The organism is Bradyrhizobium sp. ORS 285 (assembly GCF_900176205.1).
Classification (GTDB): domain Bacteria; phylum Pseudomonadota; class Alphaproteobacteria; order Rhizobiales; family Xanthobacteraceae; genus Bradyrhizobium.
Map to the genome: position 1 here is coordinate 7,350,180 of NZ_LT859959.1, position 223,959 is coordinate 7,574,138.

214 protein-coding genes, 4 tRNA genes and 2 pseudogenes (2 of these 220 running past the window's edge) are annotated in these 223,959 nt (G+C 65.7%); 118 read left to right on the plus strand and 102 right to left on the minus strand.

Annotated elements, in window-relative coordinates; translation table 11 throughout:
• Both pncB and BRAD285_RS33000 read left to right on the plus strand, forming a co-directional pair.
• A protein-coding gene (gene pncB, locus BRAD285_RS32995) for a nicotinate phosphoribosyltransferase (RefSeq protein WP_006613407.1) crosses the window boundary here: on the plus strand, window positions 1–1,078 show its 3' portion. The gene continues 227 nt to the left of window position 1, outside the view; only the last 1,078 of its 1,305 coding nucleotides appear in the window; the start codon falls outside the window, past its left edge; it ends in the stop codon at window positions 1,076–1,078.
• Window positions 1,079–1,187: 109 nt separating this feature from the next.
• A complete protein-coding gene (locus BRAD285_RS33000) occupies window positions 1,188–2,627 on the plus strand; it encodes a caspase family protein (RefSeq protein WP_006613408.1) in 1,440 nt (479 codons plus the stop codon).
• A gap of 54 nt (window positions 2,628–2,681) precedes the next feature.
• Here the strand turns inward: BRAD285_RS33000 and BRAD285_RS33005 are convergent.
• Window positions 2,682–2,756 (minus strand) — tRNA-Gly (locus tag BRAD285_RS33005).
• A 289-nt stretch (window positions 2,757–3,045) separates the two neighbouring features.
• On the opposite strand from BRAD285_RS33005, the gene trxA (BRAD285_RS33010) reads away from it, so the two are divergent.
• Both trxA (BRAD285_RS33010) and BRAD285_RS33015 read left to right on the plus strand, forming a co-directional pair.
• Window positions 3,046–3,966: a thioredoxin gene (gene trxA / locus BRAD285_RS33010; RefSeq protein ID WP_006613409.1), complete on the plus strand. Its 921-nt coding sequence runs from the start codon at window positions 3,046–3,048 to the stop codon at window positions 3,964–3,966.
• A 48-nt stretch (window positions 3,967–4,014) separates the two neighbouring features.
• The gene (locus BRAD285_RS33015; RefSeq protein WP_006613410.1) at window positions 4,015–4,689 is read left to right on the plus strand and encodes an LON peptidase substrate-binding domain-containing protein; all 675 of its coding nucleotides are present in this window, start codon (window positions 4,015–4,017) and stop codon (window positions 4,687–4,689) included.
• A 15-nt stretch (window positions 4,690–4,704) separates the two neighbouring features.
• Here the strand turns inward: BRAD285_RS33015 and BRAD285_RS33020 are convergent, their stop codons facing one another.
• The 3 genes from BRAD285_RS33020 to BRAD285_RS33030 all read right to left on the minus strand — a co-directional run bounded on the left by BRAD285_RS33020 (window position 4,705) and on the right by BRAD285_RS33030 (window position 6,529).
• Window positions 4,705–5,535, minus strand: coding sequence for an FTR1 family protein (locus tag BRAD285_RS33020; protein ID WP_006613411.1), 831 nt, complete (start codon window positions 5,533–5,535; stop codon window positions 4,705–4,707).
• An 11-nt stretch (window positions 5,536–5,546) separates the two neighbouring features.
• A complete protein-coding gene (locus tag BRAD285_RS33025) occupies window positions 5,547–5,894 on the minus strand; it encodes a cupredoxin domain-containing protein (RefSeq protein WP_244422288.1) in 348 nt (115 codons plus the stop codon).
• Between the two features lie 284 nt (window positions 5,895–6,178).
• On the minus strand, window positions 6,179–6,529 hold the full coding sequence (locus tag BRAD285_RS33030) for a hypothetical protein (protein ID WP_006613413.1): 351 nt from the start codon (window positions 6,527–6,529) through the stop codon (window positions 6,179–6,181).
• A gap of 89 nt (window positions 6,530–6,618) precedes the next feature.
• On the opposite strand from BRAD285_RS33030, the gene BRAD285_RS33035 reads away from it, so the two are divergent.
• From BRAD285_RS33035 to BRAD285_RS33045, 3 genes are read left to right on the plus strand one after another with little or no spacing between them, the layout of a single operon-like run.
• The gene (locus BRAD285_RS33035; protein ID WP_006613414.1) at window positions 6,619–7,161 is read left to right on the plus strand and encodes a TetR/AcrR family transcriptional regulator; all 543 of its coding nucleotides are present in this window, start codon (window positions 6,619–6,621) and stop codon (window positions 7,159–7,161) included.
• 55 nt (window positions 7,162–7,216) lie between these two features.
• Entirely contained in the window at window positions 7,217–7,414 is a 198-nt protein-coding gene (locus tag BRAD285_RS33040) for a Trm112 family protein (RefSeq protein ID WP_006613415.1), read from the plus strand.
• 3 nt (window positions 7,415–7,417) lie between these two features.
• Window positions 7,418–8,341, plus strand: coding sequence for an alpha/beta hydrolase (locus tag BRAD285_RS33045; RefSeq protein WP_006613416.1), 924 nt, complete (start codon window positions 7,418–7,420; stop codon window positions 8,339–8,341).
• Between the two features lie 159 nt (window positions 8,342–8,500).
• On the opposite strand, the gene BRAD285_RS33050 is transcribed toward BRAD285_RS33045, so the two are convergent.
• Complete coding sequence (locus tag BRAD285_RS33050; protein WP_006611152.1) at window positions 8,501–9,721, minus strand: ubiquinone biosynthesis hydroxylase; 1,221 nt, start codon at window positions 9,719–9,721, stop codon at window positions 8,501–8,503.
• 167 nt (window positions 9,722–9,888) lie between these two features.
• Between BRAD285_RS33050 and tesB the strand changes: the two genes are divergently transcribed.
• Window positions 9,889–10,764, plus strand: coding sequence for an acyl-CoA thioesterase II (gene tesB / locus BRAD285_RS33055; protein WP_006611151.1), 876 nt, complete (start codon window positions 9,889–9,891; stop codon window positions 10,762–10,764).
• A 5-nt stretch (window positions 10,765–10,769) separates the two neighbouring features.
• On the opposite strand, the gene BRAD285_RS33060 is transcribed toward tesB, so the two are convergent.
• A complete protein-coding gene (locus tag BRAD285_RS33060; RefSeq protein ID WP_006611150.1) occupies window positions 10,770–11,645 on the minus strand; it encodes a DUF4339 domain-containing protein in 876 nt (291 codons plus the stop codon).
• A 208-nt stretch (window positions 11,646–11,853) separates the two neighbouring features.
• Between BRAD285_RS33060 and BRAD285_RS33065 the strand changes: the two genes are divergently transcribed.
• From BRAD285_RS33065 to BRAD285_RS33110, 10 genes are all read left to right on the plus strand, one after another.
• Window positions 11,854–12,192: a P-II family nitrogen regulator gene (locus BRAD285_RS33065; protein WP_006611149.1), complete on the plus strand. Its 339-nt coding sequence runs from the start codon at window positions 11,854–11,856 to the stop codon at window positions 12,190–12,192.
• Window positions 12,193–12,275: 83 nt separating this feature from the next.
• A complete protein-coding gene (locus BRAD285_RS33070) occupies window positions 12,276–13,580 on the plus strand; it encodes an ammonium transporter (RefSeq protein WP_006611148.1) in 1,305 nt (434 codons plus the stop codon).
• 323 nt (window positions 13,581–13,903) lie between these two features.
• Complete coding sequence (locus BRAD285_RS33075) at window positions 13,904–14,242, plus strand: P-II family nitrogen regulator (protein WP_006611147.1); 339 nt, start codon at window positions 13,904–13,906, stop codon at window positions 14,240–14,242.
• Between the two features lie 39 nt (window positions 14,243–14,281).
• Window positions 14,282–15,784 carry an ammonium transporter gene (locus tag BRAD285_RS33080; protein ID WP_006611146.1) on the plus strand — a complete coding sequence of 501 codons (1,503 nt, stop codon included), beginning with the start codon at window positions 14,282–14,284 and terminating at the stop codon, window positions 15,782–15,784.
• Window positions 15,785–16,017: 233 nt separating this feature from the next.
• Window positions 16,018–16,326, plus strand: a complete 309-nt coding sequence (locus BRAD285_RS33085) for a PilZ domain-containing protein (protein ID WP_006611145.1) — start codon at window positions 16,018–16,020, stop codon at window positions 16,324–16,326.
• Window positions 16,327–16,483: 157 nt separating this feature from the next.
• Window positions 16,484–17,206: a nucleotidyltransferase family protein gene (locus tag BRAD285_RS33090; protein ID WP_006611144.1), complete on the plus strand. Its 723-nt coding sequence runs from the start codon at window positions 16,484–16,486 to the stop codon at window positions 17,204–17,206.
• A gap of 342 nt (window positions 17,207–17,548) precedes the next feature.
• On the plus strand, window positions 17,549–20,695 hold the full coding sequence (gene addB, locus BRAD285_RS33095; protein ID WP_006611143.1) for a double-strand break repair protein AddB: 3,147 nt from the start codon (window positions 17,549–17,551) through the stop codon (window positions 20,693–20,695).
• A complete protein-coding gene (addA, locus tag BRAD285_RS33100; protein ID WP_035645784.1) occupies window positions 20,689–24,162 on the plus strand; it encodes a double-strand break repair helicase AddA in 3,474 nt (1,157 codons plus the stop codon). The genes addB and addA overlap by 7 nt, the downstream gene beginning before the upstream one ends.
• 102 nt (window positions 24,163–24,264) lie before the next feature.
• A complete protein-coding gene (trxA, locus tag BRAD285_RS33105) occupies window positions 24,265–24,588 on the plus strand; it encodes a thioredoxin (protein ID WP_006611141.1) in 324 nt (107 codons plus the stop codon).
• Between the two features lie 277 nt (window positions 24,589–24,865).
• Window positions 24,866–25,879, plus strand: a complete 1,014-nt coding sequence (locus BRAD285_RS33110; protein WP_006611140.1) for an ATP-dependent DNA ligase — start codon at window positions 24,866–24,868, stop codon at window positions 25,877–25,879.
• Here BRAD285_RS33110 and BRAD285_RS33115 read toward each other — a convergent pair whose 3' ends face one another.
• From BRAD285_RS33115 to trpA, 4 genes are all read right to left on the minus strand, one after another.
• Complete coding sequence (locus tag BRAD285_RS33115; RefSeq protein WP_006611139.1) at window positions 25,880–26,620, minus strand: metallophosphoesterase; 741 nt, start codon at window positions 26,618–26,620, stop codon at window positions 25,880–25,882.
• Window positions 26,621–26,631: 11 nt separating this feature from the next.
• Entirely contained in the window at window positions 26,632–27,972 is a 1,341-nt protein-coding gene (locus BRAD285_RS33120) for a folylpolyglutamate synthase/dihydrofolate synthase family protein (protein WP_035645781.1), read from the minus strand.
• Entirely contained in the window at window positions 27,969–28,907 is a 939-nt protein-coding gene (accD, locus tag BRAD285_RS33125; protein ID WP_006611137.1) for an acetyl-CoA carboxylase, carboxyltransferase subunit beta, read from the minus strand. Before accD ends, BRAD285_RS33120 begins: the two co-directional genes overlap by 4 nt.
• Window positions 28,908–29,001: 94 nt before the next feature.
• Window positions 29,002–29,838 (minus strand): tryptophan synthase subunit alpha, encoded by an 837-nt coding sequence (trpA, locus tag BRAD285_RS33130; RefSeq protein ID WP_006611136.1) that lies wholly within the window; start codon window positions 29,836–29,838, stop codon window positions 29,002–29,004.
• A 72-nt stretch (window positions 29,839–29,910) separates the two neighbouring features.
• On the opposite strand from trpA, the gene BRAD285_RS33135 reads away from it, so the two are divergent.
• Window positions 29,911–30,258: an endonuclease domain-containing protein gene (locus tag BRAD285_RS33135; RefSeq protein WP_087877738.1), complete on the plus strand. Its 348-nt coding sequence runs from the start codon at window positions 29,911–29,913 to the stop codon at window positions 30,256–30,258.
• Window positions 30,259–30,343: 85 nt separating this feature from the next.
• Here BRAD285_RS33135 and trpB read toward each other — a convergent pair whose 3' ends face one another.
• The 10 genes from trpB to aroA all read right to left on the minus strand — a co-directional run bounded on the left by trpB (window position 30,344) and on the right by aroA (window position 39,606).
• On the minus strand, window positions 30,344–31,567 hold the full coding sequence (gene trpB, locus BRAD285_RS33140) for a tryptophan synthase subunit beta (RefSeq protein WP_006613126.1): 1,224 nt from the start codon (window positions 31,565–31,567) through the stop codon (window positions 30,344–30,346).
• Window positions 31,564–32,223 (minus strand): phosphoribosylanthranilate isomerase, encoded by a 660-nt coding sequence (locus BRAD285_RS33145; protein ID WP_006613125.1) that lies wholly within the window; start codon window positions 32,221–32,223, stop codon window positions 31,564–31,566. The genes trpB and BRAD285_RS33145 overlap by 4 nt, the downstream gene beginning before the upstream one ends.
• Window positions 32,224–32,302: 79 nt before the next feature.
• A complete protein-coding gene (locus tag BRAD285_RS33150; RefSeq protein WP_006613124.1) occupies window positions 32,303–32,695 on the minus strand; it encodes a lipopolysaccharide assembly protein LapA domain-containing protein in 393 nt (130 codons plus the stop codon).
• Window positions 32,696–32,772: 77 nt separating this feature from the next.
• Complete coding sequence (locus BRAD285_RS33155) at window positions 32,773–33,096, minus strand: integration host factor subunit beta (protein WP_006613123.1); 324 nt, start codon at window positions 33,094–33,096, stop codon at window positions 32,773–32,775.
• Window positions 33,097–33,265: 169 nt separating this feature from the next.
• Complete coding sequence (gene sppA / locus BRAD285_RS33160; protein WP_006613122.1) at window positions 33,266–34,246, minus strand: signal peptide peptidase SppA; 981 nt, start codon at window positions 34,244–34,246, stop codon at window positions 33,266–33,268.
• Between the two features lie 423 nt (window positions 34,247–34,669).
• Window positions 34,670–36,379 carry a 30S ribosomal protein S1 gene (gene rpsA, locus BRAD285_RS33170; protein ID WP_006613121.1) on the minus strand — a complete coding sequence of 570 codons (1,710 nt, stop codon included), beginning with the start codon at window positions 36,377–36,379 and terminating at the stop codon, window positions 34,670–34,672.
• A gap of 253 nt (window positions 36,380–36,632) precedes the next feature.
• Complete coding sequence (gene cmk / locus BRAD285_RS33175; RefSeq protein WP_006613120.1) at window positions 36,633–37,271, minus strand: (d)CMP kinase; 639 nt, start codon at window positions 37,269–37,271, stop codon at window positions 36,633–36,635.
• Window position 37,272: 1 nt separating this feature from the next.
• Window positions 37,273–37,677: a hypothetical protein gene (locus BRAD285_RS33180; RefSeq protein ID WP_006613119.1), complete on the minus strand. Its 405-nt coding sequence runs from the start codon at window positions 37,675–37,677 to the stop codon at window positions 37,273–37,275.
• Window positions 37,655–38,260: a hypothetical protein gene (locus BRAD285_RS33185; protein WP_035647204.1), complete on the minus strand. Its 606-nt coding sequence runs from the start codon at window positions 38,258–38,260 to the stop codon at window positions 37,655–37,657. Before BRAD285_RS33185 ends, BRAD285_RS33180 begins: the two co-directional genes overlap by 23 nt.
• Before the next feature lie 8 nt (window positions 38,261–38,268).
• Window positions 38,269–39,606 carry a 3-phosphoshikimate 1-carboxyvinyltransferase gene (gene aroA, locus BRAD285_RS33190; protein ID WP_006613118.1) on the minus strand — a complete coding sequence of 446 codons (1,338 nt, stop codon included), beginning with the start codon at window positions 39,604–39,606 and terminating at the stop codon, window positions 38,269–38,271.
• Between the two features lie 149 nt (window positions 39,607–39,755).
• On the opposite strand from aroA, the gene BRAD285_RS33195 reads away from it, so the two are divergent.
• From BRAD285_RS33195 to BRAD285_RS33205, 3 genes are all read left to right on the plus strand, one after another.
• Window positions 39,756–40,163: a TIGR02300 family protein gene (locus BRAD285_RS33195; protein WP_006613117.1), complete on the plus strand. Its 408-nt coding sequence runs from the start codon at window positions 39,756–39,758 to the stop codon at window positions 40,161–40,163.
• Window positions 40,164–40,244: 81 nt separating this feature from the next.
• Window positions 40,245–40,320: transfer RNA gene (locus tag BRAD285_RS33200), tRNA-Ala, on the plus strand.
• Between the two features lie 165 nt (window positions 40,321–40,485).
• Entirely contained in the window at window positions 40,486–40,737 is a 252-nt protein-coding gene (locus BRAD285_RS33205) for a GIY-YIG nuclease family protein (RefSeq protein ID WP_006613116.1), read from the plus strand.
• 4 nt (window positions 40,738–40,741) lie between these two features.
• Here the strand turns inward: BRAD285_RS33205 and BRAD285_RS33210 are convergent, their stop codons facing one another.
• Window positions 40,742–41,200: a MarR family winged helix-turn-helix transcriptional regulator gene (locus BRAD285_RS33210; RefSeq protein WP_006613115.1), complete on the minus strand. Its 459-nt coding sequence runs from the start codon at window positions 41,198–41,200 to the stop codon at window positions 40,742–40,744.
• 174 nt (window positions 41,201–41,374) lie between these two features.
• Between BRAD285_RS33210 and BRAD285_RS33215 the strand changes: the two genes are divergently transcribed.
• From BRAD285_RS33215 to BRAD285_RS33255, 9 genes are all read left to right on the plus strand, one after another.
• Window positions 41,375–41,800, plus strand: coding sequence for an organic hydroperoxide resistance protein (locus BRAD285_RS33215; RefSeq protein WP_006613114.1), 426 nt, complete (start codon window positions 41,375–41,377; stop codon window positions 41,798–41,800).
• Between the two features lie 145 nt (window positions 41,801–41,945).
• Window positions 41,946–43,148, plus strand: coding sequence for a CaiB/BaiF CoA-transferase family protein (locus tag BRAD285_RS33220; RefSeq protein ID WP_006613113.1), 1,203 nt, complete (start codon window positions 41,946–41,948; stop codon window positions 43,146–43,148).
• Between the two features lie 191 nt (window positions 43,149–43,339).
• The gene (ugpB, locus tag BRAD285_RS33225) at window positions 43,340–44,656 is read left to right on the plus strand and encodes a sn-glycerol-3-phosphate ABC transporter substrate-binding protein UgpB (protein ID WP_006613112.1); all 1,317 of its coding nucleotides are present in this window, start codon (window positions 43,340–43,342) and stop codon (window positions 44,654–44,656) included.
• 69 nt (window positions 44,657–44,725) lie between these two features.
• Window positions 44,726–45,607, plus strand: coding sequence for a sn-glycerol-3-phosphate ABC transporter permease UgpA (gene ugpA, locus BRAD285_RS33230; RefSeq protein WP_006613111.1), 882 nt, complete (start codon window positions 44,726–44,728; stop codon window positions 45,605–45,607).
• Window positions 45,607–46,455, plus strand: coding sequence for a sn-glycerol-3-phosphate ABC transporter permease UgpE (gene ugpE, locus BRAD285_RS33235; protein ID WP_006613110.1), 849 nt, complete (start codon window positions 45,607–45,609; stop codon window positions 46,453–46,455). Before ugpA ends, ugpE begins: the two co-directional genes overlap by 1 nt.
• Window positions 46,456–46,565: 110 nt before the next feature.
• Window positions 46,566–47,645, plus strand: a complete 1,080-nt coding sequence (locus BRAD285_RS33240) for a sn-glycerol-3-phosphate import ATP-binding protein UgpC (protein WP_006613109.1) — start codon at window positions 46,566–46,568, stop codon at window positions 47,643–47,645.
• Between the two features lie 134 nt (window positions 47,646–47,779).
• Entirely contained in the window at window positions 47,780–48,205 is a 426-nt protein-coding gene (locus BRAD285_RS33245) for an Hsp20 family protein (RefSeq protein ID WP_006613108.1), read from the plus strand.
• A gap of 58 nt (window positions 48,206–48,263) precedes the next feature.
• Window positions 48,264–48,527 carry a DUF1150 domain-containing protein gene (locus tag BRAD285_RS33250; protein ID WP_006613107.1) on the plus strand — a complete coding sequence of 88 codons (264 nt, stop codon included), beginning with the start codon at window positions 48,264–48,266 and terminating at the stop codon, window positions 48,525–48,527.
• A gap of 148 nt (window positions 48,528–48,675) precedes the next feature.
• A complete protein-coding gene (locus BRAD285_RS33255) occupies window positions 48,676–49,182 on the plus strand; it encodes a GNAT family N-acetyltransferase (RefSeq protein WP_006613106.1) in 507 nt (168 codons plus the stop codon).
• 388 nt (window positions 49,183–49,570) lie between these two features.
• On the opposite strand, the gene ptsN is transcribed toward BRAD285_RS33255, so the two are convergent.
• The 7 genes from ptsN to BRAD285_RS33290 form a co-directional block, all read right to left on the minus strand.
• Window positions 49,571–50,032, minus strand: coding sequence for a PTS IIA-like nitrogen regulatory protein PtsN (gene ptsN / locus BRAD285_RS33260; RefSeq protein WP_006613105.1), 462 nt, complete (start codon window positions 50,030–50,032; stop codon window positions 49,571–49,573).
• Between the two features lie 329 nt (window positions 50,033–50,361).
• The gene (hpf, locus tag BRAD285_RS33265) at window positions 50,362–50,964 is read right to left on the minus strand and encodes a ribosome hibernation-promoting factor, HPF/YfiA family (protein ID WP_006613104.1); all 603 of its coding nucleotides are present in this window, start codon (window positions 50,962–50,964) and stop codon (window positions 50,362–50,364) included.
• A gap of 72 nt (window positions 50,965–51,036) precedes the next feature.
• A complete protein-coding gene (gene rpoN / locus BRAD285_RS33270; RefSeq protein ID WP_006613103.1) occupies window positions 51,037–52,674 on the minus strand; it encodes an RNA polymerase factor sigma-54 in 1,638 nt (545 codons plus the stop codon).
• A gap of 226 nt (window positions 52,675–52,900) precedes the next feature.
• Window positions 52,901–53,935, minus strand: coding sequence for an LPS export ABC transporter ATP-binding protein (gene lptB, locus BRAD285_RS33275; protein ID WP_006613102.1), 1,035 nt, complete (start codon window positions 53,933–53,935; stop codon window positions 52,901–52,903).
• 364 nt (window positions 53,936–54,299) lie between these two features.
• Complete coding sequence (locus tag BRAD285_RS33280) at window positions 54,300–54,983, minus strand: LptA/OstA family protein (protein ID WP_006613101.1); 684 nt, start codon at window positions 54,981–54,983, stop codon at window positions 54,300–54,302.
• A gap of 4 nt (window positions 54,984–54,987) precedes the next feature.
• Window positions 54,988–55,689: an LPS export ABC transporter periplasmic protein LptC gene (gene lptC, locus BRAD285_RS33285; RefSeq protein ID WP_006613100.1), complete on the minus strand. Its 702-nt coding sequence runs from the start codon at window positions 55,687–55,689 to the stop codon at window positions 54,988–54,990.
• 160 nt (window positions 55,690–55,849) lie between these two features.
• The gene (locus BRAD285_RS33290) at window positions 55,850–56,464 is read right to left on the minus strand and encodes a ribonuclease D (RefSeq protein WP_006613098.1); all 615 of its coding nucleotides are present in this window, start codon (window positions 56,462–56,464) and stop codon (window positions 55,850–55,852) included.
• A 500-nt stretch (window positions 56,465–56,964) separates the two neighbouring features.
• Between BRAD285_RS33290 and BRAD285_RS33295 the strand changes: the two genes are divergently transcribed.
• From BRAD285_RS33295 to BRAD285_RS33305, 3 genes are all read left to right on the plus strand, one after another.
• Complete coding sequence (locus tag BRAD285_RS33295) at window positions 56,965–57,936, plus strand: TRAP transporter substrate-binding protein (protein WP_006613097.1); 972 nt, start codon at window positions 56,965–56,967, stop codon at window positions 57,934–57,936.
• Window positions 57,937–58,039: 103 nt separating this feature from the next.
• Window positions 58,040–58,585, plus strand: coding sequence for a TRAP transporter small permease (locus BRAD285_RS33300; protein ID WP_006613096.1), 546 nt, complete (start codon window positions 58,040–58,042; stop codon window positions 58,583–58,585).
• The gene (locus BRAD285_RS33305) at window positions 58,576–59,868 is read left to right on the plus strand and encodes a TRAP transporter large permease (RefSeq protein ID WP_006613095.1); all 1,293 of its coding nucleotides are present in this window, start codon (window positions 58,576–58,578) and stop codon (window positions 59,866–59,868) included. Before BRAD285_RS33300 ends, BRAD285_RS33305 begins: the two co-directional genes overlap by 10 nt.
• Window positions 59,869–60,174: 306 nt before the next feature.
• On the opposite strand, the gene BRAD285_RS33310 is transcribed toward BRAD285_RS33305, so the two are convergent.
• The gene (locus tag BRAD285_RS33310; RefSeq protein WP_063828201.1) at window positions 60,175–61,383 is read right to left on the minus strand and encodes a hypothetical protein; all 1,209 of its coding nucleotides are present in this window, start codon (window positions 61,381–61,383) and stop codon (window positions 60,175–60,177) included.
• Between the two features lie 438 nt (window positions 61,384–61,821).
• Here BRAD285_RS33310 and BRAD285_RS33315 point away from each other — a divergent pair, with 438 nt between their 5' ends.
• The 4 genes from BRAD285_RS33315 (at window position 61,822) to BRAD285_RS33330 (ending at window position 65,888) form a co-directional block, all read left to right on the plus strand.
• A complete protein-coding gene (locus tag BRAD285_RS33315; RefSeq protein ID WP_139020652.1) occupies window positions 61,822–62,241 on the plus strand; it encodes a hypothetical protein in 420 nt (139 codons plus the stop codon).
• A 318-nt stretch (window positions 62,242–62,559) separates the two neighbouring features.
• Window positions 62,560–63,444, plus strand: coding sequence for an NAD(P)-dependent oxidoreductase (locus BRAD285_RS33320; protein WP_006613092.1), 885 nt, complete (start codon window positions 62,560–62,562; stop codon window positions 63,442–63,444).
• Window positions 63,445–63,528: 84 nt separating this feature from the next.
• Window positions 63,529–63,939 (plus strand): hypothetical protein, encoded by a 411-nt coding sequence (locus tag BRAD285_RS33325; protein WP_035647199.1) that lies wholly within the window; start codon window positions 63,529–63,531, stop codon window positions 63,937–63,939.
• Window positions 63,940–64,274: 335 nt separating this feature from the next.
• A complete protein-coding gene (locus tag BRAD285_RS33330; RefSeq protein WP_087877574.1) occupies window positions 64,275–65,888 on the plus strand; it encodes an IS1182 family transposase in 1,614 nt (537 codons plus the stop codon).
• Window positions 65,889–67,074: 1,186 nt separating this feature from the next.
• On the opposite strand, the gene BRAD285_RS33345 is transcribed toward BRAD285_RS33330, so the two are convergent.
• A tRNA-Leu gene (locus BRAD285_RS33345) sits at window positions 67,075–67,161 on the minus strand.
• Between the two features lie 226 nt (window positions 67,162–67,387).
• Here BRAD285_RS33345 and BRAD285_RS33350 point away from each other — a divergent pair.
• The gene (locus tag BRAD285_RS33350; protein WP_006612334.1) at window positions 67,388–68,356 is read left to right on the plus strand and encodes a complex I NDUFA9 subunit family protein; all 969 of its coding nucleotides are present in this window, start codon (window positions 67,388–67,390) and stop codon (window positions 68,354–68,356) included.
• A 108-nt stretch (window positions 68,357–68,464) separates the two neighbouring features.
• Here BRAD285_RS33350 and BRAD285_RS33355 read toward each other — a convergent pair whose 3' ends face one another.
• Entirely contained in the window at window positions 68,465–69,271 is an 807-nt protein-coding gene (locus BRAD285_RS33355; protein ID WP_006612333.1) for an undecaprenyl-diphosphate phosphatase, read from the minus strand.
• Between the two features lie 360 nt (window positions 69,272–69,631).
• Here BRAD285_RS33355 and BRAD285_RS33360 point away from each other — a divergent pair, with 360 nt between their 5' ends.
• Together BRAD285_RS33360 and queG are read left to right on the plus strand one after the other, a co-directional pair.
• Window positions 69,632–70,324, plus strand: a complete 693-nt coding sequence (locus BRAD285_RS33360) for a glutathione S-transferase family protein (RefSeq protein ID WP_006612332.1) — start codon at window positions 69,632–69,634, stop codon at window positions 70,322–70,324.
• Window positions 70,273–71,451, plus strand: a complete 1,179-nt coding sequence (queG, locus tag BRAD285_RS33365; RefSeq protein WP_085962815.1) for a tRNA epoxyqueuosine(34) reductase QueG — start codon at window positions 70,273–70,275, stop codon at window positions 71,449–71,451. The genes BRAD285_RS33360 and queG overlap by 52 nt, the downstream gene beginning before the upstream one ends.
• Before the next feature lie 11 nt (window positions 71,452–71,462).
• Here the strand turns inward: queG and BRAD285_RS33370 are convergent, their stop codons facing one another.
• Complete coding sequence (locus tag BRAD285_RS33370) at window positions 71,463–72,248, minus strand: carboxylesterase (protein WP_006612330.1); 786 nt, start codon at window positions 72,246–72,248, stop codon at window positions 71,463–71,465.
• 325 nt (window positions 72,249–72,573) lie between these two features.
• On the opposite strand from BRAD285_RS33370, the gene infC reads away from it, so the two are divergent.
• Window positions 72,574–73,113 (plus strand): translation initiation factor IF-3, encoded by a 540-nt coding sequence (gene infC, locus BRAD285_RS33375; protein ID WP_085962814.1) that lies wholly within the window; start codon window positions 72,574–72,576, stop codon window positions 73,111–73,113.
• Between the two features lie 65 nt (window positions 73,114–73,178).
• Here infC and BRAD285_RS33380 read toward each other — a convergent pair whose 3' ends face one another.
• Window positions 73,179–73,547, minus strand: a complete 369-nt coding sequence (locus BRAD285_RS33380) for a hypothetical protein (RefSeq protein WP_006612328.1) — start codon at window positions 73,545–73,547, stop codon at window positions 73,179–73,181.
• 262 nt (window positions 73,548–73,809) lie between these two features.
• Here BRAD285_RS33380 and rpmI point away from each other — a divergent pair, with 262 nt between their 5' ends.
• From rpmI to BRAD285_RS33420, 8 genes are all read left to right on the plus strand, one after another.
• Window positions 73,810–74,010: a 50S ribosomal protein L35 gene (gene rpmI / locus BRAD285_RS33385; protein WP_006612327.1), complete on the plus strand. Its 201-nt coding sequence runs from the start codon at window positions 73,810–73,812 to the stop codon at window positions 74,008–74,010.
• Window positions 74,011–74,081: 71 nt separating this feature from the next.
• Window positions 74,082–74,441, plus strand: a complete 360-nt coding sequence (rplT, locus tag BRAD285_RS33390; RefSeq protein WP_006612326.1) for a 50S ribosomal protein L20 — start codon at window positions 74,082–74,084, stop codon at window positions 74,439–74,441.
• A 143-nt stretch (window positions 74,442–74,584) separates the two neighbouring features.
• Window positions 74,585–75,667, plus strand: coding sequence for a phenylalanine--tRNA ligase subunit alpha (gene pheS, locus BRAD285_RS33395; RefSeq protein ID WP_006612325.1), 1,083 nt, complete (start codon window positions 74,585–74,587; stop codon window positions 75,665–75,667).
• A gap of 16 nt (window positions 75,668–75,683) precedes the next feature.
• Complete coding sequence (locus BRAD285_RS33400) at window positions 75,684–75,977, plus strand: hypothetical protein (RefSeq protein WP_006612324.1); 294 nt, start codon at window positions 75,684–75,686, stop codon at window positions 75,975–75,977.
• A complete protein-coding gene (locus tag BRAD285_RS33405) occupies window positions 75,974–76,447 on the plus strand; it encodes a hypothetical protein (RefSeq protein ID WP_006612323.1) in 474 nt (157 codons plus the stop codon). Before BRAD285_RS33400 ends, BRAD285_RS33405 begins: the two co-directional genes overlap by 4 nt.
• Window positions 76,444–78,852: a phenylalanine--tRNA ligase subunit beta gene (gene pheT, locus BRAD285_RS33410; protein WP_006612322.1), complete on the plus strand. Its 2,409-nt coding sequence runs from the start codon at window positions 76,444–76,446 to the stop codon at window positions 78,850–78,852. The genes BRAD285_RS33405 and pheT overlap by 4 nt, the downstream gene beginning before the upstream one ends.
• A complete protein-coding gene (locus BRAD285_RS33415; protein ID WP_006612321.1) occupies window positions 78,849–79,625 on the plus strand; it encodes a sulfite exporter TauE/SafE family protein in 777 nt (258 codons plus the stop codon). Before pheT ends, BRAD285_RS33415 begins: the two co-directional genes overlap by 4 nt.
• Window positions 79,626–79,658: 33 nt before the next feature.
• On the plus strand, window positions 79,659–80,603 hold the full coding sequence (locus BRAD285_RS33420) for an MBL fold metallo-hydrolase (RefSeq protein ID WP_006612320.1): 945 nt from the start codon (window positions 79,659–79,661) through the stop codon (window positions 80,601–80,603).
• A 158-nt stretch (window positions 80,604–80,761) separates the two neighbouring features.
• On the opposite strand, the gene BRAD285_RS33425 is transcribed toward BRAD285_RS33420, so the two are convergent.
• Window positions 80,762–82,171 (minus strand): FAD-dependent oxidoreductase, encoded by a 1,410-nt coding sequence (locus BRAD285_RS33425; RefSeq protein ID WP_006612319.1) that lies wholly within the window; start codon window positions 82,169–82,171, stop codon window positions 80,762–80,764.
• A 194-nt stretch (window positions 82,172–82,365) separates the two neighbouring features.
• Here BRAD285_RS33425 and BRAD285_RS33430 point away from each other — a divergent pair, with 194 nt between their 5' ends.
• A complete protein-coding gene (locus tag BRAD285_RS33430) occupies window positions 82,366–83,346 on the plus strand; it encodes a YiiX/YebB-like N1pC/P60 family cysteine hydrolase (protein WP_006612318.1) in 981 nt (326 codons plus the stop codon).
• A 231-nt stretch (window positions 83,347–83,577) separates the two neighbouring features.
• Here BRAD285_RS33430 and BRAD285_RS33435 read toward each other — a convergent pair whose 3' ends face one another.
• Window positions 83,578–83,853, minus strand: a complete 276-nt coding sequence (locus tag BRAD285_RS33435; protein WP_006613634.1) for a metal-sensitive transcriptional regulator — start codon at window positions 83,851–83,853, stop codon at window positions 83,578–83,580.
• 268 nt (window positions 83,854–84,121) lie between these two features.
• Between BRAD285_RS33435 and BRAD285_RS33440 the strand changes: the two genes are divergently transcribed.
• Window positions 84,122–86,590, plus strand: a complete 2,469-nt coding sequence (locus tag BRAD285_RS33440) for a heavy metal translocating P-type ATPase (RefSeq protein WP_006613633.1) — start codon at window positions 84,122–84,124, stop codon at window positions 86,588–86,590.
• Window positions 86,591–86,864: 274 nt separating this feature from the next.
• Window positions 86,865–87,617 (plus strand): sulfate transporter family protein, encoded by a 753-nt coding sequence (locus BRAD285_RS33445; RefSeq protein ID WP_006613632.1) that lies wholly within the window; start codon window positions 86,865–86,867, stop codon window positions 87,615–87,617.
• Here BRAD285_RS33445 and BRAD285_RS33450 read toward each other — a convergent pair.
• The 4 genes from BRAD285_RS33450 to nth form a co-directional block, all read right to left on the minus strand.
• Window positions 87,558–89,174, minus strand: a complete 1,617-nt coding sequence (locus BRAD285_RS33450; RefSeq protein ID WP_006613631.1) for a DHA2 family efflux MFS transporter permease subunit — start codon at window positions 89,172–89,174, stop codon at window positions 87,558–87,560. The two genes, BRAD285_RS33445 and BRAD285_RS33450, sit on opposite strands and share 60 nt — an antisense overlap.
• Window positions 89,171–89,692, minus strand: coding sequence for an isoprenylcysteine carboxyl methyltransferase family protein (locus tag BRAD285_RS33455; protein WP_035647710.1), 522 nt, complete (start codon window positions 89,690–89,692; stop codon window positions 89,171–89,173). The genes BRAD285_RS33450 and BRAD285_RS33455 overlap by 4 nt, the downstream gene beginning before the upstream one ends.
• On the minus strand, window positions 89,689–90,741 hold the full coding sequence (locus tag BRAD285_RS33460) for a type III polyketide synthase (RefSeq protein ID WP_006613629.1): 1,053 nt from the start codon (window positions 90,739–90,741) through the stop codon (window positions 89,689–89,691). The genes BRAD285_RS33455 and BRAD285_RS33460 overlap by 4 nt, the downstream gene beginning before the upstream one ends.
• Window positions 90,742–91,224: 483 nt before the next feature.
• On the minus strand, window positions 91,225–92,088 hold the full coding sequence (gene nth, locus BRAD285_RS33465) for an endonuclease III (RefSeq protein ID WP_006611644.1): 864 nt from the start codon (window positions 92,086–92,088) through the stop codon (window positions 91,225–91,227).
• A 22-nt stretch (window positions 92,089–92,110) separates the two neighbouring features.
• Here nth and BRAD285_RS33470 point away from each other — a divergent pair, with 22 nt between their 5' ends.
• From BRAD285_RS33470 to BRAD285_RS33480, 3 genes are all read left to right on the plus strand, one after another.
• A complete protein-coding gene (locus BRAD285_RS33470; RefSeq protein ID WP_006611645.1) occupies window positions 92,111–92,644 on the plus strand; it encodes a DUF2244 domain-containing protein in 534 nt (177 codons plus the stop codon).
• Between the two features lie 443 nt (window positions 92,645–93,087).
• The gene (locus BRAD285_RS33475; protein WP_006610931.1) at window positions 93,088–93,987 is read left to right on the plus strand and encodes a bifunctional helix-turn-helix domain-containing protein/methylated-DNA--[protein]-cysteine S-methyltransferase; all 900 of its coding nucleotides are present in this window, start codon (window positions 93,088–93,090) and stop codon (window positions 93,985–93,987) included.
• 170 nt (window positions 93,988–94,157) lie between these two features.
• Window positions 94,158–94,349 carry a hypothetical protein gene (locus tag BRAD285_RS33480; protein WP_006610930.1) on the plus strand — a complete coding sequence of 64 codons (192 nt, stop codon included), beginning with the start codon at window positions 94,158–94,160 and terminating at the stop codon, window positions 94,347–94,349.
• Window positions 94,350–95,261: 912 nt separating this feature from the next.
• Here the strand turns inward: BRAD285_RS33480 and BRAD285_RS33490 are convergent.
• The 8 genes from BRAD285_RS33490 to dnaK all read right to left on the minus strand — a co-directional run bounded on the left by BRAD285_RS33490 (window position 95,262) and on the right by dnaK (window position 102,501).
• Entirely contained in the window at window positions 95,262–95,885 is a 624-nt protein-coding gene (locus BRAD285_RS33490; protein WP_006613257.1) for a 2,3-bisphosphoglycerate-dependent phosphoglycerate mutase, read from the minus strand.
• Between the two features lie 24 nt (window positions 95,886–95,909).
• Window positions 95,910–96,728: a 4-hydroxy-tetrahydrodipicolinate reductase gene (gene dapB / locus BRAD285_RS33495; protein ID WP_006613256.1), complete on the minus strand. Its 819-nt coding sequence runs from the start codon at window positions 96,726–96,728 to the stop codon at window positions 95,910–95,912.
• Between the two features lie 83 nt (window positions 96,729–96,811).
• Entirely contained in the window at window positions 96,812–97,114 is a 303-nt protein-coding gene (locus BRAD285_RS33500) for a DUF1330 domain-containing protein (RefSeq protein WP_006613255.1), read from the minus strand.
• Window positions 97,115–97,147: 33 nt separating this feature from the next.
• Window positions 97,148–97,879: an orotidine-5'-phosphate decarboxylase gene (gene pyrF, locus BRAD285_RS33505; protein ID WP_006613254.1), complete on the minus strand. Its 732-nt coding sequence runs from the start codon at window positions 97,877–97,879 to the stop codon at window positions 97,148–97,150.
• 6 nt (window positions 97,880–97,885) lie between these two features.
• Window positions 97,886–98,464 (minus strand): NADPH-dependent FMN reductase, encoded by a 579-nt coding sequence (locus BRAD285_RS33510; RefSeq protein ID WP_006613253.1) that lies wholly within the window; start codon window positions 98,462–98,464, stop codon window positions 97,886–97,888.
• Between the two features lie 45 nt (window positions 98,465–98,509).
• A complete protein-coding gene (locus tag BRAD285_RS33515) occupies window positions 98,510–99,112 on the minus strand; it encodes a class I SAM-dependent methyltransferase (protein ID WP_006613252.1) in 603 nt (200 codons plus the stop codon).
• A 219-nt stretch (window positions 99,113–99,331) separates the two neighbouring features.
• Entirely contained in the window at window positions 99,332–100,462 is a 1,131-nt protein-coding gene (gene dnaJ / locus BRAD285_RS33520; protein WP_006613251.1) for a molecular chaperone DnaJ, read from the minus strand.
• Between the two features lie 143 nt (window positions 100,463–100,605).
• Window positions 100,606–102,501 carry a molecular chaperone DnaK gene (gene dnaK, locus BRAD285_RS33525; RefSeq protein WP_006613250.1) on the minus strand — a complete coding sequence of 632 codons (1,896 nt, stop codon included), beginning with the start codon at window positions 102,499–102,501 and terminating at the stop codon, window positions 100,606–100,608.
• Window positions 102,502–103,011: 510 nt separating this feature from the next.
• Between dnaK and BRAD285_RS33530 the strand changes: the two are divergent.
• Window positions 103,012–103,946, plus strand: a pseudogene (locus BRAD285_RS33530) (hypothetical protein).
• A 30-nt stretch (window positions 103,947–103,976) separates the two neighbouring features.
• Here BRAD285_RS33530 and BRAD285_RS33535 read toward each other — a convergent pair.
• Entirely contained in the window at window positions 103,977–105,503 is a 1,527-nt protein-coding gene (locus tag BRAD285_RS33535; protein ID WP_006613248.1) for a hypothetical protein, read from the minus strand.
• 406 nt (window positions 105,504–105,909) lie between these two features.
• A complete protein-coding gene (locus BRAD285_RS33540; protein WP_006612707.1) occupies window positions 105,910–106,605 on the minus strand; it encodes a class I SAM-dependent methyltransferase in 696 nt (231 codons plus the stop codon).
• 276 nt (window positions 106,606–106,881) lie between these two features.
• Here BRAD285_RS33540 and BRAD285_RS33545 point away from each other — a divergent pair, with 276 nt between their 5' ends.
• Both BRAD285_RS33545 and BRAD285_RS33550 read left to right on the plus strand, forming a co-directional pair.
• Complete coding sequence (locus BRAD285_RS33545; protein WP_006612706.1) at window positions 106,882–107,928, plus strand: glycosyltransferase family 2 protein; 1,047 nt, start codon at window positions 106,882–106,884, stop codon at window positions 107,926–107,928.
• A complete protein-coding gene (locus tag BRAD285_RS33550) occupies window positions 107,925–108,524 on the plus strand; it encodes a bifunctional 2-polyprenyl-6-hydroxyphenol methylase/3-demethylubiquinol 3-O-methyltransferase UbiG (RefSeq protein ID WP_006612705.1) in 600 nt (199 codons plus the stop codon). The genes BRAD285_RS33545 and BRAD285_RS33550 overlap by 4 nt, the downstream gene beginning before the upstream one ends.
• Here the strand turns inward: BRAD285_RS33550 and BRAD285_RS33555 are convergent, their stop codons facing one another.
• The 3 genes from BRAD285_RS33555 to hrcA all read right to left on the minus strand — a co-directional run bounded on the left by BRAD285_RS33555 (window position 108,525) and on the right by hrcA (window position 112,031).
• A complete protein-coding gene (locus BRAD285_RS33555; protein WP_006612704.1) occupies window positions 108,525–110,042 on the minus strand; it encodes a hypothetical protein in 1,518 nt (505 codons plus the stop codon).
• Window positions 110,043–110,199: 157 nt separating this feature from the next.
• The gene (grpE, locus tag BRAD285_RS33560) at window positions 110,200–110,820 is read right to left on the minus strand and encodes a nucleotide exchange factor GrpE (RefSeq protein ID WP_006612703.1); all 621 of its coding nucleotides are present in this window, start codon (window positions 110,818–110,820) and stop codon (window positions 110,200–110,202) included.
• A gap of 122 nt (window positions 110,821–110,942) precedes the next feature.
• Window positions 110,943–112,031, minus strand: coding sequence for a heat-inducible transcriptional repressor HrcA (hrcA, locus tag BRAD285_RS33565; RefSeq protein WP_006612702.1), 1,089 nt, complete (start codon window positions 112,029–112,031; stop codon window positions 110,943–110,945).
• Between the two features lie 162 nt (window positions 112,032–112,193).
• On the opposite strand from hrcA, the gene rph reads away from it, so the two are divergent.
• From rph to hemW, 3 genes are all read left to right on the plus strand, one after another.
• Window positions 112,194–112,907: a ribonuclease PH gene (gene rph, locus BRAD285_RS33570; protein WP_006612701.1), complete on the plus strand. Its 714-nt coding sequence runs from the start codon at window positions 112,194–112,196 to the stop codon at window positions 112,905–112,907.
• Between the two features lie 65 nt (window positions 112,908–112,972).
• Window positions 112,973–113,545, plus strand: coding sequence for a non-canonical purine NTP pyrophosphatase (locus BRAD285_RS33575; protein WP_244422252.1), 573 nt, complete (start codon window positions 112,973–112,975; stop codon window positions 113,543–113,545).
• Window positions 113,532–114,689, plus strand: coding sequence for a radical SAM family heme chaperone HemW (gene hemW, locus BRAD285_RS33580; RefSeq protein ID WP_006612699.1), 1,158 nt, complete (start codon window positions 113,532–113,534; stop codon window positions 114,687–114,689). Before BRAD285_RS33575 ends, hemW begins: the two co-directional genes overlap by 14 nt.
• A gap of 10 nt (window positions 114,690–114,699) precedes the next feature.
• Here the strand turns inward: hemW and BRAD285_RS33585 are convergent, their stop codons facing one another.
• Window positions 114,700–115,908: a penicillin-binding protein activator gene (locus BRAD285_RS33585; protein WP_006612698.1), complete on the minus strand. Its 1,209-nt coding sequence runs from the start codon at window positions 115,906–115,908 to the stop codon at window positions 114,700–114,702.
• A gap of 304 nt (window positions 115,909–116,212) precedes the next feature.
• On the opposite strand from BRAD285_RS33585, the gene rsmI reads away from it, so the two are divergent.
• The 4 genes from rsmI to BRAD285_RS33605 all read left to right on the plus strand — a co-directional run bounded on the left by rsmI (window position 116,213) and on the right by BRAD285_RS33605 (window position 119,809).
• A complete protein-coding gene (gene rsmI / locus BRAD285_RS33590) occupies window positions 116,213–117,172 on the plus strand; it encodes a 16S rRNA (cytidine(1402)-2'-O)-methyltransferase (protein ID WP_006612697.1) in 960 nt (319 codons plus the stop codon).
• A complete protein-coding gene (locus tag BRAD285_RS33595) occupies window positions 117,159–117,584 on the plus strand; it encodes a YraN family protein (RefSeq protein WP_006612696.1) in 426 nt (141 codons plus the stop codon). The genes rsmI and BRAD285_RS33595 overlap by 14 nt, the downstream gene beginning before the upstream one ends.
• A 33-nt stretch (window positions 117,585–117,617) precedes the next feature.
• Complete coding sequence (gene gshB / locus BRAD285_RS33600) at window positions 117,618–118,559, plus strand: glutathione synthase (RefSeq protein WP_006612695.1); 942 nt, start codon at window positions 117,618–117,620, stop codon at window positions 118,557–118,559.
• 434 nt (window positions 118,560–118,993) lie between these two features.
• On the plus strand, window positions 118,994–119,809 hold the full coding sequence (locus tag BRAD285_RS33605) for an exodeoxyribonuclease III (RefSeq protein ID WP_006612694.1): 816 nt from the start codon (window positions 118,994–118,996) through the stop codon (window positions 119,807–119,809).
• A 175-nt stretch (window positions 119,810–119,984) separates the two neighbouring features.
• Here the strand turns inward: BRAD285_RS33605 and BRAD285_RS33610 are convergent, their stop codons facing one another.
• Window positions 119,985–120,428: a cyclic nucleotide-binding domain-containing protein gene (locus tag BRAD285_RS33610; RefSeq protein WP_006612693.1), complete on the minus strand. Its 444-nt coding sequence runs from the start codon at window positions 120,426–120,428 to the stop codon at window positions 119,985–119,987.
• A 66-nt stretch (window positions 120,429–120,494) separates the two neighbouring features.
• The gene (locus BRAD285_RS33615; RefSeq protein ID WP_006612692.1) at window positions 120,495–121,181 is read right to left on the minus strand and encodes a response regulator transcription factor; all 687 of its coding nucleotides are present in this window, start codon (window positions 121,179–121,181) and stop codon (window positions 120,495–120,497) included.
• A gap of 276 nt (window positions 121,182–121,457) precedes the next feature.
• Here BRAD285_RS33615 and BRAD285_RS33620 point away from each other — a divergent pair, with 276 nt between their 5' ends.
• Window positions 121,458–121,979 (plus strand): L,D-transpeptidase, encoded by a 522-nt coding sequence (locus tag BRAD285_RS33620; protein ID WP_006612691.1) that lies wholly within the window; start codon window positions 121,458–121,460, stop codon window positions 121,977–121,979.
• 37 nt (window positions 121,980–122,016) lie between these two features.
• The gene (locus BRAD285_RS33625) at window positions 122,017–122,802 is read left to right on the plus strand and encodes a 2-keto-4-pentenoate hydratase (RefSeq protein WP_006612690.1); all 786 of its coding nucleotides are present in this window, start codon (window positions 122,017–122,019) and stop codon (window positions 122,800–122,802) included.
• Between the two features lie 24 nt (window positions 122,803–122,826).
• Here the strand turns inward: BRAD285_RS33625 and BRAD285_RS33630 are convergent, their stop codons facing one another.
• The gene (locus tag BRAD285_RS33630; RefSeq protein ID WP_006612689.1) at window positions 122,827–123,510 is read right to left on the minus strand and encodes a YggS family pyridoxal phosphate-dependent enzyme; all 684 of its coding nucleotides are present in this window, start codon (window positions 123,508–123,510) and stop codon (window positions 122,827–122,829) included.
• Between the two features lie 109 nt (window positions 123,511–123,619).
• On the opposite strand from BRAD285_RS33630, the gene BRAD285_RS33635 reads away from it, so the two are divergent.
• Entirely contained in the window at window positions 123,620–125,329 is a 1,710-nt protein-coding gene (locus tag BRAD285_RS33635) for a diguanylate cyclase domain-containing protein (RefSeq protein ID WP_006612688.1), read from the plus strand.
• Window positions 125,330–125,341: 12 nt separating this feature from the next.
• Here the strand turns inward: BRAD285_RS33635 and BRAD285_RS33640 are convergent, their stop codons facing one another.
• Window positions 125,342–126,328: a GGDEF domain-containing protein gene (locus BRAD285_RS33640; protein ID WP_006612687.1), complete on the minus strand. Its 987-nt coding sequence runs from the start codon at window positions 126,326–126,328 to the stop codon at window positions 125,342–125,344.
• A 324-nt stretch (window positions 126,329–126,652) separates the two neighbouring features.
• Here BRAD285_RS33640 and leuS point away from each other — a divergent pair, with 324 nt between their 5' ends.
• From leuS to holA, 3 genes are read left to right on the plus strand one after another with little or no spacing between them, the layout of a single operon-like run.
• Entirely contained in the window at window positions 126,653–129,271 is a 2,619-nt protein-coding gene (leuS, locus tag BRAD285_RS33645) for a leucine--tRNA ligase (protein ID WP_006612686.1), read from the plus strand.
• Entirely contained in the window at window positions 129,258–129,809 is a 552-nt protein-coding gene (gene lptE, locus BRAD285_RS33650; RefSeq protein WP_006612685.1) for an LPS assembly lipoprotein LptE, read from the plus strand. The genes leuS and lptE overlap by 14 nt, the downstream gene beginning before the upstream one ends.
• 18 nt (window positions 129,810–129,827) lie before the next feature.
• Window positions 129,828–130,856 carry a DNA polymerase III subunit delta gene (holA, locus tag BRAD285_RS33655; protein ID WP_006612684.1) on the plus strand — a complete coding sequence of 343 codons (1,029 nt, stop codon included), beginning with the start codon at window positions 129,828–129,830 and terminating at the stop codon, window positions 130,854–130,856.
• Between the two features lie 430 nt (window positions 130,857–131,286).
• On the opposite strand, the gene BRAD285_RS33660 is transcribed toward holA, so the two are convergent.
• From BRAD285_RS33660 to hemJ, 7 genes are all read right to left on the minus strand, one after another.
• Window positions 131,287–132,183, minus strand: a complete 897-nt coding sequence (locus BRAD285_RS33660) for a ParB/RepB/Spo0J family partition protein (protein WP_006612683.1) — start codon at window positions 132,181–132,183, stop codon at window positions 131,287–131,289.
• A 161-nt stretch (window positions 132,184–132,344) separates the two neighbouring features.
• Window positions 132,345–133,196, minus strand: coding sequence for a ParA family protein (locus BRAD285_RS33665; protein WP_006612682.1), 852 nt, complete (start codon window positions 133,194–133,196; stop codon window positions 132,345–132,347).
• A gap of 32 nt (window positions 133,197–133,228) precedes the next feature.
• Window positions 133,229–133,867, minus strand: coding sequence for a 16S rRNA (guanine(527)-N(7))-methyltransferase RsmG (rsmG, locus tag BRAD285_RS33670; RefSeq protein WP_035646924.1), 639 nt, complete (start codon window positions 133,865–133,867; stop codon window positions 133,229–133,231).
• A gap of 41 nt (window positions 133,868–133,908) precedes the next feature.
• Window positions 133,909–135,786, minus strand: a complete 1,878-nt coding sequence (gene mnmG / locus BRAD285_RS33675; protein ID WP_006612680.1) for a tRNA uridine-5-carboxymethylaminomethyl(34) synthesis enzyme MnmG — start codon at window positions 135,784–135,786, stop codon at window positions 133,909–133,911.
• Window positions 135,787–136,004: 218 nt separating this feature from the next.
• On the minus strand, window positions 136,005–137,339 hold the full coding sequence (mnmE, locus tag BRAD285_RS33680) for a tRNA uridine-5-carboxymethylaminomethyl(34) synthesis GTPase MnmE (RefSeq protein ID WP_006612679.1): 1,335 nt from the start codon (window positions 137,337–137,339) through the stop codon (window positions 136,005–136,007).
• 628 nt (window positions 137,340–137,967) lie between these two features.
• Window positions 137,968–139,233, minus strand: coding sequence for a transcription termination factor Rho (gene rho / locus BRAD285_RS33685; protein ID WP_006612678.1), 1,266 nt, complete (start codon window positions 139,231–139,233; stop codon window positions 137,968–137,970).
• A 241-nt stretch (window positions 139,234–139,474) separates the two neighbouring features.
• Window positions 139,475–139,897, minus strand: coding sequence for a protoporphyrinogen oxidase HemJ (hemJ, locus tag BRAD285_RS33690; protein WP_006612677.1), 423 nt, complete (start codon window positions 139,895–139,897; stop codon window positions 139,475–139,477).
• A gap of 414 nt (window positions 139,898–140,311) precedes the next feature.
• Here hemJ and BRAD285_RS33695 point away from each other — a divergent pair, with 414 nt between their 5' ends.
• Genes BRAD285_RS33695 through dnaQ form a run of 4 tightly spaced genes read left to right on the plus strand, consistent with a single transcriptional unit; the run spans window position 140,312 to window position 143,142 of the window.
• On the plus strand, window positions 140,312–141,151 hold the full coding sequence (locus tag BRAD285_RS33695) for a pyruvate, water dikinase regulatory protein (RefSeq protein WP_006612676.1): 840 nt from the start codon (window positions 140,312–140,314) through the stop codon (window positions 141,149–141,151).
• Between the two features lie 10 nt (window positions 141,152–141,161).
• Entirely contained in the window at window positions 141,162–141,770 is a 609-nt protein-coding gene (locus BRAD285_RS33700) for a Maf family protein (protein WP_006612675.1), read from the plus strand.
• Between the two features lie 39 nt (window positions 141,771–141,809).
• On the plus strand, window positions 141,810–142,409 hold the full coding sequence (gene coaE / locus BRAD285_RS33705; protein WP_006612674.1) for a dephospho-CoA kinase: 600 nt from the start codon (window positions 141,810–141,812) through the stop codon (window positions 142,407–142,409).
• A 34-nt stretch (window positions 142,410–142,443) separates the two neighbouring features.
• A complete protein-coding gene (dnaQ, locus tag BRAD285_RS33710) occupies window positions 142,444–143,142 on the plus strand; it encodes a DNA polymerase III subunit epsilon (RefSeq protein WP_006612673.1) in 699 nt (232 codons plus the stop codon).
• Between the two features lie 59 nt (window positions 143,143–143,201).
• Here the strand turns inward: dnaQ and secB are convergent, their stop codons facing one another.
• Window positions 143,202–143,690: a protein-export chaperone SecB gene (secB, locus tag BRAD285_RS33715; RefSeq protein WP_035646920.1), complete on the minus strand. Its 489-nt coding sequence runs from the start codon at window positions 143,688–143,690 to the stop codon at window positions 143,202–143,204.
• 384 nt (window positions 143,691–144,074) lie between these two features.
• Here secB and BRAD285_RS33720 point away from each other — a divergent pair, with 384 nt between their 5' ends.
• From BRAD285_RS33720 to BRAD285_RS33730, 3 genes are all read left to right on the plus strand, one after another.
• The gene (locus BRAD285_RS33720; protein ID WP_006612671.1) at window positions 144,075–144,776 is read left to right on the plus strand and encodes a Tim44/TimA family putative adaptor protein; all 702 of its coding nucleotides are present in this window, start codon (window positions 144,075–144,077) and stop codon (window positions 144,774–144,776) included.
• Between the two features lie 159 nt (window positions 144,777–144,935).
• Window positions 144,936–146,615 (plus strand): murein transglycosylase A, encoded by a 1,680-nt coding sequence (locus BRAD285_RS33725; RefSeq protein ID WP_006612670.1) that lies wholly within the window; start codon window positions 144,936–144,938, stop codon window positions 146,613–146,615.
• A gap of 12 nt (window positions 146,616–146,627) precedes the next feature.
• Window positions 146,628–147,203 (plus strand): Smr/MutS family protein, encoded by a 576-nt coding sequence (locus BRAD285_RS33730; protein ID WP_006612669.1) that lies wholly within the window; start codon window positions 146,628–146,630, stop codon window positions 147,201–147,203.
• A 3-nt stretch (window positions 147,204–147,206) separates the two neighbouring features.
• Here BRAD285_RS33730 and BRAD285_RS33735 read toward each other — a convergent pair whose 3' ends face one another.
• From BRAD285_RS33735 to hslV, 5 genes are all read right to left on the minus strand, one after another.
• Window positions 147,207–148,328: a hypothetical protein gene (locus BRAD285_RS33735; protein ID WP_006612668.1), complete on the minus strand. Its 1,122-nt coding sequence runs from the start codon at window positions 148,326–148,328 to the stop codon at window positions 147,207–147,209.
• A gap of 218 nt (window positions 148,329–148,546) precedes the next feature.
• Entirely contained in the window at window positions 148,547–149,851 is a 1,305-nt protein-coding gene (gene hslU / locus BRAD285_RS33740) for an ATP-dependent protease ATPase subunit HslU (protein ID WP_006612667.1), read from the minus strand.
• A gap of 6 nt (window positions 149,852–149,857) precedes the next feature.
• Entirely contained in the window at window positions 149,858–150,370 is a 513-nt protein-coding gene (locus tag BRAD285_RS33745) for a GNAT family N-acetyltransferase (RefSeq protein WP_006612666.1), read from the minus strand.
• Between the two features lie 13 nt (window positions 150,371–150,383).
• Complete coding sequence (locus tag BRAD285_RS33750) at window positions 150,384–150,983, minus strand: DUF2585 domain-containing protein (RefSeq protein ID WP_006612665.1); 600 nt, start codon at window positions 150,981–150,983, stop codon at window positions 150,384–150,386.
• A 3-nt stretch (window positions 150,984–150,986) separates the two neighbouring features.
• Entirely contained in the window at window positions 150,987–151,547 is a 561-nt protein-coding gene (hslV, locus tag BRAD285_RS33755) for an ATP-dependent protease subunit HslV (RefSeq protein ID WP_006612664.1), read from the minus strand.
• A gap of 196 nt (window positions 151,548–151,743) precedes the next feature.
• Between hslV and hisB the strand changes: the two genes are divergently transcribed.
• The 9 genes from hisB (at window position 151,744) to coaA (ending at window position 157,169) form a co-directional block, all read left to right on the plus strand.
• Window positions 151,744–152,337 carry an imidazoleglycerol-phosphate dehydratase HisB gene (gene hisB, locus BRAD285_RS33760; protein WP_006612663.1) on the plus strand — a complete coding sequence of 198 codons (594 nt, stop codon included), beginning with the start codon at window positions 151,744–151,746 and terminating at the stop codon, window positions 152,335–152,337.
• Between the two features lie 26 nt (window positions 152,338–152,363).
• Window positions 152,364–152,891, plus strand: a complete 528-nt coding sequence (locus tag BRAD285_RS33765; RefSeq protein WP_006612662.1) for a DUF2628 domain-containing protein — start codon at window positions 152,364–152,366, stop codon at window positions 152,889–152,891.
• Window positions 152,888–153,538, plus strand: coding sequence for an imidazole glycerol phosphate synthase subunit HisH (gene hisH, locus BRAD285_RS33770; protein ID WP_006612661.1), 651 nt, complete (start codon window positions 152,888–152,890; stop codon window positions 153,536–153,538). Before BRAD285_RS33765 ends, hisH begins: the two co-directional genes overlap by 4 nt.
• A 57-nt stretch (window positions 153,539–153,595) precedes the next feature.
• The gene (gene hisA / locus BRAD285_RS33775) at window positions 153,596–154,330 is read left to right on the plus strand and encodes a 1-(5-phosphoribosyl)-5-[(5-phosphoribosylamino)methylideneamino]imidazole-4-carboxamide isomerase (protein ID WP_006612660.1); all 735 of its coding nucleotides are present in this window, start codon (window positions 153,596–153,598) and stop codon (window positions 154,328–154,330) included.
• Window positions 154,331–154,335: 5 nt separating this feature from the next.
• A complete protein-coding gene (locus BRAD285_RS33780; protein ID WP_050886896.1) occupies window positions 154,336–154,719 on the plus strand; it encodes a hypothetical protein in 384 nt (127 codons plus the stop codon).
• Window positions 154,716–155,003, plus strand: coding sequence for a hypothetical protein (locus BRAD285_RS33785; protein ID WP_006612659.1), 288 nt, complete (start codon window positions 154,716–154,718; stop codon window positions 155,001–155,003). The genes BRAD285_RS33780 and BRAD285_RS33785 overlap by 4 nt, the downstream gene beginning before the upstream one ends.
• Complete coding sequence (hisF, locus tag BRAD285_RS33790) at window positions 155,003–155,779, plus strand: imidazole glycerol phosphate synthase subunit HisF (protein ID WP_006612658.1); 777 nt, start codon at window positions 155,003–155,005, stop codon at window positions 155,777–155,779. The genes BRAD285_RS33785 and hisF overlap by 1 nt, the downstream gene beginning before the upstream one ends.
• A gap of 76 nt (window positions 155,780–155,855) precedes the next feature.
• Window positions 155,856–156,179: a phosphoribosyl-ATP diphosphatase gene (locus BRAD285_RS33795; RefSeq protein WP_006612657.1), complete on the plus strand. Its 324-nt coding sequence runs from the start codon at window positions 155,856–155,858 to the stop codon at window positions 156,177–156,179.
• 33 nt (window positions 156,180–156,212) lie between these two features.
• Window positions 156,213–157,169: a type I pantothenate kinase gene (gene coaA, locus BRAD285_RS33800; protein WP_006612656.1), complete on the plus strand. Its 957-nt coding sequence runs from the start codon at window positions 156,213–156,215 to the stop codon at window positions 157,167–157,169.
• 616 nt (window positions 157,170–157,785) lie between these two features.
• Here the strand turns inward: coaA and BRAD285_RS33805 are convergent.
• The 5 genes from BRAD285_RS33805 to BRAD285_RS33825 form a co-directional block, all read right to left on the minus strand.
• A complete protein-coding gene (locus tag BRAD285_RS33805) occupies window positions 157,786–160,026 on the minus strand; it encodes an ATP-binding protein (RefSeq protein ID WP_006612655.1) in 2,241 nt (746 codons plus the stop codon).
• A 134-nt stretch (window positions 160,027–160,160) separates the two neighbouring features.
• A complete protein-coding gene (locus tag BRAD285_RS33810) occupies window positions 160,161–160,640 on the minus strand; it encodes a hypothetical protein (protein WP_035646916.1) in 480 nt (159 codons plus the stop codon).
• 136 nt (window positions 160,641–160,776) lie between these two features.
• A complete protein-coding gene (locus BRAD285_RS33815; RefSeq protein WP_006612653.1) occupies window positions 160,777–161,388 on the minus strand; it encodes a PIN domain-containing protein in 612 nt (203 codons plus the stop codon).
• Window positions 161,351–161,797 (minus strand): helix-turn-helix domain-containing protein, encoded by a 447-nt coding sequence (locus BRAD285_RS33820; protein ID WP_035646914.1) that lies wholly within the window; start codon window positions 161,795–161,797, stop codon window positions 161,351–161,353. Before BRAD285_RS33820 ends, BRAD285_RS33815 begins: the two co-directional genes overlap by 38 nt.
• A gap of 179 nt (window positions 161,798–161,976) precedes the next feature.
• Complete coding sequence (locus BRAD285_RS33825) at window positions 161,977–163,515, minus strand: YifB family Mg chelatase-like AAA ATPase (protein ID WP_006612651.1); 1,539 nt, start codon at window positions 163,513–163,515, stop codon at window positions 161,977–161,979.
• A gap of 226 nt (window positions 163,516–163,741) precedes the next feature.
• On the opposite strand from BRAD285_RS33825, the gene BRAD285_RS33830 reads away from it, so the two are divergent.
• Entirely contained in the window at window positions 163,742–164,812 is a 1,071-nt protein-coding gene (locus BRAD285_RS33830; RefSeq protein WP_006612650.1) for a DUF2336 domain-containing protein, read from the plus strand.
• A 15-nt stretch (window positions 164,813–164,827) separates the two neighbouring features.
• Here BRAD285_RS33830 and BRAD285_RS33835 read toward each other — a convergent pair whose 3' ends face one another.
• The 3 genes from BRAD285_RS33835 to BRAD285_RS33845 all read right to left on the minus strand — a co-directional run bounded on the left by BRAD285_RS33835 (window position 164,828) and on the right by BRAD285_RS33845 (window position 169,473).
• Window positions 164,828–165,565 (minus strand): outer membrane lipoprotein carrier protein LolA, encoded by a 738-nt coding sequence (locus tag BRAD285_RS33835; protein ID WP_050886900.1) that lies wholly within the window; start codon window positions 165,563–165,565, stop codon window positions 164,828–164,830.
• 210 nt (window positions 165,566–165,775) lie between these two features.
• Complete coding sequence (locus BRAD285_RS33840; RefSeq protein ID WP_006612648.1) at window positions 165,776–168,247, minus strand: DNA translocase FtsK; 2,472 nt, start codon at window positions 168,245–168,247, stop codon at window positions 165,776–165,778.
• An 11-nt stretch (window positions 168,248–168,258) separates the two neighbouring features.
• Window positions 168,259–169,473, minus strand: coding sequence for an aminotransferase class I/II-fold pyridoxal phosphate-dependent enzyme (locus BRAD285_RS33845; protein ID WP_006612647.1), 1,215 nt, complete (start codon window positions 169,471–169,473; stop codon window positions 168,259–168,261).
• Between the two features lie 820 nt (window positions 169,474–170,293).
• Here BRAD285_RS33845 and bamA point away from each other — a divergent pair.
• Window positions 170,294–172,798, plus strand: a complete 2,505-nt coding sequence (bamA, locus tag BRAD285_RS33850; RefSeq protein ID WP_006612646.1) for an outer membrane protein assembly factor BamA — start codon at window positions 170,294–170,296, stop codon at window positions 172,796–172,798.
• A 582-nt stretch (window positions 172,799–173,380) separates the two neighbouring features.
• Here the strand turns inward: bamA and BRAD285_RS35640 are convergent.
• Window positions 173,381–173,530 (minus strand): hypothetical protein, encoded by a 150-nt coding sequence (locus BRAD285_RS35640; protein WP_157681707.1) that lies wholly within the window; start codon window positions 173,528–173,530, stop codon window positions 173,381–173,383.
• 358 nt (window positions 173,531–173,888) lie between these two features.
• A complete protein-coding gene (locus BRAD285_RS33855; protein WP_006613017.1) occupies window positions 173,889–174,647 on the minus strand; it encodes an SDR family oxidoreductase in 759 nt (252 codons plus the stop codon).
• 179 nt (window positions 174,648–174,826) lie between these two features.
• Between BRAD285_RS33855 and BRAD285_RS33860 the strand changes: the two genes are divergently transcribed.
• On the plus strand, window positions 174,827–176,353 hold the full coding sequence (locus BRAD285_RS33860; RefSeq protein ID WP_006613016.1) for a malonyl-CoA synthase: 1,527 nt from the start codon (window positions 174,827–174,829) through the stop codon (window positions 176,351–176,353).
• A gap of 22 nt (window positions 176,354–176,375) precedes the next feature.
• Entirely contained in the window at window positions 176,376–176,867 is a 492-nt protein-coding gene (locus tag BRAD285_RS33865; RefSeq protein ID WP_035647135.1) for a DUF3658 domain-containing protein, read from the plus strand.
• Between the two features lie 61 nt (window positions 176,868–176,928).
• Here the strand turns inward: BRAD285_RS33865 and BRAD285_RS33870 are convergent, their stop codons facing one another.
• Window positions 176,929–177,186, minus strand: coding sequence for a hypothetical protein (locus BRAD285_RS33870; RefSeq protein ID WP_006613014.1), 258 nt, complete (start codon window positions 177,184–177,186; stop codon window positions 176,929–176,931).
• A 571-nt stretch (window positions 177,187–177,757) separates the two neighbouring features.
• Here BRAD285_RS33870 and sdhC point away from each other — a divergent pair.
• From sdhC to BRAD285_RS33920, 10 genes are all read left to right on the plus strand, one after another.
• The gene (sdhC, locus tag BRAD285_RS33875) at window positions 177,758–178,156 is read left to right on the plus strand and encodes a succinate dehydrogenase, cytochrome b556 subunit (protein WP_006613013.1); all 399 of its coding nucleotides are present in this window, start codon (window positions 177,758–177,760) and stop codon (window positions 178,154–178,156) included.
• Window positions 178,157–178,176: 20 nt separating this feature from the next.
• Window positions 178,177–178,551 carry a succinate dehydrogenase, hydrophobic membrane anchor protein gene (gene sdhD, locus BRAD285_RS33880; RefSeq protein WP_006613012.1) on the plus strand — a complete coding sequence of 125 codons (375 nt, stop codon included), beginning with the start codon at window positions 178,177–178,179 and terminating at the stop codon, window positions 178,549–178,551.
• Between the two features lie 3 nt (window positions 178,552–178,554).
• The gene (gene sdhA / locus BRAD285_RS33885; RefSeq protein WP_006613011.1) at window positions 178,555–180,393 is read left to right on the plus strand and encodes a succinate dehydrogenase flavoprotein subunit; all 1,839 of its coding nucleotides are present in this window, start codon (window positions 178,555–178,557) and stop codon (window positions 180,391–180,393) included.
• 33 nt (window positions 180,394–180,426) lie between these two features.
• Window positions 180,427–181,209 carry a succinate dehydrogenase iron-sulfur subunit gene (locus tag BRAD285_RS33890; protein WP_006613010.1) on the plus strand — a complete coding sequence of 261 codons (783 nt, stop codon included), beginning with the start codon at window positions 180,427–180,429 and terminating at the stop codon, window positions 181,207–181,209.
• Between the two features lie 117 nt (window positions 181,210–181,326).
• Window positions 181,327–183,477: an ATP-binding protein gene (locus tag BRAD285_RS33895; RefSeq protein WP_006613009.1), complete on the plus strand. Its 2,151-nt coding sequence runs from the start codon at window positions 181,327–181,329 to the stop codon at window positions 183,475–183,477.
• Between the two features lie 63 nt (window positions 183,478–183,540).
• On the plus strand, window positions 183,541–185,496 hold the full coding sequence (locus tag BRAD285_RS33900; protein WP_006613008.1) for an ABC transporter ATP-binding protein/permease: 1,956 nt from the start codon (window positions 183,541–183,543) through the stop codon (window positions 185,494–185,496).
• Between the two features lie 127 nt (window positions 185,497–185,623).
• A complete protein-coding gene (locus tag BRAD285_RS33905; RefSeq protein WP_006613007.1) occupies window positions 185,624–186,451 on the plus strand; it encodes an FkbM family methyltransferase in 828 nt (275 codons plus the stop codon).
• Window positions 186,452–186,539: 88 nt separating this feature from the next.
• Window positions 186,540–187,025, plus strand: a complete 486-nt coding sequence (locus tag BRAD285_RS33910; protein ID WP_006613006.1) for a pyridoxamine 5'-phosphate oxidase family protein — start codon at window positions 186,540–186,542, stop codon at window positions 187,023–187,025.
• Window positions 187,025–187,243: a hypothetical protein gene (locus tag BRAD285_RS33915; RefSeq protein WP_006613005.1), complete on the plus strand. Its 219-nt coding sequence runs from the start codon at window positions 187,025–187,027 to the stop codon at window positions 187,241–187,243. Before BRAD285_RS33910 ends, BRAD285_RS33915 begins: the two co-directional genes overlap by 1 nt.
• A 244-nt stretch (window positions 187,244–187,487) precedes the next feature.
• Entirely contained in the window at window positions 187,488–189,677 is a 2,190-nt protein-coding gene (locus BRAD285_RS33920) for an OmpA family protein (protein WP_087877705.1), read from the plus strand.
• A gap of 261 nt (window positions 189,678–189,938) precedes the next feature.
• On the opposite strand, the gene argG is transcribed toward BRAD285_RS33920, so the two are convergent.
• The 5 genes from argG to BRAD285_RS33945 all read right to left on the minus strand — a co-directional run bounded on the left by argG (window position 189,939) and on the right by BRAD285_RS33945 (window position 194,808).
• Complete coding sequence (argG, locus tag BRAD285_RS33925) at window positions 189,939–191,285, minus strand: argininosuccinate synthase (protein WP_006611872.1); 1,347 nt, start codon at window positions 191,283–191,285, stop codon at window positions 189,939–189,941.
• Window positions 191,286–191,389: 104 nt separating this feature from the next.
• On the minus strand, window positions 191,390–192,169 hold the full coding sequence (locus BRAD285_RS33930) for a phosphatase PAP2 family protein (RefSeq protein WP_006611873.1): 780 nt from the start codon (window positions 192,167–192,169) through the stop codon (window positions 191,390–191,392).
• A 39-nt stretch (window positions 192,170–192,208) separates the two neighbouring features.
• Window positions 192,209–192,691, minus strand: a complete 483-nt coding sequence (locus tag BRAD285_RS33935; protein ID WP_006611874.1) for a hypothetical protein — start codon at window positions 192,689–192,691, stop codon at window positions 192,209–192,211.
• A 167-nt stretch (window positions 192,692–192,858) separates the two neighbouring features.
• Window positions 192,859–194,070 carry a 23S rRNA (adenine(2503)-C(2))-methyltransferase RlmN gene (gene rlmN, locus BRAD285_RS33940; RefSeq protein ID WP_006611875.1) on the minus strand — a complete coding sequence of 404 codons (1,212 nt, stop codon included), beginning with the start codon at window positions 194,068–194,070 and terminating at the stop codon, window positions 192,859–192,861.
• Window positions 194,071–194,181: 111 nt separating this feature from the next.
• Complete coding sequence (locus BRAD285_RS33945) at window positions 194,182–194,808, minus strand: invasion associated locus B family protein (RefSeq protein WP_006611876.1); 627 nt, start codon at window positions 194,806–194,808, stop codon at window positions 194,182–194,184.
• 294 nt (window positions 194,809–195,102) lie between these two features.
• On the opposite strand from BRAD285_RS33945, the gene BRAD285_RS33950 reads away from it, so the two are divergent.
• The 3 genes from BRAD285_RS33950 to BRAD285_RS33960 all read left to right on the plus strand — a co-directional run bounded on the left by BRAD285_RS33950 (window position 195,103) and on the right by BRAD285_RS33960 (window position 198,886).
• Window positions 195,103–196,077 (plus strand): NADPH:quinone oxidoreductase family protein, encoded by a 975-nt coding sequence (locus tag BRAD285_RS33950; RefSeq protein WP_006611877.1) that lies wholly within the window; start codon window positions 195,103–195,105, stop codon window positions 196,075–196,077.
• A gap of 480 nt (window positions 196,078–196,557) precedes the next feature.
• Window positions 196,558–197,565, plus strand: a complete 1,008-nt coding sequence (locus BRAD285_RS33955) for a hypothetical protein (RefSeq protein WP_006611878.1) — start codon at window positions 196,558–196,560, stop codon at window positions 197,563–197,565.
• 145 nt (window positions 197,566–197,710) lie between these two features.
• Complete coding sequence (locus BRAD285_RS33960; protein ID WP_006611879.1) at window positions 197,711–198,886, plus strand: TAXI family TRAP transporter solute-binding subunit; 1,176 nt, start codon at window positions 197,711–197,713, stop codon at window positions 198,884–198,886.
• 101 nt (window positions 198,887–198,987) lie between these two features.
• On the opposite strand, the gene BRAD285_RS33965 is transcribed toward BRAD285_RS33960, so the two are convergent.
• Together BRAD285_RS33965 and BRAD285_RS33970 are read right to left on the minus strand one after the other, a co-directional pair.
• Window positions 198,988–199,404 (minus strand): YkvA family protein, encoded by a 417-nt coding sequence (locus tag BRAD285_RS33965; RefSeq protein WP_006611880.1) that lies wholly within the window; start codon window positions 199,402–199,404, stop codon window positions 198,988–198,990.
• A gap of 111 nt (window positions 199,405–199,515) precedes the next feature.
• A complete protein-coding gene (locus tag BRAD285_RS33970) occupies window positions 199,516–199,818 on the minus strand; it encodes a 4a-hydroxytetrahydrobiopterin dehydratase (RefSeq protein ID WP_006611881.1) in 303 nt (100 codons plus the stop codon).
• 478 nt (window positions 199,819–200,296) lie between these two features.
• Between BRAD285_RS33970 and BRAD285_RS33975 the strand changes: the two genes are divergently transcribed.
• Complete coding sequence (locus BRAD285_RS33975) at window positions 200,297–201,643, plus strand: TAXI family TRAP transporter solute-binding subunit (protein ID WP_006611882.1); 1,347 nt, start codon at window positions 200,297–200,299, stop codon at window positions 201,641–201,643.
• Between the two features lie 158 nt (window positions 201,644–201,801).
• Entirely contained in the window at window positions 201,802–203,373 is a 1,572-nt protein-coding gene (locus BRAD285_RS33980) for an alkaline phosphatase (RefSeq protein WP_006611883.1), read from the plus strand.
• A 21-nt stretch (window positions 203,374–203,394) separates the two neighbouring features.
• Here the strand turns inward: BRAD285_RS33980 and BRAD285_RS33985 are convergent, their stop codons facing one another.
• Complete coding sequence (locus BRAD285_RS33985) at window positions 203,395–203,769, minus strand: response regulator (RefSeq protein ID WP_006611884.1); 375 nt, start codon at window positions 203,767–203,769, stop codon at window positions 203,395–203,397.
• A 166-nt stretch (window positions 203,770–203,935) separates the two neighbouring features.
• Between BRAD285_RS33985 and BRAD285_RS33990 the strand changes: the two genes are divergently transcribed.
• The 8 genes from BRAD285_RS33990 to BRAD285_RS34030 all read left to right on the plus strand — a co-directional run bounded on the left by BRAD285_RS33990 (window position 203,936) and on the right by BRAD285_RS34030 (window position 211,457).
• Entirely contained in the window at window positions 203,936–204,697 is a 762-nt protein-coding gene (locus tag BRAD285_RS33990) for a Crp/Fnr family transcriptional regulator (protein WP_006611885.1), read from the plus strand.
• A gap of 86 nt (window positions 204,698–204,783) precedes the next feature.
• Entirely contained in the window at window positions 204,784–205,503 is a 720-nt protein-coding gene (locus BRAD285_RS33995) for a prolipoprotein diacylglyceryl transferase (protein WP_006611886.1), read from the plus strand.
• Window positions 205,484–206,896, plus strand: a complete 1,413-nt coding sequence (locus tag BRAD285_RS34000) for a radical SAM protein (protein WP_006611887.1) — start codon at window positions 205,484–205,486, stop codon at window positions 206,894–206,896. The genes BRAD285_RS33995 and BRAD285_RS34000 overlap by 20 nt, the downstream gene beginning before the upstream one ends.
• A 306-nt stretch (window positions 206,897–207,202) precedes the next feature.
• Window positions 207,203–207,451 carry a hypothetical protein gene (locus BRAD285_RS34010; protein ID WP_006611889.1) on the plus strand — a complete coding sequence of 83 codons (249 nt, stop codon included), beginning with the start codon at window positions 207,203–207,205 and terminating at the stop codon, window positions 207,449–207,451.
• Window positions 207,448–207,684: a hypothetical protein gene (locus BRAD285_RS34015; RefSeq protein WP_006611890.1), complete on the plus strand. Its 237-nt coding sequence runs from the start codon at window positions 207,448–207,450 to the stop codon at window positions 207,682–207,684. Before BRAD285_RS34010 ends, BRAD285_RS34015 begins: the two co-directional genes overlap by 4 nt.
• Window positions 207,677–207,943 carry a hypothetical protein gene (locus BRAD285_RS34020; protein WP_006611891.1) on the plus strand — a complete coding sequence of 89 codons (267 nt, stop codon included), beginning with the start codon at window positions 207,677–207,679 and terminating at the stop codon, window positions 207,941–207,943. The genes BRAD285_RS34015 and BRAD285_RS34020 overlap by 8 nt, the downstream gene beginning before the upstream one ends.
• A 280-nt stretch (window positions 207,944–208,223) precedes the next feature.
• Complete coding sequence (typA, locus tag BRAD285_RS34025) at window positions 208,224–210,050, plus strand: translational GTPase TypA (protein ID WP_006611892.1); 1,827 nt, start codon at window positions 208,224–208,226, stop codon at window positions 210,048–210,050.
• 162 nt (window positions 210,051–210,212) lie between these two features.
• Window positions 210,213–211,457: an NAD(P)/FAD-dependent oxidoreductase gene (locus tag BRAD285_RS34030; RefSeq protein WP_006611893.1), complete on the plus strand. Its 1,245-nt coding sequence runs from the start codon at window positions 210,213–210,215 to the stop codon at window positions 211,455–211,457.
• 99 nt (window positions 211,458–211,556) lie between these two features.
• Here the strand turns inward: BRAD285_RS34030 and BRAD285_RS34035 are convergent, their stop codons facing one another.
• From BRAD285_RS34035 to BRAD285_RS34060, 6 genes and pseudogenes are all read right to left on the minus strand, one after another.
• Entirely contained in the window at window positions 211,557–212,444 is an 888-nt protein-coding gene (locus tag BRAD285_RS34035; protein WP_006611894.1) for a LysR family transcriptional regulator, read from the minus strand.
• 8 nt (window positions 212,445–212,452) lie between these two features.
• The gene (locus tag BRAD285_RS34040) at window positions 212,453–213,523 is read right to left on the minus strand and encodes a YeiH family protein (protein WP_006611895.1); all 1,071 of its coding nucleotides are present in this window, start codon (window positions 213,521–213,523) and stop codon (window positions 212,453–212,455) included.
• 111 nt (window positions 213,524–213,634) lie between these two features.
• Window positions 213,635–214,042, minus strand: coding sequence for a thiol-disulfide oxidoreductase DCC family protein (locus tag BRAD285_RS34045; RefSeq protein ID WP_006611896.1), 408 nt, complete (start codon window positions 214,040–214,042; stop codon window positions 213,635–213,637).
• Window positions 214,042–215,368: pseudogene (locus BRAD285_RS34050) on the minus strand (SDR family oxidoreductase). Before BRAD285_RS34050 ends, BRAD285_RS34045 begins: the two are co-directional and overlap by 1 nt.
• 10 nt (window positions 215,369–215,378) lie before the next feature.
• The gene (locus BRAD285_RS34055) at window positions 215,379–215,846 is read right to left on the minus strand and encodes a DUF2269 domain-containing protein (protein ID WP_035646336.1); all 468 of its coding nucleotides are present in this window, start codon (window positions 215,844–215,846) and stop codon (window positions 215,379–215,381) included.
• Window positions 215,847–215,856: 10 nt separating this feature from the next.
• Window positions 215,857–216,777 (minus strand): S9 family peptidase, encoded by a 921-nt coding sequence (locus BRAD285_RS34060; protein WP_006611901.1) that lies wholly within the window; start codon window positions 216,775–216,777, stop codon window positions 215,857–215,859.
• Between the two features lie 241 nt (window positions 216,778–217,018).
• On the opposite strand from BRAD285_RS34060, the gene BRAD285_RS34065 reads away from it, so the two are divergent.
• Window positions 217,019–217,528 carry a GNAT family N-acetyltransferase gene (locus tag BRAD285_RS34065; RefSeq protein ID WP_006611902.1) on the plus strand — a complete coding sequence of 170 codons (510 nt, stop codon included), beginning with the start codon at window positions 217,019–217,021 and terminating at the stop codon, window positions 217,526–217,528.
• Window positions 217,529–217,716: 188 nt separating this feature from the next.
• The gene (ppa, locus tag BRAD285_RS34070) at window positions 217,717–218,253 is read left to right on the plus strand and encodes an inorganic diphosphatase (RefSeq protein ID WP_006611903.1); all 537 of its coding nucleotides are present in this window, start codon (window positions 217,717–217,719) and stop codon (window positions 218,251–218,253) included.
• 58 nt (window positions 218,254–218,311) lie between these two features.
• On the opposite strand, the gene folD is transcribed toward ppa, so the two are convergent.
• From folD to BRAD285_RS34085, 3 genes are all read right to left on the minus strand, one after another.
• The gene (gene folD, locus BRAD285_RS34075; protein WP_006611904.1) at window positions 218,312–219,196 is read right to left on the minus strand and encodes a bifunctional methylenetetrahydrofolate dehydrogenase/methenyltetrahydrofolate cyclohydrolase FolD; all 885 of its coding nucleotides are present in this window, start codon (window positions 219,194–219,196) and stop codon (window positions 218,312–218,314) included.
• Between the two features lie 279 nt (window positions 219,197–219,475).
• Complete coding sequence (locus tag BRAD285_RS34080) at window positions 219,476–219,805, minus strand: DUF167 domain-containing protein (RefSeq protein WP_006615375.1); 330 nt, start codon at window positions 219,803–219,805, stop codon at window positions 219,476–219,478.
• 24 nt (window positions 219,806–219,829) lie between these two features.
• Window positions 219,830–220,120 carry a YggT family protein gene (locus tag BRAD285_RS34085; protein WP_006615376.1) on the minus strand — a complete coding sequence of 97 codons (291 nt, stop codon included), beginning with the start codon at window positions 220,118–220,120 and terminating at the stop codon, window positions 219,830–219,832.
• Window positions 220,121–220,329: 209 nt separating this feature from the next.
• Here BRAD285_RS34085 and BRAD285_RS34090 point away from each other — a divergent pair.
• Window positions 220,330–220,405 (plus strand) — tRNA-Ala (locus tag BRAD285_RS34090).
• Between the two features lie 133 nt (window positions 220,406–220,538).
• Here BRAD285_RS34090 and BRAD285_RS34095 read toward each other — a convergent pair.
• The 4 genes from BRAD285_RS34095 to BRAD285_RS34110 all read right to left on the minus strand — a co-directional run.
• Window positions 220,539–221,348 (minus strand): glutamine amidotransferase, encoded by an 810-nt coding sequence (locus BRAD285_RS34095; protein WP_035648861.1) that lies wholly within the window; start codon window positions 221,346–221,348, stop codon window positions 220,539–220,541.
• Window positions 221,349–221,604: 256 nt separating this feature from the next.
• Entirely contained in the window at window positions 221,605–222,384 is a 780-nt protein-coding gene (locus BRAD285_RS34100; protein ID WP_006615378.1) for an SDR family oxidoreductase, read from the minus strand.
• A 219-nt stretch (window positions 222,385–222,603) separates the two neighbouring features.
• Complete coding sequence (locus tag BRAD285_RS34105; RefSeq protein ID WP_006615379.1) at window positions 222,604–223,071, minus strand: TerB family tellurite resistance protein; 468 nt, start codon at window positions 223,069–223,071, stop codon at window positions 222,604–222,606.
• 138 nt (window positions 223,072–223,209) lie between these two features.
• A protein-coding gene (locus tag BRAD285_RS34110) for a cytochrome P450 (RefSeq protein WP_006615380.1) crosses the window boundary here: on the minus strand, window positions 223,210–223,959 show its 3' portion. The gene runs 648 nt beyond the window's last position; only the last 750 of its 1,398 coding nucleotides appear in the window; the start codon falls outside the window, past its right edge; it ends in the stop codon at window positions 223,210–223,212.

Sequence of the window (223,959 nt, forward strand, 5' to 3'; positions counted from 1 at the left end):
CCGCACCATCCGCTTCACCAAGAAGGAGCTGATCTGGCTGGCCGGTAATACCTTCTACGGCAAGACCCACATGTTCTCGCCGGACTTCATGAACTGGCTCGCCAATTTCCGGCTGCCCGAATACGAGCTGCACAAGGCCGACGGCCAGTATGAGCTGCACTTCCACGGGCCGTGGACTCACACCACGATGTGGGAGATTCCGGCGCTCGCCATCGTCAACGAGCTGCGCTCGCGCCAGGCCATGAAGGGCCAGGGCCGCTTTGCGCTCGACGTGCTGTTCGCCCGCGCCAAGGCGAAGCTCTGGGCCAAGGTCGAGCGGCTACGCAAGCTGGAGGGCCTGCGGCTGTCGGATTTCGGCACGCGGCGTCGCCATGGCTTCTTGTGGCAGCGCTGGTGCGTCGAGGCGGTGAAGGAAGGGCTGGGCTCCTCGTTCACCGGCACCTCCAACGTGCTGCTGGCGATGGACAACGACCTCGAAGCGATCGGCACCAATGCGCATGAGCTGCCGATGGTCGCCGCGGCGCTGGCCAAGAACGATGATGATCTGCGCTTCGCGCCCTATCGCATCCTCGACCAGTGGCGGCAGACCTATGCCGGCAATCTGCTGATCGCCTTGCCCGACGCGTTCGGCACCAAGGCCTTCCTGCGCGACGCGCCGGACTGGGTGGCGGACTGGACTGGCTTCCGGCCGGACAGTGCGCCGCCGATCCAGGCCGGCGAGGAGATCATGGCCTGGTGGAAATCGAAGGGGCGTGATCCCCGGCAGAAGCTGCTGGTGTTCTCCGACGCGATGGATGTCGAATCGATCGAACAGATCCACCATCGCTTCTCCGACCAGGTGCGGCTGTCGTTCGGCTGGGGCACCAATTTGACCAACGATTTTGTCGGCTGCTCGCCGGATGGCTCGGTCGATCTCGATCCGATCTCGCTGGTCTGCAAGGTGACCTCGGTCGATGGCCGCCCCGCGGTCAAGCTGTCCGACAATCCGGAGAAGGCGACCGGCGACCCCGCCGAAATCGCCCGTTATCTGCGCGTGTTCGGCGACGCCGGCCGGGTGCGGACGCCGGTGGTCGTCTAGGCAAATCCAGCAATTTCGCTGTCCAGTCGAGATTTTTGTTCCGGTTTTGTTCGAGTTGCGGTAAAATCGTCACGCGAACGTGGAAACCGTGTGGCAGGAGATCGTGGGCATGCGTCGGGTGATCGCCCAAGTCGGCGAGGTTGGGCAGCAGTTGTCCACCCTTCTCCTCGTCCTCGTCGCCATCTTGGCCATTACGGGACCGGCAGCCGCCGACAAGCGTGTGGCGCTGGTGATCGGCAACTCCATCCACGAGCGCGCGCCGCTGCTGGACGAGCCTGCCTCCGATGCGCGGCTGCTGGCCGCCAAACTCACCCAGCTCGGCTTCATCCTGAGCGGCGGCGTCGCGCAGATCGACCTCGACAAGAAGGGCTTCGATCGCGCGCTCGCGGAGTTCAAGGGCCGCATTGCCGATGCCGACCTCGCCCTGATCTACTATGCGGGCTATGGGCTCAATCTGAACGGCACCAACTATCTCGTGCCGGTCAACGCGGCGCCGGCAACGGCGGCGGACCTCGAACGCGAGCTGCGCGACTTGAACGCGGTGCTGCGCGAGCTCGAAGGATCAGACCGGCGGCAGAACGTGGTGATCCTCGACGCCTTCCGCGCCAACCCGTTCGAGCCGCGCGGCATCACAGGGCTCACGGCCGGGCTTTCCCCAGGGCGCGTCCCCCCACGCACGCTGATCTCCTTCGCCGCTCAGCCCGGGACGGTCGGACAGCGCGGTTCAGACGGACACGGCGTCTTTGGAACGGCGCTCGCCCAGGCGCTGCAGCAGCAGGATCGGCGGCTGGTCGATGTTTTCGGCCAAACCGCGCAATCTGTGGAGCGCCTCACCAATGGCGCCCAGCAGCCGCTCGTGATGTTCACCCAGATCGATGGCGGCGCTCAGCCCGATCCCACCACGACCCTGCGGCCGGCACAGCCCGCGGCTCCGAGCGCTAACCAGGCCACGGCTTCGCCTTCGAACTCGGCGGCACCTCCTGTCGCCCAGGACGCGCGGACCCCTGGCCTTGCGGTCCTCTACGACGAGGATGTCTCCGATCCGAAGGGCAAGCGCTATTCTGGCTCGGTGGCGTGGCGGCTCGAGACCGTCAAGACGGCGGGGCGGCCGGTACCAGTGATCTGGGCCCAGATCGACATTCCCGATCGCAAGCTGAAGATGAGTCTACAGCTGCGCCGCAACGAGGATCCAAGCCTGCCTGCCAGCCATGTCGCCGAACTCACATTCAGTCCCGGGGCTGATTTCGTCGGGAGCACGGTCAGCAATGTGCCGGGAATACTGATGAAGACGGAAGAGAATGCGCGCGGCACACCCCTGGCAGGGCTTGCGGTCAAGATCACCGAAGGCTCGTTCCTGGTCGGCTTCTCCAACGTCGACGCCGATCGCGCGCGCAACGAGGAGCTGCTGGCACGTCGCGAGTGGTTCGACATTCCGGTCGTGTACGCAAATCAGCGCCGCGGTATTCTCGCCCTCGGCAAGGGTCCGAGCGGTGATCGCGTGTTCGCGGATGCATTCGCGGCCTGGGCCAAATACCAGCCGGCCAAGTAAGGAGCCTTCACAAGGGAAAAGCCGCTTCAAAGAGAAGCAACGGAGCGGAAGGTTTGGAGCGGGCGAAGGGGTTCGAACCCTCGACCCCGACCTTGGCAAGGTCGTGCTCTACCACTGAGCTACACCCGCATCCGTGACGCCCGGGCGCTGTGGCCGCCGGCGACGCGCAGACCTATGCCAAATGCCGCGGACGAATGCAACAGGTCTGCGACAGGTTTCGTACCCTGATGCGCTTCAATTTTGGGTGTCGGAGGCGGCCAAACCGGTCCAAATCGGCCGAATGGCGAGCCGTCGCCCAAACGGATTGAAATTTCCCTGGTCGCCGCCACTTAAAGTGACGGAAACCGTGTATTGAGGCGCAGCGGCGGCTGGTTCCCGGCCCGCTGTCCATCCCAGTATTTTTCTGACGAGGACCCCCGTGACCATTGTTGAGCAGGGCAACGGAGCGGCGCCGCAGGTGCCGGATCTGATCAAGGACACCACGACGCAGACCTTCGTGAAGGACGTGATCGAGGAATCGAAGCGTCAGCCGGTTCTGATCGACTTCTGGGCACCATGGTGCGGCCCGTGCAAGCAATTGACCCCCATCCTCGAGAAGGCCGTCCAGGCCGCCAAGGGCAAGGTCAAGCTGGTCAAGATGAACATCGACGAGCATCCGGCCATTCCCCGCCAGATGGGCATCCAGTCGATTCCGGCCGTGATCGCCTTCGTCGGCGGCCGACCCGCGGACGGCTTCATGGGCGCAGTGCCGGAGAGCCAGATCACGGCCTTCATCGAGAAGATCACCAAGGGCGTCCCCGGCATCGGCGAGCCCGACATTGCCGAGATCCTGAAAGAGGCCGAGGCGGCGCTTGCGGAAGGTGACCCTGCCGGCGCCGCCCAGATCTACGCCGAGGTCCTGTCGTTCGACGCCGCCAACATCCCGGCGCTCGCAGGGCTCGCCAAGTGCTACGTCGAAACCGGTGCGATCGACCAGGCCAAGGAGACGCTGGCGCAGATTCCCGAAGCGAAGCGCAACGATTCCGCCGTGACCGCGGTGCAGGCCGCGATCGATCTCGCCGAGCAGGCGCAGTCGCTTGGGCCGGTCGGAGAACTCGAACAGACGGTCGCCGCCAATCCACTCGACCATCAGGCGCGTTTCGATCTGGCCATCGCGCTCAACGCCGCGGGCAAGCGGAAGGAAGCCACCGACCACCTGCTCGAGATCGTGAAGCGCGATCGCAAATGGAACGAGGACGGCGCGCGCAAGCAGCTCGTGCAGTTCTTCGAAGCCTGGGGCGGCGCTGACGAAGCCACCGTCGAAGGCCGCAAGCGGCTCTCGACGATCCTGTTTTCGTAAACGCAAGCCAGGCGCAGCACGGGCGCTTCAGCGGACACGAGGTATCGCATGCCGATCAATGCCGAATATCGCGGTCCTGCCGACTTGCCGGAGATCATCCCAGTGTTCCCGCTGGCGGGGGCGCTGCTGCTGCCGCGCGGCCAAATGCCGCTCAACATCTTCGAGCCGCGCTATCTCGCGATGGTCGACGACGCCTTTCGCGACGGCCATCGGCTGATCGGCATGATCCAGCCTGATGTCACGCATTCCTCCAGCGAGGAGCGCCCGGTGCTGTTCAAGGTCGGCTGCGTCGGACGAATCACGCAGCTCGCCGAGTCCGGCGACGGCCGTTACATCCTCGAACTCACCGGCGTGTCGCGCTTCAAGGTGGCCGAGGAGATGACGGTGCTGACGCCCTATCGTCAGTGCCGGGTCGATTACTTCCCGTTCGTCGACGACTTCACCGCCCGCAAGGGCGAAGACGCGGTCGACCGCGAAGCGTTGCTTGCCGTGCTGACCGATTTCCTGAAGGCCAACAATCTCAAGGTCGACTGGGCCGGGATCGAAGCGGCCCCGAACGAAGCGCTGGTCAACGCGCTGGCGATGATGTCGCCCTACGGGCCCGCGGAAAAGCAGGCCATGCTCGAAGCGCCGGACCTGAAGACCCGCGCGGAGATTCTGGTCGCCGTCACCGAGATGGATCTCGCCAAGAAGCGGACCTCGGGCGATCCGCCATTGCAGTGATCATTGGTGCAGTGATCATTCGGCGGCCACCGTGCGCCGTGGCGACGGCGCTGCGGTGAGACGCATCAGCGCGACCGTCGCCAGGATGACGCCGACATAGACCGCGAGCTGCATCGCGGTCGGCTGGTCCGTGTAGCCGACGAGCGCCTTCAGCGTCCGCCCCGCCAGGCCCTTTTCCGGCAGGACCGCGCTCGAATCCCACATCACCTGATCGAACGAGGTCAGCCAGTTCGCGCGGGCGAGGAAGAACACCGCCTGGGCGGCCATGCCGGCCGACAGCAAGGTGATCAGAACGGTCGTTGTCCGAAACAGCGCACGCGGCGGAATCCGCATCAGGCCGAGATAGGTTGCCAGACAGACGGCCACGCCGAGCAGCAGGCCGAGCATGCCGCCGCCGAGCAGCGCGCGACCGCCGCCTTCGTCCGAGGCCGCCACGCCATAGAGGAACAGCGCTACCTCGCTGCCTTCGCGCAAAACCGCGATGGCGATCACCGTCGCCAGAGCGACCAGCGGCTTGGCGCCTTCAGCGACCGCCTGCCCCATCGTGCGCAGCTCCGTGGCCATCTCGCGGCCGTGCCGCGCCATCCAGACATTGTGCCAGGTCAGCATGATCACCGCGGTCGACAGGATCGCGGCATTGAACACTTCCTGTCCCATGCCTTCGAACAATTGCGTCAGCGTGCCTGCGAAGGCTGCGACCGCACAGGCCCCGATCAGACCGGCGAACAGGCCTGCACCGATCCAGCGCAACCGATGCGGCACGGCGCTGGTGACGGCCAGCACGATGCCGACGATCAGGCCGGCCTCGAACACTTCGCGGAAGACGATGATCAGGGCAGCGAGCATGGCAGCAGGACCTATTGAACGTTGACGAAGCCGCGGGCCTTTTCGTTGAAGTCGTTGTAGAACTCGTAGCGACCGGACTTCATCGCCCGGACATTGAGAACGGCCTCGCTGTTCGCCGCGATCACCTTCTCGATCTTCAGCGTCTCGCTCTCGAACTCGATGGCCTTGCCTTCCATGTTCTTGACGCGGATGGTCAGCGGCGCATCGGCGGGGACCGTCGGCTCCTTGGGCTCGAACTGGCCATTCGCATAAGTGAGGCAGATCTCGTTCGGCCCCTCAGCCTGCACTTGCGTCGCCAGCAGCGCCATGCCGAGACATCCGCCCGCAACGACCAACCTTCGCACCACGTCGACCAACATCGATCAGTCCTCTCGTATTCAGCCAAGCAAATCGGAGAACTGGTACACCACCGCATCGAGGGGACGGCGCGGTACCCGTTCGCGACGACGAACAGCTAAGCGGCCCGCCGCCGGGTCTGCAAAGAGACTCCTTCTAAGTTGGAACCATTCTTTCCGAATATGTCGCGGCAGTGGCATCGGCGTGAGCGGAGTGCGGCCGAACTCTCCCGAGACGTGGCGGCGCGTTGCACGCCGCCGCCTCGCCAAGGTGTCGGCGCCATTGCGCCATGACTGCACCTTGTGGCTCAGTAGCCCGCAGCAGCCATCGCGACCACGCCGGCGAGCATGATCCAGCCGAAATGCCGCGCGCGTGTCGCCCAGGCGTTGCCGAGCGCCGCCAGGCCGAACACGCCGATCGCGGTCAGCACGGTCCAATGCCGCGCCGGCTCGGACTCCATCCAGGGCGCTGCAATCAGCAGGACGCCGCATCCGATCCAGGCCACCGTGCTGGCTTGCCAGACGACCCGCAGCAGCGTCCGCAGCCGCTCGGGTGCGATCGAAGCGCGCGCGAACACGACCGTCTCACCAGGAACGCCGTGGATGAGCGCTACGATGATCGCGGTCACCCCGGCCGCTTGCAACAGCACGTCACGCATGGTCGCCTCCATACAGTTATGTATGGAACATGAACCCTGAACTGGCAGTCGTCAATACACTTATGTATGGTCCGGCAAGAGGGCACGGCATGAACGATCAACTCTCGCAGCAGGACTGGCTGGACCAGGGGCTCAAGATCCTGGCAGGCAAGGGGTTCACGGCGCTGAAGGCCGAGCCGATGGCCAAGGTCATGGGCGTCTCGCGCGGCAGCTTCTATTGGCATTTCGCGGACGTGGCGGCGTTTCACGCCGAGCTCTTGAAACGCTGGCGTGAGATCGCGGCCGAGCAGATCATCACCGGCGTGGAGGCGAGCGTCGGCGACGAGCCCGCCATTGCCGTACTCCTGCGCCGCACGCTGTCGATCCGGCTGACCCTGGAGCGGGCCGTCCGCAGCTGGGCGGCGTCCAGTCCGCTGGCGCGCCAGGCGGTTCAGGCGATCGACAAGCGCCGGCTCGGCTATATCGAAGGTCTGCTCGCAGCCCAGGGCCTGCCGGCCGCGCCCGCGCAGGCGCGCGCCCAGGTGCTCTACTGGGCCTTCCTCGGCTACGCGCTGTCGGACCGGCAGCTGCCGCCCGAGCAGCAACAGAATGTCATCAATGAGCTGATCCGGATCGCGCTGCACGAGCCTTGAGTGAGGACAGCGTCGTCGCGAATATGCTACAGAGCGCCCCGCCGGAGACCCTGCCATGAACGCCCCGCTCGAACGCCCCGCCAATTCCGTCGATCCCAAGCTGCTCGAAATCCTGGTCTGCCCGATGACCAAGGGTCCGCTGGAGTATGATGCCGCCAAGCAGGAGCTGGTGTCGCGCTCGGCCAAGCTCGCTTATCCGATCCGCGACGGCATCCCGATCATGCTCCCCGAGGAAGCTCGGAAGATCGACTGACCTATGCGGGCCGTCGTCATCTGCTGCGCGCTCGCGCTGGCCATGGTCCCCTCGCTGCTCCGCGCCGAGGAGAGCGCCATCCGCGTCGGGGCCATCGACGCGGTGCTGACGACACCTGCGGGAGTCGAGCGGCCGCCGGTCGCGCTGCTCATCGCCGGGTCCGGATCGACGGACCGGGACGGCAACGGGCCGCAGCTGAAGCCGGCGACCTTGAAGAAGTTGGCCGAGCAGCTCGCCACCCGCGGCATCGCCAGCCTGCGCTATGACAAGCGCGGCGCGCGCGGTTGGAAGGCGGAGTTCGGAAGGCCCGAGGACTTCCGCTTCAAGGACTATGTCGACGACAGCGCGTCGCTGGTCGACTTCCTGCGCGGCAAGTTCGCCCGCATCGTGCTGGTCGGGCATAGCGAGGGCGGCCTCGTCGCCATTCTCACCGCCCGCCGCACGCCGGTGGACCGGCTCGTCCTGCTCGCGACGTCGGCGCGGCGGCAGGGTGACCTGCTCAAGACGCAGCTCGAGAGGAAGCTGCCGGCCGCGAAGATGGAGCCGGTCGCCAAGGCGATCGACGCGATCATGGCAGGCCAAGTGGTGGACCCTCCCCCGCCGGAGCTGCCGATCACGCCGAGCATGCAGCCCGGTATCGGCTCCGCCTTCGCGGAAGATCCCATCGATCCGCTGAAGCAGATCGTGATCCCGATCCTGATCGTCGGCGGCGCTCGCGATTCCCAGGTTGCCCGCCTCGACATGGTCGCGCTCGCGGCTGCCGCCCCGGCCGCCAAGACGCTGTGGCTGCCGGAGATGAACCACGTCCTGGTCGACGTCGCCAATGAGGACGAGAACCTGTCGACCTACAATGATCCCGATCGCCCGCTCGATCCCGACATGGTCGAGGCCGTCTCCGGCTTCATTTCGGCCGCCGGCCCGCGTTAGTCGTTTGTTTGAGCATGATCTTTTCGGAAAACCGCTGCGCACTTTTCCGGATCATGCTCTAAAGCGCGATGAGATCAGGATGAATCGTCATCGCGCTTTAGGTTATTGTTTGCGCATGATCTTTTCGGAAAACCGCTGCGCACTTTTCCGGATCATGCTTTAGAGCGCCTCGCCCTTCAGCAGCCGCGGCATCTCGCCGGTCAGGCCCGCGGCCTGCTTGATGAACAGCTCCTTCAACGGCGGCGCGCGATCGACGAGGCCCAGCCCGATGTCGCGGACCGTGCGCAGCAGGGTCGATTTGTTGGAGAACAGGAAGTTCAGCGAGTTGGTGGCAACGCCCATCGCCATCGTGTCGAAGCGGCGCCAGCGCTGATAGCTCTCGAGCACGTCGACCTGCCCGGGATCGATGCCCATGCGCGCCGCATCGACCACGACCTCGGCCAGCGCCGCGACGTCCTTGAGGCCCATGTTGAGCCCCTGCCCCGCGATCGGGTGGATGACATGCGCGGCATCGCCGACCAGCGCCAGCCGCGGCGCGATGAAGGAGCGCGCGACGAAATAGGACAGCGGAAATGCGCGGGGCTGATCGAGCACCGTGAGCTCGCCGAGATGCAGGCCGGCGCGCTTCTCCAGCTCGGCATGGAATTCGTCCGCGCTCAGCTCGACCAAGCGTTTCGCCTCCCTGCGCCGCTCGGTCCACACCAGCGACGAACGCTTGCCGGTCAGCGGCAGGATCGCGAACGGCCCGGGCGGCAGGAAATGCTCCTCGGCGCGGCCGCCATGGTCGCGCTCGTGGCCGACGGTCACGACAATGCCGGACTGGTCGTAGTCCCAGCCATGGGTCTGGATACCGGCGCGCTCCCTGAGCTTCGACCGCGCGCCATCGGCCGCCACCAGCAGGCTGGCCTCGAGCTCGCTGCGGTCGCCGAGCGTCACAGTGACGGCGTCCGTCCGCGTCTTGAAGCCGGTCACCGGCGCAGCCTTCAGTTCGACGCCGGCGGCCTCGGCATGCTTGACCAGCGCGTCGATCAGCAGCCGGTTCTCGACCATGTGTGCGAACGGCTCGCCGGCCTCGACCTGTCCGGCGAAAGTCAGGAACGCCGGACGCGTCGCATCCTCGAGCTTGGAATCGGTAATGACCATGTCGAGGATCGGCTGCGCCTCCGGCGCGACATCGGCCCAGACGCCGATCGCATCGAACAGCTTGCGGCAGGCGGCGACGATGGCGGAGGCGCGGGGGTCGCGGCTCGGCCGGTTGGCCAGCGCCGGATCGGCAACGATCACCGGCACCTCTGGACCGAGGCCCTGCCGCAGCGCCAGCGCCAGCGCCAGGCCGGCAAAGGCGCCGCCACAAATGACAATGCTTCGCTGTGTCGTCATGGCACTTGGCTCACGGTTGCTCTTGCGGGTGGAGTATAGCTAGGCGAAACAGGGGGCAGAACCAAGGGCCGCAATCCCCGATCCGCCGATTGCCGATGCCTGATCCTTGCTAAATACCTGCCCAAACGGGCCAACGCCGTCGGCCGAGCCAGCGAAAGCACCACGCCATGTCCAAGGGACTGATCGACCTGATCTCGATCCTCGATCTGGAGCCGATCGAGGTGAACCTGTTCCGCGGCAACAGCCCGAAGACCAGCTGGCAGCGGGTGTTCGGGGGCCAGGTGATCGGCCAGGCGATGATGGCGGCGTGCCGTACCGTCGAAGGCCGGCTGCCGCATTCGCTGCACTGCTATTTCATTCTGCCGGGCGACCCGCAGGTGCCGATCATCTATCAGGTCGAACGGCTGCGCGACGGCAAGAGCTATGCAACGCGACGCGTCACCGCGATCCAGCACGGCAATGCGATCTTCTCGATCATGGTCTCATTCCACTCTGACGAGGAGAGCGCGTTCAACCACCAGGACAAGATGCCGGACGTGCCGCCGCCGGAGAAGCTGACGGCCGAGGAGATCTCCAAGCAGCCGATGTTTCAGGAGGTCTTCCAGCGGATGCCGGACTTCATCCGCCGCTACTATGAATCCGACCGGCCGATCGAATTGCGCCCCGTCGAGCTCAACCGCTACTTCGGTGAGAAGATCGAGGACGGCCGCATCCACGTTTGGATCAAGACGGCGGCGAAGCTGCCGGACGATCCGGCGCTGCACATGTGCGCGCTGGCCTATGCGTCGGATTTCTCGCTGCTCGACGCCGTCATGGCGCGCTACGGCCGCACCTTGTTCGACAAGCGCATGATGCCGGCCTCGCTCGATCACGCGATGTGGTTTCACCGGCCGTTCCGCGCCGACGAATGGCTGCTCTATGCGCAGGATTCGCCGAGCGCGCAGGGCGGCCGCGGGCTGACCCGCGGCTCGATCTTCAAGCCCGACGGCACGCTGGTCGCCTCCGTCGCGCAGGAGGGATCGATCCGCGAGCGCCGGTCTTAGTTGAATCAAACCGGCTGCGAGCCGCGCGGCACCAGCGCGAACTGCGACAGGTACCAGGCGCTGTACCAGCGCAGCAGCCACGGAATCGGGATGATGAACATGGAGGCGATCGAGACTGCGAGCGTTCGCCACAGCATCTCCAGACCGGACGCGGTGAACACGAGTTCGCGGCGGGAACCCTGGACATTGCGGCAGATCCAGCGCATCCACGCCGTCAGCACCCAGGCCCAGCCGATGATGCTGATGCAGGAGACGAGCAGCAGCAGGTACCAGCCGACATAGGCGAGCGGGTTGCCCTCGAACCGCACCGGCAGCGGCTCGCCATTCGAGGTCAGCTTGGTGAAGACCCAGCGCAGCACCATCCATCCGAGAAAGGCGGGGGCGATGGTCGAGATCAGGCTGAGGATGACGCTGCTGCTGAATCCGAGATAGGTCAGCACGCCCATCGCGATGAAGACGTACCAGATGTCCAGCGGCTGGCCGGTAAATCCGAGATTCGGCCTGCCGGGCACCTGCATCCGCTCGATGACGTAGCGGTAGAGATAGACCGCGGTCCACGGCGTCACCACGACCAGGAACTGGCCGAACACGTACAGCAATGTCCGGCCGAAAAAGCCCCAGGTGTCGAGCTTGACCGCGAGCGCGCCGGAAGGCGCGGCGGCCTCGGTGTTGAACGCGGGCGGCGCTCCCGGTGCCATGCTCGGTACCCCCGACATCAGCCCGGGGATCCGTCCGGCCTTCTCCCAGCCGGCCATGCCGTCGCTCCACAGCAGCGTCTCGGCGGTCACGACGCTCCGCGCGATCAGATCGCGCAGCTCGTCTTCCGAGATCGGGCCCTGTTGCTGACCTTGGGCTGCGTAATACCAGGAACGATTCGACATAGGGGATCCTTGAGGAGAGAAGGCAGAAAAAACGTCCTCAGTCTGTCGTGCGAGAGCTGATTGCGTTCAGTGATATCCGTCACTCCTTGACGTTTTCACTTAACGCTGCGCTGATTTTGTGCCATTTGCCTATGAACAGGCCAAAACAGCCGACCCATTCCTGCCTGCGAAACAGGCTGCTCAGCTCCGAGGAACCCAAGGCCCGCCCATGAAGCTCGTCGTCGCGATCATCAAACCCTTCAAGCTCGACGAGGTGCGCCAGGCCCTCACCGCGATCGGCGTCCACGGCATGACCGTCACTGAGGTCAAGGGCTACGGCCGCCAGAAGGGCCACACCGAGATCTATCGCGGCGCCGAATATGTCGTGAACTTCCTGCCCAAGCTGCGCATCGAGATCGCGGTCAACACGGATATCGCCGACAAGGCGGTCGAGGTGATCACCACGCATGCGCGCACCGGCCAGATCGGCGACGGCAAGATCTTCGTGACGCCGATCGACCACGCCCGCCGCATCCGCACCGGCGAGACCGACAGCGACGCGCTGTAGGTCGCGAGCCCACGGTCCGTCCGCCGCAATGGCGCGGCGGCACGACAACTCTCAATCTGATCCGACATGCCGGGGGGACTGTCATGGGGACCTTTGTGTCTCGTTGCCTGCGCGCGCCTGTGGCCTTGGCCGCGGCCATCATCTTCACCACGCCAGCCTGGGCCGCCGCGCCGTCCACGATCGATCCGGCTGACACGGCCTGGATGATCGTCGCCACCGCGCTGGTGCTGATGATGACCATCCCGGGGTTGGCGCTGTTCTACTCGGGCATGGTGCGCAAGAAGAACGTGCTGGCGACGATGGCGCAGAGCCTTGCGGCCGTGATGCTGATCTCGATCCTGTGGGTCGCGTTCGGCTATTCGCTCGCCTTCGTCGGCGACGGCGCCTGGATCGGCACGCTCGATCGCGCCTTCCTCGCCGGCATGGGGATGGACAGCGTGCATCCCGGCGCCAAGACGATCCCGGAAGCGCTGTTCATGCTGTACCAGATGACGTTCGCGATCATCACGGTGGCACTGGTGGCGGGCTCGGTCGCCGACCGCATGCGGTTCTCGGCCTATCTGGTGTTCGGTGTCGCCTGGTTCATCTTCGTCTATCTGCCACTGGCGCATTGGATCTGGGGCGGCGGCTTCCTCGCCCAGGCAGGCGTGGTCGATTTCGCCGGCGGCCTCGTCGTGCATCTCTCGGCCGGCACCGGCGGGCTGGTCGCGGCGCTGGTGATGGGGCGCCGCCATGGCTATGGCAGCGAGAACCTGTCGCCCTTCGACCTGTCGCTCGCGGTGGTCGGCACCGGCCTGCTGTGGGTCGGCTGGTTCGGCTTCAATGGCGGCTCGGCGCTGGGAGCCAATGCGCACGCCGTGATGGCCATCCTCACCACGCATCTCGCCGCCTGCGCCGGCGCCGTCACCTGGGGCGCGCTGGAATGGTCGACCCGGCGCAAGCCGTCGGTGCTCGGCATGATCTCCGGTGCGGTCGCGGGCCTCGGCACCATCACCCCGGCATCCGGCTACGTCGCACCCTGGCATGGTCTCGTCATCGGCGCGCTCGCCGGCATCATCTGCTACTGGGCCTGCACCTCGCTGAAGCATCGCTTCAACTATGACGACTCGCTCGACGTGTTCGGCGTCCACGGCATCGGCGGCCTCACCGGCACCGTGCTGGCCGGCGTGTTCGCCACGGCGGCGATCGGCGGCACGGCCGGGCTGATCGAAGGCAACCCCAAGCAGCTGCTGTCGCAGCTCTACGGCGTGGCCGTCACCCTGGTCTGGTCCGGCGGCGTCACCTGGGGTCTCCTGAAGCTGGTCAGCGCCTTCGTGCCGCTGCGGGTGTCCCGCGAACAGGAACTCGAGGGCCTCGATATTTCCCAGCACGGCGAGGCCCTGCAGTAATTGGCGGCATCTGACCCGTTCTGAGTCGGAGAAAACTGCCCGCTCAGTGAGCAGCATTGTGTCTTGAGCCTGACCTGCGCAGTTTTTGCGCAGGAATGCCCATTTGATGGGCGCGACCGAATAGCGCAGTCCCCCCGCACCCCCCGGCAGGCTGAAAAGGCCAGCATTCACGGCTCGTTAGCCCTGACCGGCCGTCTGGCACGGCATTTGATTCTATGGCCGCCGGCTGTGCCCGCGTCGTGAAGCTCTCTCCGCGTGGTGAACCTCAGTCGACAGGAAGCGCTCGGTAACGTCCGTACCGGGCCCAAGCGGGGATTGGACCCATGAAAATTGTTATGGCGATCATTAAGCCATTCAAGCTCGAAGAAGTCCGGGACGCCCTGACCGCCATCGGCGTTCATGGTCTCACGGTGACCGAAGTGAAGGGCTACGGCCGGCAGAAAGGCCATACGGAAATCTACCGCGGCGCCGAGTATGCGGTGAGCTTCCTGCCCAAGATCAAGATCGAGGTCGCGATCCCCTCGGACCAGGTCGACAAGACCATCGATGCGATCTCCTCGGCCGCCAAGACCGGCCAGATCGGCGACGGCAAGATCTTCGTCATCAGCCTCGACCACGCCGTGCGCATCCGCACCGGCGAAGCGGACGCTGCGGCACTCTGATTTCGCGCTCAAACCAGAACACTTACGGAGTAGAATAAAATGACGTTCAAACGTCCAACCAGCGCGGGATGGGTTACGCTCGCAATTGCCGGGCTCTGTGTCGCAGGCCTCGCCGATGTGGCATTCGCCGAAGACGCCCCGGCCGCCGCGGCTGCAGCCGCCCCCGTTCCCAACAAGGGCGACGTCGCCTGGATGCTGATCTCCAGCGCGCTCGTCCTGATGATGTCCGTCCCCGGCCTGGCGCTGTTCTATGGCGGTCTCGTCCGCACCAAGAACATGGCCTCGGTCCTGACCCAGGTGTTCGCGATCGTCGCCATGGTCGGCGTGGTCTGGACGCTCTACGGCTACTCGCTCGCCTTCACCGACGGCGGCAGCATGACCTCCTGGATCGGCGGCTTCTCCAAGGCCTTCCTGCACGGCGTCGACGCCAACTCGACGGCGGCCACCTTCTCGAACGGCGTCGTGATTCCGGAACTCGCCTACTTCGTGTTCCAGATGACCTTCGCGATGATCACCCCGGCCCTGATCGTCGGCGCCTTCGCCGAGCGCATCAAGTTCTCGGCGGTGATGCTGTTCGTGCTGCTCTGGGTCACCTTCATCTACTTCCCGATCGCGCACTGGGTCTGGTACATCGCCGCTCCGGATGACGTCGCCAACGCTGCCAAGGCCCTCGCTGCCGCCGGCGACGCTGCTGCCAAGACCGCCGCTCAGGCCAAGCTCGATGAAGTCACCGGTGCGGTCGGCTGGCTCGCCGGCGCAGGCGCCCTCGACTTCGCAGGCGGCACCGTCGTTCACATCAATGCCGGCATCGCCGGCCTGGTGGGCGCGGTCCTGATCGGCAAGCGCACCGGCTACGGCAAGGAGCTGATGGCTCCGCACTCGCTGACCATGACCATGATCGGCGCTGCGCTGCTGTGGGTCGGCTGGTTCGGCTTCAATGCCGGCTCCAACCTGGAATCGAACGGCGTCACCGCGCTGGCCTTCGTCAACACGATGGTCGCCACCGCCGGTGCGGCGCTGTCCTGGCTGCTCTGCGAATGGGCCGTCAAGGGCAAGCCCTCGCTGCTCGGCATCTGCTCGGGTGCGGTCGCCGGTCTCGTCGCCGTCACCCCGGCCTCCGGTCTGGCCGGCCCGATCGGCGCTCTCGTCCTCGGCCTGATCGTCTCCCCGATCTGCCTGTTCTTCGTCTCCACCGTGAAGAACGCGCTGGGCTATGACGACGCGCTGGACGTGTTCGGCGTGCACTGCATCGGCGGCATCATCGGCGCTCTCGGCACCGGCATCCTGGTCAACCCGGCCCTCGGTGGCGTCGGCATCACCGACTACACCAACATCACCGGCAACAACGCCGGCACCTATGACTTCGCCACGCAGATGCTGGCGCAGATCAAGGCTGTCGTCGCCACGCTGGTGTGGTCGGGTGTCGGCTCGGCGATCCTCTACAAGGTCGTCGACGTGATCATCGGCCTGCGCCCGACCGTCGAGCAGGAGCGCGAGGGTCTGGACATCACCGATCACGGCGAGCGCGCCTACAACTACTGAGTTCTCCCGGGACTTGGCCCCACCGGGCCAGGTCCGCAACTTCGGTTCGGGCAAATACCCGGCAATGCCCTGACCGTTGAGGGGCTCCAGCGCAAGCTGGGGCCCCTTTCTTTTTGCGGCGGCATCGTCGCGCCGCGTCGACAACCCACCCCGTAGCTTTACCGGTTCTTAGCCATCCCCGCTTACCTTGCGGCCAGCGGCACCACCGACGCCGCGCGGGAATGGAGGTTGCGATGGCAGAGCGGATGAAGGGCGAGCGCGTCGTCTTCGAGCGCGGCATCCCGGCTTTCATGATGGGCATCGACGGCACCTGGCGGCGCAACTGCACCATCGAGGACGTCTCCGAGACCGGCGCCAAGCTGACAGTCGAGGGCTCCGTGGAGGGCCTGCATCTGAAGGAATTCTTCCTGCTGCTGTCGTCCACCGGACTCGCCTACCGGCGTTGCGAGCTCGCCTGGGTCAATGGCGACCAGATCGGCGTCACCTTCCTGAAACAGGGTGGCAAGAAGAAAGCCAACAAGCGCGCCGCTGCCGAGGTCTGACGGCCGGCTAAACACCGCTGCGGCATCTTGCATCACGACGGCGGCAAGCGGCCGTCGCATATTCGTCATCGGGCCGGGCTATCGCAACCGACCGAGACGATAGATGTTTTTGCGTGGTATGATTCGCACATACCACCTTGGATCGAGATGCCCTGAGATGCCTGTCCACCCGCACAAAGCCATGGTCCTCGCCGCCGGTCTCGGATTGCGCATGCGCCCGCTGACGGACACGATGCCCAAGCCACTGGTGCGCGTCGCCGGACGCCCACTGCTCGATCACGTGCTGGACCGCCTGGCGGAAGCCGGCGTCACCGAGGCCGTCGTCAACGTGCATTACCTCGCCGACCAGATCATCGAGCACACCGCGACGCGCAGCGCGCCCCGCGTGACCATCTCCGACGAGCGCGACCAGGTGCTGGGCACCGGCGGCGGCGTGGTCAAGGCGCTGCCGCTGCTCGGCCACGCGCCGTTCTTCCACGTCAACTCCGACACGATGTGGATCGAGGGCGTGCGCCACAATCTGACCCGCCTCGCCGACGCGTTCGATCCCGAGCGGATGGACATCATGCTGCTGATGGCGCCGACCGCGAGCTCGATCGGCTATTCCGGCCAGGGTGACTACGCGATGCTCGCCGACGGCACCTTGCGCAAGCGGCGCGAGCACCAGGTGGTCCCGTTCGTCTACGCCGGCGCGGCCATCATCTCGCCTTCGATCTTCGACGGCGCACCGTCGGGCGAGTTCTCGCTGACCAAGATGTTCGACAAGGCCAACGAGCAGGACCGCCTGTTCGGCCTGCGCCTCGAAGGCGTCTGGATGCATGTCGGCACGCCGGCTGCGGTGGTGGAAGCCGAAGAAGCGCTGCTGGAGAGCGCGGCGTAATCTCCGACCCGACGCACAGCGTGGCCCGATGTGGCGACGTCTGCGTTCCTCTCCGTCATTGCGAGCGCAGCGAAGCAATCCAGGGCCCCGGGCGTGACTCTGGATTGCTTCGCTGCGCTCGCAATGACGACGAGGTAGGCAGCTGGTTCCAACAACCTCCGCTGTGATCGCCCGGTTGAACCCGGCGATGATAGCGGAGGGCTTGGACTGCCTTACGTGGGGGCGCCATCCGACACCGGAAGATGGGTCACGCAGCTATCAACACCCATCCACACCCCGGATATGACCTTCCGTCCACCGCTCCCTATATAGACGCCTAGATCCACCCGCGAATCGCAGGCCATGCGCGTCTTCACCGTTCCCATCTCCGCGCCGTTCCTGCGCAGCGTGATCGCGGCGCTGGTGGACGGCCGGCTGGTCGACGGGTTCGCAGCCCGCAGCGATCCCGCCCGGCTCGCGACGGCAACGCTGTATCTGCCGACACGCCGCTCGCTCCGGGTCGCGCGCGAGATGTTCCTGGATGAACTGAAGACCGATGCTGCGGTGCTGCCGCGCCTCGTCGCACTCGGCGACATCGACGAGGATGAACTCGCCTTTGCCGAGGATCGCGACGCGTTCCTCGGCCCCGCGCCGCTGGAGATTCCGGAGCGTCTCGACGATCTGCAGCGCCGGCTCACCTTGGCGCGGCTGGTCGCGGCCTGGGCGAAGACGCCGGTGTCGGCGCCGCTGGTGATCGGTGGTCCCGCCTCCACGCTGGCGCTCGCTGGTGACCTGGCGCGGCTGATCGACGACATGGTCACACGCGGCGTGTCCTGGGACGCGCTCGACGCGCTGGTGCCGGATCAGCTCGACAAATACTGGCAGTACTCGCTGGAGTTCCTGCGCATCGCGCGCACGGCGTGGCCGGCCTATCTGCAGGAGATCGAGCGGATCGAGCCGGCGGCGCGGCGGGATCTGCTGATATCAGCCGAAGCCGCGCGCCTCTCGGCGCATCCCGATGGCCCCGTGATCGCGGCGGGATCCACCGGCTCGATGCCGGCGACGGCGAAGTTCCTGCTCGCGGTCGCAAAGCTGCCGCATGGCGCGGTCGTGCTGCCGGGGCTCGACACCGATCTCGACGAAGCCGCATGGAGCTCGATCGGCGGCGCCAAGGATCGTTCCGGCCGCGTGATCACGCCGCCGGCGGTCAATCATCCGCAATATGCGATGCACCTGCTGCTCAAGCGCTTCGGCCTGGAGCGGCGCGACGTCGTTCGGCTCGTGCCGCCCGGCCGCGGCGGCCGCGAGGTGCTGATCTCGGAAGCGATGCGGCCATCCGAGGCGACCGCCGTGTGGCACGAGCGGCTGCGCCAGTTCGACATCGCCGCCAATATCGCGGAGGCGATGGACAATCTCGCCGTCGTCGCCGCGCCCAATCCCGAGATGGAAGCCTTGGCGATCGCGATCGCCATGCGCGAGGCGCGCCATGTCGGCAAGTCCGCCGCGCTGGTGACGCCGGACCGCGCGCTCGCGCGCCGCGTGATGGCCGCCCTGACGCGCTGGCATCTGACCTTCGATGATTCCGGTGGCGACGCGCTGCTGGAAACACCGGCCGGCGTCTTCGCTCGGCTCGCCGCGGAAGCCGCCGCGCGCGGTCTGGAGCCGCCCACCTTGCTGGCGCTGCTCAAGCATCCGCTGTGCCGACTCGGCCGCGCCGCCAACGGCTGGAAGCAAGCGATCGAGACGCTGGAGCTCGCCTTGCTTCGCGGCACCCGTCCGCAAGCCGGCACCAGCGGGCTCGCGCGCGACTTCGCGCGCTTCCGCGACGAGCACACCAAGCTGCACCAAGGCGAAGCGTCGTCGCTGCACCGCGCCGAACCGCGCGCGCGGCTCAAGCCTGAGCAGCTCGACCAGGCGGCCGCGCTGATCACTCAACTGCAGACGGCGCTGGCACCGCTTGAAAATCTCGCCTCTCCGCGACCGCAGGATTTCGCCGAGCTGGCCGCGCGGCATCGCGAGGTGCTGATCGCGCTGTCGACCGACGATGTCGGCCTCACGACTGCGTTCACTGATCGTGATGGCTCCGCGCTGGCGCGCTGCTTCGATGATCTGCTCGCATCCGGCGAGCGCTGCGGCCTGATGGCGCCGCTGTCGGACTATCCGGACCTGTTCCATACCGCCTTCTCCGACCGCGCGGTGCGCCGCCCCGAGCGCCACGGCGCGCAGCTGCAGATCTACGGCCCGCTCGAAGCGCGCTTGATGCAGGCCGACCGCATGATCATCGGCGGACTCGTCGAGGGCATCTGGCCGCCGGCGCCGCGCATCGATCCCTGGCTGAGCCGGCCGATGCGGCATCAGCTCGGCCTCGATCTGCCCGAGCGCCGCATCGGCCTCTCCGCGCACGACTTCGCGCAGCTGCTGGGGGCGCCCGAGGTGATCCTGACCCACGCCGCGAAATCCGGCGGCGCGCCGGCCGTGGCCTCGCGCTTCCTGCATCGCCTCGAAGCCGTCGCCGGTGCCGAGCGGTGGAAGGCGGCGGAGGCACGCGGCGACACCTATGTCCGCTATGCCGAGGTGCTGGACCAGCCCCGCGAGGTGAAGCCGGTCGAGCAGCCAGCGCCGAAGCCACCGCTGGAGGCCCGGCCGCTGCGGATGTCGGTGACCGCGATCGAGGACTGGCTGCGCGATCCCTACACCATCTTCGCGCGATACATCCTGCGGCTCGATCCGCTCGATCCCGTCGACATGCCGCTGTCGGCGGCCGATCGCGGCTCGGCGATCCACGAGGCGATCGGCGAGTTCACGCAGACCTTTGCCAAGGAGCTTCCGCTGCACCCGGCGCATGCACTGCGCGTCATCGGCGAGAAGCATTTTGCGCCGTTGATGGAGCGCCCCGAAGCGCGCGCGCTGTGGTGGCCGCGCTTCCAGCGCATCGCCGGCTGGTTTGCTGCGTGGGAGACCGCGCGGCGCGAGCAGATCGGGGCGATCACCGCCGAGATCCGCGGCGAGATCGGCATTCCATTGGGGCCGGACCGCACGTTCATGCTGTCAGCGCGCGCCGACCGCATCGAGCAGCGCGCCGAGGGCACCTATGCCATCCTCGACTACAAGACCGGCCAGCCGCCGACGGCGAAGCAGGTGCGCATGGGCCTGTCGCCGCAGCTCACGCTCGAAGCCGCGATCCTGCGCGAGGGCGGCTTCGAGGGCATTCCGGCCGGCAGCCTGATCAGCCAGCTCGTCTACGTCAGGCTCTCCGGCAACAATCCGCCGGGCGAGGAGCGCATCCTCGAACTGAAGATCAACAAGAGCGACACGCCGCAGCATCCGGACCAGGCCGCGCAGGAGGCACGCAACAAGCTGGAAGAGCTGATCCGCAGCTTCGAGGACCCCAATCAGGGCTATACCTCGCTGAACCTGTCGATGTGGGCAAACCGCTACGGCAGCTATGACGACCTCGCGCGCATCAAGGAATGGTCGGCCGCGGGCGGACTGGGGGTGGAGGGATGGTGAAGGCGCCCCGCCCCATTCCGCAGGCCGTGCGCGACGCGCAGACGCGCGCGTCGAATCCGGCCGCGTCGGCTTTCGTGTCGGCCAATGCCGGCTCGGGCAAGACGCACGTGCTGGTGCAGCGCGTGATCCGGCTGCTGCTCGATGGCGTGCCGCCGGAGAAGATCCTCTGCATCACCTTCACCAAGGCCGCCGCCGCCAACATGGCCGAGCGGGTGTTCTCGACGCTCGGCCATTGGGTCACGCTCGACGACGACGCGCTCGACAGCGCGATCAAGTCCACCGGCATTCTCACCTCCGACAAGAAGCTCCGCGCGTCGGCGCGAAAACTGTTCGCCAGCGCGCTGGAGACGCCGGGCGGCTTGAAGGTGCAGACCATCCACGCGCTGTGCACGCGGCTGCTGCAACAGTTTCCGTTCGAGGCCAATGTGCCGGCGCGGTTCTCGGTGCTCGACGAGCGCGACCAGACCGAGATGATGGAGCGCGCCAATCTCAAGGTGCTGCTCGACGCGGCCCGCGCGCCGGACAGCGCGGTCGGCCGCGCGCTGCAGGTCGCGATGGCCAATGCCGCCGATTCCACCTTCAAGGAGGTCGTGCGCGAGGCCTGTCTCAGCCGTGATCACTTCATGGCCTGGACCGATGGCGCCGGCCGTGTCGAGGTCGCCGCGCAGCATCTCGGCGAGGTGCTCGGCATCGGCGCTGACGAGACGCTGGAGGCGATCGAGCGCGACATTCTCGACGGCCCCAATCTGCCGCGCGCCGATTGGACCGAGATCGCCGGCCGGCTGGACGGCGGAGCCAAGACCGACCAGAAGCAGGCCGACCAGTTGCGCGCGGCGCTGGCGTTCTCGGGCAGCGATCAGGTCGATGAATATCTTCGCGTCTTCCTCACCGACGACAAGGAACCGCGCAAATCGGTGCTGACCAAGAAGTTCGCCGAGAACAATCCCGGCCTCGCCGGCCTGTTCGACGCGGAAGCGCGCCGGCTCGACCGCCTGATCGAGAAGCGCCGCGCGGCCGTCGTGCGCGACCGCACCGAGGCGCTGCTCCAGATCGCGACCGCGGCGGCCGCGAATTATCGGCGGGAGAAGGAAGAGCGCGGGCTGCTCGACTATGACGACCTGATCGACAAGACGCTGGTCATGCTGAACCGCGTCTCCGCCGGCTGGGTGCACTACAAGCTCGACCGCGGCGTCGACCACGTGCTGATCGACGAGGCACAGGACACAAGCCCGCGGCAGTGGGACATCGTTGCCCACATCATCGAGGAGTTCACGTCGGGCGCCGGCGCGCGCGACGGGCTGACGCGCACGATTTTCGCGGTCGGCGACGAGAAACAGTCGATCTTCTCGTTCCAGGGCGCCGACCCGCATGAATTCGATGCGCGACGGCGCCAGTTGCAGAAGCGCTTCACCGACGCCGGCCTGCTGTTCGATCCGGTGTCGTTCACCTACTCGTTCCGCTCCGGGCCGACGGTGCTGCATGCCGTCGACCATGTCTTCCGCGAGCGCGAGGTCTATAGCAGCATCCATTCGCCTGATATCGGCTACCCCATCCACAACGCGCTGACCGACGCCGGGCCGAGCCTGGTCGAGCTGTGGTCATTGTGCGAGCGCGACGATCGCAAGGAGATCGAGGGCTGGCGCGCGCCGTTCGACGGCGTCTCAGTGACGAGCCCGGAGGTGAAGCTCTCTAGGCGCATCCAGGCGGAGATCAAGCGGCTGATCCGCGTGGGCACCATGACCGGCCATGACGGCGCGCGGCGGCGGCTGAGCTATGGCGACATGCTGATCCTGGTGCGCCGGCGCGGCAATGCGTTCGACGCCGTCATCCAGGCGCTGAAGCACGCCAGCATTCCCGTGGCCGGCGCCGACCGTTTAAAACTGACCGAGCACATCGCGATCATCGATTTGATGAACCTCGCCGACGCGCTGCTGCTGCCGCAGGATGACCTCGCACTGGCGACGGCGCTGAAGAGCCCGCTGTTCGGCCTCGACGATGACGATCTGTTCAAGCTGGCCTGGAAGCGTCGCGGCAGCTTGCGCGAGGCGCTGAGTGCGCATGCCGCTGATGACCCACGACTACAAGCGGTCGTTCGGCGGCTGCAGCAATGCGAGCGTCGCGCGGCCGAGGACACGCCGTTCGCGTTCTACGCCTGGCTGCTCGGCGGCGGTGGCGGCCGGCGGCGCATCCTGGCGCGGCTCGGCCACGAGGCCAACGACGCGCTCGATGAATTCCTGGAGCTGGCGCTGTCCTACGAGCGCAAGGCGCCGGCGTCGCTGCAGGGCTTCGTCGCCTGGCTGCGCGCTGCCGACACCGAGGTGAAGCGCGACATGGAGATCTCGCGCGACGAAGTGCGCGTGATGACCGTGCACGGCGCCAAGGGTCTCGAAGCGTCCGTGGTGTTCCTGGTCGATACGACCTCGTCGCCGGCGGATTCGCAGCGGCTGCGGCTGATCCACGTGCCGCATGGCGAGCGGGAGATCGTGGTCTGGGCCGGACGCAAGGCGGACGATCCGCAAGCGGTTGCGGCGGCGCGGGTGGCGATGCTCAAGGAGACCGAGGACGAATATCGCCGGCTGCTCTATGTCGCGATGACACGCGCTGCGGACCGTCTCGTCATCGGCGGCTGCATGCCGGGCAACATGAACAACGTCCGCGGCGGAAGCTGGTACGACTTGATGGCCCGCGGCCTCGATGCGGCGGGACTGCAGGTCGAGGTGATCGAGACCGAGGACGGGCCGGTCAAGCGCTACGCGCGGGCCGAGGACATTGCCGAGACCGCGAAGGACGAAGCGCGGCAGTTGGTGGAGACAGCGGTCGAACTGCCGTCCTGGCTGCGCACGGCGGCGATCGAGGCGCCCGGCGAGGTTGCCGTGCTCCGCCCCTCCGATCCTTCCGCAGACGAGCGGCCGGTGCGATCAGGCGAATCGCTCGCCGCGCGCAGTCTCGCGATGCAGCGCGGCACGCTGGTGCACCGCTTGCTGCAGTCGCTGCCCGATGTGCCGCCGGAGCGGCGGCAGGAAGCCGCGCTTCGCTATCTGCTGCGCAATGCCCCCGACTGGGTGGAGGACGAGCGAAACAGGCTCGCTGACGGCGTGCTCAATGTGATCGGCGACCCCCGCTTCGCGGCGGTGTTCGCGCCCGGCAGCCGGGCGGAGGTCTCCATCGTCGGCCGGCTCGCACTGGCCGCGCAGCCGGCGGCGCTGGTGTCCGGCCAGATCGACCGTCTGGTGGTCACCGAGGCCGAGGTGCTGATCGTCGACTTCAAGACCAACCAGCAGCCGCCCTCAGGGCTATCCGAAGTGCCCGAGGCCTATGTCCGCCAGCTCGCGCTGTACCGGGCCGTGCTCGGCCAGTTGTACCCCGGGCGGACCGTCCGGGCCGCGCTGCTCTGGACCGAAGCCCCTGAATTCATGGAGCTTCCAGCCTCCGCGCTGGACGCCATGCTGCCATCCCAGCACGACTGAGTGAGCGTGCTTGACCCGGCATGATGCCATTCATACTTTGACACCCACGCCGAGGCGGCGCGATATCAGCGCCGCATCCTCCAACCCAACGAGGTAAATCCCATGGCCGCCGTAGCCAAGGTTTCCGACGCCGATTTCGAAAGCGAAGTGCTCAAGGCCGACGGTCCGGTCGTGGTCGACTTCTGGGCCGAGTGGTGCGGCCCCTGCCGCATGATCGCCCCTGCCCTGGACGAGATCGCGAGCGCGATGGGCGACAAGGTCAAGATCGTGAAGCTGAACGTCGACGAGAGCCCGAAGACCGCCTCGAAGTACGGCGTGATGTCGATCCCGACCCTGATGGTGTTCAAGGGCGGCGAGATGGCCTCCCGCCAGGTCGGCGCCGCGCCGAAGGCCAAGCTGCAGCAGTGGATCTCGTCGTCGATGTGAGCCCGTAGGGTGGGCAAAGCGGCCGCCGTCAGGCGGTAGCGTGCCCACCATCTCTCCGCGAGCTCGCAGCAGGACGGTGGGCACGGCGCAACTGCGATCTCGAATGCAGCGAAAGCACGGGCTCGCCTTTGCCCACCCTACGCATCGACGATTTTTCTCGAACGGCCGGCGGATTCGCCGGCCGTTTGCGTTGAGGGGGTGTGTTTTCGCGTTTCCGGATGTCGCCATGCCCGCCCGCGCCCATCGCTCGCCCTCCCGCAAGTCAGGCCTCTTGGCCATGGAGGCGCGCTCGGTGGAGGCGATCCCGCGTGGCGAGGAGTGGCAGTACGAGCCGAAATGGGACGGTTTTCGTTGCCTGCTCTCGCGCGACGGCGCTCACGTGACGATGCAGTCCAAGGCCGGCGAGGATCTCGCTCGCTACTTTCCGGAGGTGGTCGCTGCGGCACGCGAACTGAAAGCCACCCGCTTCACACTCGATGGCGAGCTGGTCGTGCCGCAAGCAAAGTCGTTCTCGTTCGATGCGCTGCTGCAGCGGATCCATCCCGCCGCCAGCCGGGTGAAGAAGCTGTCGGCCGAGACCCCGGCGCTATTCCTCGCCTTTGACCTGCTAGCGACGGCGAAGGAGAAAGAGCTGATCGCGCAGACGCTGCACGATCGGCGTCCAGTGCTGGAGGCGTTCGCGAAGGCGAACTTCGCGGGACATCCGACCTTCCGGCTGTCACCCGCGACCACGCGCTACGCGACCGCGCAGGACTGGCTGTCACATTCCGGCGGCGGCTCGGACGGCGTGATCGCCAAGCGGATCGACCTGCCCTACCAGGCGGGAAACCGCGACGGCATGCAGAAGATCAAGCGCTATCGCTCGGCGGACTGCGTGATCGGCGGCTTCCGCTACGCCACCAACAAGGGCGCAAACGGCCGCAAGCTGGTCGGCTCGCTGCTGCTTGGTCTCTACGACGACGACGGACTCCTGCATCACGTCGGCTTCACCTCAGCGCTGAAGAGGGACGAGAAGCCCGCACTGACGGACAAGCTCGAGCCGCTGATCTCGCCGCCTGGATTCACCGGCAATGCGCCGGGCGGGCCGAGCCGGTGGTCGACGGAACGCTCCGCGGAATGGTGTCCGCTGAAGCCGAAGCTCGTGATCGAGGTCTGCTACGACCACTTCTCCGGCGAACGCTTCCGCCACGGCACCTCGATCCTGCGCTGGCGCCCGGACAAGGCACCGAAGCAATGCACCTTCGATCAGCTCAAGCAGAAGGTCGCCGATCCCCTGAAGCTGCTCGCCTGATCAGCGGATCCAGCCGGTCGCTAATGCCGAAGCAAATTCGCCGTCGCCATTGGCGCGCGCCAGCTCGGCCATCGCGCTGTTATCATAGGGCACATGGCGGAAGCTCACGCTCCACCCCGCCGCCGTCAGCTCCAGGATCGCGTAGCGCGCGTCGGGCGTGCCGGCCTGCACCACATGCGGATGCGGCACGTTGTAGGAGTAGCCGGGGCTGCCGACACTGCCAGGATTGACGATCAGCCGGCCGTCACGCAGCCGCACGGCCCGCGCGGTGTGCGTATGGCCGCACAGGATCAGCGACTGCGAAATGCCGGCGGCCAGCTTCTCGATCTCATCGAGTGGTGCGCAGGTGATCGCGCCGTCAGCCGCGACACTTTCGAGCCAATAAGTATTGTCGTCCTCCGGCGTCGCATGACAGAGGAAGACCCGGTCGCGATAGACGGCCGTTGCCGGGATCGTGCGCAGCCAGTCGAGATGCCTGGTCTCAAGCTGCGGATAGGCTGGCCGCTCCCACGCGCCCATTGTCTCGAACGGACGATCGATCAGCCAGCGGTCATGATTGCCGCGGACATGAACGGCGTCGAGCGCCATCAGCCTGTCCATCGTCTTGCGCGCATCGAGCGGACCGCTCGCCATGTCGCCGAGATCGACGATCTCGGTCACGCCTTGCGCGCTGATATCGGCGAGCACGGCCTCCAGCGCGAGATGGTTGCCGTGGACATCGGCAATCGCGGCGAACCGCATGGTTGATTTCCTCAGGTCGGCGGCGTGCCGTTGAGGTCGAGCACGTGGCCTGCGAGATAGAGCGACCCCGTGATCAGAATACGCGGCGGCACCTCATAGGCAAGCCGCGCGATGCCGGCGAGCGCGGAAGCAACACCGTCGGCGATCTCGACGCGCATGCCGAGCGTGCGCGCGGCCGCGGCGAGATCGGGGGGCGCCATCGCCTTGCTCTCATTCGGGATCGGCACGACGATGATGTGCCGCGTCAGCCCGGCGAAGTTGCCGAGGAACGCTGCGGCATCCTTGTTGCCCATCATGCCGACGATGACCACGAGCTGACGCGAGACACGCTCCTCAAGATCACCGATCGCGGCGGCGACGACGCGGCCGCCTTCGGCATTGTGCCCACCATCGAGCCAGATCTCCGCGCCCTGTGGCGCAATCGCAGTGAACGCGCCGTTCGACAACCGCTGCATGCGCGCCGGCCATTCGGCGTTGACGATGCCGTCCTCGAACGCCTTGGTTGCCAGCTTGAACTGATCGAGCGCGCGCAAGGTCGCGATCGCGAGCCCTGCATTGTCGAACTGATGCCGGCCGAACAGTCTGGGCGCCGGGAGATCGAGAAGACCGCGATCGTCCTGATAGACGAGCCGATTGCGCTCGACACTGACGTGCCAGCTCTCCCCGGCCGCGAACAAAGGCGCGCGCTGGCGCTTGGCCTCGCGCTCGATCACCGCCATCGCGTCCGGCTCCTGCGCCGCGGAGATCACCGGACAGCCGCGCTTGATGATGGCGGCCTTCTCGGCCGCGATCAGCGCGCGGGTATCGCCGAGGAATTCCATGTGGTCCATGCTGATCGGCGTCAGCACGGAGGCCGCGACCTGCTCGACGACATTGGTGGAATCGAGCCGGCCGCCGAGACCGACTTCGAGCAGCACGACATCAGCGGGATGCTTCGCGAACAGCACGAACGCCGCGACGGTCTTGACTTCGAAGAAGGTGATCGGCGCGCCGGCATTGACCCGCTCGCATTCGAGCAGCGCCGCGATCAGTTCGTTGTCATCGACGAGGACGCCGCCACCGACCTGACCCAGCCGGTAGCTCTCGTTGATGCGGACCAGCCAGGGCGAGGTGAAGACGTGGACGCGCAGGCCCGCCGCTTCGAGCATCGCCCTGAGATAAGCGACCGTGGAGCCCTTGCCATTGGTGCCGGCGACATGGATCACGGGCGGCAGTTTGCGTTCGGGATGATCGAGCTGCGCGAGCAGCCGGTGCATGCGCTCCAGCCCGAGCGAGATCTTGCTCGGATGCAGCGCCGAGAGGCGCGTGATCAGCTCGTCGAGCGAAGGCTTGGGCTGGGCAGAAGCGTTCACGCGCTCGTTGCGACCGCCGGCGCTTCCGCCGTCTCGGCGGGCTTGGCCGGCGGCGGCAGCTGCGGCGCGGGCTTGGCATGCTCGACGGCCGGCGCCTTGGTCAGCAGGCGGCACAGCCGCGCCAGGGTCGGGCGCAGGTCATGCCGATGCACCACCATGTCGACCATGCCGTGATCGAGCAGGTACTCGGCGCGCTGGAAACCCTCGGGCAGCTTCTCGCGGATGGTCTGCTCGATGACGCGAGCGCCCGCGAAACCGATCAGCGCGCCGGGCTCGGCGATGTGGACGTCGCCCAGCATCGCATAGGACGCGGTGACGCCGCCGGTGGTCGGATTGGTCTGGACGACGATGTAGGGCAGCTTGGCCTCGCGCAGCATCTGAACGGCGACGGTCGTGCGCGGCATCTGCATCAGCGACAGGATGCCCTCCTGCATGCGCGCGCCGCCGGAGGCCGCGAACACGATGAACGGCGACTTCTTCTCGACCGCGAGCTCCAGTCCGCGCACGATCGCCTCGCCGGCGGCCATGCCGAGCGAGCCGCCCATGAAGTCGAAATCCTGCACGGCGATGACAACGCCCATGCCTTCGAGCTTGCCGAAGCCGACCTTGACCGCATCGTTCATGCCGGTGCGCGCCCGCGCATCCTTGATGCGGTCGGCGTAGCGGCGCTCGTCACGGAACTTGAGCGGGTCCGGCGTGACCTCGGGCAGCGCGACGTCGAACCACGTCTCGTTGTCGAACATCGACTTCAGCCGCGCCGATGCGCCCATGCGCATGTGGTAGTTGGAGCCGGGGATGACGAACTGGTTGGCCTCGACGTCCTTGTAGAACACGAGCTGTCCGGAATCCGGGCACTTGATCCAGAGGTTCTCCGGCGTCTCGCGGCGCAGGATGTTGCGGATCTTCGGCCGGACCACGTTGGTAAGCCAGTTCATGAAAAGCTCCGTTTTGCGGTCGCCCGGATATATGGCGGGACGGCAGCGCCTCGGCAAGCCATGCCGTGGCGCTCCATACAAGGGTGGTTGATGGCTATTCCGCGGCCTGCTGGGCGCCGCGCACGCCCTGCGCCAGGGCTGCGGCGAGGTCGGCGACCGCGCTGACGGTCTTGGGCGTGGCCCGGCCCTCGGCGTCCAGGCTCGCCTTGAGGGCGTCGACCAGGGCCGTGCCGACCACGGCGCCGTCGGCATTGGCAGCGATGGCGCGGGCGGTCTCCGGTGTCCGGATGCCGAACCCGACGCAGACCGGAAGCGCGGTGTGGCGCTTGATCCGGGCCACGGCGGCGCCGACGGCGGAGGAGTCCGCGGCGGCCGCACCAGTGATGCCGGTGATCGAGACGTAATAGACGAAACCGGAAGTGTTCGCGAGCACGGCCGGCAGGCGCTTGTCGTCTGTCGTCGGCGTCGCCAGGCGGATGAAGTTCAAGCCCGCCTTCAGGGCCGGGATGCACAGCTCGTCGTCTTCCTCCGGCGGCAGGTCGACGATGATCAGGCCATCGACGCCGGACGACTTGGCATCATCAAGAAACTTGTCGACGCCGTAGATGTAGATCGGGTTGTAGTAGCCCATCAGCACGATCGGCGTCGCCGCATCGCTCTCGCGGAAGCTGCGCACCAGCTGCAGCGTCTTCTTCAAGGTCATGCCCGCTTTCAGCGCGCGCAGGCCCGCCGCCTGGATCGACGGTCCATCAGCCATCGGGTCGGTGAACGGCATCCCGATCTCGATGATATCAGCGCCCGCCTGCGGCAGCGCCTTCACGATCGCGAGCGACGTCTCCGGATCGGGGTCGCCGCCCATCACGAAGGTGACGAACGCCGAGCGGCCTTCCTTCTTCAACTGCGCAAAGCGCGCATCCATTCTCGTTGTCATCGGGCGGCCCAGAGCGTGCTATACCTCTCCCCTGTGGGGAGAGGTCGGCTGCGAAGCAGCCGGGTGAGGGGGATGGAAGACAGATTTAAGAAGCGATCCCGCGCCCTTCGGGCGTCACAAACCAGCGCGGAAGACAAGCTCTGGCAGGCGCTGCGCAACCGCAGGCTGGCGCGATGGAAATTCCGGCGCCAGCACGCAATCGATCGGTATGTCGTCGATTTCGTCACACTGGCAGGCAAGCTCATTGTCGAAGTGGACGGAGCGCCCCATTCGACCGCGTCGGAGGTCGCAAGGGACGACGCAAGAACTGCGGTGCTCGAGGCCTGCGGCTTTTTCGTCCTTCGAGTCACGAACGTCGACATATACGAGAATCTCGACGGCGTGCTCGAGGCTATCGCGAGTACGCTTCGATCTGACTGAGGAGAGCAAGGCCCCCTCACCCGGCTGCTGCGCAGCCGACCTCTCCCCGATGGGGAGAGGTGAAGATGCACCGAGCGAGCGGCCGTCACTGTGCTCTCGTCCTTCCTCGCAGGATATCACCGACCTGCGGAACGTCCTTGTCGCCGCGGCCGGACATGTTGACCACCATCAGGTGGTCTTTCGGCTTCTTCGGCGCGAGCTCCATCACCTTGGCGATGGCATGCGCCGGCTCCAGCGCCGGGATGATGCCTTCGAGGCGCGACAGCAGTTGGAAAGCCGCGAGCGCTTCCTCGTCGGTCGCGGACAAATAGTTCACGCGGCCGACATCGTGCAGCCAGGAGTGCTCCGGTCCGATGCCGGGATAATCGAGACCGGCGGAAATCGAATGCGCCTCGTCGATCTGTCCGTCCTCGTTCATGAGGAGATAGGTGCGGTTGCCGTGCAGCACGCCCGGACGGCCGCCGGCGATCGAGGCGGCGTGAAGATGCGTCAGACCATGGCCGGCGGCTTCGACGCCGTAGATCTCGACCGAGGGGTCATCGAGGAACGGATGGAACAGGCCCATCGCATTGGAGCCGCCGCCGATGCAGGCGATCAGCGAGTCCGGCAGCCGGCCCTCGGCCTCCTGCATCTGCGTGCGCGTTTCGCTGCCGATCACCGACTGGAAGTCGCGCACCATCATCGGATAGGGGTGCGGGCCGGCCACGGTGCCGATGCAGTAGAACGTGTTGTGGACGTTGGTGACCCAGTCACGCAGCGCCTCGTTCATCGCATCCTTGAGCGTCTTGGCGCCGGACTGCACCGGCACGACCTTGGCGCCGAGCATCTCCATGCGGATCACGTTCGGCTGCTGCCGCTCGACGTCGACCGCGCCCATGTAGACCACGCAATCCAGCCCGAAGCGCGCACACAGCGTCGCGGTCGCGACACCGTGCTGACCGGCGCCGGTCTCGGCGATGATGCGCTTCTTGCCCATGCGGCGCGCGACCATGATCTGGCCGAGCACGTTGTTGACCTTGTGCGAGCCGGTGTGATTGAGCTCCTCGCGCTTGAAGTAGATCTTGGCGCCGCCGAGATGCTCTGTCAGCCGCTCCGCGTAGTACAGCGGCGAGGGCCGGCCGACGTAGTTCTTGAGATAGCCGGTCATCTCGGCATGAAACGCCGGATCGGCCTTGGCCTCGGCATAGGCCTTTTCCAGATCGAGGATCAGCGGCATCAGCGTTTCCGCGACGAAGCGGCCGCCGAAGATGCCGAAATGGCCACGGTCATCAGGACCGCTGCGGTAGGAATTGGGAATGGCTGTGGTCATTGCACGCTCAACTCTTCAGCGGCCCGCGCCGCACGAATGAAATCCCGGATCATGTCGCAATCCTTCACACCCGGCATCCGCTCGACACCGGATGACACATCGACGCCGCCGGCACGCGTCGTCCGAACGGCGTCGGCGACATTGTCGGCGCTCAACCCGCCGGACACCATGAACGGGCGGTCCAGCTTCAGTCCCTGCAGCACATGCCAGTCGAAGGTGGCGCCGAGGCCACCGGGGCGCGTCGCATCCTTCGGGGCGCGCGCGTCGAACAGGATGCGATCGCACACCTCGGCATAGCCGGCCAGCGGCGCCAGATCGGCGGCCGTCTCGACCGGAATGGCCTTCATGACTGGCAGGCCGAAGCGCTGCTTGAGATCGCGAATGCGCGCGACGCTCTCGCGCCCATGCAACTGGAGGAGGTCCGGGCGCAGGGTCTCGACGATGTTCTCGAACGTCGCATCATCGGCATCGACCGTCAGCGCCACCTTGAGCGCACGCCCCTTTGCCTGCTGGCCGAGCTCGCGCGCGGCCGTGAGACCGATGTGACGGGGCGACGGCGGAAAGAACACGAATCCCACCATCTCGGCACCCGCGTCGAGCGCGGCACCGAGGGTGTCGGGCGTGGTCAGGCCGCAGATTTTGACGAGCAGGGACATCGGGAAAGAACGCACGTCCGGACGAAAGGGATCACCTGGAGCCGACGACTTCCGAAGGTCGTTCAGGCTTGCGCGCCTTCTACAACGCGACGCCCTGCTTGTCTCGCCCATAAGGGGCGAAAAGCCGGGCGGGGGCGGCCGGAACCAGGGATTGCGCCGGCCCCTGGTTTGCGCGCGCCGCCGCGGTCAGCTGGGCGACTTGGGCCCGGGCGGCTTCGGCATCGGCCTGATGGCGGCGGGCCGCGCGGCGCCAACGGCGCTGGCCGATCCAGGTCGCGCAGCCGCCGGCGATCACGCCCAGGATCGCGACGGCGATGATCAGGGCAAACAGCGGCACGGCCACCGACAGCGCCGGATCGGTCGCATTGAACGGATCAAATGATACGGTAACGAAATGCCGGTTGGCGACCGCGAAAACGACGAACAGCACCAACAACGGCAGGACGATCACGACGGTGAAGAATTTTCGCATGCGCTCGCTCGTATCAGTCAGGCTGGTTTCGCCTCGATCAGCCGCCAACGACTAACACGTCCGGCGCGAGACGCGCGTCACTCGTCCGTATCGTCGGCGTCCTCGCCAGCGCCTGCCGGATTGTCCCGGTTCAGCCGCTCGCGCATTTCCTTGCCCGTCTTGAAGAACGGGACGCTCTTCTGGTCCACCGGGACATGCGCGCCGGTCCGCGGGTTGCGCCCGGCGCGGGCCGGCCGGTGCTTGACGGAGAACGCACCAAAGCCGCGGAGCTCGACGCGATCACCGCGCGCGAGCGCGGCCACGATCTCATCGAGGATCGCATTGACGATGTTCTCGACATCCCGCTGGTAGAGATGCGGGTTGTGCTCGGCGATACGCTGAACCAGCTCGGATTTGATCATCGAGAAAATGTACCCGGGGAGACAGTCCCATTTCCGTGAAAATATGCAGGACTGTCAAGACGCTAAATCATTCATCGGGCCTGGGAATTGGCTTTCCGGGCTCGGCACCGTCCAATGCCGGACCACACGCTCCACGCGAGACTCTGCGCCACGATTGTCTTGACGGGTTTCAATTCCCCGTTGCGGGCGTCCACAGCGCCAGCATGCCGTCGAGTCCGACCCGGTCGACCGCCTGGACGACTCCGGTGCGTTCGATTTGGCGGGCGATGCCGGACAGGCCGACGGCGTCGAGCGCGATCGAGGTGGCCGTGCGCAGGAAAGTGAGATCACCGAAGCGCGGCACCAGCTTGTAGTCGCGCACCGGCAGGTCTTTCTTGACGTTCTTGTTGGCGACCAGCCAGGCCACTGCCGTCTTCTCATCACCGAGTTCGTCGATCAACTTGAGTTCAACCGCCTGGCGGCCGGTGAAGACGCGGCCATCGGCGACCTTCTCCAGCTGCGTGTCGTCCATGTTGCGGCGGCTCTTCACGAGACCACGGAACCAGGCGTAGGAATCCTTCACGAGGTCATCGAGCGCAGCGCGCGCTTCGGGGCTGGTCGGCTCGTAGCCGTTGGGCGCGGCCTTCAGCGGCGAGGACTTCACCTCCTCGATCTTCACGCCGACGGTCTTCAAGAGCTCGCTGACATTGGGATACTGGAACAGCACGCCGATCGAGCCGACCAGCGAGCTCTGCTGTGCGACGATGTGATCGGACGCGATGGCACCGATATAGCCGCCGGAGGCCGCGAGACCTTCGACCACAACGACGAGCGGCTTCTTGGCCTTCAGGCGAACGAGGGAATCGTAGAGCTGCTCGGAGCCGGCGGTGGTTCCGCCCGGCGAGTTGATGTGCACGATCACGGCCTCGGCCGAGGAGTTCTCGAGCCGCTCCAGCGCTTCGACCCGTTCCTGATCGCTGCGGATCAGCCCCTCGATGTTGACGCGGGCGATCGAACCGGAGGTCGACAGCGCGGTGCGGCCGCGCGGCGACATCGCCAAGCCGATCGCGGAGAGCGCAGCAATCGCGATCACCACCGCCACGACGCGCCAGAACGTCAGCTTACGGCGCAGCCTGCGGCGGTCGACGATCACATCCGAATCTAGCGACATGGACAGCTCCTGGAAGTCTCGGCGCGTTCTGCAGCCGCAGCCTGAATATCTCGTTATCCGATTACATCAATCGCGGCGCAATTTGAAGAAAGGAAGGCTCCGCCATGCGGCCGCCCCAGCCCTGAGCCGTGCGCTTGCATGTGGCTCGATACGCCTCAGGGCCTCATGGTTCGAGACGCGCCGAAGCCGGCGCTCCTCACCATGAGGGTCAAGAATCCCGCCGCGAAAACAGGCCTCGTCCTGAGGAGCCCGCCGGAGGCGGGCGTCTCGAAGGACGGTGGTCGGCACGCTGTCGGCGGCGAGCTTTGCTCATATGCGACCGCTCTGCAGCAGTGAGGGAGCTGGAAGACTGCCAGAGCCGCGATTGCACAAAAAAACCCCGGCCGAAGCCGGGGCTTTGATCTCGTCACACGAACCGAAGGCTTACTTCGAGTCGCGGTTCTTGAGCGCGGTGCCCAGGATGTCGCCCAGCGTCGCGCCCGAATCGGACGAGCCGTACTGCGCGATGGCTTCCTTCTCTTCCGCGACTTCCAGCGCCTTGATCGACACCTGGACCTTGCGGGCCTTCTTGTCGAACTGGATCACGCGGGCATCGACCTTCTCACCGACGGCGAACCGCTCGGTGCGCTGATCGTTGCGATCGCGCGCCAGCTCGGAGCGCTTGATGAAGGTGGTGAAGTCGGTGCCGGTGATCTTGACGTCGATGCCGCCGTCCTTGACGTCGAGCACTTCGCAAGTCACGACCGCACCCTTCTTGACATCGCCCGGCTCGGCGAAGGGGTCGCCTTCGAGCTGCTTGATGCCGAGCGAGATGCGCTCCTTCTCCACGTCGACGTCGAGCACCACGGCCTTGACCATGTCGCCCTTCTTGTAGTTGTCGATGACCTGCTCGCCCGGCAACTTCCAGTCGAGATCCGACAGATGGACCATGCCGTCGACGTCGCCCTCGAGACCCAGGAACAGGCCGAACTCGGTCTTGTTCTTGACCTCGCCCTCGACCACCGAACCCGTCGGATGCTTCTCGACGAAGACCTCCCACGGATTGCGCATGGTCTGCTTGAGACCGAGCGAGATGCGGCGCTTGACGCTGTCGACCTCGAGCACCTGCACTTCGACCTCCTGCGAGGTCGACACGATCTTGCCGGGGTGCATGTTCTTCTTGGTCCACGACATCTCGGAGACGTGGATCAGGCCTTCGATGCCCGGCTCGAGCTCGACGAACGCGCCGTAGTCGGTGATGTTGGTGACACGGCCGTGGAAGCGGGCCTGCAGCGGGTACTTCGCCTCGATGCCCTGCCACGGATCGTCCAGGAGCTGCTTCATGCCCAGCGAGATGCGGTGCGTCTCGTGGTTGATCTTGATGATCTTGACCTTGACGGTCTGGCCGATCGAGAGCACCTCGGTCGGATGGTTGACACGGCGCCAGGCGATGTCGGTGACGTGCAGCAGGCCGTCGATGCCGCCGAGGTCGACGAACGCACCGTAATCGGTGATGTTCTTGACGACGCCGTCGATCACCTGACCCTCTTCGAGGTTCTGCACCAGCTCCTGGCGCTGCTCGGCGCGGGTCTCTTCCAGCACGGTCCGGCGCGACACGACGATGTTGCCGCGGCGACGATCCATCTTGAGGATCTGGAACGGCTGCGAGTTGTTCATCAGCGGGGCGACGTCGCGGATCGGACGGATGTCGACCTGCGAACGCGGCAGGAAGGCGACTGCGCCATCCAGGTCGACGGTGAAGCCGCCCTTGACCTGGTTGAAGATGACGCCGTTAACCTTTTCGTTGTTCTGGAACGCCTTCTCGAGCTTGCCCCAGCTCTCTTCGCGGCGCGCCTTGTCGCGCGACAGCACGGCTTCGCCGAGCGCGTTCTCGATGCGGTCGAGGAACACTTCGACCTCGTCACCGACCTTCAGCTCGCTGTCGCGGCCGGGACCGGAAAATTCACGCAGCGCCACGCGGCCTTCGGTCTTCAGGCCGACGTCGATGACGGCCATGTCCTTCTCGATCGCGACGACCTTGCCCTTGACGACGGAGCTTTCCTGAAGATTGCCCTTCGTGAAGGACTCGTCCAGCATCGCGGCAAAATCATCGCGGCTGGGATTGTAGGAATTAGCAGACGTACTCGAAGCCATTGGTTCTCCAGATGCGGACATTCTCGCCAGCGTGGGGTTGATCGGCGCATCGGATGAACAGTGCCTGGAGGTCCACAAATCCCCAGACGTCCGCGCTGTCAGCGCGAAAAGCGCAAACGGCGCGGGCCGGCAATGCCTGCACATGCGATACATATGAAGTTTCGTCCGGCTGATCGGACCCGATTGAACTGCAATCGAGCTATCGACGGTCAAGGGCGGGAGCGGGCGGTTCCTCCAATGACGCCAGTGGAAATCAAACCCGCTGACGGCCCGCTCGAACGGCCTCGACGATGTCGATGGCGGCCCGGACGCCGCTTTCTATATCCAAATGAGAGTTATCAAGCAAGTAAGCATCCGCCGCTTGTTTCAAAGGCGCGACGGCCCGGTTCTGGTCGCGCTCGTCGCGCGCCAGGATGTCGGCCAAAATGGCCGCCTCGTCGGCCGGCTCGCCCCGCGAGCGCGCCTCGAGGGTGCGGCGATGCGCCCGGATCTTGGGGTCGGCCACGACGTAGATCTTCACCTGGGCGTCCGGGCAGATCACGGTTCCAATGTCGCGCCCGTCGAGCACGGCGCCCGGTGGCTGGCTGGCGAACTGGCGCTGGAATGCCAGCAACGCCTCGCGAACTTTGGGCAAGGCCGAGACCACGGAGGCCGCCGACCCGACCTCGTGCGACCTGAACGCCGGATTGTCGAAGGTCGTGGGATCCAGGGTCATGGCGACCTCGGCCGCCCGCGCCTCGTCCTTCAGGTCGATTCCGGCCGTCAGCAGCGCATGCGCCACGGCCCGGTAGATCACCCCCGTATCCAGGTGCCTGAGGCCATAATGCGCGGCCAGCCGCTTGGCCATGGTGCCCTTGCCCGAGGCAGCCGGGCCGTCGATGGCGATGATCATTCTAGCGATATCCTGAAGTCTCACGCGCCCGCCGCAGCGGCCGCTCGTCGGTAAAGATGTTGCGGGAGGCGAACTCTCCCGGGCTGGCGAAGGTCAAGTACTCCCGTAGCGCCGGGGACGTCGAACTGGTCGTGAACCAGGGGTCCTTCAAACGTCGCGCCGGGCCGCCGGTCCAGGGGGGTACCCGGCCCAACCGGCGCTGCTTGGCCAGATATTCGGCGATCGCGCCAGCCAGAGCATCGATCCGAGGATCGCCGGTCAGGTCAGGTTCGGCCTCGATGGCCGCATAACGCGCCTCGTCGGAGGGAGCGAGGTCGAACGTGTCGATGAACTCGGCGAGCATGATCTCCCGCGACTCCCCACGCCCGATCCGGGCGACCGCTTCAGCGAGGGTATTTGGGCGCATCGACTGCTCCCTCTGAGTTCATGTGCTTCAGCAGAAAGCGTTGCTTCTCGGCTGATGCCGCACTCGCCGGAAAGTATCTCGCAAGGAGCGCGACCGCTGCATCCGCGTCGGTGATTCCAACGACCTTCATCAGATTGAGGATATCGAGCCGCTCGGCCTCGCCGCGCGCGGGGTCGAGGATCCTGACCGCTTTGAGCTTCAACGCCAGCATATACTCGGCCGAGGGCACGGAGACCACCAATCCTGGCGGTGAGCCGTCTCGCGGAAAAGTGCCGAACTCCAGGTGGTCCGCCGCCTGATCCGCCAGCGGGCTCAGGTGGAAGGCGACGCCATCATTGAACCAGTCGTCCGACCAGCCATTCCGCTGGGCGATGTCATGGAGCGTCGCCGCCAGCCATGCAGGAAGCGGGCTCGGCAGCTCCGAGACGTCGACGTCTTCCGTCGCGAAACGAAAGTTACTCGCCAGCATCAGGGCTGATCCACCGTACACCGCGATCTGCAGCTTTGCCCCCGCCTGGGCCGCCGATCGTCCAATCGCGTCGAAGGCCGCCAGCAGCGCGTCGCGGTCAAAGGCGGAGGCCATGGTGCTCCTTAAGCGAAATCCGCGCCTGCCTTGCGCATCAGCGGGATGAAATCGGGGAAGCTGGTGGCGATGAAGGCGGTGTCGTCGACCGTGACCGGCTTGTCGGAGGCGAGGCCCATGACCAGCGCGGACATTGCGATGCGGTGGTCCATGTGGGTGGCGACGAGGCCGCCGCCCGGGACGTGGCCGCGGCCCTCCACGATCAGGTCGTCGCCGGTGATCTCGACCTTGACGCCGTTGACGCGCAGCATCGCTGCGGTGGCTTCGAGCCGGTCGGATTCCTTGACGCGCAGCTCGTGCAGGCCGCGCATGATCGTCGTGCCCTCGGCATAGGCGGCAGCGACGGCGAGGACGAGATATTCGTCGATCATCGACGGCGCGCGCTCCGGCGGCACCGTGACGCCCTTGAGCTTCGAGGCGCGCACGCGCAGGCGGGCCATCGGCTCGCCGGCATCGCCGCGGACGTCGTCCTCCTCGATCGAGGCGCCCATCTCGCGCAGGGTCGTGAACAGGCCGGTGCGCAGCGGGTTGGTCATGACGTCGGAGAGCACGAGGTCCGAGCCGTCGACGATCAGAGCGGCAACCAGCGGGAACGCGGCCGAGGACGGATCGGCCGGCACGATCACCGGCGCGCCACGCAGCTCGGGCTGGCCGGTCAGCGCGATGCGACGACCGTGGCTGCCTTCCGCCGTGGTGACGATCTCGGCGCCGAAATGCTTGAGCATCAGCTCGGTATGGTCGCGGCTCGCCTCCTGCTCGATCACGGTCGTGATTCCGGGCGCGGCGAGGCCGGCGAGCAGCACGGCGGACTTGATCTGGGCCGAGGCCACCGGCGTGCGGTATTCGATCGGAATCGGGTTGCTGGCGCCCTGAAGGGTTAACGGAAGCTTGCCCCCCTCGGCGCTGGCGGTGACCTTGGCGCCCATCAGCGCCAGGGGATCGAGAATGCGCCGCATCGGCCGGCTGCGCAGCGAGGCGTCGCCATCGAACGCGGCCGAGATCGGGCAGCCGGCGACGGCGCCCATCACCAGGCGGCAGCCGGTGCCGGAGTTGCCGAAATCGAGTGTCGCCGTCGGCTGGGCGAAGCCGCCGACACCGACGCCGTTCACCGTCCAGGCAAATTCCCCGGTGCGTTCGACCTGGGCGCCGAGCGTGCGCATCGATTTGGCGGTGTTGAGGACGTCCTCCCCCTCGAGCAGGCCGGAAATCCGGGTTTCGCCCACGGACAGCGCGCCCAGGATCAGCGCCCGGTGCGAGATCGACTTGTCGCCGGGCACGCGAATCGTGCCCGAAAGCGGCCCGGAGGCGCGGGATTCGAGCGGAGTGGGGGCGGCTGACGTGCTCACGGCGGGATCCTCGGGTTTTGGAGCCGGCAGGTATCACAGCGCCCGGCGGCCGTCACGGGCGTGATATCCGGTTGAAAGCGCTATTGACAGCGGCGCGGCAACTAGCCAAGTGAGACACCGCTTTTCAGACATTGCCAGGACGCCTGCACGTGGCCAAATCCGAGCTCGGAACCAAACGCATTTGCCCGACCACGGGCAAAAAGTTCTACGACCTCAACAAGAACCCGGTGATTTCGCCCTACACCGGCGAGGTCGTGCCGATCGCTCCGGTGGCGCCCACCCGCGCCATGCGCGGCGAGGCGGCGCGTGCCGCCGCGGCGCAGGACACCGTGAACGAGCCGGCCGAGGCCGAGGAGTTGGTGTCGCTCGAGGAGGCCGATGCCGAGGAGAACTCCGGCAAGGTCAAGGCCGTCGTGCCTGAGTCCGAAGACGATATCGAGATCGACGAGACCCTCGACGACGACGAGGATGACGACTCGACCTTCATCGCCGACGAGGAAGAGGGCGACGAAGATGTCACAGACATCATCGGCGATGTCGGCGGCGACGAAGAATAATCGTCGAAGCCACTTGAGATCAGCCGCGAACTGTGGTTCACGGTGCTCCCCGGCGGTCACCCAGACCGCCGGTTCGGTTCAGGGGCCATAGCTCAGCTGGGAGAGCGCTTGCATGGCATGCAAGAGGTCGGCGGTTCGATCCCGCCTGGCTCCACCACGCTTCGCCCTCCGGGCTACGCGTGGCGCAGCCACGACGGAGCCCTGAGGGCGAAGCGTGGTGTCCGGCGAAGCCCCTTGGCGAAGCCGGACTTAGGTCGGCTGACAAACTCTCCTTTTCGCCACAGACTGCGGACGAGCGACCCATCGCCGCGAGCGCCTCTGCATGTGGTACGTCTACATCATCCGGAGCCTCGCCTTTCCCGAGCAGGAATACATTGGCGCGAGCGCGGACATCAAACAGCGCCTCAAGGATCACAACGCAGGCCGCTCAGCCCATACCTCCAAGTTCGCGCCTTGGACGCTCGTCTGGTACTGCGCCTTCCCGGACAAGCAACGGGCATTGGCGTTCGAAGCCTATCTGAAGTCGCATTCAGGCCGCGCGTTTTCGAAGAAGCGCCTGCTCGGTCCGGCTTGAGCCCTCACTCCACCGCCGCCTCCAGCCGCTCCCGCAGCTTCACCAGCTTGCCGTGCAGATCGGCCAGCTCCGCGATCGAGCAGCCCGTCGCATCCAGGATCGCCGGCGGCACGATCGCGCGCGCCTTGTCCCGCAGCGCCGCGCCCTGCCCTGTCAGCGTGACCAACACCTGACGCTCGTCCTGGGCTGATCGCGTCCGTGTCAGCAGGCGCAGCGCCTCCATCCGCTTCAGCAGCGGCGTCAGCGTGCCCGAGTCCAGGAACAGCCGTTCGCCGATCTCCTTCACAGACAGGCCGTCGCGCTCCCATAGCACCAGCATGACCAGATATTGCGGATAGGTCAGGCCGAGACGGTCGAGCAGCGGCTTGTAGACGCGGTTGAAGGCGTGGGCGGTCGAGTAGACTGCAAAGCAAAGCTGGCTGCCGAGCTGCAGCGGCACGTCGGCGGTGGTCTTCTTGGGCATCGTCACACCAGGAATGGATCGTTGGGTGCATCTTGGGCGGGGCGGAAAGGGTCGGGCAACGACCTGGACGCACCGATCACGAATTTTCTACCGAACAATTATATTGTGCGCAATCGAATTGCGTGCAATATCAGTCTCACTGAATTCCCCTCCACCCAACCCGGGAGACACCCCATGTCCGTGAACGTGCTCTACAAGACCAGCGCCAAGGCCACCGGCGGCCGCGACGGCGAGGCGGCCACCCTCGACGGCTCGCTCAGCGTCAAGCTCGCCACCCCGAAGGAGCTCGGCGGTGGCGGCGGCGCCGGCAACAACCCCGAGCAGCTGTTCGCCGCCGGTTATGCAGCCTGCTTCATCGGCGCGATGAAGTTCGTGGCCTCGCAGGGCGGCCCGAAGGTTCCTGCCGATGCGTCGGTGACCTCGACGGTCGGCATCGGCCCGCGCTCGGAAGGCGGCTTCGGCATCACCGCCGAGCTCGCGGTCTCCCTGCCCGGCCTCGCCAAGGCTGATGCCGAGGCGCTGGTCGCCAAGGCCCACCAGGTGTGCCCGTACTCCAACGCCACCCGCGGCAATGTCGACGTCAAGCTGACCGTCGTCTGAGCCTGAATTCTGCGGCGCGGCAGATCGCCGCGCACGGCCTTGCAGCTCTCGCTTTTCCGCGAGGGCTGCATTCGCGCGAGCCGGTTTGCGCCAGTGGCGCAGCAATGCTTAATGACCGCGAGCTGCAACCAACCTCGCGATGTCCATGACCCCTCAATTTGCTCCCGGCGCCATGGCCGGCCTGCGCGTGATCGATCTCACGCGCGTGCTCGGCGGCCCCTATTGCACGCAGATCCTGGCCGACCACGGCGCCGACGTGATCAAGGTGGAGCCGCCCGCCGGCGACGAGGTGCGCGACTGGGGCCCTCCGTTCCACGACGAGGACGCGGCCTATTTCGTCGGCATCAACCGCAACAAGCGCTCGATCGGCCTCGACCTCGCCTCCGAGGGCGGCCGCGTGGTGTTGCTCAAGATGCTCGAGACGGCCGACGTGCTGATCGAGAACTTCAAGCCGGGCACGCTGGAGAAATGGGGCATCGGCAGCGAGACGCTGCGCGAGAAATTCCCCAAGCTCGTGCACTGCCGCATCTGCGGCTTCGGCGCCGACGGACCGCGCGGCGGCAATCCCGGCTATGACGCGATCATCCAGGCGATGACCGGCATGATCGCGGCCACCGGCTCGCCCGAAAGCGGCCCGATGCGGATCGGCGTGCCGCTGGTCGACATCACCACGGGGCTCTATGCCGCAATCGGCATCCTGATGGCGCTGTCGGAACGGCAGCGCTCGGGACAGGGCCAGTTCCTCGAGGTTACGCTTTACGAGACTGGCCTTGCGATCATGCATCCGCACACCGCGAACTACTTCATGCACGGCAAGCCGCCGTCGCTGACCGGCAACGAGCATCCGAACCTCGTGCCTTACGCGATCTTCCCGACCAAGACCGACGACATCTTCATCGGCGTCGGCAATGACGGCACGTTCCGCAAGCTCGCCAAGGAGATCGGGCGTCCGGAACTCGGCACCGATCCGCGCTTCGCGCGGAACAGAGACCGCGTCGCCAATCGCGAGGCGCTGCGCGCCGAGCTCGCGGCCGTGTTCAGCGCGTTCGAGGCCGAGCCGCTGTGCGACCGCCTGCTCGCGGCCGGCCTGCCCGCAGGCCCGGTGCAGAAGATCGATCAGGCACTGACCAATCCGCACACGCTCTACCGCGGCGATGTCATCGAGAAGGATTGGTACAAGGGCGTGGCCTCGCCGATCCGGCTCGAACGCACCAAGCCGACGTTGCGCTCCACGCCGCCGAAATACAGCGAGCACGCCGAGGAGGTGCTGAGCGAGTTCGGCTACACGCCGAGCGAGATCGACGCGCTGCGGGCCGCAGGAACCGTCTGCACGGAACGCAAGCGCTGATCGCATCGCACGCGCTCCGTCATCGCGTCGCACCACGACGCGGTGACGGAGAGACGCGATTTACCGCTTTTCGTGGACGCACTGCGCGTGGCTTTCCCGCGTCAGGTCATACGTCTATACATTCACATAACTGTCATCTGGCGCTGTTAACGGCCGCCACGACCGATGACGTTCATGGGAGGATCTTTTTGATGTCATTTCGACACTTTGCTGCTGCCACTGCCATTGCAGCCACCTTTGGTTTTGCTGCTTCGCCCGCACTCGCGGTGACTGAAATCCAGTGGTGGCACGCCATGACCGGCGGCAACAACGATATCGTCAACAAGCTCGCCGAAGAGTTCAACACGTCGCAGAGCGACTATAAGGTCGTGCCGACCTTCAAGGGCGCCTATCCCGACACGATGAATGCCGGCATCGCCGCGTTCCGCGCCGGCAACGCGCCGCACATCATGCAGGTGTTCGAGGTCGGCACCGCGACGATGATGAGCGCCAAGGGCGCGATCAAGCCGGTCTACGAGCTGATGAAGGAAGCCGGCGAGCCGTTCGATCCGAAGGCCTATCTGCCGGCGATCACCGGCTACTACTCGACGTCGAAGGGCGACATGCTGTCGTTCCCGTTCAACTCGTCGTCGATGGTGATGTGGATCAACAAGGACGAGCTGAAGAAGGCCGGCGTCGCCGAGATCCCGAAGACCTGGCCGGAGGTGTTCGACGCCGCCAAGAAGCTCAAGGCCGCGGGCCACGACACCTGCGGATTCTCCAACGCCTGGGCGTCCTGGGCCAACATCGAGCAGTTCTCCGCCTGGCACAACGTGCCGATCGGCACCAAAGCGAACGGCCTCGATGGCTTCGACACCGTGCTGGAGTTCAACAGCCCGCTGCACGTCAAGCATCTGCAGAACCTCGTCGAGCTGCAGAAGGACAAGACCTACGACTATTCGGGGCGCGGCTCGGCCTCCGAGAGCCGCTTCGGCTCCGGCGAATGCGCGATCTTCCTGACCTCGTCGGGCTACTACGCCACCGCCAAGAACACCGCGAAGTTCGACTTCACCTCGGCGCCGATGCCGTATTATCCGGAAGCCCAGGGCGCCCCGCAGAACTCGATCATCGGCGGCGCCTCGCTGTGGGTGATGGGCGGCAAGACCGCCGACGAGTACAAGGGGATCGCCAAGTTCTTCACCTTCCTGTCGGACACCAACCGCCAGGCCAAGCTGCACCAGGAATCCGGCTACCTGCCGATCACCAAGGCGGCCTATGAGAAGACCAAGGCGGACGGCTTCTACGAGAAGAACCCGACCCTGCAGACGCCGCTGAAGGAGCTGACCAACAAGGAGCCGACCGAGAATTCGCGCGGCCTGCGCTTCGGCAACATGGTGCAGATGCGTGACGTCTGGTCGGAAGAGATCGAGGCGGCGCTGGCCGGCAAGAAGACCGCCAAGGAGGCGCTCGACTCCGCCGTCGCCCGCGGCAATGCGATGTTGCGCACCTTCGAGAAAACGGCCAAGTAAGTCCGTGACAGAGGCTTCCCCTCGGGACCGAGGGGAAGCCTCGCATCTCACCCTCTCGCGGCGCGCTCCATGGAAAAGTCGGTCGTCTTCAACGGCAAGCTGTTGCCCTACCTGCTGCTGGCGCCGCAGCTCGCGATCACACTGATCTTCTTCTACTGGCCGGCCAGCCAGGCGATCTGGCAGTCCTTCCTGCGCGAGGACGCCTTCGGCCTCAATTCCGAATTCGTCGGGCTCGAGAACTACCAGGCGCTGTTCGCCCAGCCGGAATATTACACCGCCATCGGCACGACGGTGGTGTTCTCGTCGCTGGTCACCGTGCTGTCGCTCGGCGTCGCGCTGCTGTTCGCGACGCAAGCCGACAAGAACCTCAAGGGCGCATCCGTCTACAAGACGCTGATGATCTGGCCTTATGCGGTGGCGCCCGCGATCGCCGGCGTGCTCTGGTTCTTCATCTTCCACCCCACCCTCGGCACCCTGGCCCGCCCGCTGCGCATCATGGGCTTCGACTGGAATCCGATGCTCAACGGCACCCACGCGATGGTGCTGGTGGTGATGGCCGCGGTCTGGAAGCAGGTCGCCTACAATTTCCTGTTCTTCCTCGCCGGCCTGCAGGCGATCCCGAAGAGCGTGATCGAGGCCGGCGCGATCGACGGTGCGGGGCCCCTTCGTAGGTTCTGGACCATCATCTTCCCGCTGCTATCCCCGACCACCTTCTTCCTGTTGGTCGTCAACATCGTCTACGTGTTCTTCGAGACCTTCGGCATCATCGACGCGGTCACCGGCGGCGGACCGGCCGGCTCGACCACCACGATGGTCTACAAGGTATTTGCCGACGGCCGGCTCGGCGGCGACCTCGGTGGCTCCGCTGCGCAATCGGTCGTGCTGATGTTGATCGTGATCGCGCTGACCGCGATCCAGTTCCGCTACGTCGAGCGCAAGGTGCAGTACTGATGGTTGAGCATCGTCCGCTCCGGGACCTCGTCGCCTACATCGTACTCTCACTGGGCGTGCTGATCTTCGCCTTCCCGGTTTACGTCGCCTTCGTCGCCTCGACCTATGACGCGGCGACCGTCGTCAGCGGCAACCTGCCGCTCGTCCCGGGCGGCCGCATGCTGGAGAACTACTATCGCGCGGTGTTCGTCGGCGGCTCGCGGTTCATGAACCAGCCGGTGGGCGTGCTGCTCGCCAACTCTTTCATCACCGCGATCGGGATTGCCGTCGGCAAGATCTTCATCTCGATCCTGTCGGCGTTCGCGATCGTGTATTTCCGCTTTCCCTTTCGCAAGACGGCGTTCTGGGTCATCTTCATCACCCTGATGCTGCCGGTCGAGGTCCGCATCTATCCGACCTACAAGATCGTCGCCGATCTGCGCATGCTCGATACCTATGCCGGCCTGATCCTGCCGCTGATCGCCTCGGCCACCGGAACGCTGCTGTTCCGCCAGTTCTTCATGACCATTCCTGACGAGCTGCTGGAGGCGTCGCGCATCGACGGTGCCGGCCCCCTGCGGTTCTTCTGGGACACGCTGCTGCCGCTATCGATGACGACCGTGGCGGCGCTGTTCGTGATCCAGTTCATCTACGGCTGGAATCAGTATCTCTGGCCGCTGCTGATCACCACCAAGGACTCGATGCAGACCATCGTGATCGGCATCAAGAAGATGCTGACCACGACCGACGAGCTCGCCGAGTGGCAGCTCGCGATGGCGACCGCCGTGCTCGCCATGTTGCCGCCGGTCGCCGTCGTCGTCTTCATGCAGCGCCTGTTCGTGAAGGGCTTGGTGGAGACGGAAAAGTGACGGGGGCGAATTGCGAATGGCGAATAACGACTAGGATCGCGATTCCGCCTGAACATCCGCTCTCTCCTCCCCTGCTCGCACCTTCCTCTTCGCCATTCGCTAGGTAACCCATGGCCAACGTCACGCTCCGCAACGTCCGCAAGGTCTATCCCGGCGGCTTCGAGGCCATCAAAGGCATCGACTTCGAAGTCGGCGACGGCCAGTTCTGCGTGCTCGTCGGCCCCTCCGGCTGCGGCAAATCCACGCTGCTGCGGATGGTCGCCGGCCTGGAGACGATCTCGTCGGGCGAGATCGACATCGGAGGTCGCATCGTCAATGCGATCGAACCGGCCGAGCGCGACATCGCCATGGTGTTCCAGAACTACGCGCTCTATCCGCATATGAGCGTGTACAACAACATGGCCTATGGCTTGCGCAATCGCCGCGTGCCGGAAGCCGAGATCAAGGCGCGGGTCGAGGATGCCGCGCGCATCCTCGAGCTCGGCAGCATGCTGGAACGCAAGCCGCGCCAGCTCTCCGGCGGCCAGCGCCAGCGCGTCGCGATGGGCCGCGCCATCGTGCGGCAGCCGAAAGTGTTCCTGTTCGACGAGCCGCTGTCCAACCTCGACGCCAAGCTGCGCATCGCGATGCGGGTCGAGATCCGCAAGCTGCAGCGCCGCCTCGCCACGACGGCGATCTACGTCACGCACGACCAGCTCGAGGCGATGACGCTCGCCGACATTCTCGTGGTGATGAACGGCGGCAAGGTCGAGCAGATCGGCAACCCGCTCGAAATCTATCAGAAGCCGGCGACGACCTTCGTGGCCTCCTTCATCGGCGCGCCGCCGATGAACCTGATGCCGATCGGGGCCGTCCGGGCGCAGCTCCACGGCGCGGAGGCGGTTCCCGCGGAAGCCGGGCAGCTCGGCATTCGTCCCGAGGATTTCGAGCTTGGCGACACCGTGCCGGCCGGCGGCATCGGTCTCGACCTCCGCGTCGACGCGATCGAGCATGTCGGCGCCGAGACCTATGTCTACGGCGCCCGCCAGGATGGCGGCAACAATGACAGCCTCACCGCCACGGCGAACGACGTCATCGTGCGGCTGCCGGGCACCACGGCGCCCGACATTGGAACCCGGATCCGAGCCGTGGCGCCGCGATCCAAGCTGCACCTGTTCTCGGCCGACGGCCGGCAGCGGCTGGCCGTTTAAGCCCTTCCACAGACGACCATTCTGCCGGTTTCGCGGGTGCTTGAACGCGCGCGCATTCGTGCCCATATTGCTGCTCAAGGGGCGCCGTCAGGGCCCTGATACATCAAAGTCGCTTCGAGAGGACTTTGTAAACCATGTCTCGTGTTCCTTCGCTCTCCAGCCCGTTCCTTCTGGGCTTCGACGAGATCGAGCGTGTGCTCGACCGCGTCGTCAAAGGTGCCGACGGTTATCCGCCCTACAATATCGAACGGTTCGAACGCACCAATGGCCAGCCCGAGCGGCTGCGGATCACGTTGGCGGTGGCGGGTTTCACCCGTGACCAACTCGATGTCACCATTGAGGAAAACCAGCTCGTTATCCGAGGCCGGCAGCAGGACGACAAGACCAGGCAATACATTCATCGCGGCATCGCCGCGCGCCACTTCCAGCGCACCTTCGTGCTGGCGGAGGGAATGCACGTGCTCGGTGCGGACCTGAAGAACGGGCTGTTGTCGGTCGATCTGGCCAGGCCTGAACCTGAGCGGATCGTTAAGACAATAGCGATCAATGAACACGAATAATGGTGTGATGGAACGAGTAGCGGACTCGACCGCTTGAGTCTCAGAAGGAGTCGAGACCATGACTGAAGGTAATGTTGCGTCGGAATCCCCCGTCTCCCTGGAGTCGCTGGCGACCTTGGGCGAAGGCCACATCGCTTACGTGAAGCAGATCCGCTCCGAAGACGTGCCCGGACTGTTTCCGCAGGCGCCGCAGATCGCGCCGGGACTGAAGCTGTTCGCCCTGCATGCCGCCGACGGCACGCCGATCATGCTCACCGACAGCCGCGAAGCCGCGATTGCTAACGCGTGGAGCCACGAACTCCAGGCCGTGAGCGTTCACTAAACGAGACCCGGAGATCACGCGCGACGGCGTCTTGCGAGAGACGCCGTTGTTGTGAGGCCCAAGCGGCTCATGCACTGATACGAGGGCGGTCCCCCAGCCAGGGGACGGCCCTTTTTTCTTGCCAGTTTTTGCCATGACGATCGTCGAGATGAGTCCGTTGGTCACACCGGTGAGCGCGACCGAGCTACGAAGCGACGATTCGCTAGCGACGAGTCTCCTCGCGCTCAACAATGCGCATGCGTCCGAGCTGTCATGGCTGACGCCCGAGGCGCTCGCCCATCTGATCAGGCAGGCGTGGCGCGCCTGGCGGATCGGCGAAGCCGACGCGCTGCTGATCGCGCTGGACCAGACCGTCGACTACGACAGTCCAAACTATCACTGGTTCCGCGCCCGCTATGATCGTTTCATCTATGTCGATCGAATCGTTGTGGCCCAGAGTGCGCGCGGGCGGGGGCTCGCACGCGTGCTCTATGAGCAGCTGGTTCGTGATGCCCAGGCGGCGGATCATCAGCGCATCGTCTGCGAAGTCAATGTCGATCCGCCGAATCCGCAATCCGATGCCTTCCACGCCGCGCTCGGCTTCGAGCCGCTGGCAACAGCCAGCATCCACGGCGGCACCAAGACCGTGCGCTACCTGATCAAGCCGTTGAGCTAGAGCGCGCAGCTTATAGGTCAGCCTCCCGTGGGGGGCGGTGTCGCATTTGACGATCGCAGTTATGTGCTCGTCTCGCTCCACGTCGTCATGGCCGGGCTTGTCCCGGCCATCCACGTCGTCCGGCACCCTGAGAACGACGTGGATGCCCGGGACAAGCCCGGGCATGACGGAGTAACAAATGAGCAGAATCGTTCTCCGGGACAGCCGCACATCACAATTTGCGATAGCCCTCTCCCTCCAACAGAGGGACGACTGAGATCGCGGTGCCTGCCGTCGTCATAGAGGGTGGAGAAGGTTGCGCTGAGCAGCTGCCCAGCCTCAGCCCAAGAGCATCAACGGCATACGTTTGCACGCACCGCAGCGTGATCTCGGGGATAAGGAGTGCGCGTCAGGCCGCGGATGCCGGCGGCAGGGCCAGCACCGAATAGATCGCCTGCGCATCGCGCGAGGCGCGGAGCTTCTTGGCGACGTCCTGGTCGCGCAGCAGCCGGGCGATGCGCGCCAGCGCCTTCAGGTGATCGGCGCCGGCGCCTTCGGGAGCGAGCAGGAGGAACACGAGATCGACCGGCTGGCCGTCCATGGCCTCGAAATCGATCGGCCGCTCAAGCCGGGCGAACAGGCCGAACAGCTTCTCCAGCTTCGGCAGCTTGCCATGGGGAATCGCCACGCCGTAGCCCACCGCCGTCGTGCCGAGCTTCTCCCGCTGCAGCAGAACCTCGAACACGCTCCGCTCATTCTGCCCGGTCAGCGCAGCCGCACGCGCCGCCAGCTCCTGGAGCGTCTGCTTCTTACTGATGACCTTCAAAGCCGGCAGGATCGCCTCGGGTGCGACCAGATCGGTAATCGGCATAGGGCGTTCCGAGGTGATTGAACCGTCAGGGTGCGAAATAGGTCGGGACAGACCGGCGTCAAGAAGCTGAGGCGGCAGGCGGGCTTACCCCGTGTCCAATGCGAGGCGCTTCTACCCCAACGCAACGGCGGTGCCAACTCCCGCAAGCATGTTCCCGCAGCCTATCCTTAAAGATCGCCGGAGCGTGGCGCCCTGAAGGCGGCAACGCGCCGGCCCGGCGGGTGGCCCCCATACGCGGCCGCGGCGTGACGCCGCAAGCGATCCGCCAAACACCTGATCAGGAACCATTTTCTCGTTCGTGGGATGACCGCGCAGCCCCGGCCGTACGACTACGGCTTCACGGCGGGCGGATCGACCCAACCGATGTTGCCGTCAGCGCGACGGTAGATGATGTTCACCCGCCCGCTGGAACCGTGCTGAAAAACCATGCAGGGTGCACCCGAAAGATCGAGTTCGAGCACCGCTTCCGACACCGACAGGCGCTTCAGCGCGGTGGTGTTCTCGGCGATGATGACGGGATTGTAGCCGGTGATCTCCTCGTCGCCCTCGGCGGGCGCCTCGATCACGTAGCTCGGCGCATCGAGCAACGCGCCGTCAAGGCCGGCGAGCGCGGCGCTGGCCGCATGGGATTTGCGCGCCGATCGGTCCTTCAGCCGGCTTTTGTAGCGGCGCAGGCGCTTTTCGATCATCAACAGCGCCTGGTCGGCGCTGGCATAGGCATCCGGCGCGTTCGATTCGGCCTCGAGGGTGATCCCCGAATCAAGGTGCAGTGCGCAATCGGTCTTGAACCCGAAGCCGTCCTTGGAGAGCGTGACGTGGCCGGAATAATTGCCGTCGAAATATTTGCGCAACACCTCGTCGGTGCGCTCGCTGACGCGGCCGCGCAGCGCTTCGCTGACGCTGATGCTCTTTCCGGAAATCCGCAGGGTCATGTGTCGCCTCGATTCATGTGAACCGATGATGACACTAAGCCTATTTGGTTAAGGCGCAATCGCGCGGCACGGTCAAACTGACGCGGTATCCCGGGTCCGGTCGGTGCTGGCCGGCGACGAAAGTGCATGCGCCAGCATGCTCTGCTTGTCGCGGCGGCGCTGGACCGAGGACGGGATCCGCATTGCTTCCCGGTATTTCGCGACCGTGCGGCGGGCGATGTCGATGCCGGCGGCGCGCAGCTTCTCGACGATGGTATCGTCGGAGAGAATTGCGGAGGGATCTTCCGCATCGATCAGCTGCTTGATGTGATGCCGCACGGCTTCCGCCGAATGCGCCTCGCCGCCATCGGCCGACGCAATCGAGGCGGTGAAGAAATATTTCAGCTCGAATGTGCCGCGATTGGTCGCCATGTATTTGTTGGCGGTGACGCGCGACACCGTCGATTCGTGCATCTGGATCGCATCCGCGACGGCCTTCAGGTTCAACGGGCGCAGATGCGCGACGCCGTGAGTGAAGAAGCCGTCCTGCTGACGCACGATCTCAGTCGCCACCTTCAGGATCGTGCGCGCACGCTGGTCGAGCGCACGCACCAGCCACGTCGCGTTCTGCAGGCAGTCGGTGAAGTAGGACTTGTCGCCGTCCTTGCGGATCGTCTTCGACAGCTCGGAGTAATAGACCTGGTTGACCAGGACGCGCGGCAGCGTGTCGCTGTTGAGCTCGACCAGCCAGCCGCCGTCGGGACCGGGACGCACATAGACGTCGGGCACCATGGTCTGCGTGCGCGTCGTGCCGAACTTCAGGCCCGGCTTCGGATCGAGCCGGCGGATCTCGCCGATCATGTCGACGAGGTCTTCGTCATCGACGCCGCACAGCTTGCGGAGTGCTGCAAAGTCGCGCTTCGCCAGGAGATCCAGATGCTCGATCAGCGCCTGCATCGCCGGGTCGTAGCGATCGAGCTCGCGCAGCTGGATCGCGAGGCATTCGCTCAGGTTGCGCGCGCAGATGCCGGGCGGATCGAAGGTCTGCAGCACGCCCAGCACCGCGTCGACATCGGCCTGCTCGGCGCCGAGGCGATCGGCGGCCTGTCCGAGATCGACCGGCAGGTAGCCGGCTTCGTCGACGAGATCGATCAGGTACTGGCCGATCATGCGGTCGGCCGGCGAGACGAAGGCGACCGCGGCCTGTTCGGCGAGATGATCGGACAGCGTCGTCTCGGCTGCGACGAAAGCTTCGAGATTGTAGTCCTCGTCGCCGGAGGCGCCGCCGCCCCATTCCGTGTAGGTCGTGGGCGCGGCGTCCTGCGCCGTGCGCGCCGCCGCTTCCGCCGGCTCCTCGGAGAACACATTGTCGAGGCCGGTATCGAGCGTCTGTTCGATCTCCGTACGGGTGCCGAGATCACGGCTCATCCAGTCTTCTGGCGCGCTCTCATAGCTCTCGCCGCTGCTGCTGCCGCCCTCGCCGAAATCGTCGCCACCGCTCTCGCCGCCTTCGGAGAATTCGCCGCGCTCGGCCATCTGCTGCTCGCCGGCAACCGGCGCTTCCGGGCCGTCGCTCGCGCGCTCCAGCAGCGGATTGCGCTCCAGTTCCTCTTCAACGAAGGTGGAGAGATCGAGATTGGACAGCTGCAGGAGCTTGATCGCCTGCATCAGCTGCGGCGTCATCACCAGCGACTGTGACTGGCGGAATTCTAATCTCTGCGTCAACGCCATGGGAGCAAGAACATTCCCTTACTGGTCCAATTCTTGCTTATCCTAATCTGCGCGCGATGTACACGGCTTGACGAATAAGAAAAACGGAGTATGGCGCGCCTGACAAGACGAGATTACCGTTCTCGCAAACCGCTTGGAAACAGCATGAATCGCGATGTTTCCGTCCCCTGTCGCAGGCGCGACAAAAGCCGACAAACAGCGCGTCCGTAATCCTACAGCCTGAATTCTACAGCCTGAACTCCTCGCCGAGATATAGCCTGCGCACGTCGGGATCGGCGACGATCTCCTCGGGGCTGCCTTCGGTGAGAATCTGCCCGGCATAGACGATGTAGGCCCGGTCGGTCAGGCCCAGCGTCTCACGCACGTTATGGTCGGTGATCAGCACGCCGATGCCGCGGTTGGTGAGATGGCGCACCAGCTGCTGAATGTCGCCGACCGCGATCGGGTCGATGCCGGCGAACGGCTCGTCGAGCAGCATATAGTTCGGCCGCGTGGCGAGCGCGCGCGCGATCTCGACGCGGCGGCGCTCACCGCCGGACAGCGCGATCGACGGCGATTTGCGCAGCCGCGTGATGGTGAATTCTTCCAGCAGTGCGTCGAGCTCGCGCTCGCGCTTCTTGCGCGAGGGCTCGACCACTTCGAGCACGGCGCGGATGTTCTGCTCGACCGTGAGGCCGCGGAAGATCGAGGCCTCCTGCGGCAGATAGCCGATGCCGAGGCGGGCGCGCTGATACATCGGCAGTCGCGTGACGTCGTGACCGTCGAGCTCGATGGCGCCGCGATCGGCCTTGATCAGGCCGGTGATCATGTAGAACACGGTGGTCTTGCCGGCGCCGTTCGGGCCGAGCAGGCCGACGGCCTCGCCGCGGCGGACATAGATCGAGACGCCGCGCACGACTTGGCGGCTGCCAAAGCTCTTCTCGATCGAATGGACTGCGAGGAAGCCCGGACGGCGCAACAGCTGCGGGCCACCGCCATTGCCGTTGCTGCGCGGCTTGGCCGGCGTCGGCTGCGAGGCCGGCCGCTTGCGCTGGATCTGCTCGGTGTTCTGCGGCGAGCGCGGATTGATCCGCATCGACGGCTGCTGCTCGTTGCGCACGGAGTCGTTGCGAACGGAATCGGCGAGCACAGCCAGGGGATCGTCGACCTGCGACGGGCCGAAGGGATCGTCCATGGACGTGATGTCGTCGCGACGGCGCGCGGAGCCTCGCTGGCCACGCTTGGCGGGACGCCCACGAAACATGCCGAGTAGATCCACCATCCCCGCTTCGCTTACGCCCTTCGAAGCTGCCGTCACCGACCGCAGCGCTGGCTCGCCCGCCCACCACGAGCGAACGCATCTCACCTGTCTCGCGGATCGACTGGAGCGCAAGACCAGCCAAAGCGCGGATCACCCGCGCTCCGGAGTTTGTCGTCTGACGGCGAGGTCACGGGTCGCATCCGACGGACACGCGGTCGCAAAATCGCAATCGGCGCCCAGCATCACGCTCCCACACACACGCTCAGCCCGCCCCAAGGCGGCCTGGCGGCTGTGGTCCCGCAATGCGAACAGCTCGTGTCGCTAGATAGAGGCAGGTGCGGCGCGGTTCAACTGGAGCCGGAAGCGATTTGCTAAATAATTGAAGTCACTTTGGTTTGTTGCCGAGCGACAACGAGCCGGATGGCCCGGGCGACGATCCGCAGCCGCCGCTGGCACCCGATCCCGATCCTGATCCTGCGTTCGGCAGCAGCACCTGCACGCCGCGCCCGCCGTCCGATTCGACCCGCGACACGCCGGTGGTCATGTCGACGGTCAGGCGGTCGCCGCGCATCACGTTCTTGCACTGGGTCATGACCACGCCGCCCTGCATCGTGATCATGTTGGTCTTGGTGTCGTAGACCGCAGTCTCGCCGGTCACGACCTGATCCTTCTGGGTCACCTTGACGTCGCCGCGCGCCTCCATGCGGCGGATCGCCGAACTGCCCTCCGGCCCCGGCGTGGCGGCCTGGGCGGCCTTCGCCGGCTTGGCGCCGCCCGCCTGGGCGCCGCCGTCATAGAACACCACCAGCGACTTCGAGGTCATGGTGGTATCGCCCTGCACGACCTTGACGTTGCCGGAGAAGGTCGCCTCCTTCTTCTTGTCGCGCATCTCCAGCGACGCCGCCTCGATCTGGATCGGCTGGTCGCGGTTCTGCGAGAAGCCCTGCAGCGCATTCTGCTGGCCGGTGATCGAGCTCTGCGCCTGTGAGGCAACGGGCAGCGCGAGCATCGCCAGCACGGCGAAGCCGGCAGCGCGAGTGAGGGCGGACTTGAAACGGCACGGGGTCATTGGTTCACTTCGTGTTGCGGGCCGCACGGCCGGTATCGGCGCTCGCGGTCGTGGCCGGGGCGGCATTCATGGTGTCGAGGTTCATCACCACATTGCCCTCGAAGCGAACGACATCGCCATTGTCGATGATGCGCAGGCGATCGGCGGAAAGCGTGCCGTTCGTCAGCTTGACGTCGACGCGCTCGTCCGAAGAGACCGTGCCCTTGGCCATGTCGACCGAGGCGCGGCTGAGGCGCGCCTCGTAGCCGGTCGAGGTCGTCAGCAGGATGTCCTTCTTCAATTCGAGCTGCTGCTGCTTGGTGTCGAACACGCCGGTGTTCGCCTTCAAGGTCACCGTCGACTGGTCCTCCATCAGCACCTTGGCGCGGAGGATGTTGAGCTCGACATGATCGGGATCGGTGAGATCCTGCACGGCGCTGTGAGCGACGAGATCATACGGCCGCTGGTCCGGCGTGAAGCCGGTGAGATGCGGCGTCTCCATCGTGATCTTGCGGCCGGAGATGACGAGATTGCCGGAGAGATTGTTGGTCTCGACCGTGACGCGGAAATCGTTGAAGAAGGCGACGTAGAGCACGACCGCCATCGCCAGCCCCACTGCCGTCGGCACGGCGATCCGCAACGCGCGCACGAAGCGGCTGTGGCGCGCCGCCACCGCGAAGCGCGCCTGCAAGGTGGGATCATAGACCGGGTTCTGGACCGAGTTCACCAGGGCTCCGACGGACACGGGACGCGTGCGAAACAGCGGCCATCCTACCATGGCCGTGCCGGGCATTGCAGCCTGGAACTGGCGCGAAATCGCGACGCAGGGGCGTCGCGATGATTAAGAGACATTAATGATTCTGAACGGCCGCCCTCCGCCGGCCGCATCAGGAATGCGCAAAAATGTCCTCGGCCTCGAATCCGCCCAGATCGAGGGTGGCCCGGTGCGGCAGGAACGCGAAACAGGCCTGCGCCAGCGCGAGCCGGCCCTCGCGCGCCAGCATCACGTCGAGCTTCTCGCGCAGCGCATGCAGATGCAACACGTCGGAGGCGGCGTAAGCGAGCTGCGGCTCGCTCAAGGCATCGGCGCCCCAGTCGCTCGACTGCTGCTGCTTCGACAGATCGACGTTGAGCAGCTCGCGGACGAGATCCTTCAGGCCATGGCGGTCGGTGTAGGTACGGGCCAGCCGCGAGGCGATCTTGGTGCAGTACACCGGCTGCGGCATCACGCCGAAAGTATGAAACAACGTCGCGACGTCGAAGCGCGCGAAGTGGAAGATCTTGGTGATCGCGGGATTGCCGAGCAGCGCCTTGAGGTTTGGCGCGTCGGTGTGCCCCTTCGGGATCTGCACCACGTCGGCCGAGCCGTCGCCGGGCGACAGTTGCACCACGCACAGCCGGTCGCGGTGCGGATTGAGCCCCATCGTCTCGGTGTCGATCGCCACCGAGGTGGTGTAGCGGGAGAGATCGGGCAGGTCGCCACGGTGCAGGCGGACGGTCATGGGTATCAAACCTCGGTCGAATCGATGTCGGAGCCACGCGCCGGGCGACGCCGCGGCAAGCGCTCGGGAACAGGCTGTAGCCCGACACTGGTAACCATCCGGCAAACGCGCCGCGCCCGCCCGGAGATCAGCCCAGGGAATGCCAGCCGGGCTGCCCGGACGCAAGGCCCGGCTGGCACCAGCGCTGGGATGCAAGACCGCGCCCCCGACCCCCGCAACCGTCCTTAAAGACGGACACCACGCGGCCCCCGAGGACACGGACCGGTTGTGCGGCAACCGACGAGGACGAGCCGGACCGGCTGTTTGCGCCCCGGCCCCTCCTATCCCCTCGATCGATGCCACTCTTGCATCGATCAATGCCGCCTTTGGCTTTGACAGAGAATGCCGCCCGCCCTAGGCACGAGATTGGCGCTTGACTACGCAGCATTTGCGGTGGAGCGACCCAAGTCGGCCCGCAGACTCTGCCCAACGACGACAAAACAAACGAGGAGGAAGCCCAGATGAAGACAGTCTCAGCTCTCATTGCAGCCGCCGTGCTGGCGGTCTCGTCGCCCCTGGCGATGGCGCGCGATTTCCGCTCCGCCGACGTGCATCCGGCCGACTATCCCACCGTCGAAGCCGTCAAGTTCATGGGCAAGGAGCTTGCGGCCGCGAGCGGCGGCAAGCTGGGCGTGAAGGTGTTCCCGAACGGCGCGCTCGGCTCCGAGAAGGACACGATCGAGCAGCTCAAGATCGGCGCGCTCGACATGATGCGCATCAACTCCTCGCCGCTCAACAATTTCGTGCCCGAGACCGTCGCGCTGTGCCTGCCCTTCGTGTTCCGCGACACCCAGCACATGCGCAACGTGCTGGACGGCCCGATCGGCGACGAGATCCTGGCCGCCATGGAGCCCGCCGGCCTGATCGGCCTCGCTTATTATGATAGCGGCGCGCGCTCGATCTACACGGTCAAGGCGCCGGTCAAGTCGCTCGCCGACCTCAAGGGCCTGAAGATCCGCGTGCAGCAGTCCGACCTCTGGGTCGGCATGATCCAGAGCCTCGGCGCCAACCCGACCCCGATGCCCTATGGCGAGGTCTACACCGCGCTGAAAACGGGTCTGGTCGACGCCGCCGAGAACAACTGGCCGTCCTACGAATCCTCGCGTCATTTCGAGGCCGCCAAGTTCTACAACGTCACCGAGCACTCGCTGGCGCCTGAAGTCCTCGTGATGTCCAAGAAGGTCTGGGACACGCTCAGCAAGGACGACCAGGCGCTTGTCCGCAAGGCGGCCAAGGACTCCGTGCCGGTCATGCGCAAGCTCTGGGACGAGCGCGAGCAGGCTTCGCGCAAGGCCGTCGAGGCCGCCGGCGTGCAGGTCATCACCGTCGCCAACAAGCAGGAATTCGTCGACGCGATGAAGCCGGTCTACCAGAAATTCGCCGGCGACGAGAAGCTCCAGAGCCTCGTCAAGCGCATCCAGGACACCAAGTAAACCAGACTAACGACACGACCTGACAGTACCAACTAACAACAATAGTAACCGGCTCCGGCGTCGTCATCGGCGACGCCGGATGCAGGCCAGGGGAGGGACGGGAATGACAGACCCACATGTCGGCGACCACGAGCACGGTGAGGGGCGCCCATCACGCGGCCCGCTGACGCGGATCAACGCCGTCGTCGCGCGGCTGGGCATGTATCTCTCCGTCGCCGGCCTGCTCATCATCGTCACCATCGTATTCTACCAGGTGTTCGGACGCTACGTGCTGAACTCCAGCCCGACCTGGACCGAGAATCTGGCGCTGGTCCTGATCCTCTATGTCACCTTGATCGGCGGCGCCGTCGGAGTCCGCGATGCCGGGCATATCGGCATGGACAGTCTTCTCGTGATGCTGCCGGACTCCACGCGCGAGAAGATCGAGATCGTGATTCACGTGCTGGTCGCGCTGTTCGGCCTCGCCATGGCCTATAATGGCTGGATCCTCGGCGCCTCCGTCGGCACCGTGAAGATCGCCAATCTCGGCCTGCCTGAGCTCGTCCGCTATGTCCCGCTGGTCGTCTCCGGGGTCCTGATCGTCTCCTTCTCAATCGAGCACATCATTGCTCTCCTGCGCGGTGAAGAGGTCATCCCGTCATGGAACTGATCATTCTCGGCGTCACCTTCTTCGGCTTTCTCATTCTCGGCGTCCCCGTCGCGTTTGCCATCGGCCTCTCCGCGATCTGTACCATTCTCTATGAAGGCCTGCCGGTCGCCGTCATCTTCCAGCAGATGATGTCGGGGATGAACATCTTCTCGTTCCTGGCCATCCCGTTCTTCGTGTTCAGCGGCGAGCTGATGCTGCATGGCGGCGTCGCCGACAAGATCGTGCAGCTCGCGAAAAACCTCGTCGGCCACATCCGCGGCGGATTGGGCATGTCGAACGTCGTCGCCTGTACGCTGTTCGGCGGCGTTTCCGGCTCACCTGTTGCCGACGTGTCGGCGATGGGCGCGGTGATGATCCCGATGATGAAGAAGGAAGGGTTCGACACCGACTACGCCGTCAACGTCACCACCCACGCCTCCCTGGTCGGCGCTCTGATGCCGACCAGCCACAACATGATCATCTATGCGCTCGCGGCCGGCGGCAAGGTGTCGATCGGCGCGCTGATCGCCGCCGGCCTGCTGCCGGCCCTGGTGCTGATGGTCTGCATGCTGGTCGCGGCCTATGCGGTGGCCGTGAAGCGTGGCTATCCCGCCGGCAAGTTTCCCGGATGGTCCGAGGTGGCCCGCTCGTTCGCGGCGGCGCTGCCGGGACTCCTGATCGTCGGCATCATCCTGGCGGGCATCCTCTCCGGCGTCTTCACCGCCACCGAGTCCGCGGCCGTCGCGGTCACCTACACGATCGTGCTGACGTTCTTCATCTACCGCACGATGACCTTGTCTAACTTCCTGCGCGCCGCCGCCAAGGCCGTGAAGACCACCGGCGTCGTGTTGCTGCTGATCGGCGTCTCCACCATGTTCCAGTATCTGATGGGACTCTACGAAGTCGCCGACTTCGCCGGCGACCTGATGAGCAAGGTCTCGACGCAGCCCTGGATGATCTTCCTGCTGATCAACATCATCCTGTTCCTGCTCGGCACCTTCATGGACATGGCAGCGACCATCCTGATCTGCACCCCCATCTTCCTGCCGATCGCGATGAAGGCGGGCATGGACCCGGTGCAGTTCGGCATGCTGATGCTGATCAACTGCGCACTCGGCCTCAACACACCGCCGGTCGGCACCACGCAATTCGTCGGCTGCGCCATCGGCGGCATCTCGGTCGGCGCCGTCATGCGCACCATCGTGCCGTTCTATGCCGCGCTGATTGCAGCACTGATGTTCGTCACCTACGTCCCGGCGTTCTCGCTATGGCTGCCGCGGCTGCTGATGGGATACAAGGGATAGGTGGAAGCGGTCGGCAGTTTGTGGGCCAGTCCCGGCCGGCAAACCGCGCCTGCCATGGCTTGCTGACAACAACATTTGCCGACCGCGTAGGGTGGGCAAAGGCGCGCCCGATAGCCGGTGGCGTAAGAGGTCTCGCGCGCGACGTGCCCACCGCAGCATCGCGCCGAGATCAAGATGGTGGGCACGGCGCACCAGCAGCGGCGCAAGCCGTGAGATCTCGCGACGCGCCTTTGCCCACCCTACAGCCTGATAGCCACCTTCTCCGCTGTCGTCCCGGACAAGCCCGCCGACGCGACGCGTCGACGCTTACTTGACGCAGGACCGCGCGACGATGCCGATCTTGCGGCGGTCGCCGGCGAGGTCGAATTCCAGCCCCATCGCGGTCTCCGAGTCGACCTTGCCGATCCCATCATAGTCGATCTCGACCCGCTTGGCCGCTTGCAGGTCGGCCATCGTCGCGCCGACGATCTGCGCCGATGCCTGAGGGCCGAGCGGGCCAGCCTCCAGCGCGACCAGCTTGAGCGGAAAGCTGCGCCTGCCGGACTCGCTGACCAGAAACACCGAACGGTCCTCCATGATGTCGCGCATCGTCGGCTCGAAGGTCCTGAGATCGACGTTCCAGTTCGGGATCATCGCCAGATGGACGGTCGAGGCGTCGCCGCGGCAATACAGGCGGAGGCGGAAGCTCACGAAGGTCGACCGGTTGTTGATCTCGACATAGGCGCCGCCGGCACCGAACGGCTCGATCGTCATCGGGCTGGAATATTTGTTGCTGATCTCGATACCGAGATCAGTGATCTCCTGCCGCTTCAGCCACCTGACCTCGCGCCATGGCGTCTCGGCGGCGGCCAGAGCGAGCAGCTTCGGGCTGGCATCCATGCGCAGGACATAGGTGATCAGCGTGCCCATCATGGCCTGATCCGCGGCACGGTCGAGCGCGCTGGCGGTCTTGGCTTTCGGCTCCTTGATCGCCTCGGGATCGTGAAACTGCTGCACGCCAAGCTCCCCATCCTTGGCAGCGCGGCGGACGCCGCCAAGAAACGCGAAGACGCAGGCCGACGCACAACGTCCTGGATCTTTGCCGCCGTCGATCGTGTTGATGAAGCCGCTCTCCGCATCAAGCTTGCCGGTGGTCTTCCCGACCGAGCTATGCAGGTTCTGCTCGCGAACCATCTCACCGAGCTTCATCGCAGCGGTGAGGTCGCCGCCGGGCGAGTTGAACACGATGTCATAGGCATTCTTGCCCTTGGCGATGAAGCGCCGAAACACCTCCGGTGTGTCGCGCTGGATGGTGCCCTCGGCCGCGATCCACGAGCAGCCGTTGCAATTGCCGGTATCGCCGGCGTTGAAGAACTGCATCGGCTTGGACGCATCGTAGGTGAATGTCTCGTCCGCGGCGGAGGGCTGCGGACGCAGTGCGGCGACGGCAAGCAGCACAAGTGTCAACAGGCGAAGAGACGGGCGGCGGTCCGCAGCCGCAAAGGGCTTTGCGCGGGCGGGGGTGATGAACGACATGGATTGGTCCGTGACACCGGAAAAAGGGGACGTGGTCGGCTGCCGGAGCCGAGGCAATGGCAGGAATGTGCGATCGACGACGGGTGGCAAAGCGTGGCGTGACCTCGCCCGGCTGCAGTGCTGGACGAAGCCGGCCTGCCGAGCGGGAGAATGCTACCGCCAGCAATCACAGATCGCAAGCGCGCCGCTCTACCCCCAAGGCCTACGTGCGCTGAAGCGAAAATCGCTTAAATTCTTGTCGTTTGGTATGATGTTCTGGATCTGCACAAGATATCTTGCCAGGGCGACGGAGCATGACCGCGCCTCCTGGCGACGAATGACGCACCATCACGCCAGCCATGAGCACCGAATGATCCGCCTTGATGAGGACGGCCTTTCCGACAGAGCCGCTGCTCAACACGTTCTGGATCGATGGGGACGCGCCAGCAACGTGAGCACATGGTCACCCTGTCCCACTTCCTGAACCTCGATCTCGTGCTGAGATCGAAGTCCGACCTCACCGAGCTGATCGCGCATCTGGACCAGGGCGTCTACGTGCTGCATCACCAGGAGCACGAACAGGAGTTTCTGCTGGTGCTGGAGACCACGGATGCGCTCGATCCGATCGTATGCACGGAGCAGTTCCTGACCGTGATCGAAGCCCTGCCCGAGCCCGCAAAGGCGCTGTGGAACGGCTGCACGTCACGCACCTTCTCCTATGGCTCCGAAGGCGGCCGCGAATTCCCCGCGCTCGACATCACGATCCCCGCCGATCTGGTGCTGCGGATCGCTGCGCTCGGCGCCGCCATCGGCATCACCGTGTATCCGCATGGCAATGCTGGTGCGGAGCGGAAGGACGAACCAGATGCGCTATCCTGACGGTCAGATCGCGCGGCTTGGCGACGAGGTCCGCGTCAGCGGCATGAGCGGCAGGGTCGTCTGCTCGATCGACACCGGCGAATATTCAGACGCTTTCCCAAGCAGGACTGGGCCTACCTAGAGCGCGGCGTCATGATCGAATGGGATGGCCAGGGCCTGACACATTACGAGGAGCCGGAGGCCGGTATGATCCTGGTCGGGCGTCGTCGATCAGTTCGAGCATAGCAACACCGACAGTAATTGGGCCACAGCCTCGGACAAGAAAGAAGAAGGCGCCTCGGCGTTGGGCAGCCAGGTCCGGATGAAGAGGAGCTTGCAATGGTGGCGATCGGATTCATCGGTTTGGGCGTGATGGGCGAGCCGATCTGTCGGAACGTGGCGCTGAAGTCCGGCACCACGGTGCTTGGCTTCGATCGAGCGGATGCGCCGCTGCAGCGCCTCGCTGCGGTCGGCGTCATCAGGGCCGCATCGCTGGCGGAGCTGGCGCGCGAGGCGGATGTGATCTTCATGGCGTTGCCGAGCGGCAAGCACGTCCAGGCCGTGTGCGACGGCGATGACGGCCTGCTCCGCCACGCGCAGGCGCGTCACACCATCGTGGACCTCGGCACCTCGCCCGTGCAGGCCACCCGGGAGCTGGCCGCGCGTTTCGCGGCCAAGGGCGCCGCCTACGCCGATGCGCCGATCGCCCGCACGCGGCAGGCGGCCGAGGACGGCACGCTGAGCGTGATGGTGGGCGCGGACGCGGCGACGTTCGAGCGGCTGCGGCCGCTGATCGCGATGTTCGCGACCGACATCACCCATTGCGGCGGCGTCGGCGCCGGCCAGGTCGTGAAGATCCTCAACAACATGGTGCTGATGCAGACCGTGGTGGCGCTCGGCGAGGCACTGGAGACCGCCAAGCGCGCGGGCCTCGATCCCACGCTGCTGTTCGAGACTCTTGCGAAGGGCTCGGCCGACAGCTTCGCGCTGCGCAACCACGGCATGAAGGCGATGCTGCCCGACACATACCCGGAGCGCGCCTTTTCCACCGAATATGCGCGTAAGGACATCGGCTATGCGCTGGATCTCGCCAGGTCTGTGCAGATCGATCTGCCGGGCGCGGAGCTTGCGGACCGACGGCTTGGAGAGGCGATCGAGGCGGGGTATCGCGATCTGTATTGGCCGGTGCTGGCGCGCGTGATCGCGGCGTCATGGACGGAGTGAGCTGGGCATCGGGCTTTGTTGGCGTGCCCCTTTCGGAAACGGTCGAGCTTCTTGCCGCATAGCCATCCGTCGCTAGAATTGCGCATGTTCACAAATGTAAAGAACTTGCTCGGAGCCGAGATGATCCGCGATGGCGGATCTCTTGCCGTGTCGTTCTGCGACGAACGTAACGCGGAGTGGATCGTTTTCCTGCCGCTTCGGTCGATCGATCACGGAAATCGAATGGAGAGACTCGGCTTCGATGAACCCTTGCTGATCGACGCATCCCCTGAAAACCGTCCGGCGGACAGCCCAGGCATTCGATACAGCAAGCTGTCTGGGCCCAACCACACTCTGAACTGGGTGGAGGCTCAAGCCTTGGCAATGGAGTTCGCCGCGCGTTCCGCTGAGTTAGATCAGCGGGCAGCGCAATACCTGAAGATGCTGTGCTTTGCCATCGATCGGCAAGGCGAGTTGCCGCCAGGCATGGATCGTTTTCTTAGAAATGGAAGGTAGAAGCGGCGACACGACCAGCGGCTCAGACCGTGCCGCTTGCCTTATCGGGATATCACGCAGTGTGGGACCCCGCGTTCGTGAGAACGACACCGTTGGCTGCAGGTGAGCAAGCTGCCCTCCACCGTCATTGCGAGGAGCGAAGCGACGAAGCAATCCAGGGCGGCGCCCGGAGCCCTGGATTGCTTCGCTGCGCTCGCAATGACGGTGGAGCTATCAGCATGGCTCACATGCGCCGACTGCCCGTCGTGCCAGTCTGTCGCAGCATTTCCGCTTGCACCGTCGAGGCTGGGCAAGAATCTCGGGCGTTTTGCGTGGCGGGATGTACGATTCGGCTTATGACGAATCGCCCGTTCAAGAGCGGTGAGAGCCGCGAGCAAGCCAGCCTGTTTCCACCGCGGATCGAGGATTACGTATCTGCGGACAATCCGGTTCGTGCGATCGATGGCTATGTCGATGCGCTCGACCTTGCCAAGCTTGGATTTCGGCACGCCGACCGGCGCGCGGCGGGAGCGGGACAGCCGCCATACGCCCCGTCCGATCTGCTGAAGCTGTACCTGTATGGCTATATCAACCAGATCCGGTCATCACGCCGGCTGGAGCGTGAAGCCTGCCGCAATCTGGAACTGATCTGGCTGCTGAAGTCTCTCAAGCCCGGCTACCGGACGATCGCCAATTTCCGCAAGGAGAACTGGGCGGCCCTGAAGGCCGCGAACCGCAGTTTCGTGCTGCTGCTTCGCGAACTCGATCTGATCGGCGGGACCCTGGTCGCGGTCGACGGGGCGCTATTCCACGGCAATGCCAGCAAGGACAGCATCTTCACGCGCGGGAAGCTCGCCAAACAGATCGCCAAGCTCGATGAGGAGATCGAGGCGTACGGCAAGTCCCTCGACACCAACGATGCAGCAGAAGCCAAGCGGCCCGACAACGGCAAGGATGGCAATGGCGGCGGCGATGTCGGGGACAGGATCAAGGAACTGATGGCGCGGCGTGAGCGCGCTCAGTCCGATCTGGAGAACCTTGACAAAAACGACAAGGGACAGGTGTCGAAGACCGACCCCGATGCGCGGCTGCTGAGCAAGGGCGATCAGACGATTGCAGGCTACAACGTCCAGAGCGTCGTTGACGACAAGAACAAGCTGATCGTCGCCAGCGAGGTCGTCAATCGCAGCGATGTCCGACACCTGCATATGATGGCGATAGCGGCCAAGGAGAACCTGGAGGTCTCGTCGCTGCAGATATTGGCCGATGTCGGCTACTACAACAGCGAGGATATCAAGGCTTGCGAGGATGATGGCATCACCGCCTATGTCCCGCTGCATCACGGCAATGGCAAGAAGCACACGCGCTTCACGCGAGCTGACTTCACCTACGATTCCGCAACCGACACCTACCGGTGTCCCGCAGGCCAGGCGCTGCATCCCACGAAGAAGCTCTGGAAGAATACGAGCGGCAGAATGGAACGCCGTTACCTGGGCTCAGTGCCGACCTGCAGCGTCTGCCCCCTCAAGGCGTCTTGCCTCTCCGCGAAGGCCAAAAGCCGCAACGTCTCTCGGTGGGAGCACGAGGAGGTGCTGGATCGTCACCGCCAGAGAATGGCGAGCGAACAGGCTGGCCAGCTGATGCGTCGCCGCTCAGCCCTCGTCGAACATCCGTTCGGCACACTCAAGTGCCGCGCCGGGTATCAGCATTTCCTCGTCCGCAGCTTCGACAAGGTTCGCGGGGAATGGAGCCTCATGGCGCTCTCTTACAACTTTAGCCGCGTCCTCAACATTCTCGGCCTGAACGACTTCCTCGCCCGCATCACCGCGTGGGCTATTGCAGCTCAACACGCCGCCTCTGCCGAGGCCAACGCCGCACGAGAGGCGATTCCGCTTGCCTTGATACGAAACTGGACGATGATACGGCTATGGCTCGAAGTCGCACCGCGCCGAGCCCTCCTAGCCTCCTAATTTGGATTCTTGCCCAGCCTCGTCGGGCAAATCAGCTGCACATTTCCGCGCGTCCCTGCTGCCGCATGAGGGGCGTGTCGCGACCGTCACGAGACGTTGGCAGTGGGATGCGATGGGCGTGTATCGGCGCAGCGTGAGCTAATCGCGCGGACGAACGGCGAGGCACGCACGGTCAAGTCGCGCGGTCCTGACATCCCGACGCTGATGTCAACTCACGCTGGAGCTTCAGCTTCGCGTGGGGATGGTGGCCAGCAAGCCGGCGCACCAGGGAGAACGCGAAGCAGCCGTTAAAACCGTTGCGCAGGGAGGGTCGGATGATCCGGCACGTACCTGTGGTTCCTGCCGCCAGCATTTCTTATCGCTGGCGGGCCATGGGTGCGACCGGCACCCGGCCTTCCCTGCGCCCTCTGTTGTTCGAGGGCGAGACGATCGGCAAAGCTCGGGCGCAGAATGCGCCGCGAGGATGATGATGTTTGCCCAGGATGCTCCAATGGAGGGCGTTGTTCGCGGTGATGAGAATGATCTGCATGCAACACGCCGATCGCGACCACAGACGCGTGGCGCTCGGTCTCTACGCGATTGAGCCATGCTCTCGCGCAGGTGACGGTGCGCTCCCCTCCCCCTCTTGCGGGGAGGGGTGGGGGGTGGGGGTCTCCGGGCGCTGACGCTAATGGCAAGCGCCTCACTCTCAAACGAGAGAAAACATGAGCGCATCACTCAGATCGGGAATCGCGGACCCCCACCCCCAACCCCTCCCCGCAAGAGGGGGAGGGGGGCCGACCGCGGACGCCGCGGGCGAGAATGCGCGTCGCGATACGCGACTTGAAAACGTCGCGCACCAGGACAACCATGGCTCAATTGGAGAGAACTCATGTCAGATGATGGCGAACTCCCAGCGACGAACGCGGTGCTGCGATCAGGCGTTCACCAGCGCGGGCGGAGCCTCGCAGCCCTTGACCGCGCAATCGCCCGCGGGCTCGCCGATGCCGACGCGGGGCGTTGGACAACGTGCGACGAGGTGTTTTCCTCGCTCGAAACGAAGATCGCGGCTAGAGCAAGGTCTGCGTGACGATCGCCTACGCCGCACGGATGGCGGCAGCAGTTCTTATCGACAGATCAATCGCGGGAGGGAATGAAACCCAAGCCTCAGCTCGGCGGCGCCACGCGAAGCTCGAAGAGCGTAGCGTGGTGCCCAGGAAAGGACTCGAACCTTCACGGCCGTTAAGCCACTGGCACCTGAAGCCAGCGCGTCTACCAATTCCGCCACCTGGGCATGTGGGGGCGGTGTGTACGGATCGAACGGCGGCTTGTCAAACCGCAGAAGGCCCAAGATGACAATTTTTCTCGAACCATGCGCAAAAAACACGGCTCCCTTTTCCGCGGTGCGGGCGATGGGCTATACAACGGCGCAAGATGGCGGGCCGCGGGGTGCGAATCGCCGCTGACAGGCTTCTCGTCCGGGGCGGATCGACCGCCCGGCTATCCCAGGAATGATCCCAATGGCATCGAATCTGGACACCCTCGTCACCGTGTTCGGCGGCTCCGGCTTCGTCGGCCGCAACGTCGTCCGTGCGCTGGCCAAGCGCGACTACCGCATCCGCGTCGCGGTGCGCCGGCCGGAGCTCGCCGGCCATCTGCAGCCGCTCGGCCGCGTCGGCCAGATCCACACCGTGCAGGCCAATCTGCGCTATCCCGACTCGGTCGCGGCGGCGCTGCGCGACAGCCATGTCGCGATCAACCTCGTCGGCATCCTGACCGAGAGCGGCGCGCAGACGTTCGATGCCGTGCAGGCGGAAGGCGCCGCCACCGTCGCCAAGGCCGCGGCCGCCGCGGGCGCCCGGCTGGTGCACGTCTCGGCGATCGGCGCGGACGCTGAATCGGCATCAAGCTACGCCCGCGCCAAGGCCGCCGGTGAAGCCGCGGCGCTGGCCGCGGTGCCGGAGGCCGTGATCATGCGCCCGTCGGTCGTGTTCGGCCCCGAAGACCAGTTCACCAACCGCTTCGCCGGCCTCGCGCGCATCGCGCCGTTCCTGCCGCTGGTCGGCGGCGGCGAGACCAAGATGCAGCCGGTTTATGTTGGCGATGTCGCGACCGCGGTGGCAGATGCCGTCGACGGCAAGGCGCAACCGGGCGCGACCTATGAGCTGGGCGGGCCGGAGGTGCTGAGCTTCCGCGAGATCCTCAAAATCGTCCTCGACATCACCGACCGCGACCGCATGCTGCTGCCGCTGCCGTTCGGGCTCGCCAAGCTGCAGGCGGCGTTCCTGCAATTCGCGCCGGGCCCGCTGAAGCTGACGCCGGACCAGGTCGAGCTGCTGCGCCATGACAACGTGGTGTCGGAGGCCGCGAAGGCGGCGGGGCTGACGTTGCAAGGCCTCGGCATCACGCCGGATTCGCTCGAAGCGGTCGGCCCGCAATATCTCTGGCGCTTCCGCCCGGCGGGACAGTTTCAGCGCAAGAATGCATGAGGGGTCCGTAGGGTGGGCAAAGCGAAGCGTGCCCACCACCTTGCTTCGGCATACGCGGTCAGAACGGTGGGCACGGCGCTGTGCGCCTTTGCCCACCCTACGCGGTAACTACTTCCCCAGCGCCAGTGCGATCAGGCCGAGCGTGCCGACGATGACGCGCCACCAGGCGAACAGCACGAAGCCGTGGCGGGTGACGTAGCCGAGGAAGGCCTTCACCACGATCATCGCGGTGATGAAGGAGACGACGAAGCCGATCGCGATGAGGCCGAGGTGATCGGTCGTCATCTCGGCGCGGCTCTTGTAGAAGTCGTAGACGAAGGCGCCGACCATGGTCGGGATCGCCAGGAAGAAGGAGAACTCCGCGGCCGAGCGCTTGTCGCCTCCGAGCAGCATCGCCGCCACGATGGTCGAGCCGGAACGCGACACGCCGGGGATCATCGCGAGGCACTGCGCGACGCCGATCCACAGATACATCAGCAGCGGATAGCGCGTGGCGTCGTGCTCTCTCGGCTTCAAGTCGATCTGGTCGACCCACAGCAGGATGGCGCCGCCGACGATCAGCGAGAAGCACACGACCCAGGGGTCGAACAGGAGCGCCTTGATGTATTTGCCGGCGATGAGGCCGATGATCACGGCCGGCAGGAACGCGATCAGCACGCCGATGATGAAGCGGCGGTCGTCGGGATTGGTGAGAGCGCCGATGGCGACACGGGTGAGCTTGAAGAAGTACAGCGCGACGATCGCGAGGATGGCGCCGAGCTGGATCAGGATCGCAAAACTCTTCCAGAATCCGTCCTCGCCGAGGCCGAAGAAGCGCTCCGCGAGCAGGAGATGGCCGGTCGAGGATACCGGAAGGAATTCGGTGACGCCCTCGACAATGCCGAGAAGCACCGCCCGCAGCGTATCTGACATCATGATCGGATCCAGGATTGCCGGCAAAAACGCCGCCCTTCTCGCCTATTCGGCCCGCGGCCGCAATTGCAAAAAGCGCTCGCAGCGGCCACATCGGATGAATGAACCGAGACGTGATCGGGTCTACGAATCAGAACGCAGACGTGCCGGGCTCGCGGACCTCCCACCTCGATTCGTGTTCCCGAGACGTCATTTCCCGCATGCCGACCCGTCGCCCTACTGCTTACACTTTCGCCGACCATGCGCTAATGGTCCGAATCGCGCCAGGCTCTCCTGCGCAGGTATTGGGACGATCCATCGGTGCGATCCGGTGGTTGATTGTTCGTTAAGTGCCAAGCCGCTGCGCGATCGTCGAAAGGCTCCATGTACACGCTCTACCACCATCCCTTCTGCCCGCATTCGCGCTTCGTCCGGCTGGTGCTCGGCGAATACGGGCTCGACCTGCGCCTGGTGGAAGAACGCGCCTGGGAGCGTCGCGAGGCGTTCCTGGTGCTCAATCCGGCGGCCACGACGCCAGTGCTGGCGGTCGAAGACATGCCGCCGGTGCCGGGCGTCGGCGTGATCGCCGAATTCCTCGACGAGACCTGCGGGGCGGAAGCGGGTGACCGCAGGCTGATGCCGGCGACGGCTGCCGAGCGCATCGAGGTGCGCCGTCTGATGGACTGGTTCAACACCAAGTTCTTCGAGGAGGCCTCGAACCTGCTGGTCACCGAGCGCATCTACAAGCGCTTCATGAGCGAGGAGGATGGCGGCGGGCCGCCTTCGACCGACGTGATTCGCGCCGCCAAGACCAATGTGCGCTATCACCTCGCCTATATCGGCTGGCTGGCGCAGCGGCGCAATTTCCTCGCCGGCGACCGCCTGACCTATGCCGACCTCGCCGCAGCGGCGCATCTCTCCGCGATCGACTATCTCGGCGACGTGCCGTGGATCGAGGACGACGCTGCGAAGGCGTGGTACGCGCGGGTGAAGTCGCGGCCGTCGTTCCGGCCACTGCTGTCCGACTGGCTGGCCGGCGTGCCGGCGTCGCGGACCTACGTGGATCTCGACTTCTGAGCGGCGCCGCGCCAGACGCCCTCAAGGCGGCGCTGGCGGCCGAGGCGCTGAAGCTCGGCTTCGACTGCATCGGCATCACCGCGCCGGTGGTGAGCCCCGAGCGCATCGCCGCCTTCGAGCGCTTCCTCGCCGAGGGCCAGCACGGCGACATGGACTGGCTCGCCCGCGAGCCGACGCGGCGCACCGATCCCAAGACGCTGTGGCGCGACGTCCGCAGCGTCATCATGCTCGGCGTCAATTACGGACCGGATGAAGACCCGCGCGCCATCCTCGCCCAGCGCAGCCGCGCCGCGATCTCGGTCTATGCGCGCGGCGACGACTATCACGACGTCATCAAGAAGAACCTCAAGGCGCTGGCGCGCTGGCTGGTCGCCAACACAGGCGGCGATGTGAAGGTGTTCGTCGATACCGCAGCCGTCATGGAGAAGCCGCTGGCGGAAGCGGCCGGTCTCGGCTGGCAAGGCAAGCACACCAACCTCGTCTCGCGCGGCTTCGGCTCCTGGCTATTCCTCGGCGCGATCTACACCACTCTCGAACTGCCGGCGGATGCGCCGGAGCGCGATCATTGCGGCTCGTGCCGGGCCTGCCTCGACAGCTGCCCGACCGCGGCGTTCCCCACGCCCTACAGCCTCGATGCGCGGCGCTGCATCTCGTATCTGACCATCGAGAATAAGGGACCGATTCCGCGCGAGTTCCGCAAAGCCATGGGCAACCGCATCTATGGCTGCGACGATTGCCTGGCCGCCTGCCCCTGGAACAAGTTCGCGCAGGAGGGGCGCGAGGCGAAGCTGGCGGCGCGCGACGCGCTGCGTGCCCCGGACCTCGGCGAGCTGGCCCATCTCGATGACGCCGCATTCCGCGCGCTGTTCACGAAGTCACCGGTCAAACGGATCGGTCGCGACCGCTTTCTGCGCAACGTGCTGATCGCGATCGGCAACTCCGGTGATGCCGCGTTGATCCCGGCGGCAGAGCGGCTCACGGCCGATCCGAACCCGCTGGTGCGCGGCGCCGCCGCCTGGGCGCTCGGAGAGCTCCTCGACCCGCAGGGCTTTACGAAATTCGCCGAGGTCGCGCTCGCCACCGAGGCCGACGACAGCGTCCGCTCGGAATGGCAAGCCCGATGCTGAGCGCCGCCGCCTCAGCCCATCTCGCCGACGGCGGCCAGCATCCGCGCGATATCCTGCGGCCGCGACAGCCGGTGATCGCCGTCCTGGATCATGGTCAGCACCACGTCCTCCGCCGGCAGCCGGTGCGCCAGCGCAAAGGCGTGCTGCCAGGGCACGTCGGGGTCCTGCGCACCCTGCAGGATGCGGACGGGGCAGCCGACATTGATGGCGGAGCCCAGCAGGAGATGGTTGCGGCCGTCCTCGATCAGCGCCCGCGTGATCGGATAGGGCTCGCCGTACTCCGATGGCCGCATCCAGACGCCATTGGTCTCGATCTCCCGGCGGATGTCGGACGAGAAGCCCTTCCACATCAGCTCCTCGGTGAAGTCGGGCGCCGGCGCGATCAGGACCAGACCCGCCACCGAAGCCTCGCCGGGCTGCTTCAACAGCTCACGCGCCAGCAGCAGCGCCATCCAGCCGCCCATCGAGGAGCCGATCACCACCTGCGGCCCGCGGCAGAACTGCCGGAACACCGCGACGCTCTCCTCCAGCCAGCGGCCGATCGTGCCGTCGACGAAACGTCCGCCGGATTCGCCGTGGCCGGAATAGTCGAACCGGACGCAGGCGCGGCCGCGCTCGGCGGCCCAGGCCTCCAGCGCCACCGCCTTGGTGCCCTTCATGTCGGAGTTGAAGCCGCCGAGCCAGAACAGCCCGGGCGGCGTCCCCGGACGCACCCGCACCGCGATCTGGCGCGCGGCTTCGCCGGCGCCGACGGAGATGAAGGCGGGGAGATCGGTCGATTCGATGGCTTGGTTCATGGATCGTTACCCCCTGGCGGACGTTGTGTGGGCGAGCCGGTCCCATCCGTCAATCGGGTCGGCCGGGACGCCGTGCGGCTTGCGAAAGCGGGGCGCGCACTCTATGTCCCCGGGCGGAACCATGAGACCCGGCCTGCGTCTATGAGCGCCCGTCCTGGTCAGTTGGTCCCTTTTGGGGGAATACGCCGTCACGCCGACTGCGCGTGCGACGCAAGTGCCGCGAAGGCTGGGCGGAATTTCGACGCACCGGGCCTGCGCGACCTTGCCCGCAAAGGCATCTTCCTTCAAACTAGCCGCCTTCTTCCACAACCTTGGAGAACTACCCATTCGCCGCCCTAATCGAGCCCCGCCCGCTGCCGTCAAAGACGGGCCGCGCACCAATGATGAGATTCGCAATGCGCAGATCCAGCTGATCGACGCCGAGGGCACCAATCGCGGCACGGTCGAGACCGTCGTCGCGATCAAGATGGCCATCGAAGCAGGCATGGACCTGGTCGAGATTTCGCCGAACAATTCGCCTCCCGTCTGTAAGATCATGGACTACGGGAAGTACAAATATTCGGCGCAGAAGAAGGCCGCCGAGGCCCGCAAGAAGCAGAAGGTCGTCGAGATCAAGGAGATCAAGCTCCGTCCGATGATCGATGACCACGACTACGACGTGAAGATGCGGGCAATGCAGCGCTTCTTCGAAGAGGGCGACAAGGTCAAGATCACCCTGCGCTATCGCGGCCGCGAAATGGCGCACCAGGAGATCGGCACCAAGCTGCTCGACAAGGTGAAGTCCGACGTGGCGGCGTTCGCCAAGGTCGAACAGGACGCCAAGTTCGAGGGCCGTCAGGTCGTCATGGTTCTGGCCCCGCGCTGAGAGGCGAGGGACCCCGCTTCAAACCGGGCCCGCCACGCGTTGGCGGGCTTTTCTCTTGAGAGAGCTCAGGACCGCGTCGCCTGCCACCGCCCGCTGCAGGTGCCGGACGAGCCCTTGCCGCTCCAGCGGCCTAAGCCGGACGAGTCGCCCAGCCGCCCGTGACCGCTGGCTGAGGAGCCGCCCTGCGAGACCCGCACCGTGACGGCGCCGCCGCGGCCGACCGTGCCGGTGATGTTGGCGGAGCCGGCCGAGGTCACGCGGCCGCCGCTGATCTGCACCGGGAAGCTGTAGCCCTGGTCGCAGCTGCCGGCCTCGGTGATGATCAGGACGGTCCAGGGACCATCGAACCCGGCGGCGTGGGCCGGGGCGGAATGAGAGACGGCGGTCGCGGCCAGGACAGCGGCGACGGCAGCGGGACGGATGATGCGGACCATGAGCGGACCCCGGCTGGTTAACGAAAGCTGATCATGGGTCGGAATAGCTGATTCCATGGTTCGACGTTGCCAAGTTCGATCGTCTCTGGCATAAGCGCGGCCTTCGTCGCCCGGCTGATCAAGGGCTGCCGTGGCGATGTCCCTGTGCGGGTGGATCCTCGTTTGGGTCCGAAACCTGAGCACAACCAACGCTCTAACGAGCATTTTCGCCTGACGGCGCCGCTTTCGCGGGCGGCTTGCCGTTGGCATCAAGGAGAGCCAAATGCCCAAGCTGAAGACCAAATCCGGCGCCAAAAAGCGCTTCAAGGTGACGGGGACCGGCAAGGTCATGCACGCTCAGCGCGGTAAGCGCCACGGCATGATCAAGCGGACCAAGAAGCAGATCCGGCAGCTGCGCGGCACCCGCGTGCTGTTCAAGACCGACGGCGACAACGTCAAGAAGTACTTCTTGCCGAACGCCTGACCGGCCTCTCGCTTCCGAACCCGGCCGCGCACGGCGCGGCTCGTCATCACCTCTGAACAAGGATTTCCGTCATGTCTCGCGTCAAACGCGGTGTGACCGCCCACGCCAAGCACAAGAAGGTCTATAAGGCCGCCAAGGGTTTCTACGGCCGCCGCAAGAACACCATTCGCGCCGCCAAGGCCGCCGTCGAGAAGGCCGGCCAGTATGCGTTCCGCGATCGCAAGCGCAAGAAGCGCACCTTCCGCGCGCTCTGGATCCAGCGCCTGAACGCCGCCGTGCGTCCGTTCGAGCTCACCTACAGCCGATTTATCGACGGCCTGTCCAAGTCCGGCATCACCGTCGACCGCAAGGTGCTGTCGGATCTCGCGATCAACGAGCCCGCCGCGTTCGAGGCGATCGTTGTGAAGGCCAAGGCAGCGCTCGCCGCCTGATCGCCTTCCGCATCGTGAGGACTTCAAAAGCGGCCGACGCTCTCGGCCGCTTTTTGCTGTCTTGTCACATCGCTGCTTTCGCTTGACCCCTGTCGCCGTCGCGGCGACAACCCAGCCGCCTTTGCCCCGCGGAGATCTTGCCCGTGTCCGACCTCGCCTCGCTCGAAACCTCGATCCTCGACCAGATCGCCGCCGCCGGCGACGAAGCCGCGCTGGAAGCGGTGCGCGTCGCCGCCCTCGGCAAGAAGGGCTCGATCTCGGCGCTGCTCGCCACGCTCGGCAAGATGTCGCCGGACGAGCGCAAGACGCAAGGCGCCGCGATCAACCTCGCCAAGGACAAGGTCACGCAGGCGCTCTCCGCGCGCCGCGAGGTGCTGAAGGCCGCCGCGCTCGACGCGCGCCTCGCCGCCGAGACCATCGACGTCACCCTGCCCTTGCAGGATACGCCGGCCGACACCGGCCGCATCCATCCGCTCAGCCAGGTGATGGACGAACTGACCACGATCTTCGCCGACATGGGCTTCTCGATCGCCGAAGGCCCCGATGTCGAAACCGACGACTACAACTTCACCAAGCTGAATTTCCCGGAAGGCCACCCCGCACGCGAGATGCACGACACCTTCTTCTTCAATCCGAAGGAGGACGGCTCGCGCATGCTGCTGCGGACCCACACCTCGCCGGTGCAGGTGCGCACGATGTTGACCCAGAAGCCGCCGATCCGCGTGATCTGCCCGGGCCGCACCTACCGCATCGATTCGGACGCGACCCACACGCCGCAATTCCACCAGGTCGAGGGCCTCGTCATCGACAAGGGCTCGCATCTCGGCCACCTCAAATGGATCCTGCACGAGTTCTGCAAGGCGTTCTTCGAGGTCGACCACATCAACATGAAATTCCGGCCGTCGTTCTTCCCGTTCACCGAGCCGTCGCTGGAAGTCGACATCCAGTGCCGCCGCGACAAGGGCGAGATCCGCTTCGGCGAGGGCGAGGACTGGCTGGAGATTCTCGGCTGCGGCATGGTGCATCCGAACGTCCTGCGCGCCTGCGGCATCGATCCCGACGAATATCAAGGCTTCGCCTGGGGCATGGGCATCGACCGCATCGCGATGCTGAAATACGGCATGAGCGATCTGCGCCAGCTGTTCGAAGGCGACGTCCGCTGGCTGTCGCATTACGGCTTCAAGCCGCTGGAGGTGCCGACCCTGGCGGGAGGATTGAGCACGTGAGCGAGAGGAGAGTTGGATGAATCTCGATGACGTCAAGAGCCTCACGGAAAAGACGCTGGCGGATCTGCTCGGCCAATACGGTTTCGACCACGTCGATCTGGTCCCCGGCAAGGATCATGACGATGAGGACGCGCTGTTTCTGACCGCAAACTACCGGGGTGGATCGACCCTTCCGGGCGGAGACGTGCTCGTCGGAGCGCTCACGGCCTTGCGAACCACGCTGCAGAAATCGGGTGAAAGCCGGTTCCCGTATCTGACTCATCACGTCGAGGGCGAGGAGGAATACGAGGAAGAGGAAACCGGGGAATGAGCGTCGTCGAAGGCAGGTTGATCGAGGTTGCGCAAGACCTCTGTCGCCGGACCGGGCGTCGGCCCCGGGAGGCCTTCATGCGCCGCGCGGTGAGCACCGCTTACTATGCGATGTTTCATGCACTGTGCCGGCTTTGCGCCGATACCTTGATCGGCGGCACGCATTCGAAGAGTGATGCCTGGAGCCGTGTTTATCGCGGACTGAGCCACACGAGCACCAAGAAGACGCTTACGAACCAAAAAGATCTCGCGGATCTCCCGTCTGCCGTCGCCAGCTACGGTGTCGTCTTCGCTCTTCTGCAGCAGGAGCGCGAGACCGCAGACTATGATCCTGCGCCATTTCGGCGATATTTCGTCGAGACGGAAACCCTGGTCAACCAGGCCTCCAGCGCAATTGCTGACCTCGGTCGTCTCGATGATGAGAACCGGAGAAAACTGGCAGCGATGCTGCTCATAAGGGCTCGACAATGAAATTCACGCTGTCCTGGCTGAAGGACCATCTCGACACCGATGAGCCGGTGGAGAAGCTCGCCGACAAGCTCACCATGATCGGCCTCGAGGTCGAGCATCTCGAGGACAAGGCGAAGCTGCTCGCGCCGTATAAAATCGCGCGCGTCGTCTCCGCCGAGCAGCATCCCAACGCGGACCGGCTGCGCGTCTGCATGGTCGACACCGGCGACGGTGGCGCACCGGTGCAGGTCGTGTGCGGGGCGCCGAATGCGCGCGCGGGGCTGGTGTCGGTGTTCTCGCCGCCGGGCACCTACATTCCCGGCAAGAACATTACGCTGTCGGTCGGCACGATCAGAGGCGTCGAGAGTCGCGGCATGCTGTGCTCGGCGGCCGAGCTGCAGATCTCGGACGATCACGACGGCATCATGGAGCTGCCGGCGGATGCGCCGATCGGCAACCCCTATGCGGAATGGGCCGGGCTCGGCGATCCCCAGTTCGAGATCAATCTGACGCCGAACCGTCAGGACTGCACCGGCGTGCACGGCATCGCGCGCGACCTCGCCGCCGCCGACATGGGCAAGCTCAAGGACCCCGGCGTCAAGCCGATCAAGGGCGAATTCCCCTGCCCCGTAAAGGTCGCGGTGGAAGATGACAAGCTGTGTCCGGGCTTCGCGCTGCGGCTGGTGCGCGGCGTCAAGAACGGCCCGTCGCCGAAATGGCTGCAGCAGCGCCTGACCTCGATCGGACTGCGTCCGATCAATGCGCTGGTCGACATCACCAACTACATGACCTTCGACCGCGCGCGTCCGCTGCACGTGTTCGACGCCAAGAAGGTCAAGGGCAATCTGGTCGTCCGCCGCGCGCGCGATGGCGAGACCCTGCTCGCGCTCGACGGCCGCACCTACACGCTCGACCCGTCGATGTGCATCATCGCCGACGATGCCGGCGTCGAATCGCTCGCCGGCATCATGGGCGGCGAGGCTTCGGGCTGCGACGCTGATACCACCGACGTGCTGATCGAATCGGCGCTGTGGAACGAGATCAACATCGCCCAGACCGGCCGCAAGCTCGGCATCAATTCCGACGCGCGCTATCGGTTCGAGCGTGGCGTCGATCCGGCGTTCATGGTGCCGGGCCTGGAGATGGCGACCAAGCTGGTGCTCGAGCTCTGCGGCGGCACGCCGTCGGAGAACGTCATCGTCGGCAACGCCTATGGCGACGACCGCATCATCGACTTTCCGATCTCCGAGGTGAAGCGCCTCGCCGGCATCGAGGTGCCCTTCCCGGAGATGCGGCGGATCCTGACCCATCTCGGCTTCACGCTGGCCGGCACCGGCTCGGTCATGAAGGTCGCGGTGCCCTCATGGCGCAGCGACGTCCATGGCAAGGCCGACATCGTCGAGGAAATCGTTCGCATCGTCGGCGTCGACAAGGTGCCGATGACGCCGTTCGAGCGTGGCGATGCGCCGCGCAAGCCGGTGCTGACGCCGCTGCAGCTGCGGACCCGCCGCGCCAAGCGTGCGCTGGCGGCGCGCGGCATGGTCGAGGCCGTCACCTGGTCGTTCATCTCCAAGCCGGCGGCGGAATTGTTCGGTGGCGGCAAGACGGAGCTCGCGCTCGCCAACCCGATTGCATCGGATCTCTCCGACATGCGTCCCAGCCTGCTGCCGGGCCTGATCGCGACCGTGCAGGCCAACGCAGATCGCGGCTTCGGCGACGCCGCGATCTTCGAGGTCGGCCAGATCTTCAAGGGCGACCGCCCGGAGGATCAGTTCGTCGCTGCGAGCGGCATCCGCCGCGGCATCGCGTCGTCGAAGGGTCTCGGCCGGCATTGGACCGGCTCGCAACCGGCGAACGCGTATGACGCCAAGGCCGATGCGCTCGCGGTGCTCGCGGCCGCCGGCGCGCCGATGGCATCGCTGCAGATCGTCAGCGGCGGTCCGGCCTGGATGCATCCGGGTCGCTCCGGCACGATCCAGATGGGACCGCAGAACGTGCTCGGACATTTCGGCGAGTTGCATCCGCGCACGCTGGAGGCGCTGAAGGCTGACGGTCCGCTGGTCGCGTTCGAGGTCATCCTCGACCGTATTCCCGCCGCGAAGGCCAAGCCGACCCGCGCCAAGCCGGTGCTGGAGCTCTCGGCGTTCCAGCCGGTGTCGCGCGACTTCGCCTTCATCGTCGATCGCAAGGTCAAGGCCGGCGATATCGTGAAGGCGGCGCAGGGCGTCGACAAGAAGCTGATCAGCGACGTCACTGTGTTCGACATCTATGAGGGCAAGGGCATCGAGGACGGCAAGAAGTCGGTCGCGATCGCCGTCACCCTCCAGCCGCGCGACAAGACCATGACGGACGAGGAAATCGACGCCGTCGCGGCGAAGATCACCGCGGAGGTGGCTAAGAAGACCGGCGGCACGCTGCGCGGATGAGCCTCTCCGGGCTCATCCCTGCTGATCTCACCTTGTTCGCAACGATGGCGCTGGCCATCGTCGCCTTCATCGCCGCGACCGCGCGCGGCTTCTCCGGCTTCGGCGCGGCGCTGATCTTCATGCCGCTGGCGAGCAGCTTCGCGGCACCGCGCCTCGTCGCGCCGCTGCTGCTGGTGATCGACTTCGTGGCGATGGCGCCGACGGTGCCCAACGCTTGGCGCAACGCCGACCGCAAGGCGACGGCCGTGATCGTCGCCGGCGCACTGGTCGGCGTGCCGCTCGGCACCTATTTTCTCACCCGGCTCGATCCGGTGACGGTGCGCTGGATCATCACGGGCTTCGTCATCGCACTGCTGGCGCTGCTGATCTCGGGCTGGCGCTATCGCGGCAGGGAGTACACGGCTTTGTCGGTCGCCGTCGGCGCGGTCTCGGGCTTCTGCAGCGGCGTGGCGCAGACCGGCGGGCCGCCCATCGTCGGCTATTGGCTGGGACGGCCGGTTCCGTCGAAGATGGCGCGCGCGAACATCGTGCTGTTCTTCGGGGCGTCGGACTGCTTCGCGATGGTCAGCTACGCCGCCAGCAGCCTGATCACCTGGGACTCGCTCAAGCTCTCCTTGCTCATTGGCCCGGTGTATGCGGTCGGCGTCGCTTGCGGCGCCTCACTATTCGGCCGCGCCAGCGAGCGCGTGTTCCGCATCATCTGCTACGCGCTGATTGCCATCGCTGTCATCTTCGGACTCCCGGCTCTCGACGGCGTGCTCGGCCGGGGCTAGCGTCCGGGCAACGAGACCGACCGGGAGGACACCATGATCAACCGCCGCACGATGCTGTCGCTTGCGCTGGGCACGGCTGGAGCCGTAGCAGCACCGTCAGTTTTCGCACAAGGCGCCAAGACCGGCACGCGCATCGTCTTCCTCGGCACCAAGGGCGGCCCGCGGGTCGGCGTCGGCGCGTCGAATCCGGCCAATCTCGTCGTCGTCAACGGCACGCCGTTCGTGATCGATTGCGGCATGGGCGTCAGCCGCCAGCTCGTCAATGCCGGCGTGCCGATCCCGTCGGTGAAGTACATCCTGATCAGCCACCATCACTCCGATCACAATCTCGAATACGGCAATCTGTTCTACAATGCCTGGGCCGCGGGACTGTCGACACCGATCCAGTCTTTCGGACCGAAGGGGCTGGAGGCGATGACACGGAGCTTCTGGGAAACCAACAAGTTCGACGTCGACACCCGCATCGATGATGAGGGCCGCCCCGACCCACGGCCGCTGCTGGTCGCGAAGGACATCGATTCCGACGGCATCGTCGTGAAGACGGCGGACGCAACGGTGACCGCCTTCCGCACGCCGCATCCGCCGATCACCGACAATTTTGCCTACAAGTTCGAGACGCCGGACGGCACGATCGTGTTCTCCAGCGACACCGCCTACAACCCGAAGCTCGCGGAGTTTGCGAAGGGCGCTGACGTGCTGGTGCACGAATGCCTCTACGTGCCGGCGGTCGATCGTCTCGTCCTCAAGACGAAGAACGGCTCGACGTTGAAGAAGCATCTGCTGGAGAGCCACACCACCACGGAAGACGTCGGACGCATCGCTGCCGCAGCGGGCGTGAAAGTGCTGGTGCTCAGCCACTTCGTGCCCGGCGATGATCCCGAGGTGACCGACGAGGACTGGACCCGCGACGTGAAGAAGAACTACACGGGCCGCATCGTCGTCGCGAAGGACCTGATGGAGCTGAAGCTGCCGGTTTGAGTTCCGTAGGGTGGGCAAAGCAGCCGCCGAAGGCGGTCGCGTGCCCACCGTCGATCCGCGAACTCGTCAGCAAGATGGTGGGCACGGCGCCTCCACGATCTCGGATATGGTCGGAGGGCGGCTGCGCCTTTGCCCACCCTACGCGCCTGCGTCCGAGATCAATCCTCCGGCGAGGCTGACCTCACCTTGCGACGACGACCACGCTGGCGCTCGTTCGCCTGCTCCGGCTCCGGATCCTTCAGCGCGCCGATGCGGCGCAGGGCGGCTTCGGCAGCACGCTCGCCGGACTCCCAGGCACCGTCGACGGTGCCCCACAGCGTCTCGTGCGTCGCTTCACCGGCGAGATACAACGGCCCTAAGGGCTCGCCAAGGATCTTGCGCGCGCCCTGGTTTCCAGGCGCGGCGGCCGACATTGCGCCGAGCACGCCGGGCACCTGATTCCAGCGCGTCGCCGCGGCCGACTTCACCGCCGCGGCGGCTTCGCTGCCGAACAACTTGCCGATCCACTCCTTGCCGAACGCGGTCATCGCGGCCTCGCCCTGCGCCGACAGCCCGCGACCAAAACTGCCGGCGACGTCGATCGTGCACAACGACGAGCCGCCGATATTGGCCAGCAGCAGGCCCGTGCGATTGGAGTTGCTTTGCTCGACGATGACCTCGTCCCGCGACAGGCCGAGCGGATTGCCCGAAAGCATCAGCGCGATGTGATCGGTGCTGCCGAGGCCGAGCTTGGCCGCCGCGTCGAGTTGCCGTTTCGGCAACTCCGGTGCGAACTTGATCGCGCCCGAGGTGAGGACGTTGGTCGAGACGGTGAGAATGACGGCGCGTGTCGCGATGCGCCCCGCAGGCGTCTCCACCGCGACCTCGCGGTTGCTCCACACGATGCGGCTTGCCGGCGTCGACAGCGACACAGGAAGCCCCTCGCCGAGCTTGCCGAGCAGCGTACCCAGGCCCTGGCGGCAGGCGAGCGGCGCGTTGCGATCCTGGGCGCGCGCCTTGTCCATCACCGAGAGATCGGCGAGATCCTTGCCGGTCGCACTGGGGCCGAGCACGAAGGCCGTGGTGTTGGTCCAGTCGCCGAGATCCTTCGGCAGGGCTGCCGCGCAGGACGTGTCGAGCTTGCCGCGTGCGGCCTCGTCGAGAGCGCGATTCGCGCGCACGAGGCCGGCCAGGAACTGCTCGGTCTCGCCGGGCCGCGCATTGCGCCGACCGACGCGGATCTTCTGGCCGACGGGTGCGGCAGCGACGTCGAGACCGACACCGCGAGCGAGCTTGCCGATCGGATTGCTATCGGCACTGAACAGCCAGCGCGCACCGCGATCGAACGGCACACCGAACGTCGTCAGATCGGTGCTGCAGCGGCCGCCGATCTGCGCCGAGGCTTCGAGGAGCAAGACCTTGCGGTTCGCCGCCATGATCCGGCGCGCGGCGGCGATGCCCGCGGCGCCTGCTCCGATCACGACAATGTCAGCCTCGCGCGGAACTGCCGCCTGCGCCGCGCGGCTGAGAAGGGGCGTAGCGGCCAGCGCCGCGGAAGCGGAGAGGAAGCCGCGGCGCGTGAAGCTCATGACATGGTTTCCAAAAACTTTTGTGAGATGCGGGTCCCACGGAATTTGCCGTATCTTCTGCAGCGCGGCAACGAGAATGGTAAACGCGATGCCGCAGGGAACGCTTCGACTATGAACCAAATTGCAACCGCAATCGACCATCATGGAAGAAGGGACAAAGGCAAGCGGCCGGTCAAGGTCGCCCGGGGACCGTCATGGGTATCGTGCTCGACCAGATCGGCAAGCTGATTGCCGCCTATCTCCAGAAGGAGATACCGGGCTATGAGCCGTTCACGCCCAGCGATCCTGATTACCTCCGCAAGGACGTCCAGCCCGGCGACGTGCTGCTGGTCGAAGGCAACAGCCGCATCTCCGGCATCATCAAATATCTCACCCAATCGACCTGGTCGCATGCCGCGCTCTATGTCGGACCGATCGACGGCGCCGTCGAGCCCGATGGCGAGCCGCATGTGCTTGTCGAGGCCTATGTCGGCGACGGCGTGATCTCGGCGCCGCTGTCGAAATACTTCGCCTATCACACCCGCGTCTGCCGTCCCGTTGGGCTCACCTTCGAAGACCGCCACACGGTGTGCCGCTACGCCATCAACCGCATCGGCTTCGGCTACGACACCAAGAACATCATCGACCTGATGCGCTTCCTGATCCCGCTGCCGATCCCGCAGCGTTGGCGGCGGCGCATGATCGCGCTCGGTTCGGGCGATCCGACCAAGATGATCTGCTCGGCGCTGATCGCGCAGGCGTTCGACGCGGTGCGCTACCCGATCCTGCCGAAGATCACGCGCGCGCCCTCGCGGCGCGCCAAGCGCGAGATCCTGCATATCAGAGATTCATCGCTGTACATGCCGCGCGACTTCGACATCTCGCCCTACTTCGAGATCGTCAAGCCGACCATCGTCAACGGCTTCGACTACACGACCTTGCACTGGGCCGACAAACAGAAGCCGCTCGCGGAGGTAGCGGGCGAATTCGCCGTGTTTCCAGGATCCGTCGCAGCGCCGCCGCTCGTTCCTGAGACGGCTGACGAAGAAGCGGCGCAGCCGATTGCGGCTGAGGAAGTGATGCTCGAGAAGGTGATCGAGCGGCTCGTCGTCAACGAGCATTTCCTGGTCGCCGAGCCGGTGCGAAAGCAGGCGCCGCGCCCGGCCGCACGGAGCCGCCGTAAGGTTGCGATTTGAGCTCTAGCTAGCTGCATCTAAGTCGGATTCGAGCACGCGCTCATTAGGCCGTGTGCTCCCTCTCCCCGTTCTTACGGGGAGAGGGTTGGGGTGAGGGGCAGCCACAAGCACCGGACTCGCGGAGAGCCCCCTCACCCGGATGGCATCTCACGATGCCATCCGACCTCTCCCCGCACGCGGGGGGAGGTACACGGCGTTCGTGGCTCAGGGCTCGCGCTTTAATGACCAAGATTACCGATCCGACCGGCTGATCACATCCATCAACTCCGCGATCTTCTGCCGCTGATCGGCTTTGTCGCCCGACGCGATCGCGTGCTCGACGCAGTGGGAGACGTGGTCGCGGAGGATCTCTTCTTCGACCCGGCGCAACGCCGCCCGCACCGCGGAGATCTGCGTCACGATGTCGATGCAGTAGCGATTGTCCTCGACCATCTTCGACAGGCCCCTGACCTGCCCTTCGATCCGGCTCAAACGTTTCTGGCAGGAAGTCTTGATGTCGTCGCGCATGGGCTCTATATACCCCTACAGGGTATAGGTTTCAAGAGGCGAGGCTGGCATGTCGGAAACCGGACACGGGCATGGTGCCGCAGCGGGCGCGGCCGGCGGATGCGGCTGTGGATCGCGCGCCGGCGCGGTGGAAACACGACACAACGAGTCCCCTGCAGAGGCGTGTTGCAGTGATCATGCCGTGCCCGCGAATGAGGCCAGCGGCTGCTGCGGCAGTCACGGTTCCGCGCCGCCTCAGCCCGTCAAAGTGACAGACCCCGTCTGCGGCATGTCAGTCGATCCGGCGACGTCGAAACATCGCTTCGAGTACGACGGCGAGACCTTCCACTTCTGCTCGGCGGGTTGCCGGACCAAGTTTGCAGCCGATCCCGCTAAATATCTGGTACCGGCCGCTGCTCCCGTAGAGGCGGGCTCATGCTGCGGCGGCCACGATCATCACGTCCACGACGCGACCAAGGTCATCGACCCGGTCTGCGGCATGAGCGTCGACCCCGCGACGTCGAAGCACCGCTTTGATCATCACGGCCAGACCTTCCATTTCTGCTCCGCTGGCTGTCGCACCAAGTTCGCCGCTGATTCCGACAAATATCTCGGCGAGCGCGAGCCGCCGCCGGAGATGCCGGCGGGGACAATCTACACCTGCCCGATGCATCCGGAGATCCGGCAGGAAGGGCCGGGCACCTGCCCGATCTGCGGCATGGCGCTGGAGCCTGATGTCATCAGCCTCGATGACGCGCCCAACCCCGAACTCGCCGATATGACCAAGCGGTTCTGGATCGGTGCAGTGCTCGCCGCGCCCGTGGTTGTGCTGGAGATGGGCGGGCATCTCGTCGGCGGCCACGGCCTGATCGACCCCATGCTGTCGAACTGGATCCAGTTCGCGCTGGCGACCCCGGTGGTGCTGTGGGCCGGCTGGCCGTTCTTCGTGCGCGGCTGGCAGTCGATCCAGACCCGCAATCTCAACATGTTCACCCTGATCGCGATGGGCACGGGTGTGGCCTATGTCTACAGCGTGATCGCGACGTTGATGCCGCAGGCGTTTCCGCCTGCCTTCCGCGGCCATGGCGGCACTGTCGCGGTGTATTTCGAGGCGGCCTCGGTCATCACCATTCTGGTGCTGCTCGGCCAGGTGCTGGAGTTGCGCGCACGCGAGGCGACCTCGGGGGCGATCAAGGCGCTGTTGCAGCTCGCGCCGAAGACGGCACGGCGGCTCGACGCCGACGGCAATGATCATGAGGTCGAGATCGCCGAGCTCGCGGTCGGCGATCGCCTGCGCGTGCGGCCCGGCGAGAAGGTGCCGGTCGACGGCATCATTCTGGAAGGCCGTTCGTCGCTCGATGAGTCACTCGTGACGGGCGAATCGATGCCGGTGACCAAGGACGAAGGCGAGCGCGTCATCGCCGGCACCTTGAACCAGACCGGCAGCTTCGTGATGCGCGCCGACAAGGTCGGGCGCGAGACCCTGCTGTCGCAGATCGTGCAGATGGTCGCCGATGCGCAGCGCTCGCGCGCGCCGATCCAGCGGCTGGCCGACCAGGTCGCGGGCTGGTTCGTGCCGACGGTCATCGCCGCCGCGATCACCGCCTTCGTCGCGTGGTACGCCTTCGGCCCCGAGCCGCGCTTCGCCTTCGGCCTCGTCGCCGCCGTGAGCGTGCTGATCATCGCCTGCCCCTGCGCGCTCGGCCTGGCGACACCGATGTCGATCATGGTCGGTGTCGGCCGCGGCGCGCAAGCCGGCGTGCTGATCAAGAGCGCCGAGGCGCTGGAGCGGCTGGAGAAGGTCGACACGCTCGTCGTCGACAAGACCGGCACCCTGACCGAGGGCAAGCCGAAGGTGACCAGCATCGTGACCGCACAGGGCGTCGACGAAGCGGAGGCACTGCGGCTCGCCGCCAGCGTTGAGCGCGCCAGCGAGCATCCGCTCGCCGAGGCGATCGTGCGGCATGCGACCGAGCGCAAGCTCAAGCTGGCCGACGTGAAGAACTTCGACGCGCCGACCGGCAAGGGCGCGCGCGGCGATATCGACGGCAAGGCGATCGTGCTCGGCAACCCGACCTATCTGGCGTCGCTCGGCATCATCACCGACACGCTCGGCGTCGAGAGCAAGCGGCTGCGCGAGGACGGCGCCACGGTGATCACGATGGCGGTCGACGGCAAGCCGGCGGCGCTGTTCGCGATCAGCGATCCGGTCAAGGCATCGACGCCGGACGCGCTGAAGGCGCTCGCCGCTGACGGCATCAAGGCGATCATGCTGACCGGCGACAACCGCACCACGGCGACGGCGGTCGCGCGCAAAATCGGCATCACCGAGGTCGAGTCCGACGTGCTGCCGGACCAGAAGAGCGCTGTCGTCGCGCGGCTGCGCGCCAGCGGCAAGGTGGTGGCGATGGCCGGCGACGGCGTCAACGACGCGCCGGCGCTGGCGGCCGCCGATGTCGGCATCGCCATGGGCACCGGCACGGATGTGGCGATGGAGAGCGCCGGCGTCACGCTGTTGCAAGGCGATCTCGGCGGCATCGCGCGGGCGCGAAAGCTGTCGGCGGCCGTGATGAGCAACATCCGCCAGAACCTGTTCTTCGCGTTCATCTACAACGCGGCCGGCATTCCGATCGCGGCGGGCGTTCTCTACCCCGTTTTCGGCATCCTGCTGTCGCCGATCATCGCCGCCGCCGCGATGTCGCTGTCGTCGGTGAGCGTGGTGGGCAACGCGCTGCGGCTGCGGGCGACGAGATTGTGAGGCCTGGCCGCTGAGGCCTCATGGTTCGAGACGCGCGCCAAGGGGCGCGCTCCTCACCATGAGGGATTAGCTTATAGGGAATGGTCTATCCACGTCATTGCGAGCGCAGCGAAGCAATCCAGAGTCCCGCCCACCATCCTGGATTGCTTCGCTACGCTCGCAATGACGGAGGAAGCAGTGGGGGCGCATCCTCTTGCGGTGGGGAGGACGGGCTTGCCGAACCCCTCGGCCATGTCTAACTCCTGTCGCGTGTCTCGCAGAGAGGTCCACCGCCATGATCGACGCCGCCGTGAAGGCGCTATCGCAGATGCTGTCGCCGCCGATGCGCTCGATTCTGTATCGCTCGATCGGGCTGTCGCTGGTGCTGATCACCGTGCTCGCTATCGGGCTGCAGCGGGCGTTGAGCTGGCTCGCGACCGCCGGCGAGGGCTGGGCCGAAGCGATGCTCGGGCCTGGCTCGCATGGCGCGCTGGAGGTGCTGACCTGGATCATCTCGATCGCGGCGGGCTTCGGCGTCGTGTTCGGCGGCATCATGCTGATGCCGGCGATCACCTCGCTGATCGCGAGCCTCTTTGTTGACGATGTCGCCGATCTGGTCGAGCGCGAGCATTATCCGGCCGAACGCCCCGGCGTCGCGCTGCCGTTCGGCATCGCGATTGCCGAAGGCCTCAAGGCCGCCGGCCTCACGATCCTCGTCTACCTGATCGCCCTGCCCTTTGTGTTCCTCGCGGGCGCGGGCTTCGTGATCTTCTTCATCGCCACGGCATGGCTGCTCGGCCGCGAATATTTCGAGCTCGCCGCGATGCGCTTCCGGCCGCCAGCGGAGGCCAAGGCGATGCGGCGGGACAATGCGGTGACGGTGTTCACCGCCGGGCTGATCATCGCGGCCTTCGTGACGATCCCGATCGTGAACCTGGCGACACCGCTGTTCGGCATGGCCTTCATGGTCCACCTGCACAAGCGGCTGTCAGGACCGCGACCCGAGCTGATCGAGCCGTCGCCGGAGCGCCGGCTGCGCAGCCTCTAGCGCCACCATCCGCGGCGACGCGTCGGCCTTCTTGTTGCGCGCGAACGGAATCAAGAGGAAGCCGAGCAGCGCGATGCCGGCGAGCAGCGACCAGGCCTCGTTGACGCACAGCGCCAGCGAGGCCTTCTCCACCAGCGGCCGGACATAGGCGATCGCCTGCTCCTCGGAGATGTTGCGGGGACGGTTGCGCAAGAGCTCCGGCGCCAGCCCGATCGCCTTGGCCGCGGCGCTGTCGCCGGCCATCAACCGGTCGCGGAACGCCTGGGCGTGCAGGGTGACGCGGCCATAGATGATGGTGTCGATCAGCGCGATGCCGATGGCGCCGCCGAGATTGCGCATCAGATTGAACAGGCCGCTGGCGTCCGCCACCTCGGCCGGGGGCAGATCGCCGAGCGCGATCCGCGTCGGCGGCAGCAGGCAGAACATGATGCCGACGCCGCGCACCACCTGCGGCCAGAACATCTCCTGATAGTCCGCAGTCGGCGGCTGGAATGCGCTAGCGGCAAGGCCGGCGCTGAACAGCGCGAAGCCGAACGCCGTCAGCAGCCGCGCATCGACCTTGCCGTCGAGCGCGGTGACGATGGGAGCAGCGACCAGCTGTGCGACGCCGGTCACCAGCATGATCTTGCCGATCTCGAACGCATCATGGCCGCGCACGAAGGCGAGGAACACCGGCATCAGATAGACCGAGCCGAACAGGCCGATGCCGAGGCAGAAGCTCGACAGGCAGCCGAGCGTGAAGGAGCGGCGGTGGAAGCTGCCGATGCGCAGGATCGGATCGCTAGATGCCAGCAGGCGCTGTATCAGCAGCGTCAGGCACGAGGCGCTGAGCACCAGCAGCGCGAGGCAGTTCGACGACAGCCAGCCGCCCTTCGGCGCCTCCTTCAGCCCGAGCTCGAGGCTCGCCAGGGACACCGCGAGCAGCAGCAGCGCCAGCAGGTCGAACTTGTCGAGCTCCTCCGGATTCATGTCCTGCTTCGGCAGTAGCGCCGGCGTCGCCGCCGCCGCGATGATGCCGGGGACGATGTTGATCAGGAACAGCCAGGGCCAGGACCAGGTGTTGGTGATGAAGCCGCCGACGACGGGACCGATGGTCGGCGCGAGCACCGCGACCACGCCACCGATCGTCGTCGCCATCGCATGCAGCCGCGACGGAAACAGCAGGAACACCGCGGAGAACACCACGGGGATCAGGAGCCCGCCGAAGAAGCCCTGCAGCACGCGGAACGCCAGCAGCATGTGGAAGCTGACGCTCAGCGCGCAGCCGAGCGACGCCAGCGTGAACACGCTGACGGCGCCGACGAACAGCCAGCGCAAGGTGAACACGCGCGTCAGCAGGCCGGTCAGCGGAATGGCGATGATCTCGGCGATCAGATACGCCGTCTGAATCCAGCTCATCGCGTCCGGCGTGATGCCGAGCGCCTCCTGAATGGTCGGCAGCGACGTCGCCACCACCTGGATGTCCAGGATCGCCATGAACATGCCGACGCACATCAGGACGAAGCCGAGCCATGTGGCGAGGCTGGGCTTATCCTCCGGCGCGGCCGCAGCACTCATGCGGTCTGGCCGCCGCCCACGCCACCGCCAGCAACGCCGGACAGCGCCTCGGATTCGGCGCGGATGCGGATGAACAGCACCGCCGCATTCAGCCCGGAGAAGATCAGCGCGATCAGCGGCAGATGCAGCGCCAGCGGCAGCAGCGCGATCTCGGCGGTGACGACTAGGTAGTTCGGATGCGAGATGTAGCGATACGGCCCGTCCGTCACCAGCGGCGCGCCCGGCAGGATGATGATGCGCGTGGTCCAGCGCGGCCCCAAGGTCGCCAGCACCCACCAGCGCAGGCCCTGCAGCGCCACGAAGCCCGACAGCAGCCAGGGATCGACATCCTGGTCGATGCCGAGCAGCCACAGCGACACCAGCCAGGCCGCATGCATCGAGATCATGAGGGGATAATGATCCGCCCCGACCTCGACCGCGCCCATCGCGCGCAGGCGCTTCGTATTGTGGCGGGCGAGCACGAGCTCGCCGAGCCGTTGCATCGTGACGAGGGCGAGGACGAAGGCGGCGAAGGTCATGCGGCGTGCCTCAGTGAAACGCAGCTGGCGGTGAATCCGGGTCCGAGCGCCGTCAGTACCGAGCGCGGCGGCAGGCCTTGCGCACGCGCGCGCTCCAGCACGAACAGCACGGTCGGTGCCGACATGTTGCCGTAGTCGGCGATGATCTCGCGCTCATGATCGAGCGTGCCCTGCCCGATCGACAGCGCGCGCTCCAGCGCTGATATGACCTTGGCGCCGCCGGGATGGCAGACGAAGCGATCGACGTCGGTGGCGGAGAGCTTCATGTTGCCGAGGATCTCGTTGACCGCCGGGCCCATGTTCTCGGTGACGAAGTCCGGAATGGTGCGCTGGAAGATCACGCCAAAACCCTCGGGATCGACGCTCCAGCCCATGATATCAAGCGTATCTGGCCACAGCTTCTCGCCGGTTGCCTCGACGCGCGTCACGCCGCCATCGCCGGCACGCAGGATCGCGGCGGCAGCGCCATCGCCGAACAGGCTCAGCGCCACGATGTTGGCCTTGCTCAGCTCGTCATGACGCACCGCGAGCGTGCACAATTCGAACGTCACGAACAGCACGTTGGTGCCGGGCCGCGCCTGTGCGAGACGCGCGGCGATCGACAGGCCGGAGACGCCACCGGCGCAGCCGAGCCCGAACACCGGCACGCGCGAGACGTCGGAGCGAAAGCCCATGCGGCCGGCGACGCGCGCCTCCAGGGTCGGCGTCGCGATCCCGGTCGAACTCACGCTGACGATGGTGTCGATCTGATCGGCCTTGAGATCGGCCTGCGCCAGCGCCTTGTTAGCAGCTTCCACGAACAGAGCCTCGGCGCCGTCAAGATACGCCTCCGTGCGCTCCGGCCAGCCGCGGCGCTCCATGTACCATTCGATCGGCTTGACGCCGTAGCGCTGGCGGATGCCGGTGTTCGCGAACAGGCTCGCCATCGTATCGAACTGCGGAAAGCGCGGCGACAGCACCACGCGCGCCGCCTCCATCACCTCGTTCTGGCGGAACTGATGCGGTGGCACGGCGGTCGCGAGCGACACGAGTGCGGCGGTGGTGTCCATGCAACTGATCCTTCCCCGTCCCGGCGCACAAAACTCCGAGAACGCGGACATCATCACGCGCCACTCACATCGCCCGGATTACGGGTTTCATCTTATGACCAATGCGGGCGGCGATGTGGCCCGGCCATGGTGAGAGCGCGTCGGAGCGTGACGCTAAAGTGACTGTCAAATGCGATTTGGAGATGCAACCTGAAAGGGAGCTTCACGTAGGCCCGGCTGTCATCGGTGGAGAAGGACAGACCCGGGGCAGAGCATGACAGCGATGGAGATGGCGAGAGCTCGACCGCGATCTCGGTCTCACCCTCCCCTGGAGGGGGAGGGTCGATCGCACGCGAAGCGGGCGAGCGGGGTGGGGTGAAGCCGCGGACACCGGTGCGAGTGGAGAGATCACCCCACCCCGGCTCATACGCGCTCCGCGCCTATGAGCCGACCCTCCCCCTCCAGGGGAGGGTGACAGTGGGCCGCCTCGACTTGCGCGTCGCCTCAGGCCGTCTTCTCCGGCCAGCGGCAGAGGTCCTTGATGAGGCACAGCTCGCAGCGCGGCTTGCGGGCGAGGCAGGTGTAGCGGCCGTGCAGGATCAGCCAGTGATGGGCGTGCAGCATGAACTCGGCCGGGATCACCTTCTCCAGCCCGAGCTCGACCTCCAGCGGCGTCTTGCCTGGCGCCAGTCCCGTGCGGTTGCCGACGCGGAACACGTGGGTATCGACCGCCATCGTGTGCTCGCCGAACGCCATGTTGAGCACGACATTCGCGGTCTTGCGCCCCGCGCCCGGCAGCGACTCCAGCTCCGCGCGGGTGCGCGGCACCTCGCCGCCGAACTCGGCGATCAGCATCTCGGACAGCGCGATCACGTTCTTGGCCTTGGTGCGGAACAGGCCGACGGTCTTGATGTAGTCGCGCACGGTGTCCTCGCCGAGCGCGAGCATCTTCTGCGGCGTGTCGGCAACCGCGAACAGCGGCCGCGTCGCCTTGTTGACCCCGGCGTCGGTTGCCTGCGCCGACAGCACCACGGCGACCAGCAAGGTGTAGGGGTTGACGTGCTCGAGTTCGCCCTTCGGCTCTGGATTGGCCTGCGCGAACCGGCTGAACGCCTCGCGGATCTCCGCCGGCGTCCAGGGTTTGGTTGCCTTCAACGCTGTCTTGACCGGCTTGACCGAGCCTGCCTTCGCCTTGGGCGAAGAAGGCTTGGGCGAAGAAGGCTTGGCCGCCGGGCTGATCTTGGCAGCCTTCTTGACCGTTCTGGAGATGGATTTGGACGCTGCTCCCGGCGCAGCCTTGGCCGCCTTTTTGGCGGGCGTGCGAACCGGGGCCGGCTTGGCGCGTTGGGGGCGGGTGATTTTGGCCATGATCCGGGTATACTGAGGCCCCATGACGCCAGGCAATGCTTTTGCGTATCATGAGACCGGCAACGACGCCGCTGATCCCGAGTTGTTCTCGGCCCGGCTGAGGCCGCATCGCTCGCTCGGCCGCACCGGCTTTCTGGTGCTGATGGCCGTGGTCTGCGCCATCAGCTTCGTCGGCGGCATCGCCTCGGTCATGATGGGCGCCTGGCCGGTGCTCGGCTTCTTCGGCCTCGACGCGCTCGCGATCTACTGGGCCTTCCACGTCAACTTCCGCCGTGCCAACGCCTATGAGGACGTCTCCATCACGCTCACCGAGCTGCGCCTTCGTCGGGTGAGCCACAAGGGCCACGTCATGGAATGGCGCTTCAACCCGCTCTGGGTCCGCCTCGACCAGGAAACCCACGAAGAGTTCGGCATCGAGCACCTCTATCTGGTGGCGCGGGGCCAGCGCGTCGCCATCGCGAGCTTTCTGGGGCCGGAGGAAAAAGCGAGCTTCGCAAAGGCACTGACGGCCGGCTTGCAGGCTGCGAAACGCGGGCCGGTGCTCAATCCGCTTTAGCGGCCCCAACCTCCGTTCGAGTCGAACTGCCAACCCCGAGCGCAGCTGCGCTCCCTCTCCCCGCCCTTCACGGGGAGAGGGTTGGGGTGAGGGGCCGCCCCACCCACCGGCCGTGCGGAAAGCCCCTTTCACCCAGTTGCATCTTTCGATGCAATCCTACCTTTCCCCGCGCGCAGGGCGAGGTCGACCGCCCGCGCCGCGCACCCCGTTCACCTCTCCCCGCCGGGGAGAGGTCGGCGCGCAGCGCCGGGTGAGGGGGTCCATCCGCACGATCGCTCTCACCTGGACCCCTCACCCGGATGGCATCTGCGATGCCATCCGACCTCTCCCGCCGGGAGAGGTGGACGGAGATCGCCGCGCTTGCCGGGCCCACCGATCCACCCCTAGCCCCCCAATCAGAAATCGGGTGGAGTGCCCTCCCCGGCCGCCCTACATCCGAAGCCATGATGACCCTCGCCATTCACGATTCCGCCCTGGCCAAGCCGGGCCCGCAACAATCCGCAGCGCTGCGCGACTACGACGCCGTGCGCCGCGCGATCGCGTTCATCTCGGAGCACTGGCGCCGGCAGCCGACCATCGAGGACATGGCCGACGCCGCCAGCCTGACGCCGGACGAGCTGCACCATCTGTTCCGGCGCTGGGCCGGGCTGACGCCGAAGGCGTTCATGCAGGCGCTGACGCTCGACCACGCCAAGGGCCTGCTGAAGGGCTCGGCCAGCGTGCTCGACGCCGCGCTCGACTCCGGCCTCTCAGGCCCCGGCCGCCTGCACGATCTGTTCGTCACCCACGAGGCGATGTCTCCCGGCGAATGGAAGACCGGCGGCGCCGGCACGACGCTGCGCTATGGCTTCCACCCCTGCCCGTTCGGCATGGCGCTGGTGATGGCCACCCCGCGCGGCCTCGCCGGCCTCGCCTTCGCCGACCCCGGCGAGGAAGCATCCGCGCTCGCCGACATGAAGAGCCGCTGGCCCCGCGCCGCATATATCGAGGACGTCCCCGGCACCGCAGCGCTGGCGCAGCGCATCTTCGACAAGAACCACTGGCGCCCCGAGCAGCCGCTGCGCGTCGTCCTGATCGGCACCGATTTCGAGGTCCGCGTCTGGGAAGCCCTGCTCAAGATCCCCATGGGCCGCGCCGTCTGCTACTCGGACATCGCGACAAGGCTGGAGTCGCCGAAGGCGTCGCGGGCGGTGGGCGCGGCCGTCGGCAAGAACCCGATCTCGTTCGTGGTGCCGTGCCATCGTGCGCTCGGCAAGACCGGCGCGCTGACGGGGTATCATTGGGGGCTGACGCGCAAGCAGGCGATGATCGGGTGGGAGGCTGGGCAGGTGGGGATGGGGTAGGGTATCCTTCGACACATTGCTTGTCCGTTGATAGAATTAGTCCCTTTCGGACAGACTATTAGCTGCGATGGACCTGTACTTGCGGGCATACCCTAACGGATAGGCCCTGACCTCAAGATCCGCACCGTCGCGCGGCGACCAGCGCTAAGCTCACTCTGGAGATTGACCCGATGGGGCACGACGTCGACACATGGTTCGCGGTCATGTTCGTGGTGGTCGCAGCGTTTCAAGCAGTGAAGCGCCATCCCGGCGACTACGTCTGGATCCTCATCATTGTACTGATGGTTGGTTACTTGGCCTTCGAGTGCCTGCGGGCCTCGCGGCGGCGTCGCAAGAACGAAGGCGACGGACGAATGGGCTAGAAGCGTCATCGAGAGGCACATTGGCCATCTTGGTTGTAACGACTTCCTTTAAACATATTTCTATTGCTATTTTTCGGAAATCATGTTTCTATCTTTCCGTCCCGCCTCAACGAGAGGGGCGTTGCGCGCGATCGTCACGACACGCGAGGTGGGGAGGCGATGGCCGCGGTCTGCCGCAGCGTGTCTTCTGGCGCGCCGACGAACGGCTGGACCGTGGACGTGAAGTCGCAGCGTCCTGACACCCCGACGCTGGTGTCACCCGCGCAATGCGCAAGCATTGTCGCGGCATGGTGGCCAACAAGCCCGGCGCACCAGGGAGACTGCGTATAAGCGTGAAGACCATCGCGCAGGGAATGCCGGTTGTTCTCGGCTGAACCTGTGGTGACTGCCGCCTGCTTTTACTTCTGCAGGCGGGCCATGGGTGCGGCCAGCATCCGGCATTCCCTGCGCCCTCTCGATTGTTCGGAGGGACATGGTTGGAGCACGACTCGGGCGGATGCGCCGCGAGGTCGTGGAGCCGTGGGCGGGGCTGTTTGAGATGTGAATCGGGGAATGATCGGCGGGGCCGGTGACGGGACGTGTGGTGGCGCGTGCCTGCGGACGACGTGGCGTCAGCTACGGTCGTAGTTGGGTCACCCAGTCCGTCATGGCCGGGCTTGACCCGGCCATCCATCGTCTTGGAAAGAGTCTTGCGAAAGAGATGGATGCCCGGGACGAGCCCGGGCATGACGAGCTAACTAATTAGCCGCGTCGTTGGGGGCTTTGAAGAGGCACTTCCCGTGGGGCGGCCCCTCACCCCAGCCCTCTCCCCGTAAGAACGGGGCGAGGGGGGCACTGGTGACGGGGCGGAGAGTGGCGCTTCAACTCATGGAGGGCGCCGTCAACTGACGGGGCTGGTCGCGCTTGCGACTGTTAGCCCGCCAGGTCCAGCTTCGACTCCACGGTCGAATCCGCCTTGAGGCGGTAGATGATCGGCACGCCGGTGGCGAGCTCGCGCTTCAGAATGCCTTCCGGCGTCAGCTTCTCCAGCACCATGATCAAGGCGCGGAGCGAGTTGCCGTGGGCGGCGACCAGGGTGCGCTGGCCGTTGAGGACGCCGGGCAGGATCTCCTGGACGTAGTAGGGCAGCGCGCGGGCGAGGGTGTCCTTCAGGCTTTCGCCGCCGGGCGGGGGGACGTCGTAGGAGCGGCGCCAGACGTGGACCTGCTCCTCGCCCCATTTGGCGCGGGCGTCGTCCTTGTTGAGGCCGGAGAGGTCGCCATAGTCGCGCTCGTTCAGCGCGAGGTTCTTGGACGTCGGCAGGCCGGGCTGGCCGAGCTCATCGAGGATCAGCTTCAGGGTGTGCTGGGCGCGGGTCAGCTCGGAGGTGAAGGCGACATCGAACGACAGGCCATGCGCCTTCAGCTTGCGGCCGGCGTCCTTGGCTTCGCTGACACCCTGCGCGGTGAGGTCAGGATCCTTCCAGCCGGTGAACAGGTTCTTCAGGTTCCACTCGCTCTGGCCATGGCGCACCAGCACCAGGAGACGTTCGCTCATTGCTTAGAGATCCACTTGGTTTGATTAGAACAGGTCCTTGAGGCCGAGCACGTCGTCCATCGTGTAGTAGCCCGGCGGCTTGCCATGGGCCCACAGCGCCGCCTTCAGCGCGCCGTGGGCGAAGATCATGCGGTCCTCGGCCTGGTGCGACAGCACGAGGCGCTCGGACGGACCGGCGAAGATGACGCTGTGATCGCCGGCCGCGGTGCCGCCGCGCAGCGACGCAAACCCGATGTCGCCGGTGCGGCGCTCGCCGGTGAGGCCGTCGCGGCCGCGGGCGGAGTGGTCCTCCAGCGAGATGCCGCGGCCGTCGGCGGCGGCGCGTCCCAGCATCAAGGCGGTGCCGGAGGGCGCGTCGACCTTGTGCTTGTGGTGCATCTCGAGGATCTCGATGTCGAAGCCAGTGTCGAGCGACTTCGCGACCTGTCTGACCAGCGCCGCCAGCAGATTGACGCCGAGGCTCATATTGCCGGACTGCACGACGATGGCGCGCTTGGTGACGCTCTTGATGACGGCGTCGTCCGACGCCGACAGGCCGGTGGTGCCGATGATGTGCGCGATGCCGCGCTCGGCGGCGATGGCGACATTGGCGATGGTCGCGGCCGGCACGGTGAAATCGAGGATGCCATCGGCCTCGGCCGACATCGCCCAGAGATCGGCCGACAGCTTGATGTTGTTGGCGGGGAGACCTGCGAGCAGGCCGGAATCCTTGCCGATCAGCTCCGAGCCCGGGGCTTCCAGCGCGCCGGCGAGCTCGGCGCCGTCGCTGTCGGCGATGGCGCGCACCAGCGCCCGGCCCATGCGGCCGCCGGCTCCTGCAACGATCAAGCGCATCTTCGACATCTCGCGTTCCTCCGCCCCGTCAGGGGCTATAGCCGGGGCCGCTGGCGGCGGCAACCGAGGCGGCCGCGGAGCCGGCCTGCGCGTCAGGGCTGCGGGCCGTCATAGCCCTCGATGATGACCAAATCGCCTTCCGAATGGGGCGAGCGCATCGCGACCAGGCGCTGGTATTCCGGGGAATTGTAGCACGCGAGCGCGGTGGCGTAGTCCTTGAACTCGATCACGACGTTGCGCGAGCGCGAGGTGCCTTCGCGGGTTTCGTACTGGCCGCCGCGGACCAGGAATTTGGCGCCGTACTGATGGAACACCGCGCCATTCTGCGCGACGTATTCCTTGTAGCCGTCCATGTTGTGCACGTCGATGCGGGCGATCCAATAGGCCTTGGGCATCCCTGGGGTCTCCTTGGTGTGATCAGCTGTTGCTTAAGCGCGATTGGTCTTGCCGACCAGCGCGACGGCACTTGCGATGTCGGCGACGATGGCCTCCGCCGCGGCGGCGGGATCGGCGGCGCCGGTGACGGGGCGGCCGACGACGAGGCGGTCGGCGCCGCCGGCGATCGCGAGCGCTGGCGTCATGATGCGCTTCTGGTCGCCAACGTCGGATCCCGCCGGGCGGATCCCGGGGGTGACGAGCTGCATCGCGGGGCCGACCAGCGGGCGCACCAGCGCCGTCTCCTCGGGCGACAGGATCAGGCCGTGGATGCCGATGTCACGGGCCTGCACGGCGCGGTGGGCGACGAGCTCCTTGACGGTCATGGCGTAGCCGGCGGCGGCGAGGTCGGCATCGTCGTAGGAGGTCATCACGGTGACCGCGAGCAGCTCGAGGCTCGAGCCCGCGGCACCGGCGAGCGCCGCTCGCATGCTCTGCGAGAAGCCGTGCACGGTGAGGAAGCGGGCGCCGAGCCTGGCGATCTGCCGCGTGGCGCGCTCGACGGTGTTCGGGATGTCGTGCAGCTTGAGATCCATGAAGACGTGCTTGCCGGAAGCGGCGAGGCGCTCGGCGAGGCCGAGGCCACCGGCATAGGTCAGCTCCATGCCGATCTTGTAGAACGTCACGCTGTCGCCGAGCCTAGCGATCATCGCTTCGGCCTCGGCCACGCCGGGCAGGTCGAGGGCGACGATCAGGCGGTCGCGCGGAGCAATCTCGGTCGGCATGTCACCTCAATTCATCTGTTGGGCGGTTTCGATCAGCTGCTTGACCAGCGCGTCGAGCGCGGCCACGTCGGCCGGCAGCTTCAGCCGGTCCATGTCGTTGTACGCCTTGTCGGCAAAGGCAAGCGCGAGCTGGCTCGGGATCACCATCGCGTTGCACGCCGTCAGCATCAGGCGTAGCGCCGCCAGCGCGCGAACGCCGCCGAAGCGATTCTCGGAGGCGGCAGCGAGCGCGAACGGCCTGTTGCGGAACACCGCGCCGCGGCCCTCCGGCGGCTCGTCGACGCGCGACAGCCAGGCGATGGCATTGCTGAGCAGCGGCGGCACCGAGGCGTTGTATTCCGGCGTGACCAGCAGCACGCCATGATGCGCTGACATCATGCGCTTGAGATTGATGGCCTCGCGCGGCACGCCCGCGGCGGCCTCGACATCGGCCTCGTAGAGCGGCAGCGGGAAGTCGGCGAGCGAGATGCGGGTGACGTCGGCGCCAGCCTGCGCGAACTGATGGGCGGCCGTCGCAGCGAGCTTCGCGTTGTGCGAGCCGGCCCGGGTCGAGCCGGGGATGATCAGGATTTTGAGCGCGGACATCGGGCGGACGGGTGTCTGACCCGCCGCGCAAACCGCGGCTGCCGGTCAGGGCTTGCGATACACCCAGACGCGGGCGGGCGGAAGGTTCATCCAGATCCGCTCGGACGCCTCGGTCTTGACGCCGGGCAGCGATTTCGGAATCGGCGGCACGACCGAATAGGTGAACTGCACGAAGGGCGCGTTCGGCGACATCGCGGCGAACGCATCGCGCACGAGCTTCATGCGGGTCAGCATCGGCTTGGTGACCAGCGGCAGGCCGGAGACGACGGCAGAAGCCGGCGCATTCAGAACGTTCCACAGCGTGTCGCGGAGGCGATAGGCATCGCCCTGGACGACCTTGGCGTGAGGATAGCGGTCGCGCAGCAGCGCACAGAAGCTCGGATTGTATTCGACGAGGACGAGCCGCTTCTGATCGACGCCATGCTCGACCAGAGCGTTGGTGATGGCGCCCGTGCCGGGTCCGAGTTCGATGACCGGACCGGTGCCATGAGGATCGACATACTGCGCCATGGTCCGGGCCAGCAGCCGGCCCGACGGCATCACCGCGCCCATATGCAGCGGCTTCTCGATCCATGAGCGGAGGAAGCGCACCTCGTCGTCCAGACGAATAGGCTTTTTCGACGCACGCACGGACGTTTGCAGGGGCATCTCGGTACCAGACGGGACCGTTTTCACGGCGATGTCAGAAAAGAGTCACAAAGACGTATAGGTCGCAGGCGGGGCGGTCAAGCCGAACCGTAACTCACGATTAAGGCTGCCGGGTCCGGGGTCATATCGTTGAATTTGATAATTTTTTGCATGTGCAGAGCAGCAAAGTCGCGGCAATCGCGCAACGCCCGGCCGGGACGGCCGAGCGCGCGCCCGGGCTCAGCTCGCGGCCTTGCCGAAGAAGTCCTTGACCTTGGTGAAGAAGCCGGCGGCCTCGGGCTGTGTTGCACCCGATGACAGCTTCTCGAACTCGGCCAGCAGCTCCTGCTGCTTCTTGGTCAGGTTCTGCGGCGTCTCGACCACGATCTGGACGTACATGTCGCCGGTCTGGCGCGAGCGCAGCACGGGCATGCCCTTGGAGGCGATCCGGAAGCGGCGGCCGGACTGCGCGCCGGCGGGGATTTTCACCTTGGTCTTGCCCTTGTCGATCGTCGGCACCTCGAACTCGCCGCCGAGCGCCGCGGTGACCATCGAGATCGGCACGCGGCAATGCAGGTCGGCGCCGTCACGCTGGAAGAACTCATGCGCCGTGAGCGACAGGAAAATGTAGAGATCTCCGGGCGGGCCGCCGCGCAGGCCGGCCTCGCCCTCGCCGGCGAGACGGATGCGGGTGCCGTCCTCGACGCCCTGGGGAATGTTCACGGACAGCGTACGGTCCCGCGTGACGCGGCCGGAGCCTGAACAGGACGGACAGGGATCCTCGATCATCTGGCCGCGGCCGTGACAGCCGGGACAGGTCCGCTCCAGGGTGAAGAAGCCCTGCGCCTGCCGGACACGGCCGGCGCCGCCGCACATCGAGCAGGTCTTCGGCTTGGTGCCGGCCTTGGCCCCGGTGCCGGAGCAGGGCTCGCAGGTCACCGAGACCGGGATCTCGATCTGCGCGGTCTTGCCCTGGAAGGCCTCCTCGAGCGTGATCTCCATGTTGTAGCGCAGGTCGGCACCGCGCTCGCGCCCCGTGCCGCCGCGCCGCTGTCCGGCCATGCCGAACAGGTCCTCGAAGATGTCGGAGAAGGACGAGGCGAAGCCGGCCCCGAATCCATGCGGACCGCCGCCGGCACCCTGCTCGAACGCGGCATGGCCATAGCGGTCATAGGCGGCGCGCTTGTCGGCGTCGCGCAGCACCTCATAGGCCTCGTTGATCTCCTTGAACTTCACTTCGCTGGAGGCATCGCCCGGATTCTTGTCCGGGTGCCATTTCATGGCGAGCTTGCGGAACGCCGTCTTCAGCTTGCCCTCGTCGGCGTCGCGCTCGACTTCCAGGGTCTCGTAATAGCAGCGCTTGGTGGACATCAATCAAACCCGCCCGAACATCGTCAGACCTGAACGGCTCGCGCGCATGCCGCGCGCCAGTTCAATGAAAATGACCCCCATCCAACGAGACGCTGACTGCGCTCTTTGGCATGGGGGTCATGGCTATCAGCCTCTACCGTCGCTTAAGCAGATTTCTTCTTGTCGTCGTCGACCTCGGTGAACTCCGCGTCGACAACGTCGTCCTTTGCAGCGTCGCGAGCGGCATCGTTCTCAGCCTGCTGCTTGTACATCGCCTCGCCGAGCTTCATCGACGCCTGGGCCAGGGTGTTGGTCTTGGTCTTGATCGCCTCGGCATCGTCGCCCTTCAGCGCTTCCTTCAGGTCGCTGACGGCATCCTCGATGGCGCGGCGCTCGGTATCGGCGACCTTCGAGCCATGCTCCGCCAGCGCCTTCTCGGTGGAGTGCACCAGCGCGTCGGCATGGTTCTTGGCGTCGACCGCCTCGCGGCGCTTCTTGTCGGCCGCGGCATTGGCCTCGGCGTCCTTGACCATCTTGTCGATGTCGGCTTCCGACAGACCACCGGAGGCCTGGATGCGGATCTGCTGCTCCTTGGCCGTCGCCTTGTCCTTGGCGGAAACGTTCACGATGCCGTTGGCGTCGATGTCGAACGTCACCTCGATCTGCGGCATGCCGCGCGGCGCCGGCGGAATGCCCATCAGGTCGAACTGACCGAGCATCTTGTTGTCGGCCGCCATCTCGCGCTCACCCTGGAAGACCCGGATGGTGACCGCGTTCTGATTGTCCTCGGCGGTCGAGAACACCTGGCTCTTCTTGGTCGGGATCGTGGTGTTGCGGTCGATGATGCGGGTGAACACGCCGCCCAGCGTCTCGATGCCCAGCGACAGCGGGGTCACGTCGAGCAGCAGCACGTCCTTGACGTCGCCCTGCAGAACGCCGGCCTGAATGGCCGCACCGATCGCCACCACCTCGTCGGGGTTGACGCCCTTGTGCGGCTCCTTGCCGAAGAACTGCTTCACCATCTCCTGGATCTTCGGCATGCGGGTCATGCCGCCGACCAGCACCACTTCGCCGATCTCACCGGCAGTCAGGCCGGCATCCTTCAGCGCCTTGCGGCACGGCTCGATAGTCTTTTCGACGAGGTCGGCCACCAGCGCCTCGAACTTGGCGCGGGTCAGCTTCATCGTCAGATGCTTCGGACCGGATTGGTCCGCGGTGATGAAGGGCAGGTTGATCTCGGTCTGCGTGGTCGACGACAGCTCGATCTTGGCCTTCTCGGCAGCTTCCTTGAGGCGCTGCAGAGCGAGCTTGTCGTTGCGCAGGTTGATGCCCTGCTCCTTCTGGAATTCGTCGGCGAGGTAGCTGACCAGACGCATGTCGAAGTCTTCACCGCCGAGGAAGGTGTCGCCGTTGGTCGACTTTACCTCGAACACGCCGTCGCCGATCTCCAGGATCGAGACGTCGAAGGTGCCGCCGCCGAGGTCGTACACGGCGATCGTGCCGGCCTTGGTCTTGTCGAGGCCGTAGGCGAGCGCCGCTGCGGTCGGCTCGTTGATGATACGCAGCACCTCGAGGCCGGCGATCTTGCCGGCGTCCTTGGTGGCCTGACGCTGGGCGTCGTTGAAATAGGCAGGGACGGTGATGACGGCCTGGTCGACCTTCTGGCCGAGATGGGCCTCAGCGGTCTCCTTCATCTTCTGCAGGATGAAGGCGGAGACCTGCGAGGGCGAATAGGTCTTGCCGTCGGCCTCGACCCAGGCGTCGCCGTTGCCGGCCTTGACGATCTTGTAGGGGACGAGCTTCTTGTCCTTCTCGACCATCGGGTCGTCGTAGCGGCGGCCGATCAGGCGCTTCACTGCGAAGAAGGTGCGCTCGGGGTTGGTCACCGCCTGGCGCTTGGCCGGCTGGCCGACCAGCCGCTCGCCATCGTCACTGAAGGCGACGATCGACGGCGTGGTGCGCATGCCCTCGGCGTTCTCGATGACTTTCGACGATTTGCCGTCCATGACGGCCACGCACGAATTCGTGGTGCCGAGATCGATCCCGATGACCTTTCCCATGGTCTCATATCCTTCTTTTTGCGGCAGGTTGGGTGGGGCCCTGACGGCGCGCCCATCCAAAACCCCCTCAGATCAAATGCTCGCGATATTGCGACGATGAGCGTCATATAGGAGGGGGGGAGGCACCCGCAAGGACCGGAGGAGGCTTGGGCGCGCGGAAAAAACCGCTGTTTTCTCGGCACTCCATGAAGACCCGCAAAGCAGGTGGGCATCGCCGCCGGTGATGCGGGCGGAGATAGGCTCAGAACCCGGGCGGGCCCAGCAGCGGCCGCCGATCGAGCCGCAAAGTCGCCCTCATTCGGACGCCGCGGGGACCGCGGATCATGCTTAGCGAAACCATAATGGTGACGGAGTCGGCCCCGGCAGGCGGAACCTCTGGTCGCACCCATCGACCTGTTGCCGGCGCGGCAAACCCGGTAAAAGGCGTCTCGTCCGTGGACGGCCACCGCGGGGACGATCACGGCCGTCGAACCGGGTTATCGAACTGGTCAGTGAACGAGGCTGTTCTTCATGATGTTCTCCCGACTTCTCGCCGCTGCGCTCGTGTCGATCTCCCTGCTGCGACCGGCGCTGGCCGCGGATGCCGTCTTTCCCCCGGGCGTCCGTATCGGGCTCGCGCCGCTGGTGGGGCTCTCCAAGGCCAAGACCTTCACCGGGTTTGAAACCGAGGACCAGAGCGTCAAGGTGCTGTTGACCGAACTGCCGGCGGGTGCCTATGGCGAGGTGAAGAATGCGTTTACCGCCAATCCCGGGGGACCGGCGCGGTCAAGCCGGAGAGCATCGAGACATCGGCCGGGACGGCCTACTACACGGTCGAGAACGGACGGGACGGCACGACGCCGGTGCGGCGCTATTCGATGATCCTGCCCGGTACGGGTTTCTCCGGCTATGTGGCCGTGCAGGTCCCGGAAGCCGCGAGCAAGATCTACACCGACGACGCCGTGCGGCAGATGTTCGCCTCCGCCGTGGTCCGCAAGGACGTGCCGGTCGACGAGCAGCTGTCGTTGATGCCGTTCAAGGTCACCGATTTCTCCGGGTTCAAGACCACCCGCATGCTGGGGCCGGGCGCGCTGATACTCGCCGATGGCGACGAGGAAAAAGGCTTCGAGGCGGCGCCGTTCGTGGTGATCGGGCTGATCGCCGGGGTCGCTCCGGAAGCGGGCGATCGGGGGCGCGTAGCCCAGCAGGCCGCCACCACCATCCCCGGCGTTCGCGAGGCCCGTATCACGATGTCCGAGCCGATCCGGATCGACGGGATGCCCGCCTATGAGACCCGGGTCGAGGCCACCAGCGGCAAGGACAATACGCCTGTCACGGTTGTGCAGTGGCTGCGCTTCGGCGGACCGAGCACGCTGCGCATCATCGGCAGCGCGCCGCGCGATCAGTGGTCGGCGGCCTTCCCGCGCTTCCGCGCCGTCCGCGACGGCATCCAGCCCAAGGGCTGAGAAGGGTTATGAGGCGCGGGACGCCGCCGCTCAGTCCGACCGCCGGACGTAGACGTCGACGTCCTGCACCGTCTCCGCGAGGCGATAATCCCGCAACAGGCGATCGAGCTCGGGTGCCGCGCGCAGCCATTGGCCCCAGTCGCTGGTCAGGTTGTCGACCAGCAGGATCGACGGCTTGAACCGTCCGATGTCCTCGGCCAGCCAGCGGCGCTCGCGCTGCGCATAGCCTGCGATCCGCGCCAGCACCTGCGGATCGGCGCCGAGCTCGCGGGCGAAATCCTCGTAGCTCGCCACCATCAGGCTCTGGCCACGCCAGCTCCAGACGCCGCCGACGGCGCGTGCCAGCGGGTGGACAATGCCGGCATTGCCGGTGACCGCAATGATGGTCGGATGCACGATGCCGGTCCGCGCGATCGCCGGCCGGAGAAAACGACCGTCCATCGCGCTGTTGAACCAGACGAACGTCGCCGCGAACAACGCCGTGGCCATGGCTGCAATGGCAACGCCCGTTCGCGCCGGTGCGTCGCGTCCCACGGCAGGCGAGGCCGTGACCGCCTGGAAGAAGCCGAGCCAGGCGAAGGCGAGCATCGGATAGGATTGGTAAGGAAAGCCCTTGCGCTGCAGAAGATAGACGCCGAGGAAAGCCGCCGAGGCCGAAAGCAGCACCATCGGCGTCGGTGTCGCGGCGCTGCCGCGCCTGAACAGCAACGCGGCCACCAGAATGAGCACGCACAGCGCAACGCCGGGCTTCGCCACCATCAGCGACAGCGGCAGGCCGAGCGAATAGACGTCGCGGATCAGCGGCCACATGTCGGTGAAGAATTCCGGGAAGAACAGCACCGTGCAGAGACCGTAGATCGCCAGCAGAAGCGCAGCGACCAGGTTCTCCGGCGCAAGCAGCAGCCGTAGCGATTTCAGATGCGCCGCCACCACTGCGATCACGCACAGCATGGCCAGCGCAAAATGCGGCTTGAAGCAGACCGCGAGCCCAAGCCCAAGGCCCGCGACGATGGCCGCCCAGGGCTGCGGCGTCTCACCATTGGCCCGGAGTGACAGCACCGCCAGCACCGGCAGGAGCTCGATCACGGCGATATGCTCGCGCTGGCCGAAACATTGCGCGGGCAGCACCGCGAGGACGGCGACCGCCGCCAACGCCATCGGCCATCGCTGCCGCGGCGTGAGGGCCGTAGAGTGACGCAGAACCAGCATGCTCACGGCGACCGAAAGCGCGATGGCCAGAAACAGCAGCGCGTCGAGCGCGACTTCCGCGGGAAAGCCGGTGATGCTCGCGATCAGGAGCGCGGGGACATAGACCAGCACCGCCATCGGCGGATTGGTCTCGAGAATCTCGGAATAGAGCCTCTGGCCATCCAGCCAGCGCTCCGCCGCGATCAGCAGCCAGCTCACGTCGGTATTGGCGGTCACCAGATGCCGCACGAGCACGGCCGCCGCAACCAGGACGAGAAGGAGCGTCAGAACGGGCAGGCGCGATCGCCGGTCCGTGGCCTGCAGCGCAGGCAGCATTAAACCGCCATCCGCGTCGACATTCATGGTCATGGTCCCACCCCACCGTAGATTTACGGACCATACTTAGGCACCTTTAACGGATTGCTTCTTCCCTCAGCGACAATCTCTGGTTTACGGCGCTTGGGGTCAGGACCGGCAAGGACGCGCCACCGAGCTGTCCGGAGCCTTGGAGCGGCTCGGAAGCGGCAATCTCAATTGCGGGAGAATTGGTGGGCGACGCGACATCCTGCGGATGCTCGGCCGCTCGGCCCGAGTCTCGGCCGAAGCCGGGCTAAAGCATGATCCGGAAAAGTGCGCAGCGGTTTTCCGAATAGATCATGCGCAAACAACAACCTAAAGGCGATGATGATTCATCCTGATCTCATCGCGCTTTAGTCGGCCATCGCCGAGGTCGGCGACCAGGACCGAGCGCACCGCAGCGACGATCGATTTCAGCCTAGGCCTTGCGCGCCAGCGCGACGTATTGGGCGCCGAGCGGCAGCCAGCCGAGCGTGTCTTCAAGCGGCCGCAGCCAGGCGAGCGCGCGCGGGAAGAACAGGCTGTACCGAGTGCGGGGCGCGGGCCAGCCCGCGTCACGCAGCCGCCGCGCCAAGTCGCGCGCGAGGATCAGCTCGGCGTTCTCATCGAACGGGCATGTGTTCACGGCGCGCACCGTGAGCGGATTGAGCGGATTGTGTTCGAACACCGCGATGAGGCCGCCCGGGCGGGTGATCCGGTGCAGCTCGCGCAGCCAGGCGACATGCTGGTCATGCGGGATGTGGTGGAACACGCAGGCGGAGAACACCACATCAAACCGGCCCGCTTCGCAGGGAATGTGATCCTGCTCGATCAGCAGGCTCTCGCCGCTGCCGGAATGGCGCTGCCGCGCCAGTGCCAGGCTGCGCTCCGAGACGTCGGCGTTGGTCAGGGCCGCCTCTGGGAAATACCGCCGGAAGAACGGGATGGAGTTGCCGATGCCGGCGCCGAAATCGCAGATCTGCGCCACGTCGATGCCGCCGCGATCGACGATCCGCCGCAGCAGCCTGATCTTGTACTCCGCGAAATATTCCGTGCCTTCGCCGGTCACCGCGACGTTCGCACGGTGCTGATCCTCGTAGGCGTCAGCGAAACGGTCAAACTCGGCCTTGTCCATCGTCCGCGGTCCAGTTCTGACACGAGGTCGGCCATGGCAGGCCGAGGGCCTGCTATCAATCGCCACGCCCTCAATAGCCGGCAAATGCTTAACCGGAGGTCTGCGTCTGAGGCCGCGAGCGTCGCGCAGCCGCGAATCTGACCGTCTGGAAACCCGGAATTGAAGAACAATTAACTGCCCCTGGTCGACACTCACTGCCCAGCCGAACCCCCGTCGGGGTCGCACGAGGCCTTCCATTTGACCGAGCTGCAGGACGAGACGCCGCGCCCCGGCAAGATGTTCGTCTCGATCGTTGTGCCCTGCTACAACGAAGCGGACGGCTTGCGCGAGTTTCATCGCCGGACGACAGCGGCGGCGCGTGCACTGTGCGGCACAAGGTTCGAGCTGATCCTGGTCGACGACGGCTCCACTGACGGCACCTGGGGCATCATCAACCAACTGCTCGCCGAGGACCGCAACGTCGTGGCCGTCAAGCTCGCGCGCAATCACGGCCATCAGCTGGCGCTCACTGCCGGATTGTCGACCGTACGCGGCGACCTCGTGCTGGTGATCGACGCTGATCTGCAGGATCCGCCGGAGCTGCTGACGCCCATGTACGCGATGATGGCGCGCGAAGGCGCAGACGTCGTCTATGGCCAGCGCCGCAGCCGCGCCGGCGAGACCCGCTTCAAGACATGGTCGGCCGAGGCCTTCTACCGCCTGCTCGCCCGGATCACGCGCGTCCAGATCCCCGTCGACACCGGCGATTTCCGGCTGATGAGCCGCCGCATCTCGGACCAGCTCGTGCAGATGCCGGAGCATGATCGCTTTATCCGCGGCATGGTGGCCTGGCTCGGCTACAAGCAGGTGGCGTTCGAATACGACCGCGCGCCGCGCTTCGCCGGCAGCACCAAATATCCGCTGCTGAAGATGATCAGCTTCGCCGCCGACGCGCTGGTCAGCTTCTCGATGGTGCCGCTGCGGATCGCGACCTATGTCGGCGCGCTGCTGACGACCGGGCTGACCTTCGTCGGCATCGGCGCCGTAATCAGCTGGATCTTCTCGGGCACCGTGCCCGGCTGGACCAGCTTGACCCTGCTGGTCGTGATGATCTCCTCGGTGCAGCTGCTGGTGCTCGGCCTGATCGGCGAATATGTCGGGCGCATCTACATCCAGTCCAAGAACCGGCCGCTGTTCCTGATCTCGCAGATTCATCGCCGCGGCCGGGTGCCACAGCTGTCGACCGACGCTCTGGAGGAGATCGAGAGCCCGCCCCTCAACACCTTGCTCGCCCAGTCCGGACCGGAGCTGCGCCGCTCGGCCTATGAGGAGGCCTCCTCGTGAAGGAGCTCTTGAAACATCCGGCGCTGTATCAAGCCTATCAAAATGCCGGCGGCTTCTTCGGCGCGCGGATCAAGGCGATCCGCGACTATCTGACCTTGCGCCCGGGCATGCGCATCATCGATATCGGCTGCGGCCCCGGCTATATCCTGCGCCATTTGCCCGACGGCATCGACTACACCGGCTTCGACGTCGACGAGGCCTATATCGCGCATGCGCAGCGGTCGTTCGGCCATCTCGGCGCGTTCCATTGCCGGCACTTCGATGCGGACGCCGCGCGCGAGTTCGCCGGCGCCGACGTCGTGATGATGAACGGCGTGCTGCACCACATCGGCGATGACGAGCTGAAGACCACGCTCGCCAACATTCGTGACGTGCTCGCGGCCGATGGCGCGCTGTTCACGCTCGACGGCTGCTACCGCGAGGGACAGTCGCGGATTGCCAAATGGCTGCTCGACAATGATCGCGGCGATTTCGTGCGCGACCGCGCCGGCTATTACGACCTGCTGCGCAGCGCCTTCAGCCGCGTGACGCTGGAGATTCACGACGACTATTCGCGCGTGCCCTACACCTTTGCGATCGGCGTTGCGCAGAAATAGTCATTCCGTCCGTTCGAGGATGTCGACTCCCTCAACCGTTGCCACGAGCCGATAAGGCTTGAGCAGCTGCTGCAGCTCGGCGTCGGCCCGGGCCCAGTCACCCCAGCCATCGCGCAGATTGTCGACCAGCACGATGTCGGGCGTGCCAGCCTTGAAATCCTCGACCAGCCAGTTGCGCTCCTGCGCCAGATAGCCGTTCAGCTTCGCATCGGTCGCGGCATCGACCGTGGTTCGTTCGCGCGTCAGCCGGACGAATTCGCGGATCCACAGATTCTCCTGGCGCGACACCCAGGTGGCGCCGATGTCGCGCACCAGCGGATGCCCGATCGCCGCCTCGCCGCTCAGCACCAACAGCCTCGGATGCGGCTTCAGCCGGGCGATCGCCTCGGGGATCGGACCGACATCGACGCGCAGATTGAACCATTGCAGGCCGAGCGCGAAGGCGGCCGTCAGAATCAACATCGACGCTGCGCTCGCGCGGCGAACCGGACCGCGGTCATCGGCGCCGACCAGCATGGCATAGCCCATCGTCAGCATGGCCATCGCGATCATCGGATAGGAATGATACGGCCAGCCGCGCCGCTGCAGAAAGAACGAGATCGCAAATCCGATCGACGCCAGGACCAGGACGAGCAGCGCCCCTTCGAGCCGGCCGCTCCGGCGTGTCAGCGCAATCGTCGCGAGCGCGACGACGAGCAGCAGCGTGGCCACGTTGACGAAGATGGCCGACGGGGACATCGACCACGACAGATAGGTGTCACGCACCAGCGGGTACGTCACTGTGAAGTATTCGGGATAGAGCAGATAGGTCCCGACGCTCACCACCGACACGATCACGCCGGCGATGATGTTCTCCGGCGCGAACAGCTGGCGCCAGCTGCGCGCGCGCATGGCGCCCGCCAGGATGCAGAACGCGGCCGGGAATGTGAAGAACGGCTTGAACGCGAGGGTAATGCCGACGCCGATGCCGGCCACCAGCACCGCCCAGGCCGGGACCGGGTCGCGATGACTGCGCAACGCATACACGGCGAGCCCCGGCAGGAACGTCAGCGCCGCGATGTGTTCACGCTGACCGAACACGTCCGTCGGCAGGATCGTCACGACCGCCGCAGCCCAGATCGCGAACGGCCCCCAGTTCAACGCAGCCAGATTCGACGACAGCCGGATGATGCGCGACGTCGCATAGAGCGAGGCTGCCGCCAGCACCAGCAGCTGCGCGTCGATGACATGCCGCGCATCGACATGCAGCACGCGTGCGAGCGCGACGGCGGGCAAATAGGCGAACGCCGCCATCGGCGGGTTGATTTCAATGATGTCGCGATAGAGCTTCTGGCCATCCAGCATGCGCTCGCCGACGACGAGCAGCCAGCTGACATCGGTGTTCAACGGCACGAGCTGGCGCAGCAGGAGGGCGACGACGAACACGACGCCGATCAGGAGCCATGGCGCCACCGCCAGCCGCTCATGCGCGGGCGGAGCCAACGTCTGGCGCGTTGCGGCTTCGATGTGGGGGCTCATGGGGCCGTCCTCTGCGAGAGTCGGCGCACGCTAGCGGAGGTTGGTTAAGGCACGATGTGCTGTGGCTCAAACAGCATTGAGGCGCCGCATCCGAGCCGGATCGGCGCCTCTGGTCGTGAGATAAAGCTTGGACTTGCCAGCCCCGGAGCCAGCCGCCTCAAGCCGCGCTGTTCGACTGGTCGTTGCCGGCCCCGGGCGCCGTCTTGGCGCCGCCCTTGGAGACGCCGACCAGCGCCGGGCGCAGGATGCGCTCACCGATCATGAAGCCGGCCTGTACGACCTGCACCACGGTGCCCGACGGCACCGACGGATCAGGCACCTCGTACATCGCCTGCTGGAAGTTCGGGTCGAACTTTTGCCCCGTGGGATCGAACTTCTTGACGCCGTTCTTCTCCAGCGTGTTGAGCAGCGAGCGTTCGGTGAGCTCGACGCCTTCGATCAGCGACTTCAGGCCGGGATCGGCGTTGTCGCGCGTTTCCGCCGGTACCGCATCGAGCGCGCGCTGCAGATTGTCAGCGATGTCGAGCACGTCGCGGGCGAAGCCGGTGATGCCGTACATCCGCGCGTCCGCAACCTCGCGAGCGGTTCGCTTGCGCAGGTTCTCCATCTCCGCCAGCGTGCGCAGCATCTTGTCGCGCGCCTCGGCCGCTTCCTTCGCCAGGGCTTCGGCCGAGCCGGCCTCCGGGTCGTCGGGCATGATGTAGGGTTTGGAGACGACGGGTTCGCTGGCCTGCGCAGGGTTTTGCGGATCGTTCTGATGCAGGTCGGGATCGGTCATGGACAGACTTCTCGCAAGTTCGGCGGGTTCTGGGGGATGTCGGGCGGGATATCGTGCTTTGGGCGCTGAAAATCAAGCGCAGCCTGACGGTGGCGCGGGCGGCGGGTTAACCATGTCCGAGATCAGCCACCCATCAGCCGGCTAAGCAGACGGGCGGCATAATCGACCGTTGGAATGACCCGGGCGTAGTTCAGCCGTGTCGGACCGATGACGCCGAGCACGCCGACGATGCGCCCCGTCGCATCCGAATAAGGCGACACGATCGTCGACGAGCCCGACAGCGAGAACAGCTTGTTCTCCGAGCCGATGAAGATGCGCACGCCCTCGGCGCTCTCCGCCCGGCCGAGCAGATCGACCACGCCGCGCTTGGTCTCGAGATCGTCGAACAGCCGGCGGACGCGCTCGAGATCCTCGAGCGCATGCAAATCTTCGAGCAGATTGGCGTGGCCGCGCACGATCAGCTGACGATCGTCGCTGTCGCCGCCGGACCAGCTCGCGACGCCGGCCGCGATCACCTTCTGCGTCAGCTGATCGAGTTCGGCGCGATCGGCTGCGAGCGCCGTCTCGAGCTCCAGCCGCGCTTCCGCCAAAGTGCGTCCGCGAATCCGGGAATTGAGGAAATTGGAGGCCTCGGTCAGCGCCGACGGCGGCACGCCGGGCGGCAGCGCCAGCACCCGGTTCTCGACCTGTCCGTCTTCGCCGACCAGCACGACCAATGCGCGCTCGGGCTCCAGCCGCACGAACTCGATGTGCTTCAGCCTTGTGTTGGATTTGGCAGTGAGAACCACCGCGGCCGCCCGGGTCAGGCCGGACAGCCGGGTCAGCGCCTCGTCCAGCGCGGCCTCGACCGATTGCGCACGGCCGACGGCGGCGAGCTGGCTCTGGATCGACTGCCGCTCCGCTTCCGTCATGTCGCCGACCTGCATCAGCGCGTCGACGAAGAAGCGCAGGCCCGCTTCGGTCGGCAGCCGGCCGGCCGAGGTGTGCGGCGCATAGATCAGGCCGAGCTGCTCCAGGTCCGCCATCACGTTGCGCACGGAGGCCGGCGACAGGGGAACCGCGATCAGCCGCGAGATGTTGCGCGAGCCGACCGGCTCGCCGGTCGCAAGATAGCTCTCGACGATCTGGCGGAAGATCTCGCGCGAGCGCTCGTTGAGCTGCGCAAGCCCCGCCGGCGGTGTCATCAGGTTGATCGGATCGTGGTGGGCCACCAGATATCCTCCTCACCCATCTGCATATAATTTGGCCATGCGGCGGCTCGGTGGCAAGCCGGTCTTGTGGGCGTGTTCCGGCGTGATAGGCCTTGCCGCTGCGGGTCCCGGCACCTACAAGGCCGTTAAACCCCGTCTTTTGCCTTTTCCACGGAGAGAATCATGCGGCCGAGCCGCCGTGCACCGGATGAATTGCGGCCCGTGAGCCTGGAACGCGGCGTCGTCAAATACGCCGAGGGCTCCTGCCTGGTGAAGTTCGGCGACACCCATGTGCTGGTTACCGCCACCCTGGAGGACCGGCTGCCGCCCTGGCTCAAGGGCCAGGGGCGTGGCTGGGTCACCGCCGAATACGGCATGCTGCCGCGCGCCACTCTGGAGCGCACCCGCCGCGAGGCGTCCTCGGGCAAGCAGACCGGCCGCACCGTCGAGATCCAGCGCCTGATCGGCCGCTCGCTGCGCACCGCAATCGACCTGGAGGCGCTCGGCGAGCGCCAGATCACGGTCGACTGCGACGTGCTGCAGGCCGACGGCGGCACCCGCACGGCCTCGATCACCGGCGCCTGGGTGGCGCTGGCCGACTGCATCAAGTGGATGAAGGCGCGCAACATGATCAAGACCGAGGTGCTGCGCGACAATGTCGCCGCGATCTCCTGCGGCATCTACAACGGCACGCCGGTGCTGGACCTCGACTACGCCGAGGATTCCGAGGCCGAGACCGACGCCAATTTCGTCATGACCGGCGATGGCCGCATCATCGAGGTGCAGGGCACGGCGGAGAAGACGCCGTTCACCGAAGCCGAGTTCCTGGCGCTGATGGCGCTGGCGCGCAAGGGCGTCGCGCGGCTGGTCGATCTGCAGAAGATGGCGGTCGCGTGAGCTCGCATCGCAAGCTCTCCGGTCGCATCGTGATCGCGACCCACAATCCCGGCAAGCTCGCCGAGATGCGCGAGCTGCTGGCGCCCCATGGCATCGAAGCCGTCTCCGCCGGCGAGCTCGGGCTCGGCGAGCCGGAGGAGACTGGCGACACCTTTATTGCCAATGCGCGCATCAAGGCGGTGGCCGCCGCGGAAGCCGCGCAGCTGCCGGCCTTTGCCGACGATTCGGGCATCGTGGTTCACGGGCTGGATGGCGCGCCTGGGATCTACTCGGCACGCTGGGCTGGCCCGGACAAGGACTTCACCGGGGCGATGACCCGGATCGAGCGACTGCTGCAGGAGCGCGGCGCCACGACCGCCGAGAAGCGCACCGCGCATTTCGTCTCGGCGCTATGCGTGGCCTGGCCGGATGGGCACATCGAGGAGGTCGAGGCACGCGTCGACGGCACCCTGGTATGGCCGCCCCGCGGCACGGCCGGCTTCGGCTATGACCCGATGTTCCTGCCCGATGGCCACGACCGCACCTTCGGCGAGATGACCAGCATCGAGAAGCACGGCCTGCCGCCGCTCGGCCTTGGCCTGTCGCACCGGGCCCGTGCCTTCGTGAAGCTCGCGGAGATCTGTCTTGAGCAGCGCTGACAGCAAAGCGTTCGGCGTCTATGTGCACTGGCCGTTCTGCCTGTCGAAATGTCCGTATTGCGACTTCAACAGCCACGTCCGCCACGCTGCCATCGACCAGGACCGCTTTGCTCGCGCCTTCGCGCAGGAGATCGCCACCACCGCCGCGCGGACAGGGCCACGCACCGTCAGCTCGATCTTTCTTGGCGGCGGCACGCCGTCGCTGATGCAGCCGCAGACCGTCGGCGCCATTCTCGATGCGATCGGCAAGCACTGGCACGTCGCAGCTGATGTCGAGGTGTCGCTGGAAGCCAATCCGACCAGCGTCGAGGCCACCCGCTTTGCCGGCTACCGCGCGGCGGGCGTCAATCGCGTCTCGCTTGGCGTCCAGGCGATGGACGATGCGTCGCTAAAGATGCTCGGACGGCTGCACACCGCCGAAGAAGCGATGAAGGCGGTGGCGATCGCGCGCGGCGCGTTCGACCGCTATTCGTTCGACCTGATCTATGCGCGGCCCGACCAGACGCCGGCCATGTGGACCGCGGAGTTGTCGCGCGCGATCGGCGAGGCGGCGGAGCATCTGTCGCTGTATCAGCTGACGATCGAAGAGGGCACGCCGTTCTTCGGCCTGCACGCCGCCGGCAAGCTGAAGACGCCGGACGAGGGTCTCGCGCGGACGCTGTATGACGTCACGCAGGAGGTCTGCGCCCGTCATGGATTGCCGGCCTACGAGATCTCCAACCACGCGCGTCCCGGCGCGGAGTGCCGGCACAACCTCGTCTATTGGCGCGGTCAGGAATATGCCGGCATCGGCCCTGGCGCGCATGGCCGGCTCGACATCGACGGCGTCAGACACGCCACCGCGACCGACAAGCGGCCCGAAGCCTGGGTGATGCGCGTCGAGTCCAACGGTCACGGCGTGATGACCGACGATCTGCTCAACAGCGAGGAGCGCGCCGACGAATTCCTGCTGATGGGGCTGCGTCTCCGCGAGGGTATCGATCCCAAGCGCTACGCCGCGATCTCCGGTCGAACGCTCGATCCGCGCCGCATCGCGCTGCTGCGCGAGGAGGGCGCCATCGCCGTGGAGCCGGATGGCCGGCTGCGCGTCACCCAGGACGGCTTTCCCGTGCTCGACGCCGTCGTCGCCGATCTCGCCGCCTGACGAACTGTCCTCAGGTCGCGCTAAAGCTCTTCGGCGCACCGGCCACGGCCTGGCCGCCGCCCGAGCCGACGCGCATCACTGCAAGCCCGCGCTCATTGGTGCCGTCGCTGCGGAAACGGAACAGGCCGTCGATGCCGGCAAAGCCGGAGGCGTTGGTGAGCACGTCAGGCGCAAAGCGCTGGGCGCCTTGCGTGCGGGCGAGCGCTGCGACCAGCGCCACCGCGTCATAGGCCAAGGTCGCCGTGCGCACGGGATCGCCGCCGAAGCGGGTGCGATAACGGCCGGCGAAGGCGCGGAAGCCTGAGGGATCGGGCGCCGCGTAGAGACCACCCTGCAGACTGGCACTGTTGTAGACGCGCGGATTGTCCCACAGACCGGTGCCGAGCAGCTGGACGGCACGCAGGTTCGCGCCGGCCGCGGTCAACGCGTCCGCTGTCGCCACGACGGATTCGCCGTCATCGGCCAGCAGCAGCGCATCGGCGCCGCTCAGCGCCTGCGCCACCGCCCGCACCGCCATGGTGCGGTCGCCGGCATATTTCTCGAACGCCACGATGCGCCCGCCGCGTCGGCTGACCGCGGTCTTGAACGCACCTTCGACCACGGTGCCATAGGCATTGTCGGGCAGCAGCGCCGCAAAGGAGCGTTTGCCGACGCCGGCCGAGTAGTCGACGATGCGCGTCGCATCGGACTCCGGCAGGAAGCTCAACAGATACACGCCGCGACCGGCCACGCTCGAATCGGTCGAGAACGCGATCACCGAGATGTTGCGCGTGCGCGCGACCTGGGCGGTCGGCGGCACCGAGCCTGCGAACAGCGGCCCGAGCAGGATCTCCGCGCCTTCGTCGCAGGCCTGTTGTGCCCCTTGCTGCGCGCCCTGCGGACTGCCGGCGTCGTCCTTGATCAGCAGCTGGATGTTGGGGTTCTGAAACTCGGCGAGCGCCATCTCGGCGGCGTTCTTCATCGATTGCGCGGCCACGCCGGCATTGCCGGAGGCCGACAGCGGCAGAATCAGTCCGACCTTGACCTGACCGTTCCCTGCGACAGCCGGCTGCTGCGGCGGTCCGGACGGACCGGTCGGCGTCTCGAACGGATTGAAGCCCTGCTGCACATTGGAGCAGGCCGACAGCAGCGGTGCGCCGAGGATCAGGCCAAGCGCGGTTCGCCGGGCAACCCCATGGGGTCCCGGAGCGTGAGAACTGGGATGACGCGGGCCCACCATGACATCTCTACGTTCGGCCGGAAGCGGCCAGAAGTTCCCCAACCGCACGCCCCCCAGGCCGTGCTGATCCATTCATATTGTCGACGAATAGTTAAGCAAAACAAAAGGCTGTCAGAACCACAGCGAAGATCAAATCGACGTTTTGCACGGCCTATCCCCTGTTGGGATCAACGCCCTTTGAAGTGCATTTCCGAAGTTGAAGCGCGGATGAACGGCGCGACCGACGGAGGTTGTCGGACCTTCACATTCATAGAACCACTGTTCCCCGGTGGCATTCCCCCGCCCGGCCCTTTAAATTACCCCGATGGGCGCCAAGGCAATCCCGAACATCTCGCCGGACGACGGCAAATCTTCCACCACGTGGACCTATCTGGTGGCGGGACATCGCATCGCGGCGCCGCGCGCCCGGCCGGGCCTGCACCTCGTGGCGACGCCGATCGGCAATCTCGGCGACATCACGCTGCGCGCGCTGGAGACGCTGGCCGGCGCTGACGTCATCTTCTGCGAGGACACGCGAATCACCCGGCGGCTGGCCGAGCGGTACGGCCTCGGCGCCGAGCTTGCTGCCTATCACGAGCACAATGCGGAAGCGGTCAGGCCGAAGATCCTGCAGCGCCTGGCCGAGGGCGCAGCCATCGCGCTGGTGTCGGACGCGGGCACGCCGCTGATCTCCGATCCCGGCTACAAGCTGGTGCGTGCCGCATGCGAGGCCGGTCACGCCGTCACCGCCTTGCCTGGTCCCTCCGCGGTCCTTGCCGCGCTGAGCGTCGCGGCACTGCCGACCGACCGGTTTTTCTTCGAAGGTTTCCTGCCGGCCAAGCAGCAGGCGCGGCGCACGCGGCTGTCGGAGCTGGCCCGCGTCGAGGCCACGCTGGTGGTGTTCGAGGCGGGCAGCCGCGTGCAGGAGACGCTGGCCGATCTCGCCGACGCGATGGCGGGACGACAGGCTGCGATCTGCCGCGAGCTCACCAAGCTGCACGAGGAGGTGCTGCGCGGCACCACCGGCGACCTCGCCGCACGCGCCGACGAACTCGAGACGCGCGGCGAATTCGTGCTGGTGATCGGACCGCCGCCGCGGGACGCCGAGGTCATGACCGACAGCGCCGTCGACGCACTGCTCACGGATCTCCTGCAGCGGTCGAGCGTGAAAGATGCCGTGATGCATGCCGTCGAGCTGTCGCGCCGGCCGCGGCGCGAGGTCTATGCGCGTGCGCTGGCACTCGCGAAGGACGCACAATCGGGAGAGCCCGATGGCGCGGACTGAGCGGGTCGATCCCGAGAAGCCGCCCAAGACCGCTGCGCCCAAGACCGCCGCGCCGGAACGCGTCGCCGCGTTCCGCACCGGCCTGTCGGCAGAGGCGCGCGCCGCAGCGCTGCTGATCGCCAAGGGCTACCGCATCCTGGCCAAGCGCTTCCGTACACCGCATGGCGAGATCGACATCATCGCGCGCAAGCGCGGCCTGGTCGCCTTCGTCGAGGTCAAGGCCCGCGCCTCGCTCGACGACGCAGCCTACGCAGTGACGCCGCGCCAGCAGCAGCGCATCATCGATGCCGCCCAGGCCTGGCTGATGGCGCATCCCGACCATGCCGAATTGGAGCTGCGGTTCGACGCGATTCTGGTTGCGCCGCGCAGTCTGCCGCGCCATCTGATCGCAGCCTTCGACGCCAGCACCTGACATGAACCGACTGCAGAGAGCAGGGACCTGCCCATGAAACTGAATGTCGCCGTCCAGATGGACCCGATCGCGCGCATCAACATCCGCGGCGACTCGACGTTTGCGATGCTTCTCGAGGCGCAGCGGCGCGGGCACGGACTGAGCTACTACACGCCGGACAAGCTGTCGCTGCGCGGCGAGGAGGTGGTCGCGCCAGTGCAGGCGCTGACGGTGCGCGACCAGGTCGGCGATCACTTCACGCTCGGCGAGCCGAAGCCGACCCCACTCACCTCGTTCGACGTCGTGCTGTTGCGCCAGGACCCGCCGTTCGATCTCGCCTACATCACCTCGACGCATTTCCTCGAGCGCATCCATCCGAAGACGCTGGTGGTGAACGACCCCGCCAGCGTGCGCAATGCGCCGGAAAAGCTGTTCGTGATGAACTTCCCGCAGCTGATGCCGCCGACCCTGATCTCGCGCGATCTCGACGAGATCAACGCCTTCCGCGACCAGCACGGCGCCGTGGTGATGAAGCCGCTGCACGGCCACGGCGGCGCGGCGGTATTCCGGGTGATGCCGCAGGACATGAATTTCGGCTCGCTGTTCGACATGTTCTCGGTGACGTTCAAGGAGCCCTGGGTGATCCAGCGCTTCCTCCCCGAGGTGAAGCACGGCGACAAGCGCATCATCCTGGTCGACGGCGAGTTCGCCGGCGCCGTCAACCGCGTGCCGGCCGCTGACGATCTGCGCTCCAACATGGTGCGCGGTGGCGCCGCGCAGGCCACCGATCTCAGCCCGCGCGAGCGCGAGATCTGCGATACGCTCGGCCCGGAGCTGCGTGCGCGCGGCCTGCTGCTGGTCGGCATCGACGTCATCGACGGCAATCTCACCGAGATCAACGTGACCTCGCCGACCGGCATCCGCGCGATCTCGCGGCTCGGCGGCCCCGATATCGCCGCCCGCGTGTGGGACGTGATCGAGGCCAAGCGGCGCTGAGCTGCGTCCTCGTCGGGAGCCTCACTCCAAAGATGGTCTATCCACCGTCATTGCGAGCGCAGCGAAGCAATCCAGAGTCCCGCCCACCACCCTGGATTGCTTCGCTGCGCTCGCAATGACGAAGGAAACCGTCTTGGTACATTTGCGTCCGTGAGGAGGACAGGTCTGCCTCTCACGTCACGAGCACATCTGCCTTCCCTCACCCTGAGGAGCACGCCGAAGGCGGGCGTCTCGAAGGGCGAGGCCCGGCTCGGGCCTCATGGTTCGAGACGCGCCTTTCGGCGCTCCTCACCATGAGGTTCTGGCATCGAAGGCGGCGTGCGCATCATTGCTGGGGATAAGGATCGCGGAAACGCCGATCGCAGCGCGATCGGGGCAGCCGGCTGCGCAGCCGCAGGGCTGACGCCAGCTCAATCCATGCTATCGCAGATCTCATGCGTCTCGTCCTGACCACCTGGAACATCAACTCGGTGCGCCTGCGCATCGATCTCGTCGCCAAATTCATCAAGCAGGTTCGGCCCGATGTGCTGTGCCTGCAGGAGACCAAGTGCATCGACGACGCCTTCCCGCTGAAGCGCTTCAAGCGGCTGGGCTATGAGCACGTCGCGCTGAACGGGCAGAAGGGCTATCACGGCGTCGCGGTGATCTCGAAATGGCCGTTCGAGAATACCCACGTCCGGACCTTCTGCGACAAGGTGGATTCGCGCCACATCACCGTGGCGTTCGGCGAGAAGGCGCAGCTCGCGCAGCCGCTCGTGCTGCATAATTTCTACGTTCCGGCAGGCGGCGACATTCCCGATCCCGCGCTCAATCCAAAGTTCGAGCACAAGCTGCAATTCCTCGACGAGATGAAGGCGTGCGAGCCGCTGCACCCCCGCGGCGACGACCGCCACATCCTGGTCGGCGATCTCAACGTCGCGCCGCATGAGCACGACGTCTGGTCGCACAAGCAGCTGCTGAAGGTGGTCTCGCACACGCCGATCGAATGCGAGAAGCTGTTGGCAGCGCAGACCCATGGCGAATGGGTCGACGTCGCGCGCGAGCGCATCCCGATGTCGGAGAAGGTCTACACCTGGTGGAGCTATCGCGCCGCCGACTGGACCGTCGGCAATCGCGGCCGCCGGCTCGACCACATCTGGGTGTCACGCGCGCTGAAGGACCGGGTCGCCGATTTCAGCATCCTGCGCGACGCCCGCAGCTGGGAGCGTCCGTCGGATCACGTGCCGGTCACGGTGACCTTGGACGTGTAGGACTTGCCGTCAGTTGACGCCAACATCTGTGGCCGCGCTCTCCACCTCTCCCCACCGGGGAGAGGTCGGCGCGCAGCGCCGGGTGAGGGGGCTTGCGTGCATATCGATAGACCTTAACCCCTCACCCGCATCTGGCGATACCATCCGACCTCTCCCTTCGGGAGAGGTGAAGACCTCACGATGTCAGCTTGGCGCCGGCGGTCAGGATGTCATTGGCGATGCGGTTGGCGCGGTGGGCGAACTCGTCGCGCAGGCGGCGCGCCGCCATGGCATCGCTCTCCAGCACGCGCTGAAACAGGCTGCGCGAGATCCGCACCACGGTGGAATATTCCAGCGCCGTCGCGGTCGCGGGCCGCCGCATCTCGACCAGCAGCGCCAGTTCGCCGATCAGCATGGTCGGCGTGGCGACGATCTCGGCGCCGACCTCGTCGCTGATGCGCAGCTTGCCGCGCTGGACGACATAGCCGCAATCGGCCGTGTCGCCCTCGCGGAACAGGGTCTCGCCGTTCTGGATGTTACGCTGCTCGGAGCCAATCGCGATCATGCGCAGCGAATCGCTTCCCAACAGACGCAGGGTCGGGACGCGCTCCAACAGCGCAATATCGTCTTCGATCGACATAAAGGGCCCGGGGAAGGCGAAATGGAACCAATATCATAGACGGCAGACCGCCATCCCCGAACCGTATCACGGCACCAACTTGTAGCCACCGGCCTCCGTCACCAGAATCTCTGGATTGGCGGCATCTTTCTCGATTTTCTGGCGGAGACGGTAAATATGGGTCTCCAGCGTATGGGTAGTGACGCCGGAATTGTAGCCCCAGACTTCCTGCAGCAGGGTCTCGCGCGACACCGGCTGCTGGCCGGCGCGGTACAGGAACCGCAGGATCGCGGTTTCCTTCTCGGTGAGGCGGACCTTGCGGGCATTGGCGCCGGTCAGCATCTTCGAGCCGGGCCGGAAGCTGTACGGGCCGACCGAGAACACCGCATCCTCGCTGGCCTCGTGCTGGCGCAGCTGGGCGCGGATGCGCGCAAGCAGGACGGCGAAGCGGAAGGGCTTGGCGACGTAGTCATTGGCGCCGGATTCGAGCCCGAGGATCGTGTCCGAATCAGTGTCGTGGCCGGTCAGCATGATGATCGGGGCCTTGAAGCCGCCCTTGCGCAGGGACCGCACCACCTCGCGGCCGTCGGTGTCGGGCAGGCCGACATCCATCAGGACCAGATCGGGCGAGTTCGCCTTTGCTGCGCTGGCGCCCTTGGCGCCGGTGTCGACGGCCTGGGCCTCGAATTCGTCATGCAGCGAGAGCTGCTCCATCAGGGTGTCGCGCAGATCGGTGTCGTCATCCACGATCAGGATCTTGCGGGCATTGGCCATAGGTACAATCCTCTTGGTGGCGCCGGCGGGAATGCGGGAAGTGGGCGCCGCAGCGGTGGGCAAACAGGCTCATGAGCCCTGTTCCGTCTTGAAGTAGGGGGCTGTTACCGATTCACAAGCGGCAGCCACTCTACTCCAGAATTGGGCAGGGAATGCGATGAATGTCCCGTTCGACCGTCGCCGCGGACCATTCGCCGACATTAAGGCAATTGCCGGGCAATGCATGGCAATGAAAAGGCACGTTGTTTCATCTCTTTATGGACGAGGTACACTGGTATGCCAGCGAGCCTGATCGCGATTCGCACCAAGGCCGGGTCCAGGCAGCGCGGCTGGCTGACGGTTTGGGGCCATGTGATTCCGGTGGCTCTCGGGCGTGGCGGCGTGCTCGCCAACAAGCGCGAGGGTGATGGCGGCACCCCGCGCGGCACATTCTACCCGCGCCGGCTGTGGTGGCGGGCCGACCGGCATCCGCGTCCGCAGACCTCTCTGCCGGTGCGACGGATCGGTCCCGAAGATGCCTGGTGCGAGGATCCCGCCGACCGTCACTACAACCAGGCGATCCGGCTGCACGGCGACCAGCCCGGCGACCGGCTGGCACGCCAGGACCATCTCTATGACTTCATCATCGAGATCGACCACAACACCAGGCCCCGGATCGCGGGCCGCGGCAGCGCCGTGTTCCTGCATCTGGCGCGGCCGCATTTCGGTCCGACCGCCGGCTGCGTGGCGATGACCCGGCCGGCGATGCTCACGCTGTTGCAAAGGATTGGCCCGCGCACCAGGATCGTCATCTCATAAGAAGAGACTGGATCGAATAAGAGACTGGGAGGACATCATGCGCGCGACCGATCAGCCTGCCGGCGCCTCGGAAATCCTGCGCTCGCACTGGCGACACGGGAGCAAGTTTTCGCAGCTGCCCCCGGAGCTGCGCCCGCGCGACCGGGCGGAAGGCTATGCGATCCAGGCCGAGCTGGAAAAACACTCGGACAAGCCGTTGTTCGGCTGGAAGATCGCCGCCACCAGCGAGGCCGGGCAGCGCCACATCAACGTCGCCGGCCCGATGGCCGGGCGGATCCTCGCCGAAACCGTGCTGCCGGTGGGCGGCACCGCATCGATGGCCAGCAATGCGATGCGCGTCGCGGAGCCGGAATTCGCCTTCCGCCTGGGCATCGACCTGCCGCCGCGGTCGACACCTTATGATGTCGCCGAGGTGCTCGCCGCGGTCGATACGTTGCATCCGGCGATCGAGATCCCGGATTCGCGGTTCGCCGAGTTCGTCAGCGCCGGCGAGGCGCAGCTGATCGCCGACAATGCGTGCGCGCATCTGTTCGTGCTCGGCGAGCCGGCCAGCGCGGGTTGGCGCAGCCGCGACCTGGTCGAGGAGCGGCCGCGGATCACGCTGCGCGGAGAGATCTTCATCGGCCACGGCCGTAACGTGCTCGGTGATCCCCGGGTGGCGTTGGCATGGCTGGTCAACGAGCTCAGCGCGCTCGGCATCACGACGCGGGCAGGGCAGGTGGTGACGACCGGAACCTGTCACCCGCCACTGCCGATCGCCAGCGGCGACGTCATGGACGCCGATTTCGGCGACCTCGGGCGGGTGTCGGTCAGGTTCGAATAGATCAGCAACGAAGGGCGGTTGCCCTCAGCGGTGACCGAAGATCGCCGAGCCCACCCGCACATGGGTGGCGCCGAACTGGATGGCGGTGGCGAAGTCGGCGCTCATGCCCATCGACAGGTTGGCCAGGCCATTGCGGGCAGCGATCTTGGCCGTCAGGGCGAAATGCGGACCCGGCGCCTCGTCGACCGGCGGGATGCACATCAGGCCGGAAATCTCGAGCCCATATTCCTTGCGACAACTCGCGATGAAAGCATCGGCATCGCCGGGCGCGATGCCGGCCTTCTGCGGCTCCTCGCCGGTGTTGATCTGGACGAACAGTTTGGGGTGCCGGCCCTGCGCGGCGATCTCCTTGGCCAGCGCGGAACAGAGGCTCGGCCGGTCGACCGAATGGATGGCATCGAACAGCGCCACCGCCTCCTTGGCCTTGTTGGATTGCAGCGGCCCGATCAGGTGCAGCACGAGGCCCGGATGCGCGTCGATCAGCGCCGGCCATTTGCCTTTGGCTTCCTGAACGCGGTTTTCGCCGAACTCGCGCTGTCCGGCAACGATCACCGGCTCGATCGCGTCGGCGGCGAACGTCTTCGACACCGCGATCAGGGTCACCGAGGCGCGATCGCGCTTGGCGTCGGCGCAGGCGCGCAGGATCTCCCGCTCGACGGCTGCGAGCGCGGTGGTGATAGACGAGGTGGCGTTCGAGGCGTCGGTCACGATGGCATCCGTCGGTAGATTTACGGGTTTGGCTGCAATTTTACGGAGTTCGAGAAAGGGTTCTTGAACCCTTCCCCTTAGCTTGCCCAACCGGGGGTGGGGGAAAGAAATGCCAAGCATCCGCTTCAATCGCAATAGAGTGAAGCTGAACCGGCTGATGGGGATTCGCGCGCGCCTGGCGCTGCTCGCCCTCATCCTGGTCGCGCCGCTGATGTTGGAACGCGCCCGGTCGCTGGAAGGCGCCCGGACCCGGCAGATCGCACTCGCATCCGAAGAATTCTTCGCGCTCGCCCGGCAGAGCGCCGACATGCAGCGCGAGGTCATCATGTCGGTGGAGACGGTGCTGAAGTCGACCGCTTATGTCCGGGCGTCGGCCACCGGCATCAGCCGCAGCTGCGACATGATGCGCGCCAGCCTGCCGGCGACGCTGCCCTGGATCCGCACCTTGATGATCGCCGGCCGCGACGGCCGCATCCAGTGCTCGACCAACAATCAATATGTCGGCCTCGATTTCAGCGACCGACCGTATTTCCGCGGCGCCCAGGAAGCACGCGACTTCGTCTTCAGCGACTATCTGTTGTCGAAGCCGACTCACATGCCGATCGTGATGGCAGCCTATCCGGTCGGTGCGATCACCGGCGAGCCGGACGCGGTGATGCTCGCCAGCGTGAACCTGGAATGGATGTCCAAGATCATGAGCAATCTTGGCGGCCGTCCGGGCATCACGGCGGTGCTGATCGACAGCGAGGGAACCGTGCTGGCGGCGCCCGCCGACCGCACCGATCTGATCGGCCGGCCCCTCGACAGCGTGCCGCTGCTGTCAGCCGTTGCCGAGACGGCGATGAGTTCGAGCAAGCCGACGGAGACGATGAGCTTCACCGCAGCCGACGGCTCCAAGCGCGCCATCACCTTCACGCGCATCGCCGACAGCGGCTCGCGCCTGATCGTCAGCATCGACGAAACCCGTGTCACCGCCGCCATCGACCGCGAGATCCGCAACGCTTATCTTCAGGCTGGCCTGGTCTGCCTGATCGTGTTGTTGGGCGCACTGATCGCCGCCGAGAAGCTGATCGTGAAGCCCGTCAGCATGCTCGCTGCGACCGCCAAGCGCTTCGGCCATGGCCACTGGTCGGCGCGCGTCGCGACCAAGCACCTGCCGTCGGAGTTCGTGCCGCTGGCGAAGTCGTTCAACGCGATGGCGGCCAAGCTCGGCCAGCGCGAACGCGAGCTGGTCGCCGCCAATGACCGGCTGACGGTGATGGCGTCGATCGACATGCTCTCCGGCCTCGCCAACCGCCGCGGCTTTCAGAACCGCATCGACATCGAATGGACGCGCGCGGAGCAGACCGGCACCGACCTGTCATTGCTGATGATCGATGTCGATCACTTCAAGCTCTACAACGATACCTATGGTCATCCCGAAGGCGACGCCTGCCTGTCACGGCTCGGCGAGACGCTGGCGCAGATCGCGGATGCAACAATGGCCTTTGCCGGGCGCTATGGCGGGGAGGAATTCTGCCTGCTGTTGCCGGGCATGAACGCCAAGCAGGCGCTCGAGGTCGGCGAGCATGTGCGCGCAGCGGTGCTGGAGCTGGAACTGCCGCATGCGACCTCGGCGCATCTCTGCGTGACCGTCAGCGTCGGCGTCGCTTCGACGCGGCCGAATGAGTCACTGACGCCCGCCGACCTGATCGAAGCGGCGGATGCTGCGCTCTATGCCGCCAAGCATCGCGGACGCAACACGGTTGTCGGCCATGGCTTCGGGGATGGCTTCGGCGATGTCTCGGACGACACCAGGGACGTTGCGCGCGCCGGCTGAGCTGGCGCGATATCAGCCGACAGCCAGCTTGCGGTCGAGTTCGAGCTCGGTGACCACGCGATTGCGGCCGAGCTTCTTGGCGAGATACAACGCGCGGTCGCAGCGATCGATCAGATCCGCCATCGATTCACCGAACTGGAATTGGCCGACCCCGATCGACACCGTGATCTGCGGCAGCACTTCGCCGGTCGAGCGCCGCGTGAACTGACAATCCGCGATGGTGCGCCGGATGCGTTCGGCGATCGCCGTGCAGCCTTCGAGATCGGTCTGCGGCAGCACCGCGATCAGTTCCTCACCGCCATAGCGCGCCGGCAGATCGTTGTCGCGGACGCGCTCGCGCAGCGCCTTGGCGACGAGGCGCAGCACCTGATCGCCGACGCCGTGGCCGTAATTGTCGTTGAACTTCTTGAAGTGGTCGACGTCGATCAGAAGAATGCTGAGCGGCTCGTCCTGCTCCATCGCCGCGATCTGGACATGGCGGAAGAACTCTTCGAGCGCGCGACGGTTGGGCAGACCGGTCAGCGTGTCGGTGCGCGCACGCTGCTCCGACTTGTTCAGCGAGTCCCTGATCGTGTCGAGCTCGCGCGACTTCTCGGCGAAGCTCGCTTCCAGCTTGGCGGCGCGCGCGGTTGCCTGGGCGAGCTCACTGACGAGATTCTCGATCAGGATTTTCGGGTCGACACCCTGCTCGCTGCGCTCGGCAACGCCGTCGATCGCTTCCATATGCGTGCGGTTGTCGGCGATCGCAGCCGTGAGATAGCTCTTGGCTGAGTCCATCACGCCATGCAACTGCTGCGAGACTTTGTGGACGACAGCCGCTTCCGTGCCCTGCTGGCCGATATACGTATCGAACAGCGCCTGGTTGGTGGTCTTATCGAACTTGCGCTTGTTGCTGACGAGGATGTCGACCGCGCGCTTGAGGTCCGACGCCGAGCCGAGTGAGTACTTGAACCACAGATGGAAGTTGTTAGGCGTCGGTGGCACGCGCTGTTGTGCCATGGATTTCATGGCTTTTTCCGCGACAGTGGTCGCGTACTCGAAGTCAAGCTCGTCGTACGTAGCGCCGGACACGATGTGGAGTGACCCCAGATGCGGGCAGATGCCTGGATGTATGCACTCAGTCTCCCATTCAAGTCTTAACCGTGCCTCAATCGGACCTTCGACACTGGCCGCGAGGCGCGTAAAAAATCCCGCGATTACCGTCGCTTAGCAGCTGCACGAAATGGTATCATCATCTGCCGCCCCATTGACCCGCATGCTGCTTTTGTGGCCTAGTCCGCCGTCTTGAAACGACGCGAATCCTCGAAAATTACAAGCGATTCCATGACATCCGAACGCTACAACGCCCGTGAAGCCGAGCCGCGCTGGCAGCGCCAGTGGGACGAGAAGGCGATCTTCGCCACCAAGAACGACGATCCGCGTCCGAAATACTACGTACTCGAGATGTTTCCCTATCCGTCGGGACGCATCCATATCGGCCATGTCCGTAATTATACGCTCGGCGACGTGTTGGCGCGGTTCATGCGTGCCAAGGGCTTCAACGTGCTGCACCCGATGGGCTGGGATGCGTTCGGCCTGCCGGCGGAGAACGCCGCGATCGAGCGCAAGGTCGCGCCGAAGGCATGGACCTACGACAACATCGCGGCAATGAAGAAGCAGCTGCGCTCGATCGGCCTGTCGCTCGACTGGGCCCGCGAGTTCGCGACCTGCGACCCGTCCTACTACAAGCACCAGCAGAAGATGTTCCTCGACTTCATGCAAGCCGGGCTGGTGGAGCGCGAGAAGCGCAAGGTGAACTGGGATCCGGTCGACATGACGGTGCTCGCCAACGAGCAGGTGATCGACGGCCGCGGCTGGCGCTCCGGTGCGGTAGTCGAACAGCGTGAGATGAACCAATGGGTGTTCAAGATCACGAAGTACTCGCAGGAGCTGCTGGACGCGCTGGACGGGTTGGACCGCTGGCCCGACAAGGTGCGGCTGATGCAGCGGAACTGGATCGGCCGCTCCGAAGGCCTGCTGATCCGCTTTGCGCTGGATCCCAAGACAACGCCGGCCGGCGAGAGCGAGCTGAAGATTTTCACGACGCGCCCCGACACGCTGTTCGGCGCCAAGTTCATGGCGATCTCGGCCGACCATCCGCTGGCCCAGGCTGCCGCCGCCAAGAACCCGGAGCTCGCCGCGTTCATCGCCGAGATCAAGCGCATCGGCACCGCGCAGGAGGCGATCGACACCGCCGAGAAGCAGGGTTTCGATACCGGCATCCGCGCCGTGCACCCGTTCGACCCGAGCTGGACGTTGCCAGTCTACGTCGCGAACTTCGTGCTGATGGAATACGGCACCGGCGCCATCTTCGGCTGCCCGGCGCATGACCAGCGCGACCTCGACTTCGTCAACAAATACGGTCTCGGCAACACGCCGGTGGTCTGCCCCGAAGGTCAGGACCCCGCGAGCTTCGTCATTACCGACACCGCGTTCGACGGCGACGGCCGGCTGATCAATTCGCGCTTTCTCGACGGCATGACGATCGCGCAGGCCAAGGACGAGGTGGCCAAGCGTCTGGAAACCGAGCAACGCGGCGGCGCTGCCGTCGGCGAGCGCCAGGTCAATTTCCGCCTGCGCGACTGGGGCATCTCGCGCCAGCGCTATTGGGGCTGCCCGATCCCGATCATTCACTGTCCGACCTGCGATATCGTGCCGGCGCAGGAGCTGCCGGTCGTGCTGCCGGACGACGTCACCTTCGATAAGCCAGGCAACGCGCTGGATCATCATCCGACCTGGAAGCACGTCACCTGTCCGAAGTGCGGGGGCAAGGCGACGCGCGAAACCGATACCATGGACACCTTCGTGGATTCGTCCTGGTACTTCGCGCGCTTCACCGATCCGTGGAACGAGACCGCGCCGACGACGCCTTCGGTGGCCAACCGGATGATGCCGGTCGACCAGTATATCGGCGGCGTCGAGCACGCGATCCTGCATCTGCTCTACAGCCGCTTCTTCACCCGCGCCATGAAGGCGACCGGCCACGTCGCCATGGACGAGCCGTTCGCCGGCATGTTCACGCAGGGCATGGTGGTGCACGAGACCTATCAGAAGGCCGACGGTACCTACGTCAATCCGGCCGAGGTCAAGATCGAGGTCGGCGGCAATGGCCGCCGCGCCGTGCTGACCGCGACCGGCGAGGACATCACGATCGGCCCGATCGAGAAGATGTCGAAGTCGAAGAAGAACACCGTCGACCCCGACGACATCATCGAGAGCTACGGCGCCGACGTCGCGCGCTGGTTCATGCTGTCGGACTCGCCGCCGGATCGCGACGTGATCTGGAGCGACGAGCGCGTCCAGGGCGCGGCCCGTTTCGTCCAGCGCCTGTGGCGGCTGGTGAACGAATCGGTCACGGCCTCGGCCGAGGCCCCCTCTTCCCGTCCGGCCAGCTTTGGTCCGGACGCGCTGGCGCTGCGCAAGGCCGCGCATGGCGCGCTCGACAAGGTGACCGGCGGCATCGAGCGGCTGCACTTCAACGTCTGCCTGGCGCATATCCGCGAATTCGCCAATGCGCTGGCCGACGTGCTGGCGAAGTCGGCCAAGCCGGCCCCAGACCTTGCCTGGGCGATTCGGGAGGCTGCGGGGATCCTGGTCCAGCTGTTCTCGCCGATGATGCCGCATCTGGCCGAGGAATGCTGGCAGGTGCTGGGTCACTCCGGCCTGATCTCCGAGGCGTCCTGGCCGCAAATCGAACGAGATTTGCTGGTTGAGGACAGCATGACCCTGGTCGTGCAGGTCAACGGCAAGAAGCGCGGAGAAGTCACAGTCGCCAGCAACGCGCAGAATCCGGAAATTGAGTCTGCCGTTTTGGCCCTCGATGCAGTAAAACTGGCGCTGGACGGCAAGCCCGTCCGCAAGGTGATCATTGTTCCCAAGAGGATCGTGAATGTCGTCGGCTAGGTTTCGGATCGCTGCACGGCTGGTTGCCGTGGCCGCGTTGGCTGGGCTGACGGCTGGCTGCTTCCAGCCGATGTATGCCGAGCATGCCGACGGCACGCCGGCGCTGCGCGACAAGCTCATGGGCATCGAGCTGCCGCCGGTCGACAAGCCGAACGCCTCGCCCGAGGCACGCCTCGGCGTCGCCATCCGCAACTCGCTCGCCTTCAAGCTCTACGGCACCGCGACCGGGACGGCACCGACCCACAAGCTGGTGCTCAAGTTCCAGACCAGCCGGTCGTCGCTGATCGTGTCGCAGACCACCGGCCTGCCGACCACCGAGAATGTCGGCATCGACGTGCAGTACAATCTGGTCGAGCTGGCCACCAACAAATCGGTGATGACCGGCACGACCTTCGCTCGCACGTCCTACGACATTCCCGGCTCCTACCAGCGCTTCGCCCGGCAGCGCGCGTTCAACGATGCCGAGGACCGCGCCTCCGAGGAGGTGGCGGAGAAGATCAAGACGCGGCTCGCGGCCTATTTCACCGCGGGCACCTGACGCACGGCTGACACCGCCGTGGTCGCGCTGCGCGGACGAGACATCGACGCCTTCCTTGCTAAGCCGGACGCCGCCCGTCCGCTGATCCTGCTGTACGGGCCGGATGCTGGCCTCGTCCGCGAACGCGCCGAGGCGCTGATCGCCTCCGCCGTCGACAATCCCGACGATCCGTTTTCCGTGGTCCGGCTCGATGGCGATGAGCTCGCGGCCGAACCGTCACGGCTGGTCGACGAGGCGATGACCGTGCCGCTGTTCGGCGGCCGCCGCGCGATCCGCGTCCGCGCCGGCTCGCGGACCTTTGCCAGCGGCGTCGAGACGCTCACCCAGATGAGCGTGCGCGACTGCCGCATCGTCATCGAGGCCGGAGACATCCGGCCGGATTCGCCGTTGCGCAAGATTTGCGAGAAGGCGGCGAGCGCGGTTGCGATCGCCTGCTACCCGGACACCGAGCGCGACCTGGCTAAGCTAATCGACGACGAACTCCGCATCGCGAGCTTGCGCATCTCGCAGGACGCGCGTGCCTATCTGATGGCGCTGCTCGGCGGCGACCGGCAGGCGTCACGCAACGAAGTGCGCAAGCTGACGCTGTTTGCGCATGGCGAGGGCGAGGTGACGCTCGACCATGTCATGGCCGTGGTCGCCGACGCCTCGGAGATGAAGCTCGACCCGATCGTCGACGGCGCCTTCGGCGGCAAGCCTGATGTGGTCGAGACCGAGTTCGGCAAGGCGATGATCGCCGGCACCTATCCGGGCGTGATCATCTCGGCCGCGCAGCGGCATGCGGCATGGCTGCACAAATCGGCGCTCGCCGTCGCCTCGGGCACACCGATTTCGAGCATTCTCGAAGGCGGTTTCCCGCGGCTGCACTTCTCGCGCAAGCCAAGCGCAGAAACGGCGCTGCGCAACTTCTCCCCTGCCCGCTTGCTGCCGATCATCGATCAGCTCGCGACGGCAGCGCTGGATATGCGAAAGCAGCCGGGACTGGCGGCTGCGATCGCGCAGCGGACGCTGCTGTCGATCGCAGTGGCCGCACGGCGGAAGGGATGATGGGTCAGAATGGGGCTCAGGCGGCAGCGGTGTCGAAGACATCGGCTCGTTGACGCGCGACGTCGAATACGTAGTCCCAGTGAGCCCGAGACGCCTCCCCAATCGCCGCCGTAATTCCTGGCCAAGATACCGCCCCAACTTGGCCACCGCTTTATCCGCGTCCTTGCGAGCGCAGCGAAGCAATCCAGAGTCCCGTCCACGCCCCTGGATTGCTTCGCTGCGCTCGTAAGGACGGAGGAAAGAGCTGCAATTACTTTGGACTAATAGCTCGTCATGCCCGGGCTTGACCCGGGCATCCATCCTCTGGGGGTTTCTGAAAGATGGATGGCCGGGTCGAGCCCGGCCATGACAAAGGTGAGAGCAGAACGAACTAACAGGAGCCTCGGGGGAGGCAATCGCGGCGACGCAGTTAGCGGCTCCGAGTTCACACCTAACCCTGCTCCAACCTGCGCATCACCTCGTCGAGCTGCTCGAGGCTGCGGTAGGTGATCTGCACGGTCCCGCCGGGATCGCGGTGGCTGATCGAGAGCGTGAGACCGAGCGCGTCACCGACGCGCTTCTCCAGCGCCAGCGTATCGGCGTCCTTCTTGTCCGGCGCTTCCCCGCCACCGCTGCTGCGCGGCTTCTGCGGCTTGCGCTCCGGGACGCCCTCCTCATGGGCGAGCGCTTCGGTCTGCCGGACGTTGAGGCCTTCGGCGATGATCTTCTTCGCGGCCGTCAGCGGATCCGGCAGGTTAATCAGCGCGCGCGCGTGGCCGGCCGAAATCTCACCGGTGGCGATGAAGCCCTGCACCTCGGCCGGCAGCTTGGTCAACCGCATCATGTTGGCGACGTGGCTGCGGCTCTTGCCGACGATCTTGGCGATCTCTTCCTGGTTGCGTTTGAACTCGTTGGCGAGCGCGTGATAGCCCTGCGCCTCCTCCATCGGGTTCAAGTCCTCGCGCTGCACATTCTCGATGATCGCGAGCTCCAGCGCGTCGCTGTCGCTGACATCGACCGGGACGATCGGCACCTCGTGCAGGCCGGCGGCCTGCGAGGCGCGCCAGCGGCGCTCGCCGGCGATGATTTCGAAGCGGTCCTGCTGGCCCTTGATCGGGCGCACCACGATCGGCTGGATCACGCCGTGCTGCTTGATCGAAGCCGAGAGCTCGGCGAGCTCGCCGTCGGAAAACGTCTTGCGCGGGTTGCGCGGGTTCGGCTTGAGAAACTCGATCGGCACCTTGCGCTGATTGCGCGGCCGCTCCGGCGGCGCCCCCGCTTCGCGGCCGACGTCACCGATCAGACTTGCAAGACCCCGGCCCAGACGCGATCGCGACTCCTCAGCCATCGCCTTCTCCTTTGGATTCACGTCACGCTCCGCTTCCGTGCTGCTGCCGAACCGCAGCGTCAGGGCAAAGAAAGGAGATGACGAATCCCGCTGCCGGAATTCGCCGTCATCCTCGATTGAGGTCCGGCTGACGAGACGTCAGCCGGCGCCATGACAACCAGTTAGTTGGCGCGCAGGTCGCGCTCGCGCTGGATGACCTCGGTCGCGAGCTTCAGATAGGCTTCGCTGCCGACACACTTCAGGTCATAGACCAGCACCGGCTTGCCGTAAGACGGCGCCTCCGAGATGCGGACGTTGCGCGGGATCATGGTGTTGTAGACCTTCGATCCCATGAACTGACGGACGTCGGCGACGACCTGGTTGGACAGGTTGTTGCGCGAGTCGAACATGGTCAGCACGATGCCGTGGATCGAGAGGTTCGGGTTCAAGGTCGAGCGCACCTGCTCCACGGTCTGCAAGAGTTGCGACAGACCTTCGAGCGCGAAGAACTCGCACTGCAGCGGCACCAGGATCGCGTCCGACGCGGCCATCGCATTGACGGTCAGCAGGTTCAGCGACGGCGGGCAGTCGACCAGCACGTAGGTGTAGTCGTTCTCCGGCGACACATTGTTGTTGAGGCCGGCAATGGCATCGCGCAGACGGAAGGCACGGTTGGCGCTGTTGCCGAGTTCGAGCTCCAGGCCGGACAAGTCCATCGTCGAGGAAGCGATGTGTAGCCGCGGCACGGCGGTCGCGACGACCGCGTCGCGCAGCGAAGCCTCGCCGATCAGCACGTCATAGGTCGAGCAGTTGCGGCTGCCACGGTCGATGCCGAGACCCGTCGAGGCGTTGCCCTGCGGATCGAGATCGACGATCAGCACGCGCTCGCCGATGGCGGCCAGCGCGGTGCCGAGGTTGATCGCGGTGGTGGTCTTGCCGACCCCGCCCTTCTGGTTGGCGAGCGCCAGGATGCGCGGATGCCCGTCCGGGTGAGGGGCTCTATCTTCTTGATAAATCTGATCAATTACGGACATGCGCGATCGCCATGGTTGTTTGCTGCGGGAGTTCAGCCTTGCCGCTCGATGCAATCGATTGCGACGATCCAGCCCTGCCCGCCCGTCCGGCTGGAATGAAGTTTCGGCTCAATTTTCCAATACTTAGTAGATTCGGTCAATTCCGCTTCTACATCTTGACCCTTGAGAAACAGCGCTTTCGCGCCTTTTTTCACCAAGGGCTCCGCAAAGCCGATGAGTTGGTGTAGCGGAGCCAGCGCGCGTGCGGTCACGCAATCGACTCGCCCGCTCCACTTCTCCACGATATCCCCGATCTCTGACAAATGCACGATCCCCGGTGAGCCGGTGACGCGAATTGCTTCGCGCAGGAACGCCGCCTTCTTGGCGATACGCTCGACCAGATGAACCTGGGCACCGGGCCGCTCGGCCAAAGCGCAAGCCAGCACGACGCCGGGGAAGCCACCGCCGCTGCCGAGATCGACCCATATCTTGGCCTCGGGCGCGAGATCGAGGAGCTGCAGCGAATCCGAAATGTGCCGCGTCCAGAGATGCGGCAAGGTGGATGGCGCGACCAGATTGGTCTTGGCCTGCCACTCCAGCAACAGGGCGATGTAGCGGTCGAGGCGCCGCTCCGTTTCACGTGAAACGGGGGTCAGCGCGAGCGCATCGGCCTTGTCGGTTTCGAGGTTCATAGACGTCAGGGCGGGCGGTGATCGTTTCACGTGAAACGCCCTCAACCCATGGCCTTGTTGCGCCGAGCCTCGCGACGCAGATACGCCGCCAGAATTCCGAGCGCCGCCGGCGTCATTCCATCGATGCGACCCGCCTGCCCGATGGTCCATGGCTTAGCCGCGGTCAGCTTCGCCCTTGCCTCATTGGAGAGACCAGGAACAGCTGCGTAATCGATATCGCCGAGCACCAAGCCTTCGTCGCGCCGGAAGGCATCGACATCCTCACTCTGGCGGCGGACATAGACGTCGTACTTGGCGTCGATCTCGAGATGCGTAGCGATCGCCGGATCGATCGAGCCGAGCTCGGGCCAGATCGCCCTCACCTCCGCGAAGCCGATGTCGGGATAGGCCATCAACTCGAAAGCCGATCGACGCTGGCCGTCACGGTTGAGCGTCAGCCCATGCTTGGCCGCCTCATTGGGGGTAATCGTCAGCGACTTCGCCACAGCGCGGGCCGCTTCCAGCGCCTCGATCTTGGCACGGTGGAATTCAGCCCGCTCGGCGCCGACGCAGCCAAGCGCGATACCTTTGTCGGTCAGCCGCTGATCGGCATTGTCGGCCCGCAGCGTCAGCCGATATTCGGCGCGCGACGTGAACATACGATACGGCTCGGTGATTCCCCGCGTGACCAGGTCGTCGATCATCACGCCGAGATAACCGTCAGCCCGATCGAACACGATCGCCTCGCCGTCACCCGCCACCAGCGCTGCGTTGAGGCCAGCCACCAGGCCCTGTGCCGCCGCCTCTTCATATCCGGTGGTGCCGTTGATCTGGCCGGCCAGGAAGAGACCCTTCATCCGCTTGGTCTGCAGGGTCGGCTCCAGCTCGCGCGGATCGACGTGATCATACTCGATCGCGTAGCCCGGCCGGATCATCCGGACCCGCTCCAATCCCGGAATGGTCGGCAGCAGCGCGAGCTGAACCTCCTCCGGCAGCGAGGTCGAGATACCATTGGGGTAGACGGTGATGTCGTCGAGCCCTTCCGGCTCCAAGAAGATCTGGTGGCCGTCGCGATCGCCGAAGCGGACGATCTTGTCCTCGACCGACGGGCAATAGCGCGGACCGGTCGACTTGATCTGCCCGGAGTACATCGGCGAGCGATGCACGTTGGCGCGGATCACGTCGTGGGTCGCGGTCGTTGTACGGGTGATACCGCACTGGATCTGCGGCGTGGTGATCTTCTCGGTCAGGACGGAGAACGGCTCGGGCGGATCATCGCCGGGCTGCATCTCGACTCCGGCCCAGTCGATCGTGCTCCCATCCAGACGCGGCGGCGTGCCGGTCTTCAGGCGACCGAGCTTGAATCCAATCGCCTCCAGCGACCCGGAGAGCCCAAGCGCCGGTGCCTCGCCGACGCGACCGGCGGGCCAAGTCTTCTCGCCGAGATGGATCAGACCGCGGAGGAAGGTGCCCGTGGTGATGACCACGGCACCACAGACCAGCGTCCGGCCATCCGCCAGCTTGAGCCCGACAACACGGCCATGGGAGACGACGAGTTCGTCCGCCTCACCTTCAATCACGGAGAGATTGGCGGTCTCGCGGACCGCAGCCTGCATCGCGGCGGCGTAAAGCTTCCGGTCAGCCTGGGCCCGCGGACCGCGGACAGCCGGCCCCTTCCGCCGGTTCAGAACCCGAAATTGAATGCCTCCGGCATCGGCGACGCGGCCCATCAGACCATCGAAGGCATCGACCTCGCGCACCAGATGGCCCTTCCCCAACCCACCGATCGCGGGATTGCAGGACATAGCGCCGATGGTTGCGAACTGATGGGTGACAAGGGCAGTGTGGGCACCCAGCCGCGCTGAGGCAGCTGCGGCTTCACAGCCGGCGTGGCCGCCACCGATGACGATGACGTCGTAGGATGTCAGATGCTCGCTCATAGCGGGATATCTAGCGCTTGGGGCCAACGCTCGGAAGATGTTTCACGTGAAACATGAGACCGCATCAGGTGTCGGTGTTTCACGTGAAACAGCTTAGGCGGCCAATACCTGTTTCACGTGAAACAACGGAACCGACACCGTCCCTTGTTTCACGTGAAACGATTTAGGATCCGTTAACCAGATCATCTTTCATTAATCATAAGGCAGGCGCTGGGGGCCTATTTCCCGATACAGAACTCCCGGAAGATCACATCGAGCAAATCCTCCACGTCGACCCGGCCCAGGAGGCGCCCCAGCTCCAAGGCTGCGATCCTCAACTCCTCAGCGACAAGCTCCTCACCCAAACCGACCGCACCCAGACTCCGGCGGAGAGCATCAGCCGCCTCCTTGAGAGACTGCCTTTGGCGCTCTCGCGTGATGAAGCTGCTCTCAGTGGAGCCGAAGAAGCCGCGCGCGAAACCGACCATAGCGTCCAGGAGAGCTGCCATGCCCGTCCCGCTCTGGGCCGAGATGGCAAACGACCGGCCTCCGGGGGACCCAGAGGTGATCTCTGGTTCCGCACCGCCGAGGTCAATCTTGTTGCGGACGAGCCAGACCGGCACGTCGCCTGCCCGCTCCGTCTCCGCTTGATCATTCTCCGTCAGCCAGAGCACGAGGTCCGCCTGGCCGGCCCGATCCCGAGCACGCCGAACCCCCTCCTGCTCGACAGGATCCTCCGTCTCCCTGATCCCGGCGGTATCGATCACGGTCACCGGATAGCCGTCGAGATCGAGCTGAACTTCGATGAGGTCGCGGGTCGTGCCGGCATGTGGCGAGACGATTGCCACCTCGCGCCGCGCCAGCTGGTTCATCAGCGTCGACTTGCCCGCATTCGGCGGCCCGGCGATGACGACGGTCAGACCGTCACGCAGACGCTCGGCCCGTCCCTCAGCCGACAAGACGGCCTCAATCTCAACCAGGAGCTGCTCGACCCGGGACAACGCCGGCGCCATGAGCTCCGCCGGCACGTCGCCTTCATCGGAGAAGTCGATCCCCGCCTCGATCAGGGCTGAGGCTTCGATGATCTGCTCGCGCCAGCGGCGCGCCTTGTCGCCAAGCAGCCCGTTGAGCTGCCGTAGCGCTTGCCGCCGTTGACGATCCGTATCGGCGTGGATGAGATCGTCGAGGCCCTCGGCCTCGGTCAGATCGATCTTGCCGTTCTCGAACGCCCGCCGGGTGAACTCGCCGGGCTCGGCCGGACGCAATCCCGGCGTCGCCGACAACACCGCGAACAGGGTCGCGATCACCGCGCGGCTGCCATGGACCTGAAGCTCGGCGACGTCCTCGCCGGTGGCACTGGCCGGTCCAGGAAACCAGAGCACGACCGCATCATCGATTGGCTCGCCGCTGGCATCGCGCAGCAGCGCCCGGCTCGCCATGCGCGACGCCGGCATCTTTCCCGCCAACATCTGAAGAGCTGGGCCGGCATGCGCACCAGAGAGACGCAGGATTGCGATCGCGCTCGGCAGCCGCCCCGAGGACAGCGCGAAGATGGTCTGGTCGTGAGGATGCATGATTTTCAATTGGGCTCGGCGGCCCAGAAAGACAATCAGTTTGCGCCGGCATGCTTTACGCGGGATGGCGAGCGCTCGGCGACGGAGCTCGAGCATGATGCGATGACATCGAGCAAAGCCTAGACCCATCGCAACCATGCTTGCGACCAAGACGAAGGGCGCCGCGAATTTCAGTCCTACCGTTCCCCTCCAGGCAGGGCTATCGCATTTGACGATCGGAGTGGCGCGCTCGCCTTCCTCCACGTCGTCATGGCCGGGCTTGTCCCGGCCATCCACGCCCTTCAGCGCGCTGAGAACCACGTGGATGCCCGGGACAAGCCCGGGCATGACGGAGTAACTAGAGCATGATCCGGAAAAGTGGAAACCGGTTTTCCGAAAAGATCATGCTCAAACAAATAGATAAGATCATGATGCGTTTCCGCCGAAACGCATCATGATCTAATTGTCAGGATTGTTGGTGGCGGCAGCGCCGTATCTTCATATGCGATAGCCCTGCCCTGGAGGGGGAGGGTGGCACCGAAGTTGATCTCGAAGTTGCCCGCGGCACTATCAGCTTTATGCGCAAGACCGCCCAAACAAAAAGGGCGCCCCGAGGAGCGCCCTTTTAAATCCTGCGATCGTAAACCGATCAGGTGTTCATCGACTCGAAGAATTCCGAGTTGCTCTTGGTGCTGCGGAGCTTGTCGAGCAGGAAGTCGATCGCGTCCATGGTGCCCATCGGATTGAGGATGCGGCGGAGGACGTACATCTTCTTGAGATTCTGCGGCTCGGTGATGAGCTCTTCCTTGCGGGTGCCGGAGCGCGCGATGTCGATCGCCGGGAAGGTCCGCTTGTCGGCGACCTTGCGGTCGAGGATGAGCTCGGAGTTGCCGGTGCCCTTGAACTCTTCGAAGATGACCTCGTCCATGCGGCTGCCGGTGTCGACCAGCGCGGTCGCGATGATCGTCAGCGAGCCGCCTTCCTCGATGTTGCGGGCGGCACCGAAGAAGCGCTTCGGACGCTGCAGCGCGTTGGCGTCGACACCGCCGGTCAGCACCTTGCCGGAGGACGGCACAACGGTGTTGTAGGCGCGGCCGAGACGGGTGATCGAGTCCAGCAGAATGACGACGTCGCGGCCGTGCTCGACCAGGCGCTTGGCCTTCTCGATCACCATCTCCGCGACCTGGACGTGACGCGCCGCCGGCTCGTCGAAGGTCGAGGACACGACCTCGCCCTTGACCGAGCGCTGCATGTCCGTGACTTCTTCCGGGCGCTCGTCGATCAGCAGCACGATCAGGTAGCATTCGGGATGATTGGCGGTGATCGAGTGCGCGATGTTCTGCATCAGCACCGTCTTGCCGGTGCGCGGCGGCGCCACGATCAGCGCGCGCTGGCCCTTGCCGATCGGGGCGACGATGTCGATGACGCGCGGCGACAGGTCCTTGCGAGTCGGATCCTCGAGCTCGAGCCGGAAGCGCTCGTCCGGAAACAGCGGGGTGAGGTTGTCGAAATTAACCTTGTGCTTGGACTTCTCGGGATCCTCGAAGTTCAGCGTGTTGACCTTGAGCAGCGCGAAATAACGCTCGCCCTCTTTCGGGCTGCGGATGTGACCCTCGATCGTGTCACCGGTGCGCAGGCCGAAGCGGCGGATCTGCGACGGAGAGACGTAGATGTCATCCGGGCCCGGCAGGTAGTTGGCGTCCGGCGAACGCAAGAAGCCGAAGCCGTCGGAGAGCACCTCGACGACGCCCTCGCCGATGATGTCGGTTTCCTGGATCGCGAGCTGCTTGAGGATGGCGAACATCAGCTCCTGCTTGCGCATCGTGCTGGCGTTCTCGACCCCGTTTTCCTCCGCAAAGGAGACGAGCTCGGCCGGCGTCTTTGACTTGAGGTCCTGTAGTTTGATTTCCCGCATTGGGGGTGGTCCTGTGGAAGCGACTTGGGAGGGATGCGAGGTGGCTGTGGGAAGGCGGACGAAAATGAGGTCCGCAGGTCTGAGCAAGGTTGGCGCCAAGGAGGCACCAAACCTGATGCGGCGGCCGGTCAAGCCGGAACGCAACCACATCCGCCTGCGTGGGGTGGGATGTTCTTAATATAGAAAATCGCGCCGCCCTCCGCAAGCCGTCTGCAGCAGGGCGGTACTGTCGTGGACGAGGTCAGAACGGCTTGACGATCACCAGAATCACGATGCCGATCATCAGCACCGTTGGTACCTCATTGATATAACGATAGAATTTCTGAGTGTGCGCATTCCGGTCGGCGGCAAAATCCTTGACCCAGCGGGTGAACAGCCCGTGCACGCCGGACAGGATGAGAACGAGCAGAAACTTGCCGTGAAACCAGCCGCTGGCATACCAGTGCCCGGCCCACACCATGTACAGGCCGGCCAGCCAGGTGACGATCATGGCCGGATTGATGATCGCCTTCAGCAGGCGCCGCTCCATGACCTTGAAGGTCTCGGACTGCTTCGAGCCGATCTCTGCCTCGCAATGATAGACGAACAGCCGCGGCAGATAGAGCATGCCCGCCATCCAGGCGATGACGGCAATGACATGCAGCGCCTTGATCCACTCGTACATCAGACTTCGCGATCCATTAACCGGATGGTGACCATTGGGAGGCGAGACATATCCGCTGGCTCGATCGCTTCCAAACCAAATAATTTAAGAATCTTAAGGTTTGAGTCTAGGTAGCGGTGGATTGGACTCATGCAACGCCGTCCGCAGATTGCTCACGGCTTGTTCACATCCTTCAACAGGCTGGCCGGACGCAGTGGCCCGCGCGCGAGTCCGATGTGATTCAAATGCTTGCCGATTCTGATCGACAGCTTATCCCAAGACAAACGAACCTCGCCCCGATATCATCAGGCGAGCGGCTCGAGTTGTCCCGGACAGCGACCATGTGAAGAAGATTCGGGGTTATCCAAAGGGGGCGGCGCCTGCCGGCTTTTTGGCCCCATCCTTCACAGGGATTCACAGATCGTTAAGGATTTGATGCCCACCACCGGCAATTACTTTCACCTGCATCTGGTTTCCGACTCAACCGGCGAAACCCTGATCACGGTTGCGCGAGCCGTCGCTGCGCAATACGCCAACGTCACCCCGGTCGAGCATGTCTATCCGCTGGTGCGCAGCCAAAAGCAGCTCGACCGCGTGCTCGACGAGATCGAGGAGGCGCCGGGGATCGTGCTGTTCACCCTGCTCGAGAAGGATCTGGTCTCCAGGCTCGAGGCCAAGTGCCAGCAGATCAACATCCCGAGCCTGTCGATCATCGGTCCGGTGATGCAGCTGTTCGAGGCCTATCTCGGCGCCTCCACCGCGGGCCGGGTCGGCGCGCAACACGTGCTCAATGCCGAATATTTCGCCCGCATCGATGCGCTGAACTACACGATGCTCCATGATGACGGCCAGATGGTCGACGGGCTGGAGGATGCCGACGTCGTGCTGGTCGGCGTCTCCAGGACGTCGAAGACGCCGACCTCGATCTATCTCGCCAATCGCGGCGTGCGCACGGCGAACGTGCCGCTGGTCCCGGGTATCCCGATTCCGCACCAGCTCGAGATCCTGAAGAAGCCGCTGGTCGTCAGTCTGCACGCGACGCCGGAGCGCCTGATCCAGGTGCGGCAAAATCGGCTGCTCAGCATGGGTGCGGAAAGCGGCAACGAGAACTATGTCGACAAGCAGTCGGTGACCGATGAGGTCGCCTATGCGCGCAAGCTCAGTGCGAAGTTCAACTGGGTGATGCTCGACGTGACGCGCCGCTCGATCGAAGAGACGGCGGCCGCGATCCTGAAACTCTATTCCGACCGGCAGCGGCAGCGTCTGCCGGATTGAGTGGACTGAGATGACCTTATGGTGTGGTGACGGGCCCCTGGTGCTGGCCTCGCAGAGCCGAGCCCGGCGCATGCTGCTCGAGAATGCCGGCCTCGCCTGCGAAGCGGTGCCGGCCGAGATCGACGAGCGCGCTGTCCAGGCCGAGGCCGGGTTGGTTGCGCCTTATGAGATCGCGCTGCATCTGTCGACGGCCAAGGCGCGGGCGGTCTCGGCGATGAAGGCGGGCTCATATGTGATCGGAGCCGACCAGACGTTGGCGCTCGGCGAGCGGATGTTCAACAAGCCGGCCGGACGGCAGCAGGCCATGCACCAGCTGCTGGCGCTCGCCGGACGCACCCATGCGCTGCATTCGGCGATCTCGGTCGTGCGCGATGGCGAGGTCTTGTTCTCCCACGTCGCCGTGGCCTGGATGACGATGCGGACGCTCACCGAGAGCGAGATCGCGTCCTATCTGGACACGGCCGGCCCGCCGGTGATGTCGAGCGTTGGTGCCTACCAGCTCGAAGGTCTCGGCGTGCATCTGTTCGACCGCATCGATGGCGATCACTTCACTATTCTTGGTCTGCCGCTGCTGCCGCTGTTGGCTTTTCTCCGCGAAGCCAGGCTGCTCAAATTCTGACGGGCAGCCGAGGCTGATGGTTGTGAGGAGCGATCGCGGATGAGAGTGCTGGGGCTGACAGGCTCGATGGGGATGGGAAAGTCGACAACGGCGAAGCTGTTCGCGGAAGCCGGCGTTCCCGTCTACGACGCCGACGCGACGGTCCATAAAGTCTATGAAGGCGAGGCGGCGCCTGCGGTCGAGGCTGCGTTCCCCGGCACGACCGTCAACGGCAAGGTTGATCGACCGAAGCTGTCAGCCAAGGTCGTCGGTAATCCCGAGGCCATTCGCAGGCTCGAAGCCATCGTGCACCCGATGCTGCGTTCTTATCACCAGGCGTTCCTCGATCACGCCGAGCAGTCCGGCGCGCCCGTTGCCGTCGTCGACGTTCCGCTGCTGTTCGAGACCGGCGGCGACAAGCGCGTCGATGCTGTCGTTGTCGTCTCGACCTCGCCCGAGGTGCAGCGGCAGCGGATACTGGCGCGCGGCACGATGACGGAAGAGGCGCTCGATGCGCTGCTGGCTCGGCAGATGCCGGATGCCGAGAAGCGGGCGCGCGCCGATTTCGTCGTGGATACCTCGCACGGGCTCGATCCGGTGCGCGCCCGCATCCGCGACATCCTGGCCGAGGTGGTTAAGATGCCGCGGCGGCGCGGCTGATTCGACGCGCGCCGTAGCAGCGACGGATAGATCCATGCGTGAGATCGTACTCGACACCGAAACCACCGGCCTCGACGCCCTGCGCGGCGATCGCCTGGTCGAGATCGGCTGTGTCGAGATCATCAACCGCATGCCGACCGGCCAAGTCTTCCACGTCTACATCAATCCCGAGCGCGACATGCCGGCGGAGGCCTTCGCGGTGCACGGCCTGTCGAGCGAGTTCCTGGCGGACAAGCCGCTGTTTCACGAGGTGGTCGAGGACTTCCTGGCGTTCATCGGCGATGCGCCGCTGGTGATCCACAATGCGTCCTTCGACATCGGCTTCATCAATGCCGAGCTGGACCGGGCGAAGCGCGCGGCAATTCCGCGCGACCGACTGGTCGACACACTTCTGCTGGCGCGGCGCAAGCATCCGGGCGTGTCGAACCGGCTCGATGATTTGTGCTCGCGCTATGCGATCGACAATTCGCGCCGCACCAAGCACGGCGCGCTGCTCGACGCCGAGCTGCTGGCCGAGGTCTATGTCGACCTGGTCGGCGCCCGGCAGTCGCAGCTGATCTTGACTCAGGAGACGCAGGAGATCCGGATCGGCGGCGGCGGTGATACGCCACGCCGCCAGCGGGACGTTCCGCTGGCTCCGCGGGTGACCGATGCGGAGCGCGAGGCACATCGCGCCTTCATTGCCACCCTGGGTGACAAGCCGATCTGGACGGAATTTCTAGCGGGGTCGTGATCCCCGGCGCTGGGCCGCGGACCACGCCCTTCAATCATCGGCAGTAAAATCTTAACGGATCAGCTCTGGAGAACCTGCCCGCCCTGGGCCGCGGCCTGACGCTCCATGTTCTGGCGGTACAGGCTGACGAAGTCGACGGGATCGAGCATCAAGGGCGGGAAGCCGCCGTCGCGGACCGAATTGGCAACGATCTCGCGCGCGAACGGGAACAGCAGCCGCGGGCACTCGATCAGCAGCATCGGCGACAGGTGCTCCTGGGGAACGTTGACCAGCCGGAACACGCCGCCATAGACCAGCTCGAAGCTGAACATGACCTGGGTGCCGCTCTCGGCCTTGCCCTCGATCGTCAGCGTCACTTCATATTCCGTCTCGGCCAGCGCGTTGGCGCCGACATTGATCTGAATGTTGATCTGCGGCGCCTGGCCCTGGGGTGCCAGCGACTGCGGCGCGTTCGGGTTCTCGAACGAGAGATCCTTGATGTACTGCGCCAGCACGTTGAGTTGAGGAGGAGGGGCCGCCTCGGGGGTGGCGCCGTTACCGTTGGTCATCGAAGTGTTCTCCTGGCACAAAGGGCGGATCGTTGCGGCGCGTGGCTACCATAGGGCCGGCTTGTTCCACAAGGACGAGCCGAGGACGCCGTTAAGTCGCGGGAATACGGCTATTCGGCCCGGCATGCCTCTATTTGTCGCATCGGGGTCAGGCTGGAACGAGAGACCGGGCTCGCCTGTTCCATTTCCAGGCCCGCCCGATTTCCTCCTGGGTCCGAAACGGGTTAGGATGGGCGTGCCACAATGTGCCATTGGCCGGGCCCAATTCGATGACTACATCCGGGTCGACCAAGGGATTCACTGGTCTTTACCTGGTTCCTGTAGAACGGGTGCCCGGTGGCCGGGCTCCGCCTTCGGCTCGACAAGTCAGAAAGCGAACACGACGTGGACATTTATACCATCATCTTCCTGGCGTTGGCGGTCTTCATCTTCGTGCGCCTGCGCGCCGTGCTCGGCCAGCGCACCGGCAGTGAGCGGACGCCGTTCGATCACGCGGCTCGGAATGCCGTCCAGGGCGCGCCCGACAATCGCGTGATGCCGGTTCCCGGCGCGCCGATCGATCCGGCAGGCCCGAGCACCGGCGCGGAGTTCGGTGCGCCGAACGATCGCTGGCGGGGGGTCGCCGAGGCGGGAACGCCGCTTGCGCGCGGTCTCGATGCCATCGCCGCCAGTGATCCGTCGTTCGACCCGCGTCACTTCCTGACCGGCGCGCGCAGCGCCTATGAGATGATCGTGCTGGCCTTCGCCAATGGCGACCGCCGCGCGCTTCGCGACCTGCTGTCGTCCGAGGTCTATGACAGCTTCGATTCCGTCATCAAGGATCGCGAGAAGAACGAGCAGAAGACCGAGACGCGCTTCGTCTCGATCGACACCGCCGAGCTGGTCGGCGCCGAGGCGCGCGACCGTACCGCGCAGCTCACGGTGCGGTTCGTCTCGCAGATGATCTCGGTGACGCGCGACAAGATGGGCAATATCGTCGACGGCAATCCCGACAAGGTCGCCGACATCACCGACATCTGGACCTTCGCCCGCGACACCGGCTCGCGTGATCCGAACTGGAAGCTGGTCGGCACCGGCAGCCATTGATCAGGAAACGACGCGGACCGCCCGGTCACATTCCGTGTGAGCGGGGCCGCGGCTTTCGTCAGAAGGACGACGAGGCGCATTTCAGTTTTCGAAATCGCGATTTTCTAGAATCCCGTTTTTTCCGAGCTTTGCGTTGAGTGGTACTTTGACGGTGCAGGCATGGTTCGTGAAATTTGGAAGCGGGGTTTTACGACCCGTCACCTCAAATATTGGACTCCGGCGCTCGCGCTGAGCGTCGGAGCCGTCGTGCTCGCACCCTATGCAGCCGAGGCGGTACGTGCGCGGCATCGGTCGGCCGCGCCGCCGATGCGCCACCTGCCCTACCCCCAGCTCGACTCGCCGCTGGAAATCACCAACAGCCAGTATCAGCCGCTTGCGTGGAGTGACGTCCCCGGCTGGACCGATGATGATCAGCTCGCGGCCTACAAGACGTTCCGCGCCAGCTGCAAGCCGATCGCCGCGAAGCCGGATGGCGCGCCTGAGGATAAGGCACTCGGTGATTCCCTGCGCGACCCCTGCCGTGAGGCACGCGCCAATGATCTCACCGACAACGCGGCTGCGCGCGCCTTCTTCGAACGCAATTTCGAGCCGCTCAAGATCTCCAAGCTCGGCGACGCCGACGGCTTCGTTACCGGCTACTACGAGCCGGTGATCGAAGGCTCGCGGACGCAGAACGAGGTCTACAACGTTCCGGTCTATCGCCGCCCGTCCAATCTGTTCGTCCGCGGCTTCAAGCAGGACGCGACCAGCCTGCCGAACAAGGGCCCGGTGTATCGCAAGATCGGACGTCGCAAGCTCGTCCCCTATTACGACCGCGCGGAGATCGAGGATGGCGCGATCGAAGGCCGCGGGCTCGAAATCGCCTGGCTCCGCAATCAGACGGATCTGCTGTTCGCCCAGATCCAGGGCTCCGCGCGCATCAGCCTCGATGACGGCTCGACGGTGCGCATCAACTACGATGCCTATAACGGCCATCCCTATACGCCGGTCGGCCGCATCCTGATCGAGCGCGGCATCATTCCGCGCGAGCAGATGTCGATGCAGCGCATTCGCGACTGGATGGAGCAGAATCCGGAAGGCGCCAACGAGCTACGCCGGATGAACCGCTCCTACATCTTCTTTCGCGAGGTGCAGCTGTCGGAGAAGGACGAGGCCGTCGGCGCTCAGGGCATTCCGCTGACACCCGGCCGCTCCATCGCCGTCGACAAGTCGCTGCACGTCTATGGCACGCCGTTCTTCATCACCGGCGAGCTACCTATCGAATCCGAGAAGCAGAAGAATCCGTTCCACCGGCTGATGATCGCGCAGGATACGGGATCGGCCATCGTTGGGCCTGCCCGCGCCGATCTCTATTTCGGTGCCGGACAGGAAGCGGGCAAGGTGTCGGGCCGGCTCAAGCACAGCATCCAGTTCGTGATGCTGGTACCGCGCAGCCTCGATCCGGTCGCGCGCGGCCGCAAGATGCCGCTGCCGGATGCGCGTCCGTCGGAGAAGATCGCAAAATTGTTCCCGCAGGTCCTGCCGAAGGAGCCCGTCAAGGAGGCGCAAAAGGAGCCGGCGAAAGATCAGCCCAAAGATCAAGCTAAGGATCAGCTTAGGGATCAGGCGAAGGATCAAGTCAAAGGCCAGGATCAGGTCAGCGCTTCAGCCGCATCCGCCAAGGATGCGAACACAAAGGATGCGAAGGCCCCTGCGCCGGCTGCCGGCGCAAGCGCGACGACCACCGTGGCGCAGAACATGGTCGCCCCGATCCCACTGCCCGAGGCGAGGCCGCGGCTTGAAAGTGATCGCAATTCCCGCCGATTGCGTTATGGCAGGCGTTACCGCAATCACCGATGAACCGCCGTTTCCATGTCTGAAGATCCCGAGCCGCCGCGTGGCCGGCGCAAGCGTGGCCTCTCCGAGGACGAGCGCACGCTGTGGGAGACGGTGGCGCGCCAGGTGAAGCCGCTGCGCAAGGCATCGCGTCCGGTACGTCCGCATCCGCCGATGGCGACGGCCGAGCCGCAGCCGGACAAACCGATGACCACGCCCCGTCCGGTTGCGCCGCTCGTCGTTCCCAAGCCGGCCAAGCCAGCGATCCCGCCGTTGGTCTCGCTCGGCCGGAAGGAACGCTCCAAACTCTCACGCGGCCGTAGCGAGATCGACGCGCGGCTCGATTTGCACGGCATGACCCAGAGCCGCGCGCATCAGGCGCTGCATCACTTCCTGCACCGGGCCCAGCACGACGGCCTGACCTTCGTGCTCGTCATTACCGGCAAGGGCACCATCGGCGCCGATCCCGAACGCGGTGTGCTGCGGCGCCAGGTACCGCATTGGCTGAGCCTGCCGGAATTCCGCGCGTTGATCGTTGGCTTCGAAGAAGCCCATGTCGGCCATGGCGGCGCCGGCGCACTCTATGTCCGCATCCGGCGGCCGCGCGGCTGAGGATCAGAACGGCCTAATAATGCCGACGCGCGGCAGGACCGTGATGATCCAGCCGAGGATTGTGGTCTTGCGATCGTCACCATCGATCGGGGCGACAGACTTGGTTGCCGGCAGTGTCTTCACCGCATGCAGCATCAGCACCATGCAGACCATCCAGCTCGAGATCCAGCGCGAATAGTCGAACACCATCGCGAACATCACGAGATAAGCGAGGCCGATCACGATCAGCGCGGCGATGACGATCTGGCGATGCCGCGGCGAGTTTAAAGAATGGATGTGCTGCTTGAAGACACGCCATAGCGGCCGATGCAGCCACAGCAGCAGCGCGTAGACAGGCACGCCGAGCAGGTTGGACGGCAGCCGCGCCCAGGTGTCCTGCACCTCCTTGGACAGCGGCTGATACCAGACATAGGCGAACTGCAAGAGCTCGGTGCGCGACGGATCGACCATCCGCGTCTTCAGGTAGCTGACGAAGTCGGCCTCGGGCAGCGGCATCGTGCCGAGGAATTGCGCGGCAAAAAACAGCGCGCCGAGGCCGAGCAGTGCAATCGCGCCGACCGCGATATCCAGGCGCATGATCGGACGTATCAGGTAGTAGCGCAGCACGACGATGGCGGCGACGGTCGGCACGTACATCAAGAGATGGATGTGGTGGATCAGCACCAGGGCCGCCGAGATCAGCGCGGCGAGCAGCACGTAAGCCAGCGAGCGCGCCGGCACCAGCAGCAGGACGATCGCGCCGAGGCAGCCATAGATGTCGAAGTGCCCGAGCGTGAACAGGAAGTTCTTGAACACGAACGGCGAGCCGGCGGTGAAGATGAACAGCGGCAGCTGCGGCTGGCCTAGGCCGAACGTGCGTCGGAAGAGCTGAACAAACAAGCCGAAGGTGATCAGCCACACACCGCCGGCCAGCGCGAACACCAGCCAGACCGGTACCTTGGCGGTGAACAGCCCGACGACCGCCCCGATCAACGCGCGCTTGATGAAGCCGAAGTGATAGTCGACCAGCAGATGGATGTAGGGAATGTAGGGCGGCAGCGCGAGCTTGTGCAGGAAGACGCCGAGCATGACAGCGGCGTTGACGGCGAGCATCGCGCGCCAGTGTCTGCTGTAAGCGCCGCTCATGCGGCGGCCAAACCGACAGCAATGGGGAAAAAGTCGGCGCCACACCCACCGCTGTCGTCCCGGCCTCGAGCCGGGACCCATAACCACCGCCGTTCGTGGTGAGGCAAGGCTGGAGCGGCCATCTTGAACTACAATCAGCCTCGGTGGTTATGGGTCCCCGCGTTCGCGGGGACGACAACGGAATTTGCAGCTCGAACGGTGGTCAATATGTCAAGCAGCTACAAAATGAACCTACTCAGATCCGCATTCTTCGCAAGATCGCCGATGTGCTGTTGCACATAGGCGGCGTCGACGCGCATGGTTTCGCCTGATCGGTCCGAGGCGGTGAAGGAAATGTCGTCGAGCACGCGCTCCATCACCGTCTGCAGCCGGCGTGCGCCGATGTTCTCGACCGTCGAGTTCACGGCGACCGCGACGTCGGCGAGCGCATCGATTGCATCGTCGGTAATATCGAGCGTCACGCCTTCGGTCTTCATCAGCGCCACATATTGCTTGATCAGCGACGCCTCCGGCTCGGTCAGGATGCGGCGCATGTCGTCGCGGGTCAGTGCCTGCAGCTCGACGCGGATCGGCAGGCGGCCCTGCAATTCCGGCAGCAGGTCCGACGGCTTTGCGATGTGGAACGCGCCCGACGCGATGAACAGGATGTGGTCGGTCTTCACCGCGCCATGCTTGGTCGAGACCGTTGTCCCCTCGATCAGCGGCAGCAGATCGCGCTGCACGCCCTCGCGCGAGACGTCGCCGCCATGGCGGTTCTCGCGCACGCAGATCTTGTCGATCTCGTCGAGGAACACGATGCCGTTGTTCTCGACCACGCTGATCGCTTCCTGCACCAGCTGGTCGCTATCGAGCAGCTTGTCGGATTCCTCCGCGATCAGGATGTCGTGCGACGCCTCGACCGTGACGCGCCGCGTCTTGGTGCGGCCGCCGAGCTTGCCAAAGATGTCGCCGATCGAGATTGCGCCCATCTGCGCGCCCGGCATGCCCGGGATCTCGAACATCGGCATGCCACCGCCGGACGACTGCGTCTCGATCTCGATTTCCTTGTCGTTGAGCTCACCGGCGCGCAGCTTGCGGCGGAACGAGTCACGGGTCGCAGCGCTGGAATTGGCGCCGACGAGAGCATCGAGCACGCGCTCCTCGGCGGCGAGCTGGGCGCGGGCGGCGACGTCCTTGCGCTTGCGCTCGCGCACCTGGTGGATCGCGACCTCGACGAGGTCGCGGATGATCTGCTCGACGTCGCGGCCGACATAGCCGACCTCGGTGAACTTGGTCGCCTCGACTTTCAAGAACGGTGCGCCGGCGAGCTTGGCCAGCCGCCGCGCGATTTCTGTCTTGCCGACGCCGGTCGGGCCGATCATCAGGATGTTCTTCGGCAGCACCTCTTCGCGCAGGCCCGTATCGAGCTGCAGCCGGCGCCAGCGGTTGCGAAGCGCAATGGAGACCGCGCGCTTGGCGTCGGCCTGGCCGACGATGAAGCGGTCGAGTTCGGAGACGATTTCGCGAGGGGAAAAGTCGGTCATGGGGCTCTAGCTAGGCTCGGATGGGCGGCGAGGCAAGTCGGCGGGTTCGCAGGACATCAGCAGCGCCGGGCCGTCCGGCGTATGGACCACGCGCTCGCGCCGGAATCCCGCCTTTTCATAGGCGCGGATGGCCCGGGCGTTGGCCGGCGAGGGATCGGTGACCACGCGCGGGACGCCGCGCTGAAACATCAGGTTACAAAAGGCCCGGAGGACGAGCGAACCATGGCCCCGTCCGACACGCTGCGGGCCGGAGATGAACAGGTCGATGCCGCGAGTCCCCTCCGGCTGCGGACCGAAGCCGTCGTTCCATTGGGTGAGGGCGTAGCACTGCAGATAGCCGGCCGGTTCGCCCTCCATCAGCATGATGTACTGATCCATCGCCGGCTCGTCACGATCGCCGTCGAGCAACGCATATTGCTCGTCCGGATCGCCCCACCACTCGCGCACATGCGGCTGCTGCAGCCAGGCGCGGATTGCGGGCAGATCGTCTTCGGTCATCGCACGGAATCCGACATTCATCACCGCCCTGCCCTCACAGCAGCGGCGGCCCGGCCTGCCATTGCCGGATCGCCTCGGTCGGATAGATCAGCATCAGAATGTTGAGCGTCAGGTTGTCGCGGATATGCAGGCCGACGCCGATCTCGAACACGATCGCGATCAGCACGGTCAGCCAGACCGGCAGCACCCGCGCCAGCAGAAACCCCGTCATCATCGCGAGCGTATCGCCCACCGAGTTCACGATGCTGTCGCCGAAATAGTCGAGCGAGATCGTCGCGGCGCGATAGCGCTCGATGATGAAGCTGGAGTTCTCGACCAGCTCCCAGGCGCCCTCGATCAGCATCGCGATGATCAGCCGGCCCTGCCACGGCAGCCGCGGCACGATCAGCGCCGTCAGCGCGTAGAACAGAAAGCCATGGATGATGTGCGAGAACGTGTACCAGTCGGTGAGATGCTGGGAGTTCTCCGAGCTCTGCACCACGCCATGCCACAGCTTGACGGTGCCGCAGGCGCAGATCGGCAGCCGCCCCATCGCGAACAGGATCGCGGCTTGTAAAGCCAGCAGCGCGACGACGAGCCCGAGCCACAGCCCGGGCGACCGGCGGGACGCGATGCTGATCCCGTCCGCGACCATCGCCTACTCGGCCGACAGCGCTTCGATGGTGATGTTGCGGTTGGTGTAGACGCAGATGTCGGCGGCGATGTCGAGCGACTTGCGCACGATGCTCTCGGCGTCCTTGTCGGTGTCGATCAGGGCGCGAGCCGCGGCCAGCGCATAATTGCCGCCGGAGCCGATCGCCATCACGCCCGCTTCCGGCTCCAGCACGTCGCCGGTCCCGGTCAGCACCAGCGAGACCTCCTTGTCGGCCACGATCATCATCGCTTCGAGCCGGCGCAGATAGCGGTCGGTCCGCCAGTCCTTGGCGAGCTCGACGGCCGCCCGGGTCAATTGCCCCGGATACTGCTCCAGCTTGCTCTCCAGCCGCTCGAACAGGGTGAAGGCATCCGCCGTGGCGCCAGCGAAGCCGCCGATCACGTCGCCCTTGCCGAGCTTGCGCACCTTGCGGGCGTTGGACTTGATCACGGTCTGGCCGATCGAGACCTGGCCGTCGCCGCCCACGACCACCCTGCCCCCTTTGCGGACGGTCAGGATCGTGGTGCCGTGCCAGACGGTGGGCTCATGGGAAGATGCGTGCATGGAAAGTCCCTGGTTTGATGGCCTGATTTAGGCGCTCAGGGGCCGGGATACAATTACCGCGTCCCTGCCCTGCCCCGTCAGGCCTTGAAATCCGCTCACCATGGCCCGAGATCAGGCGCAGGGCGCGTCATCCCGCAGTAGCTAAGGTGTCATCCGCCTGATAAAAGGGCCGCGTTTTCAAGGGAAAGCTGACCCCATGCGTAGCGCGACCATCAAGCGCAAGACCAAAGAGACCGACATCGAGGTGTCCGTGAACCTCGACGGCACCGGCGTCGTCGAGATCGCGACCGGTATCGGCTTCTTCGATCACATGCTGGACCTGCTCGCCCGCCATTCCCGCATCGACATGACCGTCAAGGCGGTCGGCGACCTGCATATCGATTTCCACCACACCACCGAGGATGTCGGCATCGCGCTCGGCCAGGCCGTGCGCCAGGCGCTCGGCGACATGGCCGGCATCACCCGCTACGCCTCGATCCATATGCCGATGGACGAGACCTTGACCCGTGTGGTGATCGACGTCTCGGGCCGGCCGATGCTGGTGTTCCGCACCACCTTCGCGCGCGACAAGATCGGCGAGTTCGACACCGAGCTGGTGCGCGAATGGTTCAACGCGTTCGCCATGAACGCGGGCATCACCCTGCACGTCGAGACGCTGTATGGCGAGAACGCCCATCATATCGCCGAATCCTGCTTCAAGGGTCTGGCGCGGGCGTTGCGGACGGCGCTCGCGATCGACCCCCGCAACAAGGGCGAAGTGCCATCCACCAAGGGTCAGCTCGGCGGCTGATCTCCCTCCTCCAAGGGATTTTTGATATGCCCGTCTATACGGTTCACGCGCCCCTCGCCGCTGGAGCCGATCTGCGTTCGACGGATCGCTTCGTCTTCATCCGCGACGGCTTCCATCTGTGGGCCGCCGTGCTCGGCGCCGTCTGGCTGGTCTGGCACCGGCTGTGGCTGGCAGTCATCGGCTACATCGCGCTGGTGATCGTGATCGACGTGGTCCTCGCTCGGATCGGAGTCGCCGGCGGCGCCATCGCCAGCATCGATCTCCTGATCGCGATCCTGCTCGGGCTCGAAGCCTCCAGCCTGAAGCGCTGGAGCTACTCGCGCGGCAATTGGCGCCAGCTCGATGTCGTCGTCGCCGACGATGTCGATGCCGCCGAGCGCCGCTTCTTCGAGCGCTGGGCCTCCCGCCGCAGTGATCTCGGCTACGACAACAACACCGTCGATCGCGGCGCCGCGCCGCCGACGCGTGACAATGGCAACGGGCAGCGGCCGCCGCCGCCTTTACCCCATGCCAGCATCATTGGCTTGTTCCCTGAACCCGGAGGTGGACGATGAGCGTCGCAATCATCGATTACGGCTCCGGCAATCTGCATTCCGCCGCCAAGGCGTTCGAGCGCGCCGCGCGCAGCCTGGAGGATCCGCAGAAGGTTGTGGTGACCCGCGATCCCGACGCGGTCTATCGCGCCGACCGCATCGTGCTGCCCGGCGTCGGCGCCTTCGCCGATTGCCGCCGTGGCCTCGACGCCGTCGACGGCATGCTGGAAGCAATGACCGAAGCCGTGCGCCACAAGGCGCGGCCGTTCTTCGGCATCTGCGTCGGCATGCAGCTGATGGCGACGCGTGGCAAGGAGCATGTCACCACCGACGGCTTCGATTGGGTCTCCGGTGACGTCGAGAAGATCATGCCCCGCGACGAGAGCCTGAAGATCCCGCATATGGGCTGGAACACGCTCGACGTGCTGCAGGAGCACCCGGTGCTGGAAAAGCTGCCGCTCGGGCCGAAGGGCCTGCACGCCTACTTCGTGCACTCCTATCACCTCAATGCCGTCAACGAGAACGAGGTGCTGGCGCGCGCCGATTACGGCGGGCCGATCACCGCCATCGTCGGCAAGGACACGGCCATCGGCACGCAATTCCATCCCGAGAAGAGCCAGCGGTTCGGTCTCGCCCTGATTTCCAACTTCCTGAAATGGAAGCCGTGAGCGCTGTCGTCCTGTTCGCCTGAGGCGGGCAGGGCGCGCTCTTGAAAGACACCAGATATGATCCTGTTTCCCGCCATCGATCTGAAGAACGGCCAATGCGTGCGCCTCGAGCAGGGCGACATGGCGCGCGCAACCGTGTTCAACCTCGATCCCGCCGCGCAAGCGAAGAGCTTCGCGGACCAGGGCTTTGAATATCTCCACGTCGTCGATCTCGACGGCGCCTTCGCCGGCAAGCCGATGAACGCGCAGGCCGTCGAGGCGATGTTGAAAATCGTCAAGATGCCGGTGCAGCTCGGCGGCGGCATCCGCGATCTCAAGACCGTCGAGGCCTGGCTCAACAAGGGCATCACCCGCGTCATCATCGGCACGGCCGCCGTGCGCGATCCCGAGCTGGTGAAGACCGCCGCAAAAACCTTTCCCGGCCGCGTCGCCGTCGGCCTCGACGCCCGCGACGGCAAGGTCGCCGTCGAAGGCTGGGCCGAGACCTCCGAGGTCACCGCGCTCGACATTGCCAAGCGTTTCGAGGACGCCGGCGTCGCCGCGATCATCTTCACCGACATCGCGCGCGACGGTTTGCTGAAGGGTTTGAATCTGGACGCTACGATCGCGCTCGGCGACGCCATCTCGATTCCCGTGATCGCCTCCGGCGGCCTCGCCTCGATCGAGGACGTCAAGGCGATGCTGACACCGCGGGCCAGGAAGCTCGAAGGCGCCATCGCCGGCCGCGCGCTCTATGACGGGCGGCTCGATCCCGCCGAAGCCCTGGCGCTGATCCGCGCCGCGCGCGGGTAGGGCGCATGAAGCTCGAAGAGCTCATACGAACCGGATTGTCGCGGATCGACACGATCGCGGTCCGGCGGACCGCGCTCAATCCGGCGCTCTGGCTGGTGGGATTGGTCAGCCCGCTATCCTTGATCCTGGCAGCTTTTGCCTCTGATCCGTTCGCTCGGATGGTGCTATTCTGCTTTGCCGGGGCGCCGCTCTCGTTCGCGATGATCGGCTATCTGATCTTGCTGTTCCGAGACCCCGATCGGCTTCAATCGGAAGAATACAGAATACAACAGAGAGCCATTAATCTTCTTTACAGGCAGGGTCGCAGCACTGAGATTGTAGAAGTAGCGAACCAAGTGCCCAGGATCGAAACGTCCAGGTCTCTGCCGAGGCACGGAGAGAACGAATGAAAAACTTCCTTCTGGTTTTTGACGACGGAAGCGGATCAGACATCGACCTCAAGAAGTATGTCGATTCGCTCGACGCCGGTGCAGAAATCTACACTCTCGACGGCCATGTCTGCTTCGTGAAGAGCGACCTTTCGGCTTCCGAGCTTTCGAGCCGGCTCTTGAAGTTCGCGGGATCGAGCCTGTTCTTCATCGCGGACATCAGCAATTCCGAATACGAAGGTCGGATGCTAGGCGTCTTCTGGGACTTTCTGAAGTCACGCACTTTCGCATCGGCAGCAGAGTAATGTTCAAGGTCCGCGTCATTCCCTGCCTCGACGTCAAGGACGGACGGGTCGTCAAGGGCGTCAACTTCGTCAATCTGCGCGACGCCGGTGATCCCGTGGAAGCCGCGATCGCCTATGACGCCGCCGGCGCCGACGAGCTCTGCTTTCTCGACATCACCGCGACCCATGAGAACCGCGGCATCATGCTCGATGTCGTCCGGCGCACGGCGGAGGCCTGCTTCATGCCGGTCACCGTCGGCGGTGGCGTCCGCACCATCGACGATATCAAGACCCTGCTGCGTTCCGGCGCCGACAAGGTGTCGATCAACTCGGCCGCGGTGGCGCGGCGCGAGTTTGTCAAGGAAGCGGCGGAGAAGTTCGGCGAGCAGTGCATTGTCGTGGCGATCGACGCCAAGTCGGTGTCGCGGCCGGGCGGCGGCTCGCGCTGGGAGATCTTCACCCATGGCGGCCGCAAGTCGACTGGGATCGATGCGCTGGAATATGCCCAGGAGGTCGTAGCCCTCGGCGCCGGCGAGATCCTGCTGACATCGATGGACCGCGACGGCACCCGCCAGGGGTTCGATCTGCCGCTGACCCGCGCGGTCGCCGACAGCGTCCCGGTGCCCGTGATCGCCTCCGGCGGCGTCGGCAATCTCGATCACCTGGTCGACGGCATCCGCCAGGGCAGGGCGACCGCGGTGCTGGCCGCCTCGATCTTCCATTTCGGGGAATTTACCATCCGGCAGGCCAAGGAGCACATGGTTCGCCAGGGGCTGCCGATGCGGCTCGATCCCTGACGACATTGCGCCGCAAAAATGTTAGATGAACGTGGGTCCGGCCGCTGCGGCCGACCCGCGTTCTGAGAACTGGCTGATGTCCCGCTTCACGCTTCACGACCTGGCTGCCATCATCGACGCGCGCGCCGCGGCGGGCGGTGAGGCGTCCTATACGCGCAAGCTGCTCGACAAGGGCCCGGCGCAGTGCGCCAAGAAGATGGGCGAGGAGGCGGTCGAGACCGTGATCGCCGGCGTCGGTCCCGACCGCGAGCATCTGATCTCTGAAAGCGCCGATCTGCTGTTTCATTTGTTGGTGTTGCTGAAGTCGCGCGACATCCGACTCGACGAGGTCGAGGCGGCGCTCGGCAAGCGGACCGGCCAATCCGGCCTGGAAGAAAAGGCGTCGCGCAAGACGGAGTAGGGCGCGACGGCGGGGGAAACGAAGGGCAGCGTCATGGATATGCGCACCACAGAACAACAATATAATCCGTACCGCGTCTTCACCCGCCAGCAATGGGCCGAGCTGCGCAACGATACGCCGATGACGCTGGAGCCCGGCGAGTTCTCCAAACTGCGCTCGATGCACGACCGCCTCGATCTGCAAGAGGTCGAGGACATCTATCTGCCGCTGTCGCGATTGCTGTCGATGTATGTCGATGCGGCGCAGCGGCTGTACTACGCGCAGCGCCAGTTCCTCGGCATCCGCGATCGTAAGATGCCCTACATCATCGGCGTCGCCGGCTCTGTGTCGGTCGGCAAGTCGACCACCGCGCGCGTGCTGCAGGCACTGCTGACGCGCTGGTCGCCGCGACCTAAGGTCGATCTCATCACCACCGATGGTTTTCTGTTTCCGAACGCCGTGCTCGAACGCCAAGGCCTGATGCAGAAGAAGGGCTTTCCGGAGAGCTACGACAAGGCCCGGCTGCTCGCCTTCCTCTCCGACATCAAGGCCGGCCGTCACCCGGTCCGCGCGCCGGTCTACTCGCATCTCAGCTACGACATCGTCCCCAACCAGTGGACCGAGATCGACCAGCCGGACATCCTGATCGTAGAGGGCGTTAATGTCTTGCAGACCGGACCCTTGCCGCGCGACGGCAAGGCGGTGCCGGTCGTCTCCGACTTCTTCGACTTCTCGGTCTACATCGACGCCGACGAGGCGGTGCTGCGCAAATGGTACGTCAAGCGCTTCCTGTCGCTGCGCGACACCGCCTTCCACGACCCGCGCTCCTACTTCAACCGCTACGCGCTGCTGTCGGATGAAGAAGCCACCGCCACTGCGATCGCGATCTGGGAACGCACCAACCTCGCCAACCTCGAAGATAACATTTTGCCGACGCGGCCGCGCGCAACCCTGATCCTGAAGAAGGGCGCGGACCATGAGATCGAAACGGTGGCGCTGCGGCGGCTTTGAGTTGAATTGCTCAAGCGGATGCGGACATCAGCCCGAGTTGATGTCTTCCTGTTGGAAGTGATGAGCACGGTCTTGAGCCTTGCGTCGTCCTAACCTCTCCCCGCTCTTTGCGGGGAGAGGTCGGATTGCGCAGCAATCCGGGTGAGGGGCATGGACATACGTAGTTCAGATCGAAGTCTATCGGACAGGCGCAGCGGCTGTGCGGTGCAGAGAATTAGCACTGCCCGTGCAGCTGCCCCTCACCCCGACCCTCTCCCCGTGAAGAACGGGGAGAGGGAGCGCACCGCCCGTGCCGGCGCGTCTCGGATCACTCGCGGCATGTAAGCAATCTGCTCTCGACGCGGGTGGATGATTTCGTCTTAGTTGTTGATGCGATCAATCTCGGCGCAGCCGCTCTAACCTCTCCCCGCTCTTTGCGGGGAGAGGTCGGATTGCGTAGCAATCCGGGTGAGGGGCATGGCACATAGGTAGTTCAGATCGTAGGTCTAACGGACGGGTACGGCGGCTCTGCGGGGCTGGGAATTAGCACCACCCGTGCAGCTGCCCCTCACCCCGACCCTCTCCCCGTGAAGGACGGGGAGAGGGAGTCCAGGCACCGTACTTGCTACAAAGTCAACTACGCCGCGACCTGCCGGGCCGCCGCCAGATTGGCGAGCGCCTCGTCCAGCTTGTCGCGGTCGATTGGCTTGACCAGAAATCCGTCCATGCCGGCCTCGAAGCACGCGTAGCGGTCCTCGACCAGTGTATTCGCCGTCAGCGCCAGGATCGGCGTGCGTCGTCCTGGCTCGCTGGCTTCGAGCGCGCGGATGCGCTTGGCGGCGGCGATGCCGTCGAGGCGGGGCATCTGCACGTCCATGAGGATCAGGTCGTAGGGTGTGCCGGCCGACCGTGCCGCGAGCCAGGAATCGAGCGCCGCCTCGCCGTGCACGGCGATATCGGCGTGATGTCCGAGCTTGGTCAGCAGTGAGCGCATCAAGAGCGCGTTGATGTCGTTGTCCTCGGCGACCAGGATCGAGAGGCCGGAGCCGGCGCGCGCGGCGATCGGCGGTGCGATCATCGGAACGGGATCGTCGATCAGCGCTGAGGCTGCGCCATCGGCGTCGAAGCCGACGCGCGCGGCGAGGGAGGCGGCCCGGAGCGGCTTGACCAGATATCCGTTGAAGGGCGCCGTTGGCGCCAGCTCATGGCGGCTCACGGGTGTGACGAGCACGATCAGCCGCGTCGTATGACGCTGCGCGGTTGCTCCGAGGCGGCGCGCGGTCTCGCTGCCGACGGCGTCATCGACCAGCACCGCGTGCCAGTTGCGCTCCGGCAGCAGTGCTTCCGCCACCTCGGTCTCCGCGACGAGGCAGGTCTGCGCGCCCCAGTTCTGCAGGCGCCGCTCGATCAGCTCAGCCTGAAGGCCGGGCGGCGCGATCAGCATGATCGACTGCCCGGTAAGATCGGGGCCGCGGAAACTGTTCTGCTCGCCGCGCTCCAGCGCGGCCGGTAGCGGCACGGACACCTCGAACGTGGAGCCGGCGCCGACCTCGCTCTCCAGGCTGATCCGGCCGCCCATCCGCTTGACGATCCTGTCGGAGATCGCGAGTCCAAGTCCGGTGCCGCCGAAGCTGCGTGCGACGCTGTCGTCGGCCTGCTCGAACTCGCGGAAGATGCGCTCCTGCGCGTCCGCGGCGATGCCGATGCCGGTGTCGCGAACCTGGAAGCTGATCTCGTTCGGCCAGATCCCGGGCTCGGCAATGACAGCGATGCCGCCCTTGGCCGTGAACTTGATGGCGTTGCCGGCGAGGTTGAGCAGCACCTGGCGCAGCCGCGCGGCGTCGCCGGTCACGAAGGTCGGCAGGCGCTCGTCCATGTAGGCCGCGATCTCGAGCTGCTTGGCTTGCGCGCGCGGCGCCAACAGCTCGGTGATCTCCTCGATCAGCACCGCAAGCGAGAACGGCTGCGCTTCGAGCGCCAGCTTGCCGGCCTCGATCTTGGAATAGTCGAGCAGCTCGTCGATCAGCGACATCAGCGCCTCGCCCGAGCGGCGCACCGCCTTGGCGTAAGTCGTCTGCTCCGGCGTGAGCTGTGTCTCCAACAGCAGACCGCTCATGCCGAGAATGCCGTTCAGCGGCGTGCGGATCTCGTGGCTCGCCATCGCCAGGAAGCGCGACTTGGCGCGGTTGGCCGCGTTGGCCTGGTCGCGCGCGTCCGCCAGCGCCCGCTCGGTCTCGGTGCGGTCGGTGACGTCGCGGCCGACACATTGCAGCAGGGCGGGGTGGCCGGCATCGGAGCGCACCAGCGCCTCGCGCCACGCGATCCAGCGTGGTCCGATCGCGCTGTCGATGCGTTGGTCGTGCACGCGCGTGCCGTTCGGCTCCAGCGCGCTCTCGCCCTGCTCGATCAGCGCGAAGGCGAACCGGCTGCCGACCAGGTTTTCGCGATCGAGTCCGGCCATCTGGCAATAGGCGTCGTTGACGAACACGACTGTTCCGTCCTGCTCGCGCATGATGATGAGATCACCCTGCTGCTCGAACAGATTGCGCGCGCGCTGCTCGGCCTCCTGCAGCTCCCAATTCCGGTCCGCCAGCACCTCGTTGTGCAGCACGATCTTCTGCATCTTCTTGTTCACGAAGCGCAGCCGCATGCTCAGCGTGGCGAGACCGACGCAGGCGAGGGCGAACAGGAAGCTCGCGCCGATCGCAAAGGTGTGCGGATTGTAGCCGGAGTTCTCGGACATGCTGGCTTTGATGAAGCCATAGGCGCCACCGAAGCCGGCGGAGAAGATCATCAGCGAGCGCAGAATCGCGACGATGGTGCGGTGACGGCGCATGAACCGGCGCAGCTGCAGCCTGATACGAAACATCCGTCCCATCGTTCACCCCTGACGATCTCGATTCCAATGTCCTGGCCGGCCGCACCATGCGGCCTCGGTCTTGCTGAGCCTTTGAAGGCCGCGGCACGCGCAGCTGACGCGTGCAGAATTGGTGAACCGGGCGTTAGCCCGGCTCACAGCACCGGATTGACCGGAGGTGAGGAATGATGGCGCGCCGCGACGATCAGCGCGGCGGCCTCTCGCGCCGTGGTGCGGCTGGAACGCATGTCAATGCGATCGTCGGCACGTCCATCCGCCGCATCGTCACGGGCGAGATCAATCAGCGGCGCGCTCTGAAGCGGATCGGCGGCGATCGCGACGGTTTGGGTGGCGGCCGTCATGCCGCAGCCCTGATCCTCTTTCACCGGCGCATCGTCGACCACGACGAGATCGGCTGTCTCCGGAGATTCGGCCAAAGCCACACGAACCGTGGCGAGCGCCGGATCATCAGTGAAGTCGACATGCAGATCGGCAGGAAACGGCGCGGAGCCGATCGTCACGGTCTCGGCGCCGACGGCGATGCAGGGCTGCGGGGAGGGCGCCCATTCGAGCTTGGCAAAGACCGCGGCTGCGATCAGCGGCACGGCCGAAACAAGTACCTTGAAACGCAACATGACACGCACCGACGCAACAGGCCTAGGGCCGGAAACGCGGCCCTTATGGTTGTCGGAGCGTAAAGAGAAGTCGTTACCAGATGGTTGAAGAGAAATTGAAACGATAAGAGCATTATGGGGAACAGACTGAAGTCGATTAAATGACCTCAGAGTAGGCGCGAAGGTGCGCGACAGTTTGGGGGAGTCCGCATCTTTCGAGGGCGAGCAAATACTGGATGGCGTCCCTGGGATTTCTCTTCAGCCTCAACCTGCATCGGCGCGCGGCATTCAGGACCGCTGCCTCGTTCAGTCCAAACTGGTGCACGAGGAATTCGTCGGGGTGCTGTGGTTCGATATGGTGGATTGCCAGCGTCTCTACGGGAAAGTCTTTGACGTTAAACGTCACGATGGCGTCTGCGCCGCAGTGAATGCCGGCCGCCAACACGTGTCGGTCGTCTTCGTCAGGTAGATCGAGGGCGTCAATGATAGATTCGTACCCGGTGACCAGACAATCGGGAACGGCGTTGTTCATCAAGTGTCTTGTTCTCTCGAGTTTCGCCAGGTCGAGATCTGGCCGCTTTGCAAGCAGGTTGGAGATCCACTCATCGTGGATTCTGTCGCTCCATTTTGCGCGAAACAGTCCCATCGACGCGGTCTCCATCAAAAGATCCCGCAGTGGGGCTGGGTATAGAGTGCAAGCGTCGAGGATGACGGTGTAGCGAGAGTGGTTGCTAATAGCCCATGTCCTCTTGCTCGGCTTGAGCCGCAAGCTCCTCCATGATCTCCCGGCGGCGCTTCTCGAACGCTGCGCGATAATCGACGAGATCCTGGAATCGAACGCGTCGATGTGTTCCCACCTTGTGGTAGGGAATCCTTTTTTCCTCGAGCAAGCTGACGAGATGTGGCCTCGAGACGTTTAGATAGTCTGCCGCCTCCTGTGTCGTCAGCACCGCATGGATGGGAATGATCGTGACCGCATTGCCCTGAGCCATCTCTGTCAGAAGATGGGCGATGAGCCGTGTGGCCGCCTTCGGCAAGGTGAGTTCTTGGCCGTCGTCCAATCTGACCTTGAGCTCTGAAGGCTGCTTCGTTGCAATGGCTCTCGAAGCTTCCTGGGCAAGGGCGGTATCTTCCTTCGAAGGAAGCGTGATTGGTCTCTCTAGATCTCGTGCGCTCATTTTCCATTCCCCTGGAAACACGATAGGGATAGCCGAGCATAATCGAAATAATCGAAACGCGCGAAGACAGGCTTGGTTTCAAATAGAATATTATTCTAGAAATTGGCCTGATATCGGTCGTATCAAGTAAATCAATCTAAACAGCTCGTCGGAAGGGAACGAAGCGCCGAGCGCTTTCGTCAGGCCGCGTGGCGATTGTCCTCGGCCAGCGCCCGATACGACAGCGCCTCCGCGAGATGCAGGCGGCCGATCGTCTCGGCATGATCGAGATCGGCGAGCGTGCGGGCGACGCGCAGCACGCGGTGATAGCCGCGGGCGGACAGCCGCATCGTCTCGGCGGCTTCGCGCAACAATTTTTGTCCGGGCGCATCGAGCTTGGCGATGTCGTCGAGCACGGCGGCGGGGGCTTCGGCGTTGGTCCGGATGTGCGGCAAGCCGGCTTTGGCGTAGCGCTCGCGCTGCAGGTCGCGCGCGGCGGCGACGCGGGCCGCGACCTCGGCGGAGCCTTCCCGCGCGGGCGGCAGGATCAGGTCGGCCGCGGTGACGGCGGGCACCTCGATGCGCAGATCGATACGGTCCATCAGCGGGCCGGAGATGCGGGTCTGATAGTCGGAGGTGCAGCGGTCGATGCGGCCGCGCTTGCAGGCATAGCCGGGCTCGAAGGCGTTGCCGCAGCGGCACGGGTTCATCGCAGCCACCAGCATGAAACGGGCAGGGTAGGTGACGCGGTGATTGGCGCGCGAGATCGAGACCTCGCCGTTCTCCAGTGGCTGACGCAGCGAATCCAGCACGCGCGGATCGAACTCCGGCAACTCGTCGAGAAACAGCACGCCCTGATGCGCCAGCGAGATCTCGCCGGGCCGGGCGCGCAGGCCGCCGCCGGTCAGCGCGGCCATGCTCGCCGAATGATGCGGGCTGCGGAAAGGCCGCCGGTTGGTCAACGCGCCGCCCTCGATCTCGCCGGCGACCGAGGCGATCATCGAGACTTCCAATAGCTCGGCAGGCGACAGCGGCGGCAGGATCGATGGCAGCCGCGCCGCCAGCATCGATTTGCCTGCGCCAGGAGATCCGATCATCAGGAGATGATGCCCGCCAGCGGCGGCGATCTCGAGCGCGCGCTTGCCGCTCTCCTGGCCCTTGATGTCGCGCAGGTCGAGCAGGCTCGCGGGCGCCTCCTGGATTTTCGGCTGCGGCCGCGACAGCACCTGCGTGCCCTTGAAGTGATTGGCGATCTGGATCAGCGACGTCGCCGCGATGATCTGCAAATCGGGACTGGCCCAAGCCGCCTCGGCGCCGCAGGCTGCCGGGCAGATCAATCCCTCCTCACGCGCATTGGCGCCGATCGCCGCCGGCAGCACGCCCGCCACGGGCGCGATCGAGCCGTCGAGCCCGAGCTCGCCGAGCACGGTGAATCCGCTGAGCGCATCCGGCGGAATCGCGCCGATGGCGGCCATCAGCCCGAGCGCGATTGGCAGATCATAATGACTGCCTTCCTTGGGCACGTCCGCCGGCGCCAGATTCACCGTGATGCGCCGCGCCGGCAGCGCCAGCCCTGAGGCGATCAGTGCCGAGCGCACCCGCTCGCGCGCCTCCGAGACCGCTTTGTCCGGCAGGCCGACGATCGCGAACGCCGGCAGTCCGGGCGCGACCTGGACCTGCACGTCGACCGCGCGGGCCTCGATCCCCTCGAAGGCAACGGTGGAAACGCGCTGGACCATGGTGCCCCTCCCGGATGGGAGGCTAGCGGAAGCCCGGGCCGTTCGCAAGAACAATACAGGAACACCAAGGGGCGCCGGATGCACTCCGTTAACGACAGCCTGACGCCTCCGTAGTCCGCGGGACTGGGCTTAACGCCGCTTTAGTCCGGCCTTCGCATTCTTCCGCGAATTGATCACCGACGAGCGCTGCGTCACAGCCGGCGGCGCCGCCAACGAGAGATGTGCGATGCCCCCAGCGCCTTCGGCAGCTCCCTCCGCCAAGACGCCTGCCGGCGAGGCGAGGACGGTGTCCGAGCTCGCGACCGACATGCTGCGGCGGACGACGAGCCTGTTCCTGGCCGGTCCGCGACCGGCCTCTGACGAGCAGCTCGATCTCTATGACCAGATGTTCGCCCGCCTGATGCCGCAAGTCGCGACCGACGTGCTGGCTGAGCTGAGCAAGTCGCTCGCCGCCGTCGAGCGCGCGCCGTACGCCACGGTCCGCCTGCTGGCCGTCCATCCCGAGCTGCGCATTGCCGGGCCGATGCTGGCCAAGGCACAAGTTCTCACTGAGCGCGATCTCGCGGAGTTCATCCGGACCTCCAGCCCCGCGCATCTCGTTGCGATCGCCAGCCGCCGCGGCGTCAATGACACGCTGACGACGCAGCTGATCGCGCGCGGCTTTCCGCCGGTGCGGATGGCGCTGGCGCAGAATCTCACCGCAAAACTGTCCGAGGACGGCTATCGCAGCCTGTTCAAGATCGCCGAGCGCGACGAGGAGTTGGCCGAGAAGCTGGCGTTGCGCACCGATCTGCCGGCCAAGCTGTCGCGCGCCTTCGTCGCTGCCGCCAGCGAGGGCGCACGCACCCGTTTCATCAAGGCCGCGCCGCCGGCGACCCGCGCCACCCTGCAGGCCGCCCCGACCCGATCGGCGGGCGCAGCGATGCGCGCGATGTGGGACTATGAGCAGGTCAAGGCCGAGGTCGCCGCGCTCAACCGCACCGGCAAGCTCGGCGACTCCGCGGTCAACCGCTTCTGCGTGACGGGCGATTTCCCGGCCGTGATCGCGGCGCTGGCGCTGCTCTGCGTGGTCTCGATCGATACGATCGAATCGCTCTTGCAGGAGGAGCGCCTCACCGATCTCCTGCTGGCCTGCAAGGCGGCGCGGCTGAGCTGGGCGACGACTGCCATGATCCTGCGCGCCCGCCCCGGCTGCGATGCGCTGCCGGCCGACGATGTCGAGGAGGCGCGCAAGCGCTTTGAGAAGCTGGTGCTGTCCGAGGCGCAGTGGAAGGTGCGCGGCCTCGAATCGCGCTGAGCGGGCGGCGCGGCCTCAGCCCGGCGGCGTGCTGTAATTGGTGAAGTCGATCTTGAACATCGCCGGATCGAGCTTCTTGGTGGTGTCGAGATTGTAGACGGCGATCGTGGTGTCGTAGCCCTGCGGGTCGGTCACAGTCCACTGCTTGAGCTGGCCATCCTTGGCGCCGAGCATCAGCATCAGCCGGCTGGTGCCGATCAGCGCCTGCTTCTCCTCGATCGTGATCGTCACATAGAGATCGTCCGCCGACACCGCGATCACATTGGTGTCCTTCAAGAGGTCGATGCGGTCGGACAGGAGATAGCGCAGCGGCGTCTGCGACAGCGGGTAGACGTCCTGTGTCGCGAGCTTGCGGTCGCGCACCACCAGCGACGAGCCGTCCGCGACAATGTCGATCGGCGTCGGCGGCTCGTATTCGAAGCGGACCTTGCCGGGCTTCTGGATGTAGAAATCGCCCTTGGTCTTGCTGCCGTCCGGACCGACCTGGACGAAGTTTCCGACCAGCGTCTGCAGCGACGACAGATAGGCGCTGACCTTCGCGGCCACGGCCTTCTGGTTGGCGTCGAACGAGGTGAAGATGCTCGCCGGCACGTTGCGCCGGGGATCGGGAATCACGGGATTGGGCGGCGTGGCCTGGGTGGTCGCGGGGCCGCCGCGCTGCTCGGAGGCGCCGAGGGGGCCGCTCTTCGCACCCGCCTTCGGCGCCGGCGTGCCCTGGGCGGCCGCGGGGCCGGCCGTGGCGCTCACGGCCATAGCGGTGAGGGCGCAGGCCGCCATCAGGGCGGACATGCGGCGGCCGCGCGGTGCCGCGGGAAGGAAAAAGAGGCTGTTCGACAAGGAGCTTTTCAAAACGACGTCCTGATTTCTTACGCGTTTCTATCGTGGTTCGGTCGGTCAGCGTGATCGTAATTGCGTGAAGTTACGACCCGGAAACGGCAGTTCTGGGACCAAAGCGGGCGGGGATCAGAACCCGCCCTCTTCCTCGGGCACCAGGATCTCGCGCTTGCCGGCGTGGTTGGCCTGGCCGACGATGCCTTCCTGTTCCATCCGCTCCATCAGCGAAGCGGCCTTGTTATAGCCGATCTGCAGCCGGCGTTGAATGTAGCTGGTGGAGGCCTTGCGGTCGCGTTTGACCACGGCAACCGCCTGCGCGAACAGGTCGTCGCCGCCGCCGCCACCCATGCCGGTGGCGTCGAACACGGCGCCGTCCTCCTCGCTCGGCTCCTCGGCGGTGACAGCTTCGAGATATTCCGGCGAGCCCTGGGCCTTGAGATGGCGCACCACCTTCTCGACCTCCTCGTCGGAGCAGAACGGGCCGTGCACGCGGCTGATGCGGCCGCCGCCGGCCATGTAGAGCATGTCGCCCTGGCCGAGCAGCTGCTCGGCGCCCATCTCGCCGAGGATGGTGCGGCTGTCGATCTTCGAGGTCACCTGGAAGGAGATGCGGGTCGGGAAGTTGGCCTTGATGGTGCCGGTGATGACGTCGACCGACGGACGCTGCGTCGCCAGGATGACGTGCAGGCCGGCGGCGCGCGCCATCTGGGCGAGGCGCTGCACCGTGCCTTCGATGTCCTTGCCGGCGACCATCATCAGGTCGGCCATCTCGTCGACGATGATGACGATGTAGGGCAGGGGATCGAGGTCGAGCTTCTCCTCCTCGTAGATCGCCTTGCCGGTCTCCTTGTCGAAGCCGGTGTGGACCGTGCGCGTCAGCTCCTCGCCCTTGGCGCGGGCTTCGGCCACGCGGGCGTTGTAGCCGTCGATGTTGCGCACGCCGAGCTTGGCCATCTTCTTGTAGCGCTCCTCCATCTCGCGCACGGCCCATTTCAACGCGACCACGGCCTTCTTCGGGTCGGTCACGACGGGTGTGAGCAGATGGGGAATGCCGTCATAGACGGAGAGTTCGAGCATCTTCGGGTCGACCATGATCAGCCGGCACTGGTCGGGCCGGAGGCGGTAGACCAGGCTCAGGATCATGGTGTTGATCGCGACCGACTTGCCCGAGCCGGTGGTACCGGCGATCAGCATGTGCGGGGTGCGGGCGAGATCGATGATGATGGACTCGCCACCGATGTTCTTGCCAAGGCACAGCGGCAGCTTGGCGACGCTCTCGGTCGCCTCCTTGGCGACCAGCAGCTCGCGCAGGTAAACCTTCTCGCGATGCACGTTCGGCAGCTCGATGCCGATCGCGTTGCGGCCGGGCACGACGGCGACGCGCGCCGACAGCGCGCTCATCGAGCGGGCGATGTCGTCGGCCAGACCAATGACGCGCGACGACTTGATGCCAGGTGCCGGCTCCAGCTCGTACAGCGTGACGACGGGGCCGGGATGCGCCTTCACGATCTCGCCGCGCACGCCGAAATCCTGCAGCACGCCTTCCAGCGCGCGCGAATTGGCCTCCAGCTCGCTCTTCGACAGCGGCTGGCGATCGGATGATTTCGGCGCCGCCAACATCGAGACCGACGGCAAATCGTATTTGTCGCTGGACTTCTTCGGCGGAGTCTTTGGCGCCGGCTTCTTGCGCGCCCTCGGTGCCGGTTCCTCCTCCTCTTCGTCCTCCTCGTCTCCGGCCTCTTCCTCCTCGCTTTCGTCCTCCTCCATCTCGGGCGCGAGCGTCGGCTTCTTCTGGCCGCGGGCGAGGCTCGGCTCCTGCCGGCCGGCGGCGGCCGTGCGCGGCTGCGGGCCGGAGGAGACCAGCGCGCGATAGGCCGTCGCGAGGAACCAGCCGATTTGCGCTTTCGCGCTCATGATGGCGTGGAAGATCCAGCCGAGCCGGATGGCCTTGCGGTCGTCGTCATCCTCGGGATCGGCGAGCGGCGTGTCGTCCTCTTCCTCGTCGAGCAGGCTCGGATCGGCTTCCTTCGCGCCCAGGCCGCCGGCGACCAGCAGGCAGCCGATCATCGCGACCAGCAGCAGGCTGCCGAGCACCATCCGATAGATCACGCCGGGCGGTCCGAACACCACGGCCGGCGCGCGCACCAGCGCATCGCCGACGACGCCGCCCAAGCCGGTCGGCAGCGGCCAGGCATGCGAGCGCGGCCAGCAGCTGGCGAAGCCCGCGGCGATGACGGCGGCGAGCACCCAGGCGCCGAAGCGCAGCGCCTCGCGGTCGAACGGCCGGTGCGTCATCATCCGCCAGCCGCGGATCGCGAGCGGCAGGATCGCCATGATCGAGCCGAGCCCGAGGATCTGCATCAAGAGGTCGGCGCTGATCGCGCCGGGATAGCCGAGAATGTTGCGGATCGCGCGCGAGGTGGCGTGGCTGAGGCTGGGGTCCTGCACCGACCAGGTCATCAGCGCCGCGGCGGCCACCCCGCACAGCGCGATCAGGCCGAGGCCCGCGAGCTCGCGCAGCCGCCGCACCAGCGCCTCGCGCAGCGAGGTCGGCAGGTGGTTGACCAGGGGAATGACTCGTTCGATCGCCGGCATCCGCATCCGCCCCGCGATTATCCGAGTGTCTCGACCAGCCGGTGCAGCGCCTCGCCCGTCGAGGCGGCATCGGCCACTAGCGCCAGCCTGATATAGCCGGCACCCGGATTGAAGCCGTCGGGCTGCGGCCGCGCGAGGTAGCTGCCGGGCACCACGCGCACGCCGGCGTCGCGATACAGCCGCAGCGCGACCTCCTCGTCGCTGCCGCGCTCAGTGACGTCGAGCCAGACGCAGAAGCCGCCCTCGGGTCGCGTGTAGCCGTAGCGGTTGCCGATGATCTGGTCGGCGAGATCGAACTTGGCGCGGTACAGCCGGCGGTTCTCCTCGACATGCGCCTCGTCGGCATAGGCCGCGACCGCGACGTGCTGCAGCGGCACCGGCACCTGGGGCGCGGCGACATTGCGCAGCTCATGGAAAGCCGCGAGAAACTTGCGGTCGCCGGCAGCAAAGCCGATCCGCATGCCCGGCACGTTGGAGCGCTTCGACAGCGACTGGAACGCAACGACGTTGCTGTAGTCGGGTCCGGCATGCTCCAGCATGCTGCCCGGCGCCTCACGGGTGTAGATCTCCGAATAGCATTCGTCGCTGAAGATCAGGAAGCCGTAGGCATTGGCGAGCCGGACCAGCTTGCGCATGTAGTCCACTGATGCCACCGAGCCCTGCGGATTCGCCGGCGTCGCGAGGTAGAACGCGACGGTGCGCGCCAAGGTGGCCTCGTCGATCGCATCGAGATCGGGCAGGAAGCCGTTGTCCCGCGTCGTCGGCAGATAGATGGAGTCGCAGCCCGCCGTGCGGGCGCCGACGCCATACACCGGATAGAACGGGTTCGGCATCAGGATCGCAGGCTTGCCGCGGCGCGGGCCGACGTGACGGAGCGCGGCGTGGGCGGCGAAGAACAGCCCCTCGCGGCTGCCGTTCAGCACCAGAATCTCGTGCTCGGCATCGATGGCGCGCGGCAACGCGAATCGGCGCGACAGCCAGGCACTCGCCGCCTTCCGGAACGGCTCGATGCCCTTGGCGGCGGGGTAGCGGCCGAAATCGGCGATGTGCTGCGCCAGCACCGGCCCGACGAAATCCGGCACCGGATGCTGTGGCTCGCCGACGGCGAGCGTGATCATCGGCTTGCCCGGCTGGTAGGGGGCGAGCAGTTCGTTCAGCCGCGCAAACGGCGAGCGTTCGCTCTCCGAATGGCTGGCGCCAGCGGGCGCGGGGGATGAAGCGGTCATTGCCATACGTAAAACGCGCGCCAAACCAGTGGAAGCCGCCGATCGCCCATGAACCGGTGCCTTTTGCGGTCACCATAGGTGGGGCGAGGTTAAGACGCGATTAACCATCGGCGCTGCCGCACGTTTTGATGGTTTTTCGCATGCCGATCCAGAGGCAATTTCGCAACAGCGGCCGACATTGTGGTGATTCGGGCGGGGGCGGGGGGAACCGCAGAACCGTAGGGTGGGCAAAGCGGCCGCAAGGCGGCAGCGTGCCCACCGTCGGGCCACGCCGTCGCGGTCAGATGGTGGGCACGGCGCCACCGCGAGCTCGCATGAGGAGAGAGCGGTGAAGCGCCTTTGCCCACCCTACGCACCGTCAGCGAGGCATGAGAAACACAGGGCGGCCCGGTGCGCCGGAATAAGAATGGGAATCTACGCGCACCGGGCCTTGGCCGAACTACTTGGGGGCTTAGTTCGGATGAGGAGCATGTAGCACGGTCGTTTTTCCGGCGTATTGCCGGTGTTCGTTGATTTGTAGAATTTGATGTCGGAACACACCGATTGCGGCGGCGGCCGGCGCAATCCTTAACGGAGATGTCCGTCGCCACCGTGGCCTTTCGGCCTCAACGCTGATGCCAGCCTTATTAGTTGTCGGCGGCGTCTGGAAGCGATCTCGGCGGCGATAGATTTCCAATCGGAAACATCCAGTCACGTAGCGCATCAATCGACATTTCACGAAACGAGATTGGCGCATCTCGACCATCTTTGGCGGGCATCACCGATTCCTGGGGCGTGCGGACATGCGTCGCGCGCCAGTGGATTCCGAACGATCGAAAGAGCGTCGATGATGCGTCTGAGACTGCCGGGCGTGCTTGCCCTGATGCTGCTGGCCATGCCCGTTTCGTCGCTGCCCCGCATGGCGGTGGCGGCGCCCGCCGCGGCTGCGAGTTCGATCACCATCGAGGGCAACCGGCGCATCGAAGCCGACACCATCCGCTCCTATTTCAAGCCGGGCCCGTCCGGTGCGCTCGATGCCGGCCAGATCGACGACGGCCTGAAGGCGCTGATCGAGACCGGCCTGTTCGCCGACGTGAAGATCGACCGCCAGGGCGGCCGGCTGGTCGTTCGCGTGGTCGAGAACCCCGTGATCGGCCGCGTCGCCTTCGAAGGCAACAAGAAGGTCAAGGACGAGCAGCTCCTGGGCGAGGTGCAGTCGAAGCCGCGCGGCACGCTGTCGCGCCCGATGGTGCAGTCCGACGCGCAGCGCATCGCCGAGATCTACCGCCGCTCCGGCCGCTATGACGTGCGCGTCACGCCGGAGATCATCGAGCAGCCCAACAACCGCGTCGACCTCATCTTCACCATCACCGAGGGCGTCAAGACCGGCGTGAAGTCGGTCGAGTTCGTCGGCAACACCGCCTACTCCGCCGCGCGCCTGCGCGACATCATCAAGACCCGCGCGACCAATTGGCTGAGCTTCCTCGGCAACAACGACGTCTACGATCCCGATCGCGTCGAGGCCGACCGCGACCTGATCCGCCGCTTCTACCTGAAGAACGGCTATGCCGATGTCCAAGTCGTCGCCGCGCTCAGCGAATATGATCCAGAGCAGAAGGGCTTCCTGGTCACCTTCCAGATCGAGGAGGGCCAGCAATACCGCGTCGGCTCGGTCGACTTCCAGTCGACGGTCGCCTCGCTCGACCCCAACAGCCTGCGCGGCTATTCGCGAGTCAATGTCGGCGCGCTCTACAATGTCGAGCAGCTCGAGAAGTCGGTGGAGGAGATGCAGATCGAGGCCTCGCGCCGCGGCTTCGCCTTCGCGGTTGTGCGTCCACGCGGCGACCGCAACATGGAGGCACACACCGTCGCCATCGTGTTCTCCGTGGACGAGGGGCCGCGCACCTATATCGAGCGCATCACGATCCGCGGCAACACCAGGACCCGCGACTACGTGATCCGGCGCGAGTTCGACCTCTCCGAGGGCGACGCCTATAACCGCGCCCTCGTCGACCGCGCCGAGCGCCGGCTGAAGAACCTCGACTTCTTCAAGGAGGTGAAGATCACGACCGAGCCGGGCTCGTCGAGCGACCGCGTGATCCTCGTGGTCACGCTCGAGGAAAAGTCGACCGGCGACTTCTCGATCTCCGGCGGCTATTCGACCACCGACGGCGCGCTCGCCGAGGTGTCGATCTCCGAGCGCAACTTCCTCGGCCGCGGCCTGTTCGCCAAGGCCTCGGTCACCTATGGACAGTACACCCGCGGCGTGTCGCTGTCCTTCGTCGAGCCCTATCTGCTGGATTACCGGATCGCACTCGGCCTCGACGTCTCCTACCGCCAGCAGCTCGCCAACTCCTATACGAGCTATGGCACCCGGACCATCGGCTTCAGCCCGCGGCTGGGATTCCAGTTGCGCGAGGACCTGTCGCTGCAGCTGCGCTACTCGCTGTACCGGCAGGAGATCACGCTGCCGTCCTATCTCGCGAACTGCAACAACAACTCGGCCAATGGCCTGCTCGCCTTCAATCCGACGCCGACCTATATCCAGAGCGTGCTCGGCGGCGTCGACCCGACCAATTCGACCACCTCAGGCGTGTACGGCTATGGCTGCTATGGCGACGGCGAATCCAGCCTCGCGGTGCGCAAGGAGCTGAACGACGGCGCGGCGCTGACCTCGGCGCTCGGCTATACCTTGAGCTACAACACGCTGGACAACACCAAGAACCCGACCGACGGCCTGCTGATCGACTGGCGCCAGGATTTCGCCGGCGTCGGCGGCAATGTCAGCTATCTGAAGTCGGCGATGGACGCGAAATACTTCACGCCGCTGGTCGCCGACATCGTCAGCGTCATTCATCTGCAGGGCGGCGTCCTCAACAAGGTCGGTGACAAAGACCTGCGCATGCTCGACCATTACCAGATGGGCCCGGCGCTGGTCCGCGGCTTCGCCTCCAACGGCATCGGCCCGCGCGACATCACCTATCGCAACTTCGGCGTCACCGGCGATGCGCTCGGCGGTACCAAATATTGGGGCGCCTCGGCCGAGCTGCAGATGCCGTTCTGGTTCCTTCCCAAGGAAGTCGGCCTGAAGGGCTCGGTCTACGCCGATGCCGGCTCGCTGTGGGGCTACCAGGGCCCGACCTCCTGGGCCGCCACCGGCGAGGTCAACTCCGCCGCCTGCAAATGCGCCATGCAGTACGACGACAGCAAGGTCGTCCGCTCCTCCGTCGGCGTCGGCCTGATCTGGGCTTCCCCCTTCGGTCCCCTGCGCTTCGACTACGCCGTGCCGCTGTCCAAGGGCAAATACGACGTCGTGCAGGAGTTCAAGTTCGGCGGCGGTACGTCGTTCTGAGGGGGGACGAGGCTCGTTCCTCGACGTCTGTGATCACGAAGACGGTGAGCTCCCCTCCCCCTTGCGGGGAGGGGTCGGGGGTGGGGGTCCACGAATTCCGCTCTCCATGAAAATCTAGATTCCTACTTTCCTGCTCCGCGGATGATGTTCGCGATGCATAGTTGCTCGAACTGAAGTTCGCCACTCACGTCATCGCCCGGGGACCCCCACCCCCAACCCCTCCCCGCAAGGGGGAGGGGAGCCCACCGTCTGCGTGGCACAGAGCTCGGCTCACGTGAGCTGTTGCCACGATCGCACCCATCGCATGCTCATCGCGCGCGTCCCTCCCATGTGTAAACTGCCCGTCGTGTTAGTTTGTCGCATCATCAACCCTTGTGTCGTCGGGCAAATCAGCTGCACATTTCCGCGCGTCCCTGCTGCCGCATGAGGGGCGTGTCGCGACCGTCACGAGACGTTGGCAGCGGGATGCGATGGGCGTGTGTCGACGCAGCGTGATCATTCGCGCCGACGAACGGCGATGCACGCACGGTCAAGTCGCGCGGTCCTGATATCCCGACGCTGATATCACCCGTGCAATGCGCGTCAGCGCATTGTCGCGGCATGGTGGCCAGCAAGCCGGCGCACCAGGGAGAACGCGAAGCAGCCGTTAAAACCGTTGCGCGGGGAAGGCCGGGCGTTCTCGGCCAGACCTGTGGTGACTGCCGCCTGCTTTTCTTTCTGCAGGCGGGCCACGGGCGCGGCCAGCGCCCGGCCTTCCTCGCGCCCTCATGATTGAGAGGGCGGCTCATTCAGCAAAGCTCGGGCGCATCGTGTCGCGAGGATGACCTCGCACGCATCCAACTCTCTCTCGGAGGCAACGCTGCCAACGCCAACTCCCACTGTCGTCCCTGCGAACGCAGGGACCCATAACCACAGGGGTCGATTGGTTTGCGCGGGATTGGCCGCCTGCCTGTTTCTCACATCACGCGGTATGGGTCCCTGCGTTCGCAGGAACGACACCGATTGCTGGGCGCCAGAGGGGCTTTCACGCCGATCAAAAAGGCCTCAGCTTGCGCTGACGCCCCGCAACGATCTCGTCATGGCGCGCCTCTCACTCCCTGTTCGCCGGCGTCTGGATGAATCCCCGATTCCATGTCGGGCTGATCAGGATCTCGTTCACGCACACCCGCGGCGGCAGGCTCGCCACGAACGCAATGGTCCGGCCAAGATCCTCCGGCTGCAGCATCCGGGCCTGCTCCGCGGCGCTCGGCACCACCGGCCGCTGCTCCAGGATCGGCGTGGCGACCTCGCCCGGCATCAGGCAGCACGCGCGCAGGCCGTTGACACATTCCTCCATGTTGAAGGAGTGGGTGAGCGCCAGCACGGCGTGCTTGGTCGAGGTGTAGGCCGGCCCGGGCATCTTCGAGACGTGGCGGCCGGCCCAGGACGAAACGTTGATGATGATGCCGTCCTTTTGCGTGCGCATCGCCGGCAGCACCGCTTTCATGCAATACAGCACGCCGTTGAGATTGATCTCCACCAGCTGGTTCCAGCCCTCCAGCGTCATGTCGTCCCAGCGCCGCCGCGGCACGTTCACGCCGGCCGAGTTGACCAGGAGATCGATGCGGCCGTGGCGCATCAGGATGGCGTCGGCCGCGGCCTGCACGTCGGTCGCCTTGGCGACATCGAGCACGACGGCCTCGGCGGCGCCGCCACCGGCCGCGACCTTGGCCACTACGGCATCGAGCGCCGCCTTGCGCCGGCCCGACACCACGACGGTCCAGCCCTCGGCGGCGAGCGCCAGCGCGCCGGCCTCGCCGATGCCCGTGCCGCCCCCCGTGATCCATGCGATCCGCTTCCCCTTGGTCATTTCCTGGCGTCTCCCGTTGCCTTCGAAAGGGCGTTTTTGCTAAGGCAGCCTCGATCAGAGACGGCAGCCCCGGCGCTCCAGCCGCTGCTTTCAGCCGTCCAGGCCCTTATCGTCTTCGTCGAGCACGATGTTCCGCCGGCTGGCACTGCCGGCCGGCCACGGCTCCAGGGGAATGTTGCATGAACCACGCCGCCAACGCCAATCTGTTCGCCCGCCTGTTCGACGGTCTCGACGAGCCCAGCCGTCTCGCGATCGAGACCCATGACGGCCAGCGCATCACCTATGGCGACCTCGTCGCGCGCGCTGGCCAGATGGCGAATGTGCTGGTCGCGCGTGGCGTGAAGCCGGGCGATCGCGTCGCGGCGCAGACCGAGAAGTCGGTGTCCGGTCTCGTGCTCTATCTCGCCACCGTGCGCGCCGGCGGCGTGTATCTGCCGCTCAACACCGCCTACACGCTCAATGAGCTCGATTATTTCATCGGCGATGCCGAGCCGACCGTGGTGGTCTGCGATCCCACGAAGGCCGAAGGCATCGGCGCGCTCGCCGCCAAGGTCGGCGCGAAGGTCGAGACGCTCGATGCCTCAGGCAAGGGATCTTTGACCGACGCGGCCGACAAGGCGGAGACCGCGTTCACCACTGTGCCGCGCACATCGGACGATCTCGCCGCGATTCTCTACACGTCGGGCACCACCGGCCGCTCAAAGGGCGCGATGCTGTCTCACGACAATCTCGCCTCGAACTCGCTGACCCTGATCGACTACTGGCGCTTCACCAAGGACGATGTGTTGATCCACGCGCTGCCAATCTATCATACGCATGGTTTGTTCGTGGCCAGCAACGTTACGCTGTTCGCCCGGGCGTCGATGATCTTCCTGCCGAAGCTCGATCCGGACCTGATCATCAATTTGATGGCGCGCGCCACGGTGCTGATGGGCGTGCCGACCTTCTACACGCGGCTGTTGCAGAACCCGCGGCTGAGCAAAGAGACCACCAGCCACATGCGTCTCTTCATCTCCGGCTCGGCGCCGCTGCTCGCCGATACCCATCGCGAATGGTTCGCGCGCACCGGCCACGCGGTGCTCGAGCGCTACGGCATGACCGAGACCAACATGAACACGTCGAACCCGTATGAAGGCGAGCGCGTCCCGGGCGCCGTCGGCTTCCCGCTGCCCGGCGTCTCCGTGCGCGTCACCGATCCCGAGACGGCCAAGGAGCTCGCGCGCGACGAGATCGGCATGATCGAGGTGAAGGGCCCGAACGTGTTCAAGGGCTATTGGCGGATGCCGGAGAAAACCAAATCGGAATTCCGCGACGATGGGTTCTTCATCACCGGCGACCTCGGCAAGATCGACACCCAGGGCTACGTCCACATCGTCGGCCGCGGCAAGGACCTCGTGATCTCCGGCGGCTTCAACGTCTACCCGAAGGAGATCGAGAGCGAGATCGACGCCATGCCGGGCGTGGTCGAATCCGCCGTCATCGGCGTGCCGCATGCCGATTTCGGCGAGGGCGTCACCGCCGTTGTCGTGAAGCATCCCGGCGCCGATGTGAACGAGGCCGGCGTGCTCAAGGGCCTCGACGGCCGGCTCGCGAAATTCAAGATGCCCAAGCGCGTCTTCGTGGTCGAGGAGCTGCCGCGCAACACCATGGGCAAGGTGCAGAAGAACGTGCTGCGTGATCAGTACAAGGACATCTATACCAAGTGACCGACAAGCTATGACGGGGCAGATGACGCGCAAGCAGGCCGAGGAGATCCAGCGTCATCTGCTCGACACCTCGCGCGCGCTCGGACGGGCCGGGGCGGCCATCGCCGATCTCGGTGAGACAGATCGCCAAGCTCTGACCGACCGGCTAGCTGGCGTGTCGTCGCAGCTCTATTTCGATCTGTTCGAATACATCAACGAACGGCATCCCGACTTGACGGTGTGGCTCGAGTCCGTGCCGACGGCGCATGTGCTGAGCTGGGACGAGGTCAGCCTGCCGCCGGGGGTCGCCGAGTCCGAGCTCGACGATCTGATCTTTTCGCTGCTGAAGCCTGATTGGCGGAAGACTGCAATGATCCTCGCGATGGCCTCCGGGCGCTGCGAGCAGCTCTTTGTCTCGCTCGACATTGTCGCAGCACGGATCCGCGCGCTGGCAGAGGCTGGCCGCATCGACCACCAGGGCGACCTTCGCAGGTGGCGCGCCAGCGAGGTGCGGCTGCCTAGCTCAGATGGATAGTATGGGCATGACGAGCGCCCGATCATGTCAGGCAATGTTGCGCCGTCCGCACGCGGGGGACTTAACGCCGTCGCGCGATCTTGAGCCCCGCCAGCGCAGCCAGCGGCGGCGCGGCGCAGATCACGACGAGCTTCAGCATGGCGAGCCAGGCGATCTCGTGCCGGATGGCGATGGCCAAGCAAGCGGCGAACAGCCCGGCGGCCGTGAAGCCGAGGATGCAGGTCAACGGCTCCTCGGCGGGCTGCTGCGAGGACGCGTTGCGCACCGGCAGCGCCGCGGGGCGCTCCGTGCTCATTGGCCGGACCGTGGGAACGGGCATCGGACCTCCCTGGCAGCGCGCCATTTTGACGGCGTTTCGCCGCAGACTAGGCGACCTCGCACATGCCGGACATGCGGCAAAATCGACCAGCGGCAACATACGGAGATCGGCACGCGAGGAACGCGCGACGTCCGCGGTGACTTGCCAAGCGCCATGCGAGCACGATCGCGATGGCCTCTTTGTCCCGCGAATCCTTCCGGTCAGGTTTGCAGAATCGTCGCCCTGCGCACCCGATCGGTCTCGAAACCGTCCGTGCCCGGTCCGTAGTTAAGCGGTGAATCAATGCTCGATGATCTGCGTTATTTCAGCGTTGTGTCGAGTGTAACGCCGTCGATGAGGAGATAAAAGTGAATACTTATTCGCTGCATCGGCGTCGGGCTGGGCTCTGGTATACCACGGCGGCCATTGATCCTTTTTTCACCGCTGCCGTAGTACTGAATCGGTGTTCGGTTTTGAGGCATTTGTCCGTTGCAACACCTGTTCCTTCTCCGTAAATAAAGCCCGCCTGCCGATCCCACACGGCCGCAAGCCCCTTCCGTTCACGGCCCACAAGAAATCATCAAAGCAAGCAATGACAGCCAGGATCGAACGACCGCTTTCGCCGCATCTGCAAACCTACCGCTGGACGCTGACGATGATCTTGTCGATCGTCCATCGCGCCACCGGGGTTGCACTGTATTTCGGGACGCTGCTGCTGGCCTGGTGGTTGATCGCCGCCGCGTCCGGTCCCAGCGCCTACTCTTATGTCCAGGGCTTCATGGGCAGCTTCCTCGGCCGTCTGATCGTGTTCGGCTACACCTGGGCGCTGCTCCACCATCTGCTCTCCGGCATTCGCCACTTCGTCTGGGACCTCGGCTACGGCTTCAAGCCGAGCGAGCGTGAGACTTTGACCTGGGGCGCACTGATCGGCGGCATCTCCCTGACCGTTCTGGTGTGGATCGTGGCTTACGCAGTCGGAGGCGGTCGATGAGCAACGCACGCGCAAAATCGATGCGGACCCCGCTGGGCCGCGTCCGCAATCTCGGCGCCGCTCACTCCGGCACCGGCGACTTCTGGCGTCAGCGTATCACCGCCGTCGCGATGACCCTGCTGATCGTTCCCGTCGTCGTTGTCGTGATCATGCTGCTCGGCCGCAACCAGGCCGGCGCGGCGCAGATCCTCGGTTCGCTGCCGATCGCGCTGATCATGCTGCTGTTCGTGGCCGCCAGCTGCTGGCACATGAAAATCGGCATGCAGGTGATCATCGAGGACTACGTGCACAACGAGCCGCTCAAGCTCATCGCCATCATGGCCAACAATTTCTTCTCCGTGACCGTGGCAATCGCCTCGATCTACGCCCTCATCAAACTGTCCACTGGAGTCTAGCGAATGGCCGGCGGAGCAAATGGCAGCGCGAACGGCGCGCCCGCGACGAACGGAAAAGCCTATCCGATCGAGGACCACACCTACGACGTCGTCGTGGTCGGCGCCGGCGGCGCGGGCTTGCGCGCGGTGGTCGGCTGCAGCGAGGCGGGCCTGCGCACGGCCTGCATCACCAAGGTGTTTCCGACCCGCTCGCACACCGTGGCGGCGCAGGGCGGCATCTCGGCCTCGCTCGGCAACATGCACCAGGACGACTGGCGCTGGCACATGTACGACACCGTGAAGGGGTCGGACTGGCTCGGCGACCAGGACGCGATCGAATACATGGTGCGCAACGCGCCCGACGCCGTCTACGAGCTCGAACATTGGGGCGTGCCGTTCTCGCGCACCGAGGACGGCAAGATCTATCAGCGTCCGTTCGGCGGCATGACCATGGACTACGGCAAGGGCCAGGCGCAGCGCACCTGCGCCGCCGCCGACCGTACCGGCCACGCGATGCTGCACACGATGTATGGCCAGTCGCTGCGCCATGCGGCCGAGTTCTTCATCGAGTACTTCGCCATCGACCTGATCATGGACGATCAGGGCACCTGCCGCGGCGTGATCGCGCTGCGCATGGATGACGGCACCCTGCATCGCTTCCGCGCCCAGACTACGATCCTGGCGACCGGCGGCTACGGCCGCGCTTACGCCTCCTGCACCTCGGCGCACACCTGCACCGGCGACGGCGGCGGCATGGCGTTGCGCGCCGGCCTGCCGCTCCAGGACATGGAGTTCGTGCAGTTCCACCCGACCGGCATCTACGGCTCGGGCTGTCTCGTGACCGAAGGCGCGCGCGGCGAAGGCGGCTATCTCGTGAATTCCGAGGGCGAGCGCTTCATGGAGCGCTATGCGCCCTCCGCCAAGGATCTTGCGTCGCGTGACGTCGTCTCGCGCGCGATGACCATCGAGATCCGCGAAGGCCGCGGCGTCGGCAAGAAGAAGGACCACATCTTCCTGCATCTCGACCATCTCGATCCGAAGGTGCTGGCCGAGCGCCTGCCGGGCATCTCCGAATCGGCCAAGATCTTCGCCAATGTCGACGTCACCCGCGAGCCGATCCCGATCGTGCCGACGGTGCACTACAACATGGGCGGCATCCCGACCAACTATCACGCCGAGGTGCTGACCAAGAAGGACGGCGACGACAACGCGATCGTCCCCGGCCTGATGGCGGTCGGCGAGGCAGCCTGCGTGTCGGTGCACGGAGCCAACCGTCTCGGCTCCAACTCGCTGATCGACCTCGTGGTGTTCGGCCGCGCCGCCGCACTGCGGCTGGCCGAGAAGCTGACGCCGAACGGCAAGCAGCCGGACCTGCCGAAGGACTCCGCCGACAAGGCGCTGAGCCGGCTCGATCACTATCGCTACGCCTCGGGCGGCACGCCGACCGCGAAGCTGCGCGAGAGCATGCAGCACGTGATGCAGACCAACTGCGCCGTGTTCCGCACCGGCGAAGTTCTGCAGGAAGGCCATAACCTCATTCACAAGGTGTATGGCGGCATCGGCGACATCGCCGTGTCCGACCGCTCGCTGGTGTGGAATTCCGACCTGATCGAGACCCTGGAGTTCGACAACCTCATCGCCCAGGCTGTCGTCACCATGGACTCCGCGGTCAATCGCACCGAGAGCCGCGGCGCGCATGCGCGCGAGGACTTCCCGGATCGCGACGACAAGAACTGGATGAAGCACACGCTGGCGTGGATCGACAACAAGGACGGCAAGACCACGATCGATTTCCGCCCGGTGCACAACTACACCATGACCAACGACGTGCAGTACATCCCGCCGAAGGCGCGCGTGTACTGAGCCCGTCCGTTGTAACCAAGAAGGCCTCCCGAAATGGCTGAGTTCGCACTTCCGAAGAATTCGCAGATCACCGGCGGCAAGACCTGGCCGAAGCCGGCCGGCGCCACCGAGGTCCGCGAGTTCAAGGTCTATCGCTGGAATCCGGACGACGGCAAGAATCCGAGCGTCGACACCTATTATGTCGACGTCAATGATTGCGGTCCGATGGTGCTCGACGGCCTGATCTGGATCAAGAACCACATCGATCCGTCGCTGACCTTCCGCCGCTCCTGCCGCGAAGGCGTGTGCGGCTCCTGCGCGATGAACATCGACGGCCAGAACACGCTCGCCTGCACCCGCTCGATGCACGACGTGAAGGATGGCGCGGTCAAGATCAACCCGCTGCCGCACCAGCCGGTGGTGAAGGACCTCGTGCCTGACCTCACCAATTTCTACGCGCAATACGCATCGATCGAGCCGTGGCTGAAGACCACCACGCCGACGCCGCAGAAGGAATGGAAGCAGACGCACGAGGACCGCGAGAAGCTCGACGGCCTCTACGAGTGCATCCTGTGCGCCTGCTGCTCGACCTCGTGCCCGAGCTACTGGTGGAACAGCGAGCGCTATCTCGGACCGGCCGCGCTGCTGCAGGCGACGCGCTGGGTCAAGGACAGCCGCGACGAGGCGACCGGTGAGCGGCTCGACAATCTCGAGGATCCGTTCCGTCTCTATCGCTGCCACACCATCATGAACTGCGCCAAGGCCTGCCCGAAGGGGCTCAACCCGGCCGAGGCGATTGCCGAGCTCAAGCTCAAGCTGGTCGAGCGGCAGATCTGACCGATCGGCCGCAAGTAATCTATCATTGCGCCCGGAACCGTCAGAAGTTCCGGGCGCAGCTACTTTGTAGCTGACGCCGATTGCGTTAAGCTCTCAGCCCTTTGGGCCGGAGCGACCGTGCAGACTGCACAACGCAAATCGCTGACGATGCTGCGCTGGATGATGGTCGCGTCGCTGGCGCTGCCCGTCGCATTGTTCCTGGTCGCCGCCTACGTCTCCTACGGCGCGACCACCGAAGAGGCCGACCGCGAGATCCGCCGCTCGCTCGATGTCGTCCACGAGCACGCGCTCAAGGTGTTCGAGACCATCGACCGCAGCCTGTCCGAGATCGACGAGATCGTCCGCGATCTCACCGACGCGGAGATCAAGCTGCGCGAGCAGACGCTGCACGCACGGCTCCGCCAATTGTCGGACTCGCTGCCGCAGATGAAGTCCGCCTGGGTGTTCGATGCCAATGGCCGGCCGCTGGTCAACAGTATGATCTACCCGGCCCCGGACATGTCGTTCGCGGACCGCGACTACTTCAGCGCCCACGTCAAGGACAGCATCGGCACCTTCATCGGCGCGACCTTGATCCCGCGGACGCCCTATCAGGGCGCGGCGTTCTTCAGCATCAGCCGCCGCCGCCAATCCGACGACGGCAGCTTCACCGGCATCGTCCAGGTCTCGGTGCTGCCGGACTATTTCGAGCACTTCTACGCCCGGATCGGCCGCATCCCCGGCAGCTACCTCGCCTTGCGTCGGTTCGACGGCGTGACGCTCGCGCGCTTCCCTGTGGCCGAGCGAAGCGCCGGTCCGCCGCCGAACGACATTCCGGCGAACGCGGCGGATACCGAGCAACTGGTCACCGAGACCTCACCCATAGACGGCGTCGAGCGCCGGGTCGGCTACCAGCGTCTCGCCGGCTATCCGGTCTACGTCTCGGCCGGGATGGCCACCGCCACCATCCGCAACCGCTGGCTCGGGACGATGGGCCGGCATCTGATCTTCGGCATCCCGGCCACGGCCCTGCTGATCGTGTTCCTCACCCTCGCCAAGCGGCGGACCGAGCATTTCTACGTCGAGGCGGCGCGCCGCCTGGAGGCGGAGGACGCGCTCAAGCACGGCCAGCGCATGGAGGCGCTGGGCCAGCTCACCGGCGGCGTCGCGCATGACTTCAACAATCTGCTTACCGTGATCCGCGCCTCGGCCGACCTGCTGCGGCGGCCCAACCTTCCGGACGAGCGGCGGCAGCGCTATATCGATGCAATCTCTGACACTGTTGCGCGTGCGTCCAAGCTGACCTCGCAACTGCTGGCCTTCGCGCGTCGGCAGGCGTTGAAGCCGGAGGTGTTTGATATCGGCCGCTGCGTGCTCACCTTGCGCGACATGACCAAGACCCTGGTCGGCTCGCGCATCGAGATCGTGACGTCGGTGCCGGACGCGCCGTGCTACGTCAACACCGATGCCGGCCAGTTCGAGACGGCGCTGATCAACATGGCCGTCAATGCCCGCGACGCCATGGCCGGCCAAGGCCTTCTCAGCATCACGGTCGCAGCTGCGCCGGATCTGCCGAACCCCGCCGCGCCGCATGAGCGCCCGCCGCTCGGCTATGTCGCCGTCGTCGTGCAGGACACAGGCGTCGGCATTCCGCAGGACCAGGTCAGTCGAATCTTCGAGCCGTTCTTCACCACCAAGACGATCGGGCAGGGCACCGGCCTCGGCCTGTCGCAGGTGTTCGGCTTCGCCAAGCAGTCGGGCGGTGAGATCGGCGTGGTCAGCGAGGTCGGCAAGGGCGCGACCTTCACGCTCTATCTGCCGCGCGTCGCGCCGGCTCAGGATCAGTGCAGCGATGCCGGCGGACACGCCGTGCCGATCAGCGGCCGTGGGATGGCGGTGCTGGTGGTCGAGGACAATATCGATGTCGGTCGGTCCGCCACCGAGGCCCTGGCCGAGCTCGGCTATCTCACCACGCTGGTCGACAATGCGCGGGACGCCCTGGAGGAGCTGATCGACGGCGCCAGCCGGTTCGACGTGGTGTTCACCGATGTCGTCATGCCGGGGATGACGGGTCTCGAGCTGGCCGAGGAGATTCGCCGGCTCGAGCTCAACATCCCCGTGGTGCTCGCCAGCGGCTACAGCCACGTGCTGGCGCAGCAGGGGACAAACGGCTTCGAGCTGCTGCGAAAGCCCTATTCGATCGAGGAATTGTCGCGCGTGCTGCACAAGGTCGTGCCCGTGCCGCTGTATCGCGCGCCGCCGGTGGCGCCCAACTCGGAGGTGCGCTGACACCAACAGGCCAGCAAGGGAACTCGCCGCGGAACCTTGGACTTGGGTTCCGGTTATCGCGACATGGGACAGATCCAGGACATCGAGCGGCCCGTGGCGTCGGAGCCTCCGAAGGCGCCGATCATCGATATCGCGGCTGAGAACGGAGAGCATGTCGAACCGCCGCCGCCGGAAGTAGTGGAGCCGGATCCCGAGCTGACGCCGGAAGAGGCCGAGCAGGTCCGCAAGCGCTATCTGCTGACACGGTTCTGGATCAGCGCCCGCGGCTTTTGGGGCAAGTCCGGCGATCGCCTCGCCTGGCCGTTCACCCTCGGACTGCTCGTCCTGATCATCGGCACCGTCGTCTTTCAATACGGCATCAACGTCTGGAATCGCTCGATCTTCGATGCGATCGAGAAACGCGACGCTGGCACGGTGTTCCATCTCACCGCGATCTTCTTCCCTCTCGCCATCGGCAGCGTCATCCTCGCGGTGGCGCAGGTCTATGCGCGGATGGCGATCCAGCGGCGCTGGCGCGCCTGGTTGACCAACAGCGTCATCACGCGCTGGCTCACCAGCGGCCGCTATTACCAGCTCAACCTGGTCAGCGGCGATCACAAGAACCCCGAATACCGTATCGCCGAGGATCTGCGCATCGCCACGGACTCGCCCGTCGACTTCGTTGCCGGCGTGACCTCGGCGCTGCTGTCCGCCGCGACCTTCATCGTCGTGCTCTGGACCATCGGCGGCGCGCTGACCTTGCATCTCGGCGGAACCGAGCTGACCATTCCCGGCTTCCTGGTGATCGCAGCCATCGTCTATGCCGCCGTCGCCTCTGGCTCGATCATGACGATCGGCCGCCGCTTCGTGCAGACCTCGGAAGACAAGAACCAGGCCGAGGCCGATTTCCGCTACACGCTGACCCGCGTCCGTGAGAACGGCGAGAGCATCGCGCTGCTCGGCGGCGAGACCGAGGAGCGGGCCGGCATCGACCGCACCTTCGGCAACGTGCTGCAGCAATGGGCCCGGCTTGCAGGCCAGCACATGCGCACCACGCTGGTGTCGCAGGGCTCGAGCCTGATCGCGCCCGTCATCCCGCTGTTGTTGTGCGCGCCGAAATTCCTCGACGGCAGCATGACGCTCGGCCAGGTGATGCAGGCGGCGAGCGCGTTCACGATCGTGCAGACGGCCTTCGGCTGGCTGGTCGACAACTATCCGCGCCTCGCCGACTGGAATGCCTGTGCGCGCCGCATCGCCTCGCTGATGATGTCGCTCGACGCACTCGAACGCGCAGAGCGCGGCGACGGCATCGGTCGCATCAAGCGCGGCGAGACCACCGGCGAGGCGATGCTGAGCCTGAACGATCTCTCGGTCACGCTCGATGACGGCACGGCCGTGGTGGGTGAGACCGAGGTCGTGGTTGATCCCGGCGAACGGCTGCTGGTCGCCGGCGAATCCGGGACAGGCAAGAGCACGCTGGTCCGCGCCATCGCCGGTCTCTGGCCATGGGGCGGCGGCAGCATCAACTTCCATCCCGACCGCCGGCTGTTCATGCTGCCGCAGCGGCCCTACGTGCCCTCGGGCAGCTTGCGTCGCGCGGTGGCCTATCCCGGCGCCGCCGAGGATTGGAGCGTCGAGCAGGTCGGCGAAGCCCTGCACAAGGTTGGCCTCGATCATCTCAAGGACCGCATCGAGGAGGAAGCGCCGTGGGATCAGACGCTGTCCGGTGGTGAAAAACAGCGCCTGGCCTTCGCGCGGTTGCTGCTGCACAGCCCTGACATCGTCGTGCTCGACGAGGCGACGTCGGCGCTCGACGAGAAGAGCCAGGACAAGATGATGCAGATGGTGACGGGCGAGCTGCCGAAGGCCACCATCGTCAGCGTCGCGCATCGGGCCGAGCTAGAAGCGTTTCACAGCCGTAAGATCGTGCTGGAGCGGCGCAAGGGCGGTGCCAAGCTGGTCAGCGACATCGATCTCATCCCCCGCAAGGGCAAGCGCCGCCTGATCGGCCGCTTCCTGCGCCAGCGCAAGGCGGTGTGACCACCGCAAAGCCCCTCAGGCGGTCGCAGTGAGACTACATTGCGGCCATGCCGCCTGCATTGGAGTCCTGCGCAAAACCGGCTATCACTCGGCGCCCTCGCCACGACTGGACTGCCAGGACCCGACCTTGACGCCCGACAACGATCCCTCGCCGCCGCCCTTCGGGGCCTTCGCTCCGAATGCCGCGCAGGCGCTGGTGATCCGCCTGGCGCATGGCTCCGGGCTGAAGCGCGGTGCGTTCCGGCCGATGCTGACGCGGCTCGTCAACCTGCTGCGCGCCGGCCCGCTCGATGTCGACTATCAGGGCGCCAGCTTCCGCTTCCATCACCAGGTCAGCGCCACCGAGCGCGGCGCGCTGTTCAATCCCGATTACAATCGCGAGGAGTTGGACTTCCTGCGCAGCCATCTCCCGACCGGCGGTGTCTCGGTCGACGTCGGTGCCAATGTCGGAACGTTCGCGTTGCCGCTCGCGCGTCATGTCGGCCCCACTGGCTTGGTGATCGCGGTCGAGCCGCACCCCGTCACGCATGCGCGACTGCGCTTCAATCGCGATGCATCCGCGTTGTCGCAGGTCACGCTGGTTGCCGCGGCCGCTGGCGACAATGACGGCGAGGTGATGATCGAAACCGATGGCGACAATCTCGGTGCCAGTCATATCGTGACCGGCACCGCCGGCGGGGAAGCCTTCAAGGTCCCGTCGCTGCGATTGCAGACCATCCTCGATCAGGCCGGCGCAACCAAGGTCGACGTGCTGAAGATTGATATCGAGGGATTCGAGGATCGCGTGCTGACCTGCTTCTTCCGCGAGGCGCCGGAGACGCTGTGGCCGCGCGCGATCGTGATCGAGCATCTGTCGCGCCAGGAGTGGCAGAGCGACTGCCTCGCGGACATGCTCCATCGCGGTTATCGCGAGACCGGCCGCACGCGCAGCAATACGCTGCTGCTGCGGGGTTGAGACAACGCGCCGCCCGCTTTCATCTCCTGGGTTCCGGAACATCGCCTATGACGCTGCGTTAGCGCCCCTGACATCCAGGGAGCGCACCATGAGCAACGACGATACGCGCGATCAAGATCGCGTCTGGGAGCTGATGAAGAAGATCACTTTTGCCATGCTGGTCACGCGCGACGGCGACAAGCTGCGGGCGCGGCCGATGAGCGCCTATCTCGCCCGTGACGAAGGCCTGATCTATTTTCTCACCGACGCGCGCCATCACAAGGATGAGGAGATCGCGCGGTCGCCGCAGGTCAACTTGTCCTTCGCCGATGCCGGCGCTCAAAAATACGTCTCGCTGACCGGCACCGCGGCGATCTCGAACGACCGGGCCAAGATCCGCGATCTGTTCACGACCACGGCCAAGGCGTGGTGGGACAGCGCCGAGGACCCGAACATCCGCCTGCTGAAGATCACGCCTGATGACGCCGAATATTGGGATTCGCCGGGCACGGTCGTCAGCTACATCAAGATGGCTGCGGCAGCCGTGACCAACACGCGCCCCGACATCGGCGACAATCGCAAGGTGGCGATGTGATGCCGATCGAACCGCCCGAGATTCCGCCGGCGACGCCGGGGCATCCGGCCGAGCCGCCGCCGGAAGATCCGGTCGGAAATCCAAGCCCGGAAGTGCCGCCCCCGGTGCACGAGCCCGATACGCCGGCGCCGCCGCGCGAGCTTCCGGGGCAGATGCCCGACGAGGTGCCGGGGCGGGGACCGCTCGGTCCGACGACGCCCAGTCCGGTCACGGATTGACCGCCATTGTACCTTGATCGTGATGGACAGAAGAGAGCTGGCCGCAAGGCCGGCTCTCTTGCCGTGAACTTCCGCCAAGCCTTTGAAATTCAAGACTGAATGAAACATGAATGGCGGCGATCCGGCGGCTGCATGGTGCCGAAATAAATCCGCGCCCGGATTTGAACTACGCCACAATCCAGCCTAACGCATAAACGTTGATCACTCCGTGCTTGAAAAAGAACGTTTCGGGAAACCAAGACACATGAGCAAACTTCGCGTTCTGCTGCTTGCGACGACCGCGCTGTCGGCGATGCAACTGACGAACTCCGCAGCCCACGCGCAGAGCGCGCCGATGATCGTGGCCCAGGGGCCAGGCGGTCCGGGCGGACCAGGTGCTGAAGTCGGCCCCGACGGCCGACCGAAGCAGCCGCCGCACGCACAACCTCCGGGGCAGCCGCCGCGTCCGGGGCCGGGCGCCCCTCCGCCGGCCCCACCGCAGCATCAGGCTCCGCCAGCGCCTCCGCCGCCGCCCGCAGCCGCGCCTCGGCCGGCCCCGCCGCCTCCCCCGCCGCCGGCTGCCGCGCCGCGTCCGGCTCCTGCACCGCCCCCGCCGCCTCCTCCACGAGCCGAGCCGCCCCGGGCCGAGCCGCCCCGCCCGGCTCCGCCGCCGCGCGCCGAGCCGCCGGCTGCTCCGCCATCACGGCCGACGCCTCCGCCGCCGCCTGCTGCGGCTCCTCCGGTGCATACCCCCGCGCCGCCACCCGCGGCGCCGCGTGAGCCGGCACGCCCGACGCCGCCGCCCCCACCGCCTCCTGCCGCGGCTCCGCCGCCGCCGCCGGCCCCTGCGCGCCCGACTCCGCCCGTGCCTCCCGCAGCCACGCCGGCACCGCCGCCCGCACCGGGCGCTGCGCCCGGGCCGAGGCCTGGATCGCCGCCGCCTCCGGCCGCGACGAATCCGCCCCCGCATTCACCGCCCCCGGCCGCTGCGCCCTCGCCGCAGCCGTCCCCCGGACAGACGCCGCCTCCAGGCGCTGGCCAGCCTCCGGCCGGCCGACCGGGTGTAGGCGCGCCGCCTCCCGGCGGTCCGCAGGGTGGACCACCGCCGCGGCCCCTGCCGACCCCGCCGTCGGGAACCACAGCACCGGCTCCGGGAACGCCACCCGCTCCGGCCACGCCCCCGGCTGCTCAGACGCCTGCGCCGGGGACCCCGCCTGCGCCCGGTACTCCGCCGACCGGCGGCCGTCCGGGCACACCTCCGGGCGGCCCCGGCACGCCGCCGTCGGCTGGTCCTGGACCGGGACCTGGACCTGGAGCGACTCCCGCTCCGACTCCTGCTCCTGGAGCAGCCGGTCCCGGACCCGCCGGCCCTGGTCCGGGCGCCGGACCTGGTGCGGTGCCGCCCGCCGGCCCGCCCGCCATGGCCAATCGGCCGCCGCCGCAGGTGGCTGCGCCGATTCCCGCGCCGCCACCGCCGACCCCGCAGCAACTCACCCCGATCGCGCCCGGCGCGCCGATGCAGGGACCGCAGCGGCTCGATGACTTCCGCGCCCAGCGCCGCGAGGTGCAGGAGGGCGGCCGGACCGTGATCTACGAGCCGGGCCGCGTCATCGTGCGCGACCCGAGCGGCCAGGAGTTCGTGCGTCACGATGAGCTCGAGCGCTTCCGTTATGGTGCCCGCGATATTCGCGTGCAGCAGGAGCGGGGCGAGACGCGCACGGTCGTGATCCGTCCCGATGGCAGCCAGATCGTCACGGTCACCGCGCCGGATGGCCGGCTGCTGCGCCGCATCCGCCGCGACGTTGGTGGCCGCGAGATCATCATCATCGACAACACCTACCGCGATCCCCAGGCGGTCGGCGGCTTCTATGTCGATCTGCCGCCGCCGGAGATCCGCATCCCCTACAACCGCTACATCGTCGACGCCGAGGAGGCGCCGCCGGATGTCATCTACGACACGCTGATCGCGCCCCCGGTGGAGCGCGTGCAGCGCCGCTACTCGCTCGACGAGGTCCGCTACTCACCCTCGGTGCGTCAGCTGATGCCGTCGATCGATCTCAACACGGTTACCTTCGAGACGGGATCGTGGGAGATCGGGCCTGACCAGGTGGCGAAGCTGCAGGTCATCGCCGACGGCCTCAACCAGGCGATCCAGCGCAATCCGCGCGAGGTCTACCTGATCGAGGGCCACACCGACGCGGTCGGCAACGAGACCGACAACCTGTCGCTCTCCGATCGCCGCGCCGAATCGGTCGCCACGCTGCTCACACAGCAGTTCGGCGTGCCCGCCGAGAACCTGACCTCGCAGGGCTACGGCGAGCAGTACCTGAAGGAGCAGACCCAAGGCCCGAGCCGCATCAACCGCCGCGTCACGGTCCGCCGCATCACGCCGCTGCTCAACGGCGGCCAGGCCGCGCTGCCGCCGCCGCCTCCCGGCGTGGCGCCGCCGCGCTGAGGCACGCTGCTACGGAATGAAAATGGCCGGGAGCAATCCCGGCCATTTTTTCTTGATAATTCGTTGTTCGTCTGAGCGAAGCTGCTGCGTCTGCCCTCGGTGTCGTCCCCGCGAACGCGGGGACCCATACTCCCAGGGCTTGGTTTTGCGAGGGCTGGAGCTCCAGCCAGCTCTCACCACGACAGCCGGTGGTTATGGGTCCCTGCGTTCGCAGGGACGACACCGGTGATCGTCGCAAAAGTATCGCCAGGGTGGCCCCGCTCAGCTCTTGTCGCCCTTGTCGTGGCCGAGCTGGAAGATCTGTGCGCCGTCCGAGCCCGACAGCAGGCCGGTGTCGGAATAGAGCTTCAGCTTGGTGCGGGTGTCGGTGATGTCGAGGTTGCGCATGGTCAGCTGGCCGATGCGGTCGGCGGGCGTGAAGGCGGCGTCCTCGACCTTCTCCATGCTCAGCCGCTCGGGCTGATAGGTCAGGTTCGGGCTCTCGGTGTTGAGCAGCGAGTAGTCGTTGCCGCGGCGCAGCTCGAGCGTCACCTCGCCGGTGATGGCGCGCGCGACCCAGCGCTGCGCGGTTTCGCGCAGCATCAGGGCCTGCGAGTCGAACCAGCGGCCTTGATACAACAGGCGGCCGAGCTTCATGCCGCTGATGCGGTACTGCTCGATCGTATCCTCGTTGTGGATGCCGGTGACGAGCCGCTCATAGGCGATGTGCAAGAGCGCCATGCCCGGCGCCTCGTAGATGCCGCGGCTCTTGGCCTCGATGATGCGGTTCTCGATCTGGTCGCACATCCCGAGACCATGACGGCCGCCGATCACATTGGCCTCCAGGAACAGCGCCACCGGATCGGTGAAGGTCTGGCCGTTGAGTGCGACCGGCTGGCCCTCCTCGAAGCGCACGACCACCGTCTCGGGCTTCACCGCGCAGTCCTCGCGCCAGAACGGCACGCCCATGATCGGGTTGACGATGCGGATGCCGCTCGAAAGGCTCTCGAGATCCTTGGCCTCATGGGTGGCGCCGAGCAGATTGCTGTCGGTCGAATACGCCTTCTCGGCACTCATTTTGTAGTTGAAGCCGTTGGCGGTGAGGAACGCCGACATCTCGGCGCGGCCGCCGAGCTCGTCGATGAACTGCTGGTCGAGCCAGGGCTTGTAGATCTTGAGGTTCGGGTTGGTCAGCAGGCCGTAGCGGTAGAACCGCTCGATGTCGTTGCCCTTGTAGGTCGAGCCGTCGCCCCAGATGTTGACGCCGTCCTCTTTCATCGCGGCGACCAGCATGGTGCCGGTGACGGCGCGGCCGAGCGGCGTGGTGTTGAAGTAGGTCGCCCCTCCCGTCGAGATGTGGAAGGCGCCGGACTGGATCGCGGCAATGCCCTCATGCACCAGCTGGGTGCGGCAATCGACCAGGCGCGCCTTCTCGGCGCCGAAGCTCATCGCCTTGCGCGGGATCTCGTCATAGTCGGACTCGTCGGGTTGGCCGAGATTGGCGGTGTAGGCGAAGCAGCGCGCGCCCTTCTGTTTCATCCAGAGCAGCGCGGCGCTGGTGTCGAGGCCGCCGGAGAAGGCGATGCCGACTTTCTCGCCCTTGGGGAGGCCTTTGAGGATCGTGGTCATGGGGGAGTCCAACCGGTGTTGATGGCCGCAATATTCCGAAATTCGCGCGCGGATAGCAGATTTCGCCCCGCTGGGCACGCGATTAATCGCCCCTCAGGCCGCGCTCAGCCTGCGGGGCTGGTGTCCGGCTGGCGGCGGCCGAACAGGCGGCGCATCAGGCGGAAGCCGGGCATGGCGAAACGGGTCAGCGCAGCATCGACGCCTTCATCCGTCAGGCGCGTGGACGGCCAGCGGTAGATGTAACCATGGGCCAGCCAGATCACGAGGAAAGTGACGAGCCCGGCGGCGGAGATGTCGGTGAAGAAATGGCCGCCGAACGCCATGCGCAGCACGGAGGTGGCCAGCCCGAACAGCACGGCGGCGGCATAGGCGAGGGGACGGATCGCCGGCGGGGTCAGCGCGGCCGGCGCCAGGGTCCAGAAGGCGGTGGCGCCCTCGCCGGAGAAGAACGAGCAGTTGCGCCCGCAGCCGCCGCGCGGATCCCAATACGGCACGAACTGCATGTCGCCGCCGAACTCGGTCACCACCACGGGACGCGGCCGGCCCCAATAGGATTTGAAGGTGAAATTGGTGAGCACGCCGGCCGACAGCGACAGGGTCAGCAGCAGGAACGAAATGGTGCGGCCCTTCACCAGCAGCGGCCGGTCGGGCCGGATCAGCTTCACCACCAGTGCGACGATCGAAGGCAGCGCGAGGCCCCAGGCGATCCACATCGCCGCGTCGCGTGCGAAGGCGGCATAGCCATCGAGCTTCAGCGGGAAGCTGCGCGTGTGCGGATCGTAGAACAGCGCGGCGAGCTTGAGGTCGAGCTCGGGATAGACGCCGAACAGCACGCCGATGACGAGCGCGAGCGACAATGCGATGAAGAGGCCGTTGCGGTTCATGGCGCGCGGTTTAGCGAAAGCGGATGGCGATGGAAAGGCTCAGCGCGGCGATCCCGACGGAAGAGGCGGAGGCGGGGGCAGAGGCGGCGATTCACGCCAGCGGCCGGCATTGCGGCCGGCGATCAGCCAGTAGACGAGGCCGCCGAGGATGCCTGCGCCGGTCAGGATCTCGAGCTGGCGGCGGACGATGCCCTCGAAGTGGAATGTGTCGGGATCGAACGGGATCAGGCCGAGATAGCAGGCCGCGCCGACCAGACCACCGCCGATGGCGTAAGCGAGCACGCTGCGGATCGAGAACGCCTCCGTGATGAGGGCGATCAGCAGTGCCGGGATCAGCGCGAAGCCCGACACGAAGATGAAGCCGAAGCCGATGACGACCTGGAGCGCGCTCTGGTCGATCGGCCCGATGCCGATGTCGGAGAATTCCGGAATCAGAATCGCGGTGACGACGACCAGCCCCGCGACGAAGGATGCGAGCACGAAGGCGAACGCGATCACGATGAGACGGCCGATCAGCGCCATGGCTTTAGACCTGTGGTACGCAAGGAGGGCCCCGCTTTCTCCACTCGTCATGGCCGGGCTTGACCCGGCCATCAATCACTGAAGAACTGTTCGCGGAGAGCGATGGATGCCCGGGTCAAGCCCGGGCATGACGATGTGTTGCTTGGTGATACAGGCGAAAACGACAACTAATCCGTCATTGCCATCGCGCGCAGCGCCTGGCGCTCGCGGGCGGACAGCTTCTCGGTCTCCGACTTCAACTGGCCGCAGGCGGCGAGGATGTCGCGGCCGCGCGGGGTGCGCACCGGCGATGAGTAGCCGGCATTGAAGACGTACTCCGAGAATTTCTCGATCTGCTCCCAGTCCGAGCATTCATAGGCCGAGCCCGGCCATGGATTGAACGGGATCAGATTGATCTTGGCCGGAATGCCCTTGAGCAGCTTGACCAGCAGCCGGGCGTCGTCGAGCGAATCGTTGACGCCCTTGAGCATCACATATTCGAAGGTGATGCGGCGGGCATTGGAGGCGCCGGGATAGTCGCGGCAGGCCTGCAAGAGCTCGGCGATCGGATATTTGCGGTTCAGCGGCACGAGCTCGTTGCGCAGCTCGTCGCGCACGGCGTGCAGCGAGATCGCCAGGGCCACGCCGATCTCCTCGCCGGCGCGCTTGATGTTCGGCACCACGCCGGACGTCGACAGCGTGATGCGGCGGCGGGAGATGCCGATGCCCTCATTGTCGGAGACGATCAGCAGCGCGTCGCGCACCGCATCGAAATTGTACAGCGGCTCGCCCATGCCCATCATGACGATGTTGGTGATGAGACGGTTGCCGTGCGGCGTCTCGCGATCGGCCCAGTCGTTCAGGCGGTCGCGCGCCACCATGATCTGGCCGACGATCTCGCCGGCGGTGAGGTTGCGCACCAGACGCTGCGTGCCGGTATGGCAGAACGAACAGTTCAGCGTGCAGCCGACCTGGGAGGAGACGCAAAGCGTGCCGCGATCCGTCTCGGGGATGTAGACGCATTCGACCTCGTGCGCCTTCTGCAAGCCATCACCGCTCGGCAGCCGCAGCAGCCATTTGCGGGTGCCGTCATTGGAGATCTGCTCAGCGACGACCTCCGGACGGTCGACCGTGAAACGCTCGGCCAGCGTGGTGCGCGTGTCCTTCGACACCGACGTCATCTCGTCGAAGGAGCTGGCGCCGCGGAAATACAGCCAGTGCCAGAGCTGCTGCACCCGCATCTTCTGCTGCCGCTCCGGCACGCCGAGTTCGCCGAGCGTCGCGGCCAACTCCGCGCGCGACAGCCCGATCAGCGACGGCTTGGCCGGCGGCACGTAGGTTTCGAGCGGAGTCTTTTCGAGGGGCGCGGCGGCTCCGCGCAGCCCGGCAGTCGTTGCCATGTCCAGGGGCCCAAAATGCTGCCCGGCCGCTGCGGCCGAAGGCGTCGTCAGGCGTTATATAACGATCCGGCCGGCAAATGCGACCCGCGACGAGCGGTATCGAAGGCCGGCTTACCGCCGGCAATCCTGGGCGATACGGTCGAGGGCCTGGGAGAGGCCCTTGAGCGAGAACACATCCGTGGTCTCCGTGCCCTTGGCCGAGACGCCCTTCACCACCGCCTCGGGCGCCTTGCGCATGGCCTCGACCATGCGCTCCTCCTCGGCCGCGTTCTTGATCCACAGCCCATCGCCCTGGGCGTACATCGCATAGGACGCGCCGCCGACATCGAGCGATCCGTCGGCGCCGGGCTTGAGCGCGTAGCCGATCATGATCGAAACCTCGTTGAACACCTTCTCGGAGGGACGGGTCGAGACGAAGGCGTAGGCGGGATCACGCGGGCGATTGGCGGGTGTGGTCTTCGACGAGGCCGGCTTGGCCAGCGCGAAGCAGACCTTCTTGCCGCCGGGAGCCGCGGTGTACGCCCCCCAGCCGCCGAACTGGCCGATCAATGTCGGTTCCGCGCCGCCGATGTTGGGGACCGCAGGCTTCGCCTCGGACTTCGGCGCTGCCTTCGGTTGCGGGGAGGGCGCGCCCTTGGCTGGCGCCTTCGGCGCAGCCGTCTGAGCGGCGGCAAGGCTCGGGCCTCCGAGCACGAGCGCGCCGGTGGCCAGCGCAGTCGACAATCGCAAAAACAACATGATTAAGCTTACGTCCCCCGCGATCTCGTTCCACCAACATTGTGACTGGAAAATGGCCCGGATTCGCAGACCGTCCGGGCGAGGGATAGCGGCTTCGCGGCTCGCTTGCAAAGCGGATCGACAGGGCTGGTGAACCGCTCCGCGGCCAGTTCATCGCGCTCGCTGTTCCGAGAGGCGGTATTCTCGGACGACCTCTTCGCAGCGGCGGCGTGTTGGCAATTGTCGGGCGTGTGCAAATCCGGCATGACGTTCCAAAAGCCCGGCACGATCCGGACAAAAGCTGAAGGAGCGCCCATGAAAGCCATTCTCTGTTCGCAATATTGCCAGCCCGATGACCTCGTGTTCGCCGACGTGCCCGATCCGGTGGCCGGTCCCGGGGAGGCCGTGATTGCGATCAAGGCTGCGGCGCTGAACTTCTTCGACATCCTGATGATCCAGGGCAAGTACCAGATCAAGCCGCCGTTCCCGTTCTCGCCGGGCGCGGAGGTCGCGGGCGTCATCGAGAGCGTCGGCGAGGGCGTGACGGATCTCAAGGTCGGCGATCGCGTGGTCGCGTCCTGCGGACACAACGGCGCGCGCCAGAAGATCGCGCTGCCTGCGGCCTCGATCGTCAAGATTCCGGACAATCTCGACTTCGACCGCGCCGCCGGCATCATCATCATCTACGGCACGGCGCTGCACGCGCTCGAGGACCGCGCCAGCCCGAAGCCAGGCGAGACGCTGGCCGTGCTCGGGGCCGCCGGCGGAACCGGACTTGCGGCATGCGAACTCGGCAAGTTGATGGGGCTGAAGGTGATTGCCTGCGCCTCCTCGGACGAGAAGCTCGAATTTGCCAAGCAGCATGGTGCCAGCCTGACGCTCAACTACGCCAAGGAGGATCTGAAGGAAGGCCTGCGCCGGCTGACCGACGGCAAGGGCGCCGACATCATCTTCGATCCGGTCGGCGGCACCTATGCCGAGGCGGCGCTGCGCTCGATCGCCTGGGAAGGCCGCTTCCTGGTGATCGGGTTTGCCGCGGGTGACATTCCGAAGATGCCGCTCAACCTGGCGCTGCTGAAGGGCTGCGACATCCGCGGTGTGTTCTGGGGCGCCTGGACCCGGCTCAATCCGGCGAAGAACCGCGCCAATCTCGAGAAGCTCGTGCAGTGGACCGCCGAGGGCAAGCTGTCCTCGCATGTCGACCGCACCTTCCCGCTGGCGCAGACCGCCGACGCGCTCAAGGTGCTGGCGGGTCGCCAGGCCATGGGCAAGGTGATCCTGCATCCCTGACGATGTCACACTGAAAGCCTCGGAGCGCCGCCGCTCCGAGGCTTTCAGTGTGCGGTTCGGGCAAGTCTGGCAAGTCGTCCTGGTGGCGTGGAGCCTACTCTACACGTGAGCAGAAATGTTGCGAGGAAGTCGCACGTTGGTCAGAAAATGATACTGCTCGCTTTGGGCCTCCTGCAACCCAGGGCAGAAAATCCGAAAACGAGTGTTTCTTGGTTAACGCAACTCAAGAACATTGTGGCAGGGTTAATTCCCGCGCTTGCTCGTTGTTATTTCGGTGTTTCTCGTTTTGCTGCCGCGCGAATTCGCGTGTGCGTCGTCACAATCAGATCAAAATATTTCCAGAATCGCGCCAGCTCTCGTCCACTTTTAGTCGGATTCAATTAGTCAATTAGTTGTCGGCAGTGGGGTGCCTCTAGCAATCGTGACGCGTCTCGAGCTTCTGACGGGCTCGGGACCAAAATGTATGTTGCGTGAAGTGAGATGGGGATGAAGGCCATGGCTGAGCGGACGACACGCGGGAAGTTCAACGACAGATCTCCACCCGGTCCTGACTTCAGGCCTTTCCCGGACGATGCCCCCGAGGCGCGTCCGTCGAATTATCGATTCGGCCGGTCCGCCCAGGATCATCACTATCCCAACGACGAATCGATGCCGATGTTCCTCTCCGAATATGAGAGCGGCAATGAAATCGAGAGCACCGAGTTCGAGGACCAGTGGCCGGTGCGGACCCGCAAGGCCTCGATCTCCTCGCGCATTCTGCTCGCAGTGGTGGCGGCGGCAGGTGTTGCCGTGCTGTTTGCGCTGGTCACCTCGGACGCGACGCGCGACCTGATCGCCAGCGCCAAGGCCTCGATGGTGGGCTCGGCGCCGGATCCGACAGCGCCTCCGCAGGACAGTGGCACGCAGCTCACCGCGCGCGACATGCAGTTGAACGACCCGGTGCGGTTGCCGCCCGAGCCCCCGGCGGCGGCGACGCCGATGCAGACGGCCGCCGTTGCTCCGACGCGTGACGACATCGCCAATGCCTACCAGACGGCCTTGCAGAACCGGGTGCCCAGTCCGCCCGCTCCGAGCGCCGCGGCCGCGCCTGTAGCGCCCTCCGCCATGGCGCCGTCCTCGATCAACTCGCCGGGTGCGGGAGCTGCGATCGTCGCCCCCGGCTTCGGCTCGGTGACCGCGGCGCCGCCGCCTGCCGCCCAGGCCCGCCGGCTGGATCCGGATGAGCTCGCCGGCATCATGAAGCGCGCCAAGGGACTGCTCGCCGCCGGCGACATCCCCTCGGCCCGCCTGTTGCTGGAGCGTGCGGCAGAAGCTCAGGAGCCGGCGGCTGCCCTGATGCTGGCCCAGACCTATGATCCGCACGTGCTGGGAACCAAGGACATCCGCAACATCAACGCCGATCCGGCCGCAGCTCGCAACTGGTATCGCCGCGCCGCGCAGCTCGGTTCGTCGGAAGCGCAGCGCCGGCTGGATCAGCTGCAGAATTGAGCTGGCGCGACGGTCCTTGATGCCGCCGCGTTCGATTTTCGCACTTTGCGCATGATGCTCGAGCTGTTCCTCGGCGCCGCCTTCGTGCAGGGCGCGCCCGTGTTCCGGCCCGCGATCGTGCAACAGCTTTAGATCGAGGGGATACATGCGACGTCTTGTTGGAGCGGCCATTGCCGCAATGATGATAGCGTGCGGTTTTTCCGCCCACGCCGAAGAAGGCGAATTCGATCCGGCGAAGGTCAGCGACGGCCTGAAGGCGATCTTCCAATTCGGCTCGGTGCAGACCAAGCAGGCGCTCAACGCCAACACGGTGACTCTGATCACCGGCACCATCGGCGGCACCTATGTGCAGTTCGGCGCTGACCTCGCCTCGCTGCTCGACGATGGCAACAGCCTGCGCGTCCTGCCGATCGTCGGCCGCGGCTCGGTGCAGAGCGTCGCCGACATCCTGTTCCTGCAGGGCGTCGATCTTGGCGTCGTCCGCGCCGACACGCTCGATTATCTGGAGCGCAAGGGCTTCGCCAAGGACATCAAGAAGCAGTTCACCTACGTCACCAAGCTCTACAACGAGGAAATGCAGGTCATTGCGCCGCGCGCCATCCGCAACCTGCGCGACCTCGAGGGCCGCCGTGTGAGCGTCGACCTGCCGAACGGCGGCACCTTCGTGACGGCGTTGACCGTGTTCGAGCGCCTTAACCTGCGCGCCAACTTCCTCTACATCGAGCAGCGCATCGCGATGGAGAAGCTGAAGCGGGGCGAGCTCGATGCCGTCATCGTGGTCGGCGGCAAGCCCTACAAGTCCGTCAGCACCTTCGTGAATGACGGCCGCTTCCATCTCGTCAACGTCGACTATGACCGCCCGCTGCAGACCGACTATCTGCCGGCGACGCTGACGGCCAAGGACTATCCGAACCTGATCGCCGAGGGCGAGAAGGTCGATACGATCGCGGTGCCGGCGGTGCTCGCGGCCTATAATTGGGCGCCGAACACCGACCGCTATCGCAAGCTCGCGACCTTCGTCGATGCGTTCTTCACCAAGTTCCCGGCGTTCCAGAACCCGCCCTTCCATCCGAAGTGGAAGGAAGTCTCGCTGTCGGCGCCGCTCGCCGGCTGGCAGCGGCTGCCGTCCGCCAGCAAATGGCTGGAGACGCATGCGATGGAGGGCGCCCAGCGCGACCGCTTCGATGACTTCCTGAAGCAGAGCAGCACCGGCAAGGCGCTGCCGAGCGAGGCCGATCGCGAAGCCCTGTTCAAGCAGTACCAGGCCTGGGAGGCCGAGAAGACCGGCAGCGCCCGCGCCCAGGCGCGTCCCCAGCGCTGAGCTGAGGATCGCGGCGTCTCATGCCAAAGAAAAAGCCCTGCGTGAGCAGGGCTTTTTTTTGTCTGCGCGCAAGCAGGCGACCACGCATGTCGCGTGCGCCCTCAGGCGGCCTTCTCATCCGACGGGTCGAGGTCGGCGTTCTTGTCCGCATCCAGCCGCGCGAGTGCGGCCTTCGCGGCAGCGCGATGGTCGGGCGTGATGTTCGATGCCACCATCCGGATGGCGGTGGCCAGCACGGCGGCATCATCGGTGAAGCCGAGCACCGGCATGACGTCAGGCAGGAAGTCGAAGGGCAGGATGAAATACGCCAGCGCGCCGAGCAGCGCGACTTGCACATGCCGCGGCGTCTCCTTGTCGAAGGCGCAGTAATAGGCCGCGAGCAGATCCTCGGCGAACGGGATCCGGGACACGACCTGCTTGAACTTGGTCCAGAAGCGTCGGCGCACGCTGTCGCGATCCTGCGCCAGCCGGTCGGCGGGCTCGAAGCCAACGCTGTAATCGGCGGTGTCCGATGCCATTTCGGTCTCCCCATCCAGAGAGGTGCCGCGCAGTCCCGCGGTCCTCCGGCACTCATGTGGGGATGGCCCCCCCCGCCGCAAGCGCGGAGATCTCGACGCTAAGCGTGGTGCTCAGCTGCTGATCGCCGCCGCGATCGCGTCCATCGCCTGCGCCAGCGCGATGTCGCGCTCCGTCAGTCCGCCTGCGTCATGGGTCGACAGCACCACCTCGACGGTGCGGTAGACGTTGCGCCACTCCGGATGATGATCATGCTTTTCGGCGACCAGCGCGACGCGGGTCATGAAGCCGAACGCCTCGTTGAAATCGCGAAAGGTGAAAATGCGGGTGATGGCATCGCGACCATCGAGCGCCGACCAGCCGGGAAGGGCCTTCAGGGCCGCGACGCGGGTCTCGGATGACAATCGCTCCACCATCTCTGAACCTCCCATTCATCTTGCCGGCCGATCGCCAGACACGCGCGCAGCCGAAAATCTACGGGGGTCCGCGGCACGCCAAGCGCTCCCCGCTGCCCCGCGAGACTAGATCATGATGCGTTTCGGCGGAAACGCATCATGATCTTATCTATTTGTTTGAGCATGATCTTTTCGGAAAACCGGTTTCCACTTTTCCGGATCATGCTCTAGCAGAAACAGCATCCCGATCAGAGTCTTGCGACAGAATCGGCGCGACTGGGTCATGGAACCGCCGGGTTGGTCGGCGACTGCGCTCCGGTAACCATGACGCAGATGTCACTCCGGATGGACAATAAATTTGCTACAGTTTCGCCCTAGCGAAGAACGAGGCCGGACGGAGCTGCGCGTGGCGCCGCTTCCCAGCGATCGGATCAGCGGAGGATCGGACCTGGCAGACCCCCAGACCACGCCAGCGCAGCGCTCGCAGATGCGCCCTGCCGTGTTCATCGTCATCGCCGGGATCCTCGCGATCGTCGGCGCTCTGGCGGGCGCCTACTATTTTGCCATGCGTCCGGTGGTGCTGAAGATTGCCGTCGGTCCGCCGAACAGCGACGACCTTAAGGTGGTTCAGGCGCTGACCCAGGCCTTCTCACAATCTCATGCCTATGTCCGGCTGCGGCCGGTGCCGACCGAGGGCGCCGGCGAGAGCGCGCAGGCACTGGCGTCGGGCAAGGTCGACCTCGCGATCGTCCGCGGTGACCTCGAGGTCCCGAAGAACGCGCAGGCCGTCGCGACCTTGCGCAAGAACGTGGCCGTGCTCTGGGTGCCGGCGTCGGGCAAGGGCAAGGGCAAGAAGGGCGCCGCCAAGATCACCAAGATCTCCCAGCTCGCGGGCCACAAGGTCGGCATCATCGGCCGGACGCCAGCCAACGCCAACCTGTTGAAGGTGATCCTGCACCAATACGGTGTCGATGCCGGCAAGGTGGAGATCGTGCAATTCCCGATCAGCGAGGCCGCCGAAGCCGTTCGCAACCAGAAGGCAGACGTCTTTCTCGCCGCCGGGCCGGTCAACAGCAAGATCACCGGCGATGCGATCGCGGCCGCGACCAAGGAGGGCGGCGTGCCGACCTTCCTGGCGATCGATTCGGCGGAAGCCATCGCGCAGAACCATCCCGAATACGAGGCCGCGGAGATTCCCGCCGGCGCCTTCGGCGGCTCGCCCGATCGTCCGGAGGACGAGGTCAAGACGATCAGCTTCAACCACCACATCGTCGCGCGCAGGGGCCTCGCCGACTCGACCGTGTCGGCGTTTACGCACCAGCTGTTCTCGGTGCGGCAGCAATTGCTGTCGGAATTCCCGCTGGCGGCCAAGATCGAGACGCCCGACACCGACAAGGATGCCGCCATCCCCGCGCATCCCGGCGCGGCGGCCTTCGTCGACGGCGAGGAGAAGACCTTCCTCGATCGCTACAGCGACTACATCTGGTGGGGCCTGATGGCGCTGTCGGCGATGGGCTCGGCCGGCGCCTGGTTCGCCGGCTATCTCAAGCGCGACGAGCGCACGATCAACACTTCGCTTCGTGACCGCCTGCTGGAGATGATCCCGATCGCCCGCAAGAGCGACTCGACCGAGGAGCTCGACCAGCTCCAGGCCGAGGCCGACGAGATCCTGCGCAACACGCTGACCTGCTTCGAGGACGGGGCGATCGAGCACGCAGCGCTGACGGCGTTCAACATCGCGCTCGAGCAGTTCCACAATGCGGTCGCCGATCGCAAGCTCATCCTGATGAGCATGCCGGCCAACCTGCAGCGCACCGGCGCGCAATTGCGCGCTGCCGGCACCTGAGGCGATCTCAGCTCGTCCTTGGGATTTGTGTCTCGGCAGGCGGCTACCGGTATTCGGGCGTATCGAGCACCTCCTGTAATTCCAGCGTCATCGAACTTTTCTAGGTCTGCGGCACCGTGGCAGCGCTCGTTCGCGCGCCATCCGCCCAGGAGATCCGCATGACCGTTCACCTTTCCCGCCCGAAGCTGCACAGGCTGACCCGCCGCCGCTTCCTGTCGACGGCCGCTGCCGGCGCCGCGACCTTGGCGATGCCGGGTCTGAGCCGCGCCGCCGACCGGCCGCAGATTACCCATGGCGTGCAGTCCGGCGATGTCAGCATGGACGGTGGCGTGGTGTGGGCACGGGCCGACCGGCCGTCGCAGATGCTGGTCGAGGTCGCGACCACCGAATCGTTCAAGGACGCACGCAGCCTGCCGCCGATCGCGGCGCTTCCGGAAAGCGATTTCACGGCCAAGATGCTGCTCGACAATCTGCCGAGCGGCCAGGACATCTTCTACCGCGTCAAATTCCGCGACCTCTCGCACACCGCGGTGGAGAGCGAGCCGGTGGTTGGCCGCTTCCGCACCGCGCCCGGCAACAAGCGCGACGTGTCGTTCGTCTGGGGCGGCGACGTCGCCGGCCAGGGCTGGGGCATCAATCCCGACGATGGCGGCATGTTCACGTTCTCGACGATGAAGAAGCATCGCCCGGATTTCTTCCTGCACTCCGGCGACACCATCTATGCCGACGGCCCGATCAAATCCGAGGTCAAGCTGCCGGACAACAAGGTCTGGAAGAACCTCACGGTGGAGGAGAAGGCCAAGGTCGCCGAGACGCTCGACGAATTCCGCGCCGCTCACAAGTACAATTTCCTCGACGAGAACGTCCGCGGCTTCAATGCCGAGGTGCCGATCTTCGTGCAGTGGGACGACCATGAGGTGACCAACAACTGGTCGGCCTCCAAGGATCTGCCGGCCGCCTACAAGGAGCGCAACATCCAGCTGCTCGCCGCGCGCGCGGCCCGCGCCTTCCACGAAATGTATCCGATGCGCGAGAGCATCGTCGAGCCGGGCCGGGTGTATCGCACCATCAATTACGGCCCGCATCTCGACGTGTTCGTGCTCGACGAGCGCAGCTATCGCGGCGCCAACGGTCCGAACCTCGAGGACAAATATGGTCCGGCGTCCTACTTCATCGGGCCGGAGCAGATGCGCTGGCTGAAGCAGGCGCTGCTCAATTCGCGCGCGACCTGGAAGGTGATCGCCTCCGACATGCCGCTGAGCCTGATCGTGTATGACGATGCGGCCAACAAGAAGGGCTCCGAGGCGATCGCGCAGGGCGACGGTCCGGCGCGCGGCCGCGAACTGGAGATCGCCGAGATCCTGCGCTTCATCAAGACCGCGCCGATCCAGAACACGGTGTGGCTGACGGCCGACGTTCACTACGCGGCCGCGCACTACTACGACCCCAACAAGGCGCAATTCCAGGACTTCGAGCCGTTCTGGGAGTTCGTCTCGGGCCCGCTGCATGCCGGAACGTTCGGTCCGAACGAGCTCGACAACACGTTCGGCCCCGAGGTTCGCTTCATCAAGGCGCCCGGCCTGGACAAGCAGAACCTGCCGCCCTCGGCCGGCATGCAGTTCTTCGGCCACGTCAAGATCGATGGGGCGAGCGGGCAGATGACCGTGACCCTGCGCGATCGTGCCGACGTCGCGCTGTGGTCGACCACGCTGGATCCGAAGCTCGGCTGAATCCTTGGGGCTGCGGCGTAGCTAATCGCGCCGCCGCAGCACTGCCTCCAAGGCTTCTGTCGGACAAGGCTTCGGCAGACGCGGCCGGTCCGAAAAGGCCGCCGGCACGCCGTCTGCGCCGTAACCGGTCGAGAAGGCGAAGGGAATGCCGAGCGTGCTCAGCCGCTCGGCAATCGCAAAGCTCTTTTCGCGGACGAGGCCGACATCGAGCAGCGCGAATTGCGGTGCTCGCTCCTCGATCATGGCCAGCGCCGTGACGACGTTGGCGGCGACCCTGACGTCGGCGACGCCAAGGTCGGTGATGGTGTCTTCCAGGCCGAGCGCAATGATCGGGTCGTCCTCGACGACCAGCACATGCTGGTAGAACTCGGGCACGCTGGATTGCGAGCTGGTCATATGATCTGCGGGTTCCAAGATGAAAGCTGGCTCCCGCAGCCGGCGCCTCATTGCAAGCACGCTGGCGGGTCCTGGAACCGAAGCCATCATATCGGAGTTCCTGTGTCGGTGCACTTGTGAACACAAGGAGCACGGATCACGCACATGCGTAGCGCGGGGAGCGACGATGCTGAGCCAAGGGGTGACGACACTCGCGCGGGAGCGGCCCTACAACAATCTGTTGCGCCGGCTGAGTCCCGCCGATTACGCGCTGATCTCGCCCTACCTCGTCGAAGAGGAGACCTCGCCGAATGAGCTGCTGTACCGTCCCGGCGACGATGTTCAGATCGTGCATTTCCCCTGCGGGCCGGCTCTGACGTCCTATCTCGTTCCCAATGAGGACGGCCGCGATGTCGAGACCATCCTGGTCGGCCGCGAGGGCGCTGTCGGCGGCATCGTCAGCGAAGGCTTCCTGCCGGCCTATACGCGCATCGTGGTCAAGTTCGGCGGCCCGTTCGCACGGCTGCCGCTGTCGCGGCTGGCAGCCGCCAAGCTGCAATCCAAGACCCTGCGCAACGTGTTCGCGCGCTATGCCGACTGCATGTTGGCGCAGATGTTTCAATCCACCGCCTGCAACGCCATCCACTCGATCGAGCAACGCACCGCGAAATGGATCGTCGCTGCGATGGACCGCACCGACGGCGAGCCGATCGTACCGCTGACGCACGAGCAACTTGCCACCTTGTTGGGAGTCGGCCGCAGCTATGTGAGCCGTGTCGTCCAGACCTTCAGGGCCGAGGGCATCCTCGAAACCAAGCGCGGCGCCTTCATGGTGCGCGACTTCGATGCCCTGAAGCACCGCTCCTGCCTGTGCAACGAGGCGGTGAAGAGCCATTTCGAGGAGGTCCTGCGCGGCGTCTATCCGACCGAGCAGGCCGCCACAGGCTGATACCAGCCCGGGGCTGATACGAACACGTCATTGCGTTTGATCAAGGGAACTTGCCATAGTCCGAATGCAACCGGACGATGGGAGTCATGGACGGCGCCGCTCTTCACGCGATCTTCGACGTCGCTGCCTGGCTCAGCGCGGCCGCCGCGGGCTGGTGGCTCGCGCGTGGCGCGGGTGTCCGCTTTCCGAAGCAGTCGACCGAATGGCCCTATGTCGCCGCGCTGGTGTTCGGCGCCGGGCTCGGCGCCTACCTGTTCGGGACGCTGAACCTGTGGCTGTCCGGCATGACCGGACTGGCGCGCTCGGTCGAGGGCGCGCTCGCCGGTGGCATCGTGGCGGTCGAACTCTACAAATGGCGGCACGGCATCGCCCTGCGCACCGGCGCGCGCTTTGCGCTGCCGCTAGCAGTCGGCATCGCGGTCGGCCGTATCGGCTGCTATCTCGCCGGGCTCGATGATTTCACCTATGGCACGCCGACGACCCTGCCGTGGGGGCACGATTTCGGCGACGGAGTTCTGCGCCATCCGGTGCAGCTCTATGAGAGCCTCGCGATGGCGGCCTTTGCCGCGCTCTACATCGTCGCGGTGAAGAGGCGGAACGAAGCCATCATCACCAACGGCTTCTATCTCGCTTTGCTCGTCTACGGCCTGCAGCGCTTCGTCTGGGAATTCTTCAAGCCTTATGGGCCGGTGATCGGCCCACTCACCCTCTTTCATCTGCTGTCGCTGGCGATCGCGGCCTATGCCGCGGTCATGCTGGCGACGGCTCCGCAAGCCAAGGTCCTGCATGAACGCGCCGCTGCGTAAGTCACGTCCCTACGTGTTCTGGGGACAGACGCAATCCCTCTGCGAGACCTGTCTCGCGCTGGTGCCGACCAAAATCCAGATCCTCGACAACGAGGTCTGGTACGAGAAGCGCTGCAAGCAGCACGGCGTGCAGTCGACGCTGGTCTCCGATGACGCGGCTTATTGGCGGCGCTGCAAGTCCTTCATCAAGCCCGGCGACACGCCGCTCAGCTTCCAGCGCCGCACCGAATATGGCTGCCCCTATGATTGCGGACTGTGTCCCGACCACGAGCAGCATTCCTGCCTGGCGCTGATCGAGATCACCGATCACTGCAACCTGACCTGCCCCGTGTGCTTCGCCGAATCGTCGCCGCAGCGCGCGCATTTCACTCCGCTCGCGACCGTCGAGCGGATGCTGGATGCGCTGGTCAAGAGCGAAGGCGAGCCGGACCTGGTGCAGATTTCCGGCGGCGAGCCGACCTTGCATCCTCAGTTCTTCGATATCCTCGCTGCGGTGCGCGCCCGCCCCATCCGCCATGTCATGATCAACACCAATGGCCTGCGCATCGCGCGCGAGCCGGAGTTCGTGGCCCGCTTGGCTGAGAACAAGCGCGGGCTCGAGGTCTATCTGCAGTTCGACTCGCTGTCGCGCGCCGGCCTCACCAACATCCGCGGCGCCGACCTGCGCCGCATCCGGCAGCAGGCTCTGGAAAACCTCGAACGTGCGGGCATCTCCACCACGCTGGTCGCGACCATCAAGCGCGGCGTCAATGACGATGAGATCGGCGACATCGTCCGCCATGCGCTGCAATGGCGCTGCGTGCGCGGCGTCACGTTGCAGCCGGTGCAGGACGCTGGCCGCAATGCCGATTTCAACAAGGACACCGACCGCATCATGCTGTCGGAGATCCGCCGCCGCGTGATCGAGACCGGCGTGTTCGGCGACGACGACATGATCCCGCTGCCCTGCAATCCCGAGAGCATCTCGATCGGCTATGGCCTGCGCAACGGCAGCACCGTGCTGCCGCTGACCTCGATGGTGCCCGAGGCGGAACTGCTGTCGGTGATGCCGAACACGATCAGCCCGGAGAAATACCCGGTGCTGCGTGAAAAATTCGTCGAGCTGTTCTCGCTGTCGTCGGGGCCGCTCAACACCAGCGAGCGCGTCGCCGAATTCCTCTGCTGCCTGCCATCAGTCCAGGTCCCCGACAATCTCGGCTATGAGCACGTGTTTCGGGTGACCATCGTGCAGTTTCTCGACCGCTTCAATTTCTGCGTCGCCAATGTCAAGCGCTCCTGCATCCATTTCGTCACCGAGCGCGGCGAGATCATCCCGTTCGACACCTACAATCTGTTCTACCGCAACGGCGAAATCGACGGCATCCGTGCAAGGTTGGGGAAGGCAGACACGTGAGCGATGGGCCTCCCAATCTGCCGCCGAGCGCCACGCGTCATGGCTGCCTGTCCGCACTGATGGTCGTGGGCGGCGTCGTTCTGCTGTTGCCCGGGCTATGTGCCGGGCTGTTTGCCGCTGATGCGCTGACACGTCTGAGTTGGCCCCGCGAGATCGGTCCGCTGATCCTGTTTGGGCTGTTCTGCGGTGCAGCCGGTCTCTGGCTACTTATCAGGGTCTCGCGGGGGTAGCGGACGAGGCACAGATCGCATTCTCTCGGAGTGTTATCGATGTTTCCAGCAATTCGTCTCATGATGCCTGGCCGCCATGAGTGATCGACCGATCCTTCCTCCTGAGCTTCCTCCGCAGCCACAACGCTCGGGTTGTCTTGCCGCGCTTGGGATCATTGCCGGTCTCATCCTGCTATTTCCGATGACCTGCGTCCTGGTGGCCTTCCCAAATCAGATTACGCTCAGCGACCTGATCCATCCGGTCGGGGTGCTGTTCATCGGCGCGGCCATCGCTGGCGTCGTGCTGATCGTCCTTGCCGTTCGGTCAGATCGTCGCCGTTCATGACGCCGCAGCCACGACAGTCCGCGCTCTGGATCGGCTTGAGGGTCATCCTCGGGATCCTGGTGCTGCTGATCGGGCTGGTGCTGATCGCGCCAGGCTTGCTATGTTTCGTGATGGAGTTACGCGGGCCGAGCTCCGGCAGTCCGCTCGAGGGAGTCCTGTTCTTGTTGGTCCTCGTCGGACTGCTGGTCGTGGTCTTCGCGATCCGTCTGATGCTGCCGCGCCGCCATGGATGATGATCCGTTCCACCGCCGTCCGCCGCTGTCGCCCTTCCTGGAGGAGGTGCGCAGGCCCCGTGAGCCGGTCAGCGGAGCGACCACGCTGTTGCAGATCCTGATTGCCCTCACAGGGCTGATTCTGCCGGCGGGCATCTTTTTTGCGTTTAAATTGGAGATGGTTCGGGGCGGTTTGTTCGGGCCGATCTGGGCCGTCATTGTCCTGGCTGTGCCCTCGGTCGGATTGATCGCCTGGGCGCTCTATCGCTGGTTACGCTGAGCCGGCCGCGCGCCTGAAAGGTAACCGATCCGTCCGGAATGCTTCTCGCTCCTGAAAGCAGTCATTGTTTTTTGGCATTTTTTGCATATATTGCGCCGCAACGCGTGAGGTCTGCCCGGTCGATTGGCCGGGTTTCCTATTTGGGGCTGCAGGCCCCTGCCGCCGAACGAGTTTCGCGAGCGCGCGTCGCAAAGCTAACAGCTTGATTCGACTATCATAAAGCGCGCGCCCCGCCGGGGACAGAGCACGGGCTCTTGAGAAAGCTTAGAAGACACCGATCATGAACCTCCGAAACATCGCCATTATCGCCCACGTCGACCACGGCAAAACGACCCTCGTCGACAAGCTGCTGCAGCAGTCCGGTACCTATCGCGAAAACCAGCGCCAGGTTGAGCGCGCGATGGATTCCAACGACCTGGAACGCGAGCGCGGCATCACCATTCTCGCCAAGTGCACCTCGGTGCAGTGGCAGGACACCCAGATCAACATCGTCGACACTCCCGGCCACGCCGATTTCGGCGGCGAGGTCGAGCGCATCCTGTCGATGGTCGACGGCGTCATCGTCCTGGTCGACGCCGCCGAAGGCCCGATGCCGCAGACCAAGTTCGTGGTCGGCAAGGCGCTCAAGCTCGGTCTGAAGCCGATCGTCGCCATCAACAAGGTCGACCGCCCGGACGCCCGCATCACCGAGGTCGTCAACGAGGTGTTCGACCTGTTCGCGGCGCTCGACGCCACCGACGAGCAGCTCGATTTCCCGATCCTGTACGGCTCGGGCAAGAACGGCTGGATGGCGACCTCGCCCGACGGCTCGCATGAGGACGGCATGAAGCCGCTGTTCGACCTCGTGCTCAAGCACGTAGCGCCGCCGGTGGTCGAGGAAGGCCCGTTCCGGCTGCTCGGCACCATCATCGAGGCCAACAACTATCTCGGCCGCATCATCACCGGCCGTATCGCGTCGGGCTCGGTGAAGCCGAACCAGGCCGTGAAGGTGCTGTCGCGCGACGGCAAGCTGATCGAGACCGGCCGCATCACCAAGATCCTGGCGTTCCGCGGCCTCGAGCGCCAGCCGCTCGACTACGCCGAGGCCGGCGACATCGTTGCCATCGCGGGCCTGACCAAGGGCACCGTGGCCGACACCTTCTGCGATCCCTCGGTCGAGACGCCGCTCCAGGCGCAGCCGATCGATCCGCCGACCGTGTCGATGTCGTTCATCGTCAACAACTCGCCGCTCGCCGGCACCGAAGGCGACAAGGTCACCAGCCGTCTGATCCGCGACCGCCTGATGCGCGAGGCCGAGGGCAACGTCGCGCTGCGCGTCGTCGAGTCCCAGGACAAGGACGCGATGGAAGTGTCGGGCCGCGGCGAATTGCAGCTCGCGATCCTGATCGAGACCATGCGCCGCGAGGGTTTTGAGCTCTCGGTGTCGCGTCCGCGCGTCGTGTTCGAGAAGGACCCGACCACCGGCCAGACCCTGGAGCCGATCGAGGAAGTCGTGATCGACGTCGACGAGGAGCATTCCGGCGTCGTCGTGCAGAAGATGAGCGAGCGCAAGGCCGAACTGATCGAGATGCGCCCGTCCGGCGGCAATCGCCTGCGCCTGGTGTTCTACGCGCCGACCCGCGGCCTGATCGGCTACCAGGGCGAGCTGATGACCGACACCAAGGGCACGGCGATCATGAACCGCCTGTTCCACAACTACCTGCCCTACAAGGGCGCGATCCAGGGCCGCCGCAACGGCGTCCTGATCTCGAACGACCAGGGCGAGGCCGTGGCCTACGCCATGTTCAAGCTCGAGGACCGCGGCCCGATGATGATCGAGCCCGGCTGGAAGGTCTACAAGGGCATGATCGTCGGCGAGCACACCCGCGACAACGATCTCGAGATCAACGTGTTGAAGGGCAAGCAGCTCACCAACATCCGCACCACCTCGAAGGACGAGGCCGTCCGCCTCACCCCGCCGATCCGGATGACGCTGGAAAAGGCGCTCGCCTATATCGAGGACGACGAGCTGGTCGAGATCACGCCGAAGTCGATCCGGCTGCGCAAGAAGCACCTCGACCCGAACGAGCGCAAGCGCGCCGAGAAGCAGAAGGAAGCGGTGGCGTAAGCCGCCCTCCGTTACCTCCTTCGGAATGGCCGGGCTTGACCCGCCTGCAGGGCCGAAGCCCCTGCGGCGCGGCGAACGCCCGGCCATTCACGTTTTGGGCTTGCGTGGACGACGTGGATGCCCGGCACGAGGCCGGGCATGACGACGGAGTTGGATGAGCCGATGTCTTTCCCATCCTCCATCGATATCGCGATCATCGGCGCGGGCGCGGCTGGCCTCGGTGCAGCACATGCGCTGAAGCGTGCGGGCGTCTCGTTCATCGTGCTGGAGGCTCGTGACCGCATCGGCGGCCGGGCCCACACCGTCATGGCGTCGCCCGACGTCACCTTCGACCTCGGCTGCGGCTGGCTGCATTCCGCCGACTGCAACTCCTTCGTCGCCATCGCCGAGCAGCTCGCTTTCACCATCGACAAGTCCCGCCCGCCGTGGCGCGACCAGGCCTATGAGGCCGCGTTCCCGCGCGCAGACCGCGAGGACTTCCTCTGCGCGCTGGAGGCCTTCTTCACGCGCACGGCCGACGCCGCAGCAAGCGGCCGGGATGCGCCGGCCAGCATCTGCCTGGAGCCCGGCAATCGCTGGAACGGCATGATCGATGCGATCTGCACCTATCTCAACGGCTGCGAGCTCGACCAGATGTCGCTGCTCGACTTCGAGGCCTATGAGGACACCGAGCTGAACTGGCGCATCCGCCGCGGCTATGGCGCGCTGGTCGCGGCCTACGGCGCGGACCTGCCGGTCGCACTCAACTGCAGCGTGACCCTCATCGACCACAGCGACAAGCGACTCCGCCTGACCACGTCGCAGGGCACGCTGACCGCCGACAAGGTGATCGTCACCGTGCCGACCAACCTGATCGCCGACGAAGCGCTCCGCTTCACGCCGGCGTTGCCCGCGAAGGTCGACGCCGCGGCCGGCCTGCCGCTCGGCCTCGACAACAAGGTGACGCTGGCGCTCGACGGCTGGGAGCACCTGCCGAAGGATTCCGGCATGCGCGGCCGCAGCAGCACCGCCCGCGTCGGCAGTTTCCAGCTGCGCCCGTTCGGCCAGCCCTGCATCGAAGGTTTCTACGGCGGCAGCTTTGCCCGCGAGATCGAGGCGGCGGGAGAGGGTGTCTTGGCGGCGCAGGCGATCGACGACGTCGTGGCGCTGCTCGGCAGCAACATCCGCAAGAGCCTTCGGCCGCTGGCCGAGTCGCGCTGGGGCGCCGACCCGTTCGCACGCGGCGCCTATTCGCACGCGCTCCCCGGCCATGCCGACAAGCGCGCCGTCCTGGCTGCGTCGGTCGACGATCGCCTGTTCTTCGCCGGCGAGGCCACGCCGTCGGACTTCTTCTCCACCGCCCACGGCGCCCGCGACAGCGGCGAACGGGCGGCCAAGGAAGCGCTTGCGTCGTTAGGCAGGCACTGACCACTCCACCGTCATTGCGAGCGCAGCGAAGCAATCCAGGGGCCATCCGGGAGGTGAGAGTCCTGGATCGCGTCGCTGCGCTCGCGATGACGACCGAAACTAACTCCGGCTCTCCCCCACCATCCGCAAGAACTCCCGCGCCGCCTGCGTCTGGTGATGCTCGCGATGCCGCAGGCTGTAGAAGTGCCGTTTCGGCAGTTCGAGATGGGCGACGGCGAGCAGTCCTGCTTTCACCGCCCGCATCACGACCAGCCGCGACAGCACCGTGACCCCGGCGCCGGCCTCGACGGCGCCGCGCACGGCCTCGTTGGAGGGTAGGTCGAACACCACGTCGAGCTCGGAGGGAGAGATGCCGAACCGGCCGATCGCTGCTTCGAGCACGGCGCGCGTTCCCGAGCCTTGCTCGCGCAGCACCCAACGCGCCGCCTTGAGATCCTCGACCTTCACCAATGCTCCCCGGCACAGCGGATGATCGACCGGCCCGACCAGCACCATCTCGTCCTCGGCGACCGGCTGCGCCGCGAGCACGGGGTCATCGACATCGCCTTCCACAAAGCCTAGATCGGCGGAGCCGTCCCGCACGCGCTCGGCGACCTGCTCGGTATTGCCGATCGACAGCTCCAGCCTGATCGCCGGATGCGCGGCGTTGAAGCGGTGAATGAAGGCTGGCAGCCAATATCCGGAGATCGTCTGGCTCGCCGCCAGCGCCAATCGGCCGCGCTTCAGGCCGGCGAGATCGTCGAGCACCGTCTCGGCGGCGGCGGCGCGCGCCAGCACCGCCTTGGCTTCGACCAGAAACGCCTTGCCGGCCGCCGTAAGGACGATGCGGCGGCCGACACGATCGAACAGTCTGGTCTGGTAGCGCGCTTCGAGCACGGCGACGGCCGCCGATGTCGCCGACTGCGTCAGATTGAGCTCGCGCGCCGCCTGTGTGACGTGTTCGCGGGTGGCGACGGCGACGAAGATCCTGAGCTGCTCGAGCGTCACGTGGTCTCCTACGTCGTCAGCTTCACCAGAGCGAGGCTGAAGCTCGTGATGAACAGGAAGGCCGTGAAGCCCAGCGCCGCCGGCCGCATGCCCTTGGCCTTCAGCTTGGCGAAATCCGTCTCCAGCCCCATCGCGGCGAGCGCCATCGACAGCAGGAACGTCGTCGCGGTCACGATGATCGTTTTCGCTTCGGCCGGCACCGCGACCACGCTGTTGATCCCGACCATCGCGATGAAGCCGAACACGAACCAGGGCAGCGGCGGCTGCGCGCTGGCAAGACCATGTCCGCCATGGCGCGCCCGGCGCGTCGCCAGCAGGCCGAGCGTCAGCACGACAGGGGCCAGCAGCATCACCCGCGCCAGCTTGGCGATGGTGCCGAACTCGCCGGCTTGTTGGCCCTGCTGGAACGCGGCCGCGACCACCTGCGCGATCTCATGGATCGAGGCGCCGCTCCATAGCCCGAAGGCGTGGGCGTCGAGATGCAGCAAGGCCGGGAGCAGCGGATAGACGACCATCGCGATTGAACCGAACACGGTGACGCAGGCGACCGCGTAGGCGACGTCCTCGTCATGCGCGCGCGTCACCGTGTTGGTCGCGATCACGGCCGAGGCGCCGCAGATCGAGGTGCCGGCGGCGATGAGCTCCGCGAGCTTGCGGTCGACGCCCAGCAGCCGGCCCATCCACACCGTAAACAGGAAGGTGCCGGTCAAGCTCAGCGCGATCACGAACAGGCCGCGGGCGCCGACCTCGACCACCTGCGCCGCCGTCAGCTGCAGCCCGAGCAGGATGATCGCAAACCGCAGCACGCGGCGCATGGAGAAGGCCACCCCGGGCTTGGCCCGCACTGGCGTGCCGACGATGTTATGCAGCGCCATGCCTGCCACGATCGCCAGGATCATCGGGCTGAACATCCCGAGCCCCGGCAGCTGACGTAGCCCGAAGGCGCCAGCCGCGATTGCGGCCGACAGCGCGAGGCCGGGCAGCAGCGCCGGCAGGCGGGGCGTTGCCGGCGCGTGGCCATAGACAGGGTGAGCGGCAATGGGCGCATCGGCGGTCAGATCGTGCGAGGAGGCAGCCATGGAAAAGTCTCCCAAACCAGCAGTTTGGAAGAGAATTTCATGCTCAAATAAATCGATCCAACGAATTATAGCGGACATTCCGTTCGTTTCAATCGATCAATTCGCCGCTTCCTACTCCAGCACCCGCCGGCGCAACTCGGCGTCCGGCACGAAGCACGAGTCGTATTTGCCGAAGATGCGATAGCGGTTGCGCGCGACCACGCTGTAAACCGCGTCGCGCAGCGGCTTGGGCACCCCGAACAGCGCGCGCGTCCAACTCCAGCCCGGCAGGTTCGACAGCACGGTCAGCGCCGCATCGGATTTCAGATGCGCCTTGCCGCTCTGCACGACGGCGTTGGTGTCTGGCTCATCCGGGTCGATCCCGAACGTCTGCGCCAGCCGGATGCCATAGGGCGACTGGATCGGCGTGAAGCGGAAGCGCTTGGCCGTGTCGCGCGCGATCACGAATTGCACCCAGCGCGAGCAAAACACGCAGACGCCGTCATAGAGGATCACATCGTCGTCGGGCCAGCTCGTCATCAGCGATTGTCCATCATCAAGAGCGCGACCAGCATCAGCACGATCGCAGGCCCCGTCTTCACTAATGCGCCGAGCGGCTCGAGCCAGAGGTCGGGGGTCAGCACCGCGCATCCCACCATATAGCCGAGCGAGACGAAGATGCCGGCAGCGAGGCCGAAAGCCGCCGTTTTGCGGAATGCGATCAACACGCCGACGGAGATGTCCATCATGCTGGTGATCGCCGCGAACGGGATCGCAAATCCCTCCGGCCAGCCGCGCGTGGTCAGGATCGCGGTCGTTGCCGGGAATGAGATGAACAGCGCGATGCTGCCGGACGCGACCCAGAACAGCACGAGGCTCGCGATGATCAGCGCCTTGATCAGGAACAGCCGCGCGAACCATTTGTCCTGGATCGTAGCGCCATGGGTGCCGACGGCTTCGCCCAGCCGCGTGGGCGCGATGCCGGTGGCCGCGATCCACGGCGCAGGATCCCCGCGTACGCCGCGCCGAAGCTCCGCGATCGCCGTACGGCGCATCGGCGGCATCCAGCCGAGCCGGCTTGCCAGGTCGCCGGCGGCGGCGCCGAGATCGACCAGCGCCGCCGGCAATGTGATGCGTGGCCATTTCGTCGTGCCGAAGCTGCGCCTGAACGCGGCGATGACGTCACCCAGCATCACCGGCTCGGGCTGCATCAGATCCCAGCTCACCGCCCGCGTCGCGTGCTCATCGATCGGCCGCGAAGCGAGCCAGGCGATGGTCGCGGCGATGTCGGCAACGTCCACCGGCTGGAACGGCGTCGCCGCGTCCTTGGCCGGCAGATCGATCGGAAACGCCGCAAGCGCGCGCAGCCGCGCTGCCGCCATAGGCCGATGGTGCGATCACGAAGCCTGGCCGGAGGATCGCATGCGGAAGGCCTGAGGATGCGATCAACCGCTCCGCCTCGCGCTTGGTCGTGGCGAAAGCGGTGCGATCCTCATCGGCCGTCCCGGAAATCGAGATGTGGATCAGCCGCACGCTGCGGCTGCTCGCCGGGATCGCGGCGAGCAGCCGCGCGACGAACTCGCGGTGCACGGCGCTGGTGTCGCTCCCCGGGCCGTCCTGCAGAACGCCAAGGCAATTCACGACGACGTCGATCTCATGCACGCGCATGAGCCCCGCCAAGGCCGATGCATCGAGCGCCATGATCGGCAGCTCGATATCGAGCGCCGAGATCCGCTGTGAGGCCGAGAACGCGCGCGCCACGCCGACCGCTGTAAAGCCGCGCCGGCGCAAATCGTCGGTGATGAAGCGGCCGATCAGCCCGGAGGCGCCGAGCACGAGGACGCGCGAAGTCGGAGCAGCGATCATGCAAAACCTATTAGTAGGGTTTGGCGATCATCAGCCAGAGAATGGCCATGACCGAGCCGAAGCCGGGAATGCCGCACAGGAACCAGCGGCGGAAGACGGTGAAATAGCGCCGCGGCAGTTTCTCGCCGCTGCGATCGGCGGCGCGCGCGAGGTCGCGCAGCTCGATCTGCATGAAAATCACCGGCACCCAGAACAGCCCGGCGATCGCGTAGAGCGCGAGCGAGGTGAGCAGCCAACGCTCGGTCACGGCCGTGGACGACAGCCACATCAACGTGCCGCCGGTCACGGGCTGGAGCAGAACGGCGGACAACGTGAACAGCATGTCCGCGATGACGACCACACCGGCCGTTCGTGCGATGAACGCGGCCTCGCCGCCGAGATGCGCCATCAGCATGAAGAACGCGATTCCCGTGCCGGTGCCGAGGATGACGATGGCGCCGAGCACGTGCAGATATTTGACCAGGAAATACAGCGTCATCATGGTCCTGTCAGTTCGCCGGCATCGGCCGGGCCGACCGCCGCGCCAGGGGCTTGGTCAACACGGGCTTGGTCAACGCTCGCCCGAGTGCGTCTGAAGCCGCTTCGACGCCGCCGTCCTGCTCGATCAGCCAGTGTCCGTCAGTCCCAGATGACGGCAGCAGATGGAAGTCGACATGGCCGCCGGCTGATCGGAAGGCATCGGCAAGCTGCCGCGAGAAGGCGGGTGGAAAGTAGCTGTCATTGGCGGCGATCAGCCAGGTGACGGGAGCGCGCGCGTTGCGGCCGAAGGCGCTCGCCGCCGCGCGCAGACGGTCCGCGGCGCACACGCGACCCGGCACGTCGTCGGCGTGACCGCCACGGCCGGGCGCGAATGCAACGATCCTCGAGATGACCTGATCAGGCTGATCTGCCAGCGCGAGCGCGCCCCAGCCGCCTGCCGAATGGCCGATGACGACGGCGCCGCCTTTCGCAATGAACGGTTGATCGCGCATGTAGTTGAGTGCGCGCAGGATCTGCGCCGCCGTCGCGCGTCCGGACTTCTCGTAGTCCGGCTCATCGCAGCCGCCTTGTTCCTCGACATAAGGCCCGCCGGTGCGACCATGCCCGAGACGCTCCGGCAGCAGCACGGCATAGCCGCGCGCCACCAGCTTCCTGGAAAGCGCCGTGTAGCTCGTCTGCGGCAACTGCGCCCGGCGCAGCGGATTCTGCGTCGACGCATGCGCGATCAGGGCGAGCGGAAACGGTCCATCCCCGGCCGGCCGATACAGCAACGCATGGGCAGGGAATCCCGCCTCTGTCGACGGCACCAGCCATTGCTGCTGCCGGGCCGGCCCACCTTCCGGCGCCACCGGGCCGAACGTCTGCGCCCACGCGGTCGATCCTGTCAGGACGAGCGCAATCAACCATGAGACGCAGCGAAGCAGCACCATTCAGCCGGGCGGGAAGATTGTTGAGCTCGGGCCACACTAGCCGAGGCCGGCGCGAGTCAGTTGCAGTTTTTCGTTCGTCGTATGAACCCGCGGTGACAGGACACCGCCGACCCTCAACAATGTTGCGAATTTGTCCCTTTTCGGCACAGGTTTCCGCCGCTGTGATGCCGAAAATCCACAGGTTAACCGATCTTTAACGTGGCACCTTGAAGGCGGACCGCCGACTTGCTTTGATCCGGTCATGAGCACAACCCTGATCGAAGTCCGTCCGGCCAAGGCTGCAGATGCGGCTGCGGTGGCGTCAGCCCACGATGAAGCTTGGCGTTCTGCCTATCAGGGGATCATCCCCGGCGCAGAGCTGGAGAAGCTGATCAATCGGCGCGGCCCCCAATGGTGGGACAGCGCAATCCGCAAAGGCAGCCGCGTCAGCGTGCTGGTGTTCAACGACAAGGTCGCAGGCTATGCGAATTACGGCCGCAACCGCGCCCGCAGCCTGCACTTCGATGGCGAAGTCTACGAGCTTTATCTGCGACCGGAATTTCAGGGGCTGGGGTTCGGTCGCCGGCTCTTTCAGTCTGCTAAGCGCGATCTCGCGCAGAGCGGCCTGAAGAGCATGGTGGTGTGGGCGTTGTCCGACAACGACCCCGCCACCGAGTTCTACCGCGCGTTGGGCGGCCGCATGGTCGCGCGGTCGTCGGAGCGCTTCGGACCGAAGTCGCTCGACAAGGTCGCCTTTGCCTGGACCAACTGAGTCCGGGCCGGCTTGGGCTCTGCGACGCGTTAAGCGTTAACGCGTCGGTGAATTGAACTGAAGGTCTGGATTTGAGGTAGCTGTTGCGCAGCCGCGATTTTTTTGCGACTGCGAATGCGAGCGCTCATGTCACGAGCGTCCGACCCTCAAACGTTCAAGTTCAACCGTTCAAGTTCAACGGAGCATTCATGCGCATCGACGCCATCCCGATCGGGAAAGATCCGCCGCGCGAGGTCAACGTCGTCATCGAAGTGCCGGTCGGCGGCGAGCCGATCAAGTACGAGCTCGACAAGGAAGCCGGCACTCTGTTCGTCGATCGCTTCCTCTACACGGCGATGCGCTACCCCGGTAATTACGGCTTCATCCCGCACACGCTGTCGAATGACGGGGATCCCTGCGACGTGCTGGTCGCCAACACCCGGGCGATCGTGCCCGGCGCGGTCATGAGCGTGCGCCCGGTCGGCGTCCTGATCATGGAGGACGAGGCCGGCGGCGACGAGAAGATCATCGCGGTGCCGTCGTCCAAGCTGACCCAGCGCTACGACAAGGTTCGCACCTACAGCGACCTGCCGGACATCACGCTGCAGCAGATCCAGCACTTCTACGAGCACTACAAGGACCTCGAGCCGGGCAAGTGGGTCAAGGTGCTGCGCTGGGGCAATGCCGACGACGCCCACCAGCTGATCGCCGAGGGCATCGCCCGCGCCAAGGCCGCGAAGAAGTAACACCCAACTAATGCCATCCGGGGTTGGCTCAGTGAGCCGCCCCGGAAAGACAGCAGGCTCACACTGCCGGCTTCGGCAGCCCGGCGATGGCGCAGGCGGCGCGCAGCGTGTTCACCAGCAGGCAGGCCACCGTCATCTGGCCGACGCCGCCGGGCACCGGCGTGATCGCGCCGGCCACCTCTGCCACCTCCGCGTAGGCGACATCGCCGACCAGCTTGGTTTTCCCCTCGGCGGTGGGGATACGGTTGATGCCGACATCGATCACCGTCGCGCCCGGCTTGATCCAGTCGCGCTTCACCATCTCCGGACGGCCGACGGCCGCATAGACCAGATCGGCGCGCGCGGTCAGCGCCGGCAGATCGCGCGAGCGCGAATGCGCGATCGTCACCGTGGCGTTCTCGTTCAGCAGCAACTGCACCAGCGGGCGTCCCACCAGGTTCGAGCGGCCGATCACGATCGCATTCATCCCCTCCAGCGAGCCATGCACCGTCTTGCTAAGAATGATGCAGCCGAGCGGCGTGCACGGCGCCAGCGCCGACTGGCCGCCGGCGAGCCGGCCCGCATTGTGCGGATGCAGGCCATCCACATCCTTGGCTGGATCGATCGTATTGATCACGACCTCCGTCTCCAGCCCCTTCGGCAGCGGCAGCTGCACCAGGATGCCGTGCACGGCGGGATCCTGGTTGAGCCTGCCGATCAGCGCCAGCAGCTCCGCCTGCGACACGTCGGCCGGCAGCTTGTGCTCGAACGAAGCCATGCCGGCGGCCTGGGTCTGGGTGTGCTTGCTGCGGACATAGACCTCGGAGGCCGGATCGTTGCCGACCAGCACCACGGCGAGGCCCGGCGTCAGGCCATGGTCACGCTTGACCCGCTCCACCTCGCCGGCGACCTGCGCGCGCAGATCGGCTGCGATGATCTTCCCGTCGATGATGCGTGCGGTCATGTCGGATCCTCTCGTGCAGCGCAGTTTCACTTCGTTGGCAGCATGGTCGACGCTGCAAGCTCCCACCCTCCCCTGGAGGGGGAGGGTCGATCGCACGCGAAGCGGGCGAGCGGGGTGGGGTGATCTCTCCGCCCGCACTGGTGCTTGTGGAGAGATCACCCCACCCCGCCTCACGTTTCGCTTCGCTCTCCGTGAGGCGACCCTCCCCCTCCAGGGGAGGGTGGAGACCGCCGCGCACGAAGCGAGCGCCTTGGCTCGACCGTCTCCCGTCTGCTCTCGTTATGTCCCGGTCGGCTTATGGGCTGCGAGGAGGTCGCGCAAGGCCTGATCGAGCTTCGACGCATCACCGTCGATCGCCACCTGTTTCAGCCGTGCGGTCGTGCCGGAGGTGATTCGCACCGCCTTCTTGGTCACGCCGATGGCCTTCGCCAGGAGCTCGGTGACAGCGCGATTCGCTTCGCCGCCATCGGCGATCGCCCGTACCCGGACCTTGAGCACGCTGCGGCCGTCGGACAGCGTTTCGACGCCGTCGATCGCATCGCGGCCGCCGCGCGGCGTCACCCGCAGGGCAACGGTCAGGCCGCCCGCGGCAGGACGCCAGGGGTCCATCGCGGGCTCCTCGCGAGCAGCGCGTCAGAACACGTAGGGATAGATGTAATAGCCGATGACCCGCTGGATCAGCATGATGATCAGGATCAGGATGATCGGCGAGATGTCGAGGCCGCCGAGATTGGGCAGCATGCGCCGGATCGGGGCCAGCACCGGCTCGGTGATTCGGTAGAGGAATTCGGCGACCGCGGAGACGAACTGATTGCGCGTGTTGACGACGTTGAAGGCGATCAGCCACGACAGGATCGCCGAGGCGATGAGCAGCCAGACATAGAGGTCGAGAACGATCAGAACGATGTCGAGAACGGCACGCATGCGGGTCCACTCGGGGGCGAGGTCGCGGATTCGACCTGTGTTGCTCGGTAGATATCGGTTCCGCCCCGTCCAAACAAGGGAAGCTGGGCGTCAAGGCTAACGGGCGATGTGAGCGTTCTTGACTTGACCAGGGCACCGACTGTAAATGGCGCCCGATCCGCCGGCTGCCTTCCCAATCTCGTGTGGCCGTGACGAAGCGATCGTGTTTCGGGGCCATAGCTCAGCTGGGAGAGCGCGTCGTTCGCAATGACGAGGTCGGCGGTTCGATCCCGCCTGGCTCCACCACGCTTCGCCCTTCGGGCTACGCGTGGCGCAGCCGCGCAGTGCCCGAATGGCGAAGCGTCGTGCCCGGCGAAGCCACTTGGCGAAGCCGGGCTGACTTAGATCTCCAAAGCCCAATAATCTGAAAGCACGGCTCCTACTCCGCCGCCTCGGCCATCGCCGCCACCGGCTGCCGTTCCAGCCACCCATCCAGGAAATGCTTCAGCCACACCCGCTCGGCGGCATCGTGCACAGCGCGGCCTTCGAAATGATGATGGCGCGGGCAGGCGCCCGGCGTGTCCAGCCGGGCATGGCCGCGCGTGGTCCAGCGGCACATCATCGCGTAGGTGACATCCGGGTGGAATTGCAGCCCGGTGGCGTTCTCGTATTGATAGGCCTGAACCGGGAAGTCGCCGCCCTCGGCGAGCAGGTCCGCGCCGGCGGGCAGGTCGAAGCCTTCCCGGTGCCAGTGATAGACGTGGTCGGGCCAATGCGGGCATAGCTTCTTGCCCGCGCGCGTCGGGCGGATCGGGTAATAGCCGATCTCGGCGCGGCCCTGCGGATGCGGCGCCACCCGCGCGCCGAGCTGCATTGCCAGCATCTGCGCCCCCAGGCAGATCCCGAGAAACGGGCGCTGCTCGCGCAGCGGCACCTCGATCCAATCGATCTCGCGCCTAACGAAATCATCGGGGTCGTTGGCGCTCATCGGACCGCCGAAAATCACGGCACCCGAATGCCCATCGAGCGTCTCCGGCAGGGGATCGCCGAAGCGCGGCCGGCGGATGTCGAGCCGGTAGCCGCGCGCGCGCAGCGCGTTGCCGATGCGGCCGGGACTCGATGTTTCCTGGTGCAGGATGATGAGCACGGGCCGACGCGGCGCAGCCGCCGCAGCCGGCTTCGAGGGCAGGGGCCGAACGTCCGCCGTGGCGGTCCCGTTCGAAGAGAGCGAAGGGTCTGGCCTGAGCATCACCTGGCAATCGTAGCTAAGCGAAGATTAACGGTGCGTGAGCAAGTCCAGATTTCCAAGCAAGCACCGGGCCAGCACGGAGAGATTCGCTCCGCGCAAGGAATCATCTGCGCGCCGTTTCGTGATAGCCGAAGACGACCGGTCAGGTCGAAAAGTGCGGAACGAAAATCTCGTGTGGTGCCAGCCCTGACGATGCCCCCGAGGCAACGCCGCGGATCGCGCGGGGCGAATGTCGGATCCGCGACTGCGGCGCCGATCAGCTCCGCTTCAGCTGCAGCCGTCCGACCGCGTCGAGGATGAATCCCCGGGGGAACCAGCGCAGCAGGAACGGCACGATCTTGATGCCGATCCCCGGCAGCACCACGCGCTTGTCGGCCATCAGACCGCGATAGCCGGCCTCTGCGACCGCCTTCGGCGAGACGTTGAGGATCACCGAATCGACGCCCGGCTTGAAACCGGCGCGGTCCTGGAATTCCGACGGCACCGGCCCCGGGCACAGCACGGTGACGCGTACGCCATGCGGCGCCAGCTCCTTGCGCAGCGCCTCGGTGAACGAGATCACATAGGCCTTCGAGGCGTAATAAACCGCCATGCCCGGTCCTGGCAGGAAGCCGGCGACCGAGCCCAGGTTGAGGATGCCGCCTTTGTTGCGGATGAGCTGGTGGGAGAAGCGCAGCGACAGCTCGGTCAGTGCGCGAACGTTCACCGAGATCATGTCCAGCTGATCGGTGCGGTCGAGCTGCACCGCCTTGCCGAACAGCCCGAAGCCGGCATTGTTGACCAGGTATTGCAGCTCCACGCCGGCCGCCGACAGCGCAGCCTCGATGGCGGCGCCGGCTTCAGGCGAGGTCAGGTCGCAGGGGATGACGAGCGGCGCAGGGCCACCCTTGGCGGCGATCTCCGCGGCGAGCGCCGTCAGCCGGTCCTCGCGGCGGGCCGTGAGCGCCAAACGGTGTCCGTTCGCGGCGAACACGCGGGCCAGCTCGGCCCCGATCCCCGACGACGCACCCGTTATCAGCGTGACACGTTCACTCACGACACCTGCTCTTCGATCACATTCCGAACATCATCCGATTGCCGCGGACGAGAGCATAGGCAGCAGGGAACATGCAAGCCGCCGCAAAATGCGGCGCGGCGCCCAATTGACGCAATCTCTTCGGATTCACATAGGTTTACAGGAACACCGGGTGCCGGGAACAAAATTAAAGTTTGTTCATCCGCGTTCCTCCCCTGAGACTTTTTGGGCGGATCGGGCTCAGGCCGGGTTCCCCTGTCGCCGGTCCGCCACCCGGTGCTTCAGGTCGACCCGGTCACGGGTGGAGATGCCCAGCAGCTCCGAAGCGCGCCAGACCACGTTGTCCTCGAACTCGGTCACCTTGCCGTCGGCGTAGACCAGCTCCCACATCATCTCGACGATGCGCAGCCGTCCGGCCTCGTTGACCTCGCGCATGATCACGCTGGTGAAGCGGTAGAGATCGACCGCCTCGCCCTCGGCCAGCATGGCCTGGGCGATCAGCCGGTCGGCGGCGCCGTGGTCGAGCCCGAAGCGCAGCTCGATCAGGCTGTGCAGCTTGCGCCGCTCGGCCTCGCTCGGCTCGCCATCCAGCGAGATCACGTGGATCAGCAGCGCGGTCGCGGCCAGCTGGTAGCCATTGTCATCAAAGGCCGGCGTCTCGTGCGGCGAAACGACATCGGCGATGAATTGGCGCAATCCTTCGAGCATGGCGTCCTTCGCGCTGGTATCCCGGGTCCTCAGCCGGCCCGTCTCCTCAATATGCGAACCACTATCGGATCCGGCAATCCGCGGATCGCTCGGAGCGCATGACATTTCGGTAAAGTCGGGCCGGCGGCCGCGCGCTGCTCAACGCGGCGTGATTTTGAACAGCGGCGACCGGTCAGGCTGGGTCGTCACCACGCCGACCGGGATGACCGGTGCCCGGTCTACGACCTCGATCCGGAAAGCGCCGACCAGGCGCGCCAGCGCCAGCACCGCCTCGACCAGCGCGAAATGCGCGCCGATGCAGACCCGCGCGCCCGCCCCGAATGGCAGATAGGCGAACCGCTCCGGCGGAGGCGCGCCGGGCATGAAGCGCTCCGGCTTGAAGGCATTGGGCGCGTCCCACAGCTTCTCATGCCGGTGCAGCAGCCAGGGCGCGATCAGCACGACATCGCCGCGCTTGACCCGGTATTGGGCGATCTGGTCCGGTCCGCTGGCGGCGCGCGCGATCAGGAAGGCCGGCGGATACAGCCGCAGCGTCTCGTCCATCACCGCGCGCGTGAACGGCAATTGATCCGGATTGCTGAGATCGGTCGCCGCGCGAACCTCCTGCGCGAGCTTGTCCTGGTTAGTCGGATCGAGCGCGATCAGATACAGCGCCCAGAACAGCGCGGTGGCCGTGGTCTCGTGCCCGGCGAGGATCATGGTCGCGACCTCGTCGGCAAGCTGCGCATCGGTGAACGCGGCGCCGGTCTCGGGATCGCGCGCAGCCCCCATCAGGTCGAACAGGTCGCGCGGCGGCGCGTCCTCCAGCTTGCCGGCCGCGCGGCGCTCGGCCATCAGCGTGCCGATGAAATCGGTCCAGCGCTGGCGGAAGCGGCGGCGCGCCAAATC

Excerpts from the sequence above, each read along its gene's own strand:
- dnaJ (WP_006613251.1), bottom strand. The coding sequence starts at position 100,462 with ATGTCCACCAAGCGCTGCTATTACGAGACCCTGGAAGTCGAGCGCGAC.
- BRAD285_RS33585 (WP_006612698.1), bottom strand. The coding sequence starts at position 115,908 with ATGGTGGGCCCGCGTCATCCCAGTTCTCACGCTCCGGGACCCCATGGG.
- BRAD285_RS33870 (WP_006613014.1), bottom strand. The coding sequence starts at position 177,186 with ATGCCCGTTCCCACGGTCCGGCCAATGAGCACGGAGCGCCCCGCGGCG.
- BRAD285_RS33135 (WP_087877738.1), top strand. The coding sequence starts at position 29,911 with ATGGAAGACAGATTTAAGAAGCGATCCCGCGCCCTTCGGGCGTCACAA.
- BRAD285_RS33305 (WP_006613095.1), top strand. The coding sequence starts at position 58,576 with ATGGAACTGATCATTCTCGGCGTCACCTTCTTCGGCTTTCTCATTCTC.
- BRAD285_RS33605 (WP_006612694.1), top strand. The coding sequence starts at position 118,994 with ATGCGTCTCGTCCTGACCACCTGGAACATCAACTCGGTGCGCCTGCGC.
- BRAD285_RS33430 (WP_006612318.1), top strand. The coding sequence starts at position 82,366 with ATGGGTATCGTGCTCGACCAGATCGGCAAGCTGATTGCCGCCTATCTC.
- BRAD285_RS34000 (WP_006611887.1), top strand. The coding sequence starts at position 205,484 with ATGAACGCGCCGCTGCGTAAGTCACGTCCCTACGTGTTCTGGGGACAG.
- BRAD285_RS33325 (WP_035647199.1), top strand. The coding sequence starts at position 63,529 with ATGTTCACAAATGTAAAGAACTTGCTCGGAGCCGAGATGATCCGCGAT.
- BRAD285_RS33240 (WP_006613109.1), top strand. The coding sequence starts at position 46,566 with ATGGCCAACGTCACGCTCCGCAACGTCCGCAAGGTCTATCCCGGCGGC.
- BRAD285_RS33785 (WP_006612659.1), top strand. The coding sequence starts at position 154,716 with ATGAAAAACTTCCTTCTGGTTTTTGACGACGGAAGCGGATCAGACATC.
- rlmN (WP_006611875.1), bottom strand. The coding sequence starts at position 194,070 with ATGGCAACGACTGCCGGGCTGCGCGGAGCCGCCGCGCCCCTCGAAAAG.
- BRAD285_RS33045 (WP_006613416.1), top strand. The coding sequence starts at position 7,418 with ATGCGGGCCGTCGTCATCTGCTGCGCGCTCGCGCTGGCCATGGTCCCC.
- BRAD285_RS33460 (WP_006613629.1), bottom strand. The coding sequence starts at position 90,741 with ATGGACACCACCGCCGCACTCGTGTCGCTCGCGACCGCCGTGCCACCG.
- BRAD285_RS33735 (WP_006612668.1), bottom strand. The coding sequence starts at position 148,328 with ATGAGCGGCGCTTACAGCAGACACTGGCGCGCGATGCTCGCCGTCAAC.
- trxA (WP_006611141.1), top strand. The coding sequence starts at position 24,265 with ATGGCCGCCGTAGCCAAGGTTTCCGACGCCGATTTCGAAAGCGAAGTG.
- BRAD285_RS33595 (WP_006612696.1), top strand. The coding sequence starts at position 117,159 with ATGGCGCGGACTGAGCGGGTCGATCCCGAGAAGCCGCCCAAGACCGCT.
- rpsA (WP_006613121.1), bottom strand. The coding sequence starts at position 36,379 with ATGGCTTCGAGTACGTCTGCTAATTCCTACAATCCCAGCCGCGATGAT.
- BRAD285_RS33730 (WP_006612669.1), top strand. The coding sequence starts at position 146,628 with ATGTCTGAAGATCCCGAGCCGCCGCGTGGCCGGCGCAAGCGTGGCCTC.
- dnaK (WP_006613250.1), bottom strand. The coding sequence starts at position 102,501 with ATGGGAAAGGTCATCGGGATCGATCTCGGCACCACGAATTCGTGCGTG.
- BRAD285_RS33115 (WP_006611139.1), bottom strand. The coding sequence starts at position 26,620 with ATGCGGTTCGCCGCGATTGCCGATGTCCACGGCAACCATCTCGCGCTG.
- BRAD285_RS33255 (WP_006613106.1), top strand. The coding sequence starts at position 48,676 with ATGAGTCCGTTGGTCACACCGGTGAGCGCGACCGAGCTACGAAGCGAC.
- BRAD285_RS33555 (WP_006612704.1), bottom strand. The coding sequence starts at position 110,042 with ATGAGCCCCCACATCGAAGCCGCAACGCGCCAGACGTTGGCTCCGCCC.
- argG (WP_006611872.1), bottom strand. The coding sequence starts at position 191,285 with ATGACCACGATCCTCAAAGGCCTCCCCAAGGGCGAGAAAGTCGGCATC.
- BRAD285_RS33810 (WP_035646916.1), bottom strand. The coding sequence starts at position 160,640 with ATGTTGCGTTTCAAGGTACTTGTTTCGGCCGTGCCGCTGATCGCAGCC.
- sdhC (WP_006613013.1), top strand. The coding sequence starts at position 177,758 with ATGACAGCCAGGATCGAACGACCGCTTTCGCCGCATCTGCAAACCTAC.
- BRAD285_RS33405 (WP_006612323.1), top strand. The coding sequence starts at position 75,974 with ATGAGCGTCGTCGAAGGCAGGTTGATCGAGGTTGCGCAAGACCTCTGT.
- BRAD285_RS33945 (WP_006611876.1), bottom strand. The coding sequence starts at position 194,808 with ATGTTGTTTTTGCGATTGTCGACTGCGCTGGCCACCGGCGCGCTCGTG.
- coaE (WP_006612674.1), top strand. The coding sequence starts at position 141,810 with ATGAGAGTGCTGGGGCTGACAGGCTCGATGGGGATGGGAAAGTCGACA.
- lptB (WP_006613102.1), bottom strand. The coding sequence starts at position 53,935 with ATGGTGGATCTACTCGGCATGTTTCGTGGGCGTCCCGCCAAGCGTGGC.
- BRAD285_RS33765 (WP_006612662.1), top strand. The coding sequence starts at position 152,364 with ATGCCCGTCTATACGGTTCACGCGCCCCTCGCCGCTGGAGCCGATCTG.
- BRAD285_RS33955 (WP_006611878.1), top strand. The coding sequence starts at position 196,558 with ATGGGGATGAAGGCCATGGCTGAGCGGACGACACGCGGGAAGTTCAAC.
- ppa (WP_006611903.1), top strand. The coding sequence starts at position 217,717 with ATGCGCATCGACGCCATCCCGATCGGGAAAGATCCGCCGCGCGAGGTC.
- BRAD285_RS33290 (WP_006613098.1), bottom strand. The coding sequence starts at position 56,464 with ATGACCGTCCGCCTGCACCGTGGCGACCTGCCCGATCTCTCCCGCTAC.
- BRAD285_RS34020 (WP_006611891.1), top strand. The coding sequence starts at position 207,677 with ATGGATGATGATCCGTTCCACCGCCGTCCGCCGCTGTCGCCCTTCCTG.
- BRAD285_RS33985 (WP_006611884.1), bottom strand. The coding sequence starts at position 203,769 with ATGACCAGCTCGCAATCCAGCGTGCCCGAGTTCTACCAGCATGTGCTG.
- rpoN (WP_006613103.1), bottom strand. The coding sequence starts at position 52,674 with ATGGCGTTGACGCAGAGATTAGAATTCCGCCAGTCACAGTCGCTGGTG.
- BRAD285_RS33910 (WP_006613006.1), top strand. The coding sequence starts at position 186,540 with ATGAGCAACGACGATACGCGCGATCAAGATCGCGTCTGGGAGCTGATG.
- BRAD285_RS34065 (WP_006611902.1), top strand. The coding sequence starts at position 217,019 with ATGAGCACAACCCTGATCGAAGTCCGTCCGGCCAAGGCTGCAGATGCG.
- BRAD285_RS33185 (WP_035647204.1), bottom strand. The coding sequence starts at position 38,260 with ATGGCCTCCGCCTTTGACCGCGACGCGCTGCTGGCGGCCTTCGACGCG.
- lptE (WP_006612685.1), top strand. The coding sequence starts at position 129,258 with ATGTCGTCGGCTAGGTTTCGGATCGCTGCACGGCTGGTTGCCGTGGCC.
- BRAD285_RS33455 (WP_035647710.1), bottom strand. The coding sequence starts at position 89,692 with ATGACCTTCGCCGCCTTCGTCCTCGCCCTCGTCACGATGCAACGGCTC.
- BRAD285_RS33080 (WP_006611146.1), top strand. The coding sequence starts at position 14,282 with ATGACGTTCAAACGTCCAACCAGCGCGGGATGGGTTACGCTCGCAATT.
- BRAD285_RS33420 (WP_006612320.1), top strand. The coding sequence starts at position 79,659 with ATGATCAACCGCCGCACGATGCTGTCGCTTGCGCTGGGCACGGCTGGA.
- BRAD285_RS34055 (WP_035646336.1), bottom strand. The coding sequence starts at position 215,846 with ATGACGCTGTATTTCCTGGTCAAATATCTGCACGTGCTCGGCGCCATC.
- addA (WP_035645784.1), top strand. The coding sequence starts at position 20,689 with ATGGTGAAGGCGCCCCGCCCCATTCCGCAGGCCGTGCGCGACGCGCAG.
- BRAD285_RS33450 (WP_006613631.1), bottom strand. The coding sequence starts at position 89,174 with ATGAGTGCTGCGGCCGCGCCGGAGGATAAGCCCAGCCTCGCCACATGG.
- BRAD285_RS33050 (WP_006611152.1), bottom strand. The coding sequence starts at position 9,721 with ATGACGACACAGCGAAGCATTGTCATTTGTGGCGGCGCCTTTGCCGGC.
- BRAD285_RS33540 (WP_006612707.1), bottom strand. The coding sequence starts at position 106,605 with ATGGACAAGGCCGAGTTTGACCGTTTCGCTGACGCCTACGAGGATCAG.
- accD (WP_006611137.1), bottom strand. The coding sequence starts at position 28,907 with ATGAACTGGCTTACCAACGTGGTCCGGCCGAAGATCCGCAACATCCTG.
- hisF (WP_006612658.1), top strand. The coding sequence starts at position 155,003 with ATGTTCAAGGTCCGCGTCATTCCCTGCCTCGACGTCAAGGACGGACGG.
- BRAD285_RS33725 (WP_006612670.1), top strand. The coding sequence starts at position 144,936 with ATGGTTCGTGAAATTTGGAAGCGGGGTTTTACGACCCGTCACCTCAAA.
- BRAD285_RS33060 (WP_006611150.1), bottom strand. The coding sequence starts at position 11,645 with ATGTCGAATCGTTCCTGGTATTACGCAGCCCAAGGTCAGCAACAGGGC.
- BRAD285_RS33425 (WP_006612319.1), bottom strand. The coding sequence starts at position 82,171 with ATGAGCTTCACGCGCCGCGGCTTCCTCTCCGCTTCCGCGGCGCTGGCC.
- BRAD285_RS33960 (WP_006611879.1), top strand. The coding sequence starts at position 197,711 with ATGCGACGTCTTGTTGGAGCGGCCATTGCCGCAATGATGATAGCGTGC.
- BRAD285_RS33635 (WP_006612688.1), top strand. The coding sequence starts at position 123,620 with ATGCCAAGCATCCGCTTCAATCGCAATAGAGTGAAGCTGAACCGGCTG.
- BRAD285_RS33180 (WP_006613119.1), bottom strand. The coding sequence starts at position 37,677 with ATGCGCCCAAATACCCTCGCTGAAGCGGTCGCCCGGATCGGGCGTGGG.
- BRAD285_RS33310 (WP_063828201.1), bottom strand. The coding sequence starts at position 61,383 with ATGTCGTTCATCACCCCCGCCCGCGCAAAGCCCTTTGCGGCTGCGGAC.
- BRAD285_RS34015 (WP_006611890.1), top strand. The coding sequence starts at position 207,448 with ATGACGCCGCAGCCACGACAGTCCGCGCTCTGGATCGGCTTGAGGGTC.
- BRAD285_RS33090 (WP_006611144.1), top strand. The coding sequence starts at position 16,484 with ATGCCTGTCCACCCGCACAAAGCCATGGTCCTCGCCGCCGGTCTCGGA.
- BRAD285_RS33315 (WP_139020652.1), top strand. The coding sequence starts at position 61,822 with ATGGTCACCCTGTCCCACTTCCTGAACCTCGATCTCGTGCTGAGATCG.
- hemJ (WP_006612677.1), bottom strand. The coding sequence starts at position 139,897 with ATGTACGAGTGGATCAAGGCGCTGCATGTCATTGCCGTCATCGCCTGG.
- bamA (WP_006612646.1), top strand. The coding sequence starts at position 170,294 with ATGATGCGTCTGAGACTGCCGGGCGTGCTTGCCCTGATGCTGCTGGCC.
- dapB (WP_006613256.1), bottom strand. The coding sequence starts at position 96,728 with ATGTCGAAGATGCGCTTGATCGTTGCAGGAGCCGGCGGCCGCATGGGC.
- pheT (WP_006612322.1), top strand. The coding sequence starts at position 76,444 with ATGAAATTCACGCTGTCCTGGCTGAAGGACCATCTCGACACCGATGAG.
- BRAD285_RS33665 (WP_006612682.1), bottom strand. The coding sequence starts at position 133,196 with ATGTCCGTAATTGATCAGATTTATCAAGAAGATAGAGCCCCTCACCCG.
- BRAD285_RS33145 (WP_006613125.1), bottom strand. The coding sequence starts at position 32,223 with ATGTCCCTGCTCGTCAAAATCTGCGGCCTGACCACGCCCGACACCCTC.
- BRAD285_RS33610 (WP_006612693.1), bottom strand. The coding sequence starts at position 120,428 with ATGTCGATCGAAGACGATATTGCGCTGTTGGAGCGCGTCCCGACCCTG.
- BRAD285_RS33970 (WP_006611881.1), bottom strand. The coding sequence starts at position 199,818 with ATGGTGGAGCGATTGTCATCCGAGACCCGCGTCGCGGCCCTGAAGGCC.
- tesB (WP_006611151.1), top strand. The coding sequence starts at position 9,889 with ATGTCCAAGGGACTGATCGACCTGATCTCGATCCTCGATCTGGAGCCG.
- BRAD285_RS33745 (WP_006612666.1), bottom strand. The coding sequence starts at position 150,370 with ATGAATGTCGGATTCCGTGCGATGACCGAAGACGATCTGCCCGCAATC.
- BRAD285_RS33220 (WP_006613113.1), top strand. The coding sequence starts at position 41,946 with ATGACCCCTCAATTTGCTCCCGGCGCCATGGCCGGCCTGCGCGTGATC.
- BRAD285_RS33015 (WP_006613410.1), top strand. The coding sequence starts at position 4,015 with ATGCCGATCAATGCCGAATATCGCGGTCCTGCCGACTTGCCGGAGATC.
- rpmI (WP_006612327.1), top strand. The coding sequence starts at position 73,810 with ATGCCCAAGCTGAAGACCAAATCCGGCGCCAAAAAGCGCTTCAAGGTG.
- BRAD285_RS33695 (WP_006612676.1), top strand. The coding sequence starts at position 140,312 with ATGCCCACCACCGGCAATTACTTTCACCTGCATCTGGTTTCCGACTCA.
- BRAD285_RS33545 (WP_006612706.1), top strand. The coding sequence starts at position 106,882 with ATGTTCGTCTCGATCGTTGTGCCCTGCTACAACGAAGCGGACGGCTTG.
- BRAD285_RS33400 (WP_006612324.1), top strand. The coding sequence starts at position 75,684 with ATGAATCTCGATGACGTCAAGAGCCTCACGGAAAAGACGCTGGCGGAT.
- BRAD285_RS33330 (WP_087877574.1), top strand. The coding sequence starts at position 64,275 with ATGACGAATCGCCCGTTCAAGAGCGGTGAGAGCCGCGAGCAAGCCAGC.
- BRAD285_RS33660 (WP_006612683.1), bottom strand. The coding sequence starts at position 132,183 with ATGGCTGAGGAGTCGCGATCGCGTCTGGGCCGGGGTCTTGCAAGTCTG.
- BRAD285_RS33035 (WP_006613414.1), top strand. The coding sequence starts at position 6,619 with ATGAACGATCAACTCTCGCAGCAGGACTGGCTGGACCAGGGGCTCAAG.
- BRAD285_RS33470 (WP_006611645.1), top strand. The coding sequence starts at position 92,111 with ATGACGCCAGGCAATGCTTTTGCGTATCATGAGACCGGCAACGACGCC.
- BRAD285_RS33990 (WP_006611885.1), top strand. The coding sequence starts at position 203,936 with ATGCTGAGCCAAGGGGTGACGACACTCGCGCGGGAGCGGCCCTACAAC.
- BRAD285_RS34085 (WP_006615376.1), bottom strand. The coding sequence starts at position 220,120 with ATGCGTGCCGTTCTCGACATCGTTCTGATCGTTCTCGACCTCTATGTC.
- BRAD285_RS33245 (WP_006613108.1), top strand. The coding sequence starts at position 47,780 with ATGTCTCGTGTTCCTTCGCTCTCCAGCCCGTTCCTTCTGGGCTTCGAC.
- BRAD285_RS33950 (WP_006611877.1), top strand. The coding sequence starts at position 195,103 with ATGAAAGCCATTCTCTGTTCGCAATATTGCCAGCCCGATGACCTCGTG.
- rplT (WP_006612326.1), top strand. The coding sequence starts at position 74,082 with ATGTCTCGCGTCAAACGCGGTGTGACCGCCCACGCCAAGCACAAGAAG.
- BRAD285_RS33830 (WP_006612650.1), top strand. The coding sequence starts at position 163,742 with ATGCCCCCAGCGCCTTCGGCAGCTCCCTCCGCCAAGACGCCTGCCGGC.
- BRAD285_RS33865 (WP_035647135.1), top strand. The coding sequence starts at position 176,376 with ATGACGCGCAAGCAGGCCGAGGAGATCCAGCGTCATCTGCTCGACACC.
- BRAD285_RS33995 (WP_006611886.1), top strand. The coding sequence starts at position 204,784 with ATGGACGGCGCCGCTCTTCACGCGATCTTCGACGTCGCTGCCTGGCTC.
- hslV (WP_006612664.1), bottom strand. The coding sequence starts at position 151,547 with ATGCACGCATCTTCCCATGAGCCCACCGTCTGGCACGGCACCACGATC.
- BRAD285_RS34030 (WP_006611893.1), top strand. The coding sequence starts at position 210,213 with ATGTCTTTCCCATCCTCCATCGATATCGCGATCATCGGCGCGGGCGCG.
- BRAD285_RS33215 (WP_006613114.1), top strand. The coding sequence starts at position 41,375 with ATGTCCGTGAACGTGCTCTACAAGACCAGCGCCAAGGCCACCGGCGGC.
- sppA (WP_006613122.1), bottom strand. The coding sequence starts at position 34,246 with ATGTCGCTAGATTCGGATGTGATCGTCGACCGCCGCAGGCTGCGCCGT.
- BRAD285_RS33210 (WP_006613115.1), bottom strand. The coding sequence starts at position 41,200 with ATGCCCAAGAAGACCACCGCCGACGTGCCGCTGCAGCTCGGCAGCCAG.
- secB (WP_035646920.1), bottom strand. The coding sequence starts at position 143,690 with ATGACCAACGGTAACGGCGCCACCCCCGAGGCGGCCCCTCCTCCTCAA.
- BRAD285_RS33440 (WP_006613633.1), top strand. The coding sequence starts at position 84,122 with ATGTCAGTCGATCCGGCGACGTCGAAACATCGCTTCGAGTACGACGGC.
- pyrF (WP_006613254.1), bottom strand. The coding sequence starts at position 97,879 with ATGCCGACCGAGATTGCTCCGCGCGACCGCCTGATCGTCGCCCTCGAC.
- BRAD285_RS33515 (WP_006613252.1), bottom strand. The coding sequence starts at position 99,112 with ATGCCCCTGCAAACGTCCGTGCGTGCGTCGAAAAAGCCTATTCGTCTG.
- BRAD285_RS33700 (WP_006612675.1), top strand. The coding sequence starts at position 141,162 with ATGACCTTATGGTGTGGTGACGGGCCCCTGGTGCTGGCCTCGCAGAGC.
- BRAD285_RS33965 (WP_006611880.1), bottom strand. The coding sequence starts at position 199,404 with ATGGCATCGGACACCGCCGATTACAGCGTTGGCTTCGAGCCCGCCGAC.
- BRAD285_RS34060 (WP_006611901.1), bottom strand. The coding sequence starts at position 216,777 with ATGGTGCTGCTTCGCTGCGTCTCATGGTTGATTGCGCTCGTCCTGACA.
- typA (WP_006611892.1), top strand. The coding sequence starts at position 208,224 with ATGAACCTCCGAAACATCGCCATTATCGCCCACGTCGACCACGGCAAA.
- folD (WP_006611904.1), bottom strand. The coding sequence starts at position 219,196 with ATGACCGCACGCATCATCGACGGGAAGATCATCGCAGCCGATCTGCGC.
- rph (WP_006612701.1), top strand. The coding sequence starts at position 112,194 with ATGCGGCCGAGCCGCCGTGCACCGGATGAATTGCGGCCCGTGAGCCTG.
- BRAD285_RS33820 (WP_035646914.1), bottom strand. The coding sequence starts at position 161,797 with ATGAGCGCACGAGATCTAGAGAGACCAATCACGCTTCCTTCGAAGGAA.
- BRAD285_RS33625 (WP_006612690.1), top strand. The coding sequence starts at position 122,017 with ATGCGCGCGACCGATCAGCCTGCCGGCGCCTCGGAAATCCTGCGCTCG.
- BRAD285_RS33535 (WP_006613248.1), bottom strand. The coding sequence starts at position 105,503 with ATGACCATGAATGTCGACGCGGATGGCGGTTTAATGCTGCCTGCGCTG.
- BRAD285_RS33890 (WP_006613010.1), top strand. The coding sequence starts at position 180,427 with ATGGCTGAGTTCGCACTTCCGAAGAATTCGCAGATCACCGGCGGCAAG.
- BRAD285_RS33370 (WP_006612330.1), bottom strand. The coding sequence starts at position 72,248 with ATGAACCAAGCCATCGAATCGACCGATCTCCCCGCCTTCATCTCCGTC.
- ugpE (WP_006613110.1), top strand. The coding sequence starts at position 45,607 with ATGGTTGAGCATCGTCCGCTCCGGGACCTCGTCGCCTACATCGTACTC.
- cmk (WP_006613120.1), bottom strand. The coding sequence starts at position 37,271 with ATGATCATCGCCATCGACGGCCCGGCTGCCTCGGGCAAGGGCACCATG.
- hisH (WP_006612661.1), top strand. The coding sequence starts at position 152,888 with ATGAGCGTCGCAATCATCGATTACGGCTCCGGCAATCTGCATTCCGCC.
- nth (WP_006611644.1), bottom strand. The coding sequence starts at position 92,088 with ATGGCCAAAATCACCCGCCCCCAACGCGCCAAGCCGGCCCCGGTTCGC.
- BRAD285_RS33040 (WP_006613415.1), top strand. The coding sequence starts at position 7,217 with ATGAACGCCCCGCTCGAACGCCCCGCCAATTCCGTCGATCCCAAGCTG.
- BRAD285_RS33795 (WP_006612657.1), top strand. The coding sequence starts at position 155,856 with ATGTCCCGCTTCACGCTTCACGACCTGGCTGCCATCATCGACGCGCGC.
- hpf (WP_006613104.1), bottom strand. The coding sequence starts at position 50,964 with ATGACCCTGCGGATTTCCGGAAAGAGCATCAGCGTCAGCGAAGCGCTG.
- sdhD (WP_006613012.1), top strand. The coding sequence starts at position 178,177 with ATGCGGACCCCGCTGGGCCGCGTCCGCAATCTCGGCGCCGCTCACTCC.
- BRAD285_RS33415 (WP_006612321.1), top strand. The coding sequence starts at position 78,849 with ATGAGCCTCTCCGGGCTCATCCCTGCTGATCTCACCTTGTTCGCAACG.
- BRAD285_RS33300 (WP_006613096.1), top strand. The coding sequence starts at position 58,040 with ATGACAGACCCACATGTCGGCGACCACGAGCACGGTGAGGGGCGCCCA.
- leuS (WP_006612686.1), top strand. The coding sequence starts at position 126,653 with ATGACATCCGAACGCTACAACGCCCGTGAAGCCGAGCCGCGCTGGCAG.
- BRAD285_RS33780 (WP_050886896.1), top strand. The coding sequence starts at position 154,336 with ATGAAGCTCGAAGAGCTCATACGAACCGGATTGTCGCGGATCGACACG.
- BRAD285_RS33475 (WP_006610931.1), top strand. The coding sequence starts at position 93,088 with ATGATGACCCTCGCCATTCACGATTCCGCCCTGGCCAAGCCGGGCCCG.
- ugpA (WP_006613111.1), top strand. The coding sequence starts at position 44,726 with ATGGAAAAGTCGGTCGTCTTCAACGGCAAGCTGTTGCCCTACCTGCTG.
- BRAD285_RS33295 (WP_006613097.1), top strand. The coding sequence starts at position 56,965 with ATGAAGACAGTCTCAGCTCTCATTGCAGCCGCCGTGCTGGCGGTCTCG.
- rsmG (WP_035646924.1), bottom strand. The coding sequence starts at position 133,867 with ATGAACCTCGAAACCGACAAGGCCGATGCGCTCGCGCTGACCCCCGTT.
- hisB (WP_006612663.1), top strand. The coding sequence starts at position 151,744 with ATGCGTAGCGCGACCATCAAGCGCAAGACCAAAGAGACCGACATCGAG.
- BRAD285_RS33620 (WP_006612691.1), top strand. The coding sequence starts at position 121,458 with ATGCCAGCGAGCCTGATCGCGATTCGCACCAAGGCCGGGTCCAGGCAG.
- BRAD285_RS34080 (WP_006615375.1), bottom strand. The coding sequence starts at position 219,805 with ATGGACCCCTGGCGTCCTGCCGCGGGCGGCCTGACCGTTGCCCTGCGG.
- BRAD285_RS33445 (WP_006613632.1), top strand. The coding sequence starts at position 86,865 with ATGATCGACGCCGCCGTGAAGGCGCTATCGCAGATGCTGTCGCCGCCG.
- mnmE (WP_006612679.1), bottom strand. The coding sequence starts at position 137,339 with ATGCATCCTCACGACCAGACCATCTTCGCGCTGTCCTCGGGGCGGCTG.
- BRAD285_RS33320 (WP_006613092.1), top strand. The coding sequence starts at position 62,560 with ATGGTGGCGATCGGATTCATCGGTTTGGGCGTGATGGGCGAGCCGATC.
- BRAD285_RS33435 (WP_006613634.1), bottom strand. The coding sequence starts at position 83,853 with ATGCGCGACGACATCAAGACTTCCTGCCAGAAACGTTTGAGCCGGATC.
- BRAD285_RS33750 (WP_006612665.1), bottom strand. The coding sequence starts at position 150,983 with ATGGTCGCGGACGGGATCAGCATCGCGTCCCGCCGGTCGCCCGGGCTG.
- grpE (WP_006612703.1), bottom strand. The coding sequence starts at position 110,820 with ATGACCGATCCCGACCTGCATCAGAACGATCCGCAAAACCCTGCGCAG.
- BRAD285_RS33935 (WP_006611874.1), bottom strand. The coding sequence starts at position 192,691 with ATGGCGCTGATCGGCCGTCTCATCGTGATCGCGTTCGCCTTCGTGCTC.
- gshB (WP_006612695.1), top strand. The coding sequence starts at position 117,618 with ATGAAACTGAATGTCGCCGTCCAGATGGACCCGATCGCGCGCATCAAC.
- addB (WP_006611143.1), top strand. The coding sequence starts at position 17,549 with ATGCGCGTCTTCACCGTTCCCATCTCCGCGCCGTTCCTGCGCAGCGTG.
- hisA (WP_006612660.1), top strand. The coding sequence starts at position 153,596 with ATGATCCTGTTTCCCGCCATCGATCTGAAGAACGGCCAATGCGTGCGC.
- BRAD285_RS33915 (WP_006613005.1), top strand. The coding sequence starts at position 187,025 with ATGCCGATCGAACCGCCCGAGATTCCGCCGGCGACGCCGGGGCATCCG.
- BRAD285_RS33085 (WP_006611145.1), top strand. The coding sequence starts at position 16,018 with ATGGCAGAGCGGATGAAGGGCGAGCGCGTCGTCTTCGAGCGCGGCATC.
- BRAD285_RS33025 (WP_244422288.1), bottom strand. The coding sequence starts at position 5,894 with ATGTTGGTCGACGTGGTGCGAAGGTTGGTCGTTGCGGGCGGATGTCTC.
- BRAD285_RS33860 (WP_006613016.1), top strand. The coding sequence starts at position 174,827 with ATGAACCACGCCGCCAACGCCAATCTGTTCGCCCGCCTGTTCGACGGT.
- BRAD285_RS33900 (WP_006613008.1), top strand. The coding sequence starts at position 183,541 with ATGGGACAGATCCAGGACATCGAGCGGCCCGTGGCGTCGGAGCCTCCG.
- BRAD285_RS34040 (WP_006611895.1), bottom strand. The coding sequence starts at position 213,523 with ATGGCTGCCTCCTCGCACGATCTGACCGCCGATGCGCCCATTGCCGCT.
- BRAD285_RS34045 (WP_006611896.1), bottom strand. The coding sequence starts at position 214,042 with ATGACGAGCTGGCCCGACGACGATGTGATCCTCTATGACGGCGTCTGC.
- coaA (WP_006612656.1), top strand. The coding sequence starts at position 156,213 with ATGGATATGCGCACCACAGAACAACAATATAATCCGTACCGCGTCTTC.
- hslU (WP_006612667.1), bottom strand. The coding sequence starts at position 149,851 with ATGACCGACTTTTCCCCTCGCGAAATCGTCTCCGAACTCGACCGCTTC.
- BRAD285_RS33490 (WP_006613257.1), bottom strand. The coding sequence starts at position 95,885 with ATGAGCGAACGTCTCCTGGTGCTGGTGCGCCATGGCCAGAGCGAGTGG.
- BRAD285_RS33380 (WP_006612328.1), bottom strand. The coding sequence starts at position 73,547 with ATGGTCCGCATCATCCGTCCCGCTGCCGTCGCCGCTGTCCTGGCCGCG.
- rsmI (WP_006612697.1), top strand. The coding sequence starts at position 116,213 with ATGGGCGCCAAGGCAATCCCGAACATCTCGCCGGACGACGGCAAATCT.
- BRAD285_RS33615 (WP_006612692.1), bottom strand. The coding sequence starts at position 121,181 with ATGGCCAATGCCCGCAAGATCCTGATCGTGGATGACGACACCGATCTG.
- BRAD285_RS34010 (WP_006611889.1), top strand. The coding sequence starts at position 207,203 with ATGAGTGATCGACCGATCCTTCCTCCTGAGCTTCCTCCGCAGCCACAA.
- BRAD285_RS33360 (WP_006612332.1), top strand. The coding sequence starts at position 69,632 with ATGTACACGCTCTACCACCATCCCTTCTGCCCGCATTCGCGCTTCGTC.
- BRAD285_RS33110 (WP_006611140.1), top strand. The coding sequence starts at position 24,866 with ATGGAGGCGCGCTCGGTGGAGGCGATCCCGCGTGGCGAGGAGTGGCAG.
- ugpB (WP_006613112.1), top strand. The coding sequence starts at position 43,340 with ATGTCATTTCGACACTTTGCTGCTGCCACTGCCATTGCAGCCACCTTT.
- BRAD285_RS33070 (WP_006611148.1), top strand. The coding sequence starts at position 12,276 with ATGGGGACCTTTGTGTCTCGTTGCCTGCGCGCGCCTGTGGCCTTGGCC.
- BRAD285_RS33020 (WP_006613411.1), bottom strand. The coding sequence starts at position 5,535 with ATGCTCGCTGCCCTGATCATCGTCTTCCGCGAAGTGTTCGAGGCCGGC.
- BRAD285_RS33075 (WP_006611147.1), top strand. The coding sequence starts at position 13,904 with ATGAAAATTGTTATGGCGATCATTAAGCCATTCAAGCTCGAAGAAGTC.
- BRAD285_RS33150 (WP_006613124.1), bottom strand. The coding sequence starts at position 32,695 with ATGCGAAAATTCTTCACCGTCGTGATCGTCCTGCCGTTGTTGGTGCTG.
- BRAD285_RS33640 (WP_006612687.1), bottom strand. The coding sequence starts at position 126,328 with ATGGCACAACAGCGCGTGCCACCGACGCCTAACAACTTCCATCTGTGG.
- BRAD285_RS33845 (WP_006612647.1), bottom strand. The coding sequence starts at position 169,473 with ATGGCAATGACCGCTTCATCCCCCGCGCCCGCTGGCGCCAGCCATTCG.
- BRAD285_RS33805 (WP_006612655.1), bottom strand. The coding sequence starts at position 160,026 with ATGGGACGGATGTTTCGTATCAGGCTGCAGCTGCGCCGGTTCATGCGC.
- BRAD285_RS33155 (WP_006613123.1), bottom strand. The coding sequence starts at position 33,096 with ATGATCAAATCCGAGCTGGTTCAGCGTATCGCCGAGCACAACCCGCAT.
- BRAD285_RS33980 (WP_006611883.1), top strand. The coding sequence starts at position 201,802 with ATGACCGTTCACCTTTCCCGCCCGAAGCTGCACAGGCTGACCCGCCGC.
- BRAD285_RS33480 (WP_006610930.1), top strand. The coding sequence starts at position 94,158 with ATGGGGCACGACGTCGACACATGGTTCGCGGTCATGTTCGTGGTGGTC.
- BRAD285_RS33350 (WP_006612334.1), top strand. The coding sequence starts at position 67,388 with ATGGCATCGAATCTGGACACCCTCGTCACCGTGTTCGGCGGCTCCGGC.
- BRAD285_RS33840 (WP_006612648.1), bottom strand. The coding sequence starts at position 168,247 with ATGCGGATGCCGGCGATCGAACGAGTCATTCCCCTGGTCAACCACCTG.
- BRAD285_RS33030 (WP_006613413.1), bottom strand. The coding sequence starts at position 6,529 with ATGCGTGACGTGCTGTTGCAAGCGGCCGGGGTGACCGCGATCATCGTA.
- BRAD285_RS33065 (WP_006611149.1), top strand. The coding sequence starts at position 11,854 with ATGAAGCTCGTCGTCGCGATCATCAAACCCTTCAAGCTCGACGAGGTG.
- BRAD285_RS33205 (WP_006613116.1), top strand. The coding sequence starts at position 40,486 with ATGTGGTACGTCTACATCATCCGGAGCCTCGCCTTTCCCGAGCAGGAA.
- BRAD285_RS33855 (WP_006613017.1), bottom strand. The coding sequence starts at position 174,647 with ATGACCAAGGGGAAGCGGATCGCATGGATCACGGGGGGCGGCACGGGC.
- trpA (WP_006611136.1), bottom strand. The coding sequence starts at position 29,838 with ATGACAACGAGAATGGATGCGCGCTTTGCGCAGTTGAAGAAGGAAGGC.
- BRAD285_RS34105 (WP_006615379.1), bottom strand. The coding sequence starts at position 223,071 with ATGCTCGAAGGATTGCGCCAATTCATCGCCGATGTCGTTTCGCCGCAC.
- BRAD285_RS33510 (WP_006613253.1), bottom strand. The coding sequence starts at position 98,464 with ATGTCCGCGCTCAAAATCCTGATCATCCCCGGCTCGACCCGGGCCGGC.
- BRAD285_RS33000 (WP_006613408.1), top strand. The coding sequence starts at position 1,188 with ATGCGTCGGGTGATCGCCCAAGTCGGCGAGGTTGGGCAGCAGTTGTCC.
- BRAD285_RS33280 (WP_006613101.1), bottom strand. The coding sequence starts at position 54,983 with ATGACCCCGTGCCGTTTCAAGTCCGCCCTCACTCGCGCTGCCGGCTTC.
- mnmG (WP_006612680.1), bottom strand. The coding sequence starts at position 135,786 with ATGAGCGAGCATCTGACATCCTACGACGTCATCGTCATCGGTGGCGGC.
- BRAD285_RS33835 (WP_050886900.1), bottom strand. The coding sequence starts at position 165,565 with ATGGCCGTGAGCGCCACGGCCGGCCCCGCGGCCGCCCAGGGCACGCCG.
- BRAD285_RS33825 (WP_006612651.1), bottom strand. The coding sequence starts at position 163,515 with ATGGTCCAGCGCGTTTCCACCGTTGCCTTCGAGGGGATCGAGGCCCGC.
- BRAD285_RS33250 (WP_006613107.1), top strand. The coding sequence starts at position 48,264 with ATGACTGAAGGTAATGTTGCGTCGGAATCCCCCGTCTCCCTGGAGTCG.
- BRAD285_RS33355 (WP_006612333.1), bottom strand. The coding sequence starts at position 69,271 with ATGATGTCAGATACGCTGCGGGCGGTGCTTCTCGGCATTGTCGAGGGC.
- sdhA (WP_006613011.1), top strand. The coding sequence starts at position 178,555 with ATGGCCGGCGGAGCAAATGGCAGCGCGAACGGCGCGCCCGCGACGAAC.
- trpB (WP_006613126.1), bottom strand. The coding sequence starts at position 31,567 with ATGACCACAGCCATTCCCAATTCCTACCGCAGCGGTCCTGATGACCGT.
- ptsN (WP_006613105.1), bottom strand. The coding sequence starts at position 50,032 with ATGCCGATTACCGATCTGGTCGCACCCGAGGCGATCCTGCCGGCTTTG.
- BRAD285_RS33500 (WP_006613255.1), bottom strand. The coding sequence starts at position 97,114 with ATGCCCAAGGCCTATTGGATCGCCCGCATCGACGTGCACAACATGGAC.
- BRAD285_RS33575 (WP_244422252.1), top strand. The coding sequence starts at position 112,973 with ATGCGCGAGCTGCTGGCGCCCCATGGCATCGAAGCCGTCTCCGCCGGC.
- BRAD285_RS33930 (WP_006611873.1), bottom strand. The coding sequence starts at position 192,169 with ATGAACCGCAACGGCCTCTTCATCGCATTGTCGCTCGCGCTCGTCATC.
- BRAD285_RS33920 (WP_087877705.1), top strand. The coding sequence starts at position 187,488 with ATGAGCAAACTTCGCGTTCTGCTGCTTGCGACGACCGCGCTGTCGGCG.
- dnaQ (WP_006612673.1), top strand. The coding sequence starts at position 142,444 with ATGCGTGAGATCGTACTCGACACCGAAACCACCGGCCTCGACGCCCTG.
- rho (WP_006612678.1), bottom strand. The coding sequence starts at position 139,233 with ATGCGGGAAATCAAACTACAGGACCTCAAGTCAAAGACGCCGGCCGAG.
- BRAD285_RS34095 (WP_035648861.1), bottom strand. The coding sequence starts at position 221,348 with ATGCTCAGGCCAGACCCTTCGCTCTCTTCGAACGGGACCGCCACGGCG.